We start from the raw sequence: 230,686 nt of genomic DNA on the forward strand, positions 1-230,686 counted from the left end.
ATCGCCGCGGCGGTGTTGGGCGCATCGACCAATGCGGAATACTCGCGCACCAGCCGGCCCTGGCCCCACTCCACCTCGATCAGGAAGTTGATCGCCGGCTGCTCCACTGCCTGGCTGCTGGTCACACGGATCACCGCACGCCCGCGCGCGTCCTGCGCGAACTGGAACTGCAGGTTGCTGACCAGGCCCTGCGGGCGCTCCAGGCCGACCCGTGCAAACGTGGTGGCCGATGCCAGCGCCACGCGTGCGTTGTCGAGTTCGCCCGGCTCGTTGGAGATGACCGGGATCTCGGCCACCAATGGCTGCCCGGGCCTGGACAGCACCCGGATATCGCCCAAGCCCAACGCCATGGCAGCGCCACTGCAAGCCATCAGCAGCAGCGCACCTATCCCTTGTATCGGACGCATCGCGCCCCCGCCCCTATGTTTCATGGGCATCAATATAGCCGCTGCATGAGCGAAAAAGTCGGCGACCCGACGCAGAGCGCAGATGCCGCCGCGATGCCGCGATGCGACATGCATGCTGCAGGCCATCGACAGTGCATGGGTAGGAGCGCACTTGTGCGCGATGAGGCTTCACTGGGAGAGCTTCATCGCGCGCCAGCGCGCTCCTACGGAACTACCGCGTCAGCCTTCCTGTGCGACCAGCTCGGCCAGCTGCACGGCGTTGAGCGCGGCGCCCTTGCGGATGTTGTCCGAGACGATCCACAGATTCAGGCCGCGCGGATGCGACAGGTCCTCACGGATACGGCCGACGAACACCGCGTCCTTGCCGGAGGCATGCGTGACCGGCGTCGGGTAGCCGCCGGGCTTGCGCTCGTCCACCACTTCCAAGCCGGGCGATGCGGCCAGCAGCGCGCGCGCGTCTTCGACGCTGATCTTGTCGCGGGTTTCGATCGCCACCGCTTCGGAGTGACCGTAGAACACCGGCACGCGCACCGCGGTGGGATTCACCTGGATGGAGTCGTCGCCGAGGATCTTGCGCGTCTCCCAGACCAGCTTCATCTCTTCCTTGGTGTAGCCGTTGTCCTGGAAGTCGTCGATGTGCGGAATCAGGTTGAAGGCGATCTGCACCGGGAAACGCTGCGGGTCGATCTGCTGGAAGCTCAGCAGCTCGCTGGTCTGCTTGCCCAGCTCTTCCATCGCCGAACGCCCGCCGCCGGAGACCGACTGGTAGGTCGCCACATTGATGCGCTCGATGCCGTACTTGCGGTGGATCGGGCCGAGCGCGACCAGCATCTGCATGGTCGAGCAATTGGGGTTGGCGACGATGCCGCGCGGGCGCTGCTTCAGCGCTTCGGGATTGACCTCCGACACCACCAGCGGCACGTCGTCGTCGTAGCGGAACGCGGAGGAATTATCGATCACCACCGCGCCGGCGGCGGCGAACTTGGGGCCGTACTCCTTGGACACGCTGCCGCCTGCAGAGAACAGCGCGATGTCCACGCCGGTGGGATCGAAGTCGGCCAGGTCCAGCACATCGACCTTGCCGCCATTGAACTCCACCTGCCCGCCGGCCGAGCGCGCCGAGGCCAGCGCGTACAGGGTGGCGACCGGGAAGTTGCGCTCGGCCAGGATGCTCAGCATGGTCTCGCCGACAGCGCCGGTGGCGCCCACGACCGCGACGTTGAAACGACGGTTTTCGTTGCTCATGAGATTGTCTTTATCGAATAAGGAAAGTGGGGAACGCGCTTGCGCAGTGGGTTCGGGGAACCTCCAAAGCTGGCCGCGGAGGTTCCCTATCGTTTGGTCGTGATGGTTTTGCCGGTGCCGGTGCCGGTGCTGGTCGCTACGCCAGCGCGCGCGCCGCCCTGTTTGGCAGCAGCCACCGCATCGGCATTCAGCGCGCTCGGCGGATGCCCGGCATTGGGGCCTTGGCCCAGCGCGGCAATCAGGTTATCCACCGCCAGCTGCACCATCGCGCGGCGCGTGGCCAGGCTGGCGCTGCCGATATGCGGGGTGAGCACGACGTTGCGCAGGGCCAGCAGCTCGGGACGGACGGACGGCTCGCCTTCGTAGACATCCAGGCCGGCACCGGCCAGGCGCCCGTTGGCGAGCGCATCGGCCAGCGCGATTTCATCGACCAGGCCGCCGCGCGCGATATTCACCAGCGTGGCGGTGGGGCGCATCTTGCCCAGTGCCGCGGCATCGATGATGTGGTGCGAGTCCTTGGTGTAGGGCAGCACCAGCACCAGGTGATCGGACTGCGCCAGTAACGTATCGAGGTCCACGTACTGCGCGCCGAGCGCCTGTTCGGTGGTGGCCGGCAGCTGGCTGCGGTTGTGGTACAGCACGCGCATGCCGAAGCCATGCGCGCCGCGGCGGGCGATGCCCTGCCCGATCCGGCCCATGCCCAGGATGCCCAGCGTGCTGCCGTGGAGATCGGCACCGAGCATGGTCTTGAACGACCACTGCCCCCACTGCCCGTCGCGCAGCCAGCGCTCGGCTTCGGTGATGCGGCGCGCAGTGGCCATCAGCAAGGCAAAGCCGAGATCGGCCGTGGTCTCGGTCAGTACATCCGGGGTGTTGCTGGCCAGGATGCCGGCCGCGCTGAGCGCATCCAGATCCAGGTTGTTGTAGCCCACGCCGACGTTGGCGATCGCGCGCAGTTGCGGCGCAGAGGCGATTTCCGCCGCGCCGATACGCTCATTGAGGGTGATCAGCGCACCGTCCAGCGATGCCAGCCGCGCAGCCAGCTCGGCCGGCGAATACGCGGTGACGCGCGCAGTGGTGGTCAGCTCGAAATGCTCGCCCAACTGCGCGACGACATCGTCGAACAGCGGCTGGCTGACCCACACCTTGGCGCGGGGCGACTCAGACATCGGCCTGACCGGGAATGCGTGGCGTCACCTCGCCGACATCGCCGCACTGGGCGCGATGACGCAAGGCCTGGTCCATCAACACCAGCGCCATCATCGCCTCGGCGATCGGGGTGGCGCGGATGCCGACGCAGGGGTCGTGGCGGCCGGTGGTGATCACATCGACCACCGCGCCGTCCGCGTCCACGGTCGCGCCGGGCAGACGCAGGCTGGAGGTCGGCTTGAGCACCATCGAGGCGGTGATCGCCTGGCCGGTGGAAATGCCGCCCAGGATGCCGCCGGCATGATTGCTGAGAAAGCCTTCCGGGGTGATCAGGTCGCGGTGTTCGGTGCCCTTCTGCGCGGCGCTGGCGAAACCGTCGCCGATCTCCACGCCCTTGACCGCATTGATGCTCATCAAGGCGGCGGCCAGTTCGGCATCGAGCTTGCCGTAGATCGGCTCGCCCCAGCCCGCCGGCACGCCACCGGCCACCACGTCCACGCGCGCACCGACCGAATCGCCGGACTTGCGCAGCGCGTCCATGTAGGTTTCCAGCTCCGGCACCTGCTCGGCATGCGGCCAGAAAAACGGATTGTCCTCGACCGCATTCCAGTCGAAACCGGTCGGGCGGATCTCGCCCAGCTGCGATAGAAATCCACGCACCAGCACGCCGTAGCGCTGCTTGAGCCACTTCTTGGCGATCACCCCGGCGGCCACACGCATGGTGGTCTCGCGCGCGGACGAACGCCCGCCGCCGCGCGGATCGCGGATGCCGTACTTCTGCCAATAGGTGTAGTCGGCGTGCCCGGGACGGAACTGCTGGGCGATGTTGCTGTAGTCCTTGCTGCGCTGATCGGTGTTGCGGATCAGCAGGCCGATCGGCGTGCCGGTGGTCCGGCCTTCATAGACGCCGGACAGGATCTCGATCTCGTCGGCTTCGCGGCGCGCCGAGGTATGCCGGCTCTTACCGGATGCACGCCGCTGCAGATCGTGGGTGAATTCTTCCGGCGAGATCTCCAGGCCCGGCGGGCAACCGTCGACCACGCAGCCGATCGCCGGCCCGTGCGACTCGCCGAAGGTGGTGACCGTCAACAGGCGGCCGAAACTGTTACTGCCCATGACGGCATCCTCTCAACATTGCAGCAGGTGGCGTGGCGCGCAGGATGCGCGGCAGGTGACGTGCCGCCACCAGCATCGGTGCCACCGCCAACAGGCCGCTGAACACCAGCACAAAGACATCCAGCTTTTTGCGCCCACTCAGCAGCCAATCGGCGAGCAGGTGCAGCGCAACGCCAGTTCCGACCAGCAGGCCGAGTGCCACAATGAGCGTGCGGCACCGATGCGCACGCAAGGCCGCATCCGAACTGACCACCACGATCCACGCCGAAACCAGGCCGAAAAACGCCATCAGGCCGAAGCCGATCTCCGCCCCCGCCCTAAACAAGCGCTGTGGCAAGGGACCGCCGTACATCGGGTCGAACAGGCGGTACACCACGTCGATCAAACTGAGCGGAATGCCGACGCCAAAAATGGACACCGGCACCAGCAACAGCAGATCGCTCAGCTGCGGCCGCGCGATGGACGATTCAGCGCGCACTGGCCAGCTCGGCGATGCGGGCGCCGTGCGCGATCAACTCGCGGCATTCGACCGCGAAGATGCCCATCTGCCCCACCTTGAACTCGACCCAGGCCAGATCCACTTCCGGCAGCAGCTTGATCAGGTGCTGCTCGGACTCGCCCACTTCGCAGATCAGCAGGCCATCTTCGCTGAGGTGCTGCGGCGCATCGCGCAGGATCTTCAGCACCAGATCCAGGCCGTCGTCGCCCGCACGCAGACCCAGCTCCGGCTCGTAGGAATACTCCTGCGGCAGCGCGTCGGTTTCGTCGTTGGTGACATACGGCGGATTGGTGACGATCAGGTCGTACTGGCGGCCACCCAGCCCGGCGAACAGGTCCGACTTGAGCAGGGTGACATTGTCGGCATGCAGGCGCGCCTTGTTTTGGGCGGCCAGTGCCAGCGCGTCGTCGCTGATGTCCACGCCGTCCACGTCCCACTGCGGGTTGTAGTGGCCCATGGCGATCGCGATGCAGCCCGAACCGGTGCACAGGTCCAGCGCGCGGGTGACTTCGCGGCCGCCCAGCCAGGGCTCGAAGCCGGCCTCGATCAGCTCGGCGATCGGCGACCGCGGCACCAGCGCACGCGCATCGCTCTTGAAGCTCAGCCCGGCGAACCAGGCCTCGCCGGTCAGGTACGCCGCCGGTACGCGCTCGTTGATGCGGCGCTCGAACAGGCCCAGTACCTGCTCCTTTTCCGAGCGCAGCAGGCGCGCCTGGCCATAGGCCGGGCCCAGATCGTGCGGCAGATGCAGGCTGTGCAGGACCAGCTGGGTGGCCTCGTCCAGCGCATTGTCGTAGCTATGGCCGAAGGTCAGACCGGCTGCATTGAAACGGCTGGTGCCGTAGCGGATCAGGTCGATGATGGTGTGCAGTTCGTCGGCCGCGGCGGCAGTCATGGCAACAACTAAAGAGGAATCGGCCCACGATTATAGAGGTCGGATCGGTATCATGAGCGTCCGTTGCACTGGAAACCGCCATGTTCAATCGCAATACCGGCATCGTGCTGCTGGTGGCGCTGGCCGCCGGCCTGGGGCTGTTGCTGGGCCAGAAGTTTCTCGGCGCCGCGCCCAGCTCGCCCTGGCCGCCTACCCGCACCATCACCTTTTATCCGCAGCCACGCACGCTGCCGCAGTTCAGCCTGCGCCAGTCCGACGGCACCCAGCTGGTACCCGGTGAGCTGAAGGGACATTGGACGCTGGTGTTCCTGGGCTTCACCTTCTGCCCGGACGTCTGCCCGACCACGCTGACCGATCTGGCGGTGGCGCAGCAGCAGTGGGAAAGCATCCCGGATGGCCTGCGCCCGCGCGTGCTGTTCGTGTCGGTAGACCCGCAGCGCGACCCGCCGGCACGCCTGGGCGAATATGCGCATGCCTTCCACAAGGACACCCTGGCCGCCACCGCCGAGGTGCCGGCGCTGCAGCGCTTCGCCACCGCGCTGGGCTTCGTGTTCCAGAAAGTGCCGGGCAAGGGCTTTGCGGACAATCCCAACGACTACAGCATGGATCACTCTGCCGGCATCGCCGTGCTCGACCCGCAGGGCCGTCTGGCCGGGCTGATCCGTCCCCCGCTCGACCCCAAGGCGATCGCCGCCGACCTCCAGCAACTGACCAAGGTAACCGCTCCGTGAGTCTCGTCACTTCCCTGACCTACGTGCTGCCGCACCGGTTGCTGTCCTCGCTGGCGCGTGCGCTGGCCTATTCCGATACGCCGTCCACCAAGCAATGGTTGATCGACACGGTCACGCGCAAGTTCGGCGTGGACCTGGGCGAGGCACTGGAACCGGACCCGCGCGCCTATCCCACCTTCAATGCATTCTTCACCCGCGCCTTGAAGCCGGGCGCACGCGTGCCCGACGCCGATCCTGCGGCGCTGCTGATGCCCGCCGACGGGCGCATCAGCCAGCTCGGCCCGATCGAGAACGGCCGCATTTTCCAGGCCAAGGGGCAGTCGTTCACTACCGCCGAATTGCTCGGCGACGCCGAAGCGGCGCAGCCGTTCAACGACGGCCTGTTCGCTACCGTCTACCTCTCGCCCAAGGACTACCACCGCGTGCATATGCCGTGGACCGGCACCCTGCGCGAGACTGTGCACGTACCCGGCCGCTTGTTCAGCGTCGGCCCGGATGCGGTGCGCAATGTGCCGCGGCTGTTCGCGCGCAACGAGCGCCTGGTCTGCCACTTCGACACCGACTTCGGCCCGATGGTCTCGGTGATGGTGGGCGCGCTGCTGGTGTCGGGCGTGGAAACGGTGTGGAGCGGCGTGGAGATCCCGCGCTACGGCGACCGCATCACGCGCAAGGACTATCACGGCAAGGGCATCGTGCTGGAGCGGTTTGCAGAGATGGCGCGCTTCAATTACGGCTCGACCGTGATCGTGCTGCTGCCGCCCGGTGTCGCAAAGCTCGATGGCGGACTTGCCGCGGAGACATCGGTGCGCCTGGGGCAAGCGCTCGCCCGTCGCCAGGTAGGATGATCACGGCGGCGCGCCTGCGATGCCTGCTTCGGTTGCAAGTGATGCAACGCAGCGACGCCCTCATAGGAGCGGGCCTGACCGCGACAGGGCCTTCTCGACGACGTTCAATGCGCAGACGCATGTCGCACTCCCAGTCTTCGATGTAGAGCGTTCTCGCCTGCGCTGGAACTACCGGGACTGCTTCGTCGCGGCCAGGTCCGCTCCTACAATGGCGCAGCCTGGCGCAGTGCCCCGATGCGGTACGCCCGCATTGGTCAATGATCCCGCTGATCAGCTCGACGGCCTGTTCCGAGCAAGAACACTTGTCCGCGGCGAAACGCCACCATGACAGCGGCATCGCACTCAGGCTCGCTCGCTACAAGACCGATGCCCACTCCGGCTCCCACAAAAACGATGCGGGTGTAGGAGCGGGCCCGACCGCGACATGGCATTCGCAGCGAGACTGGGGGCGCTTGCGCCTTTCTGACTCCAGCCTCCGATTCGGAACTGCCTTGCCTGTGCCGATGAAGCTACCGGGACTGCCTCGTCGCGGCCGGGTCCGCTCCTACGGGGGCGCCCGACCGCTTCTAACGGAGCGCGGCCCGGCGCAGCTCTCCGAGCAGTTGGCCGATGCTCTAACGCACGCGGTACTGCAAGCGCTGCTCAGCGATCGCAACCGGCCAGCTTGATGCTTTGCCCTGGCTTGAGCGCATACGACGGCGCCTTCAGGCCATTGGCCTTGGCCAGCTCCTTGATCTCGCACTGGTACTTCTGCGCGACGCGGCCGAGCGTGTCGCCCCTGGCGATGGTGTAGCTGCGCGCCTGCCTGGCCTTGGGCTTGGCGATCGCCGGCTGGCCGGTAGCCACGGTGGTCGGCACGCCGGCCATCGGGCTGACATCGCCCACCGCCACGCTGGGCACGTACTCGGGGGCGCTGCTGCTGCGCACGATTGCGCTGTTGAGATCGGCGGTGATCAGCGTGCGCGCCAGGTCCGCGCGCGGGCCGTTCACGCAGTAGCGCGTGTACAGGCTGACGATGCGGTTGGTGGCGTTGATGACGGTGCCGGCCGGGATCCAGCCATCGGATTCATAGCGCGGGTTGAGGTTGCGCAGCGCGCGCATGTAACCGTCGCGCGTGCCCATGCTGCCCAGGCAGATGGTGAGTTCGTAGATGGTGGTCGACTTGGCCAGCTTCAGCGTGGCCGGCTGCGCGTCGAGCTTGGCGAAGTCCACGCCGTACTGGCGCGGGTGCAGGAAGATCCACGCCGCGGCGATCACCATCGGCACGTAGTCCTTGGTTTCGGCCGGGAACTGGTTGTAGACATCTTGTTCCCAGAACCCGCGCCCGCCGCTTTGCGAGAACACGCGCGCGGCACGGCCTTCGCCACCGTTGTAGGCGGCCAGCGCCAGTTCGATGTTGCGGTTGAGCCCGGCCATGCGCTCGTTGAGGTAGGCAGCGCTGGCTTCGGCGGCGCTGCGTGCATCAAAGCGCGTGTCGAAGCCGGTGCCGTCCGGACCCAGCCCGAAGCGACGCCCGGTGGCCGGCATGAATTGCATCAACCCGGCCGCGCCGGCACGCGAGCTGGCGTGCACCTTGCCGTTGGATTCCTTGGCCATGATGCCGAACAGCAGCGCCTCGGGCAGGCCGCGCTTCTGCCATTCCGGCCACATCACCCCGCGCAGGTTGCTGTAGTTCTCGTAGCTGGTCAGCAGCGCCGGGCGCATATCGGTCAGCCAGCGGCGGATGCCGGCCTGTACGGCAGGGTTGTACTGCACCATCTTGTCGAAATCGTGGCGCTGGTCGTTGAGCAGCGTGGCGGCACGCGCCGCCTCGGGCACGCCGTTCGCCGCCGGGCCGAGGTGGTCCGGGTCGGCCTGCAGCAGGGTGTCGTCGTCCTGCGGATCTTCGGCGGCCGGTGCTTCGGCATCGGCGCGCGCCTTCAGCAGGCGCTTGTAGGTGGCCAGCTGATTGGCGACCAGGCAGCCGCGCTGCTTGATGCAGGCGTCGATGACGTCTTCCATGTCCTCCAGCGCGGCATCGCCTTCGGCGGTGCCCTTGGGGTCGGAGTTGTTCACCAGTACCAGCGCATCGCGGTAACGCTTTTCGGCGGCGGCCATGCGGGCATCGAGCACGGCGGCCTTCTCCGTGTCGCGTTTGGAAATGGCGTGGGCAGCGGGGACGACAGACATCAGCGCCACCACGACCAGAACCGGCCATGGGCGCAAACCAAAATGAGCGAGCGGCATCGTAGGCAGTACAGCGGAAAGGCAGGCAGGGTAGCCGCCGGGGCGACACCGGGGCAAGGCGGCGGGGCCGTCAGGGTTAGTGGGCCGTTAGCTTGGCGGTGGCGCAGCGCGCCTGGAATGCCTTGAGGAAGGGCAGCAAGCGGCTGGCACACCGGCGGCGTCATTGCAGTGCCTGTCGGCGGCAGGCAGTCGGACAGCGCCGTCGAAATCCGGGGGCAAGCCCCCGCCCGGTTTGCCCGGCCGGATTGCCCGCTAGAATCCGGCGTTTCCCACCGGATCTACGCTATGGCCTCGTTCCTGCTCGGCAAAGGCGTCACCGACGACATCCCGGTCGTGCTGGAAGGGCGCTTCGGCAATCGCCACGGACTGGTGGCAGGCGCCACCGGCACCGGCAAGACCGTGACCTTGATGACCCTGGCCGAAGGCTTCTCGCGCATGGGTGTACCGGTGTTCCTGGCCGACGTGAAAGGCGATGTCGCTGGCCTGGCGGTGGCAGGCGACGGCGCCGCCGGCGTGCTGCAGCGCGCCACGGAGATCGGCATCGCCGACTACGCGCCGGCCGCCAGCCCGGTGGTGTTCTGGGATCTGTACGGCCAACTCGGCCACCCGGTGCGCACCACCGTCAGCGAGATGGGCCCTGCCCTGCTGGCGCGCATTCTGGAACTCAACGACACCCAGTCCGGCGTGCTCGACATCGTGTTCAAGCTGGCCGACGACCGTGGCCTGCTGTTGCTGGACCTGGACGACCTGCGCGCGCTGCTTGGGTTGGTGGTGGAAGAACGCAAGGAACTGTCCACCAGTTACGGACTGGTCTCCAGCCAGTCGGTGGCTGCGATCCAGCGCGCCCTGCTGCGGCTGGCGCAGGACGGTGGCGAGCACTTCTTCGGCGAGCCGGCGCTGGAGCTGGCCGACCTGATGCGCGTGTTTGCGGACGGCCGTGGTGTGATCGGCATCCTGGCGGCCAATCAACTGGTGCTCAAGCCGAAGCTGTATTCCACCTTCCTGCTGTGGCTGCTGTCGGAACTGTTCGAGCGTCTGCCCGAGGTGGGCGACCTGGAACACCCCAAGCTGGTGTTCGTATTCGACGAAGCGCATCTGCTGTTCGACGATGCGCCGGCTGCGCTGGTGCAGCGGATCGAGCAGGTGGTCCGGCTGATCCGCTCCAAGGGCGTGGGCGTGTATTTCTGCTCGCAGTTTCCCGACGACATTCCGGACAACATCCTCGGCCAGCTCGGCAACCGCGTGCAGCATGCCCTGCGTGCGTTCACCCCGCGCGACCAGAAGGCGGTCAAGACCGCGGCGCAGACCTTCGTGGCCAATCCCAAGCTCGATGTGGCCAAGGCGATCTCCAGCCTGGGCACCGGCGAAGCGCTGGTGTCGCCGCTGCAAGGCAAGGGCGTGCCGGCACCGGTGCAGCAAACGCTCATCGCCCCGCCACGCTGCCGCATGGGCGCCATCAGCGAGACCGAACGCGCGCAGGTGCGCGCGGCCAGCCCGGTCGGCACCCGCTACGACACCGCGATCAACCGCGAATCGGCTGCCGAGCTGCTGGCGCGCCGCGTCGAACAGGTCGCCGAACACAACGCCGCACCGCCGGCACGCACCCGCGAAGATGACGATGCGCACGACAGCGGCTTCAGCAAGGCGGTCAAGGACGCGGTGTTCGGCACCAGCCGCCGCCAGGGCATGCTCGAAGCAATGGCCAAACAGACCTCGCGCACGGTGGGCAACAAGATCGGCCAGCAGATCGTGCGCGGCATCTTCGGTAGTATTTTTGGCGGGAAGCGCTGAACCCAGACATCCAATGAGGAGGCACCATGAGCAAGGAGGCCAAGAAGACCCTGCTGGCCTGCACGATTGCCATCGTGCTTGTCGTCGTCAGCACGGCCTCAGCTGAACAGAAAGATCAGAGTGACCTTTGGCCTCTAAAGCGGCAGCAGGTACTGACTGGCACCTACACAGGGCAACTCACCTCCTACACGCAAGACTGCCAGACTGTCCGCGCCGAGCTTTTTCTTTCGATGCCGACTCCGAGCGGAAACATGCAGCGTTACACGTTAAAAACCACATGCATCGCTGGCAACCAGCTGAACGGCCCACCCCGAACGATTACCGGCGCCTGGGACATGGACGAGGCGAGCGGTAGCTGTCTGGTGCTCAACTTCATGGACGTCGACGATCCGATGGTCGGACCGAACATATACGGGTTTGCCGTCGAAGAGGATCTTCTCCCCTCGGACCAAAAGCACCCCATCTACGTTCTCGCTCAAGACGGCCATAACTGCCACAGCGGCAGATCACCGGAATACGACGACAAGGTGCTCAGAAGGGTGCGCTGACAACGGCACACCCTGGTTTGCGCGAAGGACTGTGGCCAGTAAAGGCCAGTCTTTTTCAATAAGCTGGCTATCTACAGTTCTGCTTCTACGTACCACGGGCACTGACGCGCTAGAAGCGCAACTTTGCAGTCATTGCAAAACTCCGACGCGATATCTCCGCCGCCTGGCAACGCCCGTGCTCCAGCAAAGCTCATGCTCGAGTTAAGTCAGCACACCCTGCAACTTGGCGTACTGCAACAGCATGATGGTCTTGGCATCGGCGATCTCGCCCGAGCCGATCATCGCCAGCGCTGTATCAAGGGACAGCTCGAGCACCTCGATCTCTTCGCCGTCTTCTTCGAGTCCGCCGCCCTCGCTGACCTTGTCGCCGTCGAAGTATTCGCCGACGAAGAAGTACAGGCGTTCGGTGACCGAGCCAGGGCTCATGAAGGCCTCGAACACCTTGCGCACGTTGTCGATGCGGTAGCCGGTTTCTTCTTCGGTTTCCTTGCGGATGCAGGTCAGCGCATCGTCCCGGTCGAGCAGGCCGGCGCAGGCTTCGATCAGCATGCCGTCGGGATTGCCGTTGAGCAGCGTGGGCAGGCGGAACTGGCGGGTGAGCATCACCGTCTGCTTGGCGCGGCTATACAGCAGAATGGTGGCGCCATTGCCACGATCGTAGGCCTCGCGCGACAGGGTCTGCCAGCGGCCGTCCTTGCGCTGAAAATCGAACGTGACCTTGCGCAGCACATACCAATTGTCCGAGAGCACATCGATGCTGCGAATGCGGACCTGCGGGTTGCCAGTAGCAGAGGGATTCAAGCGACACTCCTTGTGATGCGAGCGACGGCAATGCCAGGGGCGCGGCGCGCCCGGTCGCTCGTACTGGCCGCGAGCTTGCGGCGGGCCATTATTTTACCTATCGCTCTCCCGGTGCGTCAGACAGATCACGCACGCAACGCATCGGCGGTCTGTCGGTGCGCGTCCGATGCTATCGGACACAGCGAGCTCCAATGCAGTGCTGCCACTGACGCATGGCCGGCAATATCTAGAACGTGCCGGTGACATGTCGCCGGACTGTGCCCATTTCAAGTTTAATTAGCTCGCCCTCCCCCAATTGCGTGACGGCACGCGCCACCGCACAATCCGGTCACATCACACGCCTGGGGAGCGTCATGGAAGACCGTTTTCGCGCACGCAAGGTTGCCGCGCAGGCCGCGCCGGCACCGTTCTGGACCCGCATTCCCGCCATTGCCACCTATCCGCTGCGCGGCTCGGCGCTGTACGCATTGATTGCGCTGACGCTGTGCAGCGCACTGCTGGTGCTGCCCGGCATCCTGAAACTGGTGGTCGCCGGCGTGCTGGGCATGGCGACCTACACCTATGCCTTCGACATCCTGCGCCACACCGCCGACGGGCAAGCCGACGCTCCCCGACTGGGCTACAACAGCTTCGACAGCGCGGTGCTGCGGCTGGTCCTACTGGCGCTTGCGCTGGGCATCGTCATTGGTGCGGCGGGCGTGCTGGCGGGTAAGCCTGGCCTGACCATCGCCTATCTGATCGTCCAGTTGCTGCTCCCGGGCATGATGATTGCGCTGGCCATCGACGGCAGCCTACGCCGCGCCCTCAATCCGGCCGTGTCGATCGACATGGCAATGCGCATCGGCTGGCCGTATCTGGCCGCATACGGTCTGCTGTACGTGATCCAGGCCAGCGCCACTGCGGCGATCTTCATTGCGGTGAAGTATCTGCCGCCGATCGTGCGCGAGGCGACGATGGTGATCGCCTCGATCTGGAGCCTGTTCGCCAGCTTCCACCTGATGGGGTATCTGGTCTACCAGTACCACGAAGAACTCGGCTACGTGCCCAGCAGCGATGCGGCGTTCGAGCGCGAAGACCCGGATCAACGCCTGCTCGACGAAGCCGAACAATACCTGCGCGACGGACATTCCGACGAGGCATTCCAGGCGCTGCGCGGGGCGGTACGTTCGCGTGCGGTGAGCCTGGCGGTGCACGAGTTGTATCAGCGCCTGCTGCGTCAACACCATCGCAACGATGAACTGCGCGAGCACACCCGCCAGTACATTAACCGCCTGCTGCAGGAAAAGCAGGAGCGTCGCGCGCTGGCATTGCAGCGCGAAGCGCTGGACGGCGACTCCACGTTTACCCCGCTGACGCCAGAGCACGCCACCTTGCTGGCCGAGCGCGCCAAGATGGCCGGGCAATTCCAGCTGGCGACCGATGGCCTGCTTGCGGCAATCGCCGCATGGCCGCGCGATCGGATGATGCCGGCCTGGTCACTGGATGCGGGCCTGCTGTTGGGCGAACGGTTCGGCCGCGATGAGCAGGCACGCGCAGTGCTGCAAAACGCACTGGCTCAATGCGACGACGATGCACTGCGCACGAAGCTGGAAGCCGTGCTGAAAGCGGTGGCAATTCAACCAGCTTGAGCAGCCAACAAAACTTTTTAAGGCGCCGAGCAAATCCCGATAATCGGCTTATGCGACGTGCACTGCTCGCAGCCATGCACACCGACCATCTCGACTGGCCCTTGCCCGCTTACCGCCGCGGGACCTTACGCGGCATGGATGCCGCGTAAGAGCCTACAAGGACGTACTTGCGGCGTGTCCCGCGATGGTGGGCGGGCAAGGACCCTGCAGCCACGCCGCAGATCAACCGCTCTGCAATTGATCCATCCGCAGTGCTCGCCCCCCTCAAAACACGACGCCTGAAGTGATCAAGACTTCATATTGTTACGTCGTTTTGGTGACGACCCAATGCTTGGATCAAAAGCTCGGGTGAGTCGAGCGCGCGGCGCCCTCATCGCTTGCGTTGGCAACACGGATCAAGCAGAAACCACTCATCCGTTCTCGAGCAAAAAGCGCGCCTTGCTGGCCTGTGCCTGCTCGGGAAACTGCTCCAGCAGCTGACGCAGCAAGCGCGCACGCTGCGCGCCGTCCTGCAGCTCGCCGTGTCGCAGGGCCAGCACGAACCAGTGGTGCGCCAGCTCGGCGCGCGGCATCGCCGACTCGCCTTCCTTCAACAGACGTTCGGCATCGGCCAACAATCCCGTGCGCAGACATGCGCCGATCAGCGCCATGCGTGCCGATGGCGCGTACTCGATTCCGGCCTTGCTCAGTTCGGCGGCGACTGTCAGCTGGATGCGCGTCTGCTCGGCGTGGTGCGTGTGCAGCTGCAACAGCGTCTGCGCATGCTGCACGCTGTCCTGGTTGCGGCCGGCATTGCGCGCGGTGCGGTAGCGCGCCAGCGCCACGTCCAGGTTATGCGGCTGTTCGCTGGCCAGCTCCGCCAACAGGCGCTCGGCTTCCACGTTCTCCATGCGTCCCAGATGCCGCTGCGCGCGCTCCCAACGATCGTCCACCAGCACTGCCTCGCTCTCCTGCATGAAGGCCGGGCGCGTGCGCCGCAACAGCACCAAAAAGACGCCAAGCAGCGCGCCACTGACCAGGCCACCGGCGTGTGCCTCGAAGGCGACGCTGCCGTCTTCGCTCCATAGCAGGCTGTACAGCTCCCAGCCCAGCCACAGCGGCAGCAGCAGGATCGCCGGCCCGCGCACGTAATCGAATACCACAAAGAACCAGTAGAAGAAGCGCACCTTGCGCCTGCCCCAGACCATGCAGAACGCGCCCATCAAGGCAGCGATCGCACCGGAGGCGCCCAGGCCGCCGCCCGGTGCGCCCCAGCGCCACCACAAGCTGGCCGCGCTGGCACCGAACCCGCCAAGCAGATACAGCAGCAGGAACCAGCCGCTGCCGATCGCACCTTCCAGTAAGGTACCCAGCGCCAGCAGAAACAGCATGTTGCCCAGCAAATGATCGAAGCTGCCATGCAGGAAGGTGGCCGTCAGCATCCTCGCAGGTGACCACTCGGAACTACGCTGCAGATGCCGTAGCGTGAACACCTTGGACAGGCGCGCATCGTAGGGCGCGCGCAATGCGCGCCATTCGCGCAGACGCTGCTCGTCCTTGAACAATGCGCCGCTGCGCAATGCCTCTGTAAAGGCCAGGTCGTACATCGTCAGGTGCGCCAGGTAGGCAAGGCGTTGCCGCGCAGGCACGCTGCCCAGCTTGGCCTGGTGCGCAGCGCGCAACTTGGCGCCGTCGGTCTGCTGCAGATAGCGCTCGTGGGCTTGCGCCTCCACTGCACCGAGGCCGGACTCGACGTAGTAGCGCACCGCGTTTTCGACCAGCGCATCGTCCTTGCGCTGATAGCCCAGGTACACCACCACATTGACCAACACCAGCAGCAGCGTCACCCAGGGAATGTTCTGGCGCGACCAGGGTTTGTGCAGCGGCATCAGCAACATGACAACGTCCGTGTCCCAGAAAGCGCAAAGCTTCGCTGTGCGACGGCAGATGCGCAAGCCGGCCATGCGCGCTAGCATCGCGGCCCCGCTGTCCGATACACCGCCCATGAGCCGCTGGCGCCCGCCCGCCGAAAAAAGCACCGCACTGATCACGCCCGACGGCCACGCCCGGCTCAAGGCCGAGCTGGAAGAGCTGTGGCGCGTGCGTCGGCCGGAGGTGGTGCGCGCGCTGGCTGCCGCTGCGGCCGAAGGCGACCGCTCGGAAAACGCCGAGTACACCTATCGCAAGAAGCAGCTGGGCGAGATCGACCGCCGCGTGCGTTATCTGAGCAAACGGCTGGAAGCGCTGCGCGTGGTGGATACCGCACCGACCGATCCGCGCGCGGTGTTCTTCGGCGCACAGGTCGAACTGGAGGACGCCGACAGCGGCGAGCTGCTGCGCTACCGCATTGTCGGCCCGGACGAAACCGACGCCGGACGTGGCTGGATCAGCATCGACTCGCCCTTGGCGCGCGCCCTGCTGAAAAAACGTGTGGATGACGAGTTCGAAGCGCAGTTGCCGTCGGGCAAGCACACCTTCGTGGTGGTGTCGGTGGATTACGCCACCCAGTAGGCGAATGATCGCACTCTGCTGACCTGCGTGTAGGAGCGCACTTGTGCGCGATGGGGCGTTATCGATAAGGCCCCATCACGCACAAGTGCGCTCCTACGGACAGGTGTGCAAGGACCAGCGTCCGGTTACACCATCTGCAGATTCAACGGACGTCCCTGCTGGATTGCGACATTGGCCGGCAATGCATCGCCAAACAGATCGTGCTCGTCACTGTCGGTGATTTCCACATCGACCAGGTCGCCGACCTTCAAGCCGCGCTCGCCGCCGTTCTGGATATGCACCAGGCCGTCGATTTCCGGGGCGTCCGCACGTGAGCGCGCCACCGCGATATCGTCCTCGATCAGGTCGACCAGGCATTGCTGCACGCTGCCGATCTTGGCCTCCAGCCGCGCGGCGGAAATCTCCGCCTGCCTGGCCATGAAGCGCGCCAGACGTTCCTGCTTGAGCTCTTCCGGCACCGGGTCCGGCAACGCGTTGGCGCTGGCACCCTCCACCGGCGAATACGCAAACGCACCGACGCGATCGAGCTGGGCCTGATCCAGGAAGTCGAGCATGGATTCGAATTCGGCATCGGTCTCGCCGGGGAAGCCGACGATGAAGGTGGAGCGCACCGTGATCTCCGGGCACATGGCCTTCCAGCGCTGCACGCGCTCGAGGGTTTTTTCCACCGCACCGGGCCGCTTCATCAGCTTGAGGATGCGCGGGCTGGCGTGCTGGAACGGGATGTCCAGGTACGGCAGCAGCTTGCCTTCGGCCATCAGCGGAATCACATCGTCCACGTGCGGGTACGGATACACGTAGTGCAGCCGCGTCCACACGCCCAGCTCCGACAGGCCTTCGCACAGCGCCTTCATGCGGGTCTGGTACATGCGATCGCGCCACGGGCGCTCGGCATATTTCAGGTCCACACCGTAGGCCGAGGTGTCCTGCGAGACCACCAGCAGTTCCTTGACCCCGCCGCGGACCAGCCGCTCGGCTTCGCGCAGCACCTCATCGACCGGACGCGAAGCCAGATCGCCGCGCATCGAGGGAATGATGCAGAAGCTGCAACGGTGGTTGCAGCCTTCGGAGATCTTCAGGTACGCGTAATGGCGCGGGGTCAGCTTGATGCCGTAGTCAGGCACCAGATCCACGAACGGGTCGTGGCGCGGTGGCAATGCGGCGTGCACCGCCTCCATCACGCTCTGGTAGTCCTGCGGGCCGGACACCGCCAGCACCTGCGGGTAGGCCTCGCGGATCTGTTCCGGGCGCTTGCCCAGGCAGCCGGTGACGATCACCTTGCCGTTGGCGTTCATCGCCTCGCCGATCGCATCCAGCGACTCGGTCACCGCCGAGTCGATGAAGCCGCAGGTGTTGACCACCACCACGTCGGCAGCGTCGTAACTGGGCACGATGTCGTAGCCCTCCACGCGCAACTGGGTGAGGATGCGTTCGGAGTCGACGAGCGCCTTCGGGCAGCCAAGGCTGACGAAGCCGACTTTGGGGTTCAGCTGGGACATGGAAGCAGGAGCCTGGGAACGGAGCGGCCTGGGGCCTGAGTGGAGCAATTATAGCGGCGTGCGGGCAGCGCTCTGAACCGCGCTGCGGGCAGGCAAGGTCATCTTAGCGAGACCCTCACCTGCAGCGCCGCCGATCCGGTCGATAATGCGCGCCTTCCCCTACCGCAGCAGGAGTTCCCATGGGTCACTGGACCACGCTCGACACCCCCGACGGCCAGGTCGCCGCCTGGCATGCCACCCCGACCTCCAGCCCGCGCGGCGGCCTGGTGGTGATCCAGGAGATCTTCGGCGTCAACGAACATATCCGCGCGGTGGCCGACGATTACGCCGCGCGCGGCTACGAAGTGCTGGCGCCTGCCTTCTTCGACCTGGAAGAGAAGGACGTGCAGCTGCCCTACGACCAGGAGAGCCTGCAGCGCGGCCTGGCACTGGCCAATGCGGTCGGCCTGGAGCGCGCGGTGGAGGTGGTCAAATCCGCCGCCACCCTGCTCAGCCGCGCCGGCAAGGTCGGCACCGTGGGCTATTGCTGGGGCGGTTCGGTGGCGCTGCTGTCGGCGATCCGCCTGGCCCTGCCCTCGGTAAGCTACTACGGCGGCCGCAACACCCAGCTGCTGGACGAAACCCCGAAGGCGCCGGTGATGTTCCACTTCGGCGAGCAGGACACCAGCATTCCGCCCGAGGCGATCCAGGCCCACCGCGAGAAGCTGCCGCAGATGGAAACCTTCGTGTATCCGACCGGCCACGCCTTCAACCGCAGCATCGACCCGACCCACTACGACGCAGACAGCGCCGAGCGTGCACTGCAGCGCACCCTGGGCTTTTTTGAAGCGCATCTGGGATGAGCGGGACTGCAGCCGGCATGTCCGGGGCGAGCGGCTTCCAGCTCGATGCGCGGCTGGCCGCAGACAGCGTGTTCGTCGCCGACGGACCGCTGTCGCAGGTGCGGCTGATGGACGACAGCCGCTTCCCGTGGCTGGTGCTGGTGCCGCGGGTCGCCGATGTCAGCGAGTGGATCGATCTGGATGGCGGCCAGCAGCGTCTGTTGCTGGCCGAGATCAATCAGCTCTCGCAGTTGCTGCGGGTCGAGCCCGGGGTCGCCAAGCTCAATATCGGCGCACTGGGCAACATCGTGCGGCAGCTGCACGTGCATCTGGTCGGCCGGCAGCCGGGCGATGCGGCCTGGCCTGGCCCGGTCTGGGGCAGCGGCAGCGCGCAGCGCTTCGAGGCCGACGCGCTGCACCAGCATGTCGCTGCGTGGGCGCAGCGGCTACGATAGGCGCCCGTCTCACAACCACCTTTCCGCATGAAATCCAATGTCGTCGCCGCGCTGATCCTGATCCTCGTCGGCCTGCTGTTCCTGGCCAACAACCTGGGCTGGACCAATGTCAGTCTTGGCCGGCTGATCGCCACATGGTGGCCGGCGGCGTTGGTCGCCTGCGGTGTCGGGATGTTGTTTGGGCGCGGCAAATAGCCGGGAATCGGGAATCGGGATTGGGGAATCGTAAGAGCGCGCTTCTGGCGCTGTTGATTCCCGAACTACCCGGCCGCAGCTGCTGATCTGTCACTGATTGAATGCGGCAATGCGCCTTGAGGCGCGGCTCTCGCCCGTGCGCGTGATGGGCGTTAGCGCCCATGAATATGGAATGGAGCGATTCCAGCAGTCGATCAGCCCCAGCGCCTGGTCAGAGCGCCGACATCCCTTCTCCCATCGGGAGAGGGTGCCCCGAAGGGGCGGATGAGGGGACGCGCGAAGCCTCATGCGCTAGCCGACTGCACCCCTACAAAGCCAGGCTCCTGTATCCCCGAGACTGCCAGCGAACACGACACGGCCACCAATGCAGCCATGACCTGGCCGACATGACATCTGTCATCCGCAAGTGTTGACTTCCGGCACCTGATCGGTGGGTGTATTGGGCGCAGCATGGGCGCACACCTACCGAGGACATCGCCATGCACTATCGCCTGATTCCCGCCCTGTTCCTGATCACGCTGGGCACGCTGTTTCTGCTGGACAACCTCGGGCTGGCCCGTATCGACCTGGGCAACCTGGTGTCGACCTGGTGGCCGGCGTTGCTGATCGCCGCGGGCGTGCGCCAACTGCTGCGCTACCGCGAGCGGGCCACCGCGACCTGCTGAAGGCCGCGGCCGCTCCACTGCATCAGGTGCGCGGCAGGGTCACGCCGGTCTGGCCCTGGTACTTGCCGCCGCGGTCCTTGTACGAGGTCTCGCAAACTTCGTCTGACTGGAAGAACAGCATCTGCGCCACGCCTTCGTTGGCGTAGATGCGCGCCGGCAGCGGCGTGGTGTTGCTGAATTCCAGCGTGACGTGGCCTTCCCATTCCGGCTCCAGCGGGGTCACGTTGACGATGATGCCGCAGCGCGCGTAGGTGCTCTTGCCCAGGCACACCACCAGGGTGTCGCGTGGGATGCGGAAGTATTCCACCGTGCGTGCCAGCGCGAAGCTGTTCGGCGGGATGATGCAGACATCCGATTCGATATCGACAAAGCTGCCCGGATCGAAGTGCTTCGGGTCGACGATGGTCGAGTTGATGTTGGTGAAGATCTTGAACTCGCGCGAGCAGCGCACGTCGTACCCGTAGCTGGAAGTGCCGAAGCTGACGATGCGCTGGCCGGCGGCATCGTGCTTGATCTGGCCGGGTTCGAACGGCTCGATCATCGCGTGCTGTTCGGCCATGCGCTTGATCCAGCGGTCGCTCTTGATGCTCATGCGGTGTTCCTTGAAGACGGAAGGCGGCAGGCCGAGCGGCCCGCGCGAAAGGCAGCGAATTCTAGCAAGCGGCCGGCACCAGCGCCGGCCTGCGCGCTACAGCAGCGAAGCCGAAATCGGGATGCTGGCGCGCGGCCGCTTGCCCAGCTCCTCGGACAGGCGCGCGGCAGCGGCCAGATAGGCCTGCGCTGCCGCCGACTCCGGCGCGGCCACCACGATCGGCTGGCCCGCATCGCCCTGCTCGCGGATCGCGATCGCCAGCGGCAACGACCCCAGCAAGGGCACGCCGTACTGGGCGGCCATGCGCTCGCCGCCGCCTTCGCCGAATAGGTGTTCGCGGTGGCCACACTGGCTGCAGGTGTGCACCGCCATGTTCTCGACGATGCCGAGCACTGGCACCTCGACCTTTTCGAACATCTTCAAGGCCTTGCGCGCATCCAGCGTGGCGATATCCTGCGGCGTGGTGACGATGACCGCGCCGGCCACCGGGATCTTCTGCGACAAGGTCAGCTGGATGTCGCCGGTGCCTGGCGGCAGGTCGATCAGCAGGTAATCCAGGTCGTCCCACAGGGTGTCGTTGAACAGCTGGGTCAATGCCGAGGTTGCCATCGGCCCGCGCCAGATCATCGGCGTGTCCTGATCGACCAGCAAACCGATCGACATCGCCTCGATTCCGAACGCGCGCAAGGGCTCGATCGACTTGTTGTCCGGGCTGTCCGGCCGCCCGCTCAGGCCCAGCATCGCCGGCACGCTCGGCCCGTAGATGTCCGCGTCCAGTACGCCGACGCGCGCGCCCTGCTGACGCAAGGCCAACGCCAGATTCACCGCGGTGGTGGACTTGCCCACCCCACCCTTGCCGGAGCCCACCGCGATCACATTGCGGATGCGCGGATGCGGCGCCAGCGCGCCCTGCACCGCGTGCGCGGGGATTCTGCGCTCGCCGCTCATGCGCGTGCGCTCCGGGAGGGGTCGATCGCCTTGCTTGAAGCGTATTGCACCATCGTCGTCATTGCCTGCCTGATTCGTCTTGCGCTGCCAAGGCAGCGATGGCTGCATCGCCAGGCGCAGCGCATGGGAAGACCGGCAGTTTACCGGCTCGGCCACAGGCAGATGCGTTTCAAGCTGCCACCAGACATCGGCGCTGCTCGCTTACTTATGTGTCAAATAGCGACAAATTTCACAAATGTGGACACATGATTAAGGAATTGTTACGTTCGGGATTCAGTTCAGCCAGCGCTCAGCGAGCACAGCTGTTTCGCAAAATCCCAGCGAGGAATCCGCAAGGTCATGTCGAGCCGTCTTCCGCAACACACCCCGCGTCATCGTTTGAGCACCGCGTTGTTTGCCGTGCTGGCCGCTTCTGCCGGCCACGCTGCCGCGCAGTCAGAAAACGGGGTCGCACCCGGCACCACCGATCTGGACAAGGTCACTGTCACCGGCTCGCGCATTGCGCGTACCGGCTTTGTCACGCCCTCGCCGGTCACCGCAATCAGTGCCGAGGAAATCCGCGCCACCGGCGCGACCACCATCAGCGACCTGATGGCGCGTATGCCGGCGCTGGCACCGAGCTACACGCTGGGCAATTCCACCCGCTTCATCGGCACCGCCGGCCTGGGCCTGCTCGACCTGCGCGGCATGGGCGTGGACCGCACCCTGGTCCTGGTCAACGGCCGTCGCCACGTGGGTTCCAGCCCGGGCTCGACTGCGGTGGACGTCAACACGATTCCGGTGGAATGGGTGGAACGCGTCGAAGTCATCACCGGTGGTGCCTCGGCCGTCTACGGCGCCGACGCAGTGGCCGGCGTGGTCAACTTCATCCTCAAGAAGAACTTCACCGGATTCGAGACGCGCGCGCAGACCGGCCTGGCCGATGAGGGCAACTACAACCGCTCCTTCGCCAGCTTCTCGGCAGGCACCGACTTTGCGGACGGCCGCGGCAACATCGCCGTGTCGGGCGAATACAGCAAGCAGGACCGCTTCGGTCGCGGCAACCGTGCCATCGGCCGCGAGTATCTGGTGTCGGTTCCGAACCCGGGGTTCGATCCGAGCCAACCACCGAGCGAGCGCAATCCCCAGAACGTGCTCAGCGGCCCGGGCGGCAATCATTCCACGTCCTACGGCGGCACCTTCAACCTGGGTACCTTCGATTTCCGCAACCCGGCCAGCTATGGCAACCGCTACCTGTTCAACCAGGACGGCAGCTTCCGCCGCAACCGCTACAACGGCACGGTGGTCAGCAACACCTCGTGCGTGGACTGCGATTTCGTTGATCTGAATGCGGTCGCCGACCTGCAGCCCGGCTTCGATCGCAAGAGCGTCAATACCATGATCAACTTCGAGGTCAGCGAGAACCATCGCCTGTTCTTCGAAGGCAAGTACAGCGAGACCGATTCGGAATTCTTCGGCCAGCCGGCCTTCGACAGTTCGCTGCGCGTGCGTCGCCAGAATCCGTATGTCAGCCCCGAACTCGGTGCGCTGATGGATTCGCGCGGTGCCACGCAAATCCTGATGAACCGCTTCAACGTCGATGCCGGCCGTCGCGGCGAGAACATCGAACGCAAGACCTATCGCGCAGTGCTCGGTGCCGAAGGCAACTTCACCGACAACTGGACCTACGACGTGTCCGCCAACTACGGCAAGACCACGGTCGACCGGCTGAACCTTAACAACCGCATCAACGAGCGCTGGCAGGCCGGTATCGATGCCGCACGCGATGCCAGCGGCAACATCGTCTGCCGCACCACGCTGGATCCGAACGCGATCAATCCGCACACCAATCGCGTCTATTCGGCGCTGGCGCGCGAAGGCTGCGTGCCGTTCAGTGTGTTCGGCAACGGCGCGGTGACTCCGGAAGCAGCGGCATGGTTCAACACCACCGCGCGCTCGCACGCCAAGATCCAGCAGACCGTGTTCAGCGCATCGGTGGCCAACAGCAACCTGCTGTCGCTGCCGGCCGGCGACATCGGGTTTGCCGGTGGCGTGGAATACCGCAAGGAGCAGAGCGAGGAAATCACCGATCCGCTGGCGGCCTCGGGAGCGACTTTCCTCAACGCCATCCCCAATAGCGGTGGCGAATACACCGTCAAGGAAATCTTTGTCGAGAGCACCATTCCGTTGCTTGCCGGCTTGCCGGGCGTGGACCGGTTGGCGCTGGATGTGGCAGGACGCTATTCGGACTACGACAGCATCGGCTCGACCAAGACCTGGAACGTGGGCCTGGACTGGACCATCATCCCGTCGCTGCGTCTGCGCGGTACCGTGGCACAGGCCGTGCGCGCGCCCAGCATCGGTGAGCTGTACGACTCGCAGAGCGAAAACTTCGCGACCATCAACGATCCCTGCAACTACCTGCCGACCAACACCAACCGCCCGGGCACCGCGGGCGATGTGGCATTGCGCCAGGCCAACTGCAGTGCGCTGGGCGTGCCGGTGGGCTGGATCGATACCTTCACCTCCACCCGCCCCGGCGTGAGCGGCGGCAACCCGGAACTGAAGCCGGAGCGCGCGCGCAGCCTGTCCTATGGCCTGGTGTGGCAGCCGGAGTTCTTCGACGGCTTCGGCATGTCGATCGACTACTGGCGCATCGACCTGCAGGACGCGATCGGCACCGTGACCGCGGAGACCAATGCCACGCGCTGCGTGGACAACCCAGGCGGCATCAACAACAGCTTCTGCGGCTTCGTGCAGCGCGCCCCGCTGGGTGGATTCACCGACCCGCAGGGCCGCATCTATCCCGAGCACAGCATCATCGGCTGGCAGGCGCTCAACGAAAACCTGTCACGCTCGCGGCGTGTGGGCGTGGATCTGGAAATGGACTACCGCTTCCAGCTCGGCGAAGGCAACACCGTGCTGCGCCTCGTCGGTACGCGCCTGATCCAGTCGCGCGAATGGGTGTTCCAGGACTTCCCGGCCGAATACGACGAGTACGTGACCTACGTGACCGACCCGCGCTGGCGCGCGCAGTTCCAGACCAAGTACAACTGGAACGAGTGGCGTGCCTCGTGGGACATGAACTATGTGGACGGCAACCTGCGCGTGACGCCGGAGAGCTACAACAGCAATCCGGGCTCGGCCAGCCCGATCAAGAACGGCTCGTACACCTACCACAACTTCCAGTTCGGCTATCAGTTCCCCGGCTCGAAGATTGACGTCTACCTCGGCATCGATAACGCCTTCGACAAGGATCCGCCGCGCAACTACTTCGGTTCGGACTTCACCTCCGCGTTGTACGACAACATCGGCCGGTTCTTCTATCTGGGCACGACTGTCCGGTTCTGAGGCCTGTTGACGATGCATCGAAAAGACCCCGTTCGACGGGGTCTTTTTTTTGACTTCATGTTTCATATGAAACCAGTAACCCCGAGCGCGACACTCCGAAGATGGAGGCGGCGCCATGTAGCGTTCGGTTAATCGGCGCACTGTCACGCCGCATTACGCGCACTGACAAAAATGAATACTTGTGACGCCCGCGTTCGCGCTTGTTCGCAAGCCCGGCAATTTGTGCGCAGATCCGCATATTTGATGCGGATCTCGCCCTTTTCATTAACGAATCATTCAAACCGCTTGCGACTCAGACCACACATTCATTACGTTCGGGTTAAGGCCATCTGACTCCTCGATGACCGTCACTTCTCCCGATACCCAGCTGAAAGGTTAGGAATGAGCAATCAAATTCGTCGCCATGCCCTCAAGCGCACCGCTCTGGCTGTTGTGCTCGGCGCCTGTCTCGCCAATGGCGCGGTCTACGCACAAAGCACCACCGGCAGCATCTACGGCAGCGCTCCCTCGGAAGCCGGCAGCACCATCGTCGTTCAAAGCGACACCGGCCTCAGCCGGACGATCACCATCGACGCCAATGGTCGCTACAACCTCGGCTCTTTGCCGGTCGGCGCTTACACCGTCACCTTGAAGCGTGGCGATCAGGTCGTCGACACCCGCAAGAACGTGCAGTTGCGCGTCGGATCCGGCACCGAGGTGTCGTTTGCTGGCGCAAACGCTGGAGCAGGCAACGCAGATGCGACCACACTTGGCGCCATCACGGTCACCGCCGCGAACGCGCCAAAAATTGACGTGAGTTCGACTAGCGCGCGCTCGGTGATCACCTCCCAACAGCTCGCAGTGCTGCCGCTCGGCCGCAGCGCAGAGGCAATCGCACTGCTGGCGCCTGGTGCTGTCGCGGGTAGCGGAGCATTTGACAACGGCTCGCGCTCGGTTGTTTCGTTCGGTGGCGCCGGTGTGACCGAAAACGCGTACTACATTAACGGCTTCAATGTCAGCAATCCGCTCAGCAATCTCGGCGGCGTCAGCCTTCCCTATGGTGCGATCGACCAGCAGGAAACCTACACCGGCGGCTACAGCGCCCGTTACGGCCGCTCCACCGGCGGTGTGATCAACCAGGTCGGCAAGCGCGGCACCAACGAATGGCATTTTGGCGCACAGGCCGTCTGGGAACCCAAGTCGCTGGCCAGCTCGCCTGAGAACGTGCGTTTCCCCAATAACACGCTCCCGGACGGATTTGAATACACCAATCCCGACCAGCCCGGCACGTTGTATCGCAGCCGCAAGGACGATGGTGCCACCCGTACCGTCTACAGCGCCTACGCGGGCGGCCCGTTGATCGAGGACAAATTATTCGTCTTCGTCGCGGGCGAATCGGACAAGACCGATGGCGTGTCCACCAACTCGAGCGCGGCCAGTGTGTTGGGACGTAACAACTACGCCTACAGCGCACCCAAGTTCTACGGCAAGATCGACTGGAACATCAACGACAGCAATATCCTCGAGTACACGCGCATCGAGAGCACCGATCGCCGCGGCGGTTACTACACCGATTTCGATTACGACACCTTGTCCGGTGGCGGCCGTAGCGGCACTTTTGCTGACACTTACAAGATCAAGGACCGCTACGACATCTTCAAGTACACCGGGTACCTGACGGATGACCTGACCTTGAATGCCACCTGGGGTCGTAGCCGGCAGGACAATCTGCAAGCCAATCCGTATGTGTCGGAACTGCCTTATCTGCAGAATGTGACCAATCAGAACCCGGCGCTGACCGGCGGCACACCCATCACCAACGACCAGGCCAGCAACCGCACCAAGGCCGATCGGCCGCAGAACAAGACGCGCAGCCTGCGGCTTGAACTTGAATACCGGCTTGGCGATCATGACCTGACCGCCGGTGTAGACAACATGTACTTCAATGCCTCCGACGAAGGCGTGCGGACCACTGGCCCAGGATACCAGTGGCTGTTTGCCCGCCAGTCCAATCCCAACATTGATATCCGCCCAAGCCTGGGTGTTGGCCCCTCCGGTGGCGACGGTTACTACGCGCAGCGGCGCATCTTCACCACCACCACCAGCATGGCCGTGGAACAGAAGGCGTACTACCTGGAAGATCGCTGGCAGGTGAGCGACAACTGGTTGGTACTGCTCGGCATCCGCAACGACAAGTTCACCAACTTCAACAGCGCAGGCGCGCCGTATGTCGACAGTGGCGACCAGTGGGCCCCGCGGCTGGGCGTGAGCTGGGACGTGTTCGGCGACTCGTCGTTGAAACTGTATGCAAACGCAGGGCGCTACTACCTGGCCCTGCCCAATAGCGTTGCCGTCCGTGGCGCATCGGCCTCCACCTACACCGATGAATATTTCGCCTACAGCGGCCTGGATGCCAACGGCGAGCCGACCGGCCTGAGAGCCCTGGGTCCCGGACCGGTCTCCTCCAATGGAGAGTATGGGCAGACGCCTGATCCCAACTCCTTCGCGCCCAGCGATCTCAAGTCGCAGTACCAGGATGAGTTCCTGGTTGGCTTCGAAAAGACCCTTGGCGAAAAGTGGAATTCCGGCGCGAAGGTGACCTACCGCAAGTTGCAGACAGCTATCGACGACGTGTGCGATACCGGCAAGATGGCAGACAAGCTGGAAGCGAGTGGCATCGACTCCTCGTCGGTGGCCATTCCCGGTTGCGTGATGTTCAATCCGGGCGAAACCAACACCTATAACCTGGCCAATAACGATGGTTCCGGTCGGACCCAGGTGCGCATGTCCCAGGACGACTGGGGCTTCACCAGCGGCGCCAAACGCAACTATGTGTCGGTCGACCTGTTCCTGGAGCATCCCTTCGATGAGAAATGGTTCGCTCGCGTCGACTACACCTGGTCGCACCTGTACGGCAATACCGAAGGCCAGGTGAAATCCGATCTGGGCCAAGCGGACGTTTCCAAGACCCAGGACTGGGATTCGGCAGAGTTGATGTACTACGCAGGCGGCAGCCTGGCCAACGATCGCCGTCACCAGCTCAAGGCGTTCGGCGCGTATCAGTTCACGCCCGAGTGGATGGCATCGGCAACGGTTCGAGTTCTGTCGGGAACGCCCAAGTCCTGCCTGGGCTATTTCGGCCAGGGCGAACAGGATCCCATCGGCTATGAATCCGGCTACCACTACTGCGCAGGGACACCATCCCGTCCAGGCGATGCTGGCCGGACTCCCTGGCTGACCAATCTGGATTTGGGCGTGACCTATCGCCCGGCGTTTGCTGACCATAAGCTCGCCATCGGATTACAGGTGTTCAACGTCATCAACGATCGTGACGAGACCCGTACCGAAGCCGTTTATGGGGACGATCGCTACACGGTTTCCAATACTTATGGCATGGGTACGTATTTCAACCCGCCACGCTTTGTCCGCCTGTCGGCATCGTATGACTTCTGAGCACTGAGCAAGGCGTCAGCAGGCATTGTGCTGCATGTTCTCCACGGCCCCGCAAGGGGCCGTTTTTTTTGGTCCGGGCGGCAGCGAAACGTAACAAAGCCAGCGTGCATCGGTGGCCTCCCCCCCTCACCCATGACCTTCGACACCATGCCTATCGGCTAGGCAGGCGTAGAGTGCCGGCCACAGCCCCGGCGACGGGGCTTCCCACATCTGCTCCTGGAGCCCTTTGTGATTCGTACACCTCATTTGTTGACCCTGTCCCTGGCCGTGGCCGCCGCGCTGAGCGGTTGCAAGAAATCCGAAGACGCCGCGCCGGCCGCGCCCGCGGCCGATACCGCCGCAACCACCCCGGCGGCTCCCAAGACGCTGACCCTGGACCAGAGCAAGCTGCCGGCCGTGAACCAGTTCACCGCCGCCGACCTGGATACCAACGGCAACGCCTGCACGGATTTGAATGCGTATGCCAATGCCAAGTTCCTGGCCGCCAACCCGGTGCCGAGCGATCGCACCAGCTGGGGCGCGTTCGAGATGCTCGACGAGCGCTCCAATGCGATCCAGCAGCAGCTGGTCGAACAGGCCGCGGCCGACACCAGCGCCACCGGCGTGGAAAAGATCGTCGGCGACCTGTGGTCCACCGGCATGGACGAGGCCAAGATCAACGCCCAGGGCATCGAGCCGCTGAAGCCGGAACTGGCCGCGATCGACGCCATCAACGACCAGGCCAAACTGGTCGACTATCTGCGCAGCAGCGCCGCCAAGGGCAACAACGAGCTCTTCAGCTTCGGCGCCGAGGCGGACTTCAAGAAATCCAGCCAGAACATCGCCTATGCCATGCAGGGCGGCCTGGGTCTGCCGGACCCGGAGTACTACACCAGCGCCGCCAACAAGGCCAAGCTGGAGGCCTACCAGGCGCACGTGGCCAAGGTGCTGGAACTGTCCGGCGTGGCCGCGGCCGATGCTGCCGCGCAGGCCAAGCAGGTGGTCGCGTTCGAGACCCGTCTGGCCAAGGTCTCCAAGACCAGCACCCAGATGTCGCGCGATGCCTCGCTGGCCTACAACCCGATCTCGCCGGCCGATGCCGACAAGCTGACGCCCAACTGGTCGTGGACCGAGTTCTTCAAGTCGCAGGGCGTGGCCACGCCGGAGATGTTCTCGCTGGCAATCCCGGCCTTCCACCAGGAAGTGAGCAAGATGCTCGCCGACACCGATCCGGCGATCTGGCGCGCCTACCTGCGTTTCCACACCGTCGATGGTGCCTCGCCGTTCCTGAGCCAGCCGTTCGTCGATGAGAACTTCGCGTTCTACAACCAGGCCCTGCGCGGGCAGAAGCAGATCAAGCCGCGCTGGAAGCGTGTGCTGGCGACCATCAATGGCCAGACCGGCGAAGCGCTGGGCCAGATGTACGTCAAGGTCGCCTTCCCGGCCGATTCCAAGGCCAAGATGGAAACCCTGGTGACCAATCTGCGCACCGCGCTGAAGGCCCGTATCGAAAAGCTGGACTGGATGAGCCCGGAGACCAAGACCAAGGCGATCGCCAAGTGGGAGAGCTTCACGCCCAAGATCGGCTACCCGGAAAAGTGGCGCGAGTGGAACGGCTTGAACACCAGCCGCGACAGCTACCTGGGCAACGTGATGGCCGCGTCCGAGTACAACTACAAATGGAACCTGTCCAAGATCGGCAAGCCGGTGGACAAGACCGAATGGGGCATGAGCCCGCAGACGGTCAACGCCTACTACAACCCGTTGCAGAACGAGATCGTGTTCCCGGCCGCCATCCTGCAGCCGCCGTTCTTCGACCCGAATGCGCCGGAGGAAATGAACTACGGCGGCATCGGTGCGGTGATCGGGCATGAGATGACCCACGGCTACGACGACCAGGGCAGCCGCTTCGGCGCTGATGGCAACTTCATCGCCGATCCGGGTTGGTGGACGCAGAAGGATCTGGACGCCTTCAAGGCGCGCACCGGCAAGCTTGTGGCGCAGTTCGATGGCTATCGCACCCCGGCCGGCGACAAGGTCAAGGGCGACCTGACCCTGGGCGAAAACATCGCCGACCTGGGCGGCCTCAACACCGCCTACGACGCGATGAAGACCGCCACCGCCGGCAAGGACGATCCCAAGACCGACGGCATCACCCGTGACCAGCGCTTCTTCCTCAACTGGGCAACAGTGTGGCGCCGCAACTTCACTCCGGAAGAACTGGTGGTGCGCCTGAAGACCGATCCGCACGCGCCGGCCAACTTCCGCGCCATCGGCGCGCCGTCGAACATGCCGGCGTTTGCCGCCGCGTTCTCGTGCAAGGCCGGCGATGCGATGGTGCGTCAGGGCGATCAGCAGGTCGTGATCTGGTAATTGCGCGACATTGGCAAGAGCGAGCGGCGATCTTCGGATCGCCGCTTTTTTTTTGTGTGCGCCGTGGCGCCGCTGGCGGGTGCGTAAACCTCTTTCGTCCGCACTGGTAGCGCCTGTGCCCCAACCGGAAATCAGCACGCCATTCCGGCAACCAAGCAGGCTGCACCTCGCTCGGGAGCGCTTCAGCAGGCACGCCGGAGACAAGCGCTTGTGCAGCGCCGGCCTGGATTGCCGTGGCTGCACCTGGTGAACGGATGCGCTTCGTGAACCGGTGTCTCCAGGCCAAGCTCAACAAACCTCAAACCCGGCGCTCGCAAGGCGGCGTCCGCTTATGCTCGGAGTCCATTTCCTCGCCGATGCCAGATATGCCCTTGCTCAAGACCTCCACCCTTGCCCTGGCCCTGCTGGTCGCCCTGCCTGGCTGCAAGCGCGCCTCCGATGCAGATGGCGCCCCGGCATCAGCGGCCACTTCGGCACCTGCCGCGCCGCCGGCCACGACAGCCAGCAAACCCGCATTCGATATCAGCGAGCTGGGCCCGGCAGCCAGCGCGTGCCAAAACCTGGACGACTTCGTCAATGGCGCATGGGCCAAGGCCAATCCGATTCCGGCCGACCGCACCAGCTGGGGCATGTTCGACGAGCTGACAGAAAAGAGCCTGACGACGCAGCGTGAGATTGTTGAAAGCGCCGCGAAGCAGGTAGATACGCAGACCGACCCGCTCACACGCAAGCTTGGCCTGCTCTATGCCTCGGGCATGGACGAAGCCGCAATCGAGGCAGCGGGAGACCAACCCATCCGTCCGTTGCTGGAGACGATTGGAGCGCTGAAATCCGCGGGCGATGTCGCCAAGTACATCGCGAGCCGCTATGCGGAGGGTGACGGCCAGGTTTTCCAGTTCGGCGCGAGCGCCGACTTCCACAAGGCAGACCAGCAAATCGCCTTCGCCAACGAAGGCGGCCTCGGCCTGCCAACAAAGGACTACTACACCGCCGCCGAGTACGCCCCCATTCGGGAAGCCTATCTGGCCTACATCGCCAAATCGTTCGAGCTCACCGGCAGCAATGCCGATGCGGCCAAGGCGCAGGCCAAGGACGTGATGGCGCTGGAATCGCGCCTGGCTGCTGCGTCGCTTTCGCCGACCGACGCACGCCAACCCAAGAACCAGTACAACTTTGTCAGCGTTGCTGAGGCAGACGCGCTCACCCCGCACTTTTCGTGGAAAGATTTCTTTGCCGCGCAAGGCGTGGATGTCGGTGCCGGCTTCTCGCTGTCGCAACCGCGCTTCTTCGCTGCGTTCGACCACCAGTTGGCGAGTGCGCCCATCGCACAGTGGCAGGCGTATCTACGCTTCCACACCATCGACGATGCATCCAAACATCTCAGCAAGGCCTTTGTCGACAACAACTTCGCTTTCTACGGCAAGGCTTTGTCCGGGCAGCCGGAGCAACGCCCACGTTGGAAACGCGTCCTGCGCGCGCTCGACTCCGCCATGGGCGAAGGCCTTGGCCAGCTCTACGTCGCCAAAGTCTTCACGCCCGAAGCCAAGCAACGCGCGGCCGAACTGGTCGACAACGTCCGCGCCGCGCTCAAGACACGCATCGAAAACGTGGATTGGATGAGCGCCGAAACCAAGGCAAAGGCGCTTGCCAAGTGGAACGCGTTCCTGCCCAACATCGGCTACCCCGACACCTGGCGCGACTGGTCGGGACTGGACATCGTGCCGGGGGCGTACTACCGCAATCTGCAGGCGGCTGCCAAGTTCAACTACCGCTATGACATCGCTCAAATCGGCAAGCCCACCGATCGCAAGCGTTGGTCGATGACGCCCCAGACGGTCAACGCGTACTACAGCCCCAGCACCAACACCATCAACTTCCCGGCCGGCATTCTGCAACCGCCGTTCTTCGATGCCAATGCCGACGATGCCCTGAATTATGGCGCCATTGGCGCGGTGATCGGGCACGAAGCCACGCATGGCTTCGACGATCAAGGCAGCCAGTTCGATGGTGCGGGCAACAACGTCAATTGGTGGACGGCGCAGGATCGCAAGGCATTCGAGCAGCGTGCCGATACCCTGGTAAAGCAGTTCGATGCCTATGTTCCGCTGCCCAGCCACCCCAAGTTGCATGTCAACGGCAAGCTCACCCTCGGCGAGAACATTGCCGACCTGGGCGGTATCAACATTGCCTACGACGCCCTGCAGACTGCATTGCGCCAGCATCCCGAGCGGGTCGCGCGCATCGACGGCTACAGCCCCGAGCAGCGGTTTTTCCTGGGCTTTGCGCGCAACTGGCGCGGACAGACGCGCGAGCAGCAACAACTGGTCTACCTGGCGAGCGACCCGCACTCACCGGACAACCTGCGCGCCATCGCATCACCGTCAAACATGCCGCAGTTCGCCACCGCCTTCGCCTGCAAGCCGGGCGATGCAATGGTGCGCCCGGAGAAAGACCGCGTGGTGATCTGGTAATTCGGTGCAGGTAGCGCCTGCAATCGCTTCCAGCAGCAACGCAACACGCACAGGCCCGCACCCGCGGGCCTGTCGCGTTCATGCAAGCGGCCGGCACCGAGGATCGACGGCAGCTCGCGCTCGCCTGTACGGGGCGCAGCCTTGCTAAACTCCGCCGACTTCAATCTGGCCACCCTTCTTCTCGATGCCCACCATTCGTCCGCTTGCCCTCGCTCTTGGCTTCAGCCTGATCACGCTGCTGTCCGCCCCCGACGCCGACGCCGCTCGCAAGAAGAAGGCTGCTCCCAAGGCGCCGGCCGTGTCGGCGGCCTGCACCAATTTCTACGATTACGCCAATGCCGGCTGGCTCAAGGCCAACCCGGTGCCGCAGGCCGGTGCCGTCACCGCGCTGGGCCAGCTGTCCGAGCGCGCGCTGCAGCAGCAGCGCGAGTTGCTGGATGCATCGATGAAGACGCCACAGGGCAATGTGCAGAAACTGCTCGGCGACTTCTGGGCCAGCGGCCTGGACGAGGCCTCCGTCGAGAAGGACGGCTCCAACCCTATCGCCCCCTTGCTGTCGCGCATCGACGCGATCAAGAAGGCCAAGGATGTGCCCGCTTCCATCGCAGCATTGCATCAGGTCGGTATCCCGGTCGGCTTCAATTTCGGCCCGGACGTGGACCTGAAGGCGCTTGACCGGCACATCGGGTATTTCATGCAGGGCGGCATGGGCCTGCCGGACCCGGCGTTCTACACCCGCACCGACGCCGACACCCAGGCGCTGATGGGCCGCTACCGCGCCTACGTCAAGCAGATCCTGGCGCTGACCGGCACCCCGGCCGACAGGCTCGATGCCGATGCCGCCTCGGTGCTGCAGATCGAGACCGCGCTGGCGCGCAGCGCGCAGTCGGTGCAGGGCATCAACAACCCGTTCAACAACTACGCCCCGATCGCCACCAAGGAGCTGACCAAGCAGTACAAGAATCTGCGCCTGGCCGACTTCCTGGAAGCACAGGGCGTCAAGGATGACCTGGTGTCGATGGCCGACCCGGCCATGTTCAAGCAGCTCGACAGCATGATCGTCAGCATCAAGCCGGAGCAGTGGAAGGCCTATCTGCGCTGGCGCGTGGGCGATGCGATGGCGCCGTACCTGTCCAAGAGCTTCCACGATGCCGAATACCAGTTCCGCGGCCGTCTGCTGCGTGGCGATGCGCTGCCGCCGCAGCGCTGGCAGCAGGTGCTGGACGCGATCAATATCGCCGCCGGCCCGATGCTCGGCCGCGAATACGTGGCGCGTTACCTGAGCAGCGACACGCGCCGCCAGGCCGAAGCCATCGCCGACCAGGTGCGCGACGCGCAGCTGGCCGCGCTGGAGCGCACCGGCTGGGGCAACGGTGAGGTGATCGCCGAAGCCAAGGCCAAGCTGGCGGCGATGAAGATCGAAGTCGGCGCGCCGCGGCGCGATCTGGATTACACCGTGCAGCCGATGGGCCGCGGCAGCTTCGGCGGCAACATGCTGATCGCCTCGACCTGGCGTCACCGCGAGGAGATGAAGCGCATCGGCAAGGGCAACGCCGACCGGCGCTGGGACGTGCTGCCGCAGCAGCCGGCAGTGGCCTACGACATCGCGCAGAACCGCCTGATCATCACCGCAGCGGTGCTGCAGCCGCCGGTGCTCACCGCCGGCAGCACGCCGGCCGCGCAGTACGGCGCTTACGGCGCGCTGGTCGCCCACGAAATCACCCGCGCCATCGACGCCAAGGGCTCGCTGGTGGATGCCAAGGGCGAGTTGCGCAGCTGGTGGACGCCGGCCGAGAAGACCAGCTGGACCCTGCTGACCGACAAGGTGGCCAGCCAGTTTGGTGCCTACCCCTACCCGGGCGTGCCCAACGTCAAGGTCAACGGTGCGCAGACCGCCGAAGAAAACCTGGCCGACCTGGCCGGCATCGAACTGGCCTGGCAGGCCTTCAGCAAGGCACAGCCCGCGGCCACCGAGGCCGACAAGCAGGCGTTCTTCACTGCCTGGGCCGGCTTGTGGGCCCAGCAGCTGTCGCCGAACGAAGCGGTGCAGCGCGCCAGCGCCGACATCCGGGCGCCGGGCCAGTGGCGCACCAACGGCCCGCTGTCCAACCTGCCGGAGTTCGGTGCGGCGTTCAGCTGCAAGGCCGGCCAGCCGATGCAGCGCGTTGACGCCGAGCAGTTGAAGATCTGGCGCTGATTCAAGCGCCAGGAAGTCACTGGCAATCAACACGCAGTGGCAGGCAATAAAAGAGCGCGGACTCCGCGCTCTTTTTTTGTGCCTGGCGTTCTATCCATCACAGCGCACGCTTGGTAGGAGCGGCCCCGGCCGCGATAAAGCCTTACCGGTAAAACCCCATCGCGGCCAGGGCCGCTCCTACGGATCAGCGTGCATCTGCCACGCCGCGACTATTTCAACGCACCACACGCAACGGCGGCTTGCGCCCCTTGCCACCGCCCTTCTTGCCGCTGCCGCCAAACGGCGACTGCCCGCGCCAGTAGCGGATCATCAGCCAGCCGAACAGCATGCCGCCCAGATGCGCGAAGTGGGCCACGCCCGGCTGCCAGCCGGTCGCACCCAGGAACAGTTCAATTGCACCGAACACGATCACAAAGGTGCGCGCCTTCATCGGAATCGGCGGAAACAGCAGCATTACCCGCTGATTGGGGAACAGCATGCCGTAGGCCAGCAACAGACCGAACACCCCGCCCGACGCCCCCACCACCGGCGCCCCGCTCTGGGTGAACCAGGCCATCAGCAACTGACACACGCCGGCACCGGCCACGCACACCAGGTAATAGGTCAGAAAGCGCTTCTGCCCCCAGGTCTGCTCCAGCGCCGCGCCGAACATGAAAAGCGCCAGCATGTTGAAGAACAGATGGTTGAAACCGCCATGCAGGAACGCATAGGTCAGCAACTGCCATGGCATGAAGCTGGCGCCGGGCGAGAACGCATCGAAGCCGTTGGAAATCGGCCACAGCATCAACGACGACAGCGCCGCATCGGAGGGCAGCACGCCGGCGCCCAGGTCGCCCAATGCCCATTGCAGCAGGAACAAGCCAATATTGGCGATCAACAACGCTTTGGTGACGGGCGGCAGTTGGGGCATGACGGCATCCTTCGGAATGCCAACCATCATAACGGCAGGCTTATGAAGGTCCCCACACGGCGGCGTCCAGCCGCTGCGCGGCACTGGCACGGCGCACCCGGCCCTGCTCGACCACCACGCCTTCGGCACGCAACCGCCGACATTGCTCACGGTAGCCGGACGAGCCTTCCGGCAACGCGATCCGGCCATCGCTGCGCAGCACCCGGTGCCAGGGCAGCTGCGGATCATCATTGCCGCTGAGCACGCGCGCCACCAGCCGCGCCCGCCCGGGCAGGCCGGCGCGCAGTGCGACCTCGCCATAGCCGGCAACCTGGCCGGAAGGTATTGCCCGAATCGCTGCAAGAATGCGCAGTCGCGCCTGTTCGCCGGAGAGCGGCTCGGCGTTGGAGGCGGCGCGCGCAGATGGATTGGCGGATCGACGACTCGTTGGTTTGCGGAGCTTGGACATCGCGCAAGGATGCCAGCTATGGGATTGAAATCCCTCTTCCGTCCGAGCGAGGAGGCAGTGTTTGCGCGCTGTCGCTGCGCGTGTCTTGACGCGCCTTGGCCGACAGCGCGAAGCGGGATTGAGGTGAGGGTTCGGGCGGCACGAGGCACGGCGGACAATCAGCGCGGTCAACTTCCACGCATGGCCGGATGAGGCATGGCCGGCTGGGACGGCAGATCGGCAGCTGAGTGATGCATCGAACGTGCCGGACCCTCACCCCTTTCCCGAGGGGAGAGGGGCTTTGATCCGTTTGCTTGCGGGGGCCTGACCTGCGTCAAGCGCACTTACGTCGGGTGCAGGAGTGGTGTGCAGTGTCACGCGGGGCTGCCGCAAGTTGTGACACGCAGGGGCCGACGTCAGTCCCTGCATCCGGCAGAGCGCTGATGCCCGCGTCGGCCCGGTCACAACTGCCGAACCAATGCATCAGTGCATTAGTGCATCAGTGCATCAGTGCATCAGTGCATCAACACGATCTCTTCCGACGAGGTGGGATGGATCGCCACGGTCTCGTCGAAGTCGCGTTTGGTCGCCCCCATCTTCACTGCCACCGCAAAGCCCTGCAGCATTTCGTCGGCACTCTCGCCCAGCAGATGCACGCCGACCACGCGCTCTTGTTCGCCCACGCAGACCAGCTTGAACAGGCTGCGCTGCGGCGCGTCGGCCAGCGCGTGCAACATCGGGCGGAAGTTGCTGCGGTAGATGCGTACCGCGCTGCCGTGCCGCGCGCGTGCCTGCTCCTCGGTCAACCCGACCTGCCCGAGCGGCGGATGCGAGAACACCACGCTCGGCACGCCTTCGTAGTCCATGCGCGCATCCGGCTGCTTGCCGAACAGGCGATCCATCAACTTGCGCCCCGCGGTGATCGCCACCGGCGTCAGTCCGACCTTACCGCCGACATCGCCGATGGCATGGATGTTCGGCACGTTGGTGGTCTGGCCTTCGTCCACCACCACCTCGCCTTTGTCGCCCAGGCGCACGCCGACCTCTTCCAGACCCAGCCCTGCCGTGTTGGCACGCCGGCCGGTGGCGAAAAACACTTGGTCGAAGACGTCGTTGCCCTGCTCGCTCGGGTGCGCGGGATGACCATGCACGCGCAGCTTGCCTTCTGCATCGCGCTCCAGGCCCGTGGTAGAAAAACCGAAATGCAGGCGCACGCCCAGATGCCGCAGGTTGTCGGCCAGTTGCAGGGTCAGCTCGGCATCGAAGCGTTCCAGCAACCGCTCGCCCTGCACGAACAGATGCACACGGCTGCCCAGCGCCTGCAGCAGGCCGGCGATCTCCACCGCGATATAGCCGCCGCCGATGATCGCCACCTGCGCGGGCGCATGACAGAGATTGAAGAAATCGTCGGACACCTCACCGTGCTCGGCACCTTCGATGTCCGGGCGCAGCGGATGCGCACCGGTGGCGATCACGATGTGCTCGGCGGTCACCGGCACGCCGTCACCGCCCATGATGGTGTGGCGATCCTGAAACACACCGCGCTGCGGAATCATGACCACGCCGTCTTCGTTGAGGCGGCGCCGATAACTGGCGTGGATGTTGCCGATGTAGCCCTGCCGGTGCGTGACCAGTTCCTGCCACGCCAGTGTCGGTCGCCGCACATCGAAACCCAGCGCCCCGGCCAGTTCGATCTTGCCAGCCAGATCGGCCGCCAGCCACATCGCCTTCTTTGGCACGCAGCCGAGATTGACGCAGGTGCCACCCAATTCGTTCGGCTCCATCATCGCCACGCGCGCACCGTGCTTGGCCGCGCGAAACGCAGCGGCCAGCCCACCGGAGCCGCCTCCCAGGATTACCACGTCGTAGTCGTACCGGGCACTCATGCGAAGCGCTCCGCCCGGTAGGGATGCGGGTCCAGCGCAGGTGCGCGGCCCGTGATCAGGTCGGCCATCAGTTGTCCGCTTGCAGTGCTCATGCTGATGCCGAGCATGCCATGTCCGGCTGCGAGCCAGACGTGAGGACGGCCCGGCACCGCGCCCAGCACCGGCACGTCGTCCCAGGTCATTGGCCGCCATCCATACCAGCGCTCGATCACGGCCGGACCGGCCGGCGCATGCAGATAATCGGCCGCTGCGCGCTCCAGTGCCGCCAGGCGCGTGGGGTTGAGGTGGGTGTCATGCCCGGAGAATTCCATCGTGCTACCGATCCGCAGGCGATCGCGCCACGGCACCACGAACACCCAACGGTCCTTCAGCACCACCGGGCGACGCGGCATCAGCGCCGGGGCGGTATAGGTGATCGAATATCCCTTGCCGGCCTGCACCGGCAGACGCAATCCCAGTTGCGCCGCCAGCAGCGGCGACCACGGGCCGGTTGCGATGACCACCTCGCGCGCCTGCAGTCGCCCGCGCGCGGTATGCACGCACGCGCCACGTGCGTCCGGCACCACTGCATCGACGCGACACTGCGCCTGGATCACCGCACCGCGCGCGCGCAGCACTCTTGCCAGCTCTGCGGTGTAACGCTCCGGGCGCAGATGCGCATCGCCGGGGAAATGGATCGCACCGGCAATGCCCGCACGGAATGCCGGATCCTGGCGCACGTAGTCGGCACCGTCGATCATTTCGGCCTGGATGCCCCACTGCGCAAGCACGTTGCACTCGTGGCGATAGTGCGCAAAGCGGCGCGCATCGGCAAACACGTAGTCCAGCCCATCGCTGCGAAATTCGCAGTCCAGCGCATAGCGCTCGACCCAGTCGTCGAAGCGTTGCCGCGCATCGCCCAGCAACGCCGCGCGCGCCTGCGCGCTGGCCTGCCAGTGACGCGTATTGCAGCGCTGCGCGAACTGCAGCAACCAGCGCCACAGCGCCGGGTCCAGACGTGGCCGGATATACAGCGGCGCGTCCGGCGTCAGCATCCACTTCAGCGCCTGCGCGATCATGCCCGGCGCTGCCAGCGGCGGCGCATGGCTCGGCGTGATGGTGCCGCAGTTGCCGTACGACGTCGCCGCACCCACCGCACCGGCATCGAGCACGTGCACCTGCCGGCCCGCTTCGACCAGTGCCAGCGCAGTCGCCAGCCCAATGGCGCCGGCACCGACCACCACCACATCGACAGGCGCAGCGCTCATGTGCGCACTACCCCACGCGCGCGTCGCTGCGGCGCATCGGCGGCACACGCAGATAGGTCACGCTGCGCCATAGCCATTCCATCGGCCCGAAGCGGAACCAGCGCAACCACCATTGGCTCAGCACCACCTGCAACGCAAACAGCGCCAGCGCGAACGGCAGCTGCAATACGCGCGGCAGCTGCTCGAAATAGCCAAGCCCGTAACCGTAGAAGATCCACGTGCACACCAGCGACTGCAGCAGGTAGTTGCTCAGCGCCATGCGCCCGGCAGGCGCAAGCCAGGCCAGGCGCGGCGCCAGGCGCACCACCCAGGCCGCATAGCCCAGGCTCATCAGCGGGCCGGCAATCAGCGACAACGCGAACGCACCCGACAGGCGCAGATCCAGCCGCGCCGGATCGATCCACGGCTCCAGCGCGTAACTCACCCCCATCACGCCCAGCCCGAGCGGCAGCACCACGTAGCGCAGGGCCCGAAACAGGCGCGGGAAGCGCTCGGGCGCGGCGATCGCGCCACTGCGCACAAACCAGCTACCCAGCAGGAACATGCCGAGCATCGCCGGGCCATTGATGCTGAGCCCGGTCATCGCCTGCTGCAGGTCGTGCCAGCGCTGCAGCGTCGCTTGCGCATAGCTGCCGCTCCCGAGGGCGGCGCGCTGTGCCTGCACGTTCGCTGCCGCCTGTTGCGCCGCATCGGCCATCGCGGCCTTCCATTCCACGGCAGCCGCCGGATCGAGCTGCATCAAGGTGCCTGCGACGCCGTACAGCAGCGTCAACGCGGGCGCGCAACAGTAGACCAGCGCGGCAAACCACGGCAGCGTCACCGTCGGCACCGAGCGCGTTGCCAGCAGCAACAAGGCCAGCAAGGCGTAGGTGACCAGCACATCGCCGGACCACAGCAGCAGTGCATGCAGCAGGCCGATCACCAGCAGCCCGACGGTACGGCGCAGATAGGTGCCAAACAACCCGCGCCCGGCCTGCGCGGCGCGTTGCGCCATCACCGCAAAGCCCATGCCGAACAGCAACGAGAACAGCGTGTAGAACTTGCCCTGCACCAGCAGGTACACCAACGCATCGGCAACCCGGTCGGCACCGTGCCAATGCGGCTCCACGCCGGTGACCGCCAGATCGAGCGGACCGACGAAGGCTTCGATATTCATCAGCAGGATGCCCAGCAGCGCAAAACCGCGCAGCACGTCGAGCACCGCGATTCGCTCGCTGGTTGCGATGGGCAGCAAAGGATCGCGCGGGGTCATCTCGGCGCTGGCAGCGCGGCGCGGCGATCGCGGCGCGTAACATGCAAACAGCCCGCCGAGATGGCGGGCCGCGGAAACACATCCAGCCAACGCTGGTCACACGCACACGATCGGCGCGTGCAAGCCGGCATCACCGTGCGGTGCATGCCGATCCTGCAGGTTGCCCGCATCGGTCCGCCTGCCACACGGGCCGCGTGACGACTGCGCTCAGTGGTGATGGCCGCCTTCGCCATGCACATGCCCGTGGTCGCGCTCTTCCTGGGTGGCTTCGCGCACCTCGATGATCTCCACGTCGAAGTGCAGGTCCTTGCCGGCCATCGGGTGATTGAGATCGACGTCGACCACGCTCATGCCGACCTTCTGCACCGTCACCGCGCGCGGGCCGAAGTTGGTCTGCAGCACCACCTGGGTGCCCGGGACCAGCTTGGTGGCGCCGAAGTGCTTCTTGGGCACGCGCTGGCTCAGGCCTTCGCGGTATTCGCCGTACGCTTCGGTGGCCTTGACGTCCACGCCGAAGCTGTCGCCGGCTTCCTTGTCCATCATGGCCGCTTCCAGGCCCGGAATGATGTTGCCGTGGCCGATCATGATCGCCAACGGGTCACGCTCCTTGGAGCTCTCGATCGGCTCCTGGCCAAGCTCGGAAACGGTGTAGTGGAAGCGGACGACGCTGTCTTTTTCGATCTTCATGCCTGGCTCTGGATAGGCTGCCCGGTGGCAGACGGTGGAGGACGGCTTGTCGGCCGCCGGGTGCGCCGCCATCATGGCGACCTTTCGAACCGCCCATTATCCCGGCTCCATGCATATCACGCCAGTTTTCGCCGCCCGCGCCCGCCGCGCCGCGGCCAGTTCGTTGCTGGGCCTGCTCGTGCTGCTGGGCGGTTGCGCACAGGCGCCGGTCCGTCGACCGGCCGCCACCCCGCCACCGGCACCGCGTGTCTGGCCGCAGGTGCCGCCGTCCAACCCGGCCGCCGCCAACAACATCCTGATGCGTGCGCTGGGCCTGGTCGGCACCCCGTACCGCTTTGGCGGCAATACGCCGGAAACCGGCTTCGACTGCAGCGGGCTGGTCACCTATGTCTACAAGGATGTGCTGGCGCTATCGCTGCCACGCACCTCGCGGGAGCTGGCCGCGGTGCAGGGCCCGCGCATCCCGCCGGAGCAACTGACCACCGGCGACTTGGTGTTCTTCGGCTCCAGCGGCAACGTGACCCATGTCGGCATTTATGTCGGTGAAGGCCGCTTCGTACATGCCCCGAACACCGGCGGTACCGTCCGCTTGGATTTCCTGGATGGCGCTTACTGGCGTGACCATTATTCAGGTTCAAAGCGGGTTTTGCCCTGATATGTGATGCACATCACGTTTCATAAAACGGAAATTTAACCTTTTTTGAACGTAACGATTCTTTCACCAAGGCATCATCCCGCATCGACAGCAGAATTGTGATTCCCGCGTGACGAACGACGAACAGATCAACACTGGCGCCGCACCGCTTCCGCCCCGGAAACCGCTCCGCCTGCTATGCGCCACCGCCCTTTGGCTCGCAGCCCTACCCGCCCTGGCCCAGACCGCCAACGGCACCGCATCCGCTCCGCAGACGACCACGCCAGACAGCGCCGTCGCCGCCGAGAAAGCCGCAACCCGCAGCCGCGCCGACGCCGCTGCCACCGCAACACTGGCCGCCCTGCTTCCGCACCTGGCCGCCAACGACGCCATTCCGCTGATGGACCGCTCGGCGATGTTCGCCGGTGACCTCAGCCGCCTGCTGGCCAATTACGACGTCTCCCAGAGCGCAGCCAATGCTGCCCAGAACGCCGTGGCCGACAGCCGTGTGCAGGTGATCCTGCAACGCGCCATGGCCCTGCTCGGCACCCCGTACGTCTGGGGCGGCGAGTCCACCGAAGGTTTCGACTGCAGCGGCCTGGTCGGCTACGTGTTCAAGACCGCCCTGGGCATCGACCTGCCGCGCGTGTCGCGCGACATCGCGCGCGACGAGTCTGCTGAGCTGATCAAGGACCCCAACGCGCTGAAGGCAGGCGATCTGGTGTTCTTCGGCAGGCGCGGCCGCATCGACCATGTGGGCCTGGTGGTCGGCGACGGCAAGTTCTTGCACGCGCCCAGCCGCGGCAAGGACGTGCGCGTGGATTCGCTGGCCAGCGGTTACTGGAGCGAGAAGTTCATCCAGGCACGCCGGGTGCTGTGATCCCGAGCACCTGATCCACTGCACGACAGAAAGGCCGCGGAGATCCCGCGGCCTTTTGCATGGTGGACGGTCTTTGCGCGGAAGCTCCCTGCCGTCGCCGCGCACGCATCTGGGTCACGTACGCAGCACCGCGCACCTTGCCACCGCGATCAGCGCGCGGCATCGGCCTGGTAATGCGCCATGGTGTCCTCGATGCCCTTGCTCAGCTCCATCACCTTGAGCGCGTATTCGGCCAGGCGCTGATCCTCGGGCGTGTCCGGCCGCCAGGAAGGCACTTCCACCGGAGTGACACCATCCGGGTCCATCGCCACGAACACGATGATGCAATGCGTGCATAGCCGCGAGTCGCCGCCCATCGGGCTGCGCGCCCGCACATCGATGGCGAAGTGCATGCTGGTGCAGCCGGTGTAGACCAGCTTGGCCGACACCGCGACCAGATCGCCGATCCGCACCGGCGCCACGAAGCGGATGCCGCCCACCGCCACGGTGACGCAGTAATGCCCGCTCCAGCCACTGGCTGCGGCAAAGCCGACCTGGTCGATCCACTTCATCACCACGCCGCCATGCACCTTGCCGCCGAAGTTGACGTCGCTGGGCTCGGCCAGAAAACGAAATGTCAGATCACGCTGTTGGCCAATCACCGCCCGTCCCCGTCAATGGATGAGCTGGCAGTGTGCCATGCGGGTGGGACGTCAGCGCGCCCAACGCAAACGCCTGACGCCGCGTCCGGCAGGACCGACGCTTCACTCAGGAACGCAGCGCATCCAGGTTGTCCTGCCTGCGCAGGCACAGCCACGGAAAGTGGGGTTGTTTCATTCTGAGCATTCTTCGCAGGCGCGCCCCCGGGCGGCGCGGGTCGAACAGTCGCTGCACCACAAAGCGGTCGAAGCTGGCGTAGGTGTGCTGGTGGTAATGCGCAGCCAGCGCGGGCACGCCCAGTTCGGTGAAGTAGCGCAGGCTGCGCGCGGCGCTTGCGTTGGCGGCTTGCGCATCCGCATACAGCGGGCTGTCGAGGATGTGCAGCTCGCCGCCGTCGCGCAGTTGGGCGAGCAGGCGCACGACCAATGCCGCAGGGTCGGCGAAATACTGGATGCAGGCCGGGACCACGATGACGTCGAAGAGATCGCGCGGCAGCGCCAGGGTCTGGATGTCGGCGGCGATAAAGCTCAGGCGCTGGTCGTGGCCGAACACGCGCGCGGCCTGGGTCAGCTCGGTGCGGTTGACGTCGATGCCGCAGACGTCGCGCTGCAGCGACTGCGCCAGCAGCTGCGACAGCCAGCCATTGCCGCAGCCCAGTTCGGCAATGGCGCCCTCTCCTGCCTGCGCGCGCAGGTGCTGGACCAGCAAGGCGCTGGACAGCGCACGCACCTGCCATTCCAGACTGGCGCCGAGCTTGCCGCCGGGATGCGGCAGGCTGCGCACCTGTGCATCGGTGTAGAGCCGGCCTTCCTTGCGCCGAACCTGCAGATACTGCTGCTCGAACGGATCATCGGCCAACGAGCGCTGTACCAACACGCCGTCGACGCAGTGCAACTCGGGCAATTGCTGCAGGCGATCGCGCAGCGTGGGAAATCCGGCGCGCATCGGCAGCGGTCAGCGCTGCGTCGGCGCGCGATCGGTCAGCGGATCTTCCAGGCCCACGTTGGTCGAGGCCGACTCGTAGACCGCCTTGTCGAGCAGGCCGGTTTCCTTGGCCACCAGCACCGGCACCAGCATCTGCCCGGTCACGTTGGTCATGGTGCGCATCATGTCGAGGATGCGGTCGATCGCATACAGGTAGCCGATGACTTCCAGCGGCAGGTTGGCCGCGCTCAACACCACCGTGGCCATGATCACCGCAGTGCCGGGCACGCCGGCGGTGCCGAAGCTGCCCAGCACCGAGGCAATCAACACCACGAAGTACTGATTCGCGGTCAGCGGCACGCCGGTGTATTGCGCGATGAAGACCGCGCACAGGGCCGGGAAGATCGCACCGCAGCCATCCATCTTGATGCTGGCGCCCAGCGGCACCGCGAACGCGGCGTAGTCCTTGCTGACGCCCAGGTTATGCGTGATCGAGCGCATCGCCACCGGCATCGCGGCAAAGCTCGATGAACTGACGAAGGCCACCTGCATGCCCGGCGCCGCGCCGCGAAAGAACTTCCACGGGTTCAATCCATGCAGCAACAACAGGCTGCTGTAGACCACCACGATATGGATCGCGCAGGCCACATACAGCGCCAGCACGAAATTGCCGAACGGCAGCAGTTTCTCGAAGCCATAGCTGCCGACCAGGCTGGCGATCAATCCGAAGGTGCCGAGCGGGGTCATCTCCAGCACGAAGCGGGTAACCTGGATCATGATGTCGCTCAACTGCGCGGTGAGCTTGCGTGCCTCGGCCACGCGCTCGCCGAGCTTGACCATCGCAAAGCCCAGCAGCGCGGCGAAGAAGATCACCGGCAGGATCGATCCGCGCCCGGCCGCCAGCACCGTTTCGCCGGCCGCGTTGGTCTTGGTGCCGATGCCGGTCAATGCGTAGAACGGGTTGGAGGGCACCACGTCCAGCAGTACCTTGATCGGGCTGGGCACATCGCGCGGTTTCCAGGCCGAATCCACGCTCAGGCTGAAATGGCCGGCGCCGGGTTGCATCAACGTACCCACCGCCAGGCCCACGCCCACCGCCAGCGCGGCGGTGATGACGAACCACAGAAAGGTACGCCCACCGAGCGCGGCGACGGATTTTTGCCCGTGCAGCGAAGAGATCGCATTGATCACCGCAAAGAACACCAGCGGGATCGCGATCATCTTGATCAGGGTGACGTACAAATCGCCGAGCGGACCGAACCACACATCGGCCGCCGGCCCCATGGCCCAGCCGGCCAGCGCGCCGAGCACGAAGCCGGCCACCACGCGTTGCCAGAACGGAATGCGCAACCAGGCCGAGACCAATGTCATGCGTCGAATCATCCGGGGGGAGAGTGCATGCACCATAGCCCAGGCCCGCGCCGCCCGCGAGGCCACGACTGGAACAGCGGCGTGTCATCTGTGTGACACCAGGCATCCCGGCATAATGCGCGCTGATTCAGTCACGAGTTCGATGCCGATGCGCTACCGCCTGCCTGCCCTCGCCGCCCTGACCACCGTGTGTGTCGCCGCCTGCGCGTCCAGCGCCGGCACCAGCGCATCCGCGCCCGCCGCCGTGCGCGTGGAGGTGCCGCAAGTGACGCATCCCGCCGGCGAGACGCCGCAATGGTGGTACCGCTCGGGCGCCGCGCGCGCAGCCGGCAACGGCGCGATGGCCGGGCGCGCGCGCAACGTGATCCTGTTCCTGGGCGACGGCATGAGCCTGACCACGGTCGCGGCAGCACGCATTCTGGATGGCCAGCGCAAGGGCGGGCCGGGCGAAGAGAACCTGCTGTCCTGGGAACAATTTCCGGCGACCGCCTTCAGCAAGACCTACAACACCGATTCGCAGACACCGGATTCGGCCGGCACCATGACCGCGATCACCACCGGGGTGAAAACGCATATGGGTGCGATCGGCGTCAGCAGCGGCAACCGCAGCGATTGCGCCGACAGCCTGGGCAAGGGCTTGTTGAGCTGGCTGCAGCTGGCCGACAGCGCCGGCATGGCCACCGGCATCGTCACCACCACCCGCCTCACCCACGCCACCCCGGCGGCGACCTATGCACATTCGCCGGACCGCAACTGGGAAAACGACACCGACCTGCCCGAGTCCGCCCGCACTGCCGGCTGCCAGGACATCGCCCAGCAGTTGCTGTCCAGCGCGCGCTTCGGGCGTGGCCCGCAAGTGGTGCTGGGCGGCGGACGTAGCCAGTTCCAGACCGTGCAGGAACGCGATCCGGAATACGACGACAAGGTCGGCCTGCGCCTGGACGGCCGCGACCTGGTCGCCGAGTGGAAGCAGGCACACCCGCAGGGCGCCTATGTGTGGAACGAACAACAGTTGCAGGCGGCCACCGGCGCGCCCGCACTGCTGGGCCTGTTCGAGCCGGATCACATGCAGTTCGATCACGACCGCAATCGCACCCCGCAGGGCGAGCCCAGCCTGACCGAGATGACCCGCACCGCGATCCAGTCGCTGTCGCGCGACCCGAACGGCTTCGTGCTGATGGTCGAAGGCGGGCGTATCGATCACGCCAACCACGCCGGCAATGCCTACCGCGCGCTCGACGAAACCGTCTCGCTGTCCGATGCAGTACGCACCGCCGTGCAGACCGCGCCGCCGGACACGCTGATCATCGTCACCGCCGACCATTCACATACGCTCAACTTCGTCGGCTACCCGGTGCGCGGCAACCCGATCCTGGGCAAGGTGCGTGGCACCGGCGGCGAGGAAGGCGACCGCAGCCAGCTGGCCACCGACCTGGCCGGCCAGCCCTACACCACGCTGAGCTACGCCAACGGCCCCGGCTACACCGGCGCCAGCAACGCACAGCCGGCCGGCCCCAAGAAGTACCCGCACGAACCCAGCACCAGCGAGCCGGCCGCCGGCCGCCCGGACCTGACCCACGTCGACACCGAGGCGCCCAGCTACATGCAGGAATCGCTGGTGCCGACCAAGTCTGAAAGCCACGGCGGCGAAGACGTCGGCATCTGGGCCACCGGCCCGGGCAGCGCGGCCTTCCGCGGCACGCTGGAAGAGAACGTGATCTACCACGTCATCGTCCAGGCCACGCCGCGCCTGCGCGAGCGCCTGTGCAAGGCCGGTACCTGCGACAGTGCCGGCGTGCCGGTGGAGTTGCCGCAGTCGGCCACGTTCGAGACTGCGGCCAAGCGCTGATGGGCAGGCTGCGCGCAGCGCGGACGGTGGTGGCGCGGCATACCCCGCCGCCCGCGTGCGGATGCAGCGTCGCAGCACGCCACCTGCATCGATGACCGGATTGCTGCCACCCGCAGCGCCGCCCGGCCCGGTGCTGGTCGCCTACAGCGGCGGCGTGGATTCGAGCGTCTTGCTGCACCTGCTGGCAACGACGCCGCGTTATCGCGACACGGGGCTGCGTGCAGTGCATGTGCATCACGGCCTGCATGCCGATGCCGACGCCTGGGCCGCGCATTGCCAGCGCCACTGCGATGCCCTGCACGTCCCCTTGCAGATTGCGCACGTGCAGGTCGCGCGCGACAACGGCCTGGGGCTGGAAGCGGCGGCACGCCATGCACGCCACGCCGCGTTTACCGCGGCACTGGCGCCCGGCGAATGGCTGGCGCTGGCGCACCATCGCGACGATCAGGCCGAAACCTTCCTGCTGCGCGCACTGCGCGCTTCCGGCCCGGACGGCTTGGCCGCGATGCGCGCGCGGCGTCCCTTCGCCGCCGGCATGCTGTGGCGTCCCCTGCTGGCGCATGCGCGCGCCGAGGTGCTGGCGTATGCACAGGCACATCGCCTGCAATGGATCGAAGACCCCAGCAATGCCGATGCCCGCCACGACCGCAACTTCCTGCGTACCCAGCTGATGCCCGTACTGCAGCAGCGTTGGCCGCAGGCCGCCGAGGCACTGGCGCGCAGCGCGCAGCTGAGCGCCCATGCCAGCGACCTGCTGCTGCAGGAGGACACCGCGCTGCTGCCCGGCCTGCTGACCGCCGCCGGCGCACTGGATCTGCAGGCCTTGCGTGCGCAGCCGGCAACACGTCGGCCGCGGCTGCTGCGCGCCTGGGTGGCTGCAGCGCAGGCACCACCGCTGCCTGCGCACGGCGTTGCCGCCCTGGAGCAGGAAGTCGACGACGACGCGCCGGATCGGCAGGCCTGCTTTGCCTGGCAACAGGTGCAGGTGCGGCGCTGGCGCCAGTGCCTGTACCTGCTGTGTCCGCACAGCGCGTGGCCGGCGTCATGGCAGGCCTGCTGGGATGGCACGTCCCCGCTGCCACTGCCGGATGGCGCGCAGCTGCAGTTACACGGCGCACCCGGCCTGCGCTTCGCGCAACCGCTGCTGGTGCGCGCACGCCAGGGTGGCGAACGCATCGTGCTGCCAAAGCGCGCGCATTCGCATCAGCTCAAGCACCTGCTGCAGGCGCTGGATCTACCGCCCTGGCAACGCGCGCGCCTGCCGGTCCTGTGGGCCGATGGCCAGGTGCTTGCAGCCGGCGACTGCATCGTCTCGGCGGCATTGAGCGACTGGCTGTGTGCGCATGGCGCATCCCTGCGATGGCGCGACCACGCCACTGCGAATTGACCCGCCTGCCTGCGCGCCGCACACTTTGACGATGGTCAAAAAATCCTTGAACGAAACATCCCCGGTCGCCCGCTTCGAACAGTCGCTGGAAGAACTCGAGCAACTGGTGCAGAAGATGGAAGTCGGCGACCAGAGCCTGGAGCAATCGCTGACCGCCTACGAGCGCGGCATCGGCCTGTACCGCGACTGCCAGCAGGCACTGGAACAGGCCGAGCTGCGCGTGCGCATGCTGACCGACCCCGCGCGCCCCGATCTGGCCGAAGACTTCCAGGCGCCATCGCAGGACGGCGGCTGAGGTGAGTTCGGCGTTGTTCGAGCACTGGATCGGCCGCACCGAACGCAGCCTGGAGGCCAGTCTGCCCAGCCCCACCCTGGCACCGCAGCGACTGCACGCCGCGATGCGGCACGCGGTGCTGGGCGGCGGCAAGCGCATGCGCCCGCTGCTGGTGTATGCGACCGGCGCGCTGTTCGGCGCCGACGAGGACAACCTGGACACACCCGCAGTGGCAGTGGAGCTGATCCACGCCTATTCGCTGGTGCACGACGACTTGCCGGCAATGGACGACGATGCCCTGCGCCGTGGCCAGCCCACCGTGCATATCGCCTTTGACGAAGCCACGGCGATCCTGGCCGGCGACGCGCTGCAGACGCGCGCCTTCGAGTTGCTGGCTGCGGCCCCGGTCAGCGCAGAGCTGCGGGTCGGCTGGCTGCAGAGTCTGGCCACCGCCGCGGGCGCTGCCGGCATGTGCGGCGGCCAGGCGCTGGATATCGATGCCACCGGCCAGTTGCAATCGCTGCGCGATCTCGAGCGCATGCACGCCCTCAAAACCGGCGCGCTGATCCGCGCCGCGGTGCGCATGGGCGCGCTGACCGGCGCCGCCGCAGCCGACGACCAGCAACGCCTGGATGCATTTGCCGATGCGCTGGGCCTGGCGTTCCAGGTCCGCGACGACATCCTGGATGTGGAATCGAGCTCGGCGCAGCTGGGCAAGACCGCCGGCAAGGACGCCGCGCAGGCCAAGTCCACCTATCCGGCCCTGCTCGGAATGGACGGCGCCAAGGCCAAGCTGGCCGAACTGGCTACCCGCATGCACGACATCCTGCAGCCCTACGGTGTGCCCGGCGACACGCTGGCGACGCTGGGCCGGTTTGCGGTGGACCGCGCGCACTAGCGCGCTGCGTTCGTTCGAGCGGCCGTGCAACCGCGCCGCGCCACGCGTGTTGATGTCTGACGACAGAGCACCGGCATCGGCACCGCCGATGCACACGATGAGGACGCCACTGCAGCGGCTGCGACGCCAGCGCGGAAAGCGACTACAGCGCGCGTTTGATTCCAGCAGCCCGCGGTATTCAGGCGGTCGCACCGGCCTTTGCGCACACCGTGCGCCAGCGCACGGTGTGGATGCAGCGTACCGCCCTGCAAGTGCTGCGCTGTGTCACAGAACGTAAATTCTCTTTCCGTACATTTTTCACATGTAAATTTCCGCAAACTGGCCAAAAAGCGTGAACCTATTCGCAATTCTCCGCTGAATTGTCGCCATCGATGTCCATATTTGTCATCGCGTAGCCACCAGCAGGCCAAAAACGGCAGCAATCGGTTCTCTTGTTGCGTCTGCTCGCTCTGCCTAGGTTGACCTGCCCGCGTCCGCGGACATCCCCCGACCACATGGAGAGTCACTGGTGAAGAACGTTTTTCTCGCATCGTTTGCAGCAGGTACGTTGGCCGTTGTTGGCGTGCTCGGTTCGGCGCAGGCGCAGTCCGTGCGCGGCCCGGTCCCGTTGACCATCGAACTGGCACCGGTCGCCGATCAGGCTGGGCGACATCAGGGCAAGATCGCGGTGACCGTCACCAACAACGGCAGCCAGATCGCCCGCGTGCCCACCTATCAACTACCGCTGCAAACGCTGGACAACGGCATCCTGGAAGTGAGCCGCGATGGCGCGCCGGTGGCCTACACCGGACGCCTGGTCAAGCGCGGCCTGCCCAAGGCAGCCGACTTCACCATCCTCAAGCCGGGCCAGAGCGTCAAGGGCGAGGTCGATCTGGCCGGCGCCTACGATCTGTCGACCAGTGGCAACTACACCATCCAGGTCCGTTCGTCGCTGCAATACGCCTCGCTGTCCGACGGCAGTCTGATGAAGGCGGCCAACGGCCAGCCGGCCGTGGCCACCAGCACGCCGCTCACCGTCTGGCTGGACGGCGCGCGTCGCGGCGTGCAACGCCAGCTCGCAATCGGTCCGACCGCCGTGGTTAATGGCATCAACTACCTCAACTGCAGCACCACCCGCACCAATCAGGCCGCCAGTGCCGTCACTGCCGCGCGTACTTACTCGCAGAACGCGCGCAACTACCTCAATGCCGGCAGCACCGGTGCGCGCTACACCACCTGGTTCGGCGCCTACAACGCCTCGCGCTACAGCCGGGTCAGCTCGAACTTCGTCAATATCGACAACGCGCTCGACCAGAACAACGGCCAGCTGACGATCAACTGCAGCTGCGAAGCGGATCTGGCGGACGCCTTCGCCTACGTCTATCCGAACCAGCCGTACGAGATCCATGTCTGCAATGCGTTCTGGAGTGCGTCGACAACCGGCACCGACTCCAAGGCCGGCACGCTGGTGCACGAGACCAGCCACTTCACGGTCGTCGCCGGCACCCAGGACCGTGTCTACGGCCAGTCCGGCGCGCGCAGCCTGGCGATCAGCAACCCGGCCCAGGCGATCACCAACGCCGACAGCCACGAGTACTTCGCCGAGAACACCCCGGCGCAGAACTGATCGCATCATCGTCTGAAACGACAAAGGCCCGGCATCGCTGCCGGGCCTTTGTCATTCGCACCGCGCCGGATTACTTGATCAGGCGCAGCGTGAACGGATAACGGTAGTGTTCGCCGTTGTTGGCCTTGACCGCGGCCAGGATGCACAGCACCAGGTTGGCGATCCACACCAGCGTCGGCACGAAGAACAGGATGCCGAACGACACGATGGTCAGGATCACCGCAGCCACATAGGCAATGATCACGGTGATCTGGAAGTTCAACGCCTCCTTGGCCTGATCGGTGGCGAACGGCTTGGACGGGCTGGCGTCCTTGCTGATCAGCCAGATCACCAGCGCGCCGATGAAGGACGTCAGGATGCCGAGCAAGTGCGCGGCCAGCGCCAGGGTGCGCTCCTCCGACGGTGTGCTGGTCCCGATCGGCGGCGGCGGCGGTACGGCGTGTGACTCGAATTCGCTCATCATGTCTCCCCATGCATGGTTGTGTTGCAGCGGACTATAGCAACGATTCAGCCAGCCACCAGTGCGGGAAGACATGGTCTCGGCGATGCACGGCGGTTGCCGCCAGGCAGGGCGGCAAGACGCGCGCGCCGGGCGCTGTGCAGTTGGCGCAGCAGCCCTGCTCGGCCGCGCTCAGCTATCGCCTGCCACCGTCATGCGGTTGAGCAGCACCGAGCCGATCTTGACGTGCGAGCGCGGATCGACATCGCTGCCGACCGCTTCGATGCCGGCGAACATCTCGCGCAGATTGCCGGCGATGGTCAGGCCGTCGACCGGATAGGCGATCACGCCGTTCTCGATCCAGAAGCCACCGGCGCCGCGCGAATAATCGCCGGTCACCGGATTGACGCCGTTGCCCATCAGCTCGGTGACCAGCAGGCCGCGCGACATGCCGGCAACCAGCGAAGCCAGGTCGCCGGCGTTGGCGGTGACCTGCAGGTTGTGCACGCCGCCGGCGTTGGCGGTGGTCTGCAGGCCCAGCTTGCGTGCCGAGTAGCTGCCCAGCACATAGCGCTGCAGCACGCCGTCACTGATCAATGCCGAACGCCGCGTCGCCACGCCTTCGCCATCGAAGGCGGCCGAGCGCAGGCCGCGGCGCAGGTGCGGCAGTTCTTCGATGTTGAACCAGTCCGGGAACAGTTTGCTGCCGACACTGTCGAGCAGGAAGCTGGCGCGGCGATACAGCGCGCCACCGGAGACCGCTCCGAGCAGATGCCCGACCAGCGAGCGTGCCACTTCCGGCGCGAACAGCACCGGCAACTGGCCGGTCGGTAACGAGCGTGGCTGCAGCCGCGCCAGGGTGCGTTCGGCGGCATGGCGGCCGATCGCTTCCGGCGCCTCCAGGTCTTCGCGCGCCAGCGCGCTGCTGTACCAGCCATCGCGCTGCATGCCGTCGCCCTGGCCGGCGATCAGCGCGCAGCTGATCGAATGATGGGTGCCGCGCTCGCGGCCGATGAAGCCATGCGAGTTGGCGTAGACCGACAGGCTGAGCCCGGTGCTGGCCGAGGCGCCGTCGGAGTTGCTGATCCGCGCATCGGCATCGCGCCCGGCGCTCTCGCAGGCCAGCGCCAGATCCACCGCGGTATCGGCGTCCAGCGCCCAGGGGTGCCAGCTGTCCAGCTCGGGGAAGTCGCGCGCCATCAGTTCCGGATCGGCCAGGCCGGCAGCGACATCGTCCTCGGTGTAACGGGCGATCGCGCAGGCCTGGGCAACGGTCGATTCCAGGCTGGAATCCTGCAGATCGGCGGTACTGGCGCTGCCCTTGCGCTTGCCGAAATACACGGTGACCGCAATGCCGCGGTCGCGGGTGGATTCCACCGTCTCCACATCGCCCAGGCGCACGTTGACGTCCAGCCCGCGCTCCTCGCTGCAGCTCACTTCGGCCTGGGTGGCGCCGGCGGCACGGGCGCGCTCGAGCAGGCGCTGCGCGATGTCGGTGAGCGCATCCAGGCGCTGCAGGCTGTCGTCCTGGACACGTGTTTCGGAGGAGAGTGCGTTCAATGCTTTATCCTAGTCTCAATGATGAATAACTTTTTGTTTCGGATGGATGGCAATGCGCGGACGCGACGAAGACACCGGTGAATTCCGCGGCGCCAGCCGCAGCCAGCAGCGGCGCGAGGCGCTGGAAATCTTCGACCTGGGCGAAAAGCTGGTGGCGCTCACTCCGGCGCAGCTGGCCAAATTGCCGGTGCCCGAATCGCTGATCCCGCATATCGAGGAGAGCAAGCGCATCACCTCGCATATCGCGCACAAGCGCCAGCTGGCGTTTCTGGCCAAGCACATGCGCCGCGAGGACGACGAAACGCTGGCCGCAATCCGCGATGCACTGGATGCCAACAGCGACACCGCGCGTCGCGAAGTGGCCGCGATCCACCGCGTCGAGCGCTGGCGCGAACGCCTGCTCGCCGAAGGCGACGTGGCGCTGGCCGAACTGCTGGAAACCTACCCGGCCGCCGACCGTCAACAACTGCGCCAGCTGGTACGCAACGCCATCCACGAGCGGGCCAAGAACAAACCGCCGCGCGCCTACCGCGAGCTGTTCCAGGTGCTGCGCGAGCTGTCTCAGGAGCAGGGATTGGAGAGTGGGGAATCGGGATTGGAAGACGACGAATCGGCGTCGGACGCCGACGAATAAGGCTCCGCCCGATCCATCCAGCCCCGCAACGGCCATCCTGGCCGTTGCCAATCCCAGATCCCGGCTCCCGGATCCACCCAAGCGGAACCCGCCACGCCCGGCGCTTCCTGCTGTTGCGAATCCCGAATCCCGATTCCCAAATCCCCGCATCTCAGGCCTGCGTTCCACCAACGGTGATGCCGTCGATCAGCAGCGACGGCTGGCCGACGCCGACCGGCACGCTCTGCCCGTCCTTGCCGCACACGCCCACGCCTTCGTCCAGCGCCAGGTCATTGCCGATCATGCGCACCTTCTGCATGGTCTCCGGGCCGTTGCCGATCAGCGTGGCGCCCTTGACCGGCGCGGTGACCTTGCCGTCTTCGATCAGGTAGGCCTCGGTGGCCGAGAACACGTACTTGCCGCTGGTGATGTCGACCTGCCCGCCGCCGAAGTTGACCGCGTAGATGCCCTTTTTCACCGAGCGGATCATTTCCTGCGGATCGTGCTGGCCGGCGCGCATGTAGGTGTTGGTCATGCGCGGCATGGTCAGGTGCGCGAACGATTCGCGCCGGCCGTTGCCGGTCGGCGCCACGCCCATCAGGCGCGCGTTGTGGGTGTCCTGCATGTAGCCGACCAGCACGCCGTCTTCGATCAGCGTGGTGCACTGGGTGGACGTGCCCTCGTCGTCGATATTGAGCGAGCCGCGGCGACCATCCAGGGTGCCGTCATCGACGATGGTCACGCCGGGCGAGGCCACGCGCTCGCCGATGCGGCCGGCGTAGACGCTGGTGCCCTTGCGGTTGAAGTCGCCTTCCAGGCCATGCCCCACCGCCTCGTGCAGCAGCACGCCGGGCCAGCCCGGGCCGAGCACCACCGGCATCACGCCGGCCGGTGCCGGAATCGCATCCAGGTTGACCAACGCCTGACGCAGCGCTTCGCGGGCGAAGCCTTCCGGGCGGCCATCGGCGAACAGTTCGGCATAGCCGTAACGGCCACCGCCGCCGGAGTAACCGGACTCGCGCCGCCCGCCCTGCTCGACGATCACCTGCACGTTCAGCCGCACCAGCGGGCGCACGTCGGCGGCAAGCACGCCGTCGCTGCGCGCGATCAGAACCGTGTCCACCCCGCCGGACAGGCTCACCATCACCTGCTTGACGCGCGGGTCGGCGGCGCGCACGTACTGGTCGATACGGCGCAGCAGATCGACCTTGGTCGCGCTGTCCATGTCGTCGATCGGGTCGGTAGCCGGGTACAGCGCGCGGCCGTTGCCGCGCACCAGCGAGCGGGTGGATTGCGCGCCGCCCTCGCGCGAGATTGCGCGTGCGGACTGCGCCGCCTCCAGCAAGGCGTCGCGCTGGATGTCGTCGGAATAGGCGAAGCCGGTCTTCTCGCCGGCAATCGCGCGCACCCCCACGCCTTGTTCGATGGAATGCGCACCGTCCTTGACGATGCCGTCTTCCACGCTCCAGCTCTCGCGTCGCGAATGCTGGAAGTACAGGTCGCCGAAGTCGATGCCCGGGCCCAGCAGGGCGCCGAAGGTGCGGTCGAGATGGCCGGTGTCCAGGCCGGAAGGAAGCAGCAGCCGGGTTTCGGCCAGAGTGAGAGCGTTATCGGTCATGCAGTCAGGATGGGGCCCGCGCGCCGGGGAGACAAGTCGTTCGGCTGAACATGCGGCACGGCTATCATCGCGAGTCCATCGCCACGCCGACGCCCGCGCATGAAGCTCACCGCCCACGTCCTGGATGGCCATACGCTGGACATCCGCCCCGCCCCGCACGAGCGCGACTGGATGGACGCCACCGACCAGCGCTATGCCTACCGCTGCCTGCCGCTGGCGATCGCCAATGCGCATGGCTGGGAGCTGCTGTGCCAGGCCGGATTCGAGGCCAGCTGGGACGGGCGCGACGGCCTGGATGCGATCCGGATCAGCGCCGATGCCGGCGCCGCGTCACCGGCCATCAGTCACTTCGGCTACGGCGTGCTGACCTTCCACGTGCCCTGCCTGTTTCGCACCGATGCCGGCATGGATCTGTTCGTCACCGGGCCATTGAACCGGCCCAAGGACGGCATCGGCGCGCTGAGCGGCATGGTCGAAACCGACTGGAGCCCGTACACCTTCACCATGAACTGGAAGTTCACCCGGCCCGGGCAAGTGCGCTTCGAGGCCGGCGAGCCGTTCTGCCATCTGTTCCCGCTGCCGCGCCAACTGATCGAACAGGTGCAGCCGCAGTGGAAGCCCTTGTCCGAGGCGCCGCAACTGGCGCAACAGCATGCCGACTGGACGCGCAGCCGCACGCAGTTTCTGCAGGAACTGCCGGATGCGCAGTCGTCCGCCGCGCGCGAGAAATGGCAACGCGGGTACTTCCGTGGCGTCGCCGGTGCCGATCAGGCGCCGGTGCAGGGCCACCGTTCGCGCCTGCGTCTGCCGATGTTCGTGCGCGCCGACAGCGACGGCGACAGTCCGCTCGACTGAGTGCATCGCTGCATCGGCGCGCGGGACGTGCCGCTGGCACGCTTGCCGCGTTCGATCGACTCGCCGCAAGGCCTGAGCGCCCGCGACGACTCAGCACCAGCACACGCCAGCGCGCCCGCAATCGGGCGCGTCAGCGTGGCGACCGACCGGGCGTGCCTGGCGTTGCCGTGGGCGCGCCTTCTGCCGGCGGCTTGCCGGGTGCTCGCTCGCGCACTTCGCGCTCCACCACGTCCACCTGCGGATCCTTCCACGGCCCGGTGACGTGATAGGTCTTGGCGCCGATCGCCCCGAGCGGTTTGCCGAGCACCGCATTGGCGGCCGCGCCCACCGCCGCTCCGACCGGGCCGCCGGCCACCGCGCCAACCACGGTGAGCAGATTGCCGGCCTTGGGGTTCACGTCCACGGTCTGGTCGAAGGTCTGCGCGCGCAGGTCGGTCTGCCCCCGGATGGCGATGTCGGCGGCCGGGCCTTCGATGCGGATCGCATCGGTGCGCGCGAAGCCCTCGCCGAAGCGCACCTGGCCGTCCAGCTTGTTGAAGGCCAGCCCCTTGGAGAAGAAATCGCGGAAGTCGAACATCAGCCGGCGCGGCAGCTGCGCCACGCTGAGCAGGCCGAGCACGCGACCGGCACCGGGGTCCACTTCCAGCAGCTGGCCGTTGCGCACGTCGATCTTGAGGTCGCCATCCAGCGAACCGAGCGCAAACCCGGTCGGCGAGCCCTGCCAGCCGGCATTGAGTTCCAGCTGGCCTTCGCCCCCGCGCAGCTGGCCGCCCAGGGTGAGGTTCTGCAGCAGGTTGCCGAGATTGCGGCTGTCCACCCGTGCCGACAAACGGGTGCTGGCGGAATCGCCCTTGCCGCGCCAGGCGCCGGTCAGGCCGATGTTCTGGTCGTTGGAGCGCAGTTGCAGCTGGTCCACCTGCATGCCGTCGGTCAGCCGGCTGCTGCGCAGGGTGGCCGCGCCCAGGGTCATCTTGCCGACCTGCAGGTCGTCGATATCCAGCGACAGCGGCGGGATCGAGACCGGGTCGAACTCCGCCACCGCGCGGCGCGCCGGTTCCGGCAAGGCACCAGCCAGCGGATCGCCCGGCTCGGGCACGGCCGGCTCGGCCGCTGCGGCCACCGGCTGCCAGTGCACCGTGCTCAGCTTGCCCTGCACGGCGGCGCCATCGGCATTGGGCACGCTGAGCTGGCCGGCCAGCGACGGGCCGTCCAGGGTCACCGCCACCGCGTCGCGGGTCGGCCGCAGGCGCAGGCGCGTCTGCGGGAACACGCCGCCGATCATCAGCAATCGGTCGGCCTGCACATCCACCTGCTGCAGCGGCACGGCGTCCTGTTTCGTTGCTGCCGGCTGGCCCGGCAGTGGCGGCATGTCCGGCTCGCTGCTGCCGCGCGCCAGGCTGATCCAGTCGATCGCATCCAGCGAGGCAGTGCGGCCGGTGACCACCAGGCCGTTGGCGGGCGGCCGCTCGGTGACCGTGTCGGTACCCATGACCACGCGCACGCCGGTCTGGTTGCCCTGGCTGCTGGCCTTGAGCGCAACCAGCTTGCCGAAGGCCACGTCGATGTCGCCATCGCCCACCGGCAAGGCCACCCTGACCTGCGTGTCCAGCGGCTGCGTGGCCGCCTTGTCCAAGGGTGCGGGCAGATCCAAAGTGGTGCCGACCAGCTGCGAGCGCAGTGTCAGCAACGCCTGCGCGTCGGCCTGCCCCGGCGAGGTCAGCGGCACGTCCACGCCCACCTGCCACGGTGCGCTGCCATGCACGTAGGGGCGCAACCATTCCATCTGCGGCGCGCGGTCGAACAGCTCTTTCGCATCCAGGGTGGCGCCAAAGCGCGCCTCGAAGGCCTGCTTGGGGTCCTGCACGAAGCCACCGGCACGCAACGACAACTCGCCGCTGCGGCCCTGGTGCTGCACGCTCAGGCGCTCGGCGGCAAAGCCGCTGTCGCGGTACTCGGCCTGCCCGCTGACCTGGTCGAAGGCCAGGTTCCAGCGCGCATCGCCCAGCCTGGCGCCCTGCAACGCGACCGTGCCCTGCAGATGGCCGCCCACACCGCCGGTGCGCAGGGGACGTAGCAGGTCGAAGCTCACCGCTGCCGGGCCGGACACCGTGAGGTTACGCAAAGTATCCCCGTAGCGCTGCTCCAGCGGGCTCTTGCGCAGCATGCCCAGCAGCTGCGCGGCATCGGCCCGGGTGGAGGCGCGCACGTACAGCTCGGAGGTGGCGAAGCTGGGAATGCCCGCCTCCAGAGACGCGATCGGCGCGCCGGCCAGCTCGCCCTTGCCCTGCAAGGAAAATCCGTTGCCGATAAAGCGCAGATCGGCCTGCACCTGCTCCATCGCCGGCCAGTCCGGATTGAACGGGATCACGCCGTCGCGGATCTGGCCGAAGGCCTCGAACCGGCCGTCGTTGTTGTCGAACGGCCAGTCGTCCAGATCGCCGCTGACCAGGCCGGTGCCGCCGGTGATCACGCCACCGGCAACCGCCGTGTCCAGCCAGTCGATGGCCGCCTTGCTCATCTTGGAGCGGATCCAGAACTTGCGCGCCACCGGCAGGGCGACATCGTCCAGTTGCGTGGCCAGCTGGATGCGCGGGCGGCTGCCATCGTTCTGGAACCACAGCCCGCCGCGCACGCTGGCGCCATAGTCCTTGGCCTGCACGCGCAACGCCGGCGTGGCGACCTGCCAGCCGGCACCGTCGCGCCAGCCCACGATGCTGCCGGCCAGCTGCAGCTCGTGCACCACTCCGAAACCGGTCGGCCAGTCGAAGCGCAGCGTGGCATCCGCTGCGGGGTCGAGCTGGATCGCCTGCGCATCGCCATCGATCCGGCCGCGCAGGCCGCTGATGCCCGGCGCATTGCCTACCGGCAGAAAGCCCAGTTCCTCGATCCGGGCCTGCGCGCGCACCGCTCCGCCCTGCTCACCGGCGATCTGCAGATCGGCCAGGCGCAACTGCGGCCGGGACAGGCTCAGCCAGCGCCGCAGGCCAGGCGACAGTTGCTCGCTCAAGGCGGCCGCCGCGATCAGGCCCGAGACATCGAGGTGTTTGCCCACCACCGCATAACGGCGCCCGCCGGCAATGCTCAGCCCGTCCAGCCGCTGCAGCCTGGCCGCCTGGCCCAAGCGCAGCAGCGGCGCATCCATGCGCCAGCCGCCGTCGATGGTCTGCCAGCGCGCGCGCGCCTGCAGCCGCTCCCACGCCAGCGTGCGGCGTGCAGTCTGCTCGGGCAAAGGTGCACCGGACAGACGCAGTTGTTGCAGGTCGGCATCCACGGTGACTGCGGTGATCCGGCGCGCGCGCAACTGCGCCCAGGCCTGCAGGCGTCCGCCGCCGCCATCCACGCTCATGCCGCCGAACTGCAGCAACGCCGCCCAGGCGGCCAGATCGGCCGGGTCGGCTTGCGCATAGGCGCTGCCGTCGCCGCTGTCGCGATCGAACGCGATCACCGTGGTCAACGGTGCGCGCTGCAAGTCGATCCAGGCGCGGCTGCCGACCTTCACCGTCGAGCCGTTGACGCGCAGGCGCAGGTCGATGCGCGGCAGCGTGGTGTCCACGCCGATCGACGGCGCGGCCACGCGCAGGCGCGCCTCGGCCACCTGGATCTCGCCGAGCCGGCGCAGCGCTTCCAACGGGTCCGAACGCCGCCCGGCCGGCAAGCCCTGCACCGACCACACGCCGTTGTCGCTACGTTGCAGCGTCAGCGCCAGGCCACGCAGACGCACCTCGGTCAGCGAATGGCCGGGCAACAGGCCGGCGTACATCGCCAGCAGGATTTCGGCCTGGCCCACACGCACCTCGCCATGCGGGCCGATCCGCAGGCCATCCAGCCGCAACAACGGGCCGCGCCGGGTCCATTCGGTCTGCAGGCGATCGAACGCGATCGGCTGGCCGGCGCGCTCGCTCAGCCACGCAGCGATCTGCTGCGGCCGCTGCTCGGCCAACGGCAACGCCTGGCTGGCCGCACCCACCAGCAACGCGATCGCCACCAGCGCAAGCGCAGTGGCAGTGATCGCATAGCGGCGAAACAGACGGAGACGGCGGCGCAGCGGGGTGGGCATCAGGGGCTGGGATTGGGCATTGGAGATTGGGGATTGGTCAAAGCAAAGCCGCGCGCGGTGCCGTCAAGCGCCATTGTCGGACCAAGCCACGCTACCAGAGCCGGCGTTGACCAATCCCGAATCCAGACTCCCCAATCCCGGACTCACAGCAGCACCACATCGAACTGCTCCTGCAGATACTGGTCGTCGGACTGGAAGCGGATGCTCTTGCCGAGGAATTCCTCCAGCTCGGCCACCGCGGCCGACTCTTCGTCGGTGATGCGGGCGACGACCTTCGACGAGGCGATCACCAGCAGCCGCGCCGCATCGAACTGGCGTACCGCGCGGGTGATCTCGCGGAAGATCTCGTAGGTCACCGTCTCGGCGGTCTTGATGGTGCCGCGCCCGCTGCACTGGCCGCAGGTTTCCGACAGCTGCCGCTCCAGGCTCTCGACGGTGCGCTTGCGGGTCATCTCGACCAGGCCCAGCGGCGAAAATTCGTACACGGTGGTCTTGGCGTGATCGCGCGCCAGCGCCTTTTCCAGCGTGCGCAGCACCTGGCGGCGGTGCTCGGCATCGTCCATGTCGATGAAGTCGATGATGATGATGCCGCCCAGATTGCGCAGCCGCAGCTGCCGCGCCACTGCCTGCGCGGCCTCCAGGTTGGTACGAAACACGGTTTCCTCGAGATTGCGCTGGCCGACGAACGAACCGGTGTTGACGTCGATGGTGGTCATCGCCTCGGTCTGGTCGATCACCAGGTAGCCGCCGGACTTGAGCGGCACCTGCTTGTTCAGCGCGCGCCCGATCTCGTCCTCGACCCCATACAGGTCGAAGATCGGCCGGTCGCCGGTATACAGCTCCAGTCGCTCGGCCAACACCGGCATGTACTTGGCCACGAAGGCCTGCAACTGCACGAAGGTCTCGTTGGAGTCGACCTTGACCTTCTCCACGTCACGGCGGATCAGATCGCGCACCGCACGCAACGGCAGGCTCAGGTCTTCGTAGATGATGCTGCACGGCGGCGCCTCGCGGCCGCGCCGCTCGACCACATTCCAGACCCGCGACAGGTAGGCGATGTCCTCGGCCAGCGCCTCGGCCGGCTGGCCTTCGGCGTTGGTGCGGATGATGTAGCCGAAGCCGCCGTGCTGGGCCGAGACCTCGCTGACGATGGTCTTCAGGCGCAGCCGCTCGGCCTCGTCCTCGATCCGCGCCGACACCCCGACGATCTTGGATTGCGGCAGCAGCACCAGGTAGCGCGAAGGAATGCTGATCTGCGTGGTCAGCCGCGCGCCCTTGGTGCCGATCGGGTCCTTGACCACCTGCACCACGATGTCCTGGCCGTCGCGCAGCAGCTCCACGATCGGCACCGCGGCCGCCGGCGGCGGCGGGATCGGGGTTTCTTCGGTATCGACCACGCTGGCCGGTGCCGGTGCCGGGCGCACCACGTCGTTGGCGTGCAGGAACGCGGCGCGCTCCAGACCCAGCTCGACAAATGCCGCCTGCATGCCCGGCATCACCCGCTGCACCTTGCCCTTGTAGATATTGCCGACCACGCCCCGGCGCCAGCCGCGCTCGATATGCAGCTCCTGCAGCATGCCGTTCTCGATCACCGCGACGCGGGTTTCGCGCGGGGTGACGTTGACCAAGATCTCTTCCGACATCAATGCGCTCCGAGGGCTGTGAGCAACTGCGAGGTGTGAAACAGCGGCAATCCCATCACGCCGGAATAGCTGCCGGACAGATGGCTGATAAAACGTTGGGCGCGGCCTTGGATCGCATACGCGCCGGCCTTGCCCATCGGCTCGCCGGACGCCACGTACGCGGCGATCTGCGCAGCATCGAGTGGCGCGAAGGTCACCTCCGACACCACCAGCGTCTGCACCGGGGCGCGTTGCGCGCAGACTAGAACCACGGCCGTGAGTACCTGGTGGGTACGCCCGGACAGCAGGCTCAGCATGGCGATCGCATCGTCCGCATCGGCCGGCTTGCCGAACACCCGCTCGCCCAGCACCACCTCGGTATCGGAGCCGAGCACGATCGCATCGGGGTCGCTGGCCTGCACCTGCGCCAGGCCGGCACGCGCCTTGTCCAGCGCAACGCGCTGCACGTATTGCGCAGGCGATTCGTCGGGCGCGCGCAGTTCGGGCACGTCCAGTTGCAGGGTCTGGAAAGGCACATCCAAGCGTTGCAGCAGTTCTTGCCGGCGCGGCGACCGGGAGGCGAGATAGAGCATCCGTCCAGCATACCTGTTGCCCCTCCCCGCCCGCTTGCCGATCCGGGCGGCAGTGGTCGCGTTCGACTCACAACATGTTCATCGAACCGGCAACACGCTTCCCCTACAGACAAGGAGATCTCATGCGTACCACCCTCAAACCGTTGTTGCTGGCCCTGTCCATCGCTGCCGGAACCGCCATGACCGCCCACGCCCAGACCGCTCCGAGCTACACCATTCCCAACGACGGCACCCTGCTCAACGTGTCGGCCGAAGCGGACGCCAAGCGCATACCGGACATCGCCACGCTGTCTGCCGGCGTGGTTACCCAGGCCGCCGACGGCAACGCCGCCATGCGCCAGAACGCCGAACAGATGAGCAAGGTCATGGCCGCGATCAAGGCCGCCGGCATCGCCGACAAGGACGTGCAGACCACCGGCATCAACCTCAGCCCGCAGTACACCTACAAGGAAAACGAGGCGCCCAAGATCAACGGCTACCAGGCCAGCAACACCGTCAGCCTCAAGGTCCGCGACATCTCGCGCCTGGGCAAGGTGCTGGACGCGCTGGTCGCCCAGGGCGCCAACGACATCAACGGCCCCAGCTTCTCGGTCGACCAGCCCGAACCGGCCTACGACGAGGCCCGCGTGGCCGCGCTGAAGAAGGCCCAGGCCCGCGCCGACACCTATGCCAAGTCACTGGGCCTGAAGGTGCGCCGCATCGTCAGCATCTCCGAAGGCCGCAGCGGCGGCGGCGTGCGCCCGATGATGATGGCCGCCTCGATGCGCTCGGCCAAGGCCGAGATGGACACCCAGGTCGCCCCGGGCGAGAGCACCTTGTCGATCAACCTGGACGTGACGTTCGAATTGGGTCGCTGAAGAGGCAAATCTCGTCCTGCCGCGTGCCGCTCACTGCCCTCTTCGGAGGGCAGTGTCGTTTCCGCAGCCCATCGCGAGGTGGTGCCTCATCGCCTTTCATACCAGCAATCAAGTTTCGTTTAAAACTTATAACGTGGTGACTTACAAGTGCCCAAAGTCACGTCCGGCCAGCATGAATAGGCGAATTTGTACATTTGTGCTTAAAAAAACATGAAATTTAGAGAAAACATTCTTTAAGCAACCTCTACAGCTCTCTAGCATCGGTTGTCAGCGCACCGTCATATTCGTGATGGCGCTCCTCTGGAGAGAGACGATGTCCGGCAACGTTGCTTCAAAGCGCACCTTCCATCCAGCATCGCGGGCGCGCTATGCCCGCATCAGCGTGCTTGCGCTTGCGCTGAGCGGCGCCGTCGGCGTGCTGGCGTCGGGCACTGCCGCCGCACAAAGCACCACTGCAGGTATTTACGGCAGTGCACCCGCTGCCGCCGGTGCAACCGTCACGGCACAAAGCGATACCGGTTTTGCCCGGACCGCGATCGTCGATGCCAACGGGCGCTACGCGATCGGCAATCTTCCCGTCGGCACTTATACGGTCACCTTGCAACGCGACGGACAATCCGTAGAGACACGCAAGAACATCGCCCTGCGCGTCGGCGCAGGCACCGATGTGTCCTTCGGCGGCGGTGCCGCCGGCGACACCGCCACCCTGGGCACGATCACCGTGACCGGCAAGAACATCTCGCCGGTGGATGTGTCCGCCACCGCCTCGCGCACCGTGATTACTGCCGAGCAGTTGCAGCGTTTGCCGCTGGCGCGCTCTGGCGAAGCCATTGCACTGCTGTCGCCAGGGGCCGTGCAGGGCAGCGGCTATTTCGGCAATGCGATTTCCTTCGGCGGCGCCGGCGTGACCGAAAACGCCTATTACCTTAACGGCTATCTCAGCTCCAACCCGCTTTCCAACATCGGTGGTGTCACCTTGCCGTTCGGCGCTATCGACCAGCAGGAAACCTATACCGGGGGCTACAGCGCCCGGTATGGCCGCTCCGCAGGCGGCGTGCTCAGCCAGGTCGGCAAGCGCGGCACCAACGAATGGCACTTCGGCGCACAGGTGCTATGGCGTCCGAAGTCGCTGTCCAGCGACTACAAAAATGTCTTCTACCCGGATGCCGCCCCACCTGCCGGCTATGAATACAGCGACGACAGCCTGCCCGGCACTCTTTACCGTAGCCGAAAGGACGACACCTTTTGGAATACGGTCTATAGCGTTTATGGCGGCGGCCCGCTGATCGAAGACCGCCTGTTCGTCTTTGTCGCCGCAGAGCAGGAACGCACCGAAGGCGTTTCCACCGCACGCAGGGACGACCCGGTGATCGGCCGCAACAATTACCGCACCGATGAGCCGAAGGTCTACGCAAAGATCGACTGGAACATCAACGACAGCAACATCCTCGAACTGACCGGCGTCAAGAATAATTCGCGCGATGGCGGTGCTTACAGCGATTTCAACGGATACCAGGGCGTCAACGGCGACGCCAACGGCGCATTCGCCGATACGGTCAAGGTCAACGACCGCTATTACATCGGCAAGTACACCAGCTACATCACCGACGATCTCACCTTGAGCGCCACCTACGGCAAGAGCCGTCAGACCGATTTCCGCAACAACCCCAGTACCGCACCGCTGCTGACCAACACCAATCTGCAGGACCCGGCCATCACCGGTGGCAGCGAGATCCGCAACAACCAGACCTCCAGCCAGGCGCGCGATGGTGAAAACAAGACGCGCGGTCTGCGCATCGACCTGGAATATGTGTTGGGCAGCCACACCCTCACTGCAGGTGTGGACAACATGTATTTCAATGCCAATAACGAAGGCGTCATCACCACCGGCCCGGGCTTCCGCTGGATCTATGGACGCTCTTCGCGCCCCACCTCGCCCATCAGCGCTGCGCTGGGCGTGGGTCCGGCCGGTGGCAATGGCTACTACGCCTATCGCTCCGTGTTCAATACCGCGACCAGTATGTCGGTCGAGCAAAAGGCCTACTTCCTCGAAGACAAATGGCAGGTCAACGACAAGATGCTGCTGACGCTGGGTATCCGCAACGACAAGTTCACCAACTTCAACGACGCGGGCGTGCCTTACGTGACCAGTGGCGATCAGTAGGCGCCGCGCTTGGGGTTGAGCTGGGACGTGTTCGGCGACTCCTCGCTCAAGGTCTACGGCAACGCCGGTCGCTACTACCTGGCGTTGCCTAACAGCGTGGCCATCCGTGGCGCATCACCGTCCACGTTTACGCGCGAATACTTCACCTACACCGGCATTGATGCGCAGGGCAGCCCGACCGGGCTGACGCCGGTCGCGGTCGATCCATCCGCCGGATTCTCCTGTTCGGGTAACGTCGTCTCCTCCAATCTGGAATGCGGTCAGGCACCGGATGCCGCCGGTATCGCCGCCACCGACCTGAAGTCGATGTACCAGGACGAGTTCATGCTCGGCTTCGACAAGACCCTGGGCGAGAGTTGGGTCACCGGTGCCAAGGCGACCTACCGCACGCTCGGCGCCACCATCGACGACGTCTGCGATGCCGACCGGATACGCACCAAATTGACTGCATCGGGCATCGACCCGAGCACCGTCAACGTACCCGGCTGCATCATCTTCAATCCCGGCGAAACCAACTCCTTCAGCCTGGCCAACCTCAATGGGTCCGGCCGCACCTCGGTGTCGATGTCGCCCTCGGACTGGGGCTTCGACAAGGAGGCCAAGCGCACCTATCTGGCAGTGGACCTGTTCCTGCAGCATCCGTTCGACGGCAAGTGGGAAGGCCGCATCGATTACACCTGGTCGCGTAATTTCGGCAATACCGAAGGCCAGATCAAATCCGATATCGGCCAGACCGATGTCTCCAAGACCCAGGACTGGGATGCCGCTGCGCTGATGTGGTACTCGGGTGGCTACCTGGCCAACGATCGTCGCCATCAGATCAAGATCTACGGTTCTTACCAGATCGCGCCCGAATGGCTGATCGCAGGCAATATCCGCGTGCTGTCCGGCACGCCGAAGTCCTGCCTGGGGTATGTCAGCATCAACGGCATCAGCGAAGATTCCGATGCCGGCGACCCGGTGGGCTATGGCTCCTCCTACCACACCTGCAACGGCCGGCCGTCGCGTCCGGGCGACGCCGGCCGGCTGCCGTGGACCAAGATCGTCGACCTGGGCCTGACCTATCGCCCGGCGTTCGCCGACAACAAGCTCGCCATGACCCTGCAGGCCTTCAACATCTTCAACGAGCGCAAGCCGCTGCAGGTCGATTCCACCTGGGAAGACAGCCCGTTCACCCTGTCCAACACCTACAACATGGGCGCGTTCTTCACCCAGCCGCGCTACGCGATGTTCTCGGTGTCGTACGACTACTGACGCACTCTCCCGTCAGCGTCGTTTCCCCAGCCCCGCAACGGGCTGGGCTTTTCTACCGCAAACGCCCAGCTCCGGCTGGGCGTTTGCCTAGGAGTCCTCCTGTTTGTTTGCGCCTTCAAAAGCTGGCCAGCGATCGATATCGACATGGTCGCGGAATCGCTCCGGCATCCTTCGCGATGTGCAACGCCTTCACAGATACGCGCCGCGCTTGTGCAGCCGCGCACGCTGAGGTAAACCTACGCTACCGGATGGTGTAGTGCGTCCGGGTCGCGCTGGTCCTTTCCGCAGTTCCGTTGAGGAGGTGGATGATGGTTCGCACGCAATCGCAGGTTTCTTCCCGATCCACCGGCATCGACACGTCGCGCGTTCTGGCGATGAGCACGGCGGTGGCCTTGCATCTGCTGGCCGGCGGGTTGTTGTTGATACCGCTCTCGTACCGGGCAATTCCGCAGCAGCCCGCACCGAAAGAACGCTGGGTCATGCCCATCACCATCGAGACGCCGCCGCCACCGGTGTTTCCGATCGAGGTGAAGTTCAAGCCGAAGGCAACGCACACACCGCCGACCACGGTGCCGGTGCAGGTGCAGACCCCGTTGATCAGTGAGCCCGCGGTGGTCGACAACGCAACGTTCGCCTTACCTGCGGTCTCGGAGGCGGCGTCTGACAGCGCGCCGGCGATTGCCGCGCCCAGCAGCCCGATTGAGGCAGGCCAGCTGCAGTATCTGAGCTCACCGGCGCCGAGTTATCCGGTGGCGGCACTGCGTGCCGGGCAGCAAGGCACGGTGCTGCTGCGCGTGTTGGTCGGCACCGATGGGCGCCCGGCCGAGGTGAGCGTGCAGACCAGCAGCGGTCATCGCGCGCTCGATCTGGCGGCTCGTAGCCAGGTGCTGCGCAACTGGCGCTTCCAGCCGGCGATGCAGAACGGCCAGGCCGTGCAGGCCTACGGCCTGGTGCCGGTGAGTTTTTCGTTGAACTGATGCGTCATCACCTGCGGCGACCCGGACGCCCGGTCGCCGCATGGTCTGGCGTTGCGCAGCCAGCTGCTGCAAGGCCACGGTTTCAGCTGTTGCATGCGCATCGTTGCAGTGCGCCTTGCGTGCACGCGACGACGTGCGGTCTCGCGGATCGGGTTGAGGGCACGCCCGGCTACTCGCCCGCACACCCATCTCGAAAGCGCAGCGGCGACGCGCGGCTTACTGCCCTCGCGCATGCCGCTTAGGCGCGGTGATACGGATGATTGGCCAGCATCGCCGCAGCACGGTACAGCTGCTCGGCGACGATCAGGCGCACCAACATGTGCGGCAGGGTCAGCGGGCCGATCGACCAGCTTTCGCTGGCGGTTTTCAGCACCTCGGCGGCATGACCTTCGGGGCCGCCGATCAGGAACGCCAGATCGCGGCCCTGCCCGCGCCAGTGTTCCATGCGCTGGGCCAGCTGTTCCGAACTGAGCGGGCGGCCCGGGATATCCAGCGCAACCACGTAGGCGTTCTTGGGCAGCGCGGCGAGCACGCGGCGGCCTTCGTCGTCGATGGCGCGTTGTGCATCGCGGCCCTTGCCGCGCAGGCCGGGTTCGATCTCGACCAACTCCAGCGGCATCCAGTGCGAGAGACGTTTCTGATATTCGGCAAAGCCCTGCGCCACCCAGGCCGGTGCGCGCTCGCCGGTAGCGATAAGTCGGCATTTCATGACCACATGATATCCGCGTCACAGCCTGGGCATCGGAACCGAGTCGATCACACCGGTGTCATGGTGCGGTTACAGCGAGCTTCTAGGGTCGGCGCACTACCCAGCCCGCAGGAGTCGTTCGATGCCGATTTTCGATCCCGCCCGCCGCCAGGTGCTCAAGGGCAGCGCTGCCGTGATGGCCGCCGGTGCGCTTGGCAGTTTGAGTGCGCTGCAGTCGCGCCAGGCCCAGGCCGCCAACAGTTCATCGCCGCCGCTGCAACTTGCCCCGGTGCCCAGCCGGTATGGCCCGCTCGCACCGGTCGCCGACCAGAGCACCGGACTGCCACTGCTACAGCTGCCGCGCGGTTTCAGCTACCGCTCGTTCGGCTGGAGCGGCGACCGCATGGACGATGGCCAGCCCTGCCCCGACCGCCATGACGGCATGGCCGTGGTCGGCCTGCGTCGGCCCGACTGGCGTCCGGGCAGCGACCCGTTGCGCGGCCTGGAATATGTGCTGATCCGCAACCACGAACGCGGTGCGACCACGCCGTTCCGCGCACCGGCGATGTACGACACCGGCATCGTCAGCGGTACCCAACTGGCCGGCGGCGGCACCACCACGCTGAGTTACGGCCGCCGCGGCTGGGGCAGCCTGGAGCCCAGCCTGGGCGGCACCCTGGTCAACTGCGCCGGCGGCCCGACCCCGTGGGGCACCTGGCTGAGCTGCGAGGAGATCAAGACCAATGCGGTATCCAGCACCGGCCGCAAGCACGGCTACGTGTTCGAAGTGGACCCGGACAGCCAGCGCACCACCGGCCGGCCGCTGGTCGGGCTGGGCCGCTTCAGCCACGAGGCGGTGGCGATCGATCCGCGCACCGGCATCGTCTATCTCACCGAGGACGATCGCAACAAGGCCGGTCTGTACCGCTTCATCCCCAACGACCGCCGTGGGCGCAATGGCTCACTGGAAAACGGTGGCCGGCTGCAGGCCGCCCGCGTGCGCGGGCGGCGCAATGCCGATCTCACCGTCGCCAGCATCGGCCAGCAGTTCCAGCTGGAATGGGTGGACATCGAAGAGCCGGATCTGGACAGCATCGCCGCGCCGGCCGGCTTTGCCGACATCGGCGCCAACGACACCCTGAGCGGGCCATTTGCGCAGGCCTGGGCAGATGGCGCGCTGCGCATGAGCCGTGGCGAAGGCATCTGGTACAGCTACGGCAAGCTCTTCATCGTCGACACCAGCACCGGCGTGGATGCGCAGGGCCGGCGCGGTTACGGCAATGGCGCGGTGTGGGTGCTGGACCTGTTCACCCAGCGCCTGAGCGCGCTGTTCGTCAGCGGCAATCAGCTGGCCGCGCACAACCCGGACAACGTCACCGTCAGCGCGCGCGGCGGCGTGGTGCTGTGCGAAGACGGCGGCGAAAGCTCGGACGAATACGGCCCCGGCGCGCGGCTGCTCGGGCTGACCCGCGGCGGCGAATCGTTCTATCTGGCCAAGAACAATGTGCAGCTCACCTCGCAGCAGATCGCCGATGCCGGCAAGACCATTGCCGAGGGCGACTACCGCGATACCGAATTCTGCGGCGCCTGTTGGGATCCGCTGGCGCGCACCCTGTTCGTCAACATCCAGACCCCGGGCATCACGCTGGCGATCACCGGGCCGTGGGAACGCGGGCCGTTGTGAGCCTGTGGCCCTGAGCTGGCTGTCTTAGGCACGGGGCAACGGCCAGCGCTGCCGAACGGACCGGCCTCCGTTCGGCAGCGTCGCTCCGGCCGCCGGCACAACGCCACGCATGCACGCGCCCCGATTGCAGGGCTGGCAGTGTGTCCAGCCAAGGCTGCGCGCCGCACGCGCGCGCAGCCGCGGTGGCGGATGTGCAAGCCGACAACCACCATAAAGGCCTGGATCAGAACCAGGGCGCGTCGGGCGCGCCCGCCATGGCGCGCTGCTGCTTCAACCAGCGCTTGAACGATTGCGGGTCTTCCAGCTCGCGCAGGCCACGGCGCGCGTCCAGCAGGTCGTCTTCGACTTCGCGCTTGAGTTGGGCCATCAGGCGGCCCAGTCGCTCCGGCTTGGGGCGCGACGGCAGCTCCAGCCCGTATTCGGCGCAAAAGTCGTCCGACTGCTGCTGCACCTGCTGTTGCAGCTGCCTGCACTGCCGATCCAGCTCGCGGTTGTAGTCGTGCAGGCGCGCGGCGCTCATCGCATCCACGCCTTGGGCGTCCATCAGACCGATCTCGGCCTGCAGTTCGAGCAGACCCAGCAGATCACCGGCCTTGTAGGCCGCGTTGAGCCGCTGCATCAGGATGGTGCGCGCGGCGTGGTCGTCGGCGCCCTTGGCGCGATCCGGATGCAGATTGCCGGCCAGCTTGCGATACAGCTCGCGCAACGGAGGCGGCTCGGCATTCTCCCCAACTGCCTTTTGCTCGGCACGCTTGCGCCGTTGCGTGTGGCGTTGCTGTTGCTGCGCACGCTCCTGCTGCAGGCGCTCGCTGACGCGCTCGTAGAGCTGCTCGGGCGAATCGATGCCATCCAGCTCGTCGGCATCCAGCCCGTAGGCCTGGCCGAGGATCTGCTTCATCAGCGCATCGGATTCGGCGGCTTCCTGGTCGTAACCGGCTGCGCTGTGACGATCGTAGATCGGCCGCAGTGACGCGTGGCCGGCCTCGATCAGCGGGGCGGCGATATCGCACAGCAATTCGGACAGGAAGGCGCGGTCGGCCTTGCCCAGCTTGACCGTGGCATACGCATGGTCCAGCTCTTCGACCAGGGCGATGTCGGCTGCGCGGCGGTGGTCGAGCAAGGGCTGCAATTCGGCGTGGTAACGCTCGCGCCATTGCGCGAGTGCAAGCTGCCAGGCCTGCAGGTCGGCACGATGCCGTTCCAGGTCGCGCAGCAAGCGGTCGAAGCGCTTGCGTGCCGGCGACAGCGGCGCGCCGGAGGCGTGCGCGCCCTGGCTGCGCAGCTGTTGCAGCGCCTGCGAGGCAGGCGCATCGGTCGTGGGTCGGGCATTGCGCGGCATGCCCGGCTCACTCACTCTTCGGGATCGGCTTCCGCGTCGTCCGGACGCTGGTCACCCACCGTCCACAGACGTTCCAGTGCGTAGAACTCGCGCACGCGCGGCAGCATCACATGCACCACCACGTCGCCCAGGTCCACCAGTACCCACTCGGCCTCACGCTCGCCTTCCACGCCCAGCGGCATCACGTCCAGCCGCTTGGCGAACTTGACCACTTCTTCGGCGATCGACTTCACATGGCGGGTCGAGGTACCCGAGGCGACCACCATGTAATCGCAGACGCTGGACTTGCCGCGCACATCGATCTCGACCACGTCCTTGGCTTTCAGCTCCTCCACGGCCTCGCGCACGGTGGCCAGCAGGGCCGGCACGGACGGCGGCGGATTCGGGATGGAGGTCTTGATGACTTGGGCTTGGGTGGTCAAAGCGGGCAACTCGATGGAATTGGCGTGAATTATAGGCCGGTCCGGCCGGCTGCGTGTTCAGCTAGTCGGCGGGGCGCAGCCGTAGAGGCCTTCGTGCGCGATAAATGCCGCCACCGACGCCGGTACCAGCGCCTGCCAGTGGCCGCCGCCGGCGATGCGCGAGCGCACCGCGCTGGCCGATTCGCCGCGCAACGGCTGCTGCAGCGACCACAGGCGGCCGGCCGGCGAGATGCCCAGTTCGCCCGCCCTGGCGGCCCAGCGGCCCTGCACTGCCGCGGCGAGCTGCGGCGCATCGGCCAGGTCCAGCGTCGTGCCCGGACGCGCGGCAATGACGAAATGCGCCAGTTCGAACAAGTCTTCCCACTGATGCCAGCTGCTCAGCCCCATGAAGGCATCGGCACCGAGCAGCCAGGCGATCGGTGTAGTGGGGCCCAGCTCGGCGCGCAGCGCGCGCAAGGTGTCGACGGTGTAGGACGGCGCACGGTCGCGGCTGGCGCGCTGCAGCTCGCGGGTGTCCAGCGCCAGCCCGGGGGTGTCGGCCAGCGCCAGCTCCAGCATGCGCGCGCGCTGCGCTGCGGTGGCGCCGGGTGCGGGACGGTGCGGCGGGTCGGCGGCCGGTACCAGGTGCACCAACGCGCCCAGTTCGTCGCGCGCGGCGCAGGCGATGGCGAGGTGGCCCAGGTGGACCGGATCGAAGGTGCCGCCGTAGTAGACGTGGAGCTGGGATTGGGGAATCGGGATTGGGGAATCGGGGTGAGGCTGGGATTCGGGAATCGGGATTAGGGAATCGGAAGAGCGCGGAGCCGGCGCTGCCGGGTGGGAGTTGGTGGGCGGCGAGGTGTGGGCTGCGCTGCTAGAGGTGGTCGCAGCTGCGGCCTGGTCGGGGGTTGCGCTGCGTGGGGAGGCGGGTCGCGCGTCGCCGTTGGCGGCATCGCCGGCTTTCACGCCAGCAATCTCACCGCGCGGGATTCGGCCACGGCCACCAGCAGGCGTTCCAGGCCGACCCAGGGGTCGCCGTCAGCGCGGCCCTTGGCCATGCGATCGACCCGCGAGGCTTCGGCGACGAAGCGCTCCCAGCGGCGTGGTTCGGGGTGCCGTTGCAGCGCGCGCTTGAACGGCGCCTGGCGTGATTCCCACAGGCCCTGCGCCTTCATTTCGGCAGCGAGGTTGCCGCCGTTGGCCTGCACCTTGGCCAAGGACGCAGTGCGCAGCAGTTCCTTGATCAGGATCGGCATCAGCGCGGCCACGGCCTCGCCTTCGGCGCGCAGGCCGGCGAGCATGCGGATCGCTGCGGCCGGCTGCCCGGAAAAGGTGGTTTCGGCCAGGCGGAACACGTCGTAGCGCGCGGCATCGGCGACCAGTGACTCCATCGCCTCCAGGTCCAGCACCTTGCCATCGGCCAGCAGCACCAGCTTGTCGATTTCCTGCGCGGCGGCCAGCAGGTTGCCTTCCACCCGCTCGCTCAGGCGCTGCACCGCCGCCGCGTCGGCACGCAGGCCGTGGCTGCGCAGGCGGCGCTCGATCCAGTCCGACAGCTCGTGCGGCTTGATCGCCCAGGCCACCGAAATGGTGCCGATGCGGCCGACCGCGTCAGCCCATTTGCCCTGGTGCGCCTTGCTCCAGTCGTTGGCGGTGATCAACAGCACCACATCCGGCGGTGGGTTGGCGCAGAAGCGGGTGATGACCTCGGCGCCGTCCTTGCCCGGCTTGCCGCTGGGCAGGCGCACTTCCACCAGCCGGCGCGGACTGAACAGGCTGGGCGCGTTGAAGGTCGCATCCAGCTGGTTCCAGTCGAACTCACGGCCATCGGCATCGAAGACCTCGCGTTCGCTGATGCCTTCGGCGCGCGCGCGCGCGCGTACCGCATCGGCCGCCTCCAGCACGCGCAAGGTCTCCGGACCGGCGATCAGGTAGACCGGCTGCAGCGGCTGATTGGACTGGCCGGCGAGCTGTTCTGGGCGAAGTTCCATGACTACCTAAGTTCCATCACTACGAAGGCACGCACCACTGCACCGTCACGCACAAGACAGCGTCGGCGGCGATCGTCGGGACATGCTCACCGCGCAGCAAGCGCGACATGCGCCTGGCGCAAGCCAACTCCGCACACCGTGCGCGGTTGCCCGGCAGATGCGCGGACGGGATGATCACCAGTTGCTCAGTTATTCGACGAAGACGCGGGCGGCAGCGAAGCCGGCACGCTCGATTCCGGCGTGGACGGCTGCACCGGCGGTGTGGTGGCCGGCTGCAGCGGCGCGCTGGGCGTGCTTTCCAGCGTCTCGCCGCGCTCCACACGCGCGCGCACGACGCTGTCGATGCGACGCAGGATCGAGGCCGACATGTCCTTGCGCAGTTCGTTGGCGAGGATCTCGCGCTCGGTCGCGGTGCCGGTGGCATCCACCGGTGGCGACACGTAGTCGCGCGACAGCTCGATTACCTGCTGCGGCACCAGCACCGAGCCGTTGGCGGTGGTGACGGTGAAGATGGCCGCATAGCGCAGGCTGTATTCCTGCGCGCGGCCCTGGCTGTCGATGGCGATCGGCAGATCGCCCCAGCGCTCGGACAACACCTGCACCTGCGCAAAGCCGGTCTTGGCATCTTCGTCGGCCAGGGTGGCGCCGGCGGCCTTGAGGCCACGCCGCAGCAACTTGGCCAGCTCGCTGTACTGCACCGCGGACTGCACCTTCACCGCGGGCGTGTCCGGCGGCAGCGCCAGCGAGTTGCGCAGATGGAAGCCGCAGGCGGTGAGGCTCGAGACCAGCACGAGGGACGCAGCGAAGGCAGTAGGAAATCGAATCATGGGCACAGTCTGGATGAGCGCCCCGGCGGCGGCAACAGGCGGCTAGCCTGCCCGACACCGCGTGAACGGGGCTTGAGAGGGCGCCGCGAAAAACGCGGCGCCCGGGAATGACAAACGCGTCGCCGCGCGCCGGTGAAATGAATGACCACACGCCACTGCGGCAATCTCACCTGCGCGTCGCCACGCCGGTCCGCGACACTGCACGGACCGGCAATCGGCAACGATCAGCCCGCCACGATATTCACGATCTTGCCGGGCACGATGATGATCTTGCGCACGCTCAGCCCTTCCAGGAACTTGGCTGCGTTCGGCTCGGCCTGGGCCAGCGCTTCGATCTGCTCGCGTCCGACGTCGGCGGCCACCTCGATGGTGCCGCGCAACTTGCCGTTGACCTGCACCGCCAGGGTCAGCGCATCGCGCACCAGCGCGGCGGCATCGACCTGCGGAAACGCGACATCTTCCAGCAGCGTCTCGCCGTGGCCCAGCACCTGCCACAGCGTGTGGCTGGCGTGCGGGGTGATCGGGTTGAGCAGCAGCACCATCGCCTCCAGGGCTTCCTGGCGCACCGCCCGGCCCTGCGCACTGGCATCGTCGAACTTGGCCAGCGCGTTGGACAGTTCCATCACCGCGGCGATCGCGGTGTTGAAGCTGTGGCGGCGGCCGTAGTCGTCGCTGACCTTGCCGATGGTTTCGTGGGTCTTGCGGCGGATCGCCTTCTGCTCGGCGCTCAGCGCGGCGGCGTCCAGTGCGGCGGCGGCGCCCTCGCCCACATGCTTGTGCACCTGCACCCACAGCCGGCGCATGAAGCGCGCCATGCCATCGACGCCGGCCTCGTTCCACTCCAGCGACTGCTCCGGCGGGGCGGCGAACATCGAGAACAGCCGCACCGTGTCGGCGCCGTACTTGGCCACCATCGACTGCGGGTCCACGCCGTTGTTCTTGGACTTGGACATCTTCTCGGTGCCGCCGATGTGCACCGGCTGGCCGTCGGCGATCAGCACCGCGCCGGTGACGCGGCCGCGCTCGTCGCGCTGGATTTCCACGTCGGCCGGATTGATCCAGTCCTTGCCGCCGTTATCGGCATCGCGATAGAAGGTGTCGGCGATGACCATGCCCTGGGTGAGCAGGTTGGTCACCGGCTCGTCGCTGTCCACCAGCCGCGCGTCGCGCATGAGCTTGTGATAGAAGCGGAAGTACATCAGGTGCAGGATCGCGTGCTCGATGCCGCCCACGTACAGGTCGGCCGGCATCCAGTAGTTGGCGCGGCGATCGACCATGTCGCGTGCGTTGGGGCTGGTGTAGCGCGCCACGTACCAGCTCGACTCCATGAAGGTGTCGAAGGTGTCGGTCTCGCGCTCGGCGGGGCCGCCGCAATCCGGGCAGGTGGTCTGGCGCCAGGTCGGGTCGGTCTTGATTGGCGAACCGGTGCCGGCAAATTCCACGTTCTCCGGCAGCACCACCGGCAACTGGTCTTCCGGCACCGGCACTGCGCCGCACTTGGCGCAATAGATCACCGGGATCGGGCAGCCCCAATAGCGCTGGCGGCTCACGCCCCAGTCGCGCAGGCGGTAATTGACCCGGCGCTGGCCCTGGCCCTTGCGCTCGAAACGCTCGGCCAGTGCCTCGAAGGCGCCGCCGAAATCCAGCCCGTCGAACTCGGCCGAATTGATCAGCTCCAGCGGGCGGCTCTTGTCGGTGTACCAGTCGCGCCACTGGCTGGCGTCCCAGCTGTGCTCGTCGTCGTTGCGCGGCTCACGCAGCTTGACCACCTGCACGATCGGCAGCTTGTACTTGTTGGCGAACTCGAAATCGCGCTGGTCGTGGCCGGGCACCGCCATCACCGCGCCGGTGCCGTAGCCCATCAGCACGAAGTTGGCCACCCACACCGGCACCTGCTCGCCGCTGATCGGATGCACCGCGGTCAGGCCGGTGGCCATGCCGCGTTTTTCCTGGGTTTCCAGCTCGGCTTCGGAGACGCCGCCGTGCTTGAGCGTTTCCAGCAGCGCGGCCAGCTCCGGATTGGATTTGGCCGCATGCAACGCCAGCGGATGCTCGGCGGCGATCGACACGAAGGTCACACCCATCAGCGTGTCCGGGCGGGTGGTGAACACGCGCAGCGGGTCCAATGCAGCGCCATCGGTGTCGCGCACGTCGAACTGGATCTCCAGCCCTTCCGAGCGGCCGATCCAGTTGCGCTGCATGGTCTTGACCGAATCCGGCCAGCCGTCCAGCTGGTCCAGGCCGTCGAGCAGTTCCTGCGCGTAGTCGGTGATGCGCAGGAACCACTGCGGGATCTCGCGTTTTTCCACCAGCGCGCCGGAGCGCCAGCCGCGGCCGTCGATGACCTGCTCGTTGGCCAGCACGGTCTGATCGATCGGGTCCCAGTTCACCACCGCGTTGCGGCGATAGGCCAGGCCCTTGCGCATCAGCCGGGTGAACATGCGCTGCTCGTGCACGTAATACTCGGGCGTGCAGGTGGCGAACTCACGCGACCAGTCGATCGCATAGCCCAGCGATTTGAGCTGGCCGCGCATGTGGTCGATGTTGGCGTAGGTCCACTTGGCCGGCGCGGTCTTGTTCTTGATCGCCGCGTTTTCCGCCGGCAATCCGAACGCGTCCCAGCCCATCGGCTGCATCACGTTGTGGCCGGTCATGCGCTTGTAGCGGCTGACCACATCGGAGATGGTGTAGTTGCGCACATGGCCCATGTGCAGCGCACCGGACGGGTACGGCAGCATCGACAGGCAATAGAACTTCGGCTTGTCCGAAGTTTCGTCGACCTGGAAGGCGTGGGTGGCATCCCAGAACTGCTGGGCGGAGGTTTCGACCTGCTGCGGGTCGTAGGCGTTCGGTTCGACGGTGGACATTGGGAGCGGATGCTCGGGCGGTGCAAAGCGGCACAGGGTACCGCAGTGCAGCAGGTGCTCCAAACGCTGTCTCAGGCGGCGGGTCTGGCCGGCCAGCGCCAGGCTGCCACCGCGAGCCAGCCGACCCAGGCCAGGAACGCCAGGCGCTGGGCGATCGCCTGCCGCAGCAGGCCCGGCGGGCCGAACGCCAGCACCGCCACCAGCAGCCCCGCGCCCAGGCTCAGCCACGCCAGTGCGCGGGTGCCGGGCTGGTTGAGCAGCGCGGCAGCAAGCAGCAACATGCCCGGCACGAACGCCACCGCCCACAACAGCCAGGCGGTGGCATGGGCCTGGCTGGCGCGCCCGTCCAGATCGGTGGGATCCAGGGGCAAGGCGCCCATGCCAAGAAAGGCCAGCCCGGCCAGCACGATCAACTGCCCGCCCACGCGCAGGCTCCAGCTGGACCTGGCCGGCATGCGCGCCAGCAGGCTGACTCCGGTGCCCATGCCGAGCGCACCGACCAGCACGAACGCCAGCAGGTTGAAGCCCAGCGCATGCGGCACCCCGTTGGCACCGAGCAATGCCACCGGGTGACTGGCCTGCAGGTAACCGGGCAGTGCCACGCCGAAGCCGGCCACCGCCAGCACGAATACGGTTGCGGCGACCAGGCCCAGGTAGCGCTGGGTGCCATCGATGCGTGTCATTGCCTTGCTCCAACGCGGGGCGCAGGCTGCGCCACCAGGACGCAGCATTGTCGTGCCGGGCGCGCGTGGCGTGAACCCCTGCCGGCGTGACGGCCGGCCACGCGCCGTGCGCCCGGGCCGGCCAGCCTTGTGTCGGCCCGGTTTGCCACCATTACCTCCCACTGTTGCCGCAATCACTTCTGGAAGCCCATGTCCGACAAGCCGCACGTATTCGATGCCACCACCGACACCTTCGAGACCGAGGTCCTGCAGAAATCGTTGACGACACCGGTGCTGGTGGACTTCTGGGCCACCTGGTGCGGCCCCTGCAAGTCGTTGACGCCGATCCTGGAAAAGCTCGCCGCCGACTACAACGGTGCCTTCGAGCTGGCCAAGGTCGATGTGGACAAGGAACAGCAGATCGCTGCCGCGTTCCAGATCCGCTCGGTGCCGACGGTGTTCCTGGTCAAGGGCGGCGAGCTGGTCGACGGCTTCCCGGGCGCGATGCCGGAAGGCCAGGTGCGCGAATTCCTGACCCAGCACGGCGTGCTGCCGGCCGAGCCGCAGGTCGCCGAAGCACTGCCGCCGGCCCCGCTCGAGCCGCAGGACCAGGTCGCCGCGCTGCGTGAGGCGATCGCCGCCGAGCCGGACAAGGACGAGCTCAAGCTGGACCTGGCACTGGCGCTGCTCAAGACCGGCGACACCGCCGAGGCCGAGCAGTTGATCGACGCCCTGCCCGCCAACCTGGCCACCGACGACCGCGCGGTGCGCGCCAAGGCCCGGCTGAGCTTTGCCAATGTGCTCAAGGACGCGTCGGCTGCCGACGCGCTGCAGGCCGCCGTTGCCGCCAACGGTGCCGACCTGCGCGCGCGCCATCTGCTTGGCGTGCGCCACCTGCTCGACGGCCATGACGAGGCCGCGCTGGAGCAGTTCCTGGAAATGCTGCGGCAGGACCGCGCCTTCGACGACAACCTGCCGCGGCGTAGCCTGATCGATGCGTTCCGGGTGATCGAGGACGAAGACCTGGTCGGCCGCTACCGCCGCAAGATGTCATCGCTGGTGTTCTAAGCACCGCCGGCACCACGGCACCCGGTCTGCAGGCCGGCCGGGCGCTGCCGTCACCGCCATAACCTCCATACGCATGCGAATGGTATGCTGCGGGCCCGCCCCGCCATGGACCCTGGCCGCATGCGTGCTTCACTGTTCAAGCTCGGTATCAACCTGTGGCCGCCGTACCTGTTCGCCGGGATCCACGTCACCGCGTTGTCGCCCGACTACCGCTACGCACGCGTGGAACTGCGCCAGCGGCCGTGGAATCGTAATTACGTCGGCACCCATTTTGGCGGCAGCCTGTTCGCGATGACCGACCCGTTCTGGATGCTGCTGACCATGCAGAACCTGGGGCGCGACTACTACGTGTGGGACAAGGCCGGCAGCATCGAGTTCGTCAAACCCGGGCGCGGTACGGTGAGCGCGGAGTTCGTCATCGACGACAGCGTGCTGGCCGAGTTGCGCGCCGCCACCGCCAGTGGCGAAAAACACCTGCGCTGGTTCGAAAACGTGGTGCACAACCGCCAGGGCGAGGTGGTGGCGCGGGTGCGCAAGCAGTTGTACGTCAGGCGCAAACCGGCACGCTGACACTACGCCGTCGGGGCGCTGCCGATGGCCAACACACTGCATCGGTTTCACGCGCGTCAGCTGGACGTGATCGTGGCGTGCGCAAGCCCGTCATGCCCTCGCGCAGGCTCACGAGGTGTTGCGTGCGGCATGCGGACTCTGGGGTCTCCCAACCCACACGGTCTGTCTTCATGAAAACGCTCAACGTCATCACCCTGGTGCTTCTTATCGTCGGCGGCTTGAACTGGGGCCTGGTCGGCCTGTTCCAGTTCGATCTGGTCGCCACGCTGTTCGGCGGCCAGGATGCCCTGCTGTCGCGTGTGGTCTACACGCTGGTCGGCATCTCTGCGTTGTGGCAGCTGGTTCCGCTGTTCCGCAACGACCATGGCGCCAACGTTCACCACACCAGCCCGCACGTGCGCAACAACCCGTAAGCGCACAGCTGAAGCAGGCATGCGCGTGACAGCAGGACGCCGGCGCATTCCGCCGGCGTCCTGCTGTGCGTACATGCACGTTGTGTCCAGGCGCTTTGCGTCCGGGCGCGCGGTCGGCAAGAATCGGGCATCCCTCCCGCTGGCTGCCTTCATGCTTCTGCGCACTGTTGCTTCCGCCTGCCTGCTTGCCCTGGTATTACCCGCTGCCGCCAACGCGGCCTATCGCAGCCCGCAGCAGATCCTGGATGCCTCGCCGGCCAGCGCCTGGCGCGTGCTCGACCCCGAGCGCACGCTGTACCTGGAACTGGATGGCGGACGGGTGATCATCGAGCTGGCGCCGCAGTTTGCGCCCGCGCACGTGGGCAACATCCGCACCCTGGCGCACGAGCGCTTCTGGGACGGGCTCAGCATCTACCGTTCGCAGGACAACTTCGTGGTGCAGTTCGGCGACCCGGATGGCGAGACGCCGGCCAAGGCCAAGTCGCTGGGCTCGGCGAAGACGCACCTGCAGGCCGAATTCGAACGCCCGTCGCAGGGCCTGGATTTCCAGCGCCTGCCCGACAGCGATGGCTGGGCGGCGCAGGTGGGCTTTGTCGACGGCTTCCCGGTTGGGCGCGACAGCGCCAGCGGCAAGACCTGGCTGGCGCATTGCTACGGCACCCTGGGCGCCGGCCGCAACAACGACGAAGACAGCAGCATCGGCGCCGAGCTGTATGTGGTCACCGGGCAATCGCCGCGCCAGCTGGACCGCAACATCACCGTGGTCGGCCGCGTGGTCAAGGGCATGGAGTTGCTCAGCGTGATCCCGCGCGGCCCGGACCCGATGGGTTTCTACGAAGACCCCGCGCAGCGCTCGCCGATCCGCGCCATTCGCCTGGCCAGCGAGGTGCCCATGCCCGAACGCACGCCACTGCAGTTGCTGCGCACCGACAGCCAGACCTTCCGCGATGTGGCCGAAGCGCGCCGCAATCGCAAGGACGATTTCTACAAGCGCCCGGCCGGGCATATCGATCTGTGCAATGTGCCGTTACCGGTGCGGACGCCGCCGGCTGGCTAGTTCGGGATTGGGGATTCGTAAAAGCGGCGCGCGCGTGCCTAGCGGGCGCGCTGGCTGAAGGCGACGCTGCCCAGGATCAGCACTGCGGCCACCAGCATGGTCCAGGTCAGCGGCTCGCCCAGCAGCGACCATGCCAGCAGCGCGCCGAACACCGGCACCAGATAGGTCACCGTGGAGGCGCGCGCGGGGCCGATGCGCTGGATCAGGCGGTAATACATCAGGAACGCCAACCCGGTGCACACCACGCCCAGCGCGGTGGCGCAGGCCCAGGCCACTGCCGGCACCGGCGTGGTTGGCCACTGCAACCAGGCCAGCGGGGCCAGCAGCAGCGCGCTGCAACCCAACGTGGACGCCGCCGATGCGGCCGGCGGCAAGTCGCCCATGTGGCGCTTCACCAGGTTGTAGCCGATGCCGTACAGCAGCGACGCGGTGGCGCCCGCCAGCGCCGCCGGCCCCACGCTCAACCCGGCCGACTTGCCGGTGGCCAGCACCAGCACGCCGATAAAACCGATCAGCAAGGCCAGCGCGCGACGCGTGCCGATCTTCTCGCCGAAGAACAGGAAGGCGATCAATGCGGTGAACAATACCGTCATCGCATTGCAGATCGCACCGATTGCGGCCGGCGCATGTTGCGCGCCCCAGGCGAACAGCAGGAACGGCAATGCGGAGTTGAGCACGCCGATCGCCGCCAGCATCGGCCAGCGACGCAGCGGGAAGCGTTCGCGCGCCAGCCACAGGAACGGCAACAGCACCAATGCACCGAGCGCTAGGCGGATTTCCACCAGCGCCACGGTGCCGAACCTGGGTGCGGCCACGCGCATGAACAGGAACGAGCAGCCCCAGACGACGCCGAGAAACCCCAGCTCCAGCGGGGTGCGCCATTCGCGTGCCGCAACCGCCGGCTGCGTCGCCGGTTGCGCGCTCATGGCCGCACCTGCGCACGCTGCCGTGATGTGCTGAAACCGCAAGAGACAACATCAGGCAGGCAGACGGACATGGCACGATCATCGCGATGGGGTACTGCAGCATCGGTTGCAACCGCAGGCGCGACAAGCGCGTAGTATCGAGGCGAGCCACAAATCTCATTCATGCCTCGATGAACCTGCGCCCCACCCTGCTGCCCGCGCTGGGCGTGTTCGCCGCCGCCGCGCGCCACCAGAACTTCGCGCATGCCGCCGAAGAACTGCATCTGACCGCCAGTGCGGTCAGCCACCATGTGCGCAAGCTCGAAGCGCTGCTCGGCGTGACCCTGTTCCAGCGCTTGCCGCGCGGGGTCAAGCTCACCGCCGAGGGCCGCCAGCTGGCCGACGCCGCTACCGCTGCGTTGGCCGAGATCGCCTCGGTGGCCGGCAACCTGCATCCGCGCGAAGATGCCATCCCGCTGCGCGTGACCACCTTGCGCTCGCTGTCGTACTGCTGGCTGTTGCCGCGGCTGCCGCGCTTCTGTCGCGCGCATCCGCATATCCGCATGGATCTGCAATCGGACGCGGCGTTTTCGCGCTTCGAAGAAGGCGGCCCGGATCTCGGCATCCGCTATGGCCAGGGCGCCTGGCCCGGATTGACCTCGCATCATCTGATGGACGACGAACTGTTTCCGGTGGCCTCACCGTCACTGCCGGAGGTCGCTGCGCTGCGCACGCCGGCGCAGATCGCGCAATTGCCGTTGCTCACCGACATGTCGCCGCAGGGCTGGCGCGACTGGTTCCGTGCCGCCCAGGTGCGCGGCACCACGCTGCCGCCGATGCACACCTTCAACGACAGCACCGACGCGATGCGCGCGGCGGTCTATGGTCTGGGCGCGGTCCTGGCGCGCAAGCACATCGCCCAACCGTATCTGCAGCGCTACGAACTGGTGCGCCTGCCCGGCCCCACCCTCAAGGCACGCTACGCCTACTACATCGTGCACCCCAGCCACCGCGTCCCCGGCCCTGCGGCGATGGCGTTTATCGATTGGCTCAAGCGCGAGGCGCTGGACGAGCGCACCCCGATGCCGGCACTGCCGGCGGAGCTGGTGGCGTTGCCGGCAAGCGAGACATCGAGTACACCGCGCACGCAGCGACGATCACGCAAAACGCCGGCAACGGAATGAGGTTGCGCAGCAATCGTCCTTGCCCGCCTGCGCGAGCACTACCTCTGCGTTTCTGCCTCCGGGACATCGTCCTCCTTCACGGAGAGAAGGTGTACGAAGAGGTAGCAGCGAAGCCTGGCGCGGCTGTTGTTGCTTCCTCCGGGAGAAGTGCATCCGATGCAGCGGATGAGGGTACGAGCGAAGCCATGGCGCAGTTTGAGTGCAATTGGCTTCGCCTCGTACCTTCACCCCAACCCCTCTCCCGCAGGAGAGAGTTTTTTTGGGTGCGCCGGGGGATTTGAGGACGCGCGCGTCAGTGGCGCGCAAGCGTCGCTTTAGTCACCCCACAGGAAAGGGGCTTATCGCGAGCGGCAAGAGCGCTCGACGGCTTATCTACGCGATGGAGCAGGCAACGCGCACCATCACCTCGTTTTGTCCTGTCGGTGCCTAGGCTTTAGCTCCCCAATCCCCAGGACACACCCATGCCTACTCTTCGCATGCGTATCACCGGCACCGACGACGACGCGCGTGCCATCGCAAACCTGCTGCAGAGCATCGAAGGCATCGAGCACGTGGAAGAAGTCGACGACCTGATGCCGCACCTGGACGACGACGATTCCAGCTCGGCCGGCCTGTCCGACGACGAAGGTCCGGGCAGCCACGAGTTCGAAGTGGAAGCCGGCAACGATGCCACTGCGCAAAAGGTGCGCGACGCCGTGCAGGAGCTGGCCCTGCAGCTGGACGTGTTTGTTGAGTACGAATTCGACGAAGGCTGAGCAGGCTCCGTACCGACTGCGCTGCGCTTGCGCGCAGTCGGTGTCTGGAGAGGTTGCACACCTTGCGCTGTACCGCGATCGCGTGCAAGCAGCGCAACCAGGATCGACGTGCTACCGCGCAACGCGTCGAGTAGCTGCCTGACGTAAGCGCCCTTTCCAACATGCGCAGCTAATGCGGCATCGCCGACCAGCTACGCAGTGGATCACGACATCCGGCGCCGCCGCGCACGCCAGCGCCATGCCTGCAGCAGCAGCCAGCCGACGATCCCCCCCAGCACCAGCACCGGCAGCAACGCTGCCACTGCGCGGATCACGAAGGCCACGCTGGATGCGAAGACCTGGCCGAACTCGGCTGCCGCCTCGGCAATCTCGCCCCTGCCCTGCTCGCCTCCGGTGCCGCGGAAATTGAGTGTCAGCAACTGCGTGCGCACGCGCCGTTGCTGCTGCGCGGCGTCCTGCTGGGTCTGCTGCGCTTCGGCCTCGATCTCGGCAAGCCGCTTGGACAGGGCCAGCAGATCGGTCACGGCCAGGTCGCGGCGTTGCTGCAGTTCGAGCAGGCGCGCATGTTCTTTCTGCAGGCGCGCCTGTGCCAGCCCGGTATCGGCGATCTGCTGCGCCAGATCCTCGGCACGCGTGCTGCGCGCGGCGACATCGCCATGCTGGCCGGCCAGTTGCACCAGCGGCTCGATGCCGTCCGGAGCTAACCGCACGCTGACGCTGCCGCTGGGGTCGCGCCCACCGGTTTGTTCCACCGCCAGCAGCGCGCAGTCGCCGAACTGCGCCGACTGGCAGGCAGTGCGTACCGCGGCGATGCGTTGATCGATCTGATCGGCCGGCAGCTCGATGCGTACATCGTGCTCATACGCCAGCGCGTTGCCTTGCGCGGCGGGCGGGGCCGGCGCCGGCGCGCTGCCGTCTGCCGCCATCTCGCCCGACGGCCTGGCACACCCGCTCAGCGTCCAGCCCAGCAACAGGCCGACCGCGTACCACTGCATCCGGCGCCTCATCGGCTGGCTCCATCGGCCGCGTGCATGCTCTGCACGGCCAGACCCGGCGCGGACACGCCGCGCAGCTTGACCGCCACACCGGGCTCGCCGGCCCTGCAACGCACGCCCGCGCTGAAGCGCGCACCGCCGCGCTGGGGGCCGCGGTGGTGATCGACATGCTGCCGGTTGAAGCGATGGCTTCCCGGCATATCGGGCGCCGCCTGCAGGCGCAATGGCGCGCGTATGCCGGACCGCAGCAGGCCACCACGGCGACTGCATGACGCACACGTGCGCTCGTACGCCTCGGTGTTCGGCGCATCGGTGTGCGGGTCGAACGCGATGCGTCCGCAATGACAGCTGTCGGCGTCGTGCATGGTGATCCTCCTTGAAAGCGGCCACTCTAAACCAATGGCGGATGCGGACAAGCGCGCACATGCCTATGCTGGCGGATTGCTTCCATCGGAATCCACCATGCGTCAACGTCTGCTTGTCCTCGCCCTGCTCGCCGGCCTGAGCGCCTGCCAGCAGCAGCCCGAATCGCCGCGCGCCGGCACCCCCGATGCCGCGACGCAGGTTGCGCAGACGCCGGATGCGCGCTTCGCGGCGCTGTCCAAGCGCGCGCTCGACACCTGGATGCAGCTGTCGCCGGTTACCGCCACTCAGACCGGCGATCACCGCTTCGACACGCAGATCGACGATCTCAGCACCGCCGGGCGCCAGCGCAGCCTGGAGGCCGGCAAGAAGCTATTGAGTGAGCTGGATGCCATCGAGGTGGCCAAGCTGTCGCGCGAGAACCAGGTCGATGCGGCCATTTTGCGCAACCAGCTGCAATCGGAAATCTGGAACACCGAGGTGCTGCAGAGCTGGGCCTGGGACCCGCAGGTCTACAACGGCCTGGCCGGCAGCGCGCTGTATGGCCTGATGGCGCGCGACTTCGCGCCGCTGTCCGAGCGCCTGAGCTCCGCCACGCAGCGCATGGAGAAGATTCCCGGCATCTTTGCGCAGGCGCGCGCCAACCTGGACCCGGCCCGCGTGCCGAAGATCCATGCCGAAACGGTGGCCAAGCAGAACAAGGGCATCCTCAGCATCGTCGATACCTTCATCGCGCCCAATATCGGCCAGCTCGGCCCGATCGAAGCGGCCCGCGCGCAGGCCGCCATCGACGATCTGCGCAAGGCCGTGGCCGAGCAGCAGACCTGGCTGGATACCGTGCTGGTGCCCAATGCCAAGGGCGATTTCCGCGTCGGTGCGCAGATCTACGACCAGAAGCTGAAATTCGCGCTGCTGTCGTCGTTGTCGCGCGCCGAGATCAAGCAGCGCGCCGAGTCCGAGCTCAAGCGCGTCCGCAGCGAGATGTACGGCATTGCCCGCACGGTGCTCAAGGACAAGCCCGGTGCACCCAAACTGCCCGAGACGCCCAACGACGACCAGCAGCAGGCCGCGATCGAGACGGCGCTGGAACTGGCCTATGCCGACAAGCCGGCACGCGACAAGGTGGTCGACGACGCCAAGGCCGCACTGGCACAGTCCACCGAGTTCGTACGCCAGAAGGATCTGATGACGCTGCCCGATTCGCCGGTGGACATCATCCTGATGCCGGAGTTCCAGCGCGGCGTGGCGGTGGCGTACTGCGATTCGCCGGGCCCGCTCGACAAGAATCTCAAGACCTTCTATGCGGTCTCGCCGATTCCCGACGACTGGAACGACAAGCAGGTCGATTCGTTCCTGCGCGAATACAACAGCCGCATGATCCACCTGCTCAGCATCCACGAAGGCACCCCGGGCCATTACCTGGAAGGCTGGCATTCGGCCAAGTTCCCCTCCACGCTGCGCGCGGTGCTGCGCTCGGGCATGTTCGCCGAAGGCTGGGCGGTGTACACCGAACGCATGATGCAGGAACAGGGCTATCTGGATAACGACCCGCTGTTCCACCTGGTGCAGCTCAAGTTCTACCTGCGCACCATTGCCAACGCCATCCTCGATCAGGGCGTGCATGTGGATGGCTGGGAACGCGACAAGGCGATGCACCTGATGACCCACGACACCTTCCAGCAGGAAAGCGAAGCGGCGGGCAAGTGGGTGCGTGCGCAGCTGTCGTCCGCGCAGCTGCCGACCTACTTCGTCGGCGTGCAGGAACATCTGGACACGCGCAAGGCGGTGCAGGACAAGCTGGGCAAGGACTTCAACCTGAAGGCGTACCACGACCAGATGCTGTCCTACGGCGCCCCACCGGTGCGCTTTGCACGCGAGTTGATGCTGGACCAGCCGATCGAGTGATTGATGCTTCTCCTGTCGGGAGAACAAGTGACCCTTCTCCCCTCGGGAGAAGATGCCCCGCAGGGGCGGATGAGGGTGCGGGCGAAGCCTGGTGTGGCCGGAACCAGCGAGTGGCTTCGCCCCGTACCCTTACCCCCCGCTCCGCGCCCCGGCCCGCGCTTGCGGCGCGGGCGCTCCAAGGCACGCGCGCCAGTGGCGCGCAAGCCGCGCCTTGCCGCCCCGGCAGGAGAGGGGCGTGTTGCTGCGGTTGCTCGTGTGCGCAACCCGCGAAAGCCTCTCACCCATCCGCCGCAACAAACCCTCCGGTCTGCCGTGCCCACAGGCGTGCATACAGGCCTCCTTGCGCGATCAGTTGCGCATGCGTGCCGGTCTCGACGATGCGTCCGGCGTCCATCACCACCAGCCGGTCCATGCGCGCGATGGTGGAAAGACGGTGCGCAATCGCAATCACCGTCTTGTTGCCCATCAACGCGTCCAGGCTGTCCTGGATCGCCGCTTCTACTTCCGAGTCCAACGCCGAGGTGGCCTCGTCCAGGATCAGGATCGGCGCATCCTTCAGCAGCACGCGCGCAATGGCGATGCGCTGCCGTTGACCGCCCGACAGCTTGACCCCGCGTTCGCCCACATAGGCATCGAATCCGCGCCGGCCTTCGCCATCGACCAGCGTGTCGATGAAGCCTTCCGCGCGCGCCTTGCGCACCGCTTCCAGCATCTGCGCGTCGCTGGCCTGCGGCCTGCCATACAGCAGGTTGTCGCGGATCGAACGATGCAGGAGCGAGGTGTCCTGGGTGACCAGGCCGATCTGCCCGCGCAGGCTTTCCTGGGTGACCTGGGCGATGTCCTGCCCGTCGATGAGGATGCGCCCCTGCTCCAGGTCGTACAGCCGCAGCAGCACGTTGACCAGGGTCGACTTGCCCGCGCCCGACGGCCCGACCAGGCCAATCTTCTCGCCGGCACGCACCTGCAGGTCCAGCCCGGCGATCACCCCGCCGCGCTTGCCGTAATGGAAATGGATGTGCTCGAACTGTACCTGGCCGTGCGTCACCTGCAGCGGCACGGCGTCGGGCGCGTCCTGCACCAGCACCGGCTGCGAGATGGTCTGCATGCCGTCCTGCACGCTGCCGATGTCTTCGAAGATGCCGTTGACCGTCCACATGATCCAGCCGGACATGTTGTGGATGCGGATCACCAGGCCGGTGGCCAGCGTGATCGCGCCCACGCTGATCTGGCCGCGGCTCCACAGCCACAACGCCAGCCCGCAGGTGCCCACGATCAGGAAGCCGTTGGCTACCGCGATGGCGGTATCCATCGTGGTGGTCACGCGCGTCTGCCCGCGATGCTTCACCGCCAGCTCGTCGATCGCATCGCGCACATAGGCCTGTTCGCGGCCGGCATGGGCGAACAGCTTGAGCGTGGAGATATTGGTGTAGCCGTCGACGATGCGCCCGGTGGCCTTGGAGCGTGCATCCGACGCGATCCACGCGCGCGCCTTCATGCGCGGCACGAAGAACGCCATCAGCGCGACATACACCACCAGCCAGATCAGCAGCGGCAGCATCAGCCAGGGGTCGGCCTGCGCAAACAGCCACAGCGCGCTGCCGGTATAGACCACGATGTACCAGAGCGCATCGACCATCTGCACCGCCGATTCGCGCAGCGAGGTCCCGGTCTGCATCACCCGGTTGGCGATCCGGCCAGCGAAATCGTTGTTGAAGAAGCCCAGGCTCTGCCGTACCACGTAGTTGTGCATCAGCCAGCGCGAGCGGTTGCTCAGGCCCGGCACGATCGCCTGGTTGACCAGCAGGTTGTGCAGCCCGGTGAACAGCGGCCGCGCCACCAGCGTGATTGCCGCCATCCAGAGCAATTCGCCGGCATGCCGGCGGAAGAAGTCCGCTCCCGGTCGCTCGGCCAGCATGTCGACTATGCGCCCGAGGAAGTCGAACATCGCCACTTCCACCAGGGCCAGCAGCAGACCGGCGATCAGCGTGGCCAGCAGGATCGGCCACAACGGCCGCAGATAATGCAGATAGAACCGCCACACGCTACGCGGCGGCATTTCCCGCTCGATCGGCGGGAAGACATCGATCAGGGATTCGAACCAGCGGAACATCGCAGACACTTTCGGGAAAAACCGGGAGATCAGGCTAGCTGATCGCGCGTCAAGCTGCAGTGGCGCTGGCGTCGGGCTGCTGCAGCATCACCTGCACGGCAGGCTGCGATGCGCGCGACAGGCAACCTGGCCCGTCGCATCGGTTCCGGTTGCCCAGGTAATGCGGCGTCAGTCGCGCTCATTCGCGGACACGTGCAAGCAGGCGGTTGACCTCGACCAGATCGAAATGGCCCGGATCGAAGCGCCCGCCCAGGGTGGCCAGCTCCTGCACATGTTGCGCATGCTGCGGGTCGGCGATGATCTGCAGCAAGGCCTGGTAGCTGTCGATTCCTTCGCTGCTTTCCGGCGGGCAGGCATTGGCGCCGTCCACGCAACGGGCCGCGCGCAGGCTCGCGTCCGGCGGCAGGATCGCCTCGACCTGGATGCGGTGCTGCCAACCCGCGCCGGCACCGTAGAAATAGTCGAACCGCTCCAGCTCGCCCACCGCGCTTTCGATGCTGACCCGGGCGGCATGCTTGAGCCGTGGCCGCTCCGGCACATCCAGCCCGGACTCGCCGTAGCGGCCGCCGCCCAGGTCGAATTCGTACGGATACGCACCACTCCAGCCCATCACCGGTTGCAGCACGCGATGCAGCGTGGCCAGGCGCAGCGCTCCGGTCACCAGCACGCGGCGCCAGATCAACGGCGCGCTGTCCACCAGCGAAACATGCAGCTGATATACCGGCGCAGGCGTGGGTACCGCCTGCTGTGCAACTTTCTTCTTGGCCTTGGTCATCGGGTCTTGGTCGTGTCTCTCAGTCGCCAGTATGGCGGCAGCGGCCCGCGCCTGCATGGCACCGCTCCGTCAGCGATGCGCCATGCGGTGTGCGGTGTGCGGCATGTCGCGCGATCACGCATCGACGATGCCGCCCACCGTCACGCGAGCATCATTCCCCACCGCCCTCGCGCGCCCGGATTTACGCCACACCCGCTGCACGCGCCGGCAGTCGCAGGCCGAACGACAGGTCATACAGGATCGGGATCAAGCCCAGCGTCACCAGCGTGCCCAGCGCCAGGCCGCCGATCATGGTGATGGCCATTCCGGTCCACAGCGGCCCGGCAAACAGCATCAGCGGAATCAAGCCGACGATGCAGGTGAGCTTGGTCATCACGATCGGGCGCAGGCGCCTGACCGCTGCGGCGATCACCGCCTCGCGGCGTGGCAGGCCATCGGCAAGTTCGGCATCGATGCGTTCCAGCAGCAGCACCGCGTTGTTGACGATGATGCCGGCCAGCGCCAGCAAGCCGAAGGTCGCCATGAAACCGAACGGATAGCCGGTGATCACCAGGGCCAGTGCCGCACCGATCAGCACGAACGGGACTGCCGACATCACAATCAGCAACTTGCGGAACGAGTTGAACTGCCACACGAACAGCAGCAGGATCGCGCCCAGTGCGTGCGGCATGTATTGGAGCAGAGCGTGGTTGGCCTCGGCAGAATCCTCCAGCTCGCCACCGATCTCCAGCCGATAACCGGGTGGCAGCTTGAGCGCGGCCATCGGCACCGACAGGCGCTCGACGATCTCGGTCGCGGTCAACTGCGGGTTGCGTGCGGTCACGGTGATCGCACGGCTCAGGTTGCGCCGCTGGATCGCCGACGGCTCGCTGTCGTGCAGCACCGTGGCGACCGCCGCCAGCGGCACCGGCGCACCGCCGGCTTGCGGGTACACCAGGGTGTCGCCAGGTGTGCCGTCGGCGGCGCGTTCCTGCGCACTGCCACGCCACACCACGGCCACCGAGCTGCCATCGTCGCGCAACAACGAGGCATCCACGCCGCTGTAGCGCGCCTGTAGCGCCAGCGCAATGTCCTCGCTGCTCACCCCGGCACGCCGCGCCCTGAGCTGGTCCACCTGCACCACGTAGCGCGGAATGCGTGCCTGCCAGTCGTCCTGCACATCCACGGTGCCCGGCAACGCGCGCAGCGCCTTTGCAATCGCAGCGGCGGCGCTGCGCAGTACTGTCTCGTCGGGGCCGACCACGCGATACACCGCCATCCCGGCTTCGGTCGCGCCCAGCGAAAACCGCTTCGGCTCGGCGCGCACGGTGGGGAAGTGGCTGCGGACATGCGCACGTGCCCGCGCTATCACCGCATCGAGATCGGTGCCCGGGCGCACGCTCACGGTGAAGTACGCCATGTTGGCCGCCGGCAGCGGAGGATTGAGGCCCAGCACGATGCGCGGGCCGCCATCGGCGACATAGCCGATGCTGTCCACCACCTCCGGGTTGGCGCGCCGATCAGCCAACCAGCGGCTCAGCGCGCGCACCGTGCGCAGGGTTTCACGCGTATCGCTGCCTGCCTGCAAGGTCACCGGCATCTGGAACTGCAAACGATCGGACTTGGGCAGAAAATCGTAGGGAATCGATACCAGCACCGCGACCGCCACCGCCAGCATCGCCACCATGCCGGCGATAAACAGCGCCTTGTGCATCAGCACGCGCTCGATGAGGCGGCGGTAGCCACGATAAAAGCGCGACGGTTCCTGTTCGCTGCCCTGTGCGACATGTGCCTTGGCGAAATACATGCACAACAGCGGCGTCACCGTGATGCTGAGCAGCCACGAGCCCAGCAAGGTCACCCCGAGCACGGTAGCCAGCGAGCGCAGATATTCGTTGGTGCTGGTCTGGCCGAAGAAGAACGGCGAGAACGCCAGCACGATCACCAACGATGAGGTCAGCAACGGGGTGGCCAGGGAGCGGCCGGCGTCGATGCAGGCCTGGCGGCGCTGTTCTCCGGCAACCAGGCGGCGTTCGATGTCTTCGGCAATGACAATGCCGTTGTCCACCAGCAGGCCGAGCGCCAGGATGATCGCCGCGATCGACACCGTCTGCAGTTCCACGCTCAGCACGCGCATGACGATCAGCGAGGCGAAGATGGTCAACGGCACGATCGCGCCGACGATCAGGCCGGTGCGCCAGCCCAGGAACAGCATCACCACCGCCATGACGATGACGATGGTCTCGCCCATGACGTGGTGCATCTTGCCCATCTCGCGCTCGACCACGTCGGCCTGGAAGGTGACCACGTGCTGCGCAAAACCTGCGGGTAATTGTTGCGCGGTCTGGTCCAGCTTGGCGCGCAGTGTTTTGCCGAAGTCGGCGATATTGCTGCCGGGCTTCATCGAGACCGACACCACCACCGCCGGCTGGCCCTGGTAGACCGCAGCGCTTTCCGGCGGATCGGCAGGCATTACCTGCACCTGCGCCAGCTCGCCCAACGCCACTTCGCGCACGCCATTGGCATTGGGTGTCGGCAAGGTCAGCAACAGATTCCGCAACTGCGCAGGCGAGCGTATCTCCCCGGAAGTCGCAACCGTTATCGCCAGCCCGGACACCGTCGCCTGCCCGCCGGAGGCCACCACATTCTGCGAGCGCAACTGCGCCATCACGCTGGCAGGGCTCAGTCCGGTCGCCAGCAGCCGCGCGCGATCGAAGGCCACATACACGCGCTCGTCCTGCAGCCCGTACAACGCCACCTGCTCCACGCCCGGCAGGGTATACAGCTGCTCGCGCAGGCGCCGCAGCGGCCCACGCATCTCGCTCATCGAATAGCCCGGTGCGGTGACTGCGATCGAGGCCACCGACACCCGTCCGAAGTCATCGTCGACCAACGGTCCCTGTGTGCCCGCAGGCAGTTGCGCACCCGCCTCGGCGGCCTTGGCGCGCACGCGCTGCCACAACGCCGGCAGATCCTGCACATCGTCGTAGGCGGTCAGCTGCACGATCGCGCTGCCTGGCCGCACCGTGCTCACGATGCGCTTGATGCCGGCCAGTTCGCGCAGGCGCTCCTCGAGGGGGCGCGCCAACAGGGTTTCCACCTGCTCGCTGGGCATGCCCGAAAACGCCACCGACACAATGGTGTCGCGCACGGTGACCGAGGGTTCTTCCTGCGAGGGAAAACCGACGAACGCCACGATGCCGCCGAGCAGGATCATCACTGCCGCGAACAAGGTCAGCCGGCTCGACCTCATCGCCATCCGGGTCAGCATCATGGCGCCTGCCCTCCGCTCAGCTGCGTCTGCATCTGCAACGGCGCCACCGGCTGGCCATCGATCAAGAAGCCCACGCCTGCGCTGACCACCTGATCGCCGGCCTGCAGCCCGCGCCGGACCTGGATGCGGCCGCCGACGATCGTCCCGAGCTCGACTGCGCGCTCGCGCACGATCCGCTGTGCCGGCTGATACACGAACACGCTGGCCCGTTGGCGATTGAGCCTGGGCAGTACCGCAGACAGCGGCACACTGGGCGTGCTAGCAGCCTGCGCGGGCAACCGCAGCAGCACGCTGTCGCCACTGCGCATCGCGTGGGGCGCGCGCACCACCTCAAGAATCGCCAGCGCAGTGGCACCGTCGTCCAGCCGGCTGGACAGGCTACGCAGGCGCAATGTCAGCGGCACCGCAGGCTCGTCGGCCAGCGTGGCCTGCACGGTCTGCCCAGGCGTCAGCCCGGCGACAGCAACAGGCGGCAGATTGGCGAGCAATTGCAGATGCGCCTGCCCTTCCAGCTGCAACACTCCCTGCCCCGCCCCCACATCGGCCTGCGGTTGCTGCAGGCGTGCGACCACGGCGCCATCGAAGGGTGCGCGCAGCTCGCCAAGACGCGATGCACGCCGCGCCAGCGCCAGGTCGGCCTTTGCCACCTGCAGTTGCGCGACTGCGGCATCCGCCGCCGCGCGGGCGGCGGTCAGCGTCGCAACAGAGCTGGCACCATCGTCGAACATCGCGTGCTGCTGGTGCAGTTGCAGCTGCCGCTCGCCGGACTGCGCCATCGCCGCGCGCAGGTTGGCGGCGGCCTGCTGCTGGCGCAATTGCAGCGGCTCGGCATCCAGGCGGGCCAGCACCTGCCCTTTCTGTACGTGGTCGCCCACATCCACCAGCACGGCGGCGATGCGTCCGCCGCTCTCGAACGCCAACTCGGCCCGTTGTTGCTGACGCGCCATTGCCGGCACCTGCAGCCACCCATCGCGGCCGGACCCGAAGCGCTCCAGCTTGACCGCCCGCGGGGTCTCGGCCGCCGGCGCATCCGGCCGGCTGCAGCCGGCCAGCACCAGTAACAGACCGCAACACACCATGGTGCGAAGAACATCCATCATCACGCTATCCCCTGCCATGTGCCGCTCAGCGGCTGTAGGTCACTGCAACCGTGCCGCCGACAAAACTGCGACGTGCAACCAGCGGGCTGTCCGTGGCGTTGTCCGCATAGCGGGTGCCGGTCACGCTCACGGTGGTGGCCCAGTGATCGCCCAGCGCATGCGTCCAGCTGCTGCCCACCGCAGCGGCGTACACGCCGGAACCGGCATGGAAGGCTTGCCAGCGCGTCCGCACCGCCTGCGCGTCGGTGACCCCGAAATAGGCCTGGTTGAAGCGACGATCGCCGGCATGCACATCCAGATCCAGCGTCACCGTGTCGCTGGCGCCATGCAGCAGGGTGAACTCCACGCCGGCGCGATAGCGGTTGCGCCGTGCGTCCTGCTTGAGCGCGAATTCGGCTTCCGCGTTGACGTTCATGTACGGCGTGATCGGCTGCATCACCAATGTGCGGGCGGTGACCGACCCCGGTACATCGCCCATGCCGGCCAGCACGCGCGAACCCGGACGCCAGTCGCTGTCGCGTTGCAGGCGGCCCAGGTCGTAATACAGCGACTGCGACAGATAGAAGCCGGAATCGCTCTGGAACTGCAGACCCGCGCCACGCGCGGTGTCGAAGAACAGCATGCCGCGCTGAACCACCAGCACCGGGTTGGCCTGCACGCGCGCGCGCTCGGCACCGGCATACCGCGGTGCCGCAACCGCTGCCGCGCCCACGGTGAGATCGGTGTGGTCGCCCAACAGCCGCGAGCTGCCGGTCAGATCGGTCTGCGCGTGCGCAAGGCATGGCAGCAGCAGGCTGGCAACGAACGGCCAGGCGCGCAGTGTGGTGTCACGAGGCAACTGCATGGAAAACAGGATGGCCATGAAAATCTCCGTCAGCGATCAAGAAAGGGATGGCAGGCAAACGCCATAGAACGCCTGAAACAGGGCAATCCGGCTCAACAGGCGTTGGCGTGCGGTGGTCAGGTAGTCCAGTTGCACCTGCGTGGCGCGCAGGCGCTCGGTCAGCAGCGTGGTGCGATCTTCCAGGCCTGCGTCCACGCGCCTGCTGAGCCGTGTCATGCGCGATTGCTCGCGCTCGGCCTGCGCACGTGCACGCGGTTCGGAGTCGGCCAGGGTGGCGTGCGCGTCGAGCGCATCGGCGACCTCGCGGAAGGCGGACTGGATCGCCTGTTCGTAGGCCGCGACATCGGCGCGCTGGCGCAGCTGCGCCAGGGCAAGATTGGCGCGGTTGCGGCCGCCGTCGAACAACGGCAGGTTCAATTGCGGGCTGAAGCTCCACATGCCGTGGCCGGCGGAAAACAGCCTGTTCAAGCCATCGCTGGCGGTGCCCACGCTGCTGCTCAGAGTGATCGATGGAAAGAACGCGGCGCGTGCTGCGCCGATGTCGGCGTTTGCCGCACGCAGTTCCAGCTCCGCCTGCTGGATGTCCGGGCGTTGCAGCAACAACGAGGAATCCAGCGCACGCCAAGCCGTGCTGGGTGTATCTGCGGCAATCAGGCGCTGCAGGTCGCCCGGCACCGGCAAGCTGTCGTAGCCAACCAGCAGTTGCAGCGCGCGCAATGCCGCAGCGTGGTCGTCGGCGCCCTGCAAGGCCGCGGCATGGGCCTGATCGGCCTGACGCTGCTGGCCATCGCGCTGGTCGCGCGCGATCAGCCCGATCCGGTACTGCCGCTGTGCGATGGCCAGCAGCGCAGCACTGTCGGCATCGGCTGCTTGCAGCTGCTGCAGCGCCTGGCTGCTTGCGCGTTCGGTGGTGTAGGCGCGCAGCACCTCGGCAACCAGCGCGCCCCGGGCCGCATCGCGCCCATGGGTGCTGGCCAGATAGTGCTGCCGCGCCGCCTCGGACATGGCCTGCAGCTTGCCGAAGAAGTCCAGCTCGAGATTGCCGATGCCGGCGTTGGCAACGACCAGATCCTGCCCGTAGCGCGCGTTCAGGGCCGGATCGTCGAAGCGCTGCCGCACCTGTTGTGCACCCACGCCGATGCTTGGCACGCGCGCGGCGCGCTCGATGCGGTACTGCGCCCGTGCCTGCTCCACCTGCAAGGCGGCGCGACGGAAGTCGCTGTTGTGCGCAAGCGCGCGTTGCAGCAACGGCCGCAGATCGCGATCCGGTGCGAACGCCTGCACAAACGCGCGTTCCTGCAGATTCAGCTCGATCCCCACCGGCTCGCTCGGTCCCACAGCAGCCACTGCCTGCTGGCTGCCGAAGGTGCCCGGCACGGTCACCGCCGGTCGCTGGTAAGTCGGCGTCAATGAACAGCCGCCCAGCAACATGGCGATTGCCGCATTACGCAGGGCGCGGAAACAACGAGGCGCGGTCATTTGTGGAATCATGATGTCGGAGCACACGAGCCAATCTCGACCGACATCCTCGACCTGCAGCGTCCAGGTTGTTTTCGGGAATTATCCAGATTTGATCGAGACGACAGGGCAACACGCCATGACAGGCAAAAAGGTTCTGCTGGTGGAAGACGATGCAGACAGCGCCAGCATCCTGGACGCCTATCTACGCCGCGACGGCTTCGACGTTGCCATCGCAGGAGACGGCGAGCGGGCGATTCACCTGCATCGTCAGTGGGCGCCGGACCTGGTGCTGCTGGACGTGATGCTGCCCAGGCTCAGCGGTATCGAAGTGCTGTCGGCGATCCGCCGCGCCAGCGATACGCCGGTCATCATGGTCACCGCCATCGGCGACGAGCCGGAGAAGCTGGGCGCACTGCGCTATGGCGCCGACGACTACGTGGTCAAGCCGTACAGCCCCAAGGAAGTGGTGGCGCGCGTCCATGCAGTCCTGCGCCGAAGCGTGGCGGTGCGTGCGCCGGGCGAGCCGCTGCGGCATGGCCGCCTGAGTGTGGACCTGGCTGCGGTCGTGGCCACCGTGCAACGCGAAACCGGCGACAGCGTCGCACTCGACCTGACGCCGACCGAATTCAATCTGCTCGCGTTATTGCTCAAGACCCCCTTCAAGGCATTCACCCGCAGCGAACTGCTCGACGCCTGCCTGCCCGACAGCGATGCACTGGAACGGGTGGTGGATTCGCACATCCACAACCTGCGCCGCAAGCTGGAAGTGCACGGCATCACCGGCGTGCTGGTCACCGTGCGCGCAGTGGGATACCGCTTCCAATGAATGCCCTGCGGCGCTTCAACGCCTGGCGCCGGCAAGCGCCGCTGTGGATGTGGGTGGGCGTGCGGATGAGCGCACTGGCAGTGGTGACCGTGGTGGTGATCGCCTTCGGCATGTGGTGCTACTTCAACCTGCGCGACAGCCTGATCCTGGGCAAGCTGCCGGCGGCGGCCCGCACCGAAATCGAACAACTGCGCGAACAGCCGGTCGCCAACGAGGCACGTCTGTGGCAACTGCTGCAGCAGTACTACGATGTGGAAAATTTTCTGCCCGGGCTGGCCAACCCTGACTGGTGGATGCTGTGGGCCATGGTCGCCCTCTCCATCCCGGTGATCCTGGTCTGCGGGCTGCTTGCATCGCGTCCGTTGTCGCGGCAATTTTCCCAGGTGGCCAGGGCCGCGCATCGGGTCAGCGATGGCGACTTCGGCGCACGCGCGCAGGTGGTGACAGGCGCACCGGACGAGCTTACGGCGCTGGCCGACGACTTCAACGCCATGAGCGGCAAACTGCAGCAGTACGAACGCGAACTGCGCGAGTCCAGCGCAATGCTGGCACACGAACTGCGTACCCCGCTCAACGCAGCGATGGGCCGCGTACAGGGCATGCTGGACGAGGTCTTCCCGCGCGATCCCGAGCAATTGCGCCTGGTCCATCGCCAGCTGGAACAGATCAATCGGCTGATCGGCGACCTGCATCTGGTGTCGCTGGCGCGTGCCGGCCAGCTGGTGCTGGAGCCGGACAGTTTCGATCTGCATGAGCTGATTGCCGAGCGGGTGGAATGGGCAGGCCCGACAATCCGCGCGTTGCAGACGACGGTCACCGCGCCGGCACCTTCCGGGCTACGCGTCTGCGCCGACCGCCATCGCCTGGGCCAGGTGTTTTCCATCCTGATCGACAACGCACTGCGCTACGCCGCCGCAGGCAAGGTGCTGGATATCGAGCTGCGCCGCGATGGTGCGCATGTGCTGGTCACGCTCGGCGACCGCGGCCCCGGCGTGGAGCCTGCGCAGCTGCCGCACCTGCTGGACCGCTTCTGGCGCGCGGACAGCTCACGCGCGCGCCATTCCGGTGGCAGCGGCCTGGGCCTGGCGATCGCCTCGGCCATCTGCCAGGCGCACGATGGCCGCTTGATCCTGGGCAATCGCGTCGGCGGCGGGTTGCTGGCCAGCGTGCAACTGCCGTTGTCGCGCTGAGGCGTTCGCGCGGTTGCGCCGCCGCGCTCGCGGTTGCCTGGCACGCCAGGCATGCCAGGCAGCTGCGAGGATCAGCGCTGCTGCAGGCTAGGCACCGCAGCGGTCACATTGGCATGGCGACGCATGATCCAGTTGAACAGCGGCGTGGCCATCAGCGTGGAAAGGATTGCCATCAGCACCAGCACCGAGAACAGGCCTTGTTCGATCACGCCGGCCTGCAACCCGATGTTGATGATGATCAGCTCCATCAAACCGCGTGCATTCATCAGCGAGCCGATCGCCATCGCATCGCGGTTGTTCTCGCCGGTGATGCGTGCGGCGGCCCAGCAGGCCAGTCCCTTGCCGATGAACGATGCGGCCAGAATCGCCACGCCGGCCAGCATGATCTGCGGCTGCAGCAACACGCTCAGCTGTGTCTTCAAGCCGGAATAGGTGAAGAACATCGGCAGCAGGAACACCACCACGAACGGCTGCATCATCTCGCGCAATTTTTCGGTCAACGCGCCCCTGGGCAGGCAAACGCCGAGCAGGAAGCCACCGAAGACTGCATGGATGCCGATCGCATCCATCGCCCAGGCGCTGAGGCAGAACAGCATCAGGATGACTGCCAACACGCCATTGCTCAGCGGTTGGTCCTGCACCACGTAACGCTCGAGACGGCGCAGCAGATGCCGGCCGACAAAGATCATGAACGCCGCATACGCAACGCCGCCGCCGATGGCCAGATAGGCGCTGCCCCAGCTGCCGCCGAAGCTGGCCAGCACCACGGCGAGAATGCACCACGCCGCCGCATCGTCGAACGCACCTGCAGTGAGTGCCAGCGTGCCCAACGGGCTATTGGTCAGCCCGCGCTCGTGGATGATGCGCGCCAGCATCGGGAAAGCGGTAATCGCAATAGCCGCGCCAAGGAACAGCGAGGCCTCCATCAACTTGGCTTTTTCCGAGAACAAGCCCTCGACGTTGATCAGCCACGGACACATCGCAAAGGCCAATGCGAACGGCACCGCGATCCCGGCCAGCGACACGCTCATCGCGCTGCGATAGCGTGCGCGGAAATGATCGCTGCGGAAGTCGGTGCCGACCAGGAACATGTACAGGCCCACGCCGAACTGGGCCAGCACATACAGCACGTCCAGCGTCTGCTTGGGAAACAGCGCCGCCTGCACATCCGGCAGCACCATGCCGAACAGCGACGGCCCCAACGCCACGCCGGCAATCATCTCGCCGACTACCTGCGGCTGCCCCACCCGCTTGGCCAGCAATCCCACCAGACGACAGATCAGCAGGATCACCGCAGCCTGCAAGAAGAAATACACCGACATCTGCGGAGTGGTCATGCGTTGGGCAACATCCCTGAGAAGTGCGCGGATCATAACGAGCCATGCCGGCCGGCGATAGCTATCGTGCAGCTGGCGCCAAGGCACCGGCGGGCGTCGGCACGCCATCCTGCACCGGCAGGCCCGACCGCGTGACGCATGCGCGCCGAGCCCGGTTGCCGGCACGCGCCGTGATCAATCCTCCTGCAGCGCGCATTGCGGCGCAGATGGCATCCGAAAGCCCTGCAACCGGTTGGGGATAGCGTGGACGACACACCGATACTGCACTGGTCGCCGGCCACTACACGCTCCGTGCAGTGACCGTGCCCCGCTTGCAGGACGAATGCTGTGTCACTTGTGCCCGGCTTGCTCCGCTGCCACCGGCGTCAACACCAGGTCCTGAAAATCGAAGCTGAAATCGGTCAGCGGCGAGATTGCCTCCATCCGCATCTCGCGCACCGCGCCATCCGGGGTCAGCGCGAAATTGACGAAGGCATCGGCATTCAGGCTGCGATCGTCCCAGCGCACGATGAAGCTGTCGTGCTGCCAATGCTCCAGCGTGCCAACGAGCTGCGCGGTCTTGGAAAACTGCAGACGCAGGCGCTTGCCGTCCTGACGGATCACCACATCGCCGTACCACGGGTCGCGATAGGTCGCCGCATAGCTGCGCAACGGCAACGACGGCGTGGAGCGCGCCACGCGTGCGTCCTGATGCTTCTTCCAGCTGGTGTCCGCATCGCCGTCGGCCTTGGCCACCGCCTTGGCATAGGCGGCGGTCCAATCGGTGGCCGGCACCTGCAGGAACGCATCCAGCACCTGCAGGGTCACCGCATTGAAGGCCGCACCGATTTCCTGATTGGTCAGCACCACCACGCCCAACTGTTGCTCGGGCACCAGCGTCAGCCGCGACACCATGCCCGGCCAGCCGCCGGTGTGCCACACCAGCCGATGGCCGCGGTAGTCGCTCAGGCTCCAGCCCTCACCGTAGCCGGCAAAATTGGGGCGTGCTGCCGCCAGCTCCGGCACGGCCGGGTCGGCAATCGCAATCGGCGTGATCATCGACCACATCTCCTGCTGCCGTTTGGCACTGAACAGCGGCGTGCCATCGGGCAGGATGCCGCCGGCCAGTTGCACCTTCATCCACAACGCCATGTCATGCGCGCTGGAATAGATGCCGCCGGCACCGGAGTTGTTGGACCAGGTCAGCGGCGCGACCGTGCGCAATTCGGTGAAGTCGTACTTGGCATGGCCCACGGCCGCGTTGTCGCCCGGCTGCAGATGGTCGGCATTGAAGCGCGTACCGCGCATGCCCACCGGGGCGAAGATGCGTTGCTGCAGAAACGCCGCATAGGTCTGCCCGGAGACCTGCTCGATCACCTTCTGCGCCACCGCGTACAGGATGTTGTCGTAGGCGTAGCGATCGCGGAAACCGCCCTTCAGCGGCACCTTGGACAGGCGCTGCACCACTTCGTCGGTGCTGTAGCTGGTGGTCGGCCAGAACAACAGATCGCCCGCGCCCAGGCTCAAGCCGCTGCGGTGCGCGAGCAGATCGCGCACACGCATCTCGCCGCTGACGTACGGGTCGGACATGCGGAACCACGGCAGGTGGTCGATGACCTTGTCGTCGAGCGAGAGCTTGCCCTCGTCGGCCAGGATCGACAGCGATGCGGCAGTGAAGGCCTTGGTGTTGGAGGCGATCGCAAACAGCGTGTCGGGCTGCACCGGCGCAGGCTTGCCGATCTCGCGTACGCCGTAGCCGCGCTCCAGCACCACCTGCCCATCCTTGACGATGGCAACCGCAATGCCGGGCACATCGAACTGCTTGCGCACGCGTTCCATCTGCGCGTCGAACTGCTGCATGCCGGCGGGAAGCTCGGCCGCCTGCGTCGTCGTTACCAAGCTTGCCAGCATCAGCACGCCTCCACTCAGCCATCGGTTCACGGTCACTGTCGCACGTCCTCTCGTTCGCTCAGGTCGATCCGCCGGCACTGTCCAGCGACAGCGGCAGCGGTGCCACCAACACGCCGTTGCCATCGGCATACAGCCAATGGCCGGGCACGAAGGCCACGCCGGCAAAATTCACCGGCACATCCACATCACCCAGATCGCGGCGCTCGGTGCGGCGCGGGCAGGCGCCCAGCGCCAGCACGCCCAGCGGCAGCGTGGCCAGGATCTCCACATCGCGCACGCAGCCGTGGATCAACACGCCGGCCCAGCCGTTGGCGACCGCCTGCATCGCGATCTGGTCGCCCAGCAACGCGTGCTTCAACGAACCCTGACCGTCCACCACCAGCACGCGGCCGTCGCCAGGCGTGGAGGCCAGCTCGCGCACCCGCGAGTTGTCCTCGAAACAGCGCACGGTGACGATCGGCCCGGAGAATGCCGCACGTCCGCCATAGGAGCGGAACAGCGGTTCGGCGATGCTCACCTCGGGAAAGCGGTCACACAGATCGGGCGTGGTCCAGGTCATCGCTGCGGTCCGAAAGTGGCGATCTGCGATGGTAGCGGCATGGCCGCGTCCGCGTAAGCCGCCGATCGCCCAACCGGCTGGCCGGACTGTGCCTGCATCGAGTGCACAACGCCTGCATGCCGCCCCGCGCCAACGGCCGCGCCTGCCTGGCAGTGCGCAAGCGTTTTGGCAGCCGCGGCGTCGCTGCGAAGCTATCATCTGGGCGGCTTGCCACATCTGCGCGTCTGCGAACATGCCAGGCGCGCGCTCACGCCAACGTGGAATCTGTCATGACCGATCTGTTCGCCGCCACCCCGCCCGCGCTCGATGGCATCCACGTCGGTATCGGCGGCTGGGTGTATGCGCCATGGCGGGCGGGAATGTTCTATCCGCAAGGGCTGGTGCAGCGCCGCGAGCTGGAATACGCAAGCCGCCACGTCACCGCCATCGAGATCAACGGCACGTATTACGGGACGCAGAAACCGGCCACCTACGCGAAGTGGCGCGACCAGGTGCCGCCCGGGTTCGTCTTCTCGGCCAAGGCACCGCGCCGCATCACCCAGTCGCGCAAACTGGCCGGCACCCAGGCGCAGGTGGACGACTTCATCGGCGGCATTGTCGAGCTCGGCGATACGCTGGGGCCGCTGGTGTGGCAGTTCGAGCAGGGGCATCGGCTGCAGGCCGACGACCTGGACGCCTTCCTGTCGTTGCTGCCCAAACGTGCCGGCAAGCGCGCACTGCGCCATGTGCTGGAAATCCGCGACCACGACGCGGTGGATGCCGCGCTGCTGGCATTGGTGCGCCGGCATGGGGTGGCCACGGTGTTCACCGATTCGGACGAGCATCCGTCCTTTGCCGATCTGTCCACCGACTTTGTCTATGCACGCCTGATGCGCAGCCAGGCGCGCCTGCATGCCGGCTACCCGGCGCCGGCACTGGCGCGCTGGGCCGAGCGCATCCAGGCCTGGCGGCGCGGCGACGATGTGGCGGACCTGCCGCATCTCGACGCATCGACGCACGCCGCAGCCACGCCGCGCGAGGTGTTCGTGTTTTTCATCAGTGCTGCCAAGGAGCGCAATCCGGCGGCGGCGATGGCGTTGCTGCAGGCGTTGGGGGCGCGCTAACAGGGGCGTTGCGTCGTGTCTTCGGCGACAATGGCGCATGCCCACGACCGACCTGCGCAAGGCGCAACTGCAAATCCATTTCTGCGTCCTGCTCTGGGGCATCACCGCGATCCTGGGCAAGCTGATCACGCTACCCGCGTTGCCGTTGGTGTGGTGGCGCATGTTGATCGTGGTGGTGGCGCTGGCGCTGTTGCCGCGGGTGTGGCGCGGCTTGCGCGGGCTGTCCGGCCGCGTGGTGCTGGGCTACTGCGGCATCGGCGCCTTGGTGGCCCTGCACTGGTTGACCTTCTACGGCGCGATCAAGCTGGCCAATGCCTCGGTGGCGGCGACCTGCATTGCACTGGCGCCGGTGTTCACCGCCGTGATCGAGCCATGGGTGACGCAACGCCCCTTCCGCCCGCGCGAATTGCTGTTCGGCCTGGCGGTGTTGCCCGGCGTGGCGCTGGTGGTCGGCGGGGTGCCGGATGGCATGCGTGCCGGCGTGGTGGTCGGCGCGATTTCGGCGGTGTTCGTCGGCCTGTTCGGCTCGCTCAACAAGCGCATGGTCGCGCATGCCGACCCGCTCACCGTCACCGCACTGGAGCTCGGCGCCGGCACGTTGACCCTGACCGTGCTGGCGCCGGCCATGCCGTTGTTGCTGCCGTCGCTGCATGGCGACCTGATGATCATCCCCAGCCTGCACGACGGCGTCCTGCTGCTGGCGCTGTCGCTGGCCTGCACCCTGCTGCCGTTTGCGCTGGCGCTGGTGGCGCTGCGCCATCTCAGCGCCTACTCGGTGCAGCTGGTGACCAACCTGGAACCGGTCTACGCCATCGTGCTGGCGATCGCCCTGCTCGGCGAGCAACGCGAGCTGACCGTGCAGTTCTATCTCGGCGTGGCGATCATTCTCGGCGCGGTGTTCCTGCATCCGGTGCTGGAACGCCGGCGCAAGATCGTGCACCCGGAGCTGCTCGGCACTGCCGAGGCGAAGAACATCATCGACTGACCGCACGGCGCAACCAACAAACGCCACCGTCGCAGCGGCCCAGGCCGCGACCGGCCTTGTCGATGACGCACCCGCGTGCGCACGCCACCCTACCCCAACGCCACCACCTGATCGCGCCCGCCACGCTTGGCCGCATACAGGGCCTGGTCGGCGCGCTTGATCACCGCCTCCACGCTCTCCTGCGGATGCAGCGTGGCCACGCCGATACTCACCGTCACCGGCAGCGCGATCGTCATCACCGCCACGCTCTGGCGCAGGTATTCGCACTGCACGCGCGCCTGCAGCAGATCCACATTGGGCAGCAGCAGCACGAACTCCTCGCCACCATAACGCGCAATGGTGCCGGCACCGGCCACATGCGCGCGCAGCAACGCCGACAGTTCGCGCAGCACCACATCGCCCTGGTCGTGCCCATGCACGTCGTTGACGGTCTTGAAGTGGTCCACATCCAGCAACGCCACCGACAACGGCTGGCCTGCCGCACGCGTCTGTTCCATGGCCGCGGCCAAGGCCACCGCAAACGCGCGTCGATTGGGCAAGCCGGTCAGCGGATCGGTGCGGGTCTGCTCGACCAGATCGGCATTCAGCGCATCCATTTGCGCGTAATAGCCGGCCAGCTGCTGCTCGTACCATTCGCGCTCGTGCAGTTGCTGGCGCAGGCGCTTGCCGGCCAGACGCAGTTCCAGCAGATGCGCGGCCTGCCGCGACAATGCCTGCAAGGCGGCGCGCTGCTCTTCGCGCAGATGCGCCGGGGTCTGGTCGAAGACGCAGAGCGAGCCCAGCGCCATGCCCTCGCTGGTCACCAACGGCGCGCCAGCATAGAAGCGCACCGCAGAGCTGCCGGTCACCATCGGATTGTCGTGGAAGCGCGGGTCAAGCAAGGTATCGTCGACCATCATCACTTCATCCGGGCGCAGGATCGCATGCGCGCAGAACGAGATGTCGCGCGATGCTTCGCTGCGCGGCGCGCCATGTGCGGACTTGAACCATTGCCGCTGTTCGTCCACCAGCACCACGGCCGCCATCTGCGTCTCGCACAGCGTGGACGCAATCATGGTGAGGTCGTCGAAGGCACGCTCGGGCGGCGAGTCCAGCACTTCGTACTGACGCAGCGCTGCAAGCCGCTCGGCTTCGTTGTCCGGCAATGTCGGTTTGATCACTCTGCCCGCTCCCCAGCTGGCTGTCGGCGGCGGAAGTATGACCGAGCCGGTCATGCGCGGCCATCGGGTTGCGCCTGCGCAGCCGATGCACCGCGCTGTTGCGGTTCAGTCCAACGCGCGAGAAATGCTCACCAGTCGGTGCGTTGCGGCAGCAGTCCGCGCAATTCTGCGTCGCTGAGATTGCGCCACTGCCCGGGCTTGAGCGCGGCCAATTTGATGTTGTCGATGCGCACCCGGCGCAGCTGGGTCACGCGGTAACCGAATTCGGCAGACATCAGGCGGATCTGCCGGTTCAATCCCTGCTCCAGCACGATGCGGAAGCCGAACTTGGCGATGCGCGCGGTGCGGCACGGCAACGTGGTCTCGTTGTGGATGCGCACGCCACGCGCCATGCCGCGCAGGAATTCGTCGGTGACCGGCTTGTTGACCGCCACCAGATATTCCTTCTGGTGGCGATTTTCCGCGCGCAGGATCTCGTTGACGATGTTGCCGTTGCTGGTCATCAAGATCAGACCTTCTGACTCCTTGTCGAGCCGGCCGACCGGGAAGATGCGCTGCTCGTGGCCGACGAATTCGACGATGTTGCCCTTGACCGAACTCTCGGTGGTGCAGGTGATGCCCACCGGCTTGTTGAGCGCGATGTAGACATGCTTGCGGCCACCGGGCTTGCTGGCGGCGCGCGTGCGCAGCGGCTGGCCGTCCACCAGCACGGTGTCGTCCTCGCCCACCACCGCACCGGTGCCGGCAGCCACGCCATTGACGGTGACCCGGCGTTCGCCGATCAGGCGATCGGCCTCGCGGCGGGAGCAGAAGCCGGTTTCGGCGATGTATTTGTTGAGTCGGGTCGTCATCGGCCGATTATCGGCGATTTGGAGCGGCGCGCGTGCACCAATCTGCGATCAGGACAGCGCCAGCAGCGGCTGCCCGGCATGCAGCAGCTCGTCCAGCGGACATGGACGATGCAGGCTGAAACCCTGCACCTGGCCGACACCGGCCTCGCGCAGGCCGGGAATGTCCGCCTCCGACTCCACGCCCTCGGCCACCACTTCGATCCCCAGCGCCAGGCCCACCTGCGCGATCGAGTGCACTGCCGCGCGGTCCACCGCGTCGTGCGCGTAGTTGCGCACGAAGCCGCAATCGATCTTGAGGACATCCACGGTGAACTGCTTGAGATAGCCGAACGAGGCCAGGCCGTTGCCGAAATCGTCCAGCGCCACATGGCAGCCGCGCGCACGCACGCTCTGCACGAAGCGCTGCGCATGCTCCAGATCGCCGATGACGGCGGTCTCGGTGATCTCCATGCACAGCTTGGGCACTAGGCTCGGGTAGCGCTCGAACAAGGACCACACGAAATCGAGAAAATCCGGCTGCGCGATCGACTGTGCGGACAGATTGACGTGGCACAGGTCCAGCGTGGCCACATGCATCGGATTGGCCGCCAGCTGCGCGCACAGCGTTTCCAGCACATGCACGTCGACCATGCGCCCCAGGCCGTAGCGCTCCACCGCAGGCAGGAATTCGCCCGGGCTCAGCACCCGCCCGTCGCGCGCACGCATGCGCACCAGCACCTCGTACTGCAGGCGTTCCGGATCGCTCAACACCTGGATCTTCTGCGCATACAGCAGCAGCCGGTCCTCGGCGATCGCCTGCTGCACTGCGCTGATCCAGCCGCCGTCGTGGCGCCGCCGTGCCAGCGCCAGATCGTTTTCGCCGAAGCAGCGAATGCGGTTGCGGCCCTCCTCCTTGGCTGCATGGCAGGCCAGATCGGCGGCGGTCATCAAGGCATTGACGTCGCTGGCGCCCTGGCGGATTTCAACCACGCCGAAGCTGCAGCTCGGCGTCAGCGGCCGTCCGCCCTGATGGCTCCACGGCTGACCCAGCACCGCATGCATGCGCTCCAGCAAGGACTGCGCCTGCGCCAGATCGGTATTGGCCAGCAGGATCGCGAACTCGTCGCCGCCCAGCCGCCCCAGCCAGTCGCCGGGGCGCAACTGCATGGTGATCACGTCGGCGAAGTGGCACAGGAACTTGTCGCCCACCGCATGCCCGAAGGTGTCGTTGACCAGCTTGAAGTGATCCAGGTCGACGAAGCACAGCGCATGGCAGAGCTGCGGCGATTGCGGCGGCTCGATCAGGCGCAGCAGCCGGCGTTCGATCTCGCGGCGGTTGATCAGGCCGGTCAAGGCATCGTGGCGCGCATGGAAGGCGACTTCGTCGGCCAGCTCGTGCGCATGCGAGACGTCTTCGATCACCGCCAGCACCAGGGTCGGCTCCTCCGGGCCGGGCTCCACCAGCGACGCGCTCCAGCGCCCCCACATCACCCCGCCGTCGGCGCGCAGCAAGCGCCGCTCGCCGGACTGCAGCAGTGTCGGCCAGTCGATCAGGCCGCGGCTGTCCAGCGCGATATGGTCCGGATGCAGTACCTCGGCCAGCGTGCAGGCCTGCAGTTCCTCCGGCCGGTAGCGCAGGATGTTGGCCATCGCGGCATTGGCATCGAGCACGCGGCCGCGCAGGTCGAACTTGACCATGCCCAGCGCCGCCTGCTGAAACGCGGTGCGGAAGCGGCCTTCGTGCGAGAGCAGATAATTGCGGATGCGGCGCATCGCCAGCACGCAGGTGATCAGCACCAGCAACAGGGTCGCCAGGCTGCAGACCACCATCACATCGTGCAGCAACCGCGCGCAGCGGACCAGCAGCGCCTGGAACTGCGCGGTATCGCCGCGCATGCGGCCGTCGAGCAGGTGCAGTTCGTCGCGCAGGGCCTGCAGCGCGCGCGGATCCGGCCGGCTGGCGGCCTGCACGGAGGCGGCCCGGTCGGCCAGGGTGCTCAGTTGCAGCAGGTCGGCGTCGGTGTGTTTCCACATCGCGATGGCGTCGCCCAGATACGGAAAGACATGGCCGTAGCGATACAGCCGCACCATTTGCGGCATGTCCTCGCGGGCATTGCGGCCAGCGGCCAGCCCGGCATGGACCGCAGCCCAGTCGATCACCGGCTGCTCGACCGCCTCGCGTGCCGCGCGGTCGCCGAGCGGCACTTCCAGTGCGCGGCAGGCGGCCTGCAGGTCGGCCGGATCGCCGCTGCCCAGGTAGCGCTCCAGCCAGTACACCGACTCCTGCTGGGCATTGGACCAGTGGCTCTGGCCGACGATCCAGGCCATTGCCCCGGACTGGATCTCGATCACCAGCGCCGAGAGCACCGCCATGCTGACGGCCATGCCGATCAACAAGGCCAAGGGAAGCGTCAGCCAGCCGCGCATCAGGTGCATGGTCCGCCTACCGCTCGTGCCGCCCGCCATCTGCGCCATTGTCATCCTCGCCCCCACTGCCGCTGCCCAATGCGATTCAGGCGCCCAGTGGGCGCCTGAAGGCAGTAGCGGCCGCAACGGCGCAGTCTGTATGGCTGCGCCCGCCCGGCCACGGTCGGGGCAGAACTTAGCCCGGCTAACAGGATGCCGCCGGCAATCTCCGCGGTATTGGCGCATGACGCCCGCACACCGATATGCATCAACCAACATAGCGACTGCGGCGACCGGCCGGATGGGCCGGGCAGCCGCACGCCGCCGCGTTGTCAGCGGTGCTTACTCGCCGCGGGGCTTGGGCGGGCCCTTGCGATGCGGCGCGCCGGCGCGGTCCATCGGACGGTTCGGGCCATTCGGGCGACCGGACGGCTTGCCGCCGCGCGGGAAGCGCGGCTTGGACGGCGACGCGGCCGCCTCGCCTTCTTCCAGCTTGCGCATGTTGAGCTGCTGGCCGGACACCCAGACCTTCTTCAGGTGCGTCAGCAATTCGCGCGGCATGTCGGCCGGCAGGTCCAGGATCGAATAGTCGTCCTGGATGTCGATACGGCCGATGTAGCGGCTTTCCAGGCCGGCCTCGTTGGCGATCGCGCCGACGATGTTGGCCGGCTTCACGCCGTGGGTGTGGCCCACTTCGATGCGGTAGCTCTCCATGCCGAACTCCGGCTCGCCACGCGGCGCAACCGGATCGCGACGCGGACGCTCGGCGCCCGCGCCATCACTGGCGAATGCCGGACGTTCCGCACGCGGCGGGCGTGCCGCGCGCTCGCCATCGGCACGCGGGCCACGCTCGAACTTCGGCTCGAAGCGCGGACGCTCGCCGCGATCACTGCGCTCGCCGCGATCACTGCGGTCGCCGCGATCGTTGCGCTCGCGCGGTGCGAATTCCTCGCGCGCGCCACGCACCGGCGGGGTCAGCAGGAACGGTGCATCGCCCTGCAGCAACTTGGCCATTGCCGCGGCGATATCGATCGCCGGCACGTTGTTCTCGCTCTCGTAGCGCTGCAGCAGATCGCGATACATGTCGATCTGGCCACCGGCCAGGGTCTCGGTGATGCGGGTCATGAAACGTGCCACGCGGGTGTCGTTGACCGCATCCACGCTCGGCAGCTGCATTTCTTCGATCGGCTGACGGGTTGCGCGCTCGATCGAACGCAGCATGCCCTTCTCGCGCGGGGTGACGAACAGGATCGCGTCGCCGTTGCGGCCGGCACGGCCGGTACGGCCGATGCGGTGCACGTAGCTTTCGGTGTCGTACGGGATGTCGTAGTTCAGCACATGGCTGACGCGCTCCACGTCCAGGCCGCGCGCGGCCACGTCGGTGGCGACCAGGATGTCGAGCTTGCCGTCCTTGAGCTGGGCAATGGTCTTCTCGCGGGCGGCCTGCTGCATGTCGCCGTTGATGGCCGCCGCGGCCATGCCGCGTGCCTGCAGCTTCTGCGCCAGCTCTTCGGTGGCAGCCTTGGTGCGCGCGAAGATGATCATGCCGTCGAACGGCTCGACCTCCAGGATGCGGGTCAGCGCGTCCAGCTTGTGCAGGCCACTCACCCACCAGTAGCGCTGGCGGATATTGGCCGAGGTGGTGGTCTTGGCCGCGATGGTGACTTCGGCCGGGTCCTTCAGATAGGTCTGCGCAATGCGGCGGATCGCCGGCGGCATGGTCGCCGAGAACAGCGCCACCTGGCGCTTCTCCGGCAACTTCTTCAGCACCGCTTCGACGTCGTCGATGAAGCCCATGCGCAGCATTTCGTCGGCTTCGTCCAGCACCAGCGTCTTGAGCTGGGACAGGTCCAGCGTGCCGCGGTCCAGGTGATCGATCACGCGACCGGGGGTGCCGACCACCACATGCACGCCGCGCTTGAGCGCGCTCAGCTGCTGCGCGTAGGGCTGGCCGCCGTAGACCGGCAGCACGCGGAAGCCGGGAATGGCTTCGGCATATTTCTGGAACGCCTCGGCGACCTGGATGGCCAGCTCGCGGGTTGGGGCCAGCACCAGCGCCTGCGGCTTGAGCTGGTTGAGGTCGGCGTTGGACAGCACCGGCAGCGCGAACGCGGCGGTCTTGCCGGTGCCGGTCTGCGCCTGGCCGAGCACGTCGCGGCCGGCCAGCAGCGCGGGGATGGTGGCAGCCTGGATCGGCGACGGCGACTCGTAGCCGACGGCGGCAACCGCCTTCATCACAGCGTCTGAGAGGCCGAGGTCTGCAAACAGCAGCGGCGCGGGAGATTCTTGGGTCATTGGGTAACTCCGGAGGCGCCGCACGGAGCCGGCAGGCGCAAAGCAGCATAGTGTGCGCCCTCAGGCCCCCTGCTGTCGAAATTTCCGTGACAGTCCGTTCAGCTTGTGAGGATTTGCCCGCTGCGGCGAATCATGTCCTCGACCCTTGTCATCCGCCCACCCGGCCGGAGCCATGTCCCTGGAAACAGACCTGCACACCCGCTTCAACGCTCTGCTGCAGCAGCACCGCGGCATCGTCCTGAAGGTCGCGGCCAGCTATTGCTGGAACCCGGACGACCGCGCCGAGCTGGCGCAAGACATCACCGTGCAGTTATGGCGCGCGTTCCCCGGCTACGACGCCGGCCGGCGCTTTTCCACCTGGATGTATCGCATTGCCTTGAACGTGGCGATCAGCGATCTGCGCGGCCGCAGCCGCGCGCCGCAGGACCCGCTCCCGCTGGAGGCGGTGGCCAACAGCATCGCCGACCCGCTGACGCGCGACCCGGCACACGCGCAGCAGGTCGCCGCGCTCCACGGCTTCATCGCCCACCTGCCGCCGCTGGAACGCGCCTTGATGCTGCTGTACCTGGACGCGCACAGCTACCGCGAGATCGGCGAGGTGCTCGGCATCAGCGAGACCAATGTCGCCACGAAACTCAGCCGCCTCAAGGCGCGCATCCGCGCCGAACTCTGACCACCCACTTCGCCCAAGGAACATTCGATGGAACTCGACGACATGCAACGCGCCTGGCACGCGATGGAACACCGCCTGGATCAGCACGGCACGCAGATCGGCCACATCGTCGGCCAGATGCGTGGCCACGCGGCGCGCACCAGCCTGCGCCCGCTGTGGCTGAGCCAATCCGCGCAATTGCTGTGCGCCGTGGCGCTGCACATCGTGATCGCGCGCAGCTGGCTTGGCCACACCGATCAGGCTGCGGCGATCATCGGCGGCGTGCTGCTGCAGCTGTGGAGCATTGCACTGGCGATCTCCGCACTACGGCAGCTGCAGCTGCTGGCGCAACTGGACTTTGCCGGACCGCTGCTGCCGACGCAGCGCGCGCTCGCGCAGCTGCGGCGCTGGCGCACGCGGGCGGCCCCGTGGCTGGGCGTGGCGTTCTGGGTGCTGTGGGTGGCCGTGGCCGACGCCGGCTGGCGCGGGCTGACCGGCCTGACCCTGCCGCACGACTGGCTGCTGCTCAATCTGTTGGTGGGTGTATTCGGCGGTATCGGCACCTGGCTCGGCTATCGACGGCTGCAGCGCAAACGCCATCCGTGGCTGGAGCGCATCGACAACGCGCATGCCGGGCCCGGCGTCGTGCGCGCCGAAAGCATGCTGGACGAGATTGCACGTTTTCGACGCGAATAAGCGTGCCGCCCCGCGCCGCGCCTCCGGCGTCGTGTCAGCCGCTGGCGCGTCTGCGTTGCGGTATTGCCCCGACTCCACCTGCCGGGGCTGCGCTCGGCACGGTGGTGTTGCCGGCTGCGACAGGCGGATAATCGCGCCTTCCTGTCACCGAGCGCACCATGCAATTTCTGGAATTCGACCTGGACGGCGAGTACATCGAACTCAACCAGTTGCTCAAGCTGGCGGGTATTGCCGACAGCGGTGGGCAGGGCAAGGCGATCGTCGCCAGCGGCGCGGTCAGCGTCGATGGCGTGCAGGAACTGCGCAAGACCGCCAAGATCCGCCCCGGCCAGTGCGTGCAACTGGACGATGTGGAGATCCGCGTGCTGGCGCTGGACCCCGATGCGGAGCCGGCAGAATGAGCGTGGTGCAGGTCAGCTGGCGCAACATCGCTCCCTCGGCTGAAGACCCGGACCACGATGTCTATATTTTCTCGATCGACGTCGATTCACCCACGCCGTTCTGGTTCGAGCAGTCGATCCGTGGCGGTCACGCCGAGCGTGGCGGTTGCAGCATGCTGGCCTTGCACGAGCTGGAAGGCTGGCCCGGCGGCTGGCGCGCAGACGTGACCAAGGCCGGCTGCGCCTGGGTGATTCCACTGCTGGAAGACGCCTTGCGCAGCGGCGATGCGCGCACCGCGATCGACGCGATTCTTGCGCGGGTCAACGCGCCGGCCTGATGGCTGCGTGCCCGACTGCCGCGCGCCTGACGAAAGCCGACCTCATGCAAATCCGGCCTGATCAAGCCCGTCCGATTGCCGAACGAGCACCCGCAAACGGGCCGCTGACCGCATTGCCCGCCCACATGTCGAACACCGTTACAAGCCACTGCGCGTGAGGACCACAGCGCAGCGCTGCACGCACTGCGCCTCCCTGCTCCCACTTCGATACGTCAAACGCTGCGCTGGGTCAGATGCGCCGCAATCGCCTGCTTGAACGGCGCCACCGCATGCGCCGCACGCAAGGCACCACGTCGCAGCAGGCGGGCCGGCGCACGGTCGTCGGTGTACAGCGCGGCCAATGCATTGGTCGCTTCATACAGCGGGCGCGTCGCCAGCCGGTGCGCCCGCTCGTACCCCTGCAGCAAGGCCGCAGCCCCGATGTCGCGCCCAGCAGCGGCAGCGGCGCACACACGCTCCGCCAGGCGCGCCTGGCTCTGCAATCCGAAGTTGAAGCCGTGCGCGGTTACCGGGTGCATGCCCACCGCCGCATCGCCGATCAGCGCGGCACGCTCGGCGCTAAAGCGTTGCGCATAGGCCGCCACCAGCGGATACGCATGCCGGCTGCCGTCCTGCTGCATCGGGCCGAGCCGATGTTCGAATGCTTCGGTGACCGCTGCGCTGAAGTCGGTCTCATTCATCGCCAGCAAAGCCTCTATCTGCCGCGGCGGCAGCGTCAGCACCGCGCCAGCGCGGTTGCCCTGCAGCGGCAACAACGCCAGCGTCTTGCCATAGCCAAACCACTCCCACGCGGCATGCCGGTGCGGTAGCGCATGGCGCATCCGGCACACCAGCATGGTCTTGCCGAAATCACGCAGCTGCGCACCGATGCCGAGCAGGCGCCGGGTGCTGGAAAAGCGACTGTCGGCCGCCACCAGCAGGCGCGCCGCCACCGTTTCCCCATCGGATAACTGCAGCACCACGCGGTCGCGCTGCTGCTGCACGGCCTGCAGCGTGCAGGCACAGCGCATCTCCAACGCAGCTTGTGCCTGCACCGCCTGCCAGGCCGCGCGACGGATCAGATGATTGGGCACCAGCCAGCCCAGATCGCCGGCACCACGCGCGGAGGCGGCGAAGGTCAGCGCGAAATGCGAATGTCCGTCCATGACGCGGGCGTCGCGCAGCGGCGAGATCGCATCGGCGGGAAACTGCTGCCAGATGCCCAGTTGCTCCAGCAATGCACGCGAGGCATGGGTCAGCGCGATTTCGCGTCCGTCGAAGGCCGGCTCGGCCAGCTGCGCGCGTGGCTGCTGGTCGACCACCAGCACCGACAGGCCACTACCGGCCAACGACCGCGCAAAACTCAGGCCGACAGGCCCGGCACCAATGACTGCGATATCCACCGATTGCATGCCGCGCTCCTTCACCACCGAGACCCAGAGGAGCTAACAAGACCTCGCGTGCAGTGGTCAGCTGGATGCGGTCGGTGCGGAGCAACCGACATGGCCGCGTGGCACGTGCCGCACCGGGCACGCACGCCTGGCGGTGAGCGCAGCCGTCTTGATAGCGGCTGTGAGTTTAACGGCAGTGGTGTCGGCCGGCCTTGATCAGGATCAAGCAGTGACCGAACCAGGCAGCCCAACGCAGTCAAAGGCGCGCGACCTGTCGCTGCGTTTTCTCAGCCACTAACCACAGGCTGCGCGCACGCAGCCCGGCCTGCGTCACCAGCCTAGCAACGCCCGCACCAGCTTGACGATGCCCCAGAACGACACCACCCAGATTGCGCTGCGCAGATAGGGAATGCCTGCCGCATAAGCAGGCACGTAAGCCACGCGCGCCCACAGGTACAGCTGCACGCCCAGTGCGGTATCTGCATTGGTACGCCCGGCAATGCTCACCGCCAGTACCGCAGCAGCGAAAATCGGGAACGTCTCCTGATAATTGCGGAAGGCGCGATCCAGCCGCGCCGCAACGCCGGTCAAGGGCTTGGCGTCGCCATCGCGGGCGCTGGCATTCCACTTGGTCCCGCGCTGTGCGGTCATGCTGGCCGAGGCGGCCAGCAGTTGCACCAGGCCGAGCACCATGGCCCAGCCCAGCATCTGCAGTTCGATGGTCAGTTCCACGCGGGTCTCCCGATGAGCTGCAAGATCACTTGATCGACGCGCGCAGGCTGTAACCGGCGAGACGCCAGGTCTTGTCCTCGTCCAGGCGGAACGACACCAGCTCGCGCACCGGCTGCTGGGCCTTGGCAAACCGGGTCGGGAAGCTGACGTTGACGTACAGGCCTTCGGGCACCTGCGCGCCGGCGGCGTATTTGACCCGTGTCACCGAGCCCTGCCCGCGTCCGACCACTGCCCCCAGGCGTGCACGTTCGGCACCGATCTGGCTCACGAAGACATCGCGCTTGACCGCGGTCTTGGCGACGCTGGAGGCGCCATCCCACAGCGAGGCCACCTGGTTGGCATCCACCATCTGCGCCACCCGCAGTGCCGCCTGGGTCATCTCGGTGTTCTGTTTGGTCAGCTGCGCCTGCTGCGCCGGGCTGGCCGTGGGCGCCGCCTGGGGAGCGGCGGCCGGACGTGCAGCCGTCTGCGGCTGTTGTGCCAGGACCAGCGAGGGAGCCAACAGCAGTGCGGCAAGCAGACGAGGACGGAACATGGGGCAGATGACCTTGTGCGTAGCAAACGGATGGGAACTACCGCAGGGTTTGCGGCGAGTGCGGCAGTTTAAGACCTGCGCTGCATGGTGAGGTGAGTGTGCAAGCGACGCGCGAGCCGGGTGCCGGGAACGCACGCCTTGACTCAAAAATCAGATGTCGCCGCCCGGCGGAACCGCCGCGACGCCGCGTGGCCGCCACAGTCGCCAACTGACCCACAGTGCGCGCGCGATGGCAGCGATCAGGGCCGCCAGGCTCAGCCACACCGCCAGCGTCGCCGGCCACTGCACATGGCTGGCCGCAGCGATCACCTGCAGCAGTTCGGCCACGCCAAACCCGGCCAGCACCAGCAGCGCCGATGGCAGGTATGCCAGCGCAACGCCTTTTGTCTTTCCAAGCATGTCGCCCCCCGGCTCCGTGGTATGCCGCGACCATAGGCAGCCGGCAGTGCGGTGGGTGTGAAGCTCAGCCCTCGCCCTGGGCGGGGTCCGGCGGGGGTTCGGCAGCCGACTCTGCGGCAGGTGCCGCAGTTGGCGCTGCGGTGGACATTCCCGGCTCCACGTCGGCCGCCGGCGCGGCCTGCGCTGCGGCGGTGGCCGGCAGCGCGGCGGCATCGGTTTCGGCCAGCGGGCTTTCTTTCGGGCAGGCCGCATCCGGGAAGCCGAAGCGCTGCTTCAAGGCCAGGCCGCAGGCGTTGACCGCCTCCAGATCGGCGCCCTCGCCCTTGCACTTCTGGTCGAAGGCAACCAGAAACGCGTCCTTGCGGCGCACGAAGGCATCGCCGCACTTGCGCATCTGGCGGATACGCTCCAGGTCGTCCTGCACCGCGTTGGTGCCATCCAGCCCGTACTCGCGCAGCTCGTCCATCGTCAGCAGGCGCAGGCTGCGGTTGGGCACGGTCATCATCAGGTCGGCCACCGCCACCGCCACGCCGTTGCGCTCCAGATAATCCTTGACGTTGCCATAGACCTCGCGCAATTCGCGATTGAGTTCCGCGCGCGAGGTGGCCTTGGAACTGATCCGCATCATGCGGTGGATACCGACCTTGCCGGCCACCAGGCGGTTGTCGCCGGCGGCCAGCACGAACACGCAGGCGCTGTGGCAGATCGAGCCTTCGCGCACCCAGATGGTCCAGTTGGATTCGCCGATGACATCGCCGGCGCGAATCGCCGCTTCCACCTGCCCGCCACTGGAGTCCAGGTCCAGGATACGATGCGGCAGCCGCAGTTGCTCGGCCACCGCAGCCAGCCGCCACACCAACGCAGCGAAGCCGGCGTTGATCTTGCCGGCGTAGCGCACCCGCAGCAGGCCGGTGTCGCGACACGGCGCCAGCGCCGCCTCCACGCTGGCGCGGTCCAACGCAGGCAGCAGCGTGCCGTCGCCGGCTTCGCTGCTGTAATCGGTGGCGCAACTGATCCAGGCCTTGCCCGCGTCCAGCTCCGCTTGCGGCCAGCCGGCTTCGCCGGCCTGTGCACGCGGCCGCGGCGGCGGCGCCACCGGCTCGGGTGTATCCACCGACACCATATGGTCGCCATCGCCCTGCCCCGCGCCGCTCTGCTGCGCCGCGGCGGCATCGGCCGAGGTACTGGTGCGGTCGCAGGCCGCCAGCGCCAGCACACATGAAAGGGACAGGCAGAGCAGTTTCAACATGATGTCAGGCAACGGACCGCGACGGGGATCACCCTCAGTCTATGGCTGAATGGGCGAAGCGTTTGACCCTGCCATGAACGCGGCGGCCCGCTGCAACCCTGTCCGAAAACGGCCAGCCCGGGCAGGGGCGAGCGCATAGACTGGCGCCATGCAGACCACCACGCCCGACCGACTCCAATGCGACCGCGCCCGCCTGGCGCGCGATGCACGCTTCGACGGGCTGTTCTTCACCGCGGTGCGCAGCACCGGCATCTACTGCCGCCCGGTGTGTCCGGCGCCGCCGCCCAAGCCGGGCAACATCAGCTATTACCCCAGCGCGGCGGCAGCCAGTGCCGCCGGCTACCGGCCCTGCCTGCGCTGCCGCCCCGAGCTGTCGCCGCAGGCGCAGCAGCATCTGGGCGAAGAGAGCGTGCAACGTGCACTGGCGATGATTGCCGACGGTGCCCTGCAGGAGCAGCCGGTGCAGACCCTGGCCGACGCGGTGGGCCTGAGCGCACGCCAGCTGCAGCGGCAATTCGTGCAGCAGCTCGGTGCCACCCCGATCCAGGTGCACGGCACGCGCCGGCTGCTGCTGGCCAAGCAACTGCTGACCGAGACCGCATTGCCGGTCACCGAGGTCGCACTGGCGGCCGGCTTCAACAGCCTGCGTCGCTTCAATGCTGCGTTCCTGGAAGGCTGCGGGATGCCGCCATCGGCGCTACGCAAGCAGCGTGCCGAGGTCCCGGGTGGCGAGTTGACCCTGCGCCTGGGCTATCGCCCGCCGCTGGATCTGCCGGCGATGCTGGCATTCCTGCAACGCCGCGCGATTCCCGGCATCGAGCAGGTCGACGCCAGCGGCTACCGGCGCGTGATCGGCACACCGGGCAACGCAACGCTGATCGAGGTCAGCGCGGCGCCGCAGCGTGCGGAGTTGTTGCTGCGCATCGGCGCGACCGACCCGCGGCAGATTCCGCAGATCGTGCGCCGGGTGCGCCGCCTGTTCGATCTGGATGCGGACCTGCAGGCGGTGCATGCCACGCTGGCGGCCGAGCCGCTGCTGGCCGAGGCGATCGCGCGCCGTCCCGGGCTGCGCGTGCCGGGTGGCTGGGACGGCTTCGAAGTGGCCGTGCGCGCCGTGCTGGGCCAGCAGATCAGCGTAGCCGGCGCGGCGACGCTGGCGGCGCGGCTGGTCGACCGGCATGGCGGCCATCATGTGGAGATGCCTCCCGGCCTGGACCGCATCTTTCCGACCCCGGCACAGCTGGCCGAGGCGCCGCTGGAACAACTCGGCCTGCCGCGGGCGCGCGCGGCCACGCTGCGAGCGCTAGCCTCGGCCTGCGCGCAAGGGCAGCTGCATTTCGGCGCCGGCCAGCGCCTGTCCGAGTTCGTCGCCGCCTGCACCGCGTTGCCCGGCATCGGGCCGTGGACCGCGCATTACGTCGCCATGCGTGCGCTGTCGCATCCGGACGCGTTTCCGGCCGGCGACCTGATCCTGCAGCAGGTGCTCGGCACGCCCGAGCGCCTCAGCGAGCGTGCCACCGAAGCGCGCTCGCAGGCCTGGCGGCCGTGGCGCGCCTACGCTGTATTGCACCTGTGGCATCTCGCTGTCGATCGCAAGGACACCCGCTCATGAGCACGTTGTATTACGACACCTTTCCCTCGCCGATCGGCGCGCTCAGCGTGGCCGCCGATGCTGCCGGCGTGCACCACATCCTGTTCGCGCAGAACCGCTACGACGCGGTCGGCCGCGCGCGTTGGCAGCACGACCCCGACGCGCCGCTGGTGCGCGAGGCACGCGAGCAGTTGCTCGACTATCTGTATGGCGGGCGGCGCAGCTTCGACCTGCCATTGGCCCCGACCGGCACGCCATTCCAGCTGCAGGTCTGGCATACGCTGGCGCAGATTCCGTTCGGGCAGACCTGGAGCTATGCGCAGCTCGCGCACGCGGTGGGTCGCCCCGCCGCCAGCCGCGCGGTCGGCGCTGCCAATGGGCGCAATCCATTGCCGATCGTGCTGCCCTGCCACCGCGTGATCGGCACCAATGGTGCGCTGACCGGCTTCGGCGGCGGCCTGCCCACCAAGCAGGCCTTGTTGCAGCTGGAAGGCTGGTCGCCGCGCCAGGGCGCAGCGGCCGACGATCTGTTCGCCGCATCCGCCACCGGCACGCGCTGACTTCGCGACGTCATTGCCAGGCCGTAAACTGGCGCGATGATCGATCGACGTTTTGTGTTTGCCGCGCTCGCACTGCTCGCGGCCTGCAGTTCTCACACCCCTTCGCACAGTACGCCAGCGCCCGCCCCGGCGGCGCCCGCGTCGGCCGGCACACCGCACAGCGATTCAGCGCACAGCGTGCTGCTGATCTCGATCGACGGGCTGCGCGCGGACATGCTCGATCGCGGCATCACACCGAATCTGTCGCAGCTCGCACACGACGGCGTACGTGCGCGCTGGATGACGCCGTCATACCCGTCGCTGACCTTTCCCAATCACTACACGCTGGTCACCGGCCTGCGCCCGGACCACCACGGCATCGTGCACAACAGCATGCGCGATGCGACGTTGGGCGGCTTCTGGCTGAGCAAGCAGGATGCGGTCGGCGATGCGCGCTGGTGGGGTGGCGAGCCGCTGTGGGTGGGTGCGGAAACCCACGGCCTGCATGCCGCAACCTGGTCGTGGCCAGGCAGCGAGGCGGCGATCGGCGGCGTGCGCCCCACGCGTTGGCGCCATTACGAAGAAGGCACCAGCCTGGACACGCGCGTGGACGAAGTGCGGGGCTGGCTGGCCGCCTCCGGCGCCGACCGCAACCGCCTGGTCACGCTGTATTTTGAACACGTGGACGAAGCCGGCCACGACCACGGCCCGGAGTCGCGCGAATATGCCGACAACGTGCGTGCGGTGGATGGCGCGATCGGCCGGCTGCTGGCCGGCATGCAGCGCGACGGCACGCGCGAGCGCACCAATATCGTCGTGGTCTCCGACCACGGCATGGCCGAGGTGGCGCCCGGGCATGCGATCAGCGTGGAAGACATGGCGCGCCCGGACATCGCCACTGCCGTGACCGACGGGCAGGTGATCGGCTTTGCGCCATTGCCGGGACAGCAGGCCCGCGCCGAAGCCGGCCTGCTCGGTGCGCATGCGCAGTACGACTGCTGGCGCAAGACGGAGCTGCCGGCACGCTGGCACTACGGCACGCATCCGCGCATTCCGCCGATCGTGTGCCAGATGCACGAAGGCTGGGATGCACTGTTCCCGGACAAGCTGGCCAAGCGCCCGCGCGATCAGATGCGCGGGTCGCACGGTTTCGATCCGGCGCTGCCGTCGATGCGTGCGGTGTTCCTGGCGCAGGGCCCGGATCTGGCGCAGGGCAAGCGCTTGCCGGGTTTCGACAACGTCGATGTGTATGCGCTGATGACCCGGCTGCTGGGCATTCCTGCCGCGCCCAATGATGGAAATCCCGCCACGCTGCTGCCGGCCCTGCGCGTGCCGCCGGCCGCCGGCCGCTGAGTGACGCGTCGCGGCCGCGCTGTGCGGATGCGACAATGGCGCCATGTCTGCTCCTGATCCCTTGCCGCGCCGGCTTCGGCTGCGGCCGTTGTTGTCCAGCCAAGGCTGGCGTCGCCGCGCCGCACTCTGGGGTGGCGCAATCGCGGTAGCACTGGTGGCGATCGTGTTCGCCAAGGCCAGCGACGCCGCCTTCCAGTTGTTCCAGCGCATCACCGCGCATTCGATCTGGTGGGCGCTGCTGCTGACGCCGGGCATCTTCGCCCTGCTGGCCTGGCTCACCTCCGGCGCGATGCGGCCCACGCGTGGCAGCGGCATCCCGCAGGTCATCGCGGCGCTGGAGCATGACGACGCGGCATTTCGCCAGACCAATCTGTCGCTGCGCGTGTCGATCGGCAAGCTTGCCCTGACCACCCTGTCGCTGCTCGGTGGCGCCTCGGTCGGACGCGAAGGCCCCACCGTGCATGTCGGCGCCAGCCTGATGCATGTGTTCGGGCGCTGGTTCGGGTTTCACGATCCGCGCGAGCTCTCGCATTTTCTGCTTGCCGGTGGCGCGGCCGGTATCGCCGCGGCGTTCAACACCCCGCTGGCCGGGGTGGTGTTTGCGATCGAGGAATTGAGCGGGCGCTTCGAGCACCGCTTCTCCGGCACCTTGCTGACCGCGGTGATCGTTGGTGGCGTGGTGTCGCTGGGCCTGTTGGGCAACTACACCTACTTCGGCAAGGTGGCAGTGGCCCTGCCGCTGGGCCAGGCCTGGCTGGCGATCGCACTATGCGGCAGCGTGGCCGGCCTGCTCGGCGGCATCTTCGCGCGCCTGGTGCTGGCCAGCGTCAGCGGCAAACCGCGCTGGCTGGCAACGCTGCGCCAGCGCCATCCGGTGCTGATGGCCGCGCTGTGCGGGGTGGCGCTGGTCGGCCTGGCGCTGGTGTTCGGGCAAGGCGCGTTCGGCACCGGCTACGAGCAGGCGCGCAGCCTGGTGCAAGGCCATGCAGTGGTCGGCCACGAATTCGGGCTGATGAAGCTGCTGGCCAACCTGGTCTCCTACCTGGCCGGCATTCCGGGCGGGCTGTTCTCGCCGGCGCTGGCGGTGGGCGCCGGCATCGGCCACAACCTGTCGGTGCTGATGCCGGGCGTGGACCCGCGCACCTTCGTGCTGCTGGGCATGTGCGCGTATCTGACCGGCGTGACCCAGGCGCCGTTGACCTCGGCGGTGATCTCGCTGGAACTGACCGACACCAGCCAGATGCTGTTGCCGATCCTGGCTACCGTGCTGATCGCGCGCGCGATGTCCGGCCTGGTGTGCAAGACGCCGATCTATCGCGGCCTGGCCGAACAGTTGCTGGCGCCGACGCCGTCCCGCACCTCGCCGGCTACGGCAACGACGCACTGAACACCGCACGCGGGAGAGCGGCGCAGGGTCGATCGACCGCAGTGTGCAGCTGCCGGCCATGACCGCCGCGCACTGCGGCCGGCGCTGTTGTGCCGTGCGCGAACCGACGCCAGCGGCGCGCACGTCGCCGCTTCGACGCAGGCCGGTAGCGGAATGGCTGCTCGGGCGAGCGCTGCAGCGCGCGTCTGCGCCGATGCCGGACATAAAAAAACGCGGCGCAAGCGCCGCGTTCTGGTGTCGCGAAGCGGGCTAAGGATCAGCCGGCCTTGGCAACGGTCTTCTTGGCCACAGCCTTCTTGGCCGGAGCCTTGACCACGCCCTTCTTGGCAACCGGGGCAGCTGCACCCACGACAACCTTGCTCACCGCGTGCGAACGCGAATTGCCGTAGCTGGAATTGTAGCGCTTGCCCTTGGCGGTCTTGCGGTCACCCTTACCCATGTTCGTCGACTCCTGAATGTGAATACTGAATACAAAATCCCCGCGCTGAACACGGGTCTGGCGAGGTTTACGCCGGCGGCGCCCTCGCGCAAGGCCGGCAAGCCTACCACGTAGGCCCTGCCCGCGCAGCCCGGGCTAGTGTGCGCAGCTGGCGTCGTGGACGTGGGCATGCCCGTGGTTCAGACGCAGGTTGACCAGGTGGGCGATGCCGACCAGCGCGCCACCGAGCGTCATCACCACCGCATGCGGCACCACCGCGTGGTGCAAGGGGTCATAGAGCAGGCCGGCCCACAACAACAGCAAGCCCGGCAGCAACAGCGCCAGCGCGTGCAGCGCCTTGTGGCGGCGATAGCCCAGCACCAGGCTGAACAGCCCCAGCAGCGTCACGAACACCACGATGGCCAGTTCGACCCCATCGCCCAGCCAGAACGACAGGCCCAACGACGGGGCCAGGGCCAGTACCAGCGGCAGTACCGCGCAATGCACGGCGCACAGCAGCGAACCGGTCGCACCGAAGCGGTCGAGCACATGGCGAAGGGACGGTAGAGGCATGACTTCCAGCAGGGGCTCGCGGCGACGTGGAATAATATAACATCTTCCTTGTTCCAGACCCGCACCGCTGCATCGCGCAAGTGAGCGGGTCCTGCCGTCGGCACAGCAGCCAAGCTGCGCCTTACCATTGATATACAGTAACAATCACAGAGTCCGGCCCGCCATGCACCCTCGCCTCGCTTTCTCGTTCCGCCGCTCCACGCTCTCGCTGGCGTTGACCAGCCTGCTGACGCCCGCCCTGGCCCTGGCCGAGGACGCACCGGCAGCTGCCGACCCGCAGACCCCGCCCAGCTCGGACACGCGCCACGACGCCACCGCTTCCAGTGGCCGCCATATCAAGGACCTGGACAAGGTCGTGGTCACCGCCAGCCCGCTGCGCGATGCGGCCGGCGAGTTGAGCCGCCCGGTCGAGGTGCTGGCCGGCGAGCGTCTGGACGAGGTGCGCAGCTCCAGCCTGGGCGAGACCGTGGCCAGCCTGCCCGGCGTGCAGAGTTCCAACTTCGGCCCCGGCGTCGGCCGGCCGATCATCCGTGGCCTGGACGGCCCGCGCGTGGCGGTGCTGCGCGATGGCCTGTCGACCCAGGACGTGTCCACGGTCAGCCAGGACCACTCGCCGGCGATCGAGCCGTTCCTGGCCAACCAGATCGAGGTGCTCAAGGGCCCGTCCACGCTGCTGTACGGCTCCGGCGCGATCGGCGGCGTGGTCAACGTGGTCGACGGGCGCATTGCCGAAACCCCGGTGGACGGCTTCAGCGGCCGCGCCGAAGTGCGCTTCGACGGCGGCGACAAGGACGGCAACACCGACATGTTCCGCGTCGATGCCGGCAATGGCAGCGGCCTGTCGATCCACGCCGACGGCGTGTACCGCAACCAGAACGATTACGACACCCCGCAGGGGCGCCAGCTCAACAGCTGGATCGACTCCAAGGTCGGCTCGGTCGGCGCCTCGCTGTCCGGCGACTGGGGTTTCGTCGGCCTGTCGGCCTCGCGCTTCCGCGACAACTACGGCAACCCCGGCGAGCCGGGCGACCCGACGATCGGCGAGCGCGGGGTGTCCTTGAAGCTGCAGCAGGACCGCTACGACCTCAAGGGCGGGCTGACCGATCCCTGGGGCGAAGGCAGCGCGCTGCGCTACAGCTTCGGCCACACCGATTACGCGCACACCGAGTTCGAAGGCGCCGAAGTCGGCACCGTGTTCACCAAGCGCGCCAACGAAGGCCGCGTGGAAGCCTCCTTCACCTTCGGCGGCGGCTGGCAGACCGCGTTCGGCCTGCAGGGCAGCGACACCACCTTCCAGGCGATTGGCGAGGAATCCTTCGTGCCCAAGACCGACACCCGCTCGCTCGGCGTGTTCGGCGTTGCCCGCAACAGCTGGGAGCGCGTCACCGCCGAAGTCGGCGCGCGCGTGGACAAGGTCAAGTACCGCACCGACATCGGCGTGGACCGCGACTTCACCCCGACCAGCTTCTCGGCCAGCGGCGGCTTCCGTTTCAACGAACAGTGGCGCCTGACCGCCAACCTCGACCACGCCGAACGCGCACCGGCCGAGGAAGAGCTGTTCGCCAACGGCCCGCACATCGCCACCCTCGCCTACGAGATCGGCGATGCGGATCTGAAGACCGAGAAGGCCAACCAGGCCGAGCTGGGCCTGAACTTCCAGAACGCATGGGTGGATGCCAAGATCGCCGCGTACTACAACCGCTACAACGACTTCGTCTACATCGTCGATACCGGCGGCCAATGGTTCAACGAAGAAGACAACGACTTCCTGCCGATCCGCCAGTGGACGCAGAACGATGCGGTCTTCCACGGTTTCGAGGGCGAGGCCACCTTCCATCTGGCCGACAACGACACCGGCGCGTGGGATCTGCGCGTGTTCGGCGACACCGTGCGTGCGCGCCTGAAGGATGGCGGCAACCTGCCGCGCATCGCCCCGGGCCGGGTCGGCGCGCAGATGCGCTGGAACGCCGATGCATGGCGCGCCTCGCTCGGCGCCACCCGCACCATGAAGCAGGACAAGGTGGCGGTGAACGAAACCCCGACCGACGGCTATACCTTCGTCGATGCGCATCTGGCCTACCACGTGGACCGTGGCAGCAACGCGTGGGAAGTGTTCCTGGACGGCAACAACCTGACCAACCAGGACGCACGTGTGCACACCTCCTTCCTCAAGGACGATGTGATGCTTCCCGGCCGCAGCGCCTCGTTCGGCGTGCGCCTGTTCTTCTGACGGTACCTCTCTCCCGCCGTCATAAGCGAGGCCGCCTTCGGGCGGCCTCGTCATGTCCGGCGGCGGGGCTGCCGGTCTCGGCGTTCTGCAGTGCTGCGCGCATTTGCATGGCAATGGTTGTTCTGCGCCACATCGCTCCCTGTAACGAGCCGATGCAATGCATTGCACTGGCTGGCTCGACGCCCCGCTGACCGATCACACCGAGGCCGCTTGCCGACGTCGGCCGATAGCCGACGCTGCCCGGTACGCACCAATGCATGTGCCAGCGCCGTCGTTGCAGCGGGTCGGGTGGTCTTCCCGCGCAGACTCGATCGATCCTGCTTCGACGGACAAGCGCCCAACGTTCGCCATGCGCTTGCCAATAGGTGCATATGCACGCAAAGTGCGAGCATCCTTGTGGAGCATCGCCATGTCCGGGACCAGCCCCTGCACCTGCTTCCAGCTGCGCCGCGCCGCACGGCGCACCTCGCAGCTGTACGACCATGCCCTGGCGCAGGTGGGCCTGAGCCTCAACGAATACTCGATCCTGCGCCGGCTGGTCAGCGCACAGCCGTTGGGCGCGTTGGCGCACTCGCTGGGCATGGATCGCACCACGCTGACTCGCAATCTCAAGCCGCTGCTGGCGGCGGGCTGGGTGCGGGTACGTCGCGGCGAGGATGCGCGCCAGAAACTGGTGGTACTGAGCCGCAGTGGGCGCGGGCTGCTGGTGCGCGCCCTGCCGCACTGGCAACGCGCGCAGACGCAGCTGGAAACGCTGTTCGGCAGCGTCTCCACCGCGCAGTTGCACGCCACCCTGATGCAACTGGATGCGGCCCTGGACGCGGAGGCAGCGCCATGAATACCTCTGCGAGCGCCCGCACCAGCGCGCAGTGGGGATTGCTGCTCATCGCCTCGGCCATGCTGATGCTGACGATGGGCGCACGCCAGACTACCGGCCTGTTCGTGGAGCCGATCCATCGCCAGACCGGGATCGGCATCGCGTCGATCAGCTTCGCGCTGGCGGTGGGGCAACTGGTCTGGGGCGCAGTGCAGCCAGTGTTCGGCGCGATCGCCGATGCGCGCGGGCCACTGCCGGTGCTGCTGTTCGGCGGCGTGCTGTTGTCGCTGGGCCTTGGGCTGAGCCCGTGGCTGGCCAGTGAGTGGGGCCTGATCGTCTCGCTGGGCATCCTGGCTGCCGCCGGTGCGGGCGCCGGCAGTTTTTCGGTGCTGATCGGTGCCACTGCCAGCCGGCTCGCACCGGAGCGGCGTTCGTTCGCGGCCGGGCTGATCAATGCCGGCGGCTCGCTCGGCCAGTTCGTGTTTGCGCCACTGGTGCAGCTGATGATCGGCGCCGCCGGCTGGGCCAGGGCGATGACGGGGCTGGCGATGATCTCCCTGCTGACCTTGCCGCTGGCCTGGCCGCTGCGACGTAGATCGACGCCGCCGAGCACGCACACGCCGATCGCAGACGACGACATCGGCTTGCGTGCGCAACTGCAGGTTGCCATGCGCGACCGCAGTTACTGGTGCCTGCATCTGGGCTTTTTCACTTGCGGGGTGCATATCGCGTTTTTGGTCACGCACCTGCCCGGCGAGATCGCGCTCTGCGGCCTACCCGCCAGCGTGTCGGCGGTGTCGATCGCGTTGATCGGCCTGTTCAACGTGGCCGGCAGCCTGGTCGCCGGCAAGCTCGGCGAACGCATCCGCATGAAGTGGCTGCTGTGCGCCTTGTATGCCAGCCGTGCGGTGCTGATCGGCTTGTACCTGATCGCGCCGCCGACGCCGCTGACCTTCTACCTGTTCGCCGCGGCACTGGGCTTTACCTGGCTGGGCACGGTGCCGCCGACGGCGGGCTTGATCGGCAAACTGTTCGGCCCGCGCTACCTGGGGACCTTGTTCGGCCTGACCTTGCTGTCGCACCAGATCGGCGGCTTTTTCGGGGCGTGGCTGGGCGGGCTGGCGCTGGAGCGCTTCGGCGATTACAGCTGGATGTGGTACGCCGACATGCTGCTGGCAGTCATCGCCGCACTGATCAACCTGCCAATCCGCGAAGCCGCGCCGGTACGCGCAGCAGCGTAAAACGGGCGCAAGCGCGCACCTGCCTATCGGCCTGCGTGCAGCGAGATCGCTGTGCCATTGCATGGTGCCTGGCAGCACATGCGCAAAGGCCATCGTGCCGCGACGATGGATCGCATCGGCTGCCGCTGTGGTGCGCGTTGAACGGCCCCACACGCAGCCCGATAGCGACACACGTGCACTGCGCACGCGCTGTCTGGCGCCTTGCCGCATTGATCAATAGCGAGCACATCGCCTGCACCGAGTGCCGCAGCGCACAACAGCTTTTGCCGGCAACTCCGTTAGAACAACAGCGCGACGTGTGTCGCTGCGTTGCGCGACCGGCCCCTGTGACGTGCTGCCGGTCACCCTTTGGCGGCGCGTGCACGATTGCGCGCATTGCCGCCAGCTGTGACGTCATCCCAGGAGAGCTTTCATGACCGCATCGATGCCCCGCTATGCCCTGTCCCTTGCCATCGGCGCCCTGCTTGCGCCTGCCGTGCACGCGCAGACGTCCACCGCCGAGCCGCGCAGCGAGGCCACCACGCTGGATGCAGTGATCGTCAGCGGCACCGCGCGCTTCAAGGGCCTAGCCAAGCGTGATGCCAGCTTCTCGATCACCACCGCCAGCCCGGAGCAGATCCAGCAGGCCGTGCCGCAGAGCACTGCGGACCTGCTGAAGATCGTACCCGGCGTATGGGCCGAGCCCAGCGGCGGCGGCACCGGCGCCAATATCTTCGTGCGCGGCATGCCATCCGAAGGCGATGCGCCGTTCGTGACCATGCAACTGGATGGCTCGCCGCTGTTTCCGCCGCCGACCCTGTCGTTCCTGGAAAATTCCACGCTGTTCCGCGTCGACGACACGGTCGAGCGCATGGAGGTATTGCGTGGCGGCTCCAGCCCGATCTTCTCCAACGGCCAGCCGGGTCTGACGGTCAACTTCATCCAGAAAAAAGGCCAGGACGAGCCCGAAGGCAGCGTGCGGCTGACCGGCGGCAACAACGCGCTGCGCCGCATCGACGTCTTCAACAGCGGGCCGATGGGCAACGGCTGGTACTACAGCGTGGGCGGTTTCTTTCGCGAAACCGATGGCGTGCGCGACCCGCAGTTTTCCGCCGACAAGGGTGGCCAGTTCAGCGCCACCTTGAGCAAGCGCTGGGACAGTGGCGAGCTGTCGTTCTACGCGCGGCATACCGACGACAACAATGCCTTCTATACCGCCATTCCGCTGCTGTCGCGCAACAACGGCAACGACCTGTCCAGCTTCCCCGGTTTGAATGCGCAGACCGGCACTCTGCTCGGCCGCGACTTCCGCAATGTCGACCTGCTGGTCGGGCCGGATGGACAGACCATCCGCCGCGATCTGGCCGACGGCCGCGGCGTCAACATCGATGTATTCGGCGGCGAACTGAACTGGGAGACCGGTGACTGGACCATTGCCGACCGCTTCAACGTGATGAGCGGCAGCGCGCCGACCTATGCGTTGTTCACCGGCGATGCGCCGGTGCGATTGAGCGATTTCATCGCCAGTTACAGCACTACCGGCAGCGGTAGCTTCACCAATGGCGGCGGCGGCGTCGATCCGAATCAGCAGGTGCTGGAAGCCGGCTGGTGGTCGGTGGACAAGCGCCTGAATTCGGTCACCAACGACCTGCGCCTGAGCCGCGAATTGTTTACGGGCAACACGCTCACCGTGGGCGCGTACTACGCCAAATATTCCTCGGCAGACACCTGGTACCTGGGCAACACCATGCTGCTCACCGCGCAGAACAACGCGCGTCGTATCGATCTGGCGCTGGACAACGGCCAGCAGGCCACGCGCCAGGGTTTCACCAGCACCGCGTTTTTCAACCTGCGCGCCAACTACGATGGCGAGAACATCGCCGCCTTCGTCGCCGACGAATGGGAGCTCAACGCGTGGCTGCGCCTGGACCTGGGCGCCCGCTACGAGCGCCAGAGCGTCACCGGCGACGTGCACGACACCGCCACCGTTGATCTGGACGGCAACCCGGCCACGCTGTACGACAACGCCACCTCGCTGGCACTGGCCAGCACGCGCCGCATCGACCAAGACGATGAGGCGTTCTCCTGGACGGCGGGCCTGAACTTCACGCTCGATACGCATAACAGCCTGTTCGCGCGGGTCAACTCGGGGGTGAAGTTCCCCGGCTTCGACAATCTGCGCGATGGCCAGAATCGCGTGCAGGAAGTGGATCAGTACGAACTCGGGCTCAAGTCCGGTGCCAGTAGCTACGACCTGTACCTGACCGCGTTCTACAACACCTTCAAGAACTCGCCGTTCCAGGCGTTCCTGGCCAATGGTGAGAACTTCACCACCGTGGGCGACTCGCGTGCGCGCGGGCTGGAAGTGGAAGGCGCCATCCGCCCGTTCGGCGGCTTCGAGCTGGCCGGCACCGGGGTGTGGCTGGATGCCAAGTACCGCAACTACCGCGAGTTCACCGGCAACCAGGTGATGCGCCAGCCCAAGCGCCAGTTCCGCATCACGCCCAGCTATTACTGGATGCTGCCGTTCGGCGACCTCAAGGTGTTTGCCACCTATTCCTACATCGGCGACCGCTTTGCGGACCTGGCCAACAGCCAGCGGCTGCCGTCCTACGACATGCTCGACATCGGCGCCAACCTGCATGTGGGCGAGCACTGGGAAGTAACCGCCAGCGGCAGCAACGTTACCGACACGCTGGGCCTGACCGAAGGCAATGTGCGTGTACCGGGTGCAGCGACCGGCGGCGTCTTCATGGGCCGGCCGATCGCCGGACGGCAGTACCAGATGTCGGTGGCGTATCGCTGGTAGGTGGCAGGATCAAGACAGCGAGGCATCACGGCGTCGGTCCTGGACACACGTGGGATCGGCGCCTTTTTGTTGCCACAGCACATGTGTGCACCGGGAACACCTGTGCCACTGTGCAGTTAACGATGCGGGTTATTGGCGCGGCACAGGCGATGCCACCCGCACGCCCGCATACAGCGTCTCAGTACTGAATCGTGGGGCATCGCATGACTGCGCCCCCTGCGCAGCACCGCCGCAATTCGCGTGCTGCCCCGCGCCGGATGCGAAGCAAATCCGCGCATCGCGATGCTTTCTGTCAATGAAAAACTGATAGCTCGCAACAGATCGCGGCCAATCCTGTGCGAAAAACGTCGCATCGCGAGCGTGAATCGGCATGTCCTGCATGAAGTGCGCAACGGATCACGCGCCGGTCATCTGGCGCTCGGGTTGCGAGCGCGGATTGCGCCATCTCTAATCGGATCGCTGGCAAGGCGTTCGCATTGCCAGCGTCGGCTGCGCGGACGCGCACGGGGGAGCCGACTGATGACCCGGCCGCATCCGTCCAGCGTGTGGGACCGATGCGTACCACTGGCTCTTTCGGGATACACGGACATGCACCCTGTTGCTGCCTCTTCGCGTGGTTCTCCTGCACGCACGATTCAACTCCACCTGAGGTTGACGGCGTGCTGGCACGGCCAAGCGCATCTGTTCGGCGCTGCCTGATCGGTTTTGCTCGCCGCGGCCGCTGCCGTATGGATTCACTTTCTACGCTTGCTGACGCGTCTGATTCGGGCTCGATAGGCACGGCCTGACTCTGTTGAAGCAATTGCGCTGGTCGATCGCCTGATCGGCCGGACGGGGAACTGTGTCGTATCGATCGTGCCTACCCTTGACTGGACTCAAACGGAATGAACCCTTATCGCAGGTGCCCTCTCGCGCTGTTGATCGCTGCCCTACTGATCACAAGCGTGCCACTCTCGGCACTGGCCGACACGCCAGTGACCGCTCCCACCGCCACCGCCAGCTCCAAGGCCAGCGCACTGGGCAGCGATCCATTGCTGCGCTACCAATGGCACCTTTCCAACCAGGGACAGGCCGTGATCGGCGACAGCCGTCCGCTGCCCGGGGTCGATATGGATGTGGATCTGCTGCATGCCTTGGGCATTCGCGGCCGTGGCGTCCGCGTCGGCGTAGTGGACGACGGCCTGGAGATCGGCCACGAAGATCTGCGCGACAACATCCTCCCGAATGGCTCGCACAATTTCGGCAACGGGTCGCACGACCCCACCCCCACCGACCCGGATTTCGGTCACGGCACCTCGGTGGCGGGCATCATCGCTGCGGTTGGATGGAATGGCCGTGGCGGTCGCGGCGTTGCGCCCGAAGCCTTGCTTGCAGGCTTCGATTTTCTGGGGAGCGACTCGGCCGGCAGCGGCGCAGAAGTCAGTTATTCCTGGGGCAATGGTCCCGAAGCACGCACCATCGATATCTTCAACAACAGCTGGGGTTCGACCCAGGCCAGCTACCCCGACTTTCCGCTGGAAGAGCGTCAGTCCTGGGAAGCGTTGATGCGTTCGACACGCGGCGGGCTGGGTGGCATCTACATCAAGTCAGCCGGCAACAGCTTCAGGCGTTTTCGCATCCGCGATGCAGAGGGCAACATCGTCAATGCTTGCAGCGAACTGTCGCGCACCTTGAATGTCGGATGCGTGCTCGCCAATGTCGATCCACTCAACAATGTTCCCGCCACCATCGTGGTCGCCAGCGTGGACGCCACCGGCAAGCGCGCCTCCTACTCGTCGTCCGGTTCGGCGTTGTGGATCTCCGGCCTGGGCGGAGAGTTTGGATACCAGCGCAGGTTCTCTCCCAACGTGGCGCAGACCGCCTCCCCCGAGACCGCGCCGTTCGTCTACGATCCGGCCATCGTCACCACCGATCTCAGCGGCTGCAGCGCTGGCGACAATGTGGATGGCGCGACGGTCGAAAACGCGCTCGCCGGCAGCACCTCCAGGATCGACGCATCCTGCAACTACAGCGCGTTGATGAACGGCACATCTGCCGCTGCGCCCACCGTCTCAGGTGTCGCAGCGCTGATTCTAAGCTCCAACCCCGGCCTGACCGCCCGCGATGTTAAGTACATCCTGGCCAAGACCGCGCGCCAGATCGATCCCTGGCAGCCGCGCGCGGTCTACCAGGGCAGCGTGATCGACCCGGGTTGGATCACCAATGCCGCCGGCCATCGTTTCAGCAACTGGTATGGCTTCGGCCTGGCCGACGGCGCCGCAGCCGTCTACGAGGCGACCTATTTCAAGCCCCTGCCTCCGGTACGCGACACGCAATGGGTTGCATCCACCGCTGCTGCAAGTCAGATCGGTGGACCTGCACGACCAGCCAAACAACGCATTCGCATCACGCAGGCAATGAAGGTGGAAGGCGTGCAGCTGTCATTGGCCACCTCGCACCGCAATCCGGCCAATCTGCGCGTGGTGCTGGAGTCGCCCAGCGGAACGCGTAGCTACGTCGTCACCCCGTTCTCGGTACTGGATCCGGCCGAATACGCGAAGACCGGGTTCTACATCGATCTCACCTCCACCAACGCTTTTCTCGATGAGCGGGCGCAAGGCGTGTGGACGCTGGAAGTCACCGACATGACCGAGCCGCGAACCACCGCGGCGCTGCAGAATTTCAAACTTCGCATCCTGGGGCACTGACATGAAAAGCATTCTCCTTACTTCGGTCCTTGTTGCTTCCTTGGCCGCGTGCGGGTTCGCGCATGCCGGCCAGTACATGGACGCCCAGGCGCTCAGCGCAGCGGCCACCGGCGAGCGATTCCAATCCGGGAACGATACCTATCGCATGCTGCCCGGCGTCGTGGTCTCCGACCCACTGCCGAACGACCGCTTAAACGCCGCTCCCGCATCTGCCGCCAAGGTGCGCGCAAGCAGCGCAGCAGCAATCGATGGCAATGTTGCCGCACGAATCGGCCCCTATGCCATCGTCCTTCCGTCAACCAGCGCTGCACGTGGCGCGTCCAGGCTTGCATCCACATCCACGGGCTCGGCAGAACGCGCCATCGCCGCAGCGGTGAACGAACGCAATGGACGCGTCGTACTGGTCCAGCCGCAGCTGAAGCTGACCGACACCACGCCAAGCGCTGTCAGTGCACTGGCACGCAGCTCCGGCGGGCGCGTCGTCTACGCCTCGACGATCGACAACAGCGCAGTGATTGCCTATCCGTCGATCGAACAGACGCAGCAGGCCTTGACCCGTCTGCGCGCCAGCACGCCCGGCACGCAGGCGGCGCTGGTGGTGCAACAGTCGGTCATGCAGCCGATGTAGCAGACCTCCGAGCGACCGTCGAGCGCGCGCGCGGCGGGCCGCTCTGCGGACGCATCCATCTACAACGCGGCAATCGAGCGAAGGCGTACCTGCCATCGCTGCCTTGCTCGCTCACACGCATTCGACCATCGATCGGAGAACAGCATGAGCTGTGTTCGCAAGCATCACCGCAGCGCCATGGTTGGCGCGCTGCTGATCGGCGCCCCACTGTACACGGCGGTGGCCGCCGCTCCGGTCACCGCCTTGCGTACGGATGCCGACGACCCGCTGGTGCGGTATCAGTGGCACATCTCCAATCAGGGGCAGCAGGTCATCGGCGACATCCGCCCGGTTGCGGGCGTGGATATGGATGTGGATGTCCTGCATTCCCTTGGGATTCGTGGCAAAGGCATCCGCGTCGGCGTGGTGGATGACGGATTGGAACTGGGTCATGAAGATCTAGCCGACAACATCATTCCGAACGGCTCGTACAACTTCGAGACCGGCTCCCATGACGTGACGCCCATCGACCCTTTCCTGTCTCATGGCACTGCGGTCGCGGGCATTGTCGCGGCCGTTGGCTGGAACGGGCGTGGTGGCCGCGGCGTGGCGCCCGAAGCCAGGCTTGCGGGGTTCGATTTCGACGCCCGCGACTCGTCCAGGAACCTGGCCAGCGTGCGCTATGCCTGGGGCGATGGGCCGGAAGGTCGAAACATCGATATCTTCAACAACAGCTGGGGCCAGCCGGCCTCGTTCTACCTGGATTTTCCGCAACAGGAGCAAGCGTCATGGGCGGCATTGATGCGCTCGACCCGCGGTGGACTGGGAGCGGTTTACGTCAAGATCGGGGGTAACGATTTCCTCAGTCTGCAGATGCCGGATCAGGACTGGAACATGCGCGATCTGTGTGGCCCGCGCGCCCGCGCGGCAGGGGTCGGCTGCGGACTGGCCAATCTGGACCCACTCAACAACCTGTTTGACACCATCACCGTCGCAAGCGTCGATGCCAGCGGCAAACGCGCAGCGTATTCTTCACCCGGTTCCGCGCTATGGGTGTCTGGTCTTGGCGGACTGATAGGAATGCAACGCGCCTTCGTCCCTGACCCGGGCGAACGCCTGCCCCCTGATGCAGTGCCCTTTGCGTATGGCCCCGCGCTGGTGACGACCGACCTGAGCAGTTGTTCGGCAGGCTACAACCAAGATCGCGGTCTTGATCCGGCCAATGCGCTGGATACCAGCAGTTCGAAGATCGACCCCCGCTGCAACTACACGGCCCGCTTCAACGGCACCTCCGCCGCCGCGCCAACCGTGTCCGGCGTCGCCGCTCTCATGCTGGGCGTCAATGCCAGCCTCAGTGCCCGGGACGTGAAGTACATCCTGGCCACCACCGCGCGCCAGGTCGACCCACAACAACCGCGCGCCACATATCAGGGCAGCGTGATCGATCCGGGCTGGATCACCAATGCGGCCGGACATCGCTTCAGCAACTGGTATGGATTCGGCCTGGTCGATGGTGCCGAGGCGGTCTACAAAGCTAGCGACTTCACGCCGCTTCCTCCAGTGCGAGACTCTCGTTGGATTGCGTCCACTGCCGCCCCAAGCCAGATTGGCGGACCGGCGCGGCCGGCCAAGCAGCGCATCCGCATCACGCAAGCAATGAAGGTGGAAGGCGTGCAACTGTCGCTTGCCACATCGCATCGCAACCCGACCGATCTGCGCGTGGTCCTGGAATCTCCCAGCAGCACACGCAGCTATGTGCTCACGCCCTTTTCAGCGCTCGATGCTTCGGCGTACGCAAAAACCGGCTTCTATATCGACCTGACGTCCAGCAATGCCTTCCTGGACGAAAAGGCGCAAGGCGTGTGGACGCTGGAAGTGACCGACATGACCGAGCCGGCGATTACTGCGGCACTGCAAGACTTCAAGCTTCGCATCCTGGGGCACTGACATGAAATACATGATGCTTACTTCGGCGTCACTTGCCTGCTTCGCCGCATGCGGCCTGGCGTATGCCAGCCAGCACGGGGATGCCCATGTGTTCAGCGCAGCGGCCAACGCCGCAACACAGCAAGGCGACGACCCACTGTTCCGCTACCAATGGCATCTGCTCAATCAGGGCCAGCCAGTGTTCGGCGATGGACGCCCGCTGCCCGGCGTGGACCTGGACGTAGATATCCTGCACGCACTGGGCATCCGCGGCGCAGGCGTCAAGGTTGCGGTGATCGATGACGGCCTGGAGATCGCACACCCGGACCTGGTCGACAATATCGTCGCCAACGGCTCGCGCAATTTCCTGACCGGCTCCAACGACCCGACGCCACCGGCGAGCGAGATCGATAGCGACCACGGCACCGCAGTTGCGGGCATCATTGCCGAGCGCGGATGGAACGGGATCGGCGGACGTGGCGTTGCACCGGAGGCCAGGTTGGCAGGCTTCAATGCAATTGCAGAGCCGGATGGCAGCAAGCAGTACGTCGACATTCGCTACGCCTGGGGCGACGGGCCGGAAGGGCGCGCCATGGAGGTGTTCAACAACAGTTGGGGTGGTTCGTCGCGCGCGTATCCCTACACCGAAGTCGACGAACAACAGTCGCTCGAAAGACTGATGCAGGCGCAGCGCGGCGGGAAAGGCGGGGTGTATGTCAAGGCTGCCGGCAATGACTTCTTTGCCCTTATCGAGAACGATGCACAGGGCAATCCGGTGGATCGCTGTGCAGACCAGACCCGCAAGCTCGGTGTCGGCTGCGCACTGGCCAACACCGACCAGTTCAACAACCTGATCACCACGATCGTGGCCGGTGCCGTCAACGCCGATGGCGTGCGGGCGTCGTACTCATCTCCAGGCTCTGCACTGTGGGTCTCCGGGCTGGGTGGCGAGTATGGGTTTCAGCGCGCCTTCGATCCGCACCCGGAAACGGCCCGGCCCTCTTATGGGCTCACCAACCTTCTGCCGCTGCGGCGCTTCTATAAGGCCGCAATCGTCACCACCGACCTCAGCGGCTGTGCAGCGGGCAACAACCGTGATCGCACCCGGCAGATGCAGAACGCGCTCGACAGCAGCCGCTCCAAGATCGATGCATCGTGCAACTACACCGCGCGCATGAACGGCACCTCGGCGGCATCGCCTACCGTGGCGGGCGTGGCGGCCTTGATGTTGGGCGCCAATCCGCAGCTGACCCTGCGGGATGTCAAATACATCCTGGCAACCACCGCGACCCAGGTCGACCCAACTCAACCCAAGGCCCTCTACAACGGCACCGTGATCGACCCGGGTTGGGTCACCAATGCGGCGGGCCATCGTTTCAGCAACTGGTATGGCTTCGGGCTGGTCGACGCCGCCGCGGCTGTGGAACGTGCAATGCACTTCGCCTCGCTGCCCGCCCTGCAGGACACGAGCTGGAAAGTGTATGAAGGCAACAGCAGCACCATCGGGGGTGTCGCGGCACCGGCCAGGTTGTCATTGAACATCACCCAATCCTTCAAGGTGGAAGGCGTGCAACTGTATTTCTCGGCCACCCATAAGGACCCCAGTCACCTGCGGGTGGTGCTGGTGTCGCCCAGCGGCACGCGCAGCACGGTGATGACGCCGTTTTCCACACTCGATCAGGCCCCCGACGGCACCGTGGTCTGGCTGACATCGAGCAACGCCTTCCTGGACGAACCCTCGGCCGGGCGCTGGACGCTGGAGGTCGACGACATGCTCGCCGACCAGGGCAAGGAGCAACTGGAGGAATTCGAAATGCGCGTGGTGGGCCACTGACATGAAGACATCCTTACTGACGCTGCTCGTTGTCGTTGCAGCCGGCGTCTGCGCTCCCGCGTCGGCGCAGCTGGTCGACAGCAAACGCCTGCACGCTGCGGCGACCGGGCCGACCATCGCTGCGGGACGCAGCAGCTTCCGGCTGATTCCCGGCGCAGTGATCAGGCTGGCCGACGGTGCGCCTGCAACGACCGCCGCACGCGCGGCGCAGGCGTCGCAAACCACCACAGACGCTCCAGTTGCACGCTTCGACCGCTACGCGATCTATCTCGATGCCGGCACGGCCGCACGCACGGCCGCCGTGGTTCCTGCCGGGCAAGCCCCGCGCGTGGCCGCAGCGCTCGAAACGCGCAGCGGCCAACTGATCCTGCTGGGCTCCTCGATCAAACTGTTCAATACCACGCCGGCCATCGCCGCTGGATTGGCCTCACGTACCGGCGGCACACTGATCTATTCCTCGGCCATTGATGGCAGCGCAATGATCGGCTACGACTCGGTGGCCACCGCACTGGATAACTGCAAACAGCTGCAAGGCAGCAAAGGCGTGGGCGCGATCATGCCCGAGGTGATTACGCGCGCGGCACGGCCGTTGTGAGGCGGCAACGGTGAGGGAGGCCACGCTGCCGCCAACCGACAGCAGCGTGGCGCGATGGCGCAGCCCGCGTCATACCGGCAGCGGGCTGCGTTCGGCAAAGTGCCCGCGCCAGTACGGGTAATACGGATACGGTGGCTCCACCGCGCTCACCGCATCCAGGCGCGCGCGTTGCGCGTCCGTCAGCGACCAGCCCACCGCACCCAGGTTCTGGCGCAGCTGCACTTCGTCACGTGCGCCGATCAGCACTGTGCTCACGGTGGGCCGCTGCAGCAGCCAGTTGATGGCGATCTGCGGCACGCTGCGGCCGGTCTCGTCGGCAATCGCGTCGAGCACATCGACGATGTCGAACAGGCGCTCGTCGCTGATCGCCGGCCCGGCGGCCGCGGTGGCATGCAGGCGACTGTGTTCCGGCAATGCCTGGCCGCGGCGCAGCTTGCCGGTCAGGCGCCCCCAGCCCAGCGGACTCCACACCACCGCGCCCACACCCTGGTCGATGCCCAACGGCATCAGCTCCCATTCGTAGTCGCGCCCTGCCAGCGAGTAATAGGTCTGGTTGGCGACAAAGCGGCTCCAGCCCTGCGCATCGGCCACCGCCAACGACTTCATCAGCTGCCAGCCGGCGTAATTGGACGCGCCCAGGTAGCGCACCTTGCCGGCGCGGACCAGCCCATCGAGCGTGGACAGGGTTTCTTCCATCGGCGTCATCGCGTCGAAGGCATGCAGCTGCAGCAGATCGATATAGTCGGTGCGCAGGCGTCGCAACGAGGCATCCACCGCACGCAACAGGCGGAAGCGCGAGGCACCGGCGTCGTTGGGCCCATCGCCCAGGCGCAGACCGGTCTTGGTCGAGAGGATCACCTGATCGCGGCGGCCCTGCAACGCCTGGCCGAGAATCTCTTCAGAGGCGCCGTCCGAATACACATCGGCGGTGTCGAACAGGTTCAGGCCCGCCTCCAGGCACAGGTCGATCATGCGCTGCGCCTGCGCGACATCGGTATCGCCCCATGCAGAAAACAGCGGCCCCTTGCCGCCAAAGGTACCGGCCCCCAGACCGAGCACCGGGACCTTGAAACCGGAACGGCCGAGAAAACGTGTCTCCATCGCAATGCTCCTTGAAACCGAAAGAAAATCCGCGCGCTGCCGGTCGATCCGGCCATGCGCGATGCCAGGCGCCGCTCGCCGATCACCCGCACGAGCGCGCAGGGTTGCCGGTTGCGCGGTTACTGCGCTCGTGCCTAAAAAACGAATCAACCCGCCTGCGCACACACGCCCGGCGCGGCGGCACGCCGGCGTTGCAGTTGCACGCTCCACAACGCGATGCCCAGGCCGAGCGCGCTCAACAGCGCGGCAACCCACGGCGTGGCGACCAGGCCGGCATGCGTGGCGATCACCACGCCGCCCAGCCAGGCGCCCAGCGCATTGCCCAGATTGAACGCGGCGATATTGAGACTGGAGGCCAGGTTCTGGCCGGCACCGCGTGCATGCTCGAGCACGCGCAACTGCAGCGGCGCCACGGTGGCGAAGGCGGCCACGCCCAGCAGCCCGACGAACACCACCATCGCAGTCTTGTTGTGCAGGACCAGGCCCATCGCGGCGAGCACCACCACCAATGCCGCCAGGCTGCCCAGCAACGCGGCGGTGGGGCGCCGGTCGGCCAGACGCCCACCCAGCAGATTGCCCACGATCATGCCGACGCCGAAGACCAGCAACACCGGCGACACCGCCGTCTGCGCAAAACCGCTCACGTCCACCAGCAACGGCTGGATATAGGTGAACACTGCGAACACGCCGGCATAGCCCACCACCGTGATCGCCAGGGCCAGCAGCACCTGCCCGCGCCCCAGCACCGCCACTTCCTGGCGCCACGACACCGGCGCGGCCGCGCCTGCGTTCGCCGGCACCCACAGCGCTACCGCGGCCGTGGCCAGCACGCCGACGACCGCAACCGCCCAGAACGTCGCCCGCCAGCCCAGCTGCAGACCCAGCCAGGCGCCGGCCGGCACGCCCAGCAGGGTGGCCACGGTCAGGCCGGCAAACATCAGCGAGATCGCCGACGCCCGGCGCTCGGCCGGGACCAGCGAGGTCGCCACCACCGCGCCCACGCCGAAGAAGGTGCCGTGCGCCAGTGAGGTCAGCACGCGCGCAACCATCAGGCTGGTGTAATCCGGCGCCAGCGCGCAGGCCACGTTGCCCAGGGTGAAGATCGCCATCAAGCCGACCAGCACCGCCTTGCGCGGCAGCCGCGCACTGGCCAGGGTCAGCACCGGCGCCCCGACGAAAACGCCCAGCGCATAGCCGCTGATCAGCAGGCCGGCAGCGCTGAGCGACACGCCCAGGTCGGTGGCCACCTGCTGGAGCAGGCCCATGATCACGAACTCGGTGGTGCCGATGCCGAAGGCACCGATGGTCAGCGCCAGCAGCGCTGGCGGAAAACGGGAAGAACGCGCGGAAGCAGACATGGGCATGGACCAGGGAAGACAACCAACAGCCTGCGCTCCGGGGTCCTAAGCAAAAACCCCTGTTATCCTGATTCACTATCAACCAATCATTGAGAATCGCATGGACCGCCTCGGCGATATCGCGCTGTTCCTGCGCGTGCTCGATTCCGGCTCGATCACTGCAGGTGCGCGCAGCCTGGACCTGTCGGTGGCGGTCGCCAGCCAGCGCCTGAAGCGTCTGGAGCGCGACCTGGGCGTGCGCCTGCTGCACCGGACCACGCGCCGGCTGCACCCGACCCCCGAAGGCCAGCGCCTGGCCGAGCGCGGCCGCGTGCTGGTGCAGGATCTGGATGCGCTGGCCGACGATCTGCGCGAGAGCGCACACGCGGTCGGCGGCATCCTGCGCATGACCATGTCGGCCTCGTTCGGGCGGCAGTACGTGTCGCCGTTGCTGCCGGAATTCCAGGCCCGTCATCCACGCGTGCACATCAGTGCGCACCTGAGCGACGACCTGGTGGACCTGGTCAGGCAAGGCTTCGATCTGGCGATCCGCATCGGCCCGCTGGACGACTCCGGGCTGGTAGCGCGGCGCATCGCCGACAACCGCCGCACCCTCGCCGCCTCGCCCGACTATCTGCAGCGCCATGGCACCCCGCGCACGCCGGACGACCTGGCCGGGCATGCCGGCGTGCTGCTGATGGGCCGCGACGGCCGCCAGGATGTCTGGCAATTGCAAACGCCGGAGGGCGGCCTGGTACGCGTCCGCATGCAGAGCCGCTTCGAAAGCAATTTCGGTGAGTTGATCCGCGATGCGGCCGTCGCCGGCCAGGGCATCGCGTTGCATTCGTACTGGCATATCGCAGAAGAACTGCGCAATGGCCGGTTGGTCGAAGTACTCCCCGATTACCCGCCGCCAACCTCGCAGATCAACGCGGTGATGCCGGCGCGCCAGCTGCAGCCACCACGTGTGCGTGCATTCGTGGATTTTCTGCAGGAACGCCTGGGCGAAGTGCCGCCGTGGGAGCTTGGCGGTTGAACGCGAGCGCGTTGCTTGCGTCTGCCGGTCCTTGCTGGACGTGGATCGATGCGTGGCTGCTAATCAACATCTTGGTTGGTTAGTGGCTGGATTCGGTCGAGTCGCGCTGTTGGATCACTGGTGGCGGCGATCTGCGAGTTTGCTGCAGGGCCCTTGCACGCCCACCATCGCAGCACATGCCGCAAGGCAGAGCGGGCGATCTACGCCTTTGCGGACAGATCGGCTGTAAAGCAGGCGATCTGCCGCTTGGCTGCAGGGCCCTTGCCCGCCCACCATCGCGGGACACGCCGCAAGTACGTCCGTGTAGGCTCTTACGCGGCATCCATGCCGCGTAAGGTCCCGCGACGGTAGGCGGGCAAGGACCTGTCTGGATGGTCGGGGTGCACAATTAAGAGCAGTGCCTGATGCGCGTTGTTTGATGCCGATGCGCCAGCTCAACACCCGATGCATCTCGAGCGACAACCAGTCGGGATGGTCGGTGCGCATAGCTACGAGCAGTGCGTCATGTGCATTTGGATAGCGATGTACCTGCGCGGCCCAACAGTCAACGACCAATGCACATCGCGCGACAAGCAGCTCTTATGCGAGCGCCGACCACCTTTCTGGTGCGGTGTCCTCGCCGCTTGCGGGACCCTTGGCGGCATGGATGCCGCCAAGGAGCCTCCACGGATGGATTCACGGCGTGTCCCGCAAGTGGTGAGGGCACCGCACACTCGACTCACCAATAAATAAAATGCGTGCGGTCGGCTCGTTGGCACCGTCGCTCCAGCGTCAGGGATGTTTTTGGCGCCCTAACGCCCTCGTTTAGCGCCCTGCACGCAGCAAGCGCCTGTGCAATCCACGCCGCTGCGCTTCGCTGAGCAGATGCCCATGCGTGTTCAACAATCCCAGGATTTGCTGATGCGCTTGCGCCGTGCGGCGCGCAAGTTCGGCCGTGGCGGCAGCTTCAAGCGCCTTCCAGTCGGCCGGGCTTGCCGGTGCGGCGATGGTCGAACGTTTTGCGGGCATGGGACTGGGCGGTCACGGAAACAGACACCCATGATACGGCGCGTATGTGAGCGCCAGATCGTGGCTGGCCTGCCGTTTTGAGGCACCGGGCGCGTGGGCCTGACCGTCTGTGCCGGCGCCAATCAGCGCTACCCTTGCCCGCTTCTGCTACAGACATGCCGGCTACATGACAGTGGGTCTTGTACGATCGATGGCATCGCGGCCACGCCGCCTGGTGCCATTGCCGAGTCCTGCATGTCCGCCTTGACCGAGATGACCGACATCCTGCTGCGCCATGCCCCCGGCGACGGCATGCATGCCACCCGGATTGCCGGGCTGCAGATCATGCGCAGCGCCTCGCCCACCATGTCGGTGCCCACGGTCTATACGCCGATGCTGTGCTTGGTGGCGCAAGGCCGCAAGCAGGCGATGCTGGGCGCGGCGGCGTATCTCTATCACCCGCAGATGTATCTGGTGGCCTCGGTGGATCTGCCGATCGTCGGTTCGGTGATCGAGGCCAGTGCCGCGCAACCGTATCTGTGTTTCTGCCTGGATCTGGACACCGCGGTGCTGAGTGATCTGGCCGTCAGCCACCCGGAGCTGGTCGAGCCGCAACGCGATACGGCCCAGGCCGGCTTGTTGCTCAACCACAGCACGCCGCCATTGCAGGACGCTGCAGTGCGGCTGGCGCGTCTGCTCGATCAACCGCAGGAGATCGCCGCGCTGGCGCCGCTGGTCCTGCGCGAAGTGCTCTATCGCCTGATGGCCGATCCGGCCAATGCGGTGGTCCGCCAGATGGCCATCGCCGACAGCCGGCTCAATCAGATTTCCAAAGCCATTGTCTGGCTGCGCGAGCATTACGCACAGCGCTTCCGCATCGAGCAGATTGCCGATCTGTCGGCGATGAGCCGCTCCACCTTTCATGCGCATTTCAAGGCGGTCACCTCGATGACGCCGCTGGAATATCGCTCGCATCTGCGCGTGCACGAAGCGCGTCGACTAATGCTGGCCGAAGCGCTGAATGCCGCCGATGCCGGCTTCCGCGTCGGCTACGAGAGCGCCTCGCAATTCAGTCGCGACTACGCACGCATTCTCGGCGCGCCGCCCGCACGTGACGCCCAACGGTTGCGTGCCGGGGCACAGGCTGCGACACAAGCGGCGTAAGCTCATTCGTGCGCAGTTACGCGGTGGAGTGCAGTCATGCGCACTCGCACTAAGCGACATGCATCACCTACGATGACGCGGCAGACCGCACCACGTCATCGTTGAGCGCCGTGTCACTCGGCCGCGTACTGCGCCTCGCTGACCTGCTCCAGCCAGGTCACCGGCGAGCCGTCCTGCGCTTCGGCGATGGCGATATGCGACATCGCCACGGTGGCGTTGGCGCCGTGCCAGTGCTTGACGCCCGGCGGAATCCACACGATGTCGCCCGGGCGGATCTGCTGCGCCGGCTTGCCCCATTCCTGCACGCGCCCGGCACCGGCGGTGACGATCAGCGTCTGCCCCAATGGGTGGGTGTGCCAGGCGGTGCGCGCGCCCGGCTCGAAGGTCACCGTGGCGCCGCCCACCCGCGCCGGCGCGTCGGCCTGGAAAGGCGCATCGATGCGCACCTTGCCGGTGAAATAGTCGGCCGGGCCGGCCGCAGATGCGGCGCCACCGGCCTTGCTCACCCTGATCGCCTGTTGCTCTTCACCGCCGGGCGTGACGGCGGCCATCATCGACAGCGACATCGCAGTTGCGAACAGATTCATGGCAGTGCTCCTCGATCCAAGTGCCTGCACTGTAGCGCGCGTGCGCGCCGGCACTACCCGGGCAACCGCGCATGCACCTAGAAACACAGCGCATCAATGCGGCAGTGACACCTCGGATTTGAAGCCATCACGCAGCATCGCGCATGATGCAGCCGCATGAATCGCATGCGCTGGAGTCGGCCGTCGCAAGCAATGGCGCGGGAAAATCTCAACGATCTGCAGGTCTTCGTCACCGTGGCGCGCGAGGGTAGCTTTACCCGTGCGGCCGCGCAGCTGGGCGTCTCGCAATCGGCGCTGAGCCATACCGTGCGCGCACTGGAAACACGCCTGGGCGTCCGTCTGTTGACCCGCACCACGCGCAGCGTGTCGATGACCGAAGCCGGCGCACGCCTGTTCGACACCGTGGCACCGCGGCTGGAAGAGATCGACGACGAGCTGTCCGCGCTCACCGACTTCCGCGACAAGCCGGCCGGCACCATCCGTATCACCACCGCCGGCCACGCCGCCGATGCCTACATCTGGCCGGCGTTGTCGAACGTGCTGCCCGACTATCCCGACCTCAAGATCGAGGTCACCGTCGATTACGGGCTGGCCGACATCGTTGCCGAGCGCTACGACATCGGCATCCGGCTGGGCGACCAGGTCGCCAAGGACATGGTCGCGGTGCCGATCAGTCCGATGCAGCGCATGGCGGTGGTGGCGGTGCCGGGCTACTTCGTGCACCACACCATCCCCGCCGCGCCGGCCGAGCTGGCCCGGCACAACTGCATCGGCTTGCGCCTGCCCACCCATGGCGGCCTGCTGCCCTGGGATTTCGAAAAGGACGGCCGCGAGGTCAAGGTGCGCGTGGACGGGCAATGGACCTTCAACGGCAGCAGCGCCATCCTGCGTGCCGCGTTGGCCGGCGGCGGACTCGCGTTCTTGCCGGAAACCATGGTGCTGGAGCACATCGCCGCCGGCCGGCTACGCCGCGTGCTGGAGGACTGGTGCGAGCCGTTCGACGGCTATTACGCCTATTACCCCAGCCGCCGCCAATCCTCGCGCGCACTCAAGGTAGTGATCGACGCATTGCGGCACGACCTGGCGCGTTGACGCGCCCGTGTAGGAGCGTGCCTGCGCGCGACGAAGCGTTACCGATAACGCCCATCGCGCGCGGGCGCGCTCCTACGACAGCGTCGTTTTGCGGCCGGTTTAAAGGGGTGATCAACGCAGTGCGGCACGATCCGGCGCGCAGACACGCTTGTGTAGGAGCGCGCTTGCGCGCGACGAGGCCTTTGTCGGTAACGCCCCATCGCGCGCGGGCACGCTCCTACGACAGCGTCGGCTTGCGGGTTGAAGGGGGTGATCGATGCGTTGCGGCACGACCTGGTGCGCTGACGCGCCCGTGTAGGAGCGTGCCTGCGCGCGACGAGGCCTTTGTCGGTAACGCCCCATCACGCGCGAGCGCGCTCCTACGACAGCGTCGGTTGGCGGGGTTGATTGCTGGGTTATTTACCGACCAGCTTCTGTCGCTCCGGGCTGTAACGCTCGCCGACGATCGCTACCGCATCCAGCGCCTGCTGGATGCGCGCAAGATCCTCGTTGTTCAAGGTCAAGGCGGCGCCGCCCAGGTTTTCTTCCAGGCGATGCAGCTTGGTAGTGCCGGGAATCGGCACGATCCACGGCTTGCGCGACAGCAACCATGCCAGCGCGACCTGCGCCGGGGTGGCGCCCTTGTCGGCAGCGATGGCCTGGATGCGTTGGACCAGCGCCTGGTTGGCCTGACGCGCCTCGGCAGCGAAGCGCGGCACCTGATTACGGAAATCGTCGGCAGAAAATTGCGTGTCGGCCTGGATGGCGCCGGTCAAAAAGCCCTTGCCGAGCGGGCTGAACGGCACGAAGCCGATCCCGAGTGCTTCCAGCGTTGGCAAGACGCTGGTTTCCGGCTCGCGCCACCACAGCGAGTATTCGCTCTGCACCGCCGTCACCGGCTGCACCGCGTGCGCGCGCCGGATGGTATCGGCACCGGCTTCGGACAGGCCGAAGTGCCTGACCTTGCCTTCGGCGATCAAGTCCTTGACCGTGCCGGCCACCTCTTCGATCGGCACCGCCGGGTCCACGCGATGTTGATAGAACAGGTCGATGCGGTCGGTCTTCAGGCGCGTCAGGCTGGCCTCGGCCACCGCACGGATCCGCTCTGGACGACTGTCGAGCCCGGCGTCGGCATGTCCGTCCTTGAAGCCGAACTTGGTCGCAATCACCAGCTGGTCGCGGTGCGCCGCCAGCGCTTCGCCCAGCAATGCCTCGTTGGCGAACGGCCCGTAGGCCTCGGCCGTATCGAAGAAGGTGATGCCGCGCTCCACTGCCACATGCAGCAAGCCGACGGCCTCCTTGCGCGCGGTCGCCGGCCCGTAGCCATAACTCAGGCCCATGCAGCCCAGGCCCAGCGCGGACACCTGCAGCCCGCTGTTTCCCAACTGTCGTGTTTGCATCATGTGCTCCCGCGGCAACGGCCGCATCGAATGAGTCGGCCGCAGGCGGCAATACCGCTGCAGCACCGATGCGCCACGATAGTCCTGGGCCGCAGGCACATTGCACAGCAGGCGGCGCTAACGCTTATGAGCGAGCCTCATCAACGCGCGCAGCGCCTGCACTGCCGGGCTAACTCTGCGTATGCGAACGCAGGCAACGTGCCACCGACTACCTATCCATCGCGCTGCCCTGCCGCCGCCGCTAGAACCCGCTCGGCACCTCGCGTTTACCTTCCGCTGTCACCGCGGGCGGTTGCGGCCGATACGCGCGCAGGAACAGCGCCACTGCACTGGCGACATACCCGTGCTGCGTGGCGGCCGGTGCTGGCAACGTGCTGCCATGCAGCGCCGCATTGGCCGGCATGCCGGTCATCAATCCGAAGAAATGCACCGAGGCATCCGGCAGATTGTCGATGACCAGGCTGCCCTGCTCCACTTCGCGCGCCAACACCGTACGCATCGTGGTGTCGTAGCGTTCGAAGCCCAGCGTCCACATCTCCTCGCGTATCTGGCTGGGCAGTGCCGGCGGCCGCACCAGGCCGTAGGCGGCATCGCCCAGTGCATTGCTGGCCGCCATGCGCACGACCGCATCGGCGATGGCGAGCAGACGCACGGGCAACGGCCCGCGCATGTTCAACAGTGCCTCCCAGGGATTGGGCGACTGGTGCGCCAGCGCCTCCAGGGTGGTGCGGAACAGCACCTCCTTGGACGCGAAGTGCGCATACACCGTGGCCTTGGACACCATTGCGCGCTCGGCGATGCTGTCCATGCTGGTCTTGTCGAAGCCCTGGCGTGGAAACAGCTCGGCTGCCGCGCGCAGGATCGCGCCACGCTTGTCGTGCGGTGCGCGCCTGGGCGCCGGGGCCTCGGCAGCGGCGTCATCCACGTGGCTGCCCCGTCGCGGTCGTGGCCACCGCCGGGTCGGCCGATTGCAGCCAACCGCCGCCCATCGCCTTGTAGAACGTCGCCAGATTGGTGAAGCGCGACAGCTGCGTGGTGATCAAGTTCTGCTGCGCGCTGTACAGCGCGCGCTGCGCATCCAGCGCCTGCAGGTAGCTGTCCACGCCGCGTTCGAAGCGCGCTTGCGACAGCCGGTAGCTGTCGGCGGTGGCATCGACCAGGGCCTGTTGCGCCTGCAACTGCCGGCCCAGGGTCTCGCGTTGCGCGAGCGCATCGGAGACCTCGCGGAACGCGCTCTGGATCGCCTTTTCGTACTGCGCCACTTCGATATCGCGGTTAGCCTTGGCCATGTCCAGGTTGGCGCGGTTACGCCCGGCGTTGAAGATCGGCAGCGTCAGCGTGGGCACGAAGCTCCAGGCGCGGGTGCCGGAATCGAACAGGTTGGACAGGCTGCTGCTGGACGAGCCGGTCGATGCGGTCAGGCTGATGCTGGGGAAGAACGCCGCGCGCGCCGCACCGATGTTGGCGTTGGCCGCACGCAGGTTGCGCTCGGCCTCCAGGATGTCCGGGCGGCGCTGCAGCAACTGCGACGGCAGCCCGGCCGGCACGCTGGCCAGCACGTTGCCGTCCACGCTGGCGCCGTCGGGCAAGGCCTGCGGCAACAGCTCCGCCGGCACCTGCGTGCCGACCAGCAGCACCAGGGCATTGCGGTCCTGCGCCACCTGCGCGGTATAGCGCTCCACATCCACGCGTGCGGTTTCCACCGTGGTCTGCGCCTGGCGCAAGCTGAGCTGCGAGGCCACACCCAGCTCGAAGCTGCGTTGCTGCAGGCGATAGCTGTCGCCCTGGCTGCTCAAGGTGGACTGCGCCAGTTGCAGCAACTGCTGATCGGCCGCCAGCGTCAGATAGGCGGTGGCCACTTCGGCCACCAGGCTGATATGGGTGCTGCGGCGTGCCTCGGCGGTGGACAGGAACTGCTGCAGCGCCTGTTCCTTGAGGCTGCGCACACGCCCGAACAGATCCAGCTCGTACGCACTGACGCCGATGTTGGCGCTGTAGGTCCGGAACACCTGCGGCTGGCCTGGAATGGCCAGCTCCGACGGCGTGCGCGCGTTATTGGCGGTGCCGGTGCCCTGCACGGCAGGCAACAACGCAGCGCGCTCCACCCGGTACTGCGCACGTGCCACCTCGATGTTGAGCGCGGCCACGCGCAGGTCGCGATTGTTCTCCAATGCCAGCGCGATCACCTGCTGCAGCGCCGGGTCGGTGAACACCTGCCGCCAGCCGATGTTGGCGATATCGATCGCCTGCCCGGGGCTGGCCGTATCGGTGGTAGTGGATGCCGTCGAGAGCTCGGTGCCGGCAAAGCGTTCGGGCACCGGTGCGTCAGGCCGTGCATAGCGCGGCATCAGCGTGCATCCGGACAGCACGCCGGCCACCGCGATCGCGGTCAATGTCATGCGGATCGGTGTCATCTCAGTGTCCTGCCGGTTGCGGTGCGGGCGAAGTGGGCTGTGCGCGGCGCTTGAACAAGCCGCTGATCAGCACGAAGAACAACGGCACGAAGAAGATCGCCAGGATCGTGCCGGATAACATGCCGCCGATCACCGCGGTGCCCAAGGCATGCTGCGCGCCTGCACCGGCACCACTGCCGAGCACCAACGGCACCACGCCCAGGATGAAGGCCAGCGATGTCATCAGGATCGGCCGCAAGCGCATGCGTGCTGCCTCCAATGCGGACTCGACCAGGCTCTTGCCGCTTTCATGCAGTTCCTTGGCAAATTCCACGATCAGGATCGCGTTTTTCGATGCCAGGCCAATCGTGGTGAGCAGGCCCACCTGGAAGTACACATCGTTCATTTTCCAGGTCAGCATTGCGCCCAGCAGCGTGCCGAACACGCCCAGCGGCACCACCAGGATCACCGAGAACGGAATCGCCCAGCTTTCGTACAACGCGGCCAGACACAGGAACACGATCAGGATCGACAGTCCGTACAACAGGCCGGTCTGGCCGGTCGAGGATTTCTCCTGCCGCGACAAGCCGGTCCACTCGTAGCCGATGCCCGGCGGCAACTTGGCCGCCGCCGCTTCGACGATCTGCATCGCCTCGCCGCTGGAGGCCGCACCCGGCATCGCCATGCCCAGGATCTCCACCGACGGCACGCTGTTGTAGCGCTCCAGACGCGGCGAGCCGGAACTCCAGCTGGCAGTGGCGAAGGCGTTGAACGGCACCATCGTGCCGGCGCTGTTGCGCACGAACCAGCGGTCGATGTCCTGCGGATTCATGCGGTACACCGCATCGGCCTGCAGCATCACCTTCTTGACGCGGCCCTTGTCGATGAAGTCGTTGACGTAGGTACTGCCCCAGGCACTGGAGAAGGTGTTGTTGATATCGGCGATCGACACGCCCATGGCCTGCGCCTTGTGCGAATCGATTTCCAGCTTGAACTCGGGCGTGTCTTCCTGGCCGTTCGGGCGCACCGCCACCAGCCGCTTGTCCTGCGACAGCTCGGCCAGCAGCTGGTTACGCGCCTGCATCAAGGCCTCGTGGCCGAGGTTGGCGCGGTCCTGCAGCATCAGGTCGAAGCCGGTCGCATTGCCCAGCTCGGACACCGCCGGCGGTGCGAATGCAAACACCTTGGCATCGCGAATGGTGCTGAAGAACGCACCGGCCTTGCCCGCCACGTCGGTGACGCTCTGGCCCTTGCCGGTGCGCTCGTCCCACGGCCGCAACTTGACGAAGGCAAAGCCCACGTTCTGGCCGGTACCGGCAAAGCTGAAACCGGAGACCGCAAAGATACCGGCGACCGAGTCCTTCTGATCGACCAGGAAGTGATGCTCCACCTGCTTGAGCACCTCGCCGGTGCGCGCATCGGTGGCACCGGGCGGCAACTGCACCAGCACGAACAGCGTGCCCTGGTCCTCGTCCGGCAGGAAGCCCACCGGCAGCTTCATGAAGCCGAACACCACCAACGCCAGCAACACCGCGTAGGCCAGCATGTAGCGCCAGCCCTTGCCCAGCATGTGCCGCACCACGCCCTGATAGCCGTTGTTGCCGCGATCGAACACGCGGTTGAACCAGCCGAAGAACCCGGTGGTCGCCAGACCATGGCCCTTCTCCACCGGCTTGAGCAGGGTGGCGCACAGGGCCGGGGTCAGGATCATCGCCACCAGTACCGACAAGGTCATGGCCGAGACGATCGTGATCGAGAACTGCCGGTAGATCACGCCGGTGGAACCGCCGAAGAACGCCATCGGCACGAACACCGCGGCCAGCACCAGGGCCACGCCGACTAGCGCGCCGGAGATCTGGTCCATCGACTTGCGCGTGGCGTCCTTGGGCGACAACTGCTCCTCGCCCATCACGCGTTCGACGTTTTCCACCACCACGATGGCATCGTCCACCAGCAGGCCGATCGCCAGCACCATCGCGAACATGGTCAGCGTGTTGATGGTGAAACCGAACGCCGCCAGCACGCCGAAGGTGCCGAGCAACACCACCGGCACCGCGATGGTCGGGATCAAGGTCGCGCGGAAATTCTGCAGGAACAGGTACATCACCAGAAACACCAGCACCACCGCTTCGATCAGCGTATGCACCACCTGCTCGATGGAGATGCGCACGAACGGCGTGGTGTCGTACGGCTTTTGCGCTTTCATGCCGGGAGGGAAGAATTTCTCCTGCTCCTCCAGGCTCTTGTCGATCGCGCGCACCGTATCCAGCGCATTGGCGCCGGTGGCCAGCTTGATCGCCAGACCGGCGGCCGGCTTGCCGTTATAGCGGCCCACCGTGTTGTAGCTCTCGCTGCCCAGTTCGATGCGTGCCACATCGCGCAGGCGCACCTGCGAGCCATCGGACTGCGTGCGCAGCAAAATGTTCTCGAACTCCTCGGCGGTCTTCAGCCGGGTCTGCGCGGTGATGGTGGCATTGAGTTGCTGGTTGGGCACCGCCGGCAACGCGCCGAGCTGGCCGGCGGAAACCTGCGCGTTCTGCGCCTGGATCGCGGTGCGCACATCCACCGGGGTCAGGCTGAAGTTGTTCAACTTGTTCGGGTCCATCCATACCCGCATCGCGTACTGCGAGCCGAACAAAGTGGTGTCGCCCACGCCTTCGACGCGGCTGATGGTTTCCTGCACGTTGGCAGCCACGTAATCGGACAGGTCCGAATCGCTCATGCTGCCGTCCTCGGAAGTGAAGGCCAGCACGTTGAGGAAGTTGGTGGCCGACTTGGTCACCGTCACGCCCTGCTGCTGCACTTCCTGCGGCAGCAACGGCGTGGCCAGCGACAACTTGTTCTGCACCTGCACCTGCGCGGTGTCCGGATCGGTGCCGTTGTCGAAGGTCAGCGTGATGGTCACCGCACCGCTGGATTCGCTGGTGGAGGCCATGTAGCTGAGGTGGTCCAGCCCCTTCATCTTCTGCTCGATGACCTGGGTGACGGTGTCTTCCAGGGTCTGCGCCGAGGCGCCCGGATAGTTGGCGGTGATGGCGACGGCCGGCGGCGCGATGCTGGGGTATTGCGCAATCGGCAAGGTGGCGATGGACAGGATGCCGGCCAGCATCACGATGATGGCCAACACCCAGGCGAAGATCGGACGATCGATAAAGAAGCGTGCCATGACGTGTGATCCCGCCTCAGTTGGCCGCACGCGGTGCGGTCGGGGCGGAAGGAGTGCCGGCGGCTGCATTGCCGGCACCGGCAGCCGGCCTGCCCTTGGGCTGCCACGGCACGGTCTTGACCTCGATGCCGTCGCGGGCGCGCGAGACGCCTTCGACCACCAGTTGCTCGCCGGCCTTCAGACCGCTGCGCACCAGCCACTGGTCACCGACTTCGCGGTCGGTTTCCAGCACGCGCAGGTGCAGCTTGTGATCGGCGCCGACCACGAACGCGGTCGGCTTGCCGGCGCCATTGCGCGAGACCGCCTGCTGCGGCACCAGCACGCCCTGCTCCTTGATGCCTTCCTGCAGCACCGCGCGCACATACATGCCCGGCAACAACTCCGCATTCGGGTTCGGGAACACCGCGCGCAGGGTGATCGAGCCGGTGTTCTGGTCGACGGTGACATCGGAGAACGCCAGGTGGCCCTGCAGCGGATAGGTGCTGCCGTCTTCCAGCAGCAGCGACACCTTGGCCGCGTCGTCGCCGGCCTTTTCCAGCTCGCCGCGCGCCATCGCCTGCTTCAGGCGGAGCAAGGCCGCGCTGGGCTGGGTGACGTCGATGTAGATCGGGTCCAGTTGCTGGATGGTGGTCAGTGCGGTGGCCTGGTTAGCGGTCACCAGGGCACCCGGGGTGACGCTGGAGCGGCCGATGCGGCCGGAGATCGGCGCGTCCAGGCGCGCGAAGGCCAGGTTGATGCGCGCGGTTTCCACGCTGGCCTTGCCAGCGGCCACGTCGGCCTCGGCCTGGCCCAGCGCGGCGGCGGTGTCGTCGCCGTCCTGCTGGCTGATGGCCTTGATCTGCACCAGTTCGGTGTAGCGCTCGGCCTTGAGCCTGGCGGTGCGCAGGTTGGCCTGCGCCTTGGCCAGGGTGGCCTGGGCGCTGGCATAGCTGGCGCGGTAGGTCGCCGGATCGATCTGGTACAGCGTCTGCCCGGCCTTGACGTCGCCGCCCTCGGTGAACTGGCGCGACTGCACGATGCCGCCCACCTGCGGGCGAACTTCGGCGATCAGGTAGGGAACCGTGCGTCCGGGCAGTTCGGTGGTCAGCGTCACCGGCTGCGGCCTGACGGTCAGCACGCCCATTTCGGGCATGCCCTCCTCAGGCGGCGGGCCGCCTGGCGGGCTGCCGCAGGCACTGAGCAGGACGGTGGCAGCAACGGCAGCAGCGAGCAGGGGCAGGCGAAACGAGGCATGAGGACGCACGAGGAGGTCTCCGACGGGACACAGGATGGTTAAATCTAAACGGTACGGTTTGGTATCCTAATAAGCGCATCCGTGGCCGTCAAGCATTCCTGCCCAGTCGGTATACTTAAGGACCCAAGGGAGTCAGTTGATGCGGGTCAGAACCGAAGAAAAACGCGACGCCATCGTGCAGGCGGCCAGCGAGGTGTTCCTCGAGCTGGGCTTCGAAGGCGCCTCGATGTCGCAGATCGCCGCCCGCGTCGGCGGCTCCAAGCGCACGCTCTACGGCTATTTCCCGTCCAAGGAGGAGTTGTTCGTGGCGTTTGCCAAGGACATGTCCGACCGCTACATCGACCCGCTGCTGGACGCGCTTTCGCAAAGCAATGGCCCGGTCGCCGAGACGCTGCAGCGCTTCGGCGAGGACATCCTCGGCTTCCTGTGCCAGCCCAGCTCGATCACCATCTGGCAGACCATCATCGGTGTGTCGGGGCGGTCGGACGTGGGCGCGCTGTTCTTCAATGCAGGCCCCGAAGAAGGCATGCAACGCATGGCCGATTACCTGCAGACGCAGATGGATCGCGGCGTGATCCGCTGCGCCGACGTCCTGATCGCGTCGAGGCAGTTCGGCGGGCTGCTGGAGGCGGAAACCCTGATGCCCTGCCTGTTCGGCGCGCTGAAGAACCCCTCGCCCGAGTATCTGCGCGAAGCGACGCAGCGCGCAGTCGCCCTGTTTCTGGCGGGCTATGGATGCAAGACCGACGCCGCGGCGTGATGTGCGGTGGTGTCTGATAGCTTGGATAAGCGATGAGTCGCTGGCGACCCCGCTGATGCGCGTGCATGGCACTCGTGCAAGCGCGTACTGCTCGAAGCTTGGTTGGTGTGACAACAACAGCGCATTTGTCTGCAGCAGATGGCTGGGTCTGCGCACTGCCGGCAACTTATAGAGCGGCTAACCAAACTACGTCACGCCAGCTGATCTGCTGCCTGGCTGCAGGGCCCTTACCCGCCTAAAGTCGCGGCACACGCTGCAAGTACATCCCTGCAAGCTCTTGCGCGGCATCCATGCCGCGTAGGTGCCGCGACGGTTTGTTAGCCGCTCCAAGTGAACCGCCCTGGGTTTGCCTGGCGATGCTTACTCGGCCACCGCGCACTTGGCGCACAGGCCGTGCACTTCCAGGGTCTGCGCCTGCGGCTGGAAGCCCAGCGCCTTGGCGCGCGCTTCCAGTTGCGCCACCACCTCGCGGTCTTCCAGTTCCACCGCGCTGTGGCAGCGATCGCAGATCAGGAACGGCACCGAGTGCTGGGCGCTGTTGGGGTGGTGGCAGGCGACGAAGGCGTTGACCGACTCGAGCTTGTGCACGAAGCCATTGGCCATCAGGAAATCCAGCGCGCGGTACACCGTGGGCGGGGCGTCGGCGCCAACGCCCTTGCCTTCGCGCACCCAGTCCAGCAGTTCGTAGGCCTTGACCGGCTTGCCGGCGTCGGCGATCAGCCGCAGCACGTTGGCGCGGATCGGCGTCAGCCGCAGGCCGCGCTCGCTGCAGGCGCGCTCCACCGCGCGCACGAAGCCGTTGGCGTCGTCGACATGGTGATGCGGTGCAGTGCAGGCGTGTTCGTTGGTTTTCATCACAGGCTCCGGCGGTCAGCCCGCCCCTATCTTGATGAGTGCCGCATCGATGCGTTTCAAGGCGCCCTCGCGTCCGGCCAGGTACACCGTCTGCGAAATGTCCGGGCTGACCTGGGTGCCGGTGATGGCCACCCGCAGCGGCTGGGCCACCTTGCCCATGCCCAGCTCCAGCGCGGCGGCGGCGGCGTGCAGCGCGGCCGAGACGGTCTCCACGCTCCATTCGCTCTGTGCCGCCAGCAGTTCGCGCGCCTTGCCCAGCGGCACTTCTGCGCCCAGCTTGAGGTGCTTCATCACCGCCGCCTCGTCGTAGGTTTCCAGCGGCTGGTACCAGACCACGGCTTTTTCGGCCATTTCCTTCAAGGTCTGCACGCGCTCGCGCAGCGCCACCACCACATCGGCGGCGGCCGGGCCGGCGGCGACATCGATGCCCAGCCTGGCGAGCTGGTATTCCAGCTGCGGGGCGATGCTGGCCGGGTCGTCGGTCTTGAGGTAGTGCTGGTTGACCCAGCCCAGCTTGGCCATGTCCAGCCGCGCGGCCTTGGAATTGACGTCCTTGACGTCGAACAGGTCGAGCAGTTCCTGCCGACTGAACAACTCCTGGTCGCCGTGCGACCAGCCCAGACGGGCCAGGTAGTTGATCAGCGCATGCGGCAGATAGCCGGCGTCCTTGTACTGCATCACGTCGGCCGCACCGGTGCGCTTGGACAGCTTGGCGCCCTGCTCGTCCAGGATCATCGGCATGTGCGCGAACTTCGGCACCGGGGCGCCCAGCGCCTCATAGATGTTGATCTGGCGCGGCGTGTTGTTGATATGGTCGTCGCCGCGAATCACCTCGGTGATGCCCATGTCCCAATCGTCCACCACCACCGCGAAGTTGTAGGTGGGGAAGCCGTCCGGGCGGAAGATCACCATGTCGTCGAGCTCGCTGTTGGCGATCTCGATGACACCCTTGATCAGGTCGTCGAACACCACCGTGCCGCCGACCGGATTCTTGAAGCGGATGACCCGGTTGGGGTCGTCGCGGTACGGCAGGTTCTGCTCGCGGGCGGCGCCGTTGTAGCGCGGCTTTTCCTGCCTGGCCATCGCGGCCTCGCGCATGGCGTCGAGTTCTTCGCGGGTTTCGTAGGCGTAATAGGCCTTGCCCTGGGCCAGCAGTTGCTCGGCGACCTCCTGGTAGCGGGCGACGCGCTGGGTCTGGTAGATCGGGCCTTCGTCATAACCCAGGCCCAGCCATTCCATCGCCTCCAGGATGGCGTCGATCGCGGCCTGGGTGCTGCGTTCACGGTCGGTGTCCTCGATGCGCAGCACGAACTGCCCGCCGCGGCGGCGTGCCTCCAGCCAGCAATACAGGGCGGTGCGGGCGCCGCCGATGTGCAGGTAACCGGTGGGGCTGGGGGCAAAACGGGTGCGGCAGGTCATGGAGCGCTCGGCAAAACGGGAGTCGGCCGATTTTACCTTGACCAGCGCAGACCTGCCCGCGCGCGGCTCAGCGGTTGCGCAACAGGTCGCCGTAGACCATGTCATCGCCGCCGCTGCGCGCCGGGCCGGGCGCGTCGTACAGCACCAGCCAGCTGGGCGTGTCGCCGGCCAGGTGGCTGGGAAGGTTGCAGATCGCCTCGGCGCGGTCGCTGTCGGTGCCGTGCGGCAACACCGCCGATTCCAGCAGCTCGTGCTGAAAGCGCACCGGCGCCTGGTTGGCGGCCAGCACCGCACGCGCGCCCGGCCATTTGAACAGGCGGATTTCGCCGTTCAGCACCATGGTCGGGCCGGCCAGCAGGTACAGGTCGTCGCCGGAATAATGCAGGTCGCGGATGCCCAGCCCGCCCAATTGCAGGAAGTGCTTGCGCAGCAGCGTGCCGTCCTCGTCCAACGGCGCCAGGCGCAGGTGGTCGCCATGCGCCTGCACCCGGATCTCCAGCAGCGCCGACCAGCCGCGCAGCACCGGCCCGCGCAGGCCCAGCAGCAGGCGCTCGCCGTCCACCACGATGCCTTCGATATCGAAGCCGTTGTCCTTGCCGGGAATCTTCAGGAACGGGCCGAAGTGCGGATCGTCGGCCAGCAGCTCGGTGAGCTGGTTGTGCTTCGCATCGCCCTTGAGACGCAGCGCGCGACGGCCGTCGGCGGCTTCGCGCACCAGGCGCGGGGTGCCGTCGGCATCGCGCTCGATCGGCAGGCAGGCCAGCAGGCGGCGGTTGGCGTCGAGCTTGAGTTTGGTCAGGCGTTTGGCGTTTTCGGCATCGTCGCGACTGCGCTTGGCGTTCTTGCGCTTGAGCCCATGCGAGCCGATCACCCAAAGCAATCCCTCCGACAGCGCCATGCCTTCCAGATCCGCCTCCTCGGCCGCCTCGCCGGGCAGGTCCAGCAACTCGGCCAGCGCAAAGCTCTGCCCCTGGCCGAAGCGCAGCGTTTCGCGCTGCACGGGGTCGAGCCTGCGCAGGCGATCCACCGCGCAGGCCTCGTCACCGGCCACCCACAGCCAGTCGTCGGTGAAGGCCGCACCGGACAGATTGCTGTGCACCAGCGCGCCGGGCGCGAACTCAAGACGGACGCTGTGCGGAATCAGGGTTTTCTTGGCCATGGGAACCTGCTGGATGGTGCTAGGAATGAGAGTGATGGCCGGCGCGGAACGGTCGGCACGCGCGGCGCGATTGGTCGCAAACACCGACTGCGCTCGCCTGATGCTGCGCGCAGTGGCTGGCCGCGCTCTATCAGTCGAACGTGGCCAGCCTGGCACGCACAACGTGAGCGCCCAATTGACCGACCCAATCGCGATCGTTGGCGACCTGCGCCTGCGCGCGGCTGGCCTCGAAGGCGGCGAAATCCAGCTCCGCATACGCCCACACGGCAGTGCCCTGGGTCTGCGCCAGCACGCCATCGGCCGGGAAGCCGACATCCATGGGTGCGAACACCGCCGCTTCGCCGGTATTGACGTCCAGCGCCGGGCTCCACGGCGCTTGCCCGGCCGTGACCGATTGCGCGACGAACACACGGTTTTCCAGCGCGCGCGCCAGGCAGCCGACCCGTACCCGCATCGCCCCGGCGGCGGTGTCGGTGCAACTGGGCACGATCAACAGCCGCGCGCCGGCCTCGTACTGCGCGCGCACCGGCAACGGGAACTCGCTGTCGTAGCAGATCGCGATCGCCGCACGCACGCCATCCAGGTCGAACACCTTCAGCGCGTCGCCCGGCTCGATCAGCCCGGTGGCCTTTTCGAAGCCGGTCAGCTGCAGCTTGTCCTGCCAGCCATGGCGGCCGTCGGGCGTGAACCAGTCGCTGCGGTTGCGATAACGGCCCTGGCCCAGGTCGAGCAGAAAGCTGCCGGCCACCAGATGCAGATGGTGCTGGCGCGCCAGGCCGGCAAACAGCTCCAGCCACGGCGCACGCAGCGCCTGGATCGCCGCCAGCGACTCCGGCAAGCCGGCAGAAATCTGCGTACCGAAGGTCGCGCCCAGCTCCAGCGACAGATACTCCGGCAGTACCAGCAGGCGCGCGCCGGCGGCAGCAGCCTCACCCACCAGCGCCGACTGGCGTGCGACGAACGCGGCAAAGTCGGCAGGCTTGCCGATCGGATATTTGGCGACGGCAATTTTCATCTACTGGCCTGGTTGCGGTTGATCAATGGCGTAAGAAGTGACCCGGTCACGGCGACAGTGGCCGGGTCCATACCCGCAGACTGTGGTCGATCTCGCCGTGTTGCAACTCCGCCCACGCCAATTGCACGCGCATGTCCGCTTGAGGTGCATAGCCACGTTTGCGCCAGAACACGTCGTTGGGTCGATGGTCGACCGGCTTGCGCGGATCGTCTTCTGCGCGTTCCACCGCGCAGAACGCAGTGAGCGCGAAGCGGCCCAGTGCACGCGCATGCGCCTCGCGCTGGTCGAAAAATGCGTGGCCGATTCCCTGCCCGCGATAGTCCGGCAGCAGCACCGATTCGCCGAAATAGAACACGCTGGCCGGGTCGATGCCGGCTGCACGGAACGGCGCATGGAAGGCTTCGCTGTCGTCGAGCAGCGGCAGCCCGGTGGAGGCGCCGATCACCGCATCGCCATCGCGTGCCAGCACGAACACGCTATCCGGCGAGGCCGCGTAGGCGGCCAGATAGCCGCGCTCGTAATCGGCGTCGCCGTCGTACAGGTATGGCCAGGCGCGGAACACCGCGATGCGCAGTTGCGCCACCGCAGCCAGATGCGGCAGCACCTGCGTGCCGCGCACCGTTTCAACGATCAGGGAGGAGCCGCTCATGCCGGCCATGGTAAGCCAGCCTGGCGCAGCTGCGCCGCCGTACATCAGCGCAGCCAGCCGCCATTGCCCGGAGCCGCCGCAGCCGGCTGCTGCCACAGCAACCACACCGCCGCCTCCTCGCTGGCCAGCAGCACACCGAGCAGCGCGTCGGTGCTGCGCGCCCAGTAGCTGCCGTTGCTCAACCGCTGCCACGGCCCGTAGCGGCGCGGACGCGCGTTGTCTGCCGCCGCGTCCTGCCGCTGCGCCGCCTGCAGGAACCCGCTGCCGCCCAGGCGCAATGCCTGCGCGGTGCCTGCATGCAGGCGCAGGCCGATCACCCCGCGGCGTCCGTCGCGGCGCAAGGGCAAGGCCGACAACGGCGAAGCATCCCAATACTGCGGCAGCGCTGCGGGAAGCAGCGCCACCGTGTCGATCCCGGCGGGCAGCAAACGCTGCGCCCGCCGGTGCAACTGTGCGTGAGCGCGCATGCCGGCCTCAGCGCAGGCTGTTGCCAAGCTCGTACCAGTCGAGCTTGCGGGTCACCCACATGATGCTGGCCAGGATGCCGAACAGCAGCAACGATCCCATTAGCAGCGAGTTGTCTTCGGAGATCAACAGGCTGTAGAGCACCCCATACAACGCGGTGAGCATCGCCGAGAACCCGGCTGCACGCGCCCAGCTGCGCAACACTCCGGACAGATAGAAGAACTGCAGGCCGATACACGCCGCGGCAGAGACCAGATACGCCTGCCAGAACGCGATGTGCTCGGAAAGGCTCAGCAGCAGCAGGAAGAAGATCGCCAGCGCCAGACCCACCAGCAGGTATTGCAGCGGATGGATCGGCAGACGCTTGATCAACTCGAACAACACGAACGCCACGAAGGTCAGCACCACGAACAGGATGCCGTACTTGCTGGCGCGGTCGGCCTGGGTATACACGTCGACCGGATCGACCAGCCGCACCTCCAGCGTATCCAGCGACGACTGGCTGGACTGCAGCTGGCTCTGTGCGCCGGTGGCCAACGACGACAACGACCAGCTCGCATCGAAACCGCGCGCGCCGATCGTCGGCGCATTCGGCAGGAAGCGCCCGCCGAACAGCGGATGCGGCCAGGCCGAGCGCAAGGCGATGTCGTTGTTGTCGGCAATCGGTGCGATCGCCAGGCTGCGGGTGCCGTCCAGCACGAACGACATCTCCACCAGCTTGCCATCGCCCAGCGTGCCGGTCAGCACATCGCCCAGCGGCTGCAGATCGGCATGGATACCGGCCGAGCGCCCCACCAGGCCGCCGGCCCCGCTCTCCAGCGGCAAGCTGCGGCCGTCCACCCGCAGGCTCGGCGTGCCGACCAGGCCGCGCACATCGGAAATGCCCACTGCCAGATGCGGCCGGCCATAGCGGCGACCGGCCACGGCCGGATACTCGAACGGGTCGAACTCGGCCTTGAGCCTGGCCTTCCACGAATACACCTGCACGCGGAACAGGCCGATCTTGCGCTCGGACGGGGTCAGCTCGCCGCTCAGGGCGAGCGTGCGCGGGGTCTGCAGCAACTGGCCGTCGCGCTTGCGCCAGACCTTGCGCGGGTTGCCCTGCTCGTCCGGCTCGGTGACCTGCACGTCCTCGGTAAACGGCAGCACCCGCACCGGCGCGATGAACTGCTGCTCGCCGGCCTTGCTCTGCGCCACCCGCTCCACCGCCTCGTCGCGGTAACGCGCACGGTCCTGCACCGTGCCGCGGATCAACAGCAATGGAATCAGCAGCAACAGGATCAATCCGCCAATGGTGGCGAAGCGCAACAACAGTTTCAGGGATTTCATCGACCTTCCTCAGTCTGGGAGGTCGCCAGGGTGCGTTGCGCCGGTGTCGCAGGTTTGAGGCGAATTTGAAGCGAATGTGAAGTGGGCGATCGGCAGGCTCGGCGACCGGCACTGTGATCCCGTTAGGAAATGCAGGTTTTGCCTTGCAAAAATGCAACAAAGGCCCAGGACATGCTTCCGTTGCATCGCCAGGGTTTCGCATCACCGCCGCGCGCTTCGCCGCCAGGCGCAACGATGCCAGTGCAGTTGCGCATCACGGGGCCATTGCTTTTCTCGAGTCTGTGTTGATCACGGCGTTGCAGTTCCGTGGTTCCGCGGCATCCGCGGCATCCGCATTCAACGTTACGCGCCGCAGCGGCGGTGTCGCACACGCATGCCCGCTTGCCGGCCATGGTTCCAGAAACGCGCACGACTGCCTCTCTCTCGCCTGGAGTTTGCCTTCATGACCAAGCAACGTTCGCTCACGCTCTGCCTGCTCGCTGCCCTGAGCCTGTCCTCCGCCGCCGCACAGGCGGCAATGCACGGGATGGGTCTGAAACCCTCGTCGTTGATGCAGCCGGTCACTCCGTTGTTCGGCATTGCCAGCGCCGACAACCCCCTGCCCGCCACGGTCGACCTGACTGCCTGGGCAATCACCCCGGGCGACCAGGGCCAGGTGGGGTCATGTGCGTCATGGGCAACCGCCCACACCCTGACCGGTTGGTATGCCAACGCCAACAAGCAGGCGCAAACCCGCTTCGCCCCGATGTATCTCTACAGCCAGGTCAACGGTGGCGTCGATGAGGGCTCCACGCTGGAAGCGCCGCTGGACGTCGCGCTGGCCCAAGGCATCGACACCGAGCAGCATTACGCGTGGGGCAACTACAACTGGAAGAACCCACCCACCGCAGCCGACCGCGCCAACGCCGCCAAGAACCCCACGCCATACCGCAAGTACACCGTGCTGTATTCGGGCGACGGCAATGGCGGGCGGGCCCTGATCGAACAGATCAAACTCGCGCTGGCCTCGTCCACGCCGGTGGCGATCGGCTTCTATGTCCGCCAGGGGTTCGAAGACCTCACACCGAAAAACCAGGTTGACTACGACACCAAGACGCCGATCCTGGGCGGGCACGCGGTGATCGCGCTGGGCTACGACAGTGAAGGGCTGCTCGTCGAAAACAGCTGGGGCACCGAGTGGGGCAACAAGGGCTTTGGCAAGCTGTCCTGGTCGGTGGTCGCCAAGGACGTCATCGGGGCCGACGTGGTGCATTAGCACACAGCGGCTGCGCACAGCGGTGCGCGGCTGACACGCAAGCGGCATGTGCCCTGGCGCATGCGCTTGCGTGCCACCGCGATGCCGCCGCCGTCGCCGCAGGCCTATGCACAGACGCCACGCAATGCGGCTCAGAGCCGCCGACAAACCTGCTGCACAGCCGCCGGGCGGGCGCGGCCGGTGCGCGGAATCGGCAGGTACCATCCGTCCACTCCGGTTGCTGCGCGCCATCCGCACCCACCTGACGACTGCGCGCTACGGTTTGCTAGCCGCGCTTAGCCGATAGGCAGGCGCAGCGTCGCGATCGCACCGCCGCCTTCGCGGTTGCCCAGCGTGGCCTCGCCACCATGCAGGCGCGCGACTTCGCGCACGAACGGCAGGCCGAGGCCGGAGCTGCGTTGCCCGGTCTGCGGGCGGGCCAGCGAATAGAAACGTTCGAACACCCGTTCCAGTGCGTAGTCCGGCACGCCGCTACCGCGGTCTTCTACCACCAGCTGCACCTGTTCCTTCAGCACCTGTGCACGCAGCTGGATGGTGCTGCCCTGCGGTGAAAACGCGATGGCATTTTCCAGCAGGTTGATCAGCGCCTGGCGCAACAGGAATTCATCGCCCAGCACGTACTGCCCGCGCGCCGTGTCGGAGGCGGCATCGCGTTCCAGCAGCACGCCGGCCGCTGCCGCACGCGGCAGCACGGCATCCACGGCCGCCTGCAGCAGGCCAGCCACCGCGATGCGCTCGCGCGTCTGCAGCCAGCCGTGCTGCTCCACCTCGGCCAGCGCCAGCAGCTTGTCGATGGTTTCGGTCAGGCGCAACTCCTGCGCGCGGATGCTGGCGACAAAGTGCTGGCGATCGGCTTCCGGCAGTGGCTCGCTCAACAGTTCGGACGCACCCCGGATTGCCGCCAGCGGGCTCTTCATCTCGTGCGTCAGCGACTGCACGTACTGCTCCACGTACGCCTTGCCTTCCAGCTTGCGCCGCATGCTTTCCAGCGCCTGGCCCAGGTCGCCGATTTCATCGCCGCGCGGCTCCGGCGGCGGCACCGGCACGCCGGCGCTCACCGCCTGTGCGTAGCGATTGAGCCGGCCGATGCCGCGCATCAGCCACCAGGTCATCCAGATGCCGATCAGCGCGGAAATGCCGATCAGCCAGGCACCGCGTTGCAGGATGTTGCGCTGGCTGGCTTCGATGAACGGGTCGATGCTGCGATTGGGCTGCGCCAGCGTCAGCACGCCGATCAACTTGGCCGGGTCATTCGGCGCGTAGATCGGTGCGGCCACATGCATCACCGTGGCGGTCGGGTCGCCATCGACCTCCGGGCTGGAACGCGCGCCGTATTCGCCGCGCAAGGTGCGATAGACATCGTTCCAGCGCGAATTGTCGCGGCCCACATCGCGGCCCAGCGAGTCGAACACCACCACGCCGCGCGCGTCGGTCACGGTGACGCGGTAGGCCACGTTGTTCTTGCGGAACCGCCACACCCAGGCCTTGGGGTCGCGCCGCTGCGCCTGCGCCACGTTGCGCGCAAAGCTGCCGCTGGCGATCGTGCCGGCAGCCAGCTCGCCGCTGGCCATTTCCGCCAGCACATTGGCCGCGTCCACCAGCGTGGATTCCATCGCCTGGCGCACGCCCGGCTTGACCTCGTTGACGAACACCCGCATCACGAAGAACGCGGCCAGCCCGACGATCAGGAAGAAGCCCAGGAACAGCTTGAGACCGAGCCGCATCTCAGGCACCGGCCCGGAGAACAACGCGATGCCTGCACTCGCCCATGGCTATAGCTCCAGCGCGTAGCCGAGGCCACGGTGGGTGCGGATCGGGTCGGCCGGCACGCCGGCCTGGCGCAGCTTGCCGCGCAGCGTCTTGATATGGGTGTCCACGGTGCGGTCGGCACTGTCGGCGCTGGCGTCCCAGCCGCGGTCCATCAGCTGCGCGCGGCTCAGGATCGCGCCGGGGCGCTGCAACAGCGCCGACAGCAGCGCGTACTCGTAGCGGGTCAGCGGCAGCAGCGCATCGCCGTAGCGGATGCGGCTGCCCTCGCGATCGATCGCAAACGCGCCATGCGGCTGCCAGCCCGGCTCCGCCACGGCGGCCGCATTGCGACGACGCAGCCGCGCGCGCACCCGCGCCACCAGCTCGCGCGGGGAGAACGGCTTGACCATGTAGTCGTCGGCGCCCAGTTCGAAGCCGAGCACGCGGTCGATCTCGTCGTTGCGCGCGGTCAGGAAGATCACCGGCACGTCGCTGAACCCGCGCAGCGTGCGGCACACCTCGAAGCCGTTGATGTCCGGCAGGCCCACGTCCAGCACCACCACATCGGCCGGATCGGCGCGCAGGCGCGCCAATGCGTCACGGCCCAGCAGGCAGTGTTCGGGCGCATAGCCTTCGCTGCGCAGCGCGTACAGCACGGTATCGGCAATGGCGGCTTCGTCTTCGACGACGAGCACGCGGGCGGGGGACTCGGACATGGCGCGCAGCATAGCCGCATGCTGGCGCGGCCCGTACACTGCCGCGATGAACTATCGCCACGCCTTCCATGCCGGCAACCATGCCGACGTGCTCAAGCACATCGCCTTGCTGGCGCTGATCGACACCCTCAAGCGCAAGGACACGCCGTTCTTCGTGCTCGACACCCACGCCGGACGCGGGCGCTACCAGCTCGGCGGCGAGGAAAGCCGCAAGACCAACGAGGCCGATGCCGGGGTGATGCGGCTGATGGCCGAGTCGACCCTGCCCGAGGTGGTCGAACGCTATCTGCGCGCGGTACAGGCCGACAACCACACCGTCGCCCGCCCGGCCACGCCCGGCCAGAAGCCGGCGCGCCCCACCGCCGGCATCCAGATCAACCATTACCCCGGCTCGCCGTTGCTGGCGGCGCAGGCGCTGCGCGAACAGGACCGCATGGCGTTCTGCGAGTTGCAGCCGGAAGAGGCCGAGGCGCTCAAGCGCCTGTTCGCCAGGGACAGCCGCGTGCGCGTGCATGCCGGCGATGGCTACGAGGCGATTCGCGCCTTCGTGCCGCCGCGCGCGGGCGAGACCAAGATCGGCCGCGGGCTGGTGCTGATCGACCCGCCATACGAGGCGCAGGAAGCCGAGTACCCGCAGGTCATCCACAGCGTGCGCGAGACCCTGGCGCGCTGGCCGCAGGCGATCTGCATGGTGTGGTACCCGATCAAGCTGCGCCGCAGCCTGCAGCCGTTCATGCGCAAGGCGGCCACGTTACCGGCCAAGTCGGTGCTGGTGGCCGAGCTGCAGGTGCGCCCGGACGACTCGCCGCTGCGCCTGACCGGCAGCGGGCTGCTGATCGTCAATGCGCCGTGGCAGTTCGACCAGGTATTGGCGCCCGCGCTGCCGGTGCTGAAGCAGCACCTGGGCGAGGCCGGTGCATCGACCCGGCTGGAGTGGCTGCGCCAGGACGCCTGAGTCGCCGGTACCAGGCGCCTGCTCGCGCTGGCGAACGCGGCTGCATACTCACGACTGGATCACGGTATCGCTCGGTACAGTGATGAGGGAAGCACTGCCACCCCCAGACGGCCCCCAGCGGCGCACCGGATTCATTCACGGTTGTGCGCTGGGCTGGTGCCAGAATCTTCCGATCTTTAAGGAACACCGGTCATGGCCATTCGCAATCGCATGCCTCCCTGGCATGAAAACTTCAGCCTGCCCAATGGCCGCACGCTCCTGCTCCGCCCGATCCGTCCCGAGGACGGTCCGCCGCTGCAGGGCGCCTTCAGCCTGTTGGGCCCGGAGGAAATCCGCGCGCGCTTCGTGCGTTCCTCCGCCGAAATCACCCCGGAGATGGTGCAGCGCCTGACCCATCCCAACCCCAAGAGCGAAATCGTGCTGGTGGCCGCCGAACAGCTGCCGCCGGGCGAGGCGCTGGTGGGAGCGGTGGCGCGCGCGGCGCTGGTGCCGGGCACCCGCCAGGCCGAGTACACCATCCTGGTCAGCAGCTTCGTCGCCGGCCAGGGGCTGGGACGGCAATTGATGCGCAAGCTGGTCAAGTGGGCGCGGCGCAAATATCTGGATTGTCTGTTCGGCGACGTGCTGCAAAGCAATGTGCCGATGCTGCAGCTGGCCGAGTCGCTGGGCTTCAAGCCGCAGCCGCATCCGGATTCGCCGGAGCTGGTGCGGATGGTGCTCGAGCTGGATGCCTGAGGGGCTGGGATTGGGGATTGGGGATTGGGAAGGCCGCCGCGCCCTTGACTCACCTAGCTTTGGTTGTTGATGTGTCACTTGGCTGCAGGGCCCTCGCCCGCCCACCATCGCAGGACACGCCGCAAGTACGTCCGTGTAGGCTCTTACGCGGCATCCATGCCGCGTAAGGTCCCGCGACGGTGAGCGGGCAAGGACCTGTCGGGATGGTCGGTAGGCACAGTGCGAGCAGGCACGGTGTCCTGCTGCTCGGGCAGGACGAGGCCGTTCGTTCCGCAAGAAAGCCAGGGCAGCGGACCAGCGTTTCAAACAACCGACCAACTGTCTGGGGCGGTGTCCTCGCCGATTGCGGGACCGTGTGGCGGCATGGATGCCGCCACCGAGCCTCCACGGATGGATTCACGGCGTGTCCCGCGAGCGGTGAGGACGCCGCACCATCGACTCACCCGGCTTTGGTTGTTGATCTGTCGCTTGGCTGCAGGGCCCTTGCCCGCCCACCATCGCAGGACACGCCGCAAGTACGTCCTTGTAGGCTCTGGCGCGGCATCCATGCCGCTCAAGGTCCCGCGACGGTGAGCGGGCAAGGACCTGTCGAGATGGTCGGTGTGTATGGTTTTCAACAAAACAACCGGCAACTGTCTGGTGCGGTGTCCTCACCGGTTGCGGGACCGTGTGGCGGCATGGATGCCGCCACCGAGCCTCCACGGACGGATTCACGGCGTGTCCCGCGAGCGGTGAGGACGCCGCACCCTCGACTCACCTGGCTTTGATTGTTCATCTGTCGCTTGGCTGCGGGGCCCTTGCCCGCCCACCCTCGCAGGACACGCCGCAAGTACGTCCCTGTAGGCTCTTACGCGGCATCCATGCCGAGTAAGGTCCCGCGACGGTGAGCGGGCAAGGACAAGTCGAGCTGGTCGGTATGTAGATGGCGAGAGCCGCACATCCGACCAACGCGGCGCTGGTGGCCCGACGCCGGCTTTCACGCCGGATGGACCGGCCGTGGTGGGTGCTCTGATAAAATTGCCGGCTGATGCCGTCGCCAACCACCTTCCCCTCTCCGCCGCTGCCCAAGTCCGGCCAGCTCCGCGCCTATTGGCGCGCTCCGTCTTCGCCGACTGCGCTGGCCTGGTCGATCGCACGCGCCGCTGAGGCGCATGCCGGCCCGCTGCTGGTGATCGCCCGCGACAACCAGAGCGCGCATCAGATCGAGGCGGATCTGCATGCCTTGCTCGGCGAGCATGCGACGCTGCCGGTGGTGCCGTTTCCCGATTGGGAAACCCTGCCCTACGACCAGTTCAGCCCGCACCCGGAGATCATCAGCCAGCGCCTGGCCGCACTGCATCGGTTGCCCGCACTGACCCGTGGCGTGGTGATCGTGCCGGTGCAGACGCTGATGCAGCAGTTGGCGCCGCTGAGCTACATCGTCGGCGGCAGTTTCGATCTCAAGGTCGGCCAGCGGCTGGATCTGGATGCGGAAAAACGCCGTCTGGAAAGCGCCGGCTACCGCAACGTGCCGCAGGTGATGGACCCGGGCGATTTTGCAGTGCGCGGCGGCCTGCTCGACGTGTTCCCGATGGGCGAAGCCACGCCGTTGCGGATCGAGTTGCTGGACGAGGATATCGACTCGATCCGCGCCTTCGACCCGGAATCGCAGCGCTCGCTGGACAAGGTCGAGGCCGTCAAGCTGCTGCCTGGCCGTGAAGTGCCGATGGACGATGCCAGCGTGGAGCGTGTGCTGGCCTGCCTGCGCGAGCGTTTCGACGTGGATACCCGGCGCAGCGCGTTGTATCAGGATCTGAAGTCGGGGCTGGCGCCGTCGGGGGTGGAGTATTACCTGCCGATGTTCTTCAGCAAGACCGCCACCTTGTTCGATTATCTGGACAAGCGCGTGCTGCCGCTGGTCGCCACCGGCGTTTCCAATGCGGCCGACACGTTCTGGGCGCAGGCGCAGGACCGCTACGAGCAACGCCGCCACGATGTGGAACGCCCGCTGCTGACGCCGGACGAGTTGTATCAGTCGCCGGACGCACTGCGCGAGCGGCTCAACAAGCTGGCGCGCATCGAAGTCTGGGCCAGCGACCATCCGCGCATCGACGAGGCCGCCGCGCTGGGCGACCAGCCGTTGCCGCCGCTGCCGGTGGCGGCAAAAGACGCCCCGGCCGGCCAGGCGCTGGCCTCGTTCCTGGGCCATTACCCCGGCCGCGTGCTGGTGGCAGCCGATACCGCCGGCCGGCGCGAAGCCTTGATGGAAGTGCTGGCCGCCGCGCAATTGAAGCCGGAGGTCGTCGCCGACCTGCCCGCCTTCCTGGCGGCGCCCAAGCTGCGCTTCGGCATCACCGTGGCGCCGCTGGAAGACGGCTTTGCGCTGGACGCCCCACAGATTGCAGTGCTGACCGAGCGCCAGCTGTTTCCCGAGCGCGCCAACCAGCCGCGCCGCAGCCGCCGGGTCGGACGCGAGCCGGAAGCGATCATCCGCGATCTGGGCGAGCTGTCCGAAGGCGCGCCGATCGTGCACGAGGACCACGGTGTGGGCCGCTACCGCGGCCTGATCGTGCTCGACGCCGGCGGCATGCCCGGCGAGTTTCTGGAAATCGAATACGCCAAGGGCGACCGGCTGTATGTGCCGGTGGCGCAGCTGCATCTGATCAGCCGCTATTCCGGCGCCTCGGCCGAGACCGCGCCGCTGCATTCGCTGGGCGGCGAGCAATGGACCAAGGCCAAGCGCAAGGCGGCCGAAAAGGTCCGCGACGTGGCGGCCGAGCTGCTGGAAATCCAGGCCCGCCGGCGGGCGCGTGCCGGTCTGGCGCTGCAGGTGGACCGGGCGATGTACGAACCGTTCGCGGCCGGCTTTCCGTTCGAGGAAACCGCCGACCAGTTGGCGGCCATCGATGCGACGCTGCGCGATCTGGGCAGCAGCCAGCCGATGGATCGCGTGGTCTGCGGCGATGTCGGCTTCGGCAAGACCGAGGTGGCCGTGCGCGCCGCATTTGCCGCCGCCAGCGCCGGCAAGCAGGTCGCCGTGCTGGTGCCGACCACGTTGCTGGCCGAGCAGCATTACCGCAACTTCCGCGACCGCTTCGCCGATTACCCGATGAAGGTGGAAGTGCTGTCGCGCTTCAAGAGCACCAAGGAGATCAAGGCCGAGCTGGAGAAGGTCGCCAGCGGCGAGATCGACGTCATCATCGGCACGCACCGGCTGCTGCAGCCGGACGTCAAGTTCAAGGACCTGGGCCTGGTCGTGGTCGACGAAGAGCAGCGCTTCGGCGTGCGGCAGAAGGAAGCGCTCAAGGCGATGCGCGCCAACGTACATCTGCTCACGCTGACCGCAACCCCCATCCCGCGCACGCTCAACATGGCCATGGCCGGGCTGCGCGACCTGTCGATCATCGCCACCCCGCCGCCGAACCGGCTGGCGGTGCAGACCTTCATCACCGCCTGGGACAACGCGCTGCTGCGCGAGGCCTTCCAGCGCGAGCTCAGTCGCGGCGGGCAGCTGTACTTCCTGCACAACGACGTGGAAAGCATCGTGCGCATGCAGCGCGAGCTGTCCGAACTGGTGCCGGAAGCGCGCATCGGTATCGCGCATGGGCAGATGCCCGAGCGCGAGCTGGAGCGGGTGATGCTGGACTTCCAGAAGCAGCGCTTCAATGTGCTGCTGTCGACCACGATCATCGAGTCGGGTATCGACATCCCCAATGCCAACACCATCATCATCAACCGCGCCGACCGCTTCGGGCTGGCGCAGTTGCACCAGCTGCGCGGCCGCGTCGGCCGCTCGCATCACCGCGCCTACGCGTACCTGGTGGTGCCGGATCGTCGCTCGATGACCTCCGATGCGGAAAAGCGCCTGGAGGCGATCGCCTCCATGGACGAGCTCGGTGCCGGCTTCACCCTGGCCACCCACGATCTGGAAATCCGCGGTGCCGGCGAGCTGCTGGGCGAAGACCAGAGTGGGCAGATGGCCGAGGTCGGTTTCAGCCTGTATACCGAGCTGCTGGAACGCGCAGTGCGCAGCATCCGCCAGGGCAAGCTGCCGGACCTGGATGCCGGCGAGGAGGTCCGCGGTGCCGAGGTCGAGCTGCATGTGGCCGCGCTGATTCCCGAGGATTACCTGCCCGACGTGCACACGCGCCTGACGCTGTACAAGCGCATCTCCAGCGCCCGCGATGCCGACGCGCTGCGCGAATTGCAGGTGGAGATGATCGACCGCTTCGGCCTGCTGCCGGACCCGGTCAAGCACCTGTTCGCGATTGCCGAGCTCAAGCTGCAGGCCAATGCGCTGGGTGTGCGCAAGCTGGACCTGGGCGAGAACGGCGGCCGGCTGGTCTTCGAGGCGAAACCGGCCATCGACCCGGTCGCGGTGATCCAGATGATCCAGAAGCAGCCCAAGATCTACACCATGGACGGCCCGGACAAACTGCGCATCAAGCTGCCGCTGCCGGAGGGCGCGGACCGCTTCAACGCCGCACGTGGGCTGCTGACGATGCTGGCACCGAGATAAGCGCGCTGCGTGGTCGGTTGCGCCTGCTTTATGCAGCGCTCTCGACCGTGCAGGACGCGAGCACGCGTCGGGCGCGTTGCGATCGCGGCGCGAGGTCAATCCGGTCCAATGCGGCATTTCCACTAACGCCCTTCGCTACACACGATGCCGGGCGTGACGCATGCAGCCTGTTTCATGCGTTTTCGCGGCAGTGGCCGTGCACAGATCCATCCCGCACGCATTAAAGAAGTCGGCTGAAAGGCGGCTATCTGTCCTACAGGACTGTCCAGGACATTGGTTTCCTGAGCCTGCTTGCGACAAAGCTGAGCAATTAATGCCCAGGCAGTGATGGATTTCTCAAATCCGTCACTGCACTGAATTTGGCCTAAATATTCCTGTCACGCGCCGATACCTGCATGGACCGGCATGTCCGCGTGTGCAGAGCTGCCCACGCAAGCCACGCCGGAGCGACCTTCTTCCGCGTCATGGCACGCATCCGTGCGCCATCGCATCGCTTGAGGCATCAATGAACACGCCACTGTCCGATCTACCCGCGCCTCTGACGCTCGCCCTGGAAGGCGAGATGACCATCCGTCGCGCTGCCGAACTCAAGCCGCTGCTGCAGCCGGCCTTGCTGCATCCGGGCGGATTGCACCTGGACCTGGGCGCGGTCAGCGAGATCGACACCACCGGCCTGCAGTTGCTGCTGGCGACCAAGCAGGCGATCCAGGCCGACGGCCGGCCATTTTCGCTGACCGATTCCAGCCGCGCGGTGGTCGATGTGATCGAACTGCTGGGCCTGCTCGAAGCGCTGTACCCGCACGCGGTTGCGGGTATCGGCGAACGCATTCACTAACGGACCGGCAACGCGTATGGATATGAACCAGCTGATGCAGACCTTCCTGGCCGAGAGCCGGGACCTGCTCGAAGACATGGAACGTCACCTGCTCGAAGCCGAGCGTGGCGAGTCCTCGCCGGATGCGGTCAACGCGATCTTCCGTGCGGCGCACACCATCAAGGGCTCGGGCGGCCTGTTCGATCTGCCGCAGCTGGTCGGCTTCACCCATGTCGTGGAAAGCGTGCTGGACCTGGTGCGCGACGACGCGCTGACGCTGAGCTCGGAACTGATCGCGCTGCTGCTGGTGTGCTGCGACCACATCCATGCCCTGGTGGAAACCGCCGCCGACCCCGCTCACGCCGATGCCGACGCACTGGCGGCAGAGGCCGAACCCCTGCTGGCACAACTGCAGACCTACCTGCAGGCCAGCGCATGCGGTGTCACCGCCACCGCCCTCCAGCACAGCACCCCGGAAAAACAGAGCGGTTACTGGCGCATCACGCTGAAACTGTTCGCCGACGCACTGCGCTACGGCAACTCGCCGCTCAAGCTGATCCGCAACCTGCGCGGGCTGGGCTCGGTCGAGTCGATCAGCACCGATGTCAGCCAGCTGCCGAGCTTCGAAGCGCTCGATCCGGAAGCCAATTATCTGGGCTTCCAGATCCTGCTGCGCAGCGATGCCGACCGTGCCGCGATCGAGGACGTGTTCGAGTTCGTGCGCGAAGACTGCGACCTGGAGATCCTCTCGGTGCCGGCACCGATGGACGCCAGCGCGGTGCCTGCCAGCGAGCCGGTCGCGGCTGCCGCGCCGGTCGTCGGCACGCTGGCTGCCGTCCCGGCCGCAGCGCCGGCACGCGCGCCGCAGGACACCGGCGCACGCAACACCGACGCGCGCTCGATCCGCGTCGACGCCGACAAGCTCGATCGCATGATCGATCTGGTCGGCGAACTCATAATCGCGGTGGCCGGCACCAATGCCAACGCACAGCGCACCGGCGACGCGCAGTTGCTGGAATCGGCCTCGATCCTGGCCGGCCTGGTGGAAGAGGTGCGCGAAAGCGCCCTGCAACTGCGCATGGTCAAGATCGGCGGCACCTTCAGCCGCTTCCAGCGCGTGGTGCACGATGTGGCGCGCGAACTCGGCAAGGACATCGCGCTGGTGGTGGCCGGCGAGGACACCGAGCTGGACAAGTCGGTGGTGGAAAAGATCGGCGACCCGCTCACCCATCTGGTGCGCAATGCCATGGACCACGGCATCGAACCGGCGGACGTGCGCGTGGCGCGCGGCAAGCCCGCACGCGGCACCGTTGGCCTCAACGCGTATCACGACTCCGGCAGCATCGTCATCCAGATCACCGACGACGGCGGCGGCCTGAACCGCGACCGCATCCTGGCCAAGGCACTGGAACGCGGCCTGATCGAACCGGGCCGCCAGCTCAGCGACCGCGAGGTGTTCGCGATGATCTTCGAGCCGGGGTTCTCCACCGCCGAAAAGGTCACCAACCTGTCCGGGCGCGGCGTCGGCATGGACGTGGTCAAGCGCAACATCACCGCGCTGCGCGGCACCGTGGAGATCGACAGCAGCGCCGGCGTGGGCACCACCATCTCGGTGCGGCTGCCGCTGACGCTGGCCATCATCAACGGCTTCCAGGTCGGCGTCGGCAAGTCGGTGTTCGTGGTGCCGCTGGACGTGGTGGAGGAATGCGTGGAGTTCACCCCCGACTACGCCAGCGACTACATCGACCTGCGTGGCAGCGTGCTGCCGTATGTGCGCCTGCGCGAGCTGTTCGCGCTCGGCGGCAGGACCCCGGCGCGCGAAAGCATCGTGGTGATCCGCCAGGGCGCCCAGCGCTTCGGCCTGGTCGTGGACACCTTGCTGGGCGAATGGCAGACCGTGATCAAGCCGTTGTCCAAGGTCTTCGCGCAGGTCAAGGGCATCAGTGGCTCGAGCATCCTGGGCAGCGGCGATGTCGCGCTGATTCTCGATGTGCCCAGCCTGCTGCAGCAATTGCATCCAAACCAGGACGCCCTGGCGGCCTGAGTCACCACACCAGCACTCCCCACATCACCGCGTCATTCGTTGTTCCCTGAGCCCAGGAAGCTGCCGCCATGTCACACCGTCTCCCGATCGCCACGCAGTTGTGGTTCACCGCCGCCCTCGCCCTCGCCTTGCCCGTCGTGGTGGTGGTCGCTGGCTTTGCGCTGACGCTGTCGCACGGCGCCCTGCTCGCCGCCAGCGTCCTGGCCGCACTCGTCAGCGGTGCGCTGCTGCTCCATGCGATCCGCAGCGCGACCGGCTCGCTGCAGCTTGCCACCACCACGCTGGATGCCTTTGCGCGCGGCAACTTCGCTGTCGCCCTGCCGCAGCTGCGGGATGAGCAGGCCTGCGAGGTGCTGCGTGCGCTGCGCAAGGTGCAAGGCAACATCGCCCACGTCAACGAGGAGATCAACCGCGTCTCGCAGGAACACGATGCCGGCGAGATCGATGCACGCATCGACGTGGCGCGTTTCGACGGCGACTTCCGCACCATGGGCGAAGGCATCAACCGCATGGTCGCCAGCCACATCGCGGTCAAGAAGCAGGCCATGGCGTGCGTGGCCGAGTTCGGCCGCGGCAACTTCTCCGCCGAGCTGGAACGCCTGCCGGGCAAGAAGGCCTTCATCAACGAGATCGTCGAACAGATCCGCGGCAACCTCACCGGCATGGTCGCCGAGGTCAACCGCATGGCAGCCGAGCACGATGCCGGCGATATCGACGTGGTCATCGACAGCCAGCGTTTCAGCGGCGATTTCCGCCGCATGGCCGAGGGCATCAATGCGATGGTGGCCAGCCACATCGCGGTCAAGAAGCAGGCCATCGCCTGCGTGGCCGAGTTCGGCCGCGGCAACTTCACCGCGCAGCTGCCGTTGCTGCCGGGCAAGAAGCGCTTCATCAACGAAACCCTGGAACAGGTGCGCGGCAACCTCACCGGCCTGATCCGCGAGATCAACCACATGTCGGCCGAACACGAGGCCGGCGACATCGATGTGGTGATCGACAGCAGCGGCTTCGACGGCGATTTCCGCAGCATGGCCACCGGCATCAACCAGATGGTGGGCGCGCATATCGCAGTCAAGAAACTGGCGATGGGCGTGGTGGCCGAGTTCGGCCGCGGCAACTTCGAGGCACCGCTGGCGCAGCTGCCGGGCAAGAAGGCCTTCATCAACGACACCGTGGAGCGTGCGCGCGGCAACCTGCGCAGCATTTCCGAGGTGATCCAGGTAATGGGCGCAATGGCCGACGGCGACCTCACCCACACCGTGGAAGGCCGCTACGAAGGCGCGTTCGCCGACATGCAGCGCTACGTCAACACCACCATGAGCCGGCTGACCGAGATCGTCGATGAGGTCAACCGCAACGCCGAGAACCTGGCAAGCGCCTCCGAACAGGTCAGTGCCACCGCGCAGGCGCTGGCCCAGGCCGCCAGCGAACAGGCTGCCGGCGTGGAAGAGACCAGCGCTTCGCTGGAGCAGATGACCGCCTCCATCGCGCAGAACACCGAGAACGCGCGCGTCACCGACAGCATGGCCGCCAAGGCCGCCAGCGAAGCGGCCGACGGCGGCGACACCGTGCGCGCCACCGTGGTGGCGATGAAGGACATCGCCAAAAAGATCGGCATCATCGACGACATCGCCTACCAGACCAATCTGCTGGCGCTCAATGCCGCCATCGAGGCCGCGCGTGCCGGCGAACATGGCAAGGGCTTTGCGGTGGTCGCAGCGGAAGTACGCAAGCTGGCCGAGCGCAGTCAGATCGCCGCGCAGGAGATCGGCGAGGTGGCCGGCTCCAGTGTGGACCTGGCCGAAAGCGCCGGCCGCGTGCTCGGCGAGATGGTGCCCTCGATCCGCCGCACCTCCGACCTGGTGCAGGAAATCGCCGCCGCCTCCGAGGAACAGACCGCTGGCGTCAGCCAGATCAACACCGCCGTCGGCCAGTTGAACCAGACCACGCAGTCGGCTGCGGCCAATGCCGAAGAACTGGCCGCCACCTCGGAGGAAATGAGCGCGCAGGCCGAACAGCTGCAGCAGTTGATGGGCTTCTTCCGGCTCGGCAACAGCGGGCGCGCGGTGGCATCGCCCAGCAACAAGCCTGGCCCGCGCCGGATCGCAACGCATGGCAGCAGCACCGCGGTCAGCGCACCGCCGCGTCGCAGCAACGTGCGCCAGATCAGCGCGGTGGCGACCACCGCCGATGCGATCGACGAATCGCAGTTCGCCAGCTTCTGAGGAAACGACGATGCAACCGCACAGCGCAGCCATCACCACCACACGCACCGTTGCGCCGTCATCGACGGCACCGCAGCAATACCTGACCTTTCTGCTGGGCACGGAGATGTTCGGCCTGGGCATCCTCGGCATCAAGGAAATCATCGAATACCGTGCGCCCACCGACGTGCCGATGATGCCGCCGGCCCTGCGCGGCGTGATCAACCTGCGGGGCGCGGTGGTGCCGGTGGTGGATCTGCAGCAACGCTTCGGCCGCAATACGAGCGCGATCACCAAGCGCAGTTGCATCGTGATCGTGGAGATCGCCCATGGCCAGACGCATCAGGTGCTCGGCCTGCTGGTGGACGCAGTGAGCGAAGTGCTGGAGATCGCGCCCGACGCCATCGCCGGTGCGCCCAGTTTTGGTGCCGGTATCGCACGCGAATGCATCCATGCGATGGCCAGGATCGGCGAGCGCTTCGTGATCCTGCTCGACGCCGACACGGTGCTGGGCAGCGACGCACTCGCCCAGCTGCCTATCGCCGAGCTGGCAGCCTGACATGTCCAGCATGCACGCAAGGACTCCCATGCGCCCCACCCTTCTCTCCTGCAGCTGCGCGCTGGACGGCCCCGTGTTGGTCGTCGACGACAGCGTGGTCCAGCGCGAACACGCGATGGCGCTGTGCCGCCAGCTCGGCGCCGTCGCGGTCGATGGCGCGGTCGACGGCCACGCCGCGCTGGCCTGGCTGGGCAGTGCGATTTCACCATCGCTGCTGCTGATCGATCTGGAAATGCCGGGCATGGACGGCGTGCAGCTGCTCGATGCGCTGGCACGCGGCAAGTACAGCGTGCCGGTGGTGGTGGTCTCGCAGCGCGGCGGCGCCTTGATCGATGCGGTGATGCAACTCAGCCGCAGCGCCGGCGTGCGCGTGCTCGGCGGCATCGAAAAGCCGATGCATCTGCAGGACCTGGCCAATGTGCTGGAGTGCGAACCGGGGCTGGCCACGAACGCACCTGCGTTTGCACAGCCGGCGATATCGCCGCTGATGTCCAGCGGTGGCGCGGCGGCATCGCGGCTGGACCGGGCCATGCGCCGCGGCGAGATCCGCGTGGCCTACCAACCCAAACTCGATCTCAGGGATGGCCGCCTGCGCGGTGTGGAAGCACTCGCGCGCTGGCGCCGCCCGCAAGGCGACATGATCGGGCCGGAGCGCTTCATTCCGCTGGCCGAACGCGAAGGCCTGATCCATGCCTTGACCCAGCAAGTGATCGACCTGGCGGTTGCGCAACTGGTGGACTGGCGCGCAGAAGGCTTCGAGCTGAGCCTGGCCTTGAACCTGTCGCCCAACCTGCTCAGTGAGCAGGGCTTTCTCGAACAACTGTGCGGCAAGCTGAGCGACAACGGCCTGAGCCCTGCCGATCTGGTGCTGGAACTCACCGAAAGCGCCATCGTCGAGCCGGCAAATGCCCTGAGCATGCTGGCGCGCCTGCGCCTGCATGGCTTCGGCCTGTCCATCGACGACTACGGCACGGGGTTTTCCTCGCTGCAGCGCCTGGCCAGCATTCCCTTCACCGAACTCAAGCTCGATCGCAGCTTCGTGCATGCCGCCCATCGCAGCCGCAGCCAGCGCACCGTACTCGAATCCACGCTGGAACTGGCGCACCGGCTCGATCTCACCGCCGTGGCCGAAGGGGTGGAAACCCCGGACGACTGGCGCCTGCTGCGCGAGCTGGGCTGCGACCTGGCGCAAGGCTATCTGATGGGCTCACCGATGCCCGGGCCGATGCTGTCGGAGTGGTGGCGCGAACACGCCGTGCGCATCGCCCGCCTGTGCGGCAACGCACTGCCCAGCGATGCGGATGTCGCCTGACATGAGCACGTCCACCGCCATCACCGAACAGGAATTCGGCCGCTTCCAGCGCTTCATCTTCGAAGCGGCCGGCATCAGCATTTCCTCCGGCAAGAAGGCCATGTTGTGCGGCCGCCTGGGCAAGCGCCTGCGCGAACACCAGTTCAGCAATTACACGCAGTACCTGCAATTGCTGGAAAGCCGCCAGGACCGCGCCGAGATCCAGACCGCGATCGATCTGCTGACCACCAACGAGACCTACTTCTTCCGCGAGCCCAAGCACTTCGAATTGCTGCGCAAGCTGGCCGGCGAACATCGCGGCGGCCTGCCGTTCCGCTGCTGGAGCGCGGCCAGCTCCAGCGGCGAAGAGGCCTACAGCATGGCGATGGTGCTGGACGACGCCTTGCAGGGGCGGCCGTTCGAAGTGGTCGGCAGCGACATCAGCACCCGCGTGCTGGCCAAGGCACGCACCGGGCACTACGCGCTGCAACGCATCGACGGCATTCCACAGGCGTATCTGAAGCGCTATTGCCTGCGTGGTCAGGGCGAGTACGACGGCACCTTGCTGGTGGAGCGCCGCCTGCGCGACCGGGTCAAGTTCGTGCATGCCAACCTCAACACGGCCCTGCCGATGCTGGGCAGCTTCGATGCGATCTTCCTGCGCAATGTCATGATCTATTTCAATGGCCAGACCAAGCGCGAGGTCATCCTGCGCGTGCTGTCCAACCTCAAGTCGGGCGGATATTTCTGCATCGGTCATTCGGAAAGCCTGAGCGAACTCGACATCGATCTGGTCCAGGTGGCACCCTCGATCTTCCGCAAGGCCTGAGCCAAGGATCCGCCGTGTCGATAGCCCTCAACCGCCCTGCCGCCAGCCCCAGTCCCATCAAGGCCATGGTCGTCGACGACTCGGCGGTGGTGCGCCAGGTGCTGGTGGGCGTGCTCAACGACGCGGCCGACATCGAGGTCATCGCCACCGCGGCCGACCCGTTGCTGGCGATCGAGAAGATGCGCAAGCAATGGCCGGACGTGATCGTGCTGGACGTGGAAATGCCGCGCATGGACGGCATCACCTTCCTGCGCAAGATCATGAGCGAGCGCCCCACCCCGGTGGTGATCTGTTCGACGCTCACCGAAAAAGGCGCACGCGTCACCATGGATGCCCTGGCCGCCGGCGCGGTGGCTGTGGTGACCAAGCCGCGGCTGGGGCTCAAGCAGTTCCTCACCGACTCGGCCGAGGAACTGGTCAATACGGTGCGCAGCGCCGCACGCGCCAACGTCAAACGGCTGGCCGCGCGGGTTGCCGCAGCGCCGCTGGAAGCGGAGGTCAAGCACACCGCCGATGTGATCCTGCCGGCGCAAAGCGGGCGCGCGCTGGCGCAGACCACCGAGCGCATCGTTGCCATCGGCACCTCCACCGGCGGCACCCAGGCGCTGGAAGAAGTGCTGACCGCCTTGCCGCGCGTCTGCCCCGGCATCGTGATCGTGCAGCACATGCCGGAGAAATTCACCGCCGCCTTCGCCGCGCGCCTCAACGGCCTGTGCCAGATCGCGGTGAAGGAAGCGGCCAACAACGACCGGGTGATGCCGGGCCGCGCACTGATCGCGCCCGGCGGCAAGCATCTGCTGCTACGCCGCAGTGGCGCGCAATACTTTGTCGAAGTGATGGAAGGCCCGCCGGTCAACCGGCATCGTCCGTCGGTGGATGTGCTGTTCCGCTCGGCCGCGCGTGCGGCCGGCAGCAATGCACTGGGCATCATCATGACCGGCATGGGCGACGACGGCGCCGCCGGGCTGCTGGAAATGCGTCAGGCCGGCGCACGCACGGTGGCGCAGGACGAGCACACCAGCATCGTGTTCGGCATGCCCAAGGAAGCGATCAAACGCGGCGGCGCCGACCGCATCCTGCCGCTGGGCGCGATGGCGCGCGAGATCGTGACACAGCTGCAGTAGCGCGCTGCACGCGCATGCGGCGGAACTACAACTGCGACTCCAGCGGCAACCAGCCCATCACCGTCGCCGCGCCACGCCGCCACACGCTGGCTGCCGGCTCCTGCGACCACACCTCGGGCGGTTGCGCCGCATCGTCGTGCCAGCGCAACTCGCCGTGCTCCAGAGTCACGCGGTAACTCACCGGCGCACCGATCTTGCGGTTGTAGACCTGTTCCAGTTGCGCGGCCACTGCGCGATCGTTGAACAGCAGGCCCATCTCGGTATTGAGGTTCATCGAGCGCGGATCCAGATTGAAAGAGCCGATGAAGCCGCTGCTGTCGTCCACCACGAAAGCCTTGGTGTGCAGGCTGGCCCCGCTGGACCCGAACAGGCTGCCGTCCGGCTTGCCCATCGGCTTGAGCTCGTACAGGCGCACGCCCTGGGTGAGCAGTGGCACGCGGTAATCGGCATAGCCGCTGTGGACGGCAACCACGTCGTTTGCCGCCAGCGAATTGGTCAACACGCTGACGCGCACATTGCGCCGACGCAACTGGCCGATCCAGCGCATGCCTTCCTCGCCCGGCACGAAGTACGGCGAGATCACCTTCAGCTCGCGCTGCGCACGCGCCATCTCGCCGATCAGGATTGGCGTCATCCAGTCCGCCTGCGGCGGTGCGCCTTCGGCCTTTTCCGGCGGGTCGGAGACGATGCGCGCCTGCTCCAGCCAGTGCACCTGGCGCTGGCCCTGCGTCAGGGCCTGCACGCTCGGCGACTGGCGCAGCCGCTCCACGTAGGGATGCGCGCGTGCCGATGCCAGGCCGGCGTCCAGACTGCCGCGCAACGCATCCAGTGCCTGCGGCTGTGCGGTCACCAGCGCGTCCAGCGGCAAGGCGTTGGGGCTGTTCCAGTACGCATCGAAGACCCGCTCGGCCTGGCCCACGGCCGGCCCCATCAACGCCGCGTCCGTGTCCATGAAGTTGGTGTCGCGCGCCGCATCGAAATACTCGTCGCCGACATTGCGGCCGCCCACCACCGCCATCCGGCCATCGGCAATCCAGGCCTTGTTGTGCATGCGCCGATTGATGCTGAACATGCGCAGCACCATCTCCACGCCGCGCATCAGCGTGCCTTCGCGCGCACGGGTGGGATTGAACAGCCGGATCTCGATCAGCGGGTGGCTGTCCAGCGCCGCCAGCACTGAATCGCTGCCATGGATGTTCATGTCGTCCAGCAGCAGGCGCACGCGCACGCCGCGATCGGCCGCATGCAGCAGCTCGTTGTGCAGCAGGTTGCCGGTGAAGTCCGCATGCCAGATGTAGTACTGCAGATCCAGGCTACGCCCGGCCGCACGCGCGGTGAGCGCGCGCACCGCAAACGCATCGACGTTGTCGGGCAGGATCACCATGCCGGTCTGGCCGGCATGTGCCTGCTGCAGCGGCGCGACGACCCGATCGATCGGCGTGGCGATCGCCGTGGCAGGCAGCGCATGGCTCACCGCACCGCGCTGACGATCGGCAAAGCGCCCGTAGCCGTACAACGACAGCACGCTGCCCAGCACCAGGATCAGCACACCGATCCCGATCGCCTTGAAGATCTTTCGCCTTGTCACTGCCGCTTCCTGCCCTTCGGAGCGCGGCAGTCTAGACGCTGCACCGGCAGCCCGATGTGCAGACGCAGCCGCAAGCAGGCTCTACAAAGCCGCCAAAACAAGGCATTTGCAGCACGCGCGGTCGCAACCGCGCGTGCTGCAGTTGCGCCGATCACCAGATTGCAACGCGCTCTTTGTCCCCACGCACCATCGCATCGCCGGGCTTGCACTGGAATGCCTGCGCGAATGCCGGCATGTTCGACGGCGCGCCATTGGCGCGGAAATTGGCCGGCGCATGCGGATCGGTGTTCAGGCGCACGCGCAGTTCGCCGTCGGTGAAGTTGCGGCGCCACACCGTGGCCCAATTCATGAAGAAGCGCTGGTCCTGGGTATAACCGTCGATGTCCTTGCCGGCGTCGGATTGTTCCTTCAACGCCATCTGCAGCGCGTCGTAGGCCACGGTGAGGCCGCCCAGGTCGCCGATGTTCTCGCCCAGGGTCAGCTTGCCTTTGACGTGTACGCCGGGAATCGCCTCATAGCCGTCGAACTGCGCCACCAGCTGGTCGGTGCGCTGGGTGAACAGCTTGCGGTCCGCATCGGTCCACCAGGTATCGAAGTTGCCCTTGGCATCGAACTGGCTGCCCGAGTCGTCGTAGCCATGCATCATCTCGTGCCCGATCACCGCGCCGATACCGCCGTAGTTCAATGCCGGGTCGGCCTTGGGATCGAAGAACGGCGGCTGCAGGATCGCGGCCGGAAACACGATCTCGTTGCGCGTGGCGTTGTAGTACGCATTGACCGTCTGCGGGGTCATATGCCACTCGCGCTTGTCGACCGGCTTACCGATCTTGTCCAGCATGTAGCGGTAGTTGAATGCCTGCGCGGCCTGCATGTTGGCCAGGAATCCATCGCCACGGGTTTCCAGGCCCGACCAGTCGCGCCATTGGTCCGGGTAGCCGATCTTGGGCGTGAAGCTGGCCCACTTCTCCAGCGCGCGCTGCTTGGTTTCCGCGCTCATCCAGTCGAGCTTTTCCAGCCGCGCCTTCAGCGCTGCCGAGAGGTTCTGCACCAGCTGCTGCATCTGCTGCTTGGACTCGGCCGGGAACGCGGACTGCACGTACAACTGGCCCAGGGCCTCGCCCATCGCCTCGTTGACCGCGTTCAAGGTGCGCTTCCAGCGCGGCAGCATGTCCTGCTGGCCACGCAGCGTCTTGGCATAGAAATCGAAGTTGGCCTGCTCGAACGGTTTGGCCAGATACGGCGCTGCTTCATCCACGCTGTGGAAACGCAGGTAGGCCTTCCAGGTGTCCACCGGCGTGTCGGCCAGCATCGCATCGAGTTCGGCGAAGTAACCCGGCTGGCTCAGCGAGAACGTCCCGGCCGGCACCTTGAGCGCGCTGAAGAACGCCTGCCAGTCGAAATGCGGCGTGACCGCATTGGCACCGGCCACATCGACCGGGTTGTAGCGCTTGGCCGGGTCGCGCAGCTCGATGCGCGACAGCGAGGCATTGGCCAGGCGCGTTTCGAACGCCATCACCGCCTTGGCCTGGGTTGCCGCCTGCGCTGGCGCAACGCCGGACAATTCCAGCACGCGCGCGATGTAGGCCACGTACTGCTCACGGATCTTGGCCTGCGCCGGATCGGTGTAATAGCCCTTCTCCGGCAGCCCCAGACCGCCCTGGCCTGCGTAGGCGATCATCTGCTCGGAATTCTTGTAGTCGGCATTGGCGCCGAACGAGAACACGAAGCCCTGGCCCTTGGCATAGCTGTCGCGCAACCACGCGGCAATGGCCGGCGCATCGGTCAGCGCATCGATCGCCTTCAGCTGCGGCTGCAGCGGCGTGATGCCGGCCTTGTCGATCGCCGCTTCGTCCGAGCCGGTACGCCACAGGTCGGCGATCTTGGCATCCACCGAGCCGGCCGACAGGTTGCCGCGCGCCAGTTGCTCCACCAGCGCGTGCTGGATGGTCAGCGACCGCTCGGCCAGCACTTCGAAACTGCCCCAGCTGGTGCGGTCCGATGGCACCGGATTGGCCTTGAGCCACTTGGCGTTGACGAAGCCGTTGAGGTCCTGACACGCGTTGATGGCCGGATCCAGGTCGTTGATGCCGAAGGCCACGATCGGTGCATCGAGCTTGGACACATCCACCCTGGTCGGTGCGGCCGGCGTTGCGGCCGGTGCCGGCTTGGCGCTGTCGTCGGAACTGCCACACGCCGAGAGCGTCACCGCGATGGCCACCGCAAGCGACAGTGGCGCGAATTTGCTCAACATCTTTCCATTCTCCAAGGCAGACGACCGCGTCAGACGCAGTCAAAAAAGTAGGCAATCAGCGCAGACACCCCAACCACACCATCATCGCAACGGCACCGCAACGCCCTGACGTCCGGTGCCGCGCCTTATCGAAGAACGCACAACGACCAACAAGACACTGCGCGTCAGCTGGGCACGCGCGTGCCAGCGCCATCTACCGCCGCGGAAACCACCCAGAAGTCCGGCGCAGCAGCGCGCCATCGACTGCGGTCATTTGCGTGCGTACATCGGCGCCATCAGCAGATACACCGGATACGCCAGCGCCATCAGCACCAGCGCGACCTCATGCCCGGACGCTGCCTCTGCCCAGGATTCCATCTGCCGCGACGGCCCCAAAAAACCAAACATCAGCAGCGCCACACCCATGACGCAGATCAGCAGCGCCACACCGATCGCCGAAGCGGACACGCTGCCCCAGGCCAGCACTGCGAACGCCGCGCTGCCACCGGCCAACAACAACCCCAACGTCACCAGATACGCGCGGCAGTAGGTGGCACTCATTTGTTGCCTTTTACGCTTGCTGGACATCATGTCTCCCCTGCAAGAACACACGCATGCAGTCATGCGGTACCTGTTCGATCCGCGAACAGGCACCGCCTGCGTGTCAAACCCGCACGCCTCGTTCGAACGCGCGCTGCGAAACCCACGCCACGCTGCGCGCCATGCACGCAGCGTGGCCAGCGGATGCGGCGATTACTTCGCCTTGCCCTGGTTGGCCACCGCTTCGGCGGCACGCTTGGCCGCTTCCGGGTCGCCCAGATAGCGGAAGCTTTGCACCTGCAGGTTGTCGTCCAGCTCGAACAGCAACGGGATGCCGGTCGGGATGTTGAGCTCCAGGATCTGCTCGTTGGAGACATCGTTGAGGTATTTGTGCAGCGCGCGCAGCGAGTTGCCGTGCGCGGTCACCAGCACGGTCTGCCCGGCCTTCAACTGCGGTGCGATCGCGTCGTGCCAGTACGGCAGCACGCGCACCAGCGTGGTCGCCAGCGACTCGGTGCCCGGCAGTGCATTGCGGTCCAGCGTGGCGTAGCGACGGTCGTGACACGGATGCCCCGGATCGTTGACGTCCATCGCCGGCGGCGGAATGTCGTAGGAACGGCGCCAGATCTTGACCTGTTCCTCGCCGTGCTTGGCCGCCGTCTCGGCTTTGTCCAGCCCCTGCAGGCCACCGTAGTGGCGCTCGTTGAGGCGCCAGCTCTTGGACACCGGCAACCAGTCCTGGTCGAGTTCCTTCAACGCGCCCTGCAGCGTGTGGATGGCGCGCTTGAGTACCGAGGTGTGCGCCACATCGAACTGCAGGCCTTCGTCCTTCATCAGCTTGCCGGCCGCAGCGGCTTCCTGGCGGCCTTGCTCGGTGAGTTCCACATCCACCCAGCCGGTGAAACGGTTGTCCAGGTTCCATTGGCTCTGGCCATGGCGCAGCAGTACGAGTTTACGGGTCACTACGGTTCTCCGATTGGGGGCCGATCAGCCTGCGATTGTAACGGCAGCCAGCGCATCGCAGGCGTGCACGACACCGCCACGCCCAGCGCGCGATGCTGCGGCCATGCAAACGATCGATCCCGTCTTTGCCGGTTGGGATGGCAGCGTCATCCAGGCGCGACAGTTGCAACAGCAACTGGCACACCGCGTGGTGCTGCAGGACCAGGCCGGCGCAACACCGCAGCTGCTCGCCGGCTTCGACGTCGGCTTCGAAGACGACGGCCAGACCACGCGTGCGGCCGCGGTGCTGCTGGATGCAGACACGCTGCTGCCGCTGGAAACGCATGTCGCGCGCGTGCCCACCTCGATGCCGTACGTACCGGGGCTGCTCAGTTTTCGCGAGCTGCCGGCCTTGCTGCAGGCGCTGGCACTGCTCTCGCGCCCGCCCGATCTGGTCTTCATCGACGGCCAGGGCATCGCGCATCCGCGCAAGCTCGGCATCGCCGCGCACTTTGGCGTGGTGACCGGCTTGCCCAGCATCGGCGTGGCCAAGCAACGCCTGGCAGGCAGCTTCGTCGAGCCGGGACCCGAGCGCGGCGACCATAGCCCGATCCTGTTGGGCGGCACGCAGATCGGCTGGGCGCTGCGCAGCAAGCTGCGCTGCAATCCGCTGATCGTCTCGCCGGGCCATCGCGTCTCGATGCAGGGCGCGCTCGACTGGACGCTGCGTACCCTGCGCGCCTATCGCCTGCCCGAGCCCACGCGCCTGGCCGATCGGCTGGCCTCGCGGCGCGGCGAGATCGCCCTAGACACCGCGGCGCCCGCACAACTGTTCTAGCGCGCGGCAGTCAATCGCGATCGACATGCTGCGTGCCTGCAGCCGTCGTCCATGACGAACGAGCTCGGCGCGCTCGCGCTAGTCGCCAGCGCGCCACGCAACGACGTTTCAGCGCGCGGCATCCACGCCTGGCGCGCATCGGCGCTGGCGCTAGCGGTACCGGCGCGAACTCTTTCGCAATCGACCGGTGATCCTTGCTGCGACAAGGCACGTCATCGTCGCGAAAGATTTCATTCCTGCCGTCGCTGCGGCACATCGCTGTGCGCCGCTGGACTGCAATCGCGCGACACGCGCCGCTCGCCCTTGAAAAACACACCGCCGGCCTCGTACGTGACACTGCCTCCGGGACGATCTGTCTTGGTGGAGCGCTCGCCCGGCCGCGTGCGCGCATGCAAAGCTGGCGACCACTCCAGCCACTGCGAGCCGCCGCCATGACCACTTTGATCGCTCCCCGCGTGCACGACATCGGCGGGCTGGAAGTCCGCCGCGCCGTGCCCACGTTGCAGGCGCGCAGCGTCGGCCCGTTCGTGTTCGTCGACCATATGGGCCCGGCGGTGCTGGAGCCGGATCACGGCATCGACGTGCGTCCGCATCCGCATATCGGCCTGGCCACGGTCACCTTCCTGTGGGCCGGCGAGATCGGCCACCGCGACACCTTGGGCTCGGACCAGGTGATCCGCCCCGGCGACGTCAACTGGATGACCGCCGGCCGCGGTATCGCCCACTCCGAGCGCACGCCCGGCGCCGAGCGCGCCCGCACGCATGCGCTGCACGGCATGCAGACCTGGATCGCACTGCCGCGCTCGGCCGAAGAAACCGCGCCCGCCTTCCATCACCACGCCGCCGCCAGCCTGCCGCAGCAACGCCGCGATGGCGTCTGGCTACGCGTAATCGCCGGCCGTGCGTACGGCGAGGAATCGCCGGTGCAGGTGTTCAGCGGCACGCTCAATGTCGCGCTGGATCTGCAGCCGGATGCGGAGATCGACCTGGACACCGGCCACGCCGAACGTGCGCTCTACATCCTGGAAGGCGAGGCGCAGCTGGATGGCGCCGATGTGCCCGCGCGCCATCTGATCGTGCCCTCGCCCGGCAGCCGCGGGCGCCTGCGCGCCAGGACGCCGCTGAAGGCGATGCTGCTTGGCGGCGAGCCGCTGGATGGCCCGCGCCACCTGTGGTGGAACTTCGTCTCCAGCTCCAAGGAGCGCATCGAGCAGGCCAAGGACGACTGGCAGGCCGGTCGCTTCGGCAGCATTCCCGGCGACGACAAGGAATTCATTCCGCTGCCGGAAACCCCGGCGCCCAAGCCGGTCAACTACCCCTGACCACCGGCTGCCGCGCGCAAGCGCCGCGCAACCCACCCAGGTCTCGAAACGGGAGTGCCGGTGCGCACGACCGATTGCAGCCCGGCCTGCGAATTGCGCTTGAGCTTGCAGCCACACCTGTGGTAGTGATGTCCCCATAGGTTGGGGACAGGTTGCGTGCGGGCACAGCCGGGCGGGGAGCGCACTGGGCTGATGCGGCGACACGCGCGACGACGCTGTCCCTGCGCAGACATCCAACGCCGGGGAACACTTGAATGAAGTCCGCATCCTGCCTTGTCGGCCTGAGCCTGCTGTTGGCCGCCGTCACCGTTCACGCCCAAACCTCACCGGTCTGCCCGCCGCTACCGCCTGCCTCCGGGCTGCAGTGGAGCGAGCTTGCGGGCGCGGACTATCTGGTCTGCAAGGCCATGACCGCAGACGGTCGCCAGGTGGTCGGCGTAATGCTGACCACCCGCGACCCGGCGATGACGCTGGCACGCGACCGCCGCGCGGAGAAAGGCCAGATCCAGCAGGAGGACTTCTACTGGTACAAGCTCGACCTGGGCGGCCGCGAGCTGCCGGGCATGGAATCGCGCCGGGTCACCGTGGTCGAGCTGGGCAAGAAGCGCTACGCGCAGCTATGGATCGACGGCGCCAATACCGAGGAACTGGCCTCGATGCAGTCGCTGGTGCAGAACATGGACCTGCAGCCGGCCAGCCTGGCACTGCAGCGCTGAGGCAAGCAGTCGTGACGCGCCAGGGCATGCCGACCTGACGCGGTCTTTCAGGCGAGCCGGCGGAGCACCCGCATGCGGCTCGCCGGCGCTTTCAAACGCCCGCCGCCGCAGCTGACGCGTCGCCGTCGCCCTGCAATGCCGTCTCGATCCGCACCTCGCCGGTGAGCAGGCGATGGATCGGGCACTTGTCGGCCACCTCCAGCAGGCGTGCACGCTGCGCATCGTCCAGCGTGCCTTCCAGTTCGATCTGCCGCGTGATCCGCGTGCCCGCAGCGCCGCGCTGGGTGTAATGCAGATGCACATGCACCGCCGTCAACGGCCACTGCTTGCGCGCGGCCACCATCGACACCGTGATCGCGGTGCAGGCACCCAGGGCGCCCAACACCTGCGACTCCGGATCCGGCCCGGCGTCGGCGCCGCCGTTGGCCGGCTGAGTGTCGCCGCTCCAGCTGTGTTGACCATCGTGGATGCTCACGGTGTACGGCACCGCGCCGGTGCTGACACTGACGGGCCGGTCACTCATGCCGCGGCCCCCGCAGTGGCTACAGCGCGCCGGCTCAAAACCGGCCTTCCTGGAAATCGACGAAGGCCTGCATCAGTTCCTGCTTGGTGTTCATCACGAACGGGCCGTGCCGCATCACCGGCTCGTTGAGCGGGCGGCCCGCCACCAGGATCAGCTGCGCACCGTGCGCACCGGCCCGCAGCGTCAGGCGCTCGCCGCCACCGAGCACCGCCAGTTCCTGCGCCGGCAGCGCACGCGCGGCATCGCCCTCGCCTACCGTCACTGCGCCTTCGAACGCATAGGCAAACGCGTTGTGGCCGCTGGGCAGCACATAGTCCCAGGCCGCATCCGGTGCCAGTGCGATATCCAGGTACACCGGTTCGGTGGCCGGTTGCACGATCGGGCCACGCACCTCGCCCACCGCGCCGGCGATCACCTTGACCGTGACGCCAGGCGCCGGCTGGGCGACCGGAATGCGTTCCGGGGCGTACTCCTGGTATTTGGGGTCGGTCATCTTGTCGCGCGCCGGCAGGTTCACCCACAGCTGAAAGCCGCGCATGCGCCCGGATTCCTGCTCGGGCATTTCCGAATGGATCAGCCCCCGCCCGGCCGTCATCCACTGCACGCTGCCCGGGGTCAGCAGGCCCTCGTTGCCGTGGTTGTCCTTGTGGCGCATGCGCCCGTCCAGCATGTAGGTCACCGTCTCGAAGCCGCGGTGCGGATGGCTGGGAAACCCGGCCAGATAGTCCTCGGCCTTGTCGGTGCCGAACTCGTCCAGCATCAGGAACGGGTCCAGGTCCGGCAGCTGCTGGGTGCCGATCACGCGGGTCAGCTTGACTCCGGCACCGTCGGAGGTGGGCATGCCACGGATGGTGCGCAGCACGTGTGCCGCTGCGGTGGCGGTGATGCTCATCGACCTCTCCCTGCGTGAATGACTGGCTCGAATAATGGATGCAGTCGGCACGCGGCCCAACCGCGACCGGCGCAACCGATCGTTCCAAAACCCGCCGGCGCCGCCGCGCGATCCGGCACGCGGTGCCAAGACGCTCTACAACTAAAGTTTTACCCCGGCCCGGAACGGCGCCATTGACCCCGGGCGGGCAGAGGGTGACCCTTGGGTGAATCGTTCCTGAGGGGCATGCATGAAAGGGTTCTCGAAGCTGGCCTGGGGCGCGCTGGCGCTGCTGGCCGCGTTCTGTCTGGGCACCGTGGCGCTACGCCGCGGCGAACACATCAACGCGTTGTGGATCGTGGTGGCGGCGGTGTCGATCTATCTGATCGCCTACCGGTTCTACAGCCTGTTCATCGCCGACAAGGTGATGCAGCTGGACGTCACCCGCGCCACGCCCGCGGTGGCCAACAACGACGGCCTGGACTACGTGCCCACCAACAAGCACGTGCTGTTCGGCCATCATTTCGCCGCGATCGCCGGTGCCGGGCCATTGGTCGGCCCGGTGCTTGCCGCACAGATGGGCTACCTGCCCGGCCTGCTGTGGCTGGTGGTCGGCGTGGTGTTTGCCGGCGCAGTGCAGGACTTCGTGGTGCTGTTCCTGTCCAGCCGCCGCAACGGCCGCTCGCTGGGCGATCTGGTGCGCGAGGAAATGGGCCAGGTGCCCGGCACCATCGCCCTGTTCGGCGCCTTCCTGATCATGATCATCATCCTGGCGGTGCTGGCGATGGTGGTGGTCAAGGCGCTGGCGGAAAGCCCGTGGGGCATGTTCACCGTCATCGCCACGATGCCGATCGCGCTGATGATGGGCGTGTACATGCGCTACATCCGGGTCGGCAAGATCGGCGAGATCTCGGTGGTCGGCCTGATCCTGCTGCTGGGCGCGATCTGGCTGGGCGGCAAGGTCGCGGCGGATCCGAGCTGGGGCCCGGCATTCACCTTCACCGCCAAGCAGATCACCTGGATGCTGATCGGCTACGGCTTCGTCGCGTCGGTGTTGCCGGTATGGCTGCTGCTGGCGCCGCGCGATTACCTGTCCACCTTCCTCAAGATCGGCACGATCCTGGCGCTGGCGATCGGCATCCTGGTGGTCATGCCGGATCTGAAGATGCCGGCACTGACCCAGTTCGCGTCCACCGGCGACGGCCCGGTCTGGAAGGGCGGCATCTTCCCGTTCCTGTTCATCACCATCGCCTGCGGCGCGGTCTCCGGTTTCCATGCGCTGATTGCTTCGGGCACCACGCCCAAGCTGCTCGCCAACGAAGGCCACATGCGCTACATCGGCTACGGCGGCATGTTGATGGAATCGTTCGTGGCGGTGATGGCGCTGGTGGCCGCATCGATCATCGAGCCGGGCATCTACTTCGCTATGAACAGCCCGGCCTCGCTGGTCGGCAGCGACACGGTGGCGGTGGCCGCCAAGGTGTCCGAATGGGGCTTTGCGATCACGCCCGATGTGCTGGAAGCCACGGCGCGCGACATCGGCGAGCACAGCATCCTGGCACGCGCCGGTGGTGCGCCCACCCTGGCGGTGGGCATTGCGCAGATCCTGCACCAGCTGCTGCCGGGCGAAGACACCATGGCATTCTGGTACCACTTCGCGATCCTGTTCGAAGCACTGTTCATCCTGACCGCCGTGGACGCCGGGACGCGTGCGGGCCGCTTCATGCTGCAGGACCTGCTGGGCAACTTCATCCCGGCGCTGAAGAAGACCGAATCGTGGGCCGCCAACATCATCGCAACCGCCGGTTGCGTGGCGTTGTGGGGCTACCTGCTCTACACCGGCGTGATCGATCCGTTCGGCGGCATCCAGACCCTGTGGCCGTTGTTCGGCATCTCCAACCAGATGCTGGCCGGGATCGCACTGATGCTGGGCACGGTGGTGCTGTTCAAGATGAAGCGCGACCGCTACGCCTGGGTCACCCTGGTGCCGGCGGTGTGGCTGCTGATCTGCACCACTTATGCGGGGCTGATCAAGATCTTCGACAGCAACCCGGCGCAGGGCTTCCTGGCGCAGGCGCACAAGTACCAGGACGCCATCGCCAGCAACACCATCACCGCGCCGGCCAAGACGGTGGCGCAGATGCAGCAGATCGTCACCAATGCCTACGTCAATACCGGGCTGACGGTGCTGTTCCTGTTCGTGGTGGGTTCGATCCTGATCTACGCGATCAAGACCATCGTGATTGCGCGCCGCAATCCGCAGCGTAGCGACCGCGAAACCCCGTACGTGGCCTTGCAGCCACACCAGATGGCGGATCTGTAATGGGCACCCAACTTGTTCTCGCCAGCCAATACCAGGTGCATCGCCGCATCTGGCGGCGCCTGATCCAGACCGCACGCCTGTGCTGCGGCATTCCCGATTACGACAACTACGTGCGCCACATGCTGGAAAAACACCCCGACAAACCGGTGATGGACTACCCCACCTTCTTCCGCGAGCGCCAGGACGCGCGTTACGGCGGCAAGAGCGGGTTTCGCTGCTGCTGACCGGATGACCGGATAGGTGGCGAGTCGGAACGCAGCAGGGCGCGATGCGAATCGCGCCCTGCTGCGTTGATGGCTTGGGGTTGGTGCAGGGCCCTTGCCCGCCCACCGTCGCGGGACACGCCGCAAGTACGTCCTTGTAGGCTCTTACGCGGCATCCATGCCGCGTAAGGTCCCGCGACGGTGGGCGGGCAAGGACCAGTCGAGAGAGTCGGTGTGCGTGGTTGCAAGCAGTGCATGAGGTGCATTGGTCGGATCGGTGTGCGTCGACCAGCGTCTCACCACCCCATCGCGAGCCGAGCGGTGGACGGGCTTTCAGCACGCAACCCACAAACGTCTCGCTGGCGGCCCAAGCCGAGCAACAAGCTCTCAAGAAAGCACCCGACCAACTTTCTGGTGCGGTGCCCGCGCCGCTTGCGGGACCGTGTGGCGGCATGGAGGCCGCCACCGAGCCTACACGGACGTCCTTGCGGCGTGTCCCGCAAGTGGTGAGGGCACCGCGCGCTCGATGGACCAAGCCTTTGACGGTCTCCAAGCCACGCTATGACGCAACAGCCCTGTCATTGCAGGTCGATTGCACGGTCTGGCCCGGTCGGTTGCAGAATGAGAAGGCTGCGATTGCGCCACCATCGACACTGCGTCCAAGACGTACTGCCGGCAGCTCTCAGCCAGCGCGTTTTTGCGCCAGCCGCTCGAACAACGCAGGCAGCTCGCGCATATCGTCGAACACCGCCAGCACACCGATGCGACGCAAGGTGTCGGCATGGCCCAGCGGAATATGGCTGGCACCAGTGAACCCCAGCACCTGCATGCCGGCCGCCAATGCGGCAGTCGCACCGGTGGGGCTGTCTTCGATCACCAGGCAGCGCTCCGGCGCAACGCCCAGGGTGCGTGCGGCCAACAGATAGACATCCGGCGCCGGCTTGGGCCGCTCCACCATATCGGCACTGAAGATGTGCCCTGCGGCGCGCGTGGTGAGCCCTACCCGTTCGACCGAGGCAATCACATTGTGGCGGCGGCTGTTGGAGGCGACCGCCAGCGGCAACGGAATCTGTTCCAATGCGTCGCGCACACCCGCAATCGGCTGCACCTCGGCCTTGATCCAGGCTTCACTACGCGCCTGGATCTGTGCCAGCAAGGTCTCCGGCAGCTGTATTGCGAAATGTTCCTGCACGCGCAGCAATACCTCACGCGTGGTCTGCCCGAACGTTGTGCCGAGCAACTGCTCCAACGCTTCGGCCGGCACGAAGGCCGCCAGCGCCTCGCGCATCACCCGGTCGGCCAGTATTTCGCTGTCGACAAGCACACCATCGCAATCGCTGATCAGTAATTCGTAGACCATTGCACCCATCTGCTCGCAAAGCACCATTATGCCGGCCGTCTTGTGACCGTTGGCTGTGGCGGAGTGCATGCGCGCGTGAGACTCGTCGTGATGCATCGGCAACATGCCGACACCACGACGACAAACGGCCTCAACCAGTGAAACCTGCGGCGCCGGCATGTCACAAAATCTTACCGCGCGTCGTCCAGGCAGCTGGTAGGATCGGCCCGGCTGCGGAAGGACACACCGCAGTGCCACCAGGAATGCGATCAGGAGAAGGAGATTTCGATGCAGACGCGATTCCCCACCCTGCTCGTTCTTGCGACCTCGTTTTTCGCGGTCTCATGCACCGCCTCGCCCGGTGCCAAGGAGCAAACCACCATGTCAGCTACGCTGCAGGACCACACCGTCGCCTTCCGCGACCCCGGCCTGACCGACATTGCCAACGCCATCGCGCACGGTGATGTCGCCCGAATCCGCGCACTCGCACCGACAGTCGATCTCGCCGCACACGGCGATCAGAACGTCACCTTGCTCGAGTGGGCGATCTGGAACGAACAACCCCGCGCCCTGGCCGCATTGCTCGATGCCGGCGCAGATCCGTCGTTGCCGGGCATGGACCAGGAAACGGTCGTGCATATGGCGGCCATGGCGAAGGATGCGGAATACCTGAATATCCTGTTGCAGCACAAGGCGCCGATCGATGTGGTCAGCGCGCGCGCCGGATGGACACCGTTGTTCCGCGCCGTGCAGAGCAAGCGCGATGCGCAGATCGCGTTGTTGATCCAAGCAGGCGCCGATGTACAGCGCGTCGACAATACCGGCAACAGCGTGTTGCATCTGGCCGCACAAAGCGGCGCAGCAAGCCCGGCAGTGCTGCAATTGCTCGAGGCCGGGGTGGATCCCACGCTGCGCAACGCGCAACAGAAGACCTTCCAGGCGTATTTCTTCACCACCCCGGACCGCCTGCTCAATGCAGCCGGCCAGCAGGCCAGGTCGGACGTGCGCGCATGGTTGAGCGCCCACAACATTCCCGTGGAAAGCAGCCGCTAAGCGGGCTTTTCGCACGACGAACGCAAGGAGCCGCGCATGAGCCCGTCAAATTCCTCGTCCACCCCATTCGCAGAGTCGATGCGTGGACAGCAACCGCAGCCGGAAGACCGCCAGTTCCCGGCGGTGCTGCAAGACCTCTACGCCACTGCCTCGCAACGACGCGAAGGCAGCGCCGAAATCTTTGCGCCCTTGCCCAACGGCTGGACGCGCATGGACGACAGCACCCTGCAACGGGCGGGCATCGACCCCGGCCTGCTGCACGATGCCAAGAGCGGCTTCGATGCCGCGTTCTACCGCAACGAACAGGGCCAGGTGGTGCTCGGCTTCTGCGGCACCGACGAAGGCAAGGACTGGAAGCACAACCTTGGCCAGGGCCTGGGCTTCGACGACGCGCAATACGCGTCTGCCATCCAGCTCGGTAGCCAGGCCAAGCAGGCGTTCGGCGACCAGGTGGTGATCTCGGGGCATTCGCTCGGCGGCGGCCTGGCGGCCGCTTCGGCGATGGTCAACGACATCCCCGCCGTGACCTACAACGCCGCCGGCGTCAACGACCGCACGCTGGAACGCCAGGGCCTGGATGCCTCGGCAGCCAAGGAGTACGCCAGCAGCGAGTTGATCCGCGGCTACCACGTCAAGAACGAGATCCTCACCCATCTGCAGGAAGACAGCATTCCCCTGAAGTGGGCGATGCCCAATGCGGCCGGCCATCAGATCGAGCTGCCGGAACCGGACCCGTTGTCGTTCGGGCAGCGCCTGGTGCCGGGCAGAATGTTGATGCACCGCATGGACCTGCACGGCATGGACTCGGTGATGAAGGCGCAGGAGATGCAATCGCCCGGGCAGGCGCAAGGTGCAGGCAGCCAGTTGTTCAACGACGCGGTGGTGCGCCTGGATGGCCAGCGCGAACGCCTGGGCCTGCGCGACGACACCGCGTTTCTCAACACCGCCGCCAGCGTGGCCGCGCGTGCAAGTAGCGACGGCCTGCAGCGGATCGACCACCTGGTGCCCAACCGCGACGGCGACAGCCTGATCGCGGTGCAAGGCCGGATGGACGACCCGGCGCATTTGCGCAGCCATGTGCAGACCGCCTCGGCGGCCAACGAGCCGGCGCACGGCAATGTCGATCAGCTGCAGCAGCACAATCAGCAGCAGTCGCAGCAAAGCACGCAGCAGGAAGCACAGCGGCGCGGCCTGCAGCAGTAATCATGACCGGGCACTGGCGCTGGCCAGCGCCCGCCTCGAGGTGGCGGACAACACCTCGCAAGCGCTCGCCGAAGGGATGTAGCCAGTACATCCGGCACTGCGCCAATGTGTGATACCGCCAGGCAACCCCGGCACGTCCTGCCACACCTTCCCGACGACTACACCGACTGTGCGACGGTCCGGTCAGCCCGCTCCCGCCATCGCGCGCAAGGTGATGCCGACCAGATAGGCCAGGTACGTGCCGGTGGCGTAGCCCATCGTGCCCAGCAGCACGCCAACCGGCGCCAGGGCCGGGTGGAACGCAGCGGCCACCACCGGCGCCGAGGCCGGCCCACCGATATTGGATTGCGAGCCGATCGCGAAATAGAAGAACGGCACCCGCAACAGGCGGCCCAGGCCCCACAGCAAACCGATATGCACCGCGATCCAGATCAGCCCGAGCAGGAACAGCCAGGGCCGGTCCAGCAGCGCCAGCAGATCCATCTGCATGCCGATGCAGGCGATCAGGAAATACAGCAGCAGTGAACCGACCTTGGAGGCCCCGGCCCCTTCCAGCGTGCGCGCGCGGGTGAAGCTCAGCAGCAAGCCGATACTGGTCGCCAGCACCACCACCCACACGAACGGCGTGTCCAGGCTGAACTGGCTGGACCAGCGCAGATTGGCCTTGCACCATGCGGCCAGTGGATTGGCCAGCGCGTGCGCCAGTCCGACCCCGCCGAATGCCACCGCCACGATCACCATCAGATCGGCCAGGCTGGGGATGCGCGCGTGTTCGGCCTGGAACCGCGCCATGCGGTCCTGCAGCGCATCCAGCGCGCGGGTATCGGCGCCGCTGCGCGCATCGATGCTGCGCGCGCGCCCGGCCAGGAAGATCAGCGCCGCCATCCACACATAACCGACGCCCACATCCACCACTGCAAACTGCCCGAAGGTGGTGGCATCCACATCGAACACCTCGCGCATCGCCAGCATATTGGCCCCACCGCCGATCCAGCTGCCCGCCAGCGCGGCCATGCCGGCCCAGGTATCGCCGGCCACCGTGGCCGGATGCACCCAGCCCATCACCCAGAACGCCACCACCGCGCCCAGCATGATGCTCAGTGACGCGCCCAGGTACATGGCAACCAGCTTGGGCCCCAGCCCCAGGATGGCGCGCAGGTCGATGCTCAGCGTGAGCAGGATCAGCGCGGCCGGCAGCAGCACGTCGCGCGCGATCGGGTTGTACAGGCGGGTATTGGCACCGTCGATCAGGCCAACGGTATTGTAGATGCCTGGCAGCAGGTAACACAGCAGCAGCGCCGGCACCACGGCGTAGAAGCGTCGCCACAGCCCCTGCTCGCGCGAGGAGGTCCAGAACACCGCCCCCAACGTGGCGGCGATCAGGCCGAAGACCACGATATCGTTTTGGATCAAGGCAGAACCGGCGGCATTCACTAGGGGTGACATTCTCGACTAGGGGCCGCCAAGGTGCGGATCGCAGCAAGAATGGCCGATCGGTCGTGTCCAGTCGACTGGATCTGCGGGCGAGCACCGGCGTGACTGCAAGGCCGCCGGCTGGCGCACTGCGATAGGGTTGCCGGGTGCGTGTGGTCGGCCACCCTGCCCGGGCAGGATCGTCAGCGTCTTCCTTGCGCTTTCTGCAAGCGGCCGGTTCGGTCAGCCGTAGCGACGCACCACGCGCTCGCCTTCGGCGGTCTTCAACACCACGCCGCTGGGCTGACCGGTGGTCATGCAATGCAGCTTGGCCATCAATTCGGCATTTTCCAGCGCGCCCTGCTCGCGCAGATAACGCAGCGGCGACCACTGCGGCCGGGTCACCCACCAACCGCCCTGTTCGGGATGAATACGCACAACATAACGGGACTCGTCCATCAGGGCCTCCGGCCGGCAGATGCAGCGGTACAACGACGGAAGTGGGCAGCGCGCAATGGCGCAGCGCACCAGCGATGGGAGTGCCGGGGTCCCGTTCGGGATGCCGGCGCGCCCTTACTCAAGGGGCCGCGGGAGAGTGGCCTAGGGCCCCGCGTCCGGCATAGCCAGCATGTCTTTTTGCTAATGCCAACGCCGTCGGGCGGACACTGGCATGAAGGTAGGAAAATTCTTACGTGACACCGATCGAAGCTGGCGCTAAATTCGCGCTCGAGCGGCGAACAGACGTCGCGGCTGGCCGTCAACGGGCGCAGACGGCGCGGGGGAATTCGTCGCTCTTGAAGATGCCTCGGGGGAGGGGTCGCATGCATCTGCTCAGGAAGTTCCAGTTTCCGGTCAAGACCGCAATGGTGGTGGGCTATGTCCTGGTGATCAGGGAAGCGCTCGTGCTGTGGTCGTAAGACAACCTAGCCCCCAGGCTGCCGGATAGCGCGTCAAGCACCCGTCACGGTGTCTCAATCCGCATCCACCCAGCCACGCTGTTGCGCTGCGACCAGGTCGGCGGGCGTGTCCACGTCCAGCGCGAGCGCCGGGGCGCTGACGCAACCCAAGGTCTGCACGTCCAGGCCGGCGAACAAGCCGCGCAGGCCGCTGTCGCCGTGGAGCGGCACGTCGGCCCAGGCCGCGTGGGTGACCACCGCCGGGATGCCACGCACACCGGCGTACCCGCTGGTGGCACATCCGGATGCGGCCCGGTCCGCTTCCTCCAGCAAGGCGCGCAGATGCGGTGTATCCAGCGCGGGCTGGTCGCACCCCAGGATGAGGCTGCGCCTTAGCGACGTATCGTCCTGCACATGCTGGCGCAGCGCCGCCAGGCTGGAGCCCATGCCGGCGGCCCAGTCGGCGTGACGTAACACTTCCACGTCCAGGCCTTGCAGGACCTCGGTCAACGCGTCGGCATCGGCGCCCAGCACCACAACACAACGGCGCGGCGCCGTCTGCAGCGCGACGCGTGCGAAACGCCGCAACAACGGTTCGCCGTCGCGCAATAGCAATTGTTTGGAACGCCCTAACCGACGTCCTGCACCCGCGGCGAGCAGCAGCGCAACGTGATCGCTGCTCATGCGTCCAATGCCATCGCGCGCGGCGAACAATGGCGCGATGTGCGCAGCATCGGGCACGCATCAACAAGCGCATCGCACCGAGGTGCGTTGAGATGACCGGCAATGACTGGCGACAGCAATCGATCTGCGTCGCAGGAGACGTCGTCGTAGTGATCAAGTAATTCGGTCATGGCGACGTGGCATGCATATTGGGGATGCGCCAGCCTAAAGAGGTAACTGTGCGCGCGGAGTGACTAAATGCAGCGCATTCCCCGATCCAGATAATGACGCTTTCCTACGTCTACAAACCGACCGGCGTGCATTGCACTGCTACGCAAGCATGACGAAGAAACATGCGGAGCTGCGGTAGCGCTGCGCTCAGGACGGCAGCGACTGATTTCCAGCGCTGGATGGCGCAGTTACCTGCAGAAGTGCGGATCACAAGAGCATGCCTTAAAAGGCATATCAAAAATTACTTACTCTCCAGATTGCTACTTTCAGCACCAGAAACTTCATCGGCAACCATGCATCCACCCTGCTGGCGACTGCACATCGAAATTCATATCGAAGTTAATGCAAACGCGCGATTGCAGTGCCCTGCCCGTTCTCACGGCGGCACAGCTGGAGTGGCTGACGGAACGTAGCGAGCAGTCGCCAAGCGAGTGCGGATGGCGCGGAGCAATCGCAGTGTACGAGTGGTACATACAACTACTGACCGCGCCCGCACGGCGGTGCGCGCAGTCGTGTTGGGGGCCGTTCTTAGCCAGCCGACGCCGCAGCAGCCTGCCCATCGGCGACCGCCTGGGTGGCTTCGGCAATGATGCCCAGTGCAATCGTGTGCGGGGAAGAGCGCCCCATCCGCCAGCCTGCCGGCAAGCGCAATCTGGCCAGCGCGGCATCGTCATGCCCAAGCGCACGCAGCGCCTGCAGGCGTGCCTCACGTTTCTGGCGACTGCCCAGGATGCCGATGCAGGCAGCCCTGGAGGCAAGCCCGCGCGAGGCGACCTGCAGGTCGCTGTCGCCGTCGTGCGCCAGACTGTACAGCGCAGTGTCCGCATCCAGATGCAGGTCCTGCAGCGCGTCGCCCAACGCACGGCGATCGTAATGGTCGGCGGCCAAGCCGGGCGGTGGTTCGCTGGGGCCGTGCGGCCGCAGCACGCGTACCTCGATACCCATCTGGCTGGCCAGCGACACCAGCACCAGCAGCGCAGGATCGGCACCGACCAGCACCAGCCGCAGCGACGGCCGGTGCGTACGCAGGAATTCATCGGGACGCAGGTCCTGCGCGCTGACCGGGTAACGGACGGCGCCGGTGCTCCGGTCCAGCGCGACATGGAACGGGCGACGGTGCTGGCGCGCATTGCGCCAGCGCGCCAGATGCTCGCCCAGGTCCTGGACCGGCCAGACCAGCACGCCGATACGGCCGCCGCAGCTGAGCTGGATGTCCAGCACCTGGCTGCCTTCGCCGTAGTCCAGCCAGCGCGGCATGCCGTCGCGCAAGGCGGCGATGGCTTCGTGCGCCACTGCCGCTTCCACGCAGCCGCCTGAGACGTAGCCGGCCACCCGGCCGTCGGCGCTGATGGCCATCTCGCTTCCCAACGGGCGCGGCGAGGAGCCTTGCACGTCGATCAGCGTGGCAATGGCGACGCGCTGCCCCGCCCGATGCCAGGCGGTCAGCGTCGGCAGCAGGTCATCGTGCAGGGCATAGCTCGGCCATGCCGGCCACGCCGGCTCGGCCGGCGCCGCGTGCGTGACCGGGGCCACCACCGCACTCACGCGCGCAGCAACTCGGGCAGATGCGGAAGCAGCTTGTCCAGCGTCACCGGGTAATCGCGGACGCGCACGCCGGTGGCGTTGTAGACCGCATTGGCGATCGCTGCCGCCACGCCGCAGATGCCCAGCTCGCCGACACCCTTGGCCTTCATCGGCGATGACATCGGGTCGCTTTCTTCCAGGAAGACCACTTCCTGATGCGGGATGTCCGCATGCACCGGCACTTCATAACCGGCTAGGTCGTGATTGACGAAGAAGCCTAGCCGCTTGTCCACCGCCAGCTCTTCCATCAGCGCCGCACCCGCGCCCATGGTCATGCCGCCGATGACCTGGCTGCGCGCAGACTTGGGGTTGAGGATGCGTCCGGCCGCGCACACCGCCAGCATGCGACGGATGCGTACCTCGGCGGTGGCGACATCCACGCCGACTTCGACAAAGTGCGCGCCGAAGGTGGATAGCTGATGCGTCTTGGAAAGCTCACCGAACTCGATCTTGTCCTCCACCACCAACGCGCCATTGGCCGCCGCATCACCCAGCGCAATGCGCTTGCCGCCAGCACGCACGTGGCTGTCGGCGAATTCGGCCTTGGCCGGGTCCAGCCCCAGCTGCTTGGCTACGGCTTCGCGCAGTTTCACTGCCGCGGCATACACACCGGCTGTTGAACTGTTCGCACCCCACTGGCCGCCGGAACCGGCCGAGGCGGGAAAGCTGGAATCGCCCAGGCGCACATCCACCCAGTCCAGCGGCACGCCCATCATCTCCGCAGCGGTCTGCGCAATGATGGTGTAGGAGCCGGTACCGATATCGGTCATATCGGTTTCCACCACCACACGGCCGCCCTGCTCCAGCCGCATGCGTGCACCGGAGGTCATCACCGGCGCGTTGCGGAACGCTGCCGCCACGCCCATGCCGACCAACCAACGCCCATCGCGGTTGCTGGCCGGCTTGGCCTTGCGCTTGGACCAATCGAAACGCTTTGCGCCATCTTCCAGGCACTTGACCAACTGACGCTGCGAGAACGGACGCTGCGGGTTTTCCGGATCCACCTGGGTATCGTTGACGATGCGGAACTTGACCGGATCCATGTCCAGTTTTTCGGCCATCTCATCCATGGCCACTTCCAGCGCCATCAGACCCGGCGCTTCGCCAGGCGCACGCATCGCGTTGCCTTCGGGCAGATCGAGCACCGCCAGGCGCGTGGAAATTAGCCGATTGGCACCGGCATACAGCAACTGGGTCTGCGCGGCCGCGATTTCCGGGCCGCCCTCGGGCAGGTCGCCGGACCAGCTCTCGTGCGCGATCGCGGTGATCTTGCCATCGCGCTGTGCACCGATACGGATACGCTGCACGGTGGCCGGGCGATGCGTAGTGTTGTTGAAGATCAGCGGCCGCGGCAGCATCACCTTGACCGGGCGTCCGACCTGGCGCGCGGCCAGCGAGGCGAGCACCGCATCGGCACGCAGGAACAATTTGCCGCCGAAGCCGCCACCGATGTACGGCGACATCAGACGCACGTTTTCGCGCGGGATCCCCAGCGTCTTGGCCAGATCGCCCGCGCTCCAGTCGATCATCTGGTTGGAGGTCCACACGCTCAGCTTGTCGCCTTCCCACATGGCGATCGATGCGTGCGGCTCCATCATCGCGTGCGAATGATCGGGCGTGGTGTATTCGGCATCCAGCTGCACCGGCGCTGCCACGAAGGCGCTATCGAAATTGCCGACCGCACTGTTCGGCGCCCCGCCCTCCTTGGTGACCTTGGCGCCATCGCGGGCCTTTTCCAGATCGTAGGCGCCAACGTGGCGACCGTAGTCGACCTTGATCAACTGGCCTGCGGCACGTGCCTGCTCGAAGGTCTCGGCAACCACCACCGCAATGGCCTGGTGGTAATGCTGGATCTCCGGGCCGCCGAGCAGTTTGGCCGTGTTGTACTTGCCTTTCTGCAACTTGCCTGCGTTCTGCGCAGTCACGATGCCGAGCACGCCCGGCGCATTGCGCGCGGCGCTCAGATCGATGCTGCGAATGCTGCCTTTGGAGATGCCGGCGCCAACGATATGGCCATAGGCGGCACGGCCGGGCAGATCATGATGCTCGTACGCATACGGCGCCTGCCCGGTGGTCTTGAGTGGACCGTCGATACGATCGACCGGCTTGCCGACCACCTTGAGCTGGTCGATGGGATTGGTACTGGCGGGAGTGTCGAATTTCATATCAGGCCCTCGTGTCGGCCAGGATCGCGGTCAAGGTGCGCTCAACCAGCGGCAGCTTGAAGGCGTTGTGTTCGGTGGGTTGTGCGCCGTCGAGCAGCACGGAGGCAATCGCACGTGCGCCCTGACGCGACTGTGCTTCGGCCGCCTCGCTGCGCCACGGCTTGTGGGCGACACCGCCGACGCCGACACGCACGCTGCCATCGCGTTGCACGACCGCCGCAACCGACACCAGGGCGAATGCGTAGGAGGCACGATCGCGCACCTTGCGGTAGACATGCGTGCCGCCGAGTGGCTTGGGCAGGCTCACCGCGGTGATCAATTCGCCGCGTTCCAGCACGGTTTCCAGGTGCGGCGTCTTGCCAGGCGCACGATAGAACTCCGACAACGGCACCGCACGCGTCTGTCCATCCGGACGCACCGTTTCAACCACCGCATCCAGCACGCGCATGGCAATGGCCATATCGCTGGGATGGGTGGCGATGCACTCTTCGCTTACGCCGATCACTGCCAACTGTCGGTTGAAGCCACCGATCGCCGCGCAACCGCTGCCCGGCAAGCGCTTGTTGCATGGCTGATTGGTGTCGTAGAAGTACGGGCAACGCGTACGTTGCAGCAGATTGCCTGCGGTGGTGGCGCGGTTGCGCAACTGCCCCGACGCACCTGCCAGCAATGCGCGCGACAGCACGGCGTAATCGCGACGCACACGGGCATCGGCTGCCAGATCGGTGTTGCGCACCAGGGCGCCGATGCGCAGGCCACCATCCGGCGTCTCTTCGATGGTATCCAGGCTCAGCCCGTTGACATCGATCAGGTGCGAGGGCGTCTCGATCTGCAGCTTCATCAGATCGAGCAGGTTTGTGCCGCCGGCGATGAACTTGGCACCCGGCTGGCGTGCCGCCTTGGCCGCAGCGTCGGCGGGCGAAGTCGCTCGCTCATAGCTAAACGCCTTCATGCGCGCTCTCCCGCAACATCATTGATCGCATCGACGATGTTGGAATACGCGCCGCAACGGCAGATGTTGCCACTCATGCGCTCCTGCAATTCCGGCGTGGTGAGCCTGGTCTTGGCGGTCAGATCGTCGGTGACATGGCTGGGAATGCCGCGCTTGACTTCGTCCAGCACCGCCACCGCCGAACAGATCTGCCCGGGCGTGCAATAGCCGCACTGGTACCCATCGTGCTTGACGAAGGCCGCCTGCATCGGATGTAGCTTGTCCGGCGTGCCCAGGCCTTCGATGGTGGTGATCTTGCCGCCCTGATGCATCACCGCCAGCGATAGGCAGGAATTCATCCGCTGCCCATCGACGATCACGGTGCAGGCACCGCATTGGCCATGGTCGCAGCCTTTCTTGGTGCCGGTCAGATGCAGATGCTCGCGCAGGGCATCCAGCAAGGTGGTGCGATTGTCCAGGGTCAGCGTCACCGGCTTGCCGTTGACTTCGAATGCGACCTGGCTCGATGCGTTGGCAGGCTCGACTGCCTGCCGCTGCGACATCGCATTGGCTGCAGTGGCGGCCATCGACTGGGTTGCGGCAACGCTGGCTGCCGACGCCGTGCCAGCGATCAGTACCTCGCGACGGGTCATCTTGATATCTCTCATGGCTGGCATCTCCAACAATGCTGGCTTATACAGTTCTTAAATAATGTGCAGCGCGGCCGGTCACAATCGCGTGAGCATGCGGCGAGTGTGTGCGGGCGCGAATCGGCGGTATGGCCCGATTCTAGAGGCGCTGCAGGCGGGCATTGACGGCATGGACTGCATGCGCCTATGAAACGCGCTCATCATTGTTGGAATGGGTTGCCTACTCGCTGCACGACACTCGTGTGTGCTGCTGGCAGCTCGCGTTTTGCAGCGCGCCCCAGGTTCTTGAAATGGTTCGGGACCTTTCCATGTGCTGACAACGACGATGTCATCTGCGTCAGCGCGCTGGCTTCGTCTCCACCACGCGGTGCTTGTCTTCCGAATCCGGATGCGCTGCATCGAGAACATCCGGACGCGAACGACGGCTCTTGAGCGGCGGCCAGCGCGTGGCGATCGGCCGTCAGCTGAGTGTGGATAGCGTGGAATTGCAGCGTGCACGAGTGACACCTGACGATCCCACACAGCGGCCGCGCCCGCCTCACGGCAAACGCGGCGCGTTTTCGACCGCGCCTAGAATTCCAGCACGATCTTGCCCAGATGGCCGCCCGCCTGCTGCAGCGCGAAGGCCTCGGCGATATCATCGAGCGCGAAAGCGCGATCGATCACCGGCCGCAGCGGCAAGGCATCCAGTGCACGCACCAGCTGCTGCTGATGCACGCGGCTGCCGACCACCAGCCCCTGCAAGCGCTGCTGCCGGCCCATCATTTCCGCGGTCGGCACCGGGCCTGCGGCACCGGTCAACACGCCGATCAAGGCGATATGCCCGCCTACCCGCGCAGCGCGGATCGATTGCGCCAACGTGCCCGGCCCACCGACCTCGACCACGTGATCCACGCCACGGCCATTGGTGATCTCCAGCACCTGCGCCGACCACTCGGCATGCTGTCGATAATTGATGACATGGTCTGCGCCCAGCGCGCGCGCCTTGGCCAGTTTTTCGTCGGACGAGGATGTCGCGATGACGGTGGCACCCATCGCCTTGGCGAACTGCAACGCAAAGATCGATACACCGCCGGTGCCGAGCACCAGCACGCTGTCGCCGGCCTTGAGTCCGCCGTTGACCACCAGCGCGCGCCATGCGGTGACGCCGGCCGTGGTCAGGGTCGCCGCTTCGGCATGGCTGTAGCCGGCCGGGGCATGCGTGAACGCATGGGCGGCGGCCACCACCGCAGAGCGTGCATAGCCATCGACGCCATCGCCGGGCGTGGTGGCAAAGCCGGCATGCAGCGGCTCACCGTCCAGCCACTCGGGGAAGAAGGTGGACACCACATGATCGCCAACAGCGAACTCATCCACTTCCGGCCCGACGGCTTCCACCACCCCGGCGCCATCGGACATGGGGATGCGGCCCTCAGCGGTCGGCATCTGCCCGGACACCACGCCAAGGTCATGAAAATTCAACGAGCTTGCATGCAGCCGCACCCTGATCTGACCGCGTGCCGGCTGCCCGGGGTCGGGCAAGGCAACACCATGTAATGCATTCAGGCCTGCAGGCTGAGCTAAACGAATCGCGCGCATGGGGCGCTCCTTGCTGTGATCGATCTTCGGGATAACACGCCAGGCGTTATCCGCATGCAGTCGAGCTGGCTTTCGGCTCTGTTGTGGGATGGCGATTTCGTCGCAGCATCAAGCGCGTAACGACAGCAGGCTGGACAGCAGCGCAGCCGCACGCCGGGCAAACTGCGGTGCAACGCGTGAGGCATCAATCACAGATCGGCATTGCGCCACATGATGCAAACGATTCCACGCGGCGCCCACGGCTAAGCTGGCACGGCGGTTGCAACGTCCTGATGTCCAGACAGGTAACTCACGTGACATCACCCGGCAAGCGGCGACGGCAACGAGCACAACGCATCGCGTTGCACTTTGTGCTGAGCATTTCGTGCCTGCTGCTGCTTGGTTCGGAATACTGGTCCATCCACGACGAGCGCACGAGTGCGCTGCGTACCGCCGAAGCGCAATCGTTGAACCTCGCCAATTCGCTGGCGCAGCATGCCAGCGACACCCTGACGATCGCCGATGCCGTGCTGTCGGGCTTGGTATCACGGGTGGAGCACGACCAGGGCTCGGCCAGTGCGCGACTGGTCATGCATGACTTTCTGGTGCATGAAGCACGTCGCTCGGACCGGCTGCATGGCATCTTCATCTATGCGGCCGACGGCAGCTGGGTGAGTTCGTCATTGAACAGCACGCCCAGGAAGCACAACAACGCCGACCGCGCCTATTTCAAATATCACCGCGACCATCGCGACGCCTTGTCGCTGGTCGGACCGCCGGTGCAGAGCCGCTCCGATGGCAGTTGGGTGCTGACCTTGAGCCGGCGCCTCAATACCCCCCGCGGCGAATTTGCCGGCGTTGTCCTGGTCACGCTGCAACTGAAGTATTTCCAGAACTACTACAGCACCTTCGAGGTCGGCCCGAACGGCACCATCGGCATGACCAATGACGACGGCATCGTGCTGGTACGCCGGCCCGACAAACCGGGCGTGATCGGCACCTCGATCGCAGGCACCTCGATCTACGTCACCATGCGCGCGCGCAGGCACGGCACTGCCACCTATCGTTCGCCGATCGACGGCGTGGAGCGCATTTCCAGTTTCGCGCCAGCACAGGCCTATCCATTGACCGTACTGACCGGGGTCGCGGTCGACGACGCATTGGCCAACTGGCGGCAGTCCGTGCGCCAGCGGATCGTGATCGCCACCCTGGGATGCGCGTTGCTGCTGGGAGTCGGCATCTGGCTGGATCTGCAGCTGCGCCGCATGCATCGCAACGAGGACAAGCTCAGCTCCGAAGCCTGGATAGATGCACTCACCGGCATTGCCAACCGCCGTGCGTTCGACCACCGGCTCTCGCGTGCCTTGCAGCAGGCTGTGCATCGACAGGCACCGCTGTCGGTGCTGATGATCGATGTCGATCATTTCAAGCTCTATAACGACACCTATGGCCACGTCAACGGTGACGCCTGCCTGCGCCTGGTCGCAGGCGCGATTGCCGGTTGCTCACGGCGCAGCGAAGACGTTGCCGCGCGCTACGGCGGCGAAGAGTTCGGCATGATCCTGCCGCAGACAGATGCCGCCGGCGCACTGCGGCTGGCCGACGCAATCCGCAGCGCCGTCGCCGGGCTCGGGCTGATGCACCTGTCCAGCCCGACAAGTGCGCACGTCACCGTCAGCGTCGGCGTCGCGACGTTCGAACCGGGCGAAACGCCACGCACCCCGGATGCCTTCGTGCACGACGCCGACTCGGCCTTGTATCGCGCCAAGCAGAACGGCCGCGATCGGACGTCGGCGTAGCGCAACTGACAATAAAAACTGCGCGCAACGCCAGGTTGGCGCGGCCCATGTCCGGAATCGGTGTGTGGCAGGCAGACACACCATGGGTACGCGGCGTTCTCAGCCACCTGACGATTGCGCGCGAGGTGCTGTTAGCCACGCTTGGTCGAGATTGGTGAGCGGCACCGTCGTACCGACCAGGTCTGCACGTCAAGGGCGCTTCGGAACAGCCCGGCCTGCGTCGATGCAATCAGCAACCGGCAAGCAAAAGGCCCGCGCGATGCGGGCCTTTTGAATGACAAGCAGGCTGGCTACCGATCAGAACGGGATATCGTCGTCGGCAAAATCGTCCATCGGCGGTGCCGACTGCTGCTGGGCCGGCTGCTGACGACGCGGGGCATAATCCTGACCGCCGCCCTGACCACCACCGCCACCACCTTGCTGCTGGCGCGGCGCCTGGCTGCGCTGCGGACGATCGCCGCCCATGCCGCCGCCACCGCCGCCTTCGCCGCGGCCGCCGAGCATCTGCATCTCGTTGGCGACGATGTCGGTGCTGTACTTCTCCACGCCGTCCTGGCCGGTGTACTTGTCGTAACGCAGCTCGCCTTCGACGTACACCTGCGAGCCCTTGCGCAGGTACTCGCCGGCGATCTCGCCCAACTTGCCGAAGAACACCACGCGGTGCCACTCGGTGCGCTCCTGGTTGTTGCCATCGCGGTCCTTGCGCATGCTGGTGGTGGCCAGACTCACGCGCGTGATCGCCATGCCGGCCTGGGTGTACTTGGTGTCGGGATCGTTGCCGAGGTTGCCGACGAGGATGACTTTGTTGATGCCGCGGGCCATAGATGCTTCCGAGATGGTGCGCCGGCGCCAGTGGGCGCGGCGGTGAATGTCTTGGCGCCAATGTTACCGCACCTGCCGGCCACGGTCCCGGCGGATCGCCGCAGCGCCGGGCCGGGGAATGCCGCGCCGGCAGGTCGGAATCCGGGCGCTCGCGGACAGGCCCGACGCTGGCGCCGCAAGGGTTTGCGGCCATGGCGGAGGCCGTCGGACACGGCCAGCGGGACGGATCTGGCCCAGACACCTATAATCGGCGCACATCACGAACGCCTGCGCATGACCATCGCCGAAGACCTCCCCACCGTCCTGGGCCTGCCCCAGATCCAGTCCCTCGCCGCGCCCGACATGGCCGCGGTCGACGCGCTGATCCGCCGCCGTCTGGCCTCGGATGTCGTGCTGATCAACCAGATCGCCGATCACATCATCTCCGCCGGCGGCAAACGCCTGCGCCCGATGCTGGTGATGCTGGCCGGCCACGCCGCTGGCGGCTCCGGCCCGGAGCACCATCAACTGGCGGCGATCATCGAGTTCATCCACACCTCCACATTGCTGCACGACGACGTGGTGGACGAATCGGACCTGCGCCGCGGGCGCAGCACCGCCAATGCGCTGTGGGGCAACGCGCCCAGCGTGCTGGTCGGCGATTTCCTGTATTCGCGCAGCTTCCAGTTGATGGTGGAGCTGGATCGCATGGAAGTCATGCAGATCCTGGCCGACACCACCAACCGCATCGCCGAAGGCGAGGTACTGCAGCTGCTGCACGTGCACAACCCCGACACCGACGAAGCCGCCTACCTGCGCGTGATCGAGCGCAAGACCGCGGTGCTGTTTGCCGCCGGCACCCGCCTGGGCGCGCTGGCCTCGGGCGCGGATGCGCAGGTGCAGCAGCGCCTGTACGACTACGGCATGCAGTTGGGCTTTGCCTTCCAGATTGCCGATGACGTGCTCGACTACGCTGCCGACGCAGCGGACCTGGGTAAGAACCTGGGCGACGACCTGGCCGAAGGCAAGGCGACCCTGCCGCTGATCCACGCCATGGCGCACTCGGATGCGAGCACCCGGGAGCGCCTGCGCCAGATCGTCGAACAAGGCGATGCGAGCGCAATGCCCGAGGTACTTGCGGCGATTCATGCCACCGGCGGCCTGGACTACAGCCGCCAGCGTGCCGCCGAATATGCCGCCGCTGCCGAACAGGCGCTGGACACGTTGCCGCCCAGCCCCGCGGTTGCCGCATTGCGCGGCCTGGCGCGGTATGCGGTGCAACGCACGCATTGATCCGGGCGGCGGCAGGTTCGCCTGCCGCGCTCACTGAACGGGCTGACAGCCGACGGTGCACCCTCGCCTTTCCGGCGGAAACGCTGCCGCAACCCATGCCAGGGTTGCGGCGCCTTGTCACACGGCCTCTGAGCGCATCACACGCCGATGCTGCGTGCGCCATCCGATCCATATACGGGATCGGCCTATCGCTCCCGCACCGCATGTCCGCGCGTCATCCGCCACATCCGACGACCGCCAGTGCGGCGGTCAGCCGTGCCTGGCAACCTCAATCGCCAAAGCGTTCGTCGAAGAAATCGCCGAGCATGCGGTAGGCACGCTTCGCCGCACGCGGGTTGTACAGGCAGCCTGGCGGGCTGTTGGCATCGGCTTCGGCAAAGCAATGCACCGCACCGCTGAAATTGACGAACTGCCAGTCCGCGCCAGCCGCATTCATCTCGGTTTCGAAGGCGGCGATGTCCGCCTTGCTTACGCTCTTGTCGTCGGCGCCATTGAGTACCAGCAGCGGCGTCCTGGCCGAACCGGCCGCCGCCGGGCTGGGCGTGGCAATGCCACCGTGCAGGCTGACCACACCGGCCAGCTGCGCACCGGCGCGCACCAGCTCCAGCACCGTGGTGCCGCCGAAGCAGAACCCCACCGCACCAATGCGCGATGCATCCAGCGGCGCCTTGCCGGCCTGCGCCTTGAGCACATCCACTGCTTTCAGCGCGCGGGCGCGCAGCGTCGGCGGGTCCTTCTTCAGCGCACCGGCAAACTGCCCGGCCTCGCTGTCGTTGGCCGGACGCTTGCCTTTGCCGTAGACGTCGGCAACCAGCACCACGTAGTCGTCGCCGGCCAGTTGCTTGGCCTTGGTGACCGCCGAATCGTTGACCCCGCGCCAGTTCGGCACCATCACCAGCCCTGGGCGCTTGGCGGCACCGGCGTCGTCGTAGACCAGCACGCCGCTGAAGGTGTCCTTGCCGATCGTCCATTCCAGCGGTTTGGCCTGCATCGCTGCGGCGGCGGGCAACGCCAGCGACGCCAAGACACCGAACAACCCAACGCCACGCCATCTCCATTGCTTGTGCATGTGCCTGCTCCCGGGAAGGTCCGGCGAGTGTAGGCGCTGCCGCCGTGCACACCGGGTCAGCGTGGACGCCGACGGACCGATCGCATCGGCGTTCTGCCACGGCCGTCGAAAAAACCCGGGGCGGATGGCGCCGTCGCCCCGCGCGCAACGCAGCGCTACTGCACGCCCAAGCCGGGAATCGCGCTGATCGCCGCCGGATCGAACCCGGCCAACTGGGCGAAATGGCGGCCGCGCGCGACATAGTCGCTATAGGCGCCGAAGCTGGGCGCACCCGGCGACAGCAGTACCACGCCGCCCTGCTCGCCCAGCGCCTGGCGCGCCAGCCGCATCGCGTGTTCCAGGTCGGCTGCGGCATGCAGGCCGAAACGACCGCTCGCGGCCAGCGGCGCCAGCAACGCATGGATCCGCGGCCCGTTCGCGCCCATGGTGACGATTTCCACCGGCGCCTGCTGCGCCATCTGCGCGGCAAAATCCTGCCAGTCCAGCCCACGATCGTGGCCACCGACCAGCAAGGCCACACGGCGTTGCGCAAAGCAGGCCAGCGCTGCCAACGAGGCATGCGGAGTGGTACTGATGGAGTCGTTGACGTAGCTGATGCCGTCCACGCTGCCGAGCAGCTGCAGGCGGTTCGGCAACGGGCGGAAGCTCGCTGCGGCCGGTGCCAGCGCCGCAGCGTCCAGCCCCAGGGCTTCCAGCGCTGCCAGCACCGCGCACAGGTTGCGCCGATTGTGTTCGCCGGGCAGCGGCACGTTGGCGGTGTCGAACACCGGCTGCTCGCCGCGATACACCACATCGCCACGCAGGTGCCAGCCATCGGGATGGTTGAACCAACGCACCTCGCTGTCGGGCAACTGCAACTGGGTCAGATGCGGATCGGCGGCATTGAGCAAGGCAATGCGCGGGCGGCCTTCGGTGACCAGCGCCAGCTTGTCGCGCACGTAGCGCGCCTCGTCGCCATGCCAGTCCAGATGCTCGGGAAACAGGTTCAGCACCAGCGCCAATTCCGGACGCGCGCCGCTGCGCCCCACTTCGCCGGTCTGGTAGCTGGACAGCTCGATCGCCCAATAGCCCGGCGGCGGTTGCGGCGCCAGCACTTCCAGCAAGGGTTGGCCGATATTGCCGACCAGGGCGGTGCGATGGCCGGCCGCACGCAGCAGATGCGCCAGCAGCGCGGTGGTGGTGCTCTTGCCCTTGGTGCCGGTGACGCAGATAGCGCCAGGCACATAGCCGTCAGGCTGCGCATGCTCGGCAAACCACAACGCGGTGCCGCCGATGAATTGCGTGCCGTGCTCGGTTGCGGCGGTGTGCGCCTCGGGGCGATACGGGCTGATGCCGGGCGATTTCACCACCACATCGAACCGGCCCAGCGCCTGCGCGCTGGCGTCGGTTTCCACATGCAACGCAGCATCGGCCAGCGTCTCGAGCTCGCGCGCTTCGTCGGCGTTGCAGAACACCGTCAGCGTTTGCGTGGGCAACGCGGCGCGCAGTGCGCGATACGCGGCGCGTCCTTCGCGCCCCCAGCCCCATAACGCAACCGCCTTGCCCTCAAGCTGCGAAATTCGCACGCACGCGCTCCCACAGCGCCGACGGAATCCGGTGCTCGCCGTCGATCGCCAGCAACAGCTCCAGCTGCAGCGCCTGCTGGTCCAGCTGCGGCTGGATCTCGCGGATGAAACGCAGCACCAGCGCGTCTTCCTTCCATTCGGCACGGCTGGCCAGCACCGCCATTGCCGCGCGCGATTCGCGCCCTTCGCCGACGCATTCGAACGGCTTGTGGTCCTGGAATTCCAGCAGCGCATCGTAGCCGCCGGCCTGGGTTGCATCGTCGAGCAGATTGCGCCCGAAGATCTTGACCAGCCGCGTCTTGGGCATGAAGGGTGCCAATGCCAGGAACACGAAATGGCACTTCGGGCAGACCCCGCACCAGCGATGCACCGGGCGCTCGCCCATGATGTGGAAGTTGCGGTTGCAGCTGGAAAAATGCGCGTCGTAGTGATCGGTCTTGGCGAACTGGCGCGCCACCGCCAACTCCGACAACGGCCGCAGCAGCGAGTAATAGCGCAGGTCGGCCGCCACGTGCCGCTGCACGTAATCGCCGAACGCCTGCTCGAACGCCCAGCCCTTGGACCACTGGTGATTGACCTCGCCGGTGCCGGGAATCTGGCTGCCGTAACTGGCCGAACGTTCGTTGGAAAACACCACCTGGTCCACGCCATTGAGCAAGGCCGACAACACCAGGATGGCTGAGTTCACCGCAGTGACCGGGATATGCCCGTTCCAGGCGCCCTGGCGATTGAGCTCGAACAATTCCGGCGCCAGCACGCGGCCGATATTGAGCACCGGCAGACCGGTGCGCTCGGCGCAGGCCCGGATCAGCTGCGAGCCGCCGATCCAGCTGACGGTCTGGTCGATGCCGGCATGCCGCAGCGCTTCGATGCTGACCAGCGAATCCTTGCCGCCACCGATCGCAACCAGGGCGTGCTCGCGCAGGCCCAACGCCGGCGCATCGCCGGCAGCCGGTGCAGCCACCGGCAAGTGGATCTTGCCGTGCAGGTTCAAGCCATTGCGATAGGCGAACTCGCCCAGGCCGTGCAGGTAGACGCTTTCCACCAGCGCAGCGGTATCGGCATCGATGCTGTAGCTGTCGATGGCAATGGTCGGCGGCACTGCGGCCTTGTAGTAACTCACGCCCGCAATGAGGTGCAGCAGCTGCAAGGCCTGTTGCACGGCGGCGGCACGCGCGCCATCCAGCACGAATGGCGCGCCGGGCACGGCAACGGTTTCCACAAGTTCCGGCCCCTGATCGAAGGCATACACCAGCGTCGCCACGCCGGTGTGCGCGTCGAGTGCGCAACGCACGAAACGGAAGGTGGAAATCTGGTGTTTGTCGAAAGCGCTCATGGACTACCTGCAGGAACACGTACGCGACGCAGATAACGCCGGCACAGGACATATTCAATCATGGAAAACGGCACCGCAGCCCACAGCAGCGGCAGGCAACCGAACAGCACCGCCAGCAACAGCACATCCGGACGTGCAGCCGTGGCATCGCCGGACACCGCGAAGGCGATGGCGAGATACAGCGCCACCACCGGCACATAACTCAGCGCACTCAACAACACCGTGCGCACCGCCATCCCGCCACTGCGACGCGTGGGAACCCGCGCATCGCGCCAACGTTGCCAACGCCCGGCCAGCCACGCGCCGATACCGGCGGCGACCAGCGCAGGCAGCGCCCATTTGAAGGTGTCGCTCCACGGCATGCCCAAACTCAGTTGCTGCAGCGCGGTGGCGAACACGATCGCAGCACCACCGGCCAGCGTACTGAGTGCAATGAACTCAGCCTGCGGGCGCATCGATCACCTCTTCGCGCGGCAATTCGCGCTGGTTGTAAGTGCTGGCCATCGAGTAACCGTAGGCACCGGCATCGGCCAGCAGCATCACATCACCCGGCGCGGTGGCGGCAGGCAGACGACGGCGCTTGCCGAACACATCGGAGGATTCGCAGATCGGCCCGACGATATCGAAGCTGCCATCGGCCGGCGCGTCGAGCTGGCTGAGGTTTTCGATGTCGTGCCAGGCGTCGTACAGCGCGGGGCGGATCAGCGTGTTCATGCCTGCATCCAGGCCCACGCGCTGCACGCCATCTTTTTCAATCACCTGGGTCACCTGCGCCAGCAGCACGCCGGCTTCGGCCACCAGGTAACGGCCCGGCTCGATCGCCAGCCGGTAGCCCGGATGCACCGCCTTGACCTCGGCCAGGCCCTTGGCCCACAGCTCCAGATCGAACGGCTCGTCCTCGGCGCTGTACGGAATCGGCAGGCCGCCACCGATATCGATGGTCTCCACCGTGCCGATGCGGCGCGCGAAGCCGGCCAGTTCGTCGTACATCATCCGCCAGTGTTCGCCGGTCTCCACGCCACTGCCCAGGTGCGCATGCACGCCGGTGATGGTGACCTCCAGCGTGCGCGCCACTTCCACGAATTCATCCACGCGCGTGGACGACAAGCCGAACTTGGACGCCTTGCCGCCGGTGTTGACCTTCTCGTGATGGCCGTCGCCATGCCCCAGGTCGATGCGCAGCCACACGTTGCGGCCACGGAACACCTCCGGCCAGCGCCGCAATGCTTCGACGTTGTCCACGGTGACGGTCACGCCCAGCGCAAATCCGGCTTCGTATTCGGCCTTGGGCGCGAAACTCGGGGTGAACAGCACGCGCCGCGGCGACAGCTCGGGCAAGGTATCGAACACGCGGCGCAGCTCACCGTGCGAAACGCATTCCAGCCCGAACCCGGCCTGTTCCAGCGCCATCAGGATCGCCGGATGCGCATTGGCCTTGATCGCGTAATAGCGCTGATCCACCGCCGCAATCTGCGCCAGCGCCTGCGCCCGCGCACGCACCGTGGGCAGGTGATAGACGTAACGCGGCGTGCCGGCCTTGGACAGTGTCTGCAGATGCGCGCGCTCGGCATGCCACCACGGCGTGGGCCGCGGGCGCACCGAGCCGATGATCTCGCGCCAGCGCGGCCCGAACACCTCGCCTTCGCTCACCGGCATCGCGCCACTGTCGATCAATTCCGCATGCAGGATCGGCAGCAGGCCATCGGCATCGGCTTCGTCGATGACGAAGGTCAGATTCAGGTCGTTGGACGACTGCGAGATCATGTGCACGCGCTCCTGCCCGAACGTGGCCCACACGTCGGAGAGCTTGTGCAGCAGCGAGCGCATGCCGCGCCCGACTAGGGTGATCGCCGCACACGGCACGATGATCTTGACCTTGCAGATCTGCGACAGATCGGCCGACAACGCCGCCAGCACATCGGTGTTGACCAGGTTCTCGGACGGGTCCAGCGACACGGTGACATTGGTCTCGGCCGAACCGATCAGGTCCACCGACAGGCCATGTTTCTTGAACAGCGTAAACACATCGGCCAGGAAGCCCACCTGCTGCCACATGCCGATGCCTTCCATCGACACCAGCACGATGCCGTTGCGCCGGCTGATCGCCTTGACGCCCGGCACCGGCTCGGCATTGCCGTCGATGCTGGTGCCGGGCAGATCGGGGCGCTCGGTATCCAGGATCGCCATCGGCACGCCGGAATCGCGGCATGGCTTGATCGACCGCGGATGCAGCACCTTGGCACCGGTGGTGGCGATTTCCTGCGCCTCGTAATAATCCAGGCGGGTCAGCAGCCGCGCGTCCGGCACGTCCTTGGGATTGGCGCTGAACATGCCGGGCACATCGGTCCAGATTTCCACCCGGCTGGCGCCGAGCAGCGCACCGAAATACGCCGCCGAGGTATCCGAACCGCCACGCCCCAGGATCGCGGTGCCGCCATCGGCGTGCCGCGAAATGAAGCCCTGGGTGATCAACAGGCGCGTGGGCTGCGCATCGAAACGCGCGCGCCAGTCGGCGTCGGACTGCCACTGGCAGGACACCGACAGGCGCTTGGACCATTCGCTCTGATTGGGCTGCGGCGGCAGCGCCGACAGCCACTGGCGCGCATCCAGCCAACCCATGTCCAGGCCGCTGGCGTGCAGATACGCCGCACCGATGGTGGAAGACAGCAACTCGCCCTGCCCCAGCACCTCGGCCTGCCAGTCCAGCGTGCGCGTTGCCGCGCGCGCATCGCCGATCAATGCATGCAGGGCGGCAAGACGCTCGCCCAGCACTGCATCGGCATCCAGTTCCAGCTCGGCCAGGAACTCGCGATGGCGCTGCTCCAGCGCCGCCACGCGCTGCGCGCTGTCGGCGGCGCCATCGGCAATCGCGGTGAGTTCGTTGGTCACGCCCGACAGCGCGGACACCACCACTAACACGCGGCCACCGGTCTCGTTGGCCCGTTTGCTCGCCAGTTTTCCAATCGTGTCCCAGCGATGACGACGCGACACCGAGGTGCCGCCGAACTTGAGGACGATCCAACGATCGGTAGAGTGGGGAGCTGACATGGAGATAGGCGTTTAGGATGAGGGGGAAGACGCCCGGTACGCCGGGCGGAACCTCCGATTCTACTGCCAATGTCGCCCGCATGACCCCGTGTACGGTCACAGCCCGCCGGCAGCCACGGCCATCACCGCAACGGTTTGCGCTGCAACCATCGACGCGCCTTCCATCGACCGAGATCCATGCCCCATGAGCAAGCACCGCTACCTGCAACTGGATGTGTTCGGCGGCCAGGATGGCCACGGCAATCCGTTGGGCGTGGTCCTCAATGCACAGACGTTGTCGTCGGAGCAGATGCAGCAGATGGCCGCCTGGCTGAACCTGTCGGAGACGATCTTTTTCCTGCCGGTCAGCGCGCCCGATGCGGATTACCACATCCGTATCTTCACGCCACGCGCCGAGCTGCCGTTCGCCGGCCATCCCAGCGTCGGAGCTGCGTGGGCGGCGGCAACGCACGGGCTGGTGGCGTTCAAGCCTGATGGCCGGATGCGCCAGCAATGCGCTGCCGGCGTGCTGCCTGTAGAGGTGATCGACCGGCATGGCGCCGTGCTGGTGCGGCTGCGGGCACCGCGTGCGCAAGCAGTCGAAACCGGCGATGCGCATGTTGCGGCATTGCACGAGGCCTGCGCCGGCCTGCGCATGGCCGAACGCCCGGCCGCACTGTGGAACAACGGCCCCGGCTGGTGGCTGCTGGAACTGGCCGACGCGCAGGCGGTACGCCAGGCGATGCCCGATCTGGCGGCGATCAGCCGCCTGACCCAGGCCAGCGCAGCCACCGGCCTGGCCATCTACGCCCCGCAGGCCAATGGCGGTGCGGACCTGGTGGTGCGCGCCTTCTGCCCCGGCGACGGCATCCCGGAAGATCCGGTCACCGGCAGCGCCAACGCCTGCATTGCCGCGCGCCTGCACGGCGAAGGCCGCGTGCCCGGCCAGGCGTCGCGCTATGTCGCCAGCCAGGGGCGCGAAGTCGGCCGCGACGGCCGTGTGCACGTGGAGGTGGATCACGAAGGCGAAGTCTGGATCGGCGGAACGACCAGGCAAGTGATCGAAGGCCGCATCGATTGGTAAGCTGCCGCGCCCTGTTCGCGGAGCCGCCACCATGACCACCCGCCGTTTCCTGCAACTGGATGTGTTCTCCGCCCGCCCCGGCAGCGGCAACCCGCTGGCGGTGGTGCTGGATGCCCAAGGCCTGGACGATGCCGCGATGCAGGCCATCGCACGCTGGACCAAGCTGCCGGAGACCACCTTCGTGTTTGCAGCGCCGGATGCGCACAGCAGCTATCGGCTGCGGATGTTTTCCCCGCAAAAGGAAGTTCCGTTTGCCGGCCACCCCAGCGTCGGCACCGCCCACGCGGTGCTGGAAGCCGGCCTGGCCGCACCCGACGACGGCGTGCTGATCCAGGATGGCATCGCCGGCCAGCTGCCGCTGCGCGTGGAGCAGATCGCAGGCCACCGCAGCATCGCCATCCGCACCCCGCGTGCGCGCGTGGCCGAGCAGGTGGAGGCCGACGACCCGCGCCTGCGCGATGCGGTGCGCGGCTGGCCACTCGGCAGCCTGCCGCCCGCCTTGATGGACGGCGGCCGCACCTGGTGGGTGGTGGAACTGGCCAGCGAAGCGGCGCTGCGCGGCCTGCAGCCGGATTGGGACGCGATCGCCGCGCTGGCCGAATCCACCGGCAGCATGGGCGTGTTCGCCTATGCCCGCGCCGCAGCGCCCGGTGCCTACGATCTGGCGGTGCGCGCCTTTGTCGGCAATGGTCGGCGCTTCGAAGATGCCGCCTCCGGCGCGGCCAATGCAGTGCTCGCCGCCTGGCTGGACAGTCGCCAGGCATTGCCGGGCAAGGAACGTCGCTACGTGGTCAGCCAGGGCCGCGAGATCGGCTTCGACGCCTTGCTGGAATTGCGCATCGACGCCAATGGCGATGTGTGGTCTGGCGGCCAGGTGCAGACGGTGATCCGCGGCACGCTGGATTGGGCGTGATCGCGCCTGATCCCGCAGGCTGAAGAGTGCCTGCGCGGAAACAAGAAACGCTGCGGTCGCCCGTAGCGTTTTTTCATTCAACCGGCGGATGTCGATCGCCTGACCGCAGCGTGCGGCACCGCAGCGGTCAGTCCGGGCGCACGTCCACGCGCACGCGGATGCGGTCGCCGGGGTTGTAGTCGCTACGCGTGTGGTAGGTGCGGCCCGCGTATTCGTAGGTCACGTCATAGCCATCGACACGATCGCGTTCGCGCCGGTAGGACACCGGCTCGCAGACGCTGACATTGCCCTGGTAGTTGCGATTATTGGCTTCGTAGATCGAGCGGCCCGCTGCGACGCCGGCCATGGTGCCGACGGCGGTGCCGACCAGGCGGCCATTGCCACCACCGACCTGGCTACCAAGCACCGCACCGGCGATACCGCCGATCACGCTGGCCACGCCACGGTTGGACACACCGGCCTGGCCATAGCTGCCGCCATCGCGGTAGTAGCCGTCGTTGCTGGTGTAGTAGCCATCTGCCGGGCGGTTGTAGCAGCGTTCGCTGCTGCGCTCGTTATACGAATCGGTCACGATGATCGGGTCCACGCGCACTACCCGCGCATATTCGTAACGACCATCCTCATAGCTGCCACGTCCGTCGTAGCCGCTGTCATAGCGCTGCGCCGTTGCATTGCCTGCAACTGCCAGACCCATCACCAGAGCACCAAGCACAAGAGTTTTCATTGCAGCAGCTTCACAGGGAGGACACGCTGCCGATGCTCGGCCTGCGCCAGTGAAACCGCCCTGAACCAACCCGCCCTTGCAAAGCCCTATTCAGGTCGCCGCCAGCTGCGTGCGCCGGCAACCATCGCCGGCGCACGCAAGGGGATCACGCCTGGTTGGAAAATTCGCTTTCCAGACTGATCGGCACGGCGCTCAGCGCCTTGGACACCGGGCAGTTCTTCTTCGCGGTGTCGGCCAGTTCGCGGAACTTGGCTTCGTCGATCCCTGGCACCACGGCCTTGAGCTTGAGGCGGATCTGCGACAGCTGCGGGCCGCCTTCCATCGACAGATCCACGTCTGCGCGCGTCTCCAGCGAGGTCGGCGGAAAACCGGCTTCGCTCAGTTGTGCCGACAGCGCCATGGTGAAGCAGCCGGCGTGGGCGGCGGCAATCAGCTCTTCTGGGTTGGTGCCTTTCTCGTCGCCGAAGCGGCTGCTGAAGGCGTAGCGGGTCTTGTCCATCAGCCCGCTTTGCGGCGTGCTGAGCTGGCCCTTGCCGGTCTTGAGGTCGCCTTCCCAGTGAGCGGTGGCGTGACGCGAAATACCCATTGCGATCTCCTGCGATGAAAGGAGCTGCCACGATAGGCGAGTGGATGTTATGGCGTGGTGGCTGGAATCGGGAATCGGGAATCGGGAATCGTAAGAGCAGGGGGAGCGCGCGTTGTGATGGTAAGGCTTTTGGATGCGTCTGCGCGAAGACGCTCAGCCGGCGGCGACCGCGACCGCAGTGTGGGTGCGCGGTCGCGTCGCCGGGCTCGCTCAACCCAGCAGGGTTTCCAGTACGGCCATGCGCACCGCCACGCCGTTGGCGACCTGGCGCAGCACGCACGATTGCGCGCCGTCGGCGACTTCGTCGGTGATTTCCACGCCGCGGTTGATCGGGCCCGGATGCAGCACGGCAGCGTCGCGGCCGGCGCGTGCCAGGCGCTCGCGGGTGAGCCCGTAGTCGGCGTGGTATTGCTCCAGCGACGGCACCAGGCCTTCTTCCATGCGCTCGCGCTGCAGCCGCAGCATCATCAAGGCGTCGGCACCTTCCAGCATGGCGTCGAAGTCCTGGCCGACCACGCAACCATCCAGCATGTCGTCGTCGGGCAGCAGGCTGGCCGGACCGCAGACGCGGATCTCGCCGGCGCCCAGCGTGCGCAGTGCATGCAGGTCCGAGCGCGCAACGCGTGAGTGCTTCACGTCACCGACAATCACCACCTTGAGCTTGGAAAAATCGGTGCCCTTGGCCTGGCGCAGGGTGAGCATGTCGAGCAGGCCCTGGGTGGGATGCGAACTGCGTCCGTCACCGGCGTTGATCAAGGCAGTGCCCTCGCCTGCGGCCGCGGCCAGCGCTTCCACCGCACCGTCGTCGGGATGGCGCACCACGAAGCCGCGTACGCCCATCGCCTCGAGATTCTTCAGCGTGTCGCGCGCGGTCTCGCCCTTGCGGGTGGACGAGGTGGAGGCATCGAAGTTGAGCACGTCCGCGCCTAGTCGCTGCGCAGCCAGATGAAACGAGCTGCGCGTGCGCGTGGACGGTTCAAAGAACAGCGTGCACACCGCGGTGCCAGCGAGCACGCTGCGCTTGCCCACGCGCCCCACCGCCGCATCGCGGATCTGGCCGGCACGATCAAGCAGCTGCAGCAGCGTGGTGCGCGGCAGTCCTTCCAGGGTGAGCAGGTGGCGCAGGCGTCCGTCCGAATCGAGTTGCATGGTGGTCATCGCAGGTCGGGAGTGTCAGGGAAGAAGAGTGGCCTGGTCGGGCGCAGCCAACCAGCGTTCGACGATCACCGCGGCCGCCATCGCGTCCAGCGCCTCGGCATCGCGGCGGCGCTTGCGCCCGTCGGCGCGCTCGCGCGCGAAGCGCTGCGCGGCTTCGACCGAACTGGAGCGCTCGTCGATCAGCACCACCGGCAGCGCATAGCGCTCGCGCAGTTGGCGGGCGAAGGCATGCGCGCGCTTGCGTGCGGGCTGGTCCTTGTCGTCCAGGGTCAGCGGGTCGCCGACCACCAGGCCGTCGGGACGCCATTGCTTGTGCACGCGATCCAGCGCGACCCAGTCCGGGCCACTGGCATGCACATTGATGACGGCAACTGCACGCGCACCGGCGCCGAGCGCAGTGCCGATGGCCACGCCGATGCGGCGCGATCCCACGTCGAAGCCCAGCACCGTGCCATCCGGGCGGATCGCGCCCGCCTCAGGCATGCCCGGAATAATCCGTCAGCCGGAACAGGTCCACGCCGATGCGCCCGGCAGCGGTCTGCCAGCGATCTTCCAGCGCGGTGGCGAACAGCACATTGGCGTCCGACGGCGCGGTCAGCCAGCTGTTCTCGCCCAGTTCGAATTCCAGCTGACCCGCCCCCCAGCCGGCACAGCCCAGCGCCACCAGCGCATTGCGCGGGCCTTCGCCGGCCGCCATGGCTTCGAGAATGTCGCGCGAGGTGGTCAGATAGACGCCCTGCCCCACTTCCAGGCTGGAATCCCAGTCGCGCGCATCGTCGTGGATGACGAAACCGCGTTCCGGGTGCACCGGCCCGCCGCTGAGCACGATCTGCTCGCGCAGGTGCTCGTCGACGGTGTCGATGCCCATTTGCGACAGGACCTCGCCCAGCGTGTATTCGGAGGGCCGGTTGACCAGCACGCCCATGGCGCCGTTCTCGTCGTGCTGGCAGATCAGCGCGACGCTGCGCGAAAAGGTGGGATCGGACAGCGCCGGAAGCGCGATCAGCAGTTGGTTGGCCAGAGGCGTGGGCAAAACAGACATGGCCGCATTCTAGCCGTTCGCTTCGCCGCGCGCAGAGCCGCTGCCATACTTGCTGCATGCGCGCGGCACCGGACTGCCGATGCTGCCGATGGACAGCGGCCTCGCAGACGCCGCCGGTGGCACCCGGCAGGCAAGGCCGACCCGTTCAGATTGCTGGCGGCTGCGCGGCGCGGACCTCGAGGCTGCGCCGTGCTGCGATCGATCTGCTACGGCACCGCAGTCGATGCGTGCACCCACGCGTCGCTGTTCGGTCGCTATCGTGGCGGGCCGGACTCCCGGCCTTCGCGCCGGCCGCTGCTCCACCTACACCTGCTACATCCACAACAGGCATCTCATGAGCGGCTACTGCAGCATCGCCCCCGGGCATCCGGTCCACGGGCACTACCATGATCACGAATACGGCTTTCCGCAGCGCGAGGAGCGCGAGCTGTTTGAGCGCCTGGTGCTGGAGATCAATCAGGCCGGGCTGAGTTGGGAAACCATCCTGCGCAAGCGCAGCAACTTCCAGCGCGCCTACGACGGCTTCGACGTGGACACGGTGGCCGCCTATGGCGAGAGCGACATTGCGCGGCTGCTCGGCGATGCCGGCATCATCCGCAACCGGTTGAAGGTGCTGGCGGCCATCCACAATGCGCAGGTCATCCAGCAGTTACGCGCCTCGCACGGCAGTTTCGCGCAATGGCTGGATGCACAGCATCCGCTCGACAAAGCCGCCTGGGTCAAGCTGTTCAAGAAGACCTTCCGCTTCACCGGTGGCGAGATCACCGGCGAGTTCCTGATGAGCCTGGGCTACCTGCCCGGCGCGCACCATGCCGGTTGCCCGGTGTTCGCGCGCATCCAGGCGCTGTCGCCGCCGTGGATGCGCAACGGCACCGTCTAGCGGCAACGTCGGCGCGCACACGCCGGCAAGCAGCCGCACGGCGCATGGCGGCAGCGGCAATGCGCAACATGCCGCCTCGACGTGCCGCGTAGCGGCCGAGCGCAGCTAGATCAACGGCGCCCGATAACGCGCTGGATCACACGCCCATATACCGATGCGGGCGGTGATTGAACATCAGCACCAGGCTCAGCATCAATGCGCCCAGCGCCGAGTACAGCACCTTTTCAGGGGTGAGGACGCTGAAGGCGACCAGCATCAGCATCGCATCGAAACTCATCTGCACCTTGCCGGCGCTCCAGCCGCGCTCGCGCTGCAGGTACACCGCCAGGATGCCGATGCCGCCCAGGCTGCCGCGATGGCGGATGAAGAACAGGATGCCCAGGCCCGCCAGCGCGCCGCCGACGATCGCCGAAAACAGCGTGCTGATGTGCGCGTAATCGGCCCAGCGCGGCAGCAGGTCGGTGAGCGCACCGCAGGCACCCACCGCGGCAAAGGTCTTCAGGGTGAATTCCCAGCCCATGCGGCGCACGCTCAGCCAATAGAACGGCAGGTTGACCAGCACGAACACCAGGCCGAAGTTCCAGTGCAGCGCGTAATGCAGCAGGAACGCCACGCCGGCCATGCCGCCGATCATCAGGCCGCCCTTGGCGAAGATCGCCAGGCCCAGCGAGGCGACCAGCGTCGCCAGCACCATGCCCTGCACGTCCTCGGCCACCGAGTGATGAAACGCGTGATCGTCGGCTGAGGTGCCGGCCGAATCCGGTGGCGGCGTCAACGGACCGGAAGTCATCACTGTGCCGTCGTCGGGCAACGGCTGTTGCTCCGGACGGAGATCGGAATCGGGAAGGCTCACGGGCTGGGCACTGCGGTGGGGTGCGGATATTAGACACTATCGGCCCGCCTGGTTACATCTGAAACATCATCCCGCGCGTGTGTTGCGACGTTGCACGGTCATCGGCTGCGGCGGCGTCCGTCGCTGGCATCGTGCAGTAAACAGCTGCAAGCAGGACGCTGCAGCGAATCCGGCGTAGACCATCCCGCCTCCATGCACGCCCGGCCATCCGCCACGGCTTGCAGCGCTCCTGCAAGCGCTCAGCGAACCTCGGCAATCTCCACGCCATCCAGGCCCTGCGCCAGGGTCTTGGCGTCGCCGCCCTGCGACAGCTTGATGCGCAGGCGCACCTCGTTCTGCGAGTCGGCGTAGCGCAGCGCGTCTTCGTAGCTGATCTCGCCGGCCTGGTACAGCTCGAACAGGCTCTGGTCGAAGGTGCGCATGCCCAGGTTGGTGGACTCCTTCATGATCTCCTTGAGCTTGTGGATCTCGCCGTCGCGGATGTAGTCCTGCACCAGCGGTGTGCCCAGCATGATCTCCATCGCCACGCGGCGGCCGCGGCCATCCGGGGTCGGAATCAACTGCTGCGCGACCACGCCCTTGAGATTGAGCGACAGGTCCATCAGCAACTGGTTGCGGCGGTCTTCCGGGAAGAAGTTGATGATGCGGTCCATCGCCTGGTTGGCATTATTGGCGTGCAGGGTGCACAGCACCAGATGGCCGGTTTCGGCGAAGGCCACGGCATGATCCATGCCTTCGCGGGTGCGCACCTCGCCGATCATGATCACGTCCGGCGCCTGGCGCAGGGTGTTTTTCAGTGCATTTTCCCAGCTATCGGTATCGATGCCGACTTCGCGCTGGGTGATGATGCAGCCCTCGTGCTTGTGCACGAATTCGATCGGGTCTTCGATGGTGATGATGTGCCCGGTGGAATTCTGGTTGCGGTAACCGATCATCGCCGCCAGCGAGGTGGACTTGCCGGTGCCGGTGGCGCCGACAAAGATGATGATGCCGCGCTTGGTCATCGCCAGCGTCTTGATCACCGGCGGCAGGCTCAACTCTTCCACCGTGGGGATGCGCGTTTCGATCCGGCGCAGCACCATGCCGACCTGGTTGCGCTGGTAGAAGCAGCTCACGCGAAAGCGCCCGACCCCGGACACGCCGATGGCGAAATTGCACTCGTGGGTCTTTTCGAATTCTTCGCGCTGCGACGGCGTCATCACGTTCAACACCAGATCGCGACTCTGTTGCGCGGTCAGCGGGGTCTGGGTGATCGGACTGATCTTGCCGTGCACCTTGATCGCCGGCGGCATCCCCGAGGTGATGAACAGATCCGACGCCTTCTGGTGCGCCATCAGCTTGAGGAAGGAGGTGAAGTCGATGGTGCTCATGGCGTGCTCCTTCGGAGCCGGAAATGGGGAATCGAGAATCGGGAATTGGAAAAGCCGGGAGCCGGGACCGGTCAGGGATGCGTGCTTTCGCGATTCCCCTTTCCCGATTCCCTATTCCCGAATCACTCGAATATCCGCTTGTCCTTGGCGTACTCGCGTGCCTGGTTGCGCGTGATCAGGCTGCGCTTGACCAGGTCCTGCAGATGCTGGTCCAGCGTCTGCATACCGTATTGCTGGCCGGTCTGGATCGAGGAATACATCTGCGCCACCTTGTCCTCGCGGATCAGGTTGCGGATGGCCGGGGTGCCGACCATGATTTCCCAGGCCGCGGTGCGTCCGCCGCCGACCTTCTTCAGCAGCGCCTGCGAAATCACCGCACGCAGCGACTCGGACAGCATCGAGCGCACCATCGGCTTTTCGCCGGCCGGGAACACGTCGATGATGCGGTCGATGGTCTTGGCCGCCGAGCTGGTGTGCAGGGTGCCGAACACCAGGTGGCCGGTTTCGGCGGCGGTCAGCGCCAGGCGGATGGTTTCCAGGTCGCGCAATTCGCCGACAAGGATGATGTCCGGATCTTCGCGCAGCGCCGAGCGCAGCGCCTCGTTGAAGCCGTGCGTATCGCGGTGCACTTCGCGCTGATTGATCAGGCACTTCTGCGAGGTATGCACGAATTCGATCGGATCCTCGACCGTGAGGATGTGGCCGTATTCGTTCTTGTTGATGTAGTCGATCATGCCGGCGAGCGTGGTCGACTTGCCCGAACCGGTCGGACCGGTGACCAGGATCAGACCCTGCGGCTGGTCGATCAACTGGCGGAAGATCGGCGGGCAGCCCAGGTCCTCCAGCGTCAGCACTTCGGAAGGAATGGTGCGGAACACCGCACCGGCGCCGCGGTTCTGGTTGAACGCGTTGACGCGGAAGCGCGCCAGCGACGGAATCTCGAACGAGAAGTCGACCTCGAGGAATTCCTCGTAATCGCGACGCTGCTTGTCCGACATGATGTCGTAGACCAGCGCATGCACCTGCTTGTGATCCAGGGCCGGAATATTGATGCGACGGACATCGCCATCGACACGGATCATCGGCGGCAAGCCGGCCGACAGATGCAGGTCCGATGCCTTGTTTTTGACGGAAAACGCCAATAGTTCAGCGATATCCATGCGCTGCTTTTCCCCTAGGCTGCGATTGGAAGGTACTCCCCGAGCGGCAGTATAGCGTTCTGGCTGCTGGCGGGAAGCGGCGCGCGGCCGGTTCAGGCCGGCGCCGTCGGGCGCGCCTGAAGGCGTTGGTTTGGGCGCGCGGTGCGGGCACGGTCCTTGCTTGGGCCAGCGCCGCGCCGATCGCCAGCTCGCCCCGTCTGTGGGCAGGCTCGGCGAGGGCTGGCGCCATTGCAGCGTCATCGGCCGGCCTGATTCGACGCGCCGGCTGGAAGGACGCAGCCGGGGGCGGCACTATAGCGTTCCTTTCCCGCCTGGATTGCCACGTGCCGGCTTCGTCGCTGCAGCAGATTCTCGATGCCATCCACGCCGCCGCGGCTCGGCACGCGCGCGCCGATGTGCGGCTGCTGGCGGTGTCCAAGACCCGGCCGGCAGACGCGGTTGCCGCGCTGGCGGCGCAGGGCCAGCGCGCATTCGGCGAAAACTACGTGCAGGAAGCGCAAACCAAGATTGCCCAACTGCAGACGCTCGGCCTGGAGTGGCACCTGATCGGCCACCTGCAATCCAACAAGGCCGAACTGGCCAGCGAGTGGTTCGACTGGGTGCAGACCGTGGACCGCGCCAAGCTGATCGCGCCGCTGGCCAGCCACCGCCCGGCCAGTCGCGCACCGTTGAATGTGCTGATCCAGGTCAACATCGACGACGAGGACAGCAAGCATGGTTGCGCGCCGGAGGCGGTCGACGACCTGGCCGCGGCCATCGCGCTGCAGCCGCGGCTGCAATTGCGCGGCCTGATGGCGATTCCCGCGCCATTCCCCGAGCAGGCGCGCCGCATGGCGGCGTTTACCCGCATGCAGGCACTGTTCGATGACCTCAAGCGCCGCTACCCGCAGGTGGATACCTTGTCGATGGGCATGAGCTCGGATTTTGCCGAAGCGATCGCGGCCGGCGCGACCATGGTGCGGGTCGGGACTGCGTTGTTCGGCGAACGCGGCTCGTCGGCTGCCGCGGCGTCCTGACCCTCGGTTCCGATCGGCCTCGCGTAGCACATCGCCGTTTCCTCTTACTTAAGGTGTCGCAATGACTCTGCCCTCCTCGCCCGCGCCTTCTGCCGCTGCTATCACCGCATTCGTCGGCGGCGGCAACATGGCGCGCAGCCTGATTGCCGGGCTGATCCGGCAAGGCGTGCCCGCGGCCAGTATCCGCGTCGCCGAGCCGGTGGCCGAACTGCGCGATGCGCTGTCGCGCGACTTCGGCGTGCATGCGGTGGAGCAGGCGCGCAGCGCCGTGGACGGCGCAGCCATCTGGGTGTTGGCGGTCAAGCCGCAGGTGCTGCCAGCGGTATGCGCACAGCTGGCCGATCTTGCGCAGGCGCAGCAGCCGCTACTGCTGTCCATTGCCGCCGGCATCACCGCTCCGCAGCTGGAGCGCTGGTCCGGCGGCGAGCTTGCGGTGGTGCGCGCAATGCCCAACACACCCGCCCTGCTCGGTGCCGGCGTCACCGGCTTGTATGCCAATCAACGCGTCTCCGACGTGCAACGCGCGCAGGCAACCGGCCTGCTGGAGAGCGCCGGTGTCACCGTCTGGATCGACGACGAGGCGCAGATGGATGCGGTGACCGCGGTCTCCGGCAGCGGGCCGGCCTATGTGTTTCTGCTCGCCGAAGCAATGGAAGCTGCCGCGCAGGCGCAAGGCTTGCCAGCCGACACCGCACGCACGCTGGTGCTGCAGACCCTGCTCGGCGCCTCGCGCATGCTGACCGAATCGGGCGAAGCACCGGAGCTGCTCCGCCGCCGGGTGACCTCGCCCAACGGCACCACGCAGGCGGCAATTGAGACATTTCAGGCCGGCCAGTTCGAAGCGCTCACCGCCAAGGCGATTGCCGCGGCGACCGAGCGCGGCCGCAGCCTGTCGGCAGCCAATGATTAGTCGACCGGTGACGGGACATCGTCCAAAGCAGAAATGTCTCGCAGCGCCGGCCGTGCCGCGCGCGGGAGTGCAGCTGCAATTGCGCAGTTAAGCCGTCACCACATATAGCGCGTCGGCGCCTGTCAGGCGCGTAAAAACCCGGCGCACGCGACGGGCGCGCACAGCAGCAGCGAGGCAAACGCAGCGGCTCGTCGGGTCAAAACAAGGCCTCAGGAACACGCACCAACAGCCGGCGACGTCGGACGTCTCCTGCAAGGCGTAGCCACGCGGCGATGCTTGATCGCGGCAGCGAACGCCACCGCCAGCTGCACGCCGTAGCCAATCCTCAGCGCCGAGCATGATGCAAAACGCACACATGGCTTCGCGCAAACGATCTGCTGCTATGCGTCAGACACCGCATCACCCTGCGCATCGCAGCCGTGTCGACAGCGCTTTCGCGGAGGTTTTCTGCCGCCGGTGAACGAATCCCCGTCAAAAGACGCTTTTTTTCGGTTGTTTCATCGTTTCCCTATTGGCGGCGCGCAGCAGTTGCCCTACATTTCGCGTTGCCGACTGGGTCGGCAGACCCAACACCACCAACGATCACGGAACACATAACTCATGGCAAAAACCGCCGCTAAGAAGGCTGCCCCCAAGAAGGCAGTGAAAAAGGTCGCCGCGACCAAGACCGCAAAGCCGGCCAAGGCCGCTGCTGCCAAGTCCGCTGCGCCGAAGCCGATCAAGGAAGCGCTGAGCAAGACCGGCCTGGTCGCGCACATTGCCGAATCCACCCAGCTGGCTCCGAAGGACGTCCGCGCTGTTCTGGCGACGCTGGAATCGGCCGCTCATTCGTCGCTGAGCAAGAAGGGCGCCGGCTCGTTCACCCTGCCGGGCATG

Annotated in this window: 191 protein-coding genes, 3 other RNA genes and 1 pseudogene (2 of these 195 only partly in view); 87 read left to right on the forward strand and 108 right to left on the reverse strand. The window is 66.5% G+C overall.

Going from position 1 to position 230,686, the window contains the following annotated elements; genetic code table 11:
• The 6 genes from ABQY64_RS13440 to prmB all read right to left on the reverse strand — a co-directional run.
• Positions 1–407 carry the 5' end (the start) of a FimV/HubP family polar landmark protein gene (locus tag ABQY64_RS13440; protein ID WP_349780097.1) on the reverse strand. The gene continues 1,573 nt to the left of window position 1, outside the view, so the window shows 407 of its 1,980 coding nt (coding positions 1–407); the start codon lies at positions 405–407; its stop codon lies beyond the left edge, outside the window.
• A gap of 219 nt (positions 408–626) precedes the next feature.
• Positions 627–1,652 carry an aspartate-semialdehyde dehydrogenase gene (locus ABQY64_RS13445; RefSeq protein ID WP_349780096.1) on the reverse strand — a complete coding sequence of 342 codons (1,026 nt, stop codon included), beginning with the start codon at positions 1,650–1,652 and terminating at the stop codon, positions 627–629.
• 86 nt (positions 1,653–1,738) lie between these two features.
• Positions 1,739–2,821 carry a D-glycerate dehydrogenase gene (locus tag ABQY64_RS13450; protein WP_104573559.1) on the reverse strand — a complete coding sequence of 361 codons (1,083 nt, stop codon included), beginning with the start codon at positions 2,819–2,821 and terminating at the stop codon, positions 1,739–1,741.
• On the reverse strand, positions 2,814–3,917 hold the full coding sequence (gene aroC, locus ABQY64_RS13455; RefSeq protein ID WP_065046457.1) for a chorismate synthase: 1,104 nt from the start codon (positions 3,915–3,917) through the stop codon (positions 2,814–2,816). Before aroC ends, ABQY64_RS13450 begins: the two co-directional genes overlap by 8 nt.
• On the reverse strand, positions 3,907–4,395 hold the full coding sequence (locus ABQY64_RS13460) for a hypothetical protein (RefSeq protein WP_104573560.1): 489 nt from the start codon (positions 4,393–4,395) through the stop codon (positions 3,907–3,909). The genes aroC and ABQY64_RS13460 overlap by 11 nt, the downstream gene beginning before the upstream one ends.
• Positions 4,385–5,311 (reverse strand): 50S ribosomal protein L3 N(5)-glutamine methyltransferase, encoded by a 927-nt coding sequence (gene prmB, locus ABQY64_RS13465; protein WP_349780095.1) that lies wholly within the window; start codon positions 5,309–5,311, stop codon positions 4,385–4,387. Before prmB ends, ABQY64_RS13460 begins: the two co-directional genes overlap by 11 nt.
• An 80-nt stretch (positions 5,312–5,391) precedes the next feature.
• Here prmB and ABQY64_RS13470 point away from each other — a divergent pair, with 80 nt between their 5' ends.
• Positions 5,392–6,042 (forward strand): SCO family protein, encoded by a 651-nt coding sequence (locus tag ABQY64_RS13470; protein ID WP_024939548.1) that lies wholly within the window; start codon positions 5,392–5,394, stop codon positions 6,040–6,042.
• Positions 6,039–6,887 carry an archaetidylserine decarboxylase gene (gene asd, locus ABQY64_RS13475; protein ID WP_115511296.1) on the forward strand — a complete coding sequence of 283 codons (849 nt, stop codon included), beginning with the start codon at positions 6,039–6,041 and terminating at the stop codon, positions 6,885–6,887. The genes ABQY64_RS13470 and asd overlap by 4 nt, the downstream gene beginning before the upstream one ends.
• Before the next feature lie 642 nt (positions 6,888–7,529).
• Here the strand turns inward: asd and ABQY64_RS13480 are convergent.
• Entirely contained in the window at positions 7,530–9,113 is a 1,584-nt protein-coding gene (locus ABQY64_RS13480) for a transglycosylase SLT domain-containing protein (RefSeq protein WP_104554077.1), read from the reverse strand.
• Between the two features lie 285 nt (positions 9,114–9,398).
• Between ABQY64_RS13480 and ABQY64_RS13485 the strand changes: the two genes are divergently transcribed.
• Together ABQY64_RS13485 and ABQY64_RS13490 are read left to right on the forward strand one after the other, a co-directional pair.
• Complete coding sequence (locus ABQY64_RS13485) at positions 9,399–10,904, forward strand: helicase HerA-like domain-containing protein (RefSeq protein WP_349780094.1); 1,506 nt, start codon at positions 9,399–9,401, stop codon at positions 10,902–10,904.
• 26 nt (positions 10,905–10,930) lie between these two features.
• Positions 10,931–11,452 carry a hypothetical protein gene (locus ABQY64_RS13490; protein ID WP_065032467.1) on the forward strand — a complete coding sequence of 174 codons (522 nt, stop codon included), beginning with the start codon at positions 10,931–10,933 and terminating at the stop codon, positions 11,450–11,452.
• 201 nt (positions 11,453–11,653) lie between these two features.
• Here the strand turns inward: ABQY64_RS13490 and nudK are convergent, their stop codons facing one another.
• Positions 11,654–12,253 (reverse strand): GDP-mannose pyrophosphatase NudK, encoded by a 600-nt coding sequence (gene nudK, locus ABQY64_RS13495; protein ID WP_065032468.1) that lies wholly within the window; start codon positions 12,251–12,253, stop codon positions 11,654–11,656.
• A gap of 353 nt (positions 12,254–12,606) precedes the next feature.
• Between nudK and ABQY64_RS13500 the strand changes: the two genes are divergently transcribed.
• Complete coding sequence (locus ABQY64_RS13500; protein ID WP_181142591.1) at positions 12,607–13,881, forward strand: hypothetical protein; 1,275 nt, start codon at positions 12,607–12,609, stop codon at positions 13,879–13,881.
• A gap of 410 nt (positions 13,882–14,291) precedes the next feature.
• On the opposite strand, the gene ABQY64_RS13505 is transcribed toward ABQY64_RS13500, so the two are convergent.
• Entirely contained in the window at positions 14,292–15,758 is a 1,467-nt protein-coding gene (locus ABQY64_RS13505) for a rhomboid family intramembrane serine protease (protein ID WP_349780093.1), read from the reverse strand.
• A 106-nt stretch (positions 15,759–15,864) separates the two neighbouring features.
• Between ABQY64_RS13505 and greB the strand changes: the two genes are divergently transcribed.
• The gene (gene greB / locus ABQY64_RS13510) at positions 15,865–16,371 is read left to right on the forward strand and encodes a transcription elongation factor GreB (RefSeq protein ID WP_167705582.1); all 507 of its coding nucleotides are present in this window, start codon (positions 15,865–15,867) and stop codon (positions 16,369–16,371) included.
• Positions 16,372–16,496: 125 nt separating this feature from the next.
• On the opposite strand, the gene rimO is transcribed toward greB, so the two are convergent.
• Positions 16,497–17,870, reverse strand: coding sequence for a 30S ribosomal protein S12 methylthiotransferase RimO (gene rimO / locus ABQY64_RS13515; protein WP_047128955.1), 1,374 nt, complete (start codon positions 17,868–17,870; stop codon positions 16,497–16,499).
• A gap of 179 nt (positions 17,871–18,049) precedes the next feature.
• On the opposite strand from rimO, the gene ABQY64_RS13520 reads away from it, so the two are divergent.
• From ABQY64_RS13520 to ABQY64_RS13535, 4 genes are all read left to right on the forward strand, one after another.
• Entirely contained in the window at positions 18,050–18,712 is a 663-nt protein-coding gene (locus ABQY64_RS13520; protein ID WP_349780092.1) for a dienelactone hydrolase family protein, read from the forward strand.
• Positions 18,709–19,146: an HIT family protein gene (locus tag ABQY64_RS13525; RefSeq protein ID WP_349780091.1), complete on the forward strand. Its 438-nt coding sequence runs from the start codon at positions 18,709–18,711 to the stop codon at positions 19,144–19,146. The genes ABQY64_RS13520 and ABQY64_RS13525 overlap by 4 nt, the downstream gene beginning before the upstream one ends.
• Before the next feature lie 27 nt (positions 19,147–19,173).
• Positions 19,174–19,341: a LiaI-LiaF-like domain-containing protein gene (locus ABQY64_RS13530; protein ID WP_006452352.1), complete on the forward strand. Its 168-nt coding sequence runs from the start codon at positions 19,174–19,176 to the stop codon at positions 19,339–19,341.
• A gap of 479 nt (positions 19,342–19,820) precedes the next feature.
• Positions 19,821–20,006, forward strand: coding sequence for a LiaI-LiaF-like domain-containing protein (locus ABQY64_RS13535; RefSeq protein WP_024939537.1), 186 nt, complete (start codon positions 19,821–19,823; stop codon positions 20,004–20,006).
• A gap of 22 nt (positions 20,007–20,028) precedes the next feature.
• On the opposite strand, the gene dcd is transcribed toward ABQY64_RS13535, so the two are convergent.
• Together dcd and apbC are read right to left on the reverse strand one after the other, a co-directional pair.
• The gene (gene dcd, locus ABQY64_RS13540; protein WP_010366727.1) at positions 20,029–20,598 is read right to left on the reverse strand and encodes a dCTP deaminase; all 570 of its coding nucleotides are present in this window, start codon (positions 20,596–20,598) and stop codon (positions 20,029–20,031) included.
• Positions 20,599–20,694: 96 nt separating this feature from the next.
• Positions 20,695–21,546 carry an iron-sulfur cluster carrier protein ApbC gene (gene apbC, locus ABQY64_RS13545; RefSeq protein ID WP_024939536.1) on the reverse strand — a complete coding sequence of 284 codons (852 nt, stop codon included), beginning with the start codon at positions 21,544–21,546 and terminating at the stop codon, positions 20,695–20,697.
• 339 nt (positions 21,547–21,885) lie between these two features.
• Between apbC and ABQY64_RS13550 the strand changes: the two genes are divergently transcribed.
• From ABQY64_RS13550 to ABQY64_RS13570, 5 genes are all read left to right on the forward strand, one after another.
• Positions 21,886–24,876, forward strand: coding sequence for a TonB-dependent receptor domain-containing protein (locus ABQY64_RS13550; RefSeq protein WP_349780090.1), 2,991 nt, complete (start codon positions 21,886–21,888; stop codon positions 24,874–24,876).
• 381 nt (positions 24,877–25,257) lie between these two features.
• The gene (locus tag ABQY64_RS13555; protein WP_349780089.1) at positions 25,258–28,308 is read left to right on the forward strand and encodes a TonB-dependent receptor domain-containing protein; all 3,051 of its coding nucleotides are present in this window, start codon (positions 25,258–25,260) and stop codon (positions 28,306–28,308) included.
• Between the two features lie 249 nt (positions 28,309–28,557).
• Positions 28,558–30,660: a M13-type metalloendopeptidase gene (locus ABQY64_RS13560; RefSeq protein ID WP_349780129.1), complete on the forward strand. Its 2,103-nt coding sequence runs from the start codon at positions 28,558–28,560 to the stop codon at positions 30,658–30,660.
• A 365-nt stretch (positions 30,661–31,025) separates the two neighbouring features.
• Positions 31,026–33,131, forward strand: coding sequence for a M13 family metallopeptidase (locus ABQY64_RS13565; RefSeq protein WP_349780128.1), 2,106 nt, complete (start codon positions 31,026–31,028; stop codon positions 33,129–33,131).
• Between the two features lie 184 nt (positions 33,132–33,315).
• Entirely contained in the window at positions 33,316–35,328 is a 2,013-nt protein-coding gene (locus ABQY64_RS13570; RefSeq protein ID WP_102253838.1) for a M13 family metallopeptidase, read from the forward strand.
• A 214-nt stretch (positions 35,329–35,542) separates the two neighbouring features.
• On the opposite strand, the gene ABQY64_RS13575 is transcribed toward ABQY64_RS13570, so the two are convergent.
• From ABQY64_RS13575 to ABQY64_RS13600, 6 genes are all read right to left on the reverse strand, one after another.
• Complete coding sequence (locus tag ABQY64_RS13575; RefSeq protein WP_039523057.1) at positions 35,543–36,238, reverse strand: rhomboid family intramembrane serine protease; 696 nt, start codon at positions 36,236–36,238, stop codon at positions 35,543–35,545.
• 40 nt (positions 36,239–36,278) lie between these two features.
• The gene (locus ABQY64_RS13580; protein WP_104559436.1) at positions 36,279–36,686 is read right to left on the reverse strand and encodes an MGMT family protein; all 408 of its coding nucleotides are present in this window, start codon (positions 36,684–36,686) and stop codon (positions 36,279–36,281) included.
• Positions 36,687–37,180: 494 nt separating this feature from the next.
• Complete coding sequence (gene gorA / locus ABQY64_RS13585; RefSeq protein ID WP_349780088.1) at positions 37,181–38,551, reverse strand: glutathione-disulfide reductase; 1,371 nt, start codon at positions 38,549–38,551, stop codon at positions 37,181–37,183.
• Positions 38,548–39,798, reverse strand: coding sequence for an FAD-dependent oxidoreductase (locus ABQY64_RS13590; protein WP_349780087.1), 1,251 nt, complete (start codon positions 39,796–39,798; stop codon positions 38,548–38,550). Before ABQY64_RS13590 ends, gorA begins: the two co-directional genes overlap by 4 nt.
• A gap of 7 nt (positions 39,799–39,805) precedes the next feature.
• Positions 39,806–41,050, reverse strand: coding sequence for a DUF418 domain-containing protein (locus tag ABQY64_RS13595; RefSeq protein ID WP_102584801.1), 1,245 nt, complete (start codon positions 41,048–41,050; stop codon positions 39,806–39,808).
• A 207-nt stretch (positions 41,051–41,257) separates the two neighbouring features.
• Positions 41,258–41,737 (reverse strand): peptidylprolyl isomerase, encoded by a 480-nt coding sequence (locus ABQY64_RS13600; protein ID WP_024939526.1) that lies wholly within the window; start codon positions 41,735–41,737, stop codon positions 41,258–41,260.
• A 73-nt stretch (positions 41,738–41,810) separates the two neighbouring features.
• Between ABQY64_RS13600 and ABQY64_RS13605 the strand changes: the two genes are divergently transcribed.
• Both ABQY64_RS13605 and ABQY64_RS13610 read left to right on the forward strand, forming a co-directional pair.
• Complete coding sequence (locus ABQY64_RS13605) at positions 41,811–42,392, forward strand: C40 family peptidase (RefSeq protein ID WP_039512201.1); 582 nt, start codon at positions 41,811–41,813, stop codon at positions 42,390–42,392.
• 109 nt (positions 42,393–42,501) lie between these two features.
• Positions 42,502–43,251: a C40 family peptidase gene (locus ABQY64_RS13610; protein ID WP_016903983.1), complete on the forward strand. Its 750-nt coding sequence runs from the start codon at positions 42,502–42,504 to the stop codon at positions 43,249–43,251.
• Positions 43,252–43,400: 149 nt separating this feature from the next.
• On the opposite strand, the gene ABQY64_RS13615 is transcribed toward ABQY64_RS13610, so the two are convergent.
• From ABQY64_RS13615 to ABQY64_RS13625, 3 genes are all read right to left on the reverse strand, one after another.
• A complete protein-coding gene (locus ABQY64_RS13615; RefSeq protein WP_349780086.1) occupies positions 43,401–43,892 on the reverse strand; it encodes an acyl-CoA thioesterase in 492 nt (163 codons plus the stop codon).
• A gap of 106 nt (positions 43,893–43,998) precedes the next feature.
• Entirely contained in the window at positions 43,999–44,835 is an 837-nt protein-coding gene (locus ABQY64_RS13620) for a class I SAM-dependent methyltransferase (RefSeq protein WP_349780085.1), read from the reverse strand.
• 9 nt (positions 44,836–44,844) lie between these two features.
• On the reverse strand, positions 44,845–46,185 hold the full coding sequence (locus ABQY64_RS13625; protein WP_039522251.1) for a dicarboxylate/amino acid:cation symporter: 1,341 nt from the start codon (positions 46,183–46,185) through the stop codon (positions 44,845–44,847).
• Positions 46,186–46,327: 142 nt separating this feature from the next.
• On the opposite strand from ABQY64_RS13625, the gene ABQY64_RS13630 reads away from it, so the two are divergent.
• The 5 genes from ABQY64_RS13630 to ABQY64_RS13650 all read left to right on the forward strand — a co-directional run bounded on the left by ABQY64_RS13630 (position 46,328) and on the right by ABQY64_RS13650 (position 52,199).
• Positions 46,328–48,034 carry an alkaline phosphatase gene (locus tag ABQY64_RS13630; RefSeq protein WP_349780084.1) on the forward strand — a complete coding sequence of 569 codons (1,707 nt, stop codon included), beginning with the start codon at positions 46,328–46,330 and terminating at the stop codon, positions 48,032–48,034.
• 91 nt (positions 48,035–48,125) lie between these two features.
• Positions 48,126–49,421 (forward strand): tRNA lysidine(34) synthetase TilS, encoded by a 1,296-nt coding sequence (gene tilS / locus ABQY64_RS13635; RefSeq protein WP_104594404.1) that lies wholly within the window; start codon positions 48,126–48,128, stop codon positions 49,419–49,421.
• A gap of 31 nt (positions 49,422–49,452) precedes the next feature.
• On the forward strand, positions 49,453–49,716 hold the full coding sequence (locus ABQY64_RS13640; RefSeq protein ID WP_016903977.1) for an exodeoxyribonuclease VII small subunit: 264 nt from the start codon (positions 49,453–49,455) through the stop codon (positions 49,714–49,716).
• Position 49,717: 1 nt separating this feature from the next.
• Positions 49,718–50,593 carry a polyprenyl synthetase family protein gene (locus tag ABQY64_RS13645; RefSeq protein WP_349780083.1) on the forward strand — a complete coding sequence of 292 codons (876 nt, stop codon included), beginning with the start codon at positions 49,718–49,720 and terminating at the stop codon, positions 50,591–50,593.
• A gap of 508 nt (positions 50,594–51,101) precedes the next feature.
• Positions 51,102–52,199, forward strand: a complete 1,098-nt coding sequence (locus tag ABQY64_RS13650; protein ID WP_039522258.1) for a M35 family metallo-endopeptidase — start codon at positions 51,102–51,104, stop codon at positions 52,197–52,199.
• 70 nt (positions 52,200–52,269) lie between these two features.
• Here ABQY64_RS13650 and ABQY64_RS13655 read toward each other — a convergent pair whose 3' ends face one another.
• Together ABQY64_RS13655 and pmbA are read right to left on the reverse strand one after the other, a co-directional pair.
• On the reverse strand, positions 52,270–52,734 hold the full coding sequence (locus ABQY64_RS13655) for a DUF4870 domain-containing protein (RefSeq protein WP_349780082.1): 465 nt from the start codon (positions 52,732–52,734) through the stop codon (positions 52,270–52,272).
• Positions 52,735–52,830: 96 nt separating this feature from the next.
• Positions 52,831–54,198 carry a metalloprotease PmbA gene (pmbA, locus tag ABQY64_RS13660; RefSeq protein WP_054591519.1) on the reverse strand — a complete coding sequence of 456 codons (1,368 nt, stop codon included), beginning with the start codon at positions 54,196–54,198 and terminating at the stop codon, positions 52,831–52,833.
• Between the two features lie 52 nt (positions 54,199–54,250).
• Here pmbA and yjgA point away from each other — a divergent pair, with 52 nt between their 5' ends.
• Entirely contained in the window at positions 54,251–54,832 is a 582-nt protein-coding gene (gene yjgA, locus ABQY64_RS13665; RefSeq protein WP_039526393.1) for a ribosome biogenesis factor YjgA, read from the forward strand.
• A 151-nt stretch (positions 54,833–54,983) separates the two neighbouring features.
• Here the strand turns inward: yjgA and tldD are convergent, their stop codons facing one another.
• Positions 54,984–56,429 carry a metalloprotease TldD gene (gene tldD / locus ABQY64_RS13670; RefSeq protein ID WP_024940782.1) on the reverse strand — a complete coding sequence of 482 codons (1,446 nt, stop codon included), beginning with the start codon at positions 56,427–56,429 and terminating at the stop codon, positions 54,984–54,986.
• 99 nt (positions 56,430–56,528) lie between these two features.
• Here tldD and ABQY64_RS13675 point away from each other — a divergent pair, with 99 nt between their 5' ends.
• The gene (locus tag ABQY64_RS13675) at positions 56,529–57,284 is read left to right on the forward strand and encodes a DUF6065 family protein (protein WP_102253809.1); all 756 of its coding nucleotides are present in this window, start codon (positions 56,529–56,531) and stop codon (positions 57,282–57,284) included.
• Positions 57,285–57,414: 130 nt separating this feature from the next.
• Here ABQY64_RS13675 and ABQY64_RS13680 read toward each other — a convergent pair whose 3' ends face one another.
• From ABQY64_RS13680 to ABQY64_RS13690, 3 genes are all read right to left on the reverse strand, one after another.
• Positions 57,415–61,341 (reverse strand): YhdP family protein, encoded by a 3,927-nt coding sequence (locus tag ABQY64_RS13680; protein ID WP_349780081.1) that lies wholly within the window; start codon positions 61,339–61,341, stop codon positions 57,415–57,417.
• A gap of 143 nt (positions 61,342–61,484) precedes the next feature.
• Positions 61,485–62,984, reverse strand: coding sequence for a ribonuclease G (gene rng, locus ABQY64_RS13685; RefSeq protein ID WP_024939725.1), 1,500 nt, complete (start codon positions 62,982–62,984; stop codon positions 61,485–61,487).
• Complete coding sequence (locus ABQY64_RS13690) at positions 62,984–63,556, reverse strand: Maf-like protein (protein WP_102253807.1); 573 nt, start codon at positions 63,554–63,556, stop codon at positions 62,984–62,986. Before ABQY64_RS13690 ends, rng begins: the two co-directional genes overlap by 1 nt.
• A gap of 122 nt (positions 63,557–63,678) precedes the next feature.
• Here ABQY64_RS13690 and ABQY64_RS13695 point away from each other — a divergent pair, with 122 nt between their 5' ends.
• Both ABQY64_RS13695 and ABQY64_RS13700 read left to right on the forward strand, forming a co-directional pair.
• The gene (locus ABQY64_RS13695) at positions 63,679–64,413 is read left to right on the forward strand and encodes an SIMPL domain-containing protein (protein WP_024939727.1); all 735 of its coding nucleotides are present in this window, start codon (positions 63,679–63,681) and stop codon (positions 64,411–64,413) included.
• 313 nt (positions 64,414–64,726) lie between these two features.
• Positions 64,727–67,831: pseudogene (locus ABQY64_RS13700) on the forward strand (TonB-dependent receptor domain-containing protein).
• 241 nt (positions 67,832–68,072) lie between these two features.
• On the opposite strand, the gene ABQY64_RS13705 reads toward ABQY64_RS13700, so the two are convergent.
• Positions 68,073–68,312, reverse strand: a complete 240-nt coding sequence (locus ABQY64_RS13705; RefSeq protein ID WP_180969204.1) for a hypothetical protein — start codon at positions 68,310–68,312, stop codon at positions 68,073–68,075.
• Between ABQY64_RS13705 and ABQY64_RS13710 the strand changes: the two genes are divergently transcribed.
• Positions 68,206–68,808 (forward strand): energy transducer TonB, encoded by a 603-nt coding sequence (locus ABQY64_RS13710; protein WP_230582139.1) that lies wholly within the window; start codon positions 68,206–68,208, stop codon positions 68,806–68,808. The genes ABQY64_RS13705 and ABQY64_RS13710 overlap by 107 nt on opposite strands.
• Positions 68,809–69,046: 238 nt before the next feature.
• On the opposite strand, the gene rlmH is transcribed toward ABQY64_RS13710, so the two are convergent.
• Positions 69,047–69,517: a 23S rRNA (pseudouridine(1915)-N(3))-methyltransferase RlmH gene (gene rlmH / locus ABQY64_RS13715; RefSeq protein ID WP_016903756.1), complete on the reverse strand. Its 471-nt coding sequence runs from the start codon at positions 69,515–69,517 to the stop codon at positions 69,047–69,049.
• Between the two features lie 121 nt (positions 69,518–69,638).
• On the opposite strand from rlmH, the gene ABQY64_RS13720 reads away from it, so the two are divergent.
• On the forward strand, positions 69,639–71,180 hold the full coding sequence (locus tag ABQY64_RS13720) for an alkaline phosphatase PhoX (protein ID WP_349780080.1): 1,542 nt from the start codon (positions 69,639–69,641) through the stop codon (positions 71,178–71,180).
• A gap of 223 nt (positions 71,181–71,403) precedes the next feature.
• On the opposite strand, the gene ABQY64_RS13725 is transcribed toward ABQY64_RS13720, so the two are convergent.
• The 7 genes from ABQY64_RS13725 to ABQY64_RS13755 all read right to left on the reverse strand — a co-directional run bounded on the left by ABQY64_RS13725 (position 71,404) and on the right by ABQY64_RS13755 (position 79,288).
• Positions 71,404–72,519 carry a J domain-containing protein gene (locus ABQY64_RS13725; protein ID WP_349780079.1) on the reverse strand — a complete coding sequence of 372 codons (1,116 nt, stop codon included), beginning with the start codon at positions 72,517–72,519 and terminating at the stop codon, positions 71,404–71,406.
• Positions 72,520–72,530: 11 nt separating this feature from the next.
• Positions 72,531–72,941: a ribosome silencing factor gene (rsfS, locus tag ABQY64_RS13730; protein WP_016903759.1), complete on the reverse strand. Its 411-nt coding sequence runs from the start codon at positions 72,939–72,941 to the stop codon at positions 72,531–72,533.
• 57 nt (positions 72,942–72,998) lie between these two features.
• Positions 72,999–73,721: a nicotinate-nucleotide adenylyltransferase gene (nadD, locus tag ABQY64_RS13735; RefSeq protein ID WP_349780127.1), complete on the reverse strand. Its 723-nt coding sequence runs from the start codon at positions 73,719–73,721 to the stop codon at positions 72,999–73,001.
• A gap of 161 nt (positions 73,722–73,882) precedes the next feature.
• Positions 73,883–74,911, reverse strand: a complete 1,029-nt coding sequence (gene holA / locus ABQY64_RS13740; RefSeq protein ID WP_349780078.1) for a DNA polymerase III subunit delta — start codon at positions 74,909–74,911, stop codon at positions 73,883–73,885.
• Positions 74,912–75,096: 185 nt separating this feature from the next.
• Positions 75,097–75,738: an LPS assembly lipoprotein LptE gene (gene lptE / locus ABQY64_RS13745; protein WP_024939734.1), complete on the reverse strand. Its 642-nt coding sequence runs from the start codon at positions 75,736–75,738 to the stop codon at positions 75,097–75,099.
• A 224-nt stretch (positions 75,739–75,962) separates the two neighbouring features.
• Positions 75,963–78,605 (reverse strand): leucine--tRNA ligase, encoded by a 2,643-nt coding sequence (gene leuS / locus ABQY64_RS13750; protein ID WP_024939735.1) that lies wholly within the window; start codon positions 78,603–78,605, stop codon positions 75,963–75,965.
• 71 nt (positions 78,606–78,676) lie between these two features.
• Entirely contained in the window at positions 78,677–79,288 is a 612-nt protein-coding gene (locus ABQY64_RS13755; RefSeq protein ID WP_349780077.1) for a DUF998 domain-containing protein, read from the reverse strand.
• Between the two features lie 189 nt (positions 79,289–79,477).
• On the opposite strand from ABQY64_RS13755, the gene trxA reads away from it, so the two are divergent.
• The 4 genes from trxA to ABQY64_RS13775 all read left to right on the forward strand — a co-directional run bounded on the left by trxA (position 79,478) and on the right by ABQY64_RS13775 (position 82,375).
• Entirely contained in the window at positions 79,478–80,335 is an 858-nt protein-coding gene (gene trxA / locus ABQY64_RS13760; RefSeq protein WP_349780076.1) for a thioredoxin, read from the forward strand.
• 120 nt (positions 80,336–80,455) lie between these two features.
• A complete protein-coding gene (locus ABQY64_RS13765; RefSeq protein WP_024939738.1) occupies positions 80,456–80,905 on the forward strand; it encodes a DUF4442 domain-containing protein in 450 nt (149 codons plus the stop codon).
• A 170-nt stretch (positions 80,906–81,075) separates the two neighbouring features.
• Positions 81,076–81,318: a DUF378 domain-containing protein gene (locus tag ABQY64_RS13770; protein ID WP_024939739.1), complete on the forward strand. Its 243-nt coding sequence runs from the start codon at positions 81,076–81,078 to the stop codon at positions 81,316–81,318.
• Positions 81,319–81,469: 151 nt separating this feature from the next.
• Complete coding sequence (locus ABQY64_RS13775; protein WP_349780075.1) at positions 81,470–82,375, forward strand: peptidylprolyl isomerase; 906 nt, start codon at positions 81,470–81,472, stop codon at positions 82,373–82,375.
• A gap of 38 nt (positions 82,376–82,413) precedes the next feature.
• On the opposite strand, the gene ABQY64_RS13780 is transcribed toward ABQY64_RS13775, so the two are convergent.
• Positions 82,414–83,301, reverse strand: coding sequence for a DMT family transporter (locus ABQY64_RS13780; protein ID WP_024939741.1), 888 nt, complete (start codon positions 83,299–83,301; stop codon positions 82,414–82,416).
• 170 nt (positions 83,302–83,471) lie between these two features.
• Between ABQY64_RS13780 and ABQY64_RS13785 the strand changes: the two genes are divergently transcribed.
• Positions 83,472–84,464, forward strand: a complete 993-nt coding sequence (locus ABQY64_RS13785) for a LysR substrate-binding domain-containing protein (RefSeq protein ID WP_349780074.1) — start codon at positions 83,472–83,474, stop codon at positions 84,462–84,464.
• A 461-nt stretch (positions 84,465–84,925) separates the two neighbouring features.
• Positions 84,926–85,219 (forward strand): hypothetical protein, encoded by a 294-nt coding sequence (locus ABQY64_RS13790; RefSeq protein ID WP_005994696.1) that lies wholly within the window; start codon positions 84,926–84,928, stop codon positions 85,217–85,219.
• Between the two features lie 203 nt (positions 85,220–85,422).
• Here ABQY64_RS13790 and ABQY64_RS13795 read toward each other — a convergent pair whose 3' ends face one another.
• Together ABQY64_RS13795 and ABQY64_RS13800 are read right to left on the reverse strand one after the other, a co-directional pair.
• The gene (locus tag ABQY64_RS13795; RefSeq protein WP_349780073.1) at positions 85,423–86,226 is read right to left on the reverse strand and encodes a DUF4349 domain-containing protein; all 804 of its coding nucleotides are present in this window, start codon (positions 86,224–86,226) and stop codon (positions 85,423–85,425) included.
• Positions 86,223–86,579: an aldehyde-activating protein gene (locus tag ABQY64_RS13800; protein ID WP_349780072.1), complete on the reverse strand. Its 357-nt coding sequence runs from the start codon at positions 86,577–86,579 to the stop codon at positions 86,223–86,225. The genes ABQY64_RS13795 and ABQY64_RS13800 overlap by 4 nt, the downstream gene beginning before the upstream one ends.
• A 97-nt stretch (positions 86,580–86,676) precedes the next feature.
• On the opposite strand from ABQY64_RS13800, the gene ABQY64_RS13805 reads away from it, so the two are divergent.
• Complete coding sequence (locus tag ABQY64_RS13805; RefSeq protein WP_349780071.1) at positions 86,677–88,482, forward strand: DUF885 domain-containing protein; 1,806 nt, start codon at positions 86,677–86,679, stop codon at positions 88,480–88,482.
• Between the two features lie 277 nt (positions 88,483–88,759).
• On the opposite strand, the gene ABQY64_RS13810 is transcribed toward ABQY64_RS13805, so the two are convergent.
• The 6 genes from ABQY64_RS13810 to ABQY64_RS13835 all read right to left on the reverse strand — a co-directional run bounded on the left by ABQY64_RS13810 (position 88,760) and on the right by ABQY64_RS13835 (position 98,043).
• Positions 88,760–90,592, reverse strand: coding sequence for an ABC transporter ATP-binding protein (locus ABQY64_RS13810; RefSeq protein ID WP_102253798.1), 1,833 nt, complete (start codon positions 90,590–90,592; stop codon positions 88,760–88,762).
• A 178-nt stretch (positions 90,593–90,770) separates the two neighbouring features.
• On the reverse strand, positions 90,771–91,367 hold the full coding sequence (locus ABQY64_RS13815; RefSeq protein ID WP_349780070.1) for a plasmid pRiA4b ORF-3 family protein: 597 nt from the start codon (positions 91,365–91,367) through the stop codon (positions 90,771–90,773).
• Positions 91,368–91,548: 181 nt separating this feature from the next.
• On the reverse strand, positions 91,549–94,620 hold the full coding sequence (locus tag ABQY64_RS13820) for an efflux RND transporter permease subunit (RefSeq protein WP_349780069.1): 3,072 nt from the start codon (positions 94,618–94,620) through the stop codon (positions 91,549–91,551).
• A complete protein-coding gene (locus ABQY64_RS13825; RefSeq protein WP_349780068.1) occupies positions 94,617–95,717 on the reverse strand; it encodes an efflux RND transporter periplasmic adaptor subunit in 1,101 nt (366 codons plus the stop codon). The genes ABQY64_RS13820 and ABQY64_RS13825 overlap by 4 nt, the downstream gene beginning before the upstream one ends.
• A gap of 28 nt (positions 95,718–95,745) precedes the next feature.
• Positions 95,746–96,564: a MipA/OmpV family protein gene (locus ABQY64_RS13830; protein WP_349780126.1), complete on the reverse strand. Its 819-nt coding sequence runs from the start codon at positions 96,562–96,564 to the stop codon at positions 95,746–95,748.
• 36 nt (positions 96,565–96,600) lie between these two features.
• Entirely contained in the window at positions 96,601–98,043 is a 1,443-nt protein-coding gene (locus ABQY64_RS13835; protein WP_349780067.1) for an efflux transporter outer membrane subunit, read from the reverse strand.
• Positions 98,044–98,161: 118 nt separating this feature from the next.
• Here ABQY64_RS13835 and ABQY64_RS13840 point away from each other — a divergent pair, with 118 nt between their 5' ends.
• Together ABQY64_RS13840 and ABQY64_RS13845 are read left to right on the forward strand one after the other, a co-directional pair.
• Positions 98,162–98,851 (forward strand): response regulator, encoded by a 690-nt coding sequence (locus ABQY64_RS13840; protein ID WP_127159158.1) that lies wholly within the window; start codon positions 98,162–98,164, stop codon positions 98,849–98,851.
• The gene (locus ABQY64_RS13845; protein WP_349780066.1) at positions 98,848–100,041 is read left to right on the forward strand and encodes an ATP-binding protein; all 1,194 of its coding nucleotides are present in this window, start codon (positions 98,848–98,850) and stop codon (positions 100,039–100,041) included. Before ABQY64_RS13840 ends, ABQY64_RS13845 begins: the two co-directional genes overlap by 4 nt.
• A 71-nt stretch (positions 100,042–100,112) precedes the next feature.
• Here the strand turns inward: ABQY64_RS13845 and ABQY64_RS13850 are convergent, their stop codons facing one another.
• The 3 genes from ABQY64_RS13850 to rraA form a co-directional block, all read right to left on the reverse strand.
• Entirely contained in the window at positions 100,113–101,378 is a 1,266-nt protein-coding gene (locus ABQY64_RS13850; protein WP_102253791.1) for a cation:proton antiporter, read from the reverse strand.
• A 330-nt stretch (positions 101,379–101,708) separates the two neighbouring features.
• Positions 101,709–103,304 carry a serine hydrolase gene (locus ABQY64_RS13855; protein WP_349780065.1) on the reverse strand — a complete coding sequence of 532 codons (1,596 nt, stop codon included), beginning with the start codon at positions 103,302–103,304 and terminating at the stop codon, positions 101,709–101,711.
• Positions 103,305–103,326: 22 nt separating this feature from the next.
• Entirely contained in the window at positions 103,327–103,827 is a 501-nt protein-coding gene (gene rraA / locus ABQY64_RS13860) for a ribonuclease E activity regulator RraA (protein WP_024939752.1), read from the reverse strand.
• A 269-nt stretch (positions 103,828–104,096) separates the two neighbouring features.
• On the opposite strand from rraA, the gene ABQY64_RS13865 reads away from it, so the two are divergent.
• Together ABQY64_RS13865 and ABQY64_RS13870 are read left to right on the forward strand one after the other, a co-directional pair.
• Positions 104,097–104,930, forward strand: coding sequence for a DUF72 domain-containing protein (locus tag ABQY64_RS13865; RefSeq protein ID WP_349780064.1), 834 nt, complete (start codon positions 104,097–104,099; stop codon positions 104,928–104,930).
• 37 nt (positions 104,931–104,967) lie between these two features.
• Entirely contained in the window at positions 104,968–105,915 is a 948-nt protein-coding gene (locus ABQY64_RS13870) for a DMT family transporter (protein ID WP_349780063.1), read from the forward strand.
• Between the two features lie 89 nt (positions 105,916–106,004).
• Here ABQY64_RS13870 and ABQY64_RS13875 read toward each other — a convergent pair whose 3' ends face one another.
• The 4 genes from ABQY64_RS13875 to ABQY64_RS13890 form a co-directional block, all read right to left on the reverse strand.
• Positions 106,005–107,129 carry a sensor domain-containing diguanylate cyclase gene (locus ABQY64_RS13875; RefSeq protein WP_208406724.1) on the reverse strand — a complete coding sequence of 375 codons (1,125 nt, stop codon included), beginning with the start codon at positions 107,127–107,129 and terminating at the stop codon, positions 106,005–106,007.
• Between the two features lie 74 nt (positions 107,130–107,203).
• Positions 107,204–107,926: a pseudouridine synthase gene (locus ABQY64_RS13880; RefSeq protein WP_016903964.1), complete on the reverse strand. Its 723-nt coding sequence runs from the start codon at positions 107,924–107,926 to the stop codon at positions 107,204–107,206.
• Positions 107,927–107,974: 48 nt separating this feature from the next.
• Complete coding sequence (locus ABQY64_RS13885; RefSeq protein ID WP_180969199.1) at positions 107,975–110,380, reverse strand: bifunctional diguanylate cyclase/phosphodiesterase; 2,406 nt, start codon at positions 110,378–110,380, stop codon at positions 107,975–107,977.
• 273 nt (positions 110,381–110,653) lie between these two features.
• A complete protein-coding gene (locus ABQY64_RS13890) occupies positions 110,654–112,606 on the reverse strand; it encodes a DEAD/DEAH box helicase (RefSeq protein WP_102253786.1) in 1,953 nt (650 codons plus the stop codon).
• A gap of 172 nt (positions 112,607–112,778) precedes the next feature.
• Here ABQY64_RS13890 and ABQY64_RS13895 point away from each other — a divergent pair, with 172 nt between their 5' ends.
• From ABQY64_RS13895 to ABQY64_RS13910, 4 genes are all read left to right on the forward strand, one after another.
• Complete coding sequence (locus tag ABQY64_RS13895; RefSeq protein WP_228599825.1) at positions 112,779–113,279, forward strand: RNA polymerase sigma factor; 501 nt, start codon at positions 112,779–112,781, stop codon at positions 113,277–113,279.
• A gap of 27 nt (positions 113,280–113,306) precedes the next feature.
• Positions 113,307–113,954: a hypothetical protein gene (locus ABQY64_RS13900; RefSeq protein ID WP_228599826.1), complete on the forward strand. Its 648-nt coding sequence runs from the start codon at positions 113,307–113,309 to the stop codon at positions 113,952–113,954.
• 158 nt (positions 113,955–114,112) lie between these two features.
• Positions 114,113–114,355: an RNA-binding S4 domain-containing protein gene (locus ABQY64_RS13905; protein WP_024939760.1), complete on the forward strand. Its 243-nt coding sequence runs from the start codon at positions 114,113–114,115 to the stop codon at positions 114,353–114,355.
• Positions 114,352–114,672, forward strand: a complete 321-nt coding sequence (locus ABQY64_RS13910; protein WP_127159166.1) for a hypothetical protein — start codon at positions 114,352–114,354, stop codon at positions 114,670–114,672. Before ABQY64_RS13905 ends, ABQY64_RS13910 begins: the two co-directional genes overlap by 4 nt.
• A gap of 212 nt (positions 114,673–114,884) precedes the next feature.
• On the opposite strand, the gene ubiM is transcribed toward ABQY64_RS13910, so the two are convergent.
• The 6 genes from ubiM to ABQY64_RS13940 form a co-directional block, all read right to left on the reverse strand.
• Positions 114,885–116,063: a 5-demethoxyubiquinol-8 5-hydroxylase UbiM gene (gene ubiM / locus ABQY64_RS13915; RefSeq protein WP_349780062.1), complete on the reverse strand. Its 1,179-nt coding sequence runs from the start codon at positions 116,061–116,063 to the stop codon at positions 114,885–114,887.
• 31 nt (positions 116,064–116,094) lie between these two features.
• A non-coding RNA gene (locus tag ABQY64_RS13920) (sX9 sRNA) lies at positions 116,095–116,170 on the reverse strand.
• A gap of 202 nt (positions 116,171–116,372) precedes the next feature.
• On the reverse strand, positions 116,373–116,774 hold the full coding sequence (locus ABQY64_RS13925) for an MAPEG family protein (protein ID WP_228599828.1): 402 nt from the start codon (positions 116,772–116,774) through the stop codon (positions 116,373–116,375).
• A 25-nt stretch (positions 116,775–116,799) separates the two neighbouring features.
• Positions 116,800–117,309, reverse strand: coding sequence for a DUF4019 domain-containing protein (locus tag ABQY64_RS13930; RefSeq protein ID WP_047126840.1), 510 nt, complete (start codon positions 117,307–117,309; stop codon positions 116,800–116,802).
• A gap of 150 nt (positions 117,310–117,459) precedes the next feature.
• The gene (locus ABQY64_RS13935; RefSeq protein WP_054591543.1) at positions 117,460–117,708 is read right to left on the reverse strand and encodes a hypothetical protein; all 249 of its coding nucleotides are present in this window, start codon (positions 117,706–117,708) and stop codon (positions 117,460–117,462) included.
• 64 nt (positions 117,709–117,772) lie between these two features.
• Positions 117,773–118,957: a hypothetical protein gene (locus tag ABQY64_RS13940; protein ID WP_349780061.1), complete on the reverse strand. Its 1,185-nt coding sequence runs from the start codon at positions 118,955–118,957 to the stop codon at positions 117,773–117,775.
• A gap of 148 nt (positions 118,958–119,105) precedes the next feature.
• Between ABQY64_RS13940 and ABQY64_RS13945 the strand changes: the two genes are divergently transcribed.
• Genes ABQY64_RS13945 through ABQY64_RS13960 form a run of 4 tightly spaced genes read left to right on the forward strand, consistent with a single transcriptional unit; the run spans position 119,106 to position 123,827 of the window.
• Complete coding sequence (locus ABQY64_RS13945) at positions 119,106–120,569, forward strand: AlkA N-terminal domain-containing protein (RefSeq protein ID WP_349780060.1); 1,464 nt, start codon at positions 119,106–119,108, stop codon at positions 120,567–120,569.
• Positions 120,566–121,108: a methylated-DNA--[protein]-cysteine S-methyltransferase gene (locus ABQY64_RS13950; RefSeq protein ID WP_104569776.1), complete on the forward strand. Its 543-nt coding sequence runs from the start codon at positions 120,566–120,568 to the stop codon at positions 121,106–121,108. Before ABQY64_RS13945 ends, ABQY64_RS13950 begins: the two co-directional genes overlap by 4 nt.
• Positions 121,109–121,144: 36 nt before the next feature.
• Positions 121,145–122,440, forward strand: coding sequence for an ectonucleotide pyrophosphatase/phosphodiesterase (locus ABQY64_RS13955; RefSeq protein WP_104573603.1), 1,296 nt, complete (start codon positions 121,145–121,147; stop codon positions 122,438–122,440).
• A gap of 43 nt (positions 122,441–122,483) precedes the next feature.
• Complete coding sequence (locus ABQY64_RS13960) at positions 122,484–123,827, forward strand: chloride channel protein (RefSeq protein WP_104573604.1); 1,344 nt, start codon at positions 122,484–122,486, stop codon at positions 123,825–123,827.
• Between the two features lie 256 nt (positions 123,828–124,083).
• Here ABQY64_RS13960 and ABQY64_RS13965 read toward each other — a convergent pair whose 3' ends face one another.
• Together ABQY64_RS13965 and ABQY64_RS13970 are read right to left on the reverse strand one after the other, a co-directional pair.
• Complete coding sequence (locus ABQY64_RS13965; RefSeq protein WP_016904806.1) at positions 124,084–124,266, reverse strand: 30S ribosomal protein THX; 183 nt, start codon at positions 124,264–124,266, stop codon at positions 124,084–124,086.
• Positions 124,267–124,401: 135 nt separating this feature from the next.
• Positions 124,402–124,818 (reverse strand): MerC domain-containing protein, encoded by a 417-nt coding sequence (locus ABQY64_RS13970; protein WP_024939915.1) that lies wholly within the window; start codon positions 124,816–124,818, stop codon positions 124,402–124,404.
• A gap of 163 nt (positions 124,819–124,981) precedes the next feature.
• On the opposite strand from ABQY64_RS13970, the gene ABQY64_RS13975 reads away from it, so the two are divergent.
• The 9 genes from ABQY64_RS13975 (at position 124,982) to ABQY64_RS14015 (ending at position 139,543) form a co-directional block, all read left to right on the forward strand.
• Positions 124,982–127,048: a TonB-dependent receptor gene (locus ABQY64_RS13975; RefSeq protein WP_039522357.1), complete on the forward strand. Its 2,067-nt coding sequence runs from the start codon at positions 124,982–124,984 to the stop codon at positions 127,046–127,048.
• Between the two features lie 409 nt (positions 127,049–127,457).
• Positions 127,458–127,886 (forward strand): MarR family winged helix-turn-helix transcriptional regulator, encoded by a 429-nt coding sequence (locus tag ABQY64_RS13980; RefSeq protein WP_349780059.1) that lies wholly within the window; start codon positions 127,458–127,460, stop codon positions 127,884–127,886.
• Positions 127,883–129,106: an MFS transporter gene (locus ABQY64_RS13985; protein WP_349780058.1), complete on the forward strand. Its 1,224-nt coding sequence runs from the start codon at positions 127,883–127,885 to the stop codon at positions 129,104–129,106. Before ABQY64_RS13980 ends, ABQY64_RS13985 begins: the two co-directional genes overlap by 4 nt.
• Positions 129,107–129,518: 412 nt before the next feature.
• On the forward strand, positions 129,519–131,894 hold the full coding sequence (locus ABQY64_RS13990; protein WP_349780057.1) for a TonB-dependent receptor domain-containing protein: 2,376 nt from the start codon (positions 129,519–129,521) through the stop codon (positions 131,892–131,894).
• 917 nt (positions 131,895–132,811) lie between these two features.
• A complete protein-coding gene (locus ABQY64_RS13995; RefSeq protein ID WP_349780056.1) occupies positions 132,812–134,581 on the forward strand; it encodes a S8 family peptidase in 1,770 nt (589 codons plus the stop codon).
• Between the two features lies 1 nt (position 134,582).
• On the forward strand, positions 134,583–135,209 hold the full coding sequence (locus ABQY64_RS14000) for a hypothetical protein (RefSeq protein ID WP_349780055.1): 627 nt from the start codon (positions 134,583–134,585) through the stop codon (positions 135,207–135,209).
• Between the two features lie 177 nt (positions 135,210–135,386).
• Positions 135,387–137,135 carry a S8 family peptidase gene (locus ABQY64_RS14005; protein ID WP_349780125.1) on the forward strand — a complete coding sequence of 583 codons (1,749 nt, stop codon included), beginning with the start codon at positions 135,387–135,389 and terminating at the stop codon, positions 137,133–137,135.
• A gap of 1 nt (position 137,136) precedes the next feature.
• A complete protein-coding gene (locus tag ABQY64_RS14010; protein WP_374151299.1) occupies positions 137,137–138,948 on the forward strand; it encodes a S8 family serine peptidase in 1,812 nt (603 codons plus the stop codon).
• A 1-nt stretch (position 138,949) separates the two neighbouring features.
• Complete coding sequence (locus tag ABQY64_RS14015) at positions 138,950–139,543, forward strand: hypothetical protein (protein ID WP_349780054.1); 594 nt, start codon at positions 138,950–138,952, stop codon at positions 139,541–139,543.
• A 69-nt stretch (positions 139,544–139,612) separates the two neighbouring features.
• Here ABQY64_RS14015 and ABQY64_RS14020 read toward each other — a convergent pair whose 3' ends face one another.
• Both ABQY64_RS14020 and ABQY64_RS14025 read right to left on the reverse strand, forming a co-directional pair.
• Entirely contained in the window at positions 139,613–140,644 is a 1,032-nt protein-coding gene (locus ABQY64_RS14020) for an aldo/keto reductase (RefSeq protein ID WP_349780053.1), read from the reverse strand.
• A gap of 146 nt (positions 140,645–140,790) precedes the next feature.
• On the reverse strand, positions 140,791–142,002 hold the full coding sequence (locus ABQY64_RS14025; RefSeq protein WP_016902330.1) for an MFS transporter: 1,212 nt from the start codon (positions 142,000–142,002) through the stop codon (positions 140,791–140,793).
• A gap of 100 nt (positions 142,003–142,102) precedes the next feature.
• Here ABQY64_RS14025 and ABQY64_RS14030 point away from each other — a divergent pair, with 100 nt between their 5' ends.
• The gene (locus ABQY64_RS14030; protein WP_047126854.1) at positions 142,103–143,017 is read left to right on the forward strand and encodes a LysR family transcriptional regulator; all 915 of its coding nucleotides are present in this window, start codon (positions 142,103–142,105) and stop codon (positions 143,015–143,017) included.
• A gap of 804 nt (positions 143,018–143,821) precedes the next feature.
• On the opposite strand, the gene ABQY64_RS14035 is transcribed toward ABQY64_RS14030, so the two are convergent.
• Complete coding sequence (locus ABQY64_RS14035; protein ID WP_039522385.1) at positions 143,822–144,025, reverse strand: hypothetical protein; 204 nt, start codon at positions 144,023–144,025, stop codon at positions 143,822–143,824.
• A gap of 234 nt (positions 144,026–144,259) precedes the next feature.
• On the opposite strand from ABQY64_RS14035, the gene ABQY64_RS14040 reads away from it, so the two are divergent.
• Complete coding sequence (locus ABQY64_RS14040) at positions 144,260–145,168, forward strand: AraC family transcriptional regulator (RefSeq protein ID WP_211914071.1); 909 nt, start codon at positions 144,260–144,262, stop codon at positions 145,166–145,168.
• A 113-nt stretch (positions 145,169–145,281) separates the two neighbouring features.
• On the opposite strand, the gene ABQY64_RS14045 is transcribed toward ABQY64_RS14040, so the two are convergent.
• On the reverse strand, positions 145,282–145,755 hold the full coding sequence (locus ABQY64_RS14045; RefSeq protein ID WP_024939905.1) for a cupin domain-containing protein: 474 nt from the start codon (positions 145,753–145,755) through the stop codon (positions 145,282–145,284).
• Positions 145,756–145,947: 192 nt separating this feature from the next.
• Here ABQY64_RS14045 and ABQY64_RS14050 point away from each other — a divergent pair, with 192 nt between their 5' ends.
• Complete coding sequence (locus ABQY64_RS14050) at positions 145,948–146,847, forward strand: LysR family transcriptional regulator (RefSeq protein ID WP_047126857.1); 900 nt, start codon at positions 145,948–145,950, stop codon at positions 146,845–146,847.
• A 395-nt stretch (positions 146,848–147,242) separates the two neighbouring features.
• Here the strand turns inward: ABQY64_RS14050 and ABQY64_RS14055 are convergent, their stop codons facing one another.
• From ABQY64_RS14055 to ABQY64_RS14075, 5 genes are all read right to left on the reverse strand, one after another.
• On the reverse strand, positions 147,243–148,226 hold the full coding sequence (locus ABQY64_RS14055; RefSeq protein ID WP_349780052.1) for an aldo/keto reductase: 984 nt from the start codon (positions 148,224–148,226) through the stop codon (positions 147,243–147,245).
• A gap of 241 nt (positions 148,227–148,467) precedes the next feature.
• Positions 148,468–149,151, reverse strand: coding sequence for a TetR/AcrR family transcriptional regulator (locus ABQY64_RS14060; RefSeq protein ID WP_349780051.1), 684 nt, complete (start codon positions 149,149–149,151; stop codon positions 148,468–148,470).
• Positions 149,144–150,640: an efflux transporter outer membrane subunit gene (locus ABQY64_RS14065; protein WP_104622940.1), complete on the reverse strand. Its 1,497-nt coding sequence runs from the start codon at positions 150,638–150,640 to the stop codon at positions 149,144–149,146. Before ABQY64_RS14065 ends, ABQY64_RS14060 begins: the two co-directional genes overlap by 8 nt.
• 1 nt (position 150,641) lies before the next feature.
• Entirely contained in the window at positions 150,642–153,785 is a 3,144-nt protein-coding gene (locus ABQY64_RS14070) for an efflux RND transporter permease subunit (RefSeq protein WP_349780050.1), read from the reverse strand.
• 16 nt (positions 153,786–153,801) lie between these two features.
• A complete protein-coding gene (locus ABQY64_RS14075; protein WP_102584917.1) occupies positions 153,802–155,028 on the reverse strand; it encodes an efflux RND transporter periplasmic adaptor subunit in 1,227 nt (408 codons plus the stop codon).
• A gap of 130 nt (positions 155,029–155,158) precedes the next feature.
• Here ABQY64_RS14075 and ABQY64_RS14080 point away from each other — a divergent pair, with 130 nt between their 5' ends.
• On the forward strand, positions 155,159–155,779 hold the full coding sequence (locus ABQY64_RS14080; RefSeq protein WP_102584916.1) for a TetR/AcrR family transcriptional regulator: 621 nt from the start codon (positions 155,159–155,161) through the stop codon (positions 155,777–155,779).
• Between the two features lie 360 nt (positions 155,780–156,139).
• Here the strand turns inward: ABQY64_RS14080 and ABQY64_RS14085 are convergent, their stop codons facing one another.
• The 7 genes from ABQY64_RS14085 to creD form a co-directional block, all read right to left on the reverse strand.
• Positions 156,140–156,634, reverse strand: coding sequence for a transcriptional repressor (locus ABQY64_RS14085; RefSeq protein ID WP_024939899.1), 495 nt, complete (start codon positions 156,632–156,634; stop codon positions 156,140–156,142).
• Between the two features lie 15 nt (positions 156,635–156,649).
• The gene (gene gltX / locus ABQY64_RS14090; protein ID WP_104559387.1) at positions 156,650–158,053 is read right to left on the reverse strand and encodes a glutamate--tRNA ligase; all 1,404 of its coding nucleotides are present in this window, start codon (positions 158,051–158,053) and stop codon (positions 156,650–156,652) included.
• A gap of 67 nt (positions 158,054–158,120) precedes the next feature.
• A complete protein-coding gene (locus tag ABQY64_RS14095; protein ID WP_349780049.1) occupies positions 158,121–159,212 on the reverse strand; it encodes a DUF3616 domain-containing protein in 1,092 nt (363 codons plus the stop codon).
• A 130-nt stretch (positions 159,213–159,342) separates the two neighbouring features.
• On the reverse strand, positions 159,343–160,227 hold the full coding sequence (locus ABQY64_RS14100; RefSeq protein WP_349780048.1) for a carbon-nitrogen hydrolase family protein: 885 nt from the start codon (positions 160,225–160,227) through the stop codon (positions 159,343–159,345).
• 46 nt (positions 160,228–160,273) lie between these two features.
• Complete coding sequence (locus ABQY64_RS14105; RefSeq protein ID WP_349780124.1) at positions 160,274–160,924, reverse strand: GNAT family N-acetyltransferase; 651 nt, start codon at positions 160,922–160,924, stop codon at positions 160,274–160,276.
• Positions 160,921–161,343 carry a hypothetical protein gene (locus ABQY64_RS14110; RefSeq protein ID WP_047129026.1) on the reverse strand — a complete coding sequence of 141 codons (423 nt, stop codon included), beginning with the start codon at positions 161,341–161,343 and terminating at the stop codon, positions 160,921–160,923. Before ABQY64_RS14110 ends, ABQY64_RS14105 begins: the two co-directional genes overlap by 4 nt.
• A 7-nt stretch (positions 161,344–161,350) precedes the next feature.
• Positions 161,351–162,670 (reverse strand): cell envelope integrity protein CreD, encoded by a 1,320-nt coding sequence (gene creD, locus ABQY64_RS14115; RefSeq protein WP_104600283.1) that lies wholly within the window; start codon positions 162,668–162,670, stop codon positions 161,351–161,353.
• A 442-nt stretch (positions 162,671–163,112) separates the two neighbouring features.
• On the opposite strand from creD, the gene ABQY64_RS14120 reads away from it, so the two are divergent.
• Positions 163,113–163,925 (forward strand): C1 family peptidase, encoded by an 813-nt coding sequence (locus tag ABQY64_RS14120; protein WP_349780047.1) that lies wholly within the window; start codon positions 163,113–163,115, stop codon positions 163,923–163,925.
• A gap of 195 nt (positions 163,926–164,120) precedes the next feature.
• Positions 164,121–164,196, forward strand: a non-coding RNA gene (locus tag ABQY64_RS14125) — sX9 sRNA.
• Positions 164,197–164,200: 4 nt separating this feature from the next.
• On the opposite strand, the gene creC is transcribed toward ABQY64_RS14125, so the two are convergent.
• Together creC and creB are read right to left on the reverse strand one after the other, a co-directional pair.
• Complete coding sequence (gene creC / locus ABQY64_RS14130) at positions 164,201–165,649, reverse strand: two-component system sensor histidine kinase CreC (RefSeq protein WP_065049912.1); 1,449 nt, start codon at positions 165,647–165,649, stop codon at positions 164,201–164,203.
• Positions 165,650–165,697: 48 nt separating this feature from the next.
• A complete protein-coding gene (creB, locus tag ABQY64_RS14135; protein ID WP_349780046.1) occupies positions 165,698–166,402 on the reverse strand; it encodes a two-component system response regulator CreB in 705 nt (234 codons plus the stop codon).
• A 34-nt stretch (positions 166,403–166,436) separates the two neighbouring features.
• Between creB and ABQY64_RS14140 the strand changes: the two genes are divergently transcribed.
• The 10 genes from ABQY64_RS14140 (at position 166,437) to ABQY64_RS14185 (ending at position 181,443) form a co-directional block, all read left to right on the forward strand.
• On the forward strand, positions 166,437–167,345 hold the full coding sequence (locus ABQY64_RS14140) for a 23S rRNA (adenine(2030)-N(6))-methyltransferase RlmJ (protein ID WP_016902309.1): 909 nt from the start codon (positions 166,437–166,439) through the stop codon (positions 167,343–167,345).
• Between the two features lie 192 nt (positions 167,346–167,537).
• The gene (locus ABQY64_RS14145; protein WP_024939889.1) at positions 167,538–168,080 is read left to right on the forward strand and encodes a GNAT family N-acetyltransferase; all 543 of its coding nucleotides are present in this window, start codon (positions 167,538–167,540) and stop codon (positions 168,078–168,080) included.
• 1,027 nt (positions 168,081–169,107) lie between these two features.
• Positions 169,108–172,578: a transcription-repair coupling factor gene (gene mfd, locus ABQY64_RS14150; RefSeq protein ID WP_024939352.1), complete on the forward strand. Its 3,471-nt coding sequence runs from the start codon at positions 169,108–169,110 to the stop codon at positions 172,576–172,578.
• A gap of 505 nt (positions 172,579–173,083) precedes the next feature.
• Positions 173,084–173,413, forward strand: a complete 330-nt coding sequence (locus ABQY64_RS14155) for a lipid asymmetry maintenance protein MlaB (protein WP_016905011.1) — start codon at positions 173,084–173,086, stop codon at positions 173,411–173,413.
• Positions 173,414–173,429: 16 nt separating this feature from the next.
• Entirely contained in the window at positions 173,430–175,436 is a 2,007-nt protein-coding gene (locus tag ABQY64_RS14160) for a chemotaxis protein CheA (RefSeq protein WP_039526255.1), read from the forward strand.
• A 68-nt stretch (positions 175,437–175,504) separates the two neighbouring features.
• Complete coding sequence (locus ABQY64_RS14165) at positions 175,505–177,661, forward strand: methyl-accepting chemotaxis protein (RefSeq protein WP_349780045.1); 2,157 nt, start codon at positions 175,505–175,507, stop codon at positions 177,659–177,661.
• 10 nt (positions 177,662–177,671) lie between these two features.
• Complete coding sequence (locus ABQY64_RS14170) at positions 177,672–178,199, forward strand: chemotaxis protein CheW (RefSeq protein ID WP_349780044.1); 528 nt, start codon at positions 177,672–177,674, stop codon at positions 178,197–178,199.
• A 28-nt stretch (positions 178,200–178,227) separates the two neighbouring features.
• On the forward strand, positions 178,228–179,511 hold the full coding sequence (locus ABQY64_RS14175) for an EAL domain-containing protein (RefSeq protein WP_039519918.1): 1,284 nt from the start codon (positions 178,228–178,230) through the stop codon (positions 179,509–179,511).
• Between the two features lies 1 nt (position 179,512).
• Positions 179,513–180,319 (forward strand): protein-glutamate O-methyltransferase CheR, encoded by an 807-nt coding sequence (locus ABQY64_RS14180; RefSeq protein ID WP_024939356.1) that lies wholly within the window; start codon positions 179,513–179,515, stop codon positions 180,317–180,319.
• Complete coding sequence (locus ABQY64_RS14185; RefSeq protein WP_026064711.1) at positions 180,316–181,443, forward strand: chemotaxis response regulator protein-glutamate methylesterase; 1,128 nt, start codon at positions 180,316–180,318, stop codon at positions 181,441–181,443. Before ABQY64_RS14180 ends, ABQY64_RS14185 begins: the two co-directional genes overlap by 4 nt.
• Positions 181,444–181,468: 25 nt before the next feature.
• Here ABQY64_RS14185 and ABQY64_RS14190 read toward each other — a convergent pair whose 3' ends face one another.
• The 4 genes from ABQY64_RS14190 to gpmA all read right to left on the reverse strand — a co-directional run bounded on the left by ABQY64_RS14190 (position 181,469) and on the right by gpmA (position 186,764).
• Positions 181,469–183,031, reverse strand: a complete 1,563-nt coding sequence (locus tag ABQY64_RS14190) for a phospholipase D family protein (protein WP_349780043.1) — start codon at positions 183,029–183,031, stop codon at positions 181,469–181,471.
• 151 nt (positions 183,032–183,182) lie between these two features.
• Positions 183,183–185,282: a M13-type metalloendopeptidase gene (locus ABQY64_RS14195; protein WP_349780042.1), complete on the reverse strand. Its 2,100-nt coding sequence runs from the start codon at positions 185,280–185,282 to the stop codon at positions 183,183–183,185.
• Between the two features lie 249 nt (positions 185,283–185,531).
• Positions 185,532–185,849: a hypothetical protein gene (locus tag ABQY64_RS14200; RefSeq protein ID WP_024939360.1), complete on the reverse strand. Its 318-nt coding sequence runs from the start codon at positions 185,847–185,849 to the stop codon at positions 185,532–185,534.
• A 165-nt stretch (positions 185,850–186,014) separates the two neighbouring features.
• A complete protein-coding gene (gene gpmA, locus ABQY64_RS14205; protein ID WP_349780041.1) occupies positions 186,015–186,764 on the reverse strand; it encodes a 2,3-diphosphoglycerate-dependent phosphoglycerate mutase in 750 nt (249 codons plus the stop codon).
• Between the two features lie 103 nt (positions 186,765–186,867).
• On the opposite strand from gpmA, the gene nfi reads away from it, so the two are divergent.
• The 3 genes from nfi (at position 186,868) to ABQY64_RS14220 (ending at position 189,619) form a co-directional block, all read left to right on the forward strand.
• Entirely contained in the window at positions 186,868–187,581 is a 714-nt protein-coding gene (gene nfi / locus ABQY64_RS14210; RefSeq protein WP_047126880.1) for a deoxyribonuclease V, read from the forward strand.
• A gap of 431 nt (positions 187,582–188,012) precedes the next feature.
• Positions 188,013–188,903: a pirin family protein gene (locus tag ABQY64_RS14215; RefSeq protein WP_047126881.1), complete on the forward strand. Its 891-nt coding sequence runs from the start codon at positions 188,013–188,015 to the stop codon at positions 188,901–188,903.
• A 254-nt stretch (positions 188,904–189,157) separates the two neighbouring features.
• Positions 189,158–189,619, forward strand: a complete 462-nt coding sequence (locus ABQY64_RS14220) for a hypothetical protein (RefSeq protein WP_039526245.1) — start codon at positions 189,158–189,160, stop codon at positions 189,617–189,619.
• Between the two features lie 91 nt (positions 189,620–189,710).
• Here the strand turns inward: ABQY64_RS14220 and ABQY64_RS14225 are convergent, their stop codons facing one another.
• Both ABQY64_RS14225 and ABQY64_RS14230 read right to left on the reverse strand, forming a co-directional pair.
• A complete protein-coding gene (locus ABQY64_RS14225) occupies positions 189,711–190,142 on the reverse strand; it encodes an OsmC family protein (RefSeq protein WP_349780040.1) in 432 nt (143 codons plus the stop codon).
• Positions 190,143–190,176: 34 nt separating this feature from the next.
• Positions 190,177–191,034: a pirin family protein gene (locus tag ABQY64_RS14230; RefSeq protein WP_349780039.1), complete on the reverse strand. Its 858-nt coding sequence runs from the start codon at positions 191,032–191,034 to the stop codon at positions 190,177–190,179.
• A gap of 229 nt (positions 191,035–191,263) precedes the next feature.
• On the opposite strand from ABQY64_RS14230, the gene ABQY64_RS14235 reads away from it, so the two are divergent.
• Both ABQY64_RS14235 and ABQY64_RS14240 read left to right on the forward strand, forming a co-directional pair.
• Positions 191,264–193,336, forward strand: a complete 2,073-nt coding sequence (locus tag ABQY64_RS14235; protein ID WP_047126883.1) for a carbon starvation CstA family protein — start codon at positions 191,264–191,266, stop codon at positions 193,334–193,336.
• Positions 193,336–193,560 (forward strand): YbdD/YjiX family protein, encoded by a 225-nt coding sequence (locus ABQY64_RS14240; RefSeq protein WP_016904074.1) that lies wholly within the window; start codon positions 193,336–193,338, stop codon positions 193,558–193,560. Before ABQY64_RS14235 ends, ABQY64_RS14240 begins: the two co-directional genes overlap by 1 nt.
• 661 nt (positions 193,561–194,221) lie before the next feature.
• Here ABQY64_RS14240 and ABQY64_RS14245 read toward each other — a convergent pair.
• Positions 194,222–194,926, reverse strand: a complete 705-nt coding sequence (locus ABQY64_RS14245) for an HAD family hydrolase (protein WP_349779925.1) — start codon at positions 194,924–194,926, stop codon at positions 194,222–194,224.
• Between the two features lie 240 nt (positions 194,927–195,166).
• On the opposite strand from ABQY64_RS14245, the gene ABQY64_RS14250 reads away from it, so the two are divergent.
• Positions 195,167–195,931, forward strand: coding sequence for an ankyrin repeat domain-containing protein (locus ABQY64_RS14250; protein ID WP_046343571.1), 765 nt, complete (start codon positions 195,167–195,169; stop codon positions 195,929–195,931).
• A gap of 36 nt (positions 195,932–195,967) precedes the next feature.
• A complete protein-coding gene (locus ABQY64_RS14255; protein WP_039519892.1) occupies positions 195,968–197,134 on the forward strand; it encodes an XVIPCD domain-containing protein in 1,167 nt (388 codons plus the stop codon).
• A gap of 183 nt (positions 197,135–197,317) precedes the next feature.
• Here the strand turns inward: ABQY64_RS14255 and ABQY64_RS14260 are convergent, their stop codons facing one another.
• From ABQY64_RS14260 to ABQY64_RS14300, 9 genes are all read right to left on the reverse strand, one after another.
• Positions 197,318–198,568, reverse strand: a complete 1,251-nt coding sequence (locus ABQY64_RS14260) for a DUF819 family protein (RefSeq protein WP_349779926.1) — start codon at positions 198,566–198,568, stop codon at positions 197,318–197,320.
• A gap of 222 nt (positions 198,569–198,790) precedes the next feature.
• The gene (locus ABQY64_RS14265; RefSeq protein WP_024939372.1) at positions 198,791–199,006 is read right to left on the reverse strand and encodes a hypothetical protein; all 216 of its coding nucleotides are present in this window, start codon (positions 199,004–199,006) and stop codon (positions 198,791–198,793) included.
• A gap of 512 nt (positions 199,007–199,518) precedes the next feature.
• Positions 199,519–200,127: a nucleotidyltransferase family protein gene (locus tag ABQY64_RS14270; protein ID WP_211914091.1), complete on the reverse strand. Its 609-nt coding sequence runs from the start codon at positions 200,125–200,127 to the stop codon at positions 199,519–199,521.
• A 607-nt stretch (positions 200,128–200,734) separates the two neighbouring features.
• Positions 200,735–200,810: non-coding RNA, sX9 sRNA (locus tag ABQY64_RS14275), on the reverse strand.
• A gap of 55 nt (positions 200,811–200,865) precedes the next feature.
• Complete coding sequence (locus ABQY64_RS14280) at positions 200,866–201,882, reverse strand: XdhC family protein (RefSeq protein ID WP_349779819.1); 1,017 nt, start codon at positions 201,880–201,882, stop codon at positions 200,866–200,868.
• Positions 201,879–204,086, reverse strand: a complete 2,208-nt coding sequence (gene paoC / locus ABQY64_RS14285; RefSeq protein ID WP_046343579.1) for an aldehyde oxidoreductase molybdenum-binding subunit PaoC — start codon at positions 204,084–204,086, stop codon at positions 201,879–201,881. Before paoC ends, ABQY64_RS14280 begins: the two co-directional genes overlap by 4 nt.
• Position 204,087: 1 nt before the next feature.
• Positions 204,088–205,038, reverse strand: coding sequence for a xanthine dehydrogenase family protein subunit M (locus ABQY64_RS14290; RefSeq protein ID WP_039526229.1), 951 nt, complete (start codon positions 205,036–205,038; stop codon positions 204,088–204,090).
• A complete protein-coding gene (gene paoA, locus ABQY64_RS14295) occupies positions 205,035–205,685 on the reverse strand; it encodes an aldehyde dehydrogenase iron-sulfur subunit PaoA (protein WP_024939376.1) in 651 nt (216 codons plus the stop codon). The genes ABQY64_RS14290 and paoA overlap by 4 nt, the downstream gene beginning before the upstream one ends.
• 552 nt (positions 205,686–206,237) lie before the next feature.
• Positions 206,238–207,245, reverse strand: coding sequence for an NAD(P)-dependent alcohol dehydrogenase (locus ABQY64_RS14300; RefSeq protein WP_104627523.1), 1,008 nt, complete (start codon positions 207,243–207,245; stop codon positions 206,238–206,240).
• A gap of 272 nt (positions 207,246–207,517) precedes the next feature.
• Here ABQY64_RS14300 and ABQY64_RS14305 point away from each other — a divergent pair, with 272 nt between their 5' ends.
• Positions 207,518–209,023, forward strand: a complete 1,506-nt coding sequence (locus ABQY64_RS14305) for a sensor domain-containing diguanylate cyclase (RefSeq protein ID WP_184352298.1) — start codon at positions 207,518–207,520, stop codon at positions 209,021–209,023.
• Between the two features lie 297 nt (positions 209,024–209,320).
• Here the strand turns inward: ABQY64_RS14305 and ABQY64_RS14310 are convergent, their stop codons facing one another.
• Entirely contained in the window at positions 209,321–209,845 is a 525-nt protein-coding gene (locus tag ABQY64_RS14310) for a single-stranded DNA-binding protein (protein WP_016902371.1), read from the reverse strand.
• A 273-nt stretch (positions 209,846–210,118) separates the two neighbouring features.
• Between ABQY64_RS14310 and ABQY64_RS14315 the strand changes: the two genes are divergently transcribed.
• Entirely contained in the window at positions 210,119–211,117 is a 999-nt protein-coding gene (locus ABQY64_RS14315; protein WP_024939379.1) for a polyprenyl synthetase family protein, read from the forward strand.
• A gap of 268 nt (positions 211,118–211,385) precedes the next feature.
• Here ABQY64_RS14315 and ABQY64_RS14320 read toward each other — a convergent pair whose 3' ends face one another.
• The 5 genes from ABQY64_RS14320 to ABQY64_RS14340 form a co-directional block, all read right to left on the reverse strand.
• Positions 211,386–212,186, reverse strand: coding sequence for a dienelactone hydrolase family protein (locus ABQY64_RS14320; protein WP_039526227.1), 801 nt, complete (start codon positions 212,184–212,186; stop codon positions 211,386–211,388).
• 155 nt (positions 212,187–212,341) lie between these two features.
• Positions 212,342–213,751, reverse strand: a complete 1,410-nt coding sequence (murD, locus tag ABQY64_RS14325) for a UDP-N-acetylmuramoyl-L-alanine--D-glutamate ligase (RefSeq protein ID WP_349779820.1) — start codon at positions 213,749–213,751, stop codon at positions 212,342–212,344.
• Positions 213,732–215,087: a UDP-N-acetyl-alpha-D-muramoyl-L-alanyl-L-glutamate epimerase gene (murL, locus tag ABQY64_RS14330; RefSeq protein WP_349779821.1), complete on the reverse strand. Its 1,356-nt coding sequence runs from the start codon at positions 215,085–215,087 to the stop codon at positions 213,732–213,734. Before murL ends, murD begins: the two co-directional genes overlap by 20 nt.
• Entirely contained in the window at positions 215,084–215,542 is a 459-nt protein-coding gene (locus ABQY64_RS14335) for a hypothetical protein (protein WP_349779822.1), read from the reverse strand. Before ABQY64_RS14335 ends, murL begins: the two co-directional genes overlap by 4 nt.
• Positions 215,526–218,135 (reverse strand): bifunctional aspartate kinase/diaminopimelate decarboxylase, encoded by a 2,610-nt coding sequence (locus ABQY64_RS14340; RefSeq protein WP_167705669.1) that lies wholly within the window; start codon positions 218,133–218,135, stop codon positions 215,526–215,528. The genes ABQY64_RS14335 and ABQY64_RS14340 overlap by 17 nt, the downstream gene beginning before the upstream one ends.
• A 184-nt stretch (positions 218,136–218,319) precedes the next feature.
• On the opposite strand from ABQY64_RS14340, the gene ABQY64_RS14345 reads away from it, so the two are divergent.
• Both ABQY64_RS14345 and ABQY64_RS14350 read left to right on the forward strand, forming a co-directional pair.
• The gene (locus ABQY64_RS14345) at positions 218,320–219,198 is read left to right on the forward strand and encodes a PhzF family phenazine biosynthesis protein (protein WP_349779823.1); all 879 of its coding nucleotides are present in this window, start codon (positions 218,320–218,322) and stop codon (positions 219,196–219,198) included.
• A gap of 31 nt (positions 219,199–219,229) precedes the next feature.
• Positions 219,230–220,111, forward strand: coding sequence for a PhzF family phenazine biosynthesis protein (locus ABQY64_RS14350; protein ID WP_039513838.1), 882 nt, complete (start codon positions 219,230–219,232; stop codon positions 220,109–220,111).
• Positions 220,112–220,238: 127 nt separating this feature from the next.
• Here ABQY64_RS14350 and ABQY64_RS14355 read toward each other — a convergent pair whose 3' ends face one another.
• The 5 genes from ABQY64_RS14355 to ABQY64_RS14375 form a co-directional block, all read right to left on the reverse strand.
• Entirely contained in the window at positions 220,239–220,835 is a 597-nt protein-coding gene (locus ABQY64_RS14355) for a glycine zipper 2TM domain-containing protein (RefSeq protein WP_349779824.1), read from the reverse strand.
• A gap of 145 nt (positions 220,836–220,980) precedes the next feature.
• Positions 220,981–221,421 carry an OsmC family protein gene (locus tag ABQY64_RS14360; RefSeq protein ID WP_126965878.1) on the reverse strand — a complete coding sequence of 147 codons (441 nt, stop codon included), beginning with the start codon at positions 221,419–221,421 and terminating at the stop codon, positions 220,981–220,983.
• Between the two features lie 210 nt (positions 221,422–221,631).
• Positions 221,632–222,579, reverse strand: a complete 948-nt coding sequence (locus ABQY64_RS14365; protein WP_039526216.1) for an aspartate carbamoyltransferase catalytic subunit — start codon at positions 222,577–222,579, stop codon at positions 221,632–221,634.
• 15 nt (positions 222,580–222,594) lie between these two features.
• Positions 222,595–223,062: a Holliday junction resolvase RuvX gene (gene ruvX / locus ABQY64_RS14370; RefSeq protein WP_104573639.1), complete on the reverse strand. Its 468-nt coding sequence runs from the start codon at positions 223,060–223,062 to the stop codon at positions 222,595–222,597.
• Positions 223,055–223,621: a YqgE/AlgH family protein gene (locus tag ABQY64_RS14375; RefSeq protein WP_011051924.1), complete on the reverse strand. Its 567-nt coding sequence runs from the start codon at positions 223,619–223,621 to the stop codon at positions 223,055–223,057. Before ABQY64_RS14375 ends, ruvX begins: the two co-directional genes overlap by 8 nt.
• Positions 223,622–223,955: 334 nt before the next feature.
• Here ABQY64_RS14375 and ABQY64_RS14380 point away from each other — a divergent pair, with 334 nt between their 5' ends.
• A complete protein-coding gene (locus tag ABQY64_RS14380; RefSeq protein WP_349779825.1) occupies positions 223,956–224,501 on the forward strand; it encodes a DNA-3-methyladenine glycosylase I in 546 nt (181 codons plus the stop codon).
• Positions 224,502–224,637: 136 nt separating this feature from the next.
• Here ABQY64_RS14380 and ABQY64_RS14385 read toward each other — a convergent pair whose 3' ends face one another.
• The 3 genes from ABQY64_RS14385 to ABQY64_RS14395 form a co-directional block, all read right to left on the reverse strand.
• On the reverse strand, positions 224,638–225,312 hold the full coding sequence (locus ABQY64_RS14385) for a YitT family protein (RefSeq protein ID WP_349779927.1): 675 nt from the start codon (positions 225,310–225,312) through the stop codon (positions 224,638–224,640).
• A gap of 281 nt (positions 225,313–225,593) precedes the next feature.
• Positions 225,594–226,724: a PilT/PilU family type 4a pilus ATPase gene (locus ABQY64_RS14390; protein ID WP_016902355.1), complete on the reverse strand. Its 1,131-nt coding sequence runs from the start codon at positions 226,722–226,724 to the stop codon at positions 225,594–225,596.
• A 122-nt stretch (positions 226,725–226,846) separates the two neighbouring features.
• Entirely contained in the window at positions 226,847–227,884 is a 1,038-nt protein-coding gene (locus ABQY64_RS14395; protein ID WP_003489919.1) for a type IV pilus twitching motility protein PilT, read from the reverse strand.
• A 323-nt stretch (positions 227,885–228,207) separates the two neighbouring features.
• Here ABQY64_RS14395 and ABQY64_RS14400 point away from each other — a divergent pair, with 323 nt between their 5' ends.
• The 3 genes from ABQY64_RS14400 to ABQY64_RS14410 all read left to right on the forward strand — a co-directional run.
• Positions 228,208–228,900 (forward strand): YggS family pyridoxal phosphate-dependent enzyme, encoded by a 693-nt coding sequence (locus ABQY64_RS14400; protein WP_349779826.1) that lies wholly within the window; start codon positions 228,208–228,210, stop codon positions 228,898–228,900.
• Positions 228,901–228,961: 61 nt separating this feature from the next.
• Complete coding sequence (gene proC, locus ABQY64_RS14405) at positions 228,962–229,810, forward strand: pyrroline-5-carboxylate reductase (RefSeq protein WP_349779827.1); 849 nt, start codon at positions 228,962–228,964, stop codon at positions 229,808–229,810.
• Positions 229,811–230,410: 600 nt separating this feature from the next.
• A protein-coding gene (locus ABQY64_RS14410) for an HU family DNA-binding protein (RefSeq protein WP_026064288.1) crosses the window boundary here: on the forward strand, positions 230,411–230,686 show its 5' portion. The gene runs 150 nt beyond the window's last position; 276 of the gene's 426 nt are visible here — the first part of the coding sequence; its start codon is at positions 230,411–230,413; its stop codon lies beyond the right edge, outside the window.

The organism is Xanthomonas sp. WHRI 7065 (assembly GCF_040203115.2).
Taxonomy (GTDB): domain Bacteria; phylum Pseudomonadota; class Gammaproteobacteria; order Xanthomonadales; family Xanthomonadaceae; genus Xanthomonas; species Xanthomonas arboricola.

Excerpts from the sequence above, each read along its gene's own strand:
- ABQY64_RS14395 (WP_003489919.1), bottom strand. The coding sequence starts at position 227,884 with ATGGATATCGCTGAACTATTGGCGTTTTCCGTCAAAAACAAGGCATCG.
- ABQY64_RS13575 (WP_039523057.1), bottom strand. The coding sequence starts at position 36,238 with ATGCCCCAACTGCCGCCCGTCACCAAAGCGTTGTTGATCGCCAATATT.
- ABQY64_RS13620 (WP_349780085.1), bottom strand. The coding sequence starts at position 44,835 with ATGCGCGCCGGATTTCCCACGCTGCGCGATCGCCTGCAGCAATTGCCC.
- ABQY64_RS14240 (WP_016904074.1), top strand. The coding sequence starts at position 193,336 with ATGGGCACCCAACTTGTTCTCGCCAGCCAATACCAGGTGCATCGCCGC.
- ABQY64_RS13780 (WP_024939741.1), bottom strand. The coding sequence starts at position 83,301 with ATGAGCGCGCAACCGGCGACGCAGCCGGCGGTTGCGGCACGCGAATGG.
- ABQY64_RS13445 (WP_349780096.1), bottom strand. The coding sequence starts at position 1,652 with ATGAGCAACGAAAACCGTCGTTTCAACGTCGCGGTCGTGGGCGCCACC.
- ABQY64_RS13570 (WP_102253838.1), top strand. The coding sequence starts at position 33,316 with ATGCCCACCATTCGTCCGCTTGCCCTCGCTCTTGGCTTCAGCCTGATC.
- greB (WP_167705582.1), top strand. The coding sequence starts at position 15,865 with ATGAGCCGCTGGCGCCCGCCCGCCGAAAAAAGCACCGCACTGATCACG.
- ABQY64_RS14350 (WP_039513838.1), top strand. The coding sequence starts at position 219,230 with ATGACCACCCGCCGTTTCCTGCAACTGGATGTGTTCTCCGCCCGCCCC.
- ABQY64_RS14220 (WP_039526245.1), top strand. The coding sequence starts at position 189,158 with ATGAAGTCCGCATCCTGCCTTGTCGGCCTGAGCCTGCTGTTGGCCGCC.
- ABQY64_RS13720 (WP_349780080.1), top strand. The coding sequence starts at position 69,639 with ATGCCGATTTTCGATCCCGCCCGCCGCCAGGTGCTCAAGGGCAGCGCT.
- ABQY64_RS13845 (WP_349780066.1), top strand. The coding sequence starts at position 98,848 with ATGAATGCCCTGCGGCGCTTCAACGCCTGGCGCCGGCAAGCGCCGCTG.
- ABQY64_RS14335 (WP_349779822.1), bottom strand. The coding sequence starts at position 215,542 with ATGCGCCCGCAGGCTGAGTTCATTGCACTCAGTACGCTGGCCGGTGGT.
- mfd (WP_024939352.1), top strand. The coding sequence starts at position 169,108 with ATGCCGTCGCCAACCACCTTCCCCTCTCCGCCGCTGCCCAAGTCCGGC.
- ABQY64_RS14235 (WP_047126883.1), top strand. The coding sequence starts at position 191,264 with ATGAAAGGGTTCTCGAAGCTGGCCTGGGGCGCGCTGGCGCTGCTGGCC.
- ABQY64_RS14375 (WP_011051924.1), bottom strand. The coding sequence starts at position 223,621 with ATGTCTGTTTTGCCCACGCCTCTGGCCAACCAACTGCTGATCGCGCTT.
- ABQY64_RS13950 (WP_104569776.1), top strand. The coding sequence starts at position 120,566 with ATGAGCACGTTGTATTACGACACCTTTCCCTCGCCGATCGGCGCGCTC.
- ABQY64_RS13705 (WP_180969204.1), bottom strand. The coding sequence starts at position 68,312 with ATGACCCAGCGTTCTTTCGGTGCGGGCTGCTGCGGAATTGCCCGGTAC.
- ABQY64_RS14305 (WP_184352298.1), top strand. The coding sequence starts at position 207,518 with ATGTCCAGACAGGTAACTCACGTGACATCACCCGGCAAGCGGCGACGG.
- ABQY64_RS14360 (WP_126965878.1), bottom strand. The coding sequence starts at position 221,421 with ATGGGTATTTCGCGTCACGCCACCGCTCACTGGGAAGGCGACCTCAAG.
- ABQY64_RS13550 (WP_349780090.1), top strand. The coding sequence starts at position 21,886 with ATGTCGAGCCGTCTTCCGCAACACACCCCGCGTCATCGTTTGAGCACC.
- ABQY64_RS14085 (WP_024939899.1), bottom strand. The coding sequence starts at position 156,634 with ATGAAAACCAACGAACACGCCTGCACTGCACCGCATCACCATGTCGAC.
- ABQY64_RS13940 (WP_349780061.1), bottom strand. The coding sequence starts at position 118,957 with ATGTTGAAACTGCTCTGCCTGTCCCTTTCATGTGTGCTGGCGCTGGCG.
- ABQY64_RS13655 (WP_349780082.1), bottom strand. The coding sequence starts at position 52,734 with ATGTCTTCCCGCACTGGTGGCTGGCTGAATCGTTGCTATAGTCCGCTG.
- ABQY64_RS13825 (WP_349780068.1), bottom strand. The coding sequence starts at position 95,717 with ATGGATGTTCTTCGCACCATGGTGTGTTGCGGTCTGTTACTGGTGCTG.
- ABQY64_RS14310 (WP_016902371.1), bottom strand. The coding sequence starts at position 209,845 with ATGGCCCGCGGCATCAACAAAGTCATCCTCGTCGGCAACCTCGGCAAC.
- ABQY64_RS13600 (WP_024939526.1), bottom strand. The coding sequence starts at position 41,737 with ATGAAGATCGAAAAAGACAGCGTCGTCCGCTTCCACTACACCGTTTCC.
- ABQY64_RS14080 (WP_102584916.1), top strand. The coding sequence starts at position 155,159 with ATGCGGGTCAGAACCGAAGAAAAACGCGACGCCATCGTGCAGGCGGCC.
- ABQY64_RS14005 (WP_349780125.1), top strand. The coding sequence starts at position 135,387 with ATGGTTGGCGCGCTGCTGATCGGCGCCCCACTGTACACGGCGGTGGCC.
- dcd (WP_010366727.1), bottom strand. The coding sequence starts at position 20,598 with ATGAGCATCAAGAGCGACCGCTGGATCAAGCGCATGGCCGAACAGCAC.
- nfi (WP_047126880.1), top strand. The coding sequence starts at position 186,868 with ATGCAAACGATCGATCCCGTCTTTGCCGGTTGGGATGGCAGCGTCATC.
- ABQY64_RS13985 (WP_349780058.1), top strand. The coding sequence starts at position 127,883 with ATGAATACCTCTGCGAGCGCCCGCACCAGCGCGCAGTGGGGATTGCTG.
- ABQY64_RS13470 (WP_024939548.1), top strand. The coding sequence starts at position 5,392 with ATGTTCAATCGCAATACCGGCATCGTGCTGCTGGTGGCGCTGGCCGCC.
- ABQY64_RS14245 (WP_349779925.1), bottom strand. The coding sequence starts at position 194,926 with ATGGTGCTTTGCGAGCAGATGGGTGCAATGGTCTACGAATTACTGATC.
- ABQY64_RS13900 (WP_228599826.1), top strand. The coding sequence starts at position 113,307 with ATGGAACTCGACGACATGCAACGCGCCTGGCACGCGATGGAACACCGC.
- ABQY64_RS13820 (WP_349780069.1), bottom strand. The coding sequence starts at position 94,620 with ATGATGCTGACCCGGATGGCGATGAGGTCGAGCCGGCTGACCTTGTTC.
- ABQY64_RS13790 (WP_005994696.1), top strand. The coding sequence starts at position 84,926 with ATGCCTACTCTTCGCATGCGTATCACCGGCACCGACGACGACGCGCGT.
- ABQY64_RS13535 (WP_024939537.1), top strand. The coding sequence starts at position 19,821 with ATGCACTATCGCCTGATTCCCGCCCTGTTCCTGATCACGCTGGGCACG.
- creC (WP_065049912.1), bottom strand. The coding sequence starts at position 165,649 with ATGCGGCTCGGTCTCAAGCTGTTCCTGGGCTTCTTCCTGATCGTCGGG.
- ABQY64_RS14290 (WP_039526229.1), bottom strand. The coding sequence starts at position 205,038 with ATGAAGGCGTTTAGCTATGAGCGAGCGACTTCGCCCGCCGACGCTGCG.
- ABQY64_RS14225 (WP_349780040.1), bottom strand. The coding sequence starts at position 190,142 with ATGAGTGACCGGCCCGTCAGTGTCAGCACCGGCGCGGTGCCGTACACC.
- ruvX (WP_104573639.1), bottom strand. The coding sequence starts at position 223,062 with ATGCCTGAGGCGGGCGCGATCCGCCCGGATGGCACGGTGCTGGGCTTC.
- ABQY64_RS13830 (WP_349780126.1), bottom strand. The coding sequence starts at position 96,564 with ATGCAGTTGCCTCGTGACACCACACTGCGCGCCTGGCCGTTCGTTGCC.
- ABQY64_RS14265 (WP_024939372.1), bottom strand. The coding sequence starts at position 199,006 with ATGGACGAGTCCCGTTATGTTGTGCGTATTCATCCCGAACAGGGCGGT.
- ABQY64_RS14010 (WP_374151299.1), top strand. The coding sequence starts at position 137,137 with ATGAAATACATGATGCTTACTTCGGCGTCACTTGCCTGCTTCGCCGCA.
- rng (WP_024939725.1), bottom strand. The coding sequence starts at position 62,984 with ATGTCGGAAGAGATCTTGGTCAACGTCACCCCGCGCGAAACCCGCGTC.
- creD (WP_104600283.1), bottom strand. The coding sequence starts at position 162,670 with ATGAAATCCCTGAAACTGTTGTTGCGCTTCGCCACCATTGGCGGATTG.
- ABQY64_RS14145 (WP_024939889.1), top strand. The coding sequence starts at position 167,538 with ATGGCCATTCGCAATCGCATGCCTCCCTGGCATGAAAACTTCAGCCTG.
- ABQY64_RS14390 (WP_016902355.1), bottom strand. The coding sequence starts at position 226,724 with ATGAGCACCATCGACTTCACCTCCTTCCTCAAGCTGATGGCGCACCAG.
- ABQY64_RS13935 (WP_054591543.1), bottom strand. The coding sequence starts at position 117,708 with ATGCTTGGAAAGACAAAAGGCGTTGCGCTGGCATACCTGCCATCGGCG.
- ABQY64_RS13990 (WP_349780057.1), top strand. The coding sequence starts at position 129,519 with ATGACCGCATCGATGCCCCGCTATGCCCTGTCCCTTGCCATCGGCGCC.
- ABQY64_RS13680 (WP_349780081.1), bottom strand. The coding sequence starts at position 61,341 with ATGCCCACCCCGCTGCGCCGCCGTCTCCGTCTGTTTCGCCGCTATGCG.
- ABQY64_RS13805 (WP_349780071.1), top strand. The coding sequence starts at position 86,677 with ATGCGTCAACGTCTGCTTGTCCTCGCCCTGCTCGCCGGCCTGAGCGCC.
- ABQY64_RS14020 (WP_349780053.1), bottom strand. The coding sequence starts at position 140,644 with ATGGAGACACGTTTTCTCGGCCGTTCCGGTTTCAAGGTCCCGGTGCTC.
- ABQY64_RS13530 (WP_006452352.1), top strand. The coding sequence starts at position 19,174 with ATGAAATCCAATGTCGTCGCCGCGCTGATCCTGATCCTCGTCGGCCTG.
- ABQY64_RS13895 (WP_228599825.1), top strand. The coding sequence starts at position 112,779 with ATGTCCCTGGAAACAGACCTGCACACCCGCTTCAACGCTCTGCTGCAG.
- ABQY64_RS13770 (WP_024939739.1), top strand. The coding sequence starts at position 81,076 with ATGAAAACGCTCAACGTCATCACCCTGGTGCTTCTTATCGTCGGCGGC.
- ABQY64_RS13785 (WP_349780074.1), top strand. The coding sequence starts at position 83,472 with ATGAACCTGCGCCCCACCCTGCTGCCCGCGCTGGGCGTGTTCGCCGCC.
- ABQY64_RS14320 (WP_039526227.1), bottom strand. The coding sequence starts at position 212,186 with ATGCACAAGCAATGGAGATGGCGTGGCGTTGGGTTGTTCGGTGTCTTG.
- ABQY64_RS14120 (WP_349780047.1), top strand. The coding sequence starts at position 163,113 with ATGACCAAGCAACGTTCGCTCACGCTCTGCCTGCTCGCTGCCCTGAGC.
- ABQY64_RS13835 (WP_349780067.1), bottom strand. The coding sequence starts at position 98,043 with ATGACCGCGCCTCGTTGTTTCCGCGCCCTGCGTAATGCGGCAATCGCC.
- ABQY64_RS14175 (WP_039519918.1), top strand. The coding sequence starts at position 178,228 with ATGCGCCCCACCCTTCTCTCCTGCAGCTGCGCGCTGGACGGCCCCGTG.
- trxA (WP_349780076.1), top strand. The coding sequence starts at position 79,478 with ATGTCCGACAAGCCGCACGTATTCGATGCCACCACCGACACCTTCGAG.
- ABQY64_RS13975 (WP_039522357.1), top strand. The coding sequence starts at position 124,982 with ATGCACCCTCGCCTCGCTTTCTCGTTCCGCCGCTCCACGCTCTCGCTG.
- ABQY64_RS13485 (WP_349780094.1), top strand. The coding sequence starts at position 9,399 with ATGGCCTCGTTCCTGCTCGGCAAAGGCGTCACCGACGACATCCCGGTC.
- ABQY64_RS13500 (WP_181142591.1), top strand. The coding sequence starts at position 12,607 with ATGGAAGACCGTTTTCGCGCACGCAAGGTTGCCGCGCAGGCCGCGCCG.
- ABQY64_RS14355 (WP_349779824.1), bottom strand. The coding sequence starts at position 220,835 with ATGAAAACTCTTGTGCTTGGTGCTCTGGTGATGGGTCTGGCAGTTGCA.
- ABQY64_RS13815 (WP_349780070.1), bottom strand. The coding sequence starts at position 91,367 with ATGACCAAGGCCAAGAAGAAAGTTGCACAGCAGGCGGTACCCACGCCT.
- ABQY64_RS13885 (WP_180969199.1), bottom strand. The coding sequence starts at position 110,380 with ATGGCGCAGATGGCGGGCGGCACGAGCGGTAGGCGGACCATGCACCTG.
- prmB (WP_349780095.1), bottom strand. The coding sequence starts at position 5,311 with ATGACTGCCGCCGCGGCCGACGAACTGCACACCATCATCGACCTGATC.
- ABQY64_RS13870 (WP_349780063.1), top strand. The coding sequence starts at position 104,968 with ATGCCCACGACCGACCTGCGCAAGGCGCAACTGCAAATCCATTTCTGC.
- murL (WP_349779821.1), bottom strand. The coding sequence starts at position 215,087 with ATGAGCGCTTTCGACAAACACCAGATTTCCACCTTCCGTTTCGTGCGT.
- ABQY64_RS14380 (WP_349779825.1), top strand. The coding sequence starts at position 223,956 with ATGAGCGGCTACTGCAGCATCGCCCCCGGGCATCCGGTCCACGGGCAC.
- ABQY64_RS14055 (WP_349780052.1), bottom strand. The coding sequence starts at position 148,226 with ATGCAAACACGACAGTTGGGAAACAGCGGGCTGCAGGTGTCCGCGCTG.
- ABQY64_RS13450 (WP_104573559.1), bottom strand. The coding sequence starts at position 2,821 with ATGTCTGAGTCGCCCCGCGCCAAGGTGTGGGTCAGCCAGCCGCTGTTC.
- ABQY64_RS13795 (WP_349780073.1), bottom strand. The coding sequence starts at position 86,226 with ATGAGGCGCCGGATGCAGTGGTACGCGGTCGGCCTGTTGCTGGGCTGG.
- creB (WP_349780046.1), bottom strand. The coding sequence starts at position 166,402 with ATGCTGCGCGCCATGTCCGAGTCCCCCGCCCGCGTGCTCGTCGTCGAA.
- ABQY64_RS14250 (WP_046343571.1), top strand. The coding sequence starts at position 195,167 with ATGCAGACGCGATTCCCCACCCTGCTCGTTCTTGCGACCTCGTTTTTC.
- ABQY64_RS13580 (WP_104559436.1), bottom strand. The coding sequence starts at position 36,686 with ATGTCCAAGCTCCGCAAACCAACGAGTCGTCGATCCGCCAATCCATCT.
- ABQY64_RS14140 (WP_016902309.1), top strand. The coding sequence starts at position 166,437 with ATGAACTATCGCCACGCCTTCCATGCCGGCAACCATGCCGACGTGCTC.
- ABQY64_RS14195 (WP_349780042.1), bottom strand. The coding sequence starts at position 185,282 with ATGTTGAGCAAATTCGCGCCACTGTCGCTTGCGGTGGCCATCGCGGTG.
- ABQY64_RS14255 (WP_039519892.1), top strand. The coding sequence starts at position 195,968 with ATGAGCCCGTCAAATTCCTCGTCCACCCCATTCGCAGAGTCGATGCGT.
- ABQY64_RS13605 (WP_039512201.1), top strand. The coding sequence starts at position 41,811 with ATGGCGACCTTTCGAACCGCCCATTATCCCGGCTCCATGCATATCACG.
- ABQY64_RS14270 (WP_211914091.1), bottom strand. The coding sequence starts at position 200,127 with ATGAGCAGCGATCACGTTGCGCTGCTGCTCGCCGCGGGTGCAGGACGT.
- ABQY64_RS13840 (WP_127159158.1), top strand. The coding sequence starts at position 98,162 with ATGACAGGCAAAAAGGTTCTGCTGGTGGAAGACGATGCAGACAGCGCC.
- ABQY64_RS14315 (WP_024939379.1), top strand. The coding sequence starts at position 210,119 with ATGACCATCGCCGAAGACCTCCCCACCGTCCTGGGCCTGCCCCAGATC.
- ABQY64_RS13810 (WP_102253798.1), bottom strand. The coding sequence starts at position 90,592 with ATGTTCCGCTGGTTCGAATCCCTGATCGATGTCTTCCCGCCGATCGAG.
- aroC (WP_065046457.1), bottom strand. The coding sequence starts at position 3,917 with ATGGGCAGTAACAGTTTCGGCCGCCTGTTGACGGTCACCACCTTCGGC.
- proC (WP_349779827.1), top strand. The coding sequence starts at position 228,962 with ATGACTCTGCCCTCCTCGCCCGCGCCTTCTGCCGCTGCTATCACCGCA.
- ABQY64_RS13850 (WP_102253791.1), bottom strand. The coding sequence starts at position 101,378 with ATGACCACTCCGCAGATGTCGGTGTATTTCTTCTTGCAGGCTGCGGTG.
- ABQY64_RS13640 (WP_016903977.1), top strand. The coding sequence starts at position 49,453 with ATGGTCAAAAAATCCTTGAACGAAACATCCCCGGTCGCCCGCTTCGAA.
- ABQY64_RS14345 (WP_349779823.1), top strand. The coding sequence starts at position 218,320 with ATGAGCAAGCACCGCTACCTGCAACTGGATGTGTTCGGCGGCCAGGAT.
- ABQY64_RS13565 (WP_349780128.1), top strand. The coding sequence starts at position 31,026 with ATGCCCTTGCTCAAGACCTCCACCCTTGCCCTGGCCCTGCTGGTCGCC.
- holA (WP_349780078.1), bottom strand. The coding sequence starts at position 74,911 with ATGGAACTTCGCCCAGAACAGCTCGCCGGCCAGTCCAATCAGCCGCTG.
- ABQY64_RS13755 (WP_349780077.1), bottom strand. The coding sequence starts at position 79,288 with ATGACACGCATCGATGGCACCCAGCGCTACCTGGGCCTGGTCGCCGCA.
- ABQY64_RS14110 (WP_047129026.1), bottom strand. The coding sequence starts at position 161,343 with ATGCGCGCTCACGCACAGTTGCACCGGCGGGCGCAGCGTTTGCTGCCC.
- ABQY64_RS14050 (WP_047126857.1), top strand. The coding sequence starts at position 145,948 with ATGGCGCGGGAAAATCTCAACGATCTGCAGGTCTTCGTCACCGTGGCG.
- ABQY64_RS13710 (WP_230582139.1), top strand. The coding sequence starts at position 68,206 with ATGAGCACGGCGGTGGCCTTGCATCTGCTGGCCGGCGGGTTGTTGTTG.
- ABQY64_RS13695 (WP_024939727.1), top strand. The coding sequence starts at position 63,679 with ATGCGTACCACCCTCAAACCGTTGTTGCTGGCCCTGTCCATCGCTGCC.
- ABQY64_RS13625 (WP_039522251.1), bottom strand. The coding sequence starts at position 46,185 with ATGACATTGGTCTCGGCCTGGTTGCGCATTCCGTTCTGGCAACGCGTG.
- tldD (WP_024940782.1), bottom strand. The coding sequence starts at position 56,429 with ATGACCGATAACGCTCTCACTCTGGCCGAAACCCGGCTGCTGCTTCCT.
- lptE (WP_024939734.1), bottom strand. The coding sequence starts at position 75,738 with ATGATTCGATTTCCTACTGCCTTCGCTGCGTCCCTCGTGCTGGTCTCG.
- ABQY64_RS13675 (WP_102253809.1), top strand. The coding sequence starts at position 56,529 with ATGAAGCTCACCGCCCACGTCCTGGATGGCCATACGCTGGACATCCGC.
- ABQY64_RS13965 (WP_016904806.1), bottom strand. The coding sequence starts at position 124,266 with ATGGGTAAGGGTGACCGCAAGACCGCCAAGGGCAAGCGCTACAATTCC.
- paoC (WP_046343579.1), bottom strand. The coding sequence starts at position 204,086 with ATGAAATTCGACACTCCCGCCAGTACCAATCCCATCGACCAGCTCAAG.
- rimO (WP_047128955.1), bottom strand. The coding sequence starts at position 17,870 with ATGTCCCAGCTGAACCCCAAAGTCGGCTTCGTCAGCCTTGGCTGCCCG.
- ABQY64_RS14045 (WP_024939905.1), bottom strand. The coding sequence starts at position 145,755 with ATGAATCTGTTCGCAACTGCGATGTCGCTGTCGATGATGGCCGCCGTC.
- ABQY64_RS13630 (WP_349780084.1), top strand. The coding sequence starts at position 46,328 with ATGCCGATGCGCTACCGCCTGCCTGCCCTCGCCGCCCTGACCACCGTG.
- ABQY64_RS14365 (WP_039526216.1), bottom strand. The coding sequence starts at position 222,579 with ATGACCACCATGCAACTCGATTCGGACGGACGCCTGCGCCACCTGCTC.
- ABQY64_RS13970 (WP_024939915.1), bottom strand. The coding sequence starts at position 124,818 with ATGCCTCTACCGTCCCTTCGCCATGTGCTCGACCGCTTCGGTGCGACC.
- ABQY64_RS13555 (WP_349780089.1), top strand. The coding sequence starts at position 25,258 with ATGAGCAATCAAATTCGTCGCCATGCCCTCAAGCGCACCGCTCTGGCT.
- ABQY64_RS14215 (WP_047126881.1), top strand. The coding sequence starts at position 188,013 with ATGACCACTTTGATCGCTCCCCGCGTGCACGACATCGGCGGGCTGGAA.
- ABQY64_RS14095 (WP_349780049.1), bottom strand. The coding sequence starts at position 159,212 with ATGGCCAAGAAAACCCTGATTCCGCACAGCGTCCGTCTTGAGTTCGCG.
- ABQY64_RS14180 (WP_024939356.1), top strand. The coding sequence starts at position 179,513 with ATGAGCACGTCCACCGCCATCACCGAACAGGAATTCGGCCGCTTCCAG.
- ABQY64_RS13525 (WP_349780091.1), top strand. The coding sequence starts at position 18,709 with ATGAGCGGGACTGCAGCCGGCATGTCCGGGGCGAGCGGCTTCCAGCTC.
- ABQY64_RS13800 (WP_349780072.1), bottom strand. The coding sequence starts at position 86,579 with ATGCACGACGCCGACAGCTGTCATTGCGGACGCATCGCGTTCGACCCG.
- ABQY64_RS13505 (WP_349780093.1), bottom strand. The coding sequence starts at position 15,758 with ATGTTGCTGATGCCGCTGCACAAACCCTGGTCGCGCCAGAACATTCCC.
- ABQY64_RS14070 (WP_349780050.1), bottom strand. The coding sequence starts at position 153,785 with ATGGCACGCTTCTTTATCGATCGTCCGATCTTCGCCTGGGTGTTGGCC.
- ABQY64_RS13875 (WP_208406724.1), bottom strand. The coding sequence starts at position 107,129 with ATGACCGGCTCGGTCATACTTCCGCCGCCGACAGCCAGCTGGGGAGCG.
- ABQY64_RS14025 (WP_016902330.1), bottom strand. The coding sequence starts at position 142,002 with ATGTCTGCTTCCGCGCGTTCTTCCCGTTTTCCGCCAGCGCTGCTGGCG.
- ABQY64_RS13865 (WP_349780064.1), top strand. The coding sequence starts at position 104,097 with ATGACCGATCTGTTCGCCGCCACCCCGCCCGCGCTCGATGGCATCCAC.
- ABQY64_RS14170 (WP_349780044.1), top strand. The coding sequence starts at position 177,672 with ATGCAACCGCACAGCGCAGCCATCACCACCACACGCACCGTTGCGCCG.
- gltX (WP_104559387.1), bottom strand. The coding sequence starts at position 158,053 with ATGACCTGCCGCACCCGTTTTGCCCCCAGCCCCACCGGTTACCTGCAC.
- ABQY64_RS13765 (WP_024939738.1), top strand. The coding sequence starts at position 80,456 with ATGCGTGCTTCACTGTTCAAGCTCGGTATCAACCTGTGGCCGCCGTAC.
- yjgA (WP_039526393.1), top strand. The coding sequence starts at position 54,251 with ATGCGCGGACGCGACGAAGACACCGGTGAATTCCGCGGCGCCAGCCGC.
- ABQY64_RS13690 (WP_102253807.1), bottom strand. The coding sequence starts at position 63,556 with ATGCTCTATCTCGCCTCCCGGTCGCCGCGCCGGCAAGAACTGCTGCAA.
- ABQY64_RS13880 (WP_016903964.1), bottom strand. The coding sequence starts at position 107,926 with ATGACGACCCGACTCAACAAATACATCGCCGAAACCGGCTTCTGCTCC.
- ABQY64_RS14000 (WP_349780055.1), top strand. The coding sequence starts at position 134,583 with ATGAAAAGCATTCTCCTTACTTCGGTCCTTGTTGCTTCCTTGGCCGCG.
- ABQY64_RS13905 (WP_024939760.1), top strand. The coding sequence starts at position 114,113 with ATGCAATTTCTGGAATTCGACCTGGACGGCGAGTACATCGAACTCAAC.
- ABQY64_RS13945 (WP_349780060.1), top strand. The coding sequence starts at position 119,106 with ATGCAGACCACCACGCCCGACCGACTCCAATGCGACCGCGCCCGCCTG.
- apbC (WP_024939536.1), bottom strand. The coding sequence starts at position 21,546 with ATGAGCGGCGAGCGCAGAATCCCCGCGCACGCGGTGCAGGGCGCGCTG.
- ABQY64_RS13480 (WP_104554077.1), bottom strand. The coding sequence starts at position 9,113 with ATGCCGCTCGCTCATTTTGGTTTGCGCCCATGGCCGGTTCTGGTCGTG.
- ABQY64_RS14340 (WP_167705669.1), bottom strand. The coding sequence starts at position 218,135 with ATGTCAGCTCCCCACTCTACCGATCGTTGGATCGTCCTCAAGTTCGGC.
- ABQY64_RS14035 (WP_039522385.1), bottom strand. The coding sequence starts at position 144,025 with ATGCCCGCAAAACGTTCGACCATCGCCGCACCGGCAAGCCCGGCCGAC.
- ABQY64_RS14100 (WP_349780048.1), bottom strand. The coding sequence starts at position 160,227 with ATGAAAATTGCCGTCGCCAAATATCCGATCGGCAAGCCTGCCGACTTT.
- leuS (WP_024939735.1), bottom strand. The coding sequence starts at position 78,605 with ATGTCCACCGTCGAACCGAACGCCTACGACCCGCAGCAGGTCGAAACC.
- ABQY64_RS13960 (WP_104573604.1), top strand. The coding sequence starts at position 122,484 with ATGTCTGCTCCTGATCCCTTGCCGCGCCGGCTTCGGCTGCGGCCGTTG.
- ABQY64_RS14160 (WP_039526255.1), top strand. The coding sequence starts at position 173,430 with ATGGATATGAACCAGCTGATGCAGACCTTCCTGGCCGAGAGCCGGGAC.
- ABQY64_RS13775 (WP_349780075.1), top strand. The coding sequence starts at position 81,470 with ATGCTTCTGCGCACTGTTGCTTCCGCCTGCCTGCTTGCCCTGGTATTA.
- ABQY64_RS13930 (WP_047126840.1), bottom strand. The coding sequence starts at position 117,309 with ATGTTCCGTCCTCGTCTGCTTGCCGCACTGCTGTTGGCTCCCTCGCTG.
- rlmH (WP_016903756.1), bottom strand. The coding sequence starts at position 69,517 with ATGAAATGCCGACTTATCGCTACCGGCGAGCGCGCACCGGCCTGGGTG.
- ABQY64_RS14030 (WP_047126854.1), top strand. The coding sequence starts at position 142,103 with ATGGACCGCCTCGGCGATATCGCGCTGTTCCTGCGCGTGCTCGATTCC.
- ABQY64_RS13590 (WP_349780087.1), bottom strand. The coding sequence starts at position 39,798 with ATGAGCGCTGCGCCTGTCGATGTGGTGGTGGTCGGTGCCGGCGCCATT.
- ABQY64_RS13890 (WP_102253786.1), bottom strand. The coding sequence starts at position 112,606 with ATGACCCAAGAATCTCCCGCGCCGCTGCTGTTTGCAGACCTCGGCCTC.
- rraA (WP_024939752.1), bottom strand. The coding sequence starts at position 103,827 with ATGACCTGGACCACGCCCGATCTGTGTGACCGCTTTCCCGAGGTGAGC.
- paoA (WP_024939376.1), bottom strand. The coding sequence starts at position 205,685 with ATGAGAGATATCAAGATGACCCGTCGCGAGGTACTGATCGCTGGCACG.
- ABQY64_RS14040 (WP_211914071.1), top strand. The coding sequence starts at position 144,260 with ATGTCCGCCTTGACCGAGATGACCGACATCCTGCTGCGCCATGCCCCC.
- ABQY64_RS13910 (WP_127159166.1), top strand. The coding sequence starts at position 114,352 with ATGAGCGTGGTGCAGGTCAGCTGGCGCAACATCGCTCCCTCGGCTGAA.
- tilS (WP_104594404.1), top strand. The coding sequence starts at position 48,126 with ATGACCGGATTGCTGCCACCCGCAGCGCCGCCCGGCCCGGTGCTGGTC.
- ABQY64_RS13595 (WP_102584801.1), bottom strand. The coding sequence starts at position 41,050 with ATGACCCCGCGCGATCCTTTGCTGCCCATCGCAACCAGCGAGCGAATC.
- ABQY64_RS14155 (WP_016905011.1), top strand. The coding sequence starts at position 173,084 with ATGAACACGCCACTGTCCGATCTACCCGCGCCTCTGACGCTCGCCCTG.
- ABQY64_RS14200 (WP_024939360.1), bottom strand. The coding sequence starts at position 185,849 with ATGTCCAGCAAGCGTAAAAGGCAACAAATGAGTGCCACCTACTGCCGC.
- ABQY64_RS14015 (WP_349780054.1), top strand. The coding sequence starts at position 138,950 with ATGAAGACATCCTTACTGACGCTGCTCGTTGTCGTTGCAGCCGGCGTC.
- ubiM (WP_349780062.1), bottom strand. The coding sequence starts at position 116,063 with ATGCAATCGGTGGATATCGCAGTCATTGGTGCCGGGCCTGTCGGCCTG.
- ABQY64_RS13955 (WP_104573603.1), top strand. The coding sequence starts at position 121,145 with ATGATCGATCGACGTTTTGTGTTTGCCGCGCTCGCACTGCTCGCGGCC.
- ABQY64_RS14165 (WP_349780045.1), top strand. The coding sequence starts at position 175,505 with ATGTCACACCGTCTCCCGATCGCCACGCAGTTGTGGTTCACCGCCGCC.
- ABQY64_RS13520 (WP_349780092.1), top strand. The coding sequence starts at position 18,050 with ATGGGTCACTGGACCACGCTCGACACCCCCGACGGCCAGGTCGCCGCC.
- ABQY64_RS13725 (WP_349780079.1), bottom strand. The coding sequence starts at position 72,519 with ATGCCGCGCAATGCCCGACCCACGACCGATGCGCCTGCCTCGCAGGCG.
- ABQY64_RS13490 (WP_065032467.1), top strand. The coding sequence starts at position 10,931 with ATGAGCAAGGAGGCCAAGAAGACCCTGCTGGCCTGCACGATTGCCATC.
- ABQY64_RS14065 (WP_104622940.1), bottom strand. The coding sequence starts at position 150,640 with ATGACACCGATCCGCATGACATTGACCGCGATCGCGGTGGCCGGCGTG.
- ABQY64_RS13980 (WP_349780059.1), top strand. The coding sequence starts at position 127,458 with ATGTCCGGGACCAGCCCCTGCACCTGCTTCCAGCTGCGCCGCGCCGCA.
- gorA (WP_349780088.1), bottom strand. The coding sequence starts at position 38,551 with ATGAGTGCCCGGTACGACTACGACGTGGTAATCCTGGGAGGCGGCTCC.
- ABQY64_RS14230 (WP_349780039.1), bottom strand. The coding sequence starts at position 191,034 with ATGAGCATCACCGCCACCGCAGCGGCACACGTGCTGCGCACCATCCGT.
- ABQY64_RS14300 (WP_104627523.1), bottom strand. The coding sequence starts at position 207,245 with ATGCGCGCGATTCGTTTAGCTCAGCCTGCAGGCCTGAATGCATTACAT.